Source organism: Dyadobacter sp. 676 (assembly GCF_040448675.1).
GTDB lineage: Bacteria > Bacteroidota > Bacteroidia > Cytophagales > Spirosomataceae > Dyadobacter.
Genome location: NZ_CP159289.1, coordinates 6,187,203 through 6,417,888, shown reverse-complemented (window position 1 = coordinate 6,417,888; position 230,686 = coordinate 6,187,203). Strand labels below are relative to the sequence as shown.

Here is a 230,686-nt window from a genome sequence, read left to right as displayed (position 1 = left end):
CGGTATTGTGGGAAATCAGCGGGAACGGTATCAAAAAGCCCTCTTATCTGTTTGGCACCATACATGTTGCGCCGATCTCGTTGCTGGACAGTTTTCCTCAGATAATGCGCATCGCGGAGCGCTGCGATTTTGCATTGTTCGAAAATGGCGGCTCTCCAATCGGCACCGTACCGGTTCGGCCGGAGGTCGGTCAGCCACCCCTGGATTCGATTTTCACACCGGAAGAATACGCGGTTGTCGACAGTTTTTTTACCGCCTCGCCTCACGGCAGCATCCGCCCGCATAACGACGACGCCGATTTGTTAGCCATGTTGCAAGTGGCGATTACGATGAACGAAAGTAATGCGAATGCTCAATACGATGTATTCGATCATCTTTTGCGTTTCAAACTATATAATTTAAACAAACCCATTTTTCAACTGGATGTCGTGGAGGATATTGAAGAGATAAAAAACCGGATGGGTTACCGGAATGTCGCAAAGATGCTGGCGGTTGTTATTACCTCCAAATCGACGTTAAAGGAAATAATTCCGCAAGAATCCAGAAACCACGAAATGTATTTCAAAAAGTTGAGATATCCGTTAAATCTTCATCAGGAACCTGATGAAAATATCGCGTTCGCAACCGTGAAAAGGAACGCGGACTGGCTACCGAAAATCGAAACACAAATAAAGAACGGGAGCTGTTTTATCGCGGTCGGACTGGAACATTTGCGGTTTCGGACTGGCCTTGTCCAGCTATTGAAAAAGCAAGGGTACACGTTAAAACCGGTTAATCCCTGAAATTGGGATCGGGCAAGTCAGCGTTTGTTAAAGCCCTTTCATGATTTTATCCAGCTTGTTTTTCAGCAAAAGTCTCCTGCCCGCATCCAGATAATCGGGTAGCAGCTTTCCTTCGATGTGGTCGTATTCGTGCTGGATCATACGCGCGGTGGTTCCCGAAAATGTGCGGATATGCTCACACAACCGGTCGTCCAGGTAGCGGACCGTCACCGACCAGGGCCTGGTAATGCGCAACGTAATGCCCGGAATGCTCAGGCAACCCTCTTCATCGCGCCATTGCCGTTCCGAGCGACTGGTTATAAGCGGATTGATGAATACTTCCTTCGTGCCCTGATCATCGCCGAAACACGCTTTCCGCCCGGTCTCATCCATTTGCAAATAGGTAGGGATGCTGTCGACAACGAAAAGGCGAATGGGCACGTTCACCTGCGGCGCCGCCAGGCCGCAACCGCCGACGTCGTACATAGTTTCCCACATATGGGAGATCAGCTCTTTCAGCTCCGGACTTTCCGGATCGGCGGGACCGCAGATGCGCCTTAGCACCGGGTTGCCGAATTTGACAATAGGCAATATCATAGCACTTTCTTTTTCTGCAAAATTCCTTCATGATCCGTCATCTCCTTAGTAAAAATTAGACGCCCGTGCCTGATGACGGACAAGCCTGCGATCCCTAACTTTGCAGTACCATGCCGATCAGCCTTTTCGAACATATTATCAGAAACATTGCCCCGGGGCTCACGGAGAACGTCGTACCCGCGCCTGAACTGCGTGATATGCTGCCCGAATGCTTCGTAGCCCGCTCCGACACGTTCCCGCGTTGCGGACTGGCATTTAACGACGCCATCCCGACAGCCGTATTTCTGCAAAACCCGTGTGGCACCGCCACTTTCCGCTCGGGCGAGCGGATATTGACGGTCACGCACGCGTGGGTGAGCGGGCAATACCTTGAAAATGTGGCGGTTGAACTTCACAACCCGGGGGAAAAAATGCTGGTCGTGCGGTTTAATCCCGTGTATTTCAACCAGTTTTCGGTTACGCCTGCCCGCGATCTGCGCAACCGGCTGGCCTGGGATTTACAGGCTGTGTTCGGCAGCCGGGTTAATGCGTGGCTCTCCGGGCTGGAAAAACAAACGGACTTAATGGCCCGGGTGCGCACGCTCGAATCGTTTCTGAAAAGCCTCGGAACCCACCGCGAGACGGCCAATCATCTGTTGCTCGATGCGGTTCAAAAGATAGTTGCGCGAAAAGGCCATATACAAATAGAGCCGCTGGCAGCCTCGCTGAACGTAGGCTACAAGTGGCTGGAACGCAGCTTCATGCGGGCCACCGGCGTATCGCCCAAAGAATTTGCCCGCCAGCAGCGGTTCATCCACACGTATTTCGATGTCGTGAACCGGCCGGAAATGGATCTGCCGGAAATTGCGCTCCGGAATGCATATTATGACCAAAACCACCTTTCTAAGGAATTCAAGAAGTTCACAGGTTGTTCTCCCGGTCGACTCCGAAAACACCACAGCCCATGCAGGAACTGATCCGCCTCGAAATCCCGATCAACGCCCCTGCGGCCAATATCTGGACCGCTCTTACCGACCCGACATCCATCGGCAAATGGATGCTGGATTCGCCCGTGGAAATCCTCACCGAATGGCGGCTGGGCGGCAGGATTTCGGAGCGGGGCGATTTGCACGGGCTGCCGTTTGAAAACAGGGGCGAAATTGTCCGCTTCGAGCCCGGGACGGCATTGGCATATACCCATTGGAGCACGCTTTCCGAGATTGCCGATGTGCCGGAAAACTACTCGTTCCTCCTTTTTGAAATACAAAACACGGACAAGCCGCCGAAATTAATGCTTACGATCGACAACCTGCCGACTTTCGCGGTCCGTAAACACCTCGAATTTTATTGGAAAATGGCCCTGTACTTACTAAAAGAGGTGGCGGAGAACTGAAACACATTGCCTCGGATGCAATTTGTTTGCATTTTAGGAGCTGTAAAACTACTCACTCCATAGCTCCCTATGTACATCAACCGTTACCTCTCACCGGTTATCGTCTACTACTATTCGTGGCGGATGGTACTGTTTTCGATTTTCACAGGCTCCACCGCCATTTTTGTGTACGAGTACCTGGGCTGGAAGTGGGTCGCGATCCCCTGGCTTCCGGTATCGCTTGTGGGTACGGCCACCGCCTTTTTCGTAGGTTTTAAAAACAACCAGTCGTACGACCGGAGCTGGGAAGCACGGAAAGTCTGGGGCGCCATTACCAACCACAGCCGATCGTTCTGCGCGGCGGTGCGGTCGTTCACGACCTGCTCCCCCGATACCGGCACCATATCGGCCGCTGCGGAAACCCGCATCGTTATACACAGGCACATTGCATGGCTCTACGCTCTGAAAAACTCGATGGCCCAGCGTACCAACTGGGAACACAAGGACCGTGCGAGCGAACGCCAGCGCAAGGCGCTCCGGCGGGCGCAGACACCCTGCGACGTCGAAATCGCCAGATATCTTCCCGAAGCCGATCTTGCGTTGATCAAAGACAGGAAAAATCAGGCCACACAAATCCTCGACCTGCAATCGCAACACATCCGTGACCTGCGCAGGGCGGGAGCGCTCGATGCCTACCAGCATGTAGCCCTGCAAGACCTCGTTTCGAAGCTGTACGACGAGCAGGGGAAAAGCGAACGGATCAAAAATACGCCGTTCCCGCGCCAGTACGCGACCACCTCCACACTCTTTATCTTTATTTTCATGACATTGCTCCCGTTCGGCCTGCTGCCGCAGTTCGTCGATCTGGGCGAAAAATTCATGTTCCTGCTGATCCCCTTCAATATGATCGTTTCCTGGGTCTTCATGTTTATGGAATATGTGGGCGATATCAGCGAAAACCCCTTCGAAGGCCTGCTGAACGACACGCCGATCAGCACCATTATCCGAAATATCGAAATTGACCTTAAAGAAATGCTCGGCGAAACCGACCTCCCGGAAAAGCTTTCAAGCTACGCGGGAACCGTGTTTTAGGGAAAAAATTAATCAGTCCGCAGGCTTCGGACCGGATTAACCAGGGCTGCCGTGATACTTTGAAAACTGACAGTCAACAACGTGATCAGCAATGCGCCTGCACCTGATAATACGAATACCGACCAGGGCAGTCCGGTCCGGTACTCGTATTTTTCGAGCCACGACGAAAGAATGTAATATGCCACAGGCGACGCAATGAGCATCGCAACGACGACCAGCAACACAAAATCCCGAGAAAGCAGGGCCCATACGCTCCAGACCGAAGCGCCAAGCACTTTTCTGACGCCGATTTCACGTGTGCGCTGTGCGGCCACGAAAGAAGCCAGCCCGAACAAGCCCAGGCAGGAAATGAATACGGCCAATACGGTGAATACCCCGGCCAGTTTGCCGATGCGCTCTTCCGCCCGGAACTTGGCATCATATTCCTGGTCCAGAAAACGGTAATCGAATGGCACGGCGGGGGCGTATTTCCAGAACACTTTCTCTACCTTCGCGAGCGCGTCGGATGCACTCGTACCCGGGCGCAGGCGCATCGTAACCACCCGCGCGGGCCAGGGTGCAATGTAGTAAATGGCGTGCTGCACCGGCTCATAGGGCGATTCCATGACCATTCCCTCCACCACCCCGATAACATGCAATGGCTGGTCGCCCCATACCACAGTCTCGCCAACCGGATTATCAAGCCCCATGAACCGAACGGCCTCTTCGTTGAGGATCACCGCAAGCTTATCGGTGGAATATTGGCGCGAAAAATCCCGGCCCTGCTTGATTTTCCAGCCGACCGTCTTGCCAAATTCCTCCGTGACGCCGAATGTCACGAATGGCTGGTCGCGATTCATGTCTTTGCCGCGCCAGGTAAAGCCGGTTTCATTCTGCCGCTTTTCGGTGAGCGGTGTGGTGGTTTTGGTAACCTCCACGACGGCACCCGTTTTCAGCAGCTCTTCCCGGAACGGTTCGAAATGGTTGTTGATATCGAGTGTAGGCATGTCGATCATCACCAGGCCACTCCGGTCGTAGCCGACAGGGCGGTCTTTGGTATACTGTATTTGCCTGAAAACCATCACCGTACCGATAATCAGCGTCACCGACACCGTGAACTGCACGACCACCAGCACCTGCCGGGGAATGTAGGCCAGCCGTCCTGCGCGGAAAGTACCTTTGAGCACGTTCACTGCCTTGAACGACGACAGGTAGAATGCCGGATAGCTGCCCGCCAGGAGTCCCGTAAACACGCAAAATCCCAGCACCAACGCCCAGAACACTGGATTTTCCCAAGGAATGGCCATCTTTTTATCGGCCACGTTATTGAAATAAGGCATCGCAAGCTGCGCCAGTCCAATGGCAAACACCGCTGCGATGAATACGACCAGGAACGATTCGCTGAAAAACTGTCCGACCAGCTGCCCCCGCTGCGAGCCTACCGCCTTCCGCACGCCTACTTCCCGTGCACGTTTCTCGGAGCGTGCGGTGCTGAGGTTCATAAAGTTAATGCAGGCCAGCACCAGTACGAATACGCCTACGATGCCGAACAGCCACACATATTGAATGCGACCGCCGGTATTGAAGCCATCCTTCCAGTTGGAATACAAATGCCATTGGTCCATCGGTTGGAGAAACACGAGCGCTTTGGTGGCGCGGTCAGTACCGGTGAGTTTGTCGAGCCTCGCCGGGGCGATGACGGACGAAACCGCCCCCATCCGGGTGCGGTCGGCGAGTTGTACGAACACTTCGGTGAAGTTATTGTTCCATTGGTCTTTGTTTTTGACCCCATAGGCGACGCGCGAGATGTACAATTCCCAGGGAGCGATGAAGGACGTGTTAGCGAATGTCGTATTATACGGCAGGTCGCGGTACACTCCTGTTACCTTTGCTACCAGCTCATTGTCGATTTTCACCACCTGGTTGAGCGCATTGCCCCTGCCGAACAAGCTCAGGGCGGCCGATTCGGAAAGCAATATCGAAGCCGGGTCCAACAGACCGGCCCTGCTTCCGCTTACCATTTCCAGCGACAGCATTTCCGCGATACCCGGTTCCATAAACCGGCCGGGCTTATTGAATTTCAGGTCTTTGAAGGCGAGAATATGGTTCTCTTCCATCGTGCTGCTAACTATATGCCTGAAATAGCTCCCATACGACAGCCTTAACTCACGACCCATGGGCGCCGGTACCCACCGCTCCGTCGAAATAATACCGCCGAGATCCTGCGTTTGCATTACCTGCGCAATACGCGCGTGGTTGGGAAACGATTTATTGAAGGAAAGCTCGTCGTAAACCCACAGGCCGATCAACATCGCTACGGCCATGCCGCTGGCAAGGCCCGTGATGTTGATGAACGAGTACATTTTATTCTTGGCGAGATTACGCCGAGCGACTTTAAAATAGTTGCTGATCATGGTCATACGGAAATTAACGGGTTCGGAATATTGCACGATCCGGCTGCGCCGGCGTACGAATGGCGGCAGCACCGAAAAGACATTGAGCACATAGCGAAGCATAGCACAGAAACGCCCGCTCCTGGTGTACCAGTAATCGTAAAGCTCGTCGAGGTCACCGCCGACTTCCTCACGGGTTTCTTCGGGGTGCAGCCGCTGGAACACCCACCGGGCCCAGCGTGGCGGTACAGGGTTCTTCATAGTTTTCCCAATTCGAGGGTGTGGGGTGGTACCTGCTTCCAGAGCTCGGCACGAACCTGCTGGATTTCCTGGATCGCCCGGCTGCCTGACGCGGTAATGCGGAAAAGGCGCTTTCTTCTGCCGCCGCGCTGCGTGGTGGCCCCGCCCAGCTCCGAACGGACGAAACCTTTTTCTTCCAGGCGAATGAGCGTATTATGGACCGTGCCGAACGTTACCAGCCTGCCCATTGCCTGCTCTATTTCTTGGCTGATCGTGACACCGTAAGCTTCGCCGTCGAGCACAGCCACCATCAGCAACACAATTTCTTCAAATTCTCCCAGATAGGTCCTTCGCATAAAACGGAAGCGCGTTGATTTGTTTATATTTTATCGTACAAATGTTGAGCCAGATTTTGCAATTGGACATAATGCATTAAAAATCAATTTATTATCCAAAACACAACATCCCGGCACCTGTTCATTTGCGGACATTCCCGTTGTAGCCCCGAACAACAGAAGAGGCGACTCCCGAAGGAAGATCCTTAACCCGCAGGGCCATTCTCAGCCAAAATTGCGATCGTTTCCTCTATACCGTAATTTGCAGAACCGAACGAAATCTTGCGATATTGCCGTCGTTTAGATTCTCAACGTTCGTTTATGATGAAAATACTGATAGCCGACGACCATTCGCTGGTACGTTACGGGCTTAAACTAGCGCTTCATAATTACTTCAAAGACAGCCAGATCGACGAGAGCTGGGATGGAGAGTCGGTGAAGGCGCAATTCGCACTGCACCGATACGACTTGCTGCTGCTCGACCTGAATATGCCCGAAACCGATCCGACAAGCCTGCTGCAATGGATCAGGGAGTTCCACCAACAGACGAAAGTGCTGGTGGTTTCCATGAACGATGAGAATATTTTTGGAAAACGGTCGCTGCAACAGGGCGCGCACGGTTACCTGGAAAAGGACTCGCCGCCGGAAGAGCTCCTGAAAGCGGTCACAACCGTTATGGACGGCAAGAGATACGCCAGCCCCAACCTGGCCACTATCCTGATCAACGACACGCTGAAAGGCCGGTCTGACAATCCGTTCGACGTGCTTACGCCCAGGGAATTTCAGGTGGCTACTTACCTCGCGAAGGATTATTCGGTAACGCAGATCAGCGAGATACTGGCAGTGCAGTATACGTCGGTAAACACCTTCAAGCGCCGAATTTTCAAAAAGCTCAACATTCCCAACAAAACAGCGCTAGTCAGGCTGGCAGAGGCCTATAACCTCGGCTGAATGCAAAGATTTGGCGAATGCATGGTGGCAAACCAGCCCGCTGATAGCCACAGAGGTGCCCACGCCCCTGGCACTCACCACATCCAGCCGGTAGCCGAGGGTATGCGCAAAATCGGCCATCAGCTGGTAGCCAAGCCGGCTGTTGGCTTCGACCGGCCCGTTCAAAGCGGGATCGGCCAGTCGCCGCCGGATCTTCTGGAGATCAGCCAGGGGCATCCCGCTCCCATTGTCCGAAACGGTGAGCAACGGGCCATCGTCGTTAAACGTCAGGGTAAGCCGCACTTCGCCCCCGCGCGTATGCTTGTTGGCGTTATCGATGAGATTTCGCAGAATGGCTTTCAGAATATCGCGGTTCGCATAAACGAAGGCGTCCTCCGGGTAATCGGCGACCAGCATGTTCCTGTTAAGCAGCAGCATATCCCCGAAAAACTGTTCCAGCTCCCCTACCAGCTCCGAAAACGGGAAGGAGTGTTGTGCCAACTGAAAGTTTTCATGCTGCGAGCGCGCCCACAGGTTCACCTCTTTTACAAAGGCATGGATATTGCCCGTGGCTTTTTTGATCTCTTCCGTGCCTGCCTTCACCTCCACCAGTTGGTTGTTGGCCGCAAAACGGGAAACGTGTTCGGAAAGGACATTCAGGAAATGAAGCGGCGATTGAAGATCGTGGGCGATCATCATCGTAATCTTCTGTTTAAGGCCATTGCTGTATTCGAGCTTCCTCGAAAGGTCCTCCACCTGTCGTTCGAGCTCCTTTTTGGCCCGATCGAGCCGGGAATAACGGTCGCGTGCCCATAGAAAAAACGCCAGCAGCACTACTACTGCCAATATCATGACACAGGTCCATTGCCAGATCATAGTTCACCGTGGGTTTAGTTGTGCATTTTCAATGAAGGCTATTCGTGAGTGGGGGGGTACTTTTCATTTACGCAAATAAACCGGTTTTGTAGTAAATATTGGTACATATGCTAAATTATTTTAATATGATTTCTACAAACACACTACAAATCCAAACGGAACCCTATTCAGCTAATACGGTCGGCGGTAAAACAAACAGTCCCGCGGCAGTGCCACGGGACTGTTTCCCATCCAGTTGCCAGGCGTTAGCCTGCCCCTTTCCACTAATCTATTCTACAAACCTGATACGTTTACATTCTTCCGCCGTCACCGACGCCGAGCTCGGTTTCCAGCTTCCTACCTGTTCGCTGCCCTTGTAGCGTTTCCCCGACACGGCATACGTTCCCACCGGAAGCATGAGGCTTACCACCGAAGCGCTGCCCTGCGCGTTGCATTCAGGCCTCACTGCGGCGGTTTCGGAGATAGAACCCATTACTTTGCCGTCGACGATCACGTCGATACGGTCGTATTTTTCGGCGGAATAATTCGTGTAGAACAGCAGATTTCCCTGTGGCATCGGCTCTTTGTCGTCCTTGCAAGCGAAGGCCAGCGTGATAACCGTTAACAATGCATAGGTGCTGAGACGGATGTTTTTCATGACTAATTAATAATAATGGTTGATAATGATTTGATTTCGGTGGCCGGTTGATTCCGACACGACAAAATTATATCGGGCCGGAGCCGTTCCGCCGCGTTACTGAGCAGCCCGCATTTTTCTTGAGCAGATGGGCCAAAACCGAAAATGCCCTGCATAACGCAAGGCATTTTTACCAAATTATATTTTACAACTCTTTGATTATTAATTAAATATCAAAACCACTTAATAAAAAAATCAACTGATTATCCGGTCAAAAACGGGCGAACATTTCCATGAATTCCTGGCGACGTGAACGCGAAATGGTGATGGCCACGTCGTTGTCCATTACCACATATCCGCCTTCGCCACGTACAAATTTCCTGATTCGGTTGAGGTTGATCAGATAGGAATTGTGCACGCGGAAAAAATCGGGGCCACTGAGCGCTTCGTCAATCTCTTTCAATACCTTCGACACCACCACCTTTTTACCATTGGCAAGTACGACGCTCGTGTAATTGCTCTCCGCTTCGCAATACAGAATATCCTGTGTAGGCACGAAAATCATCCCGTCGCCGGTGGTCAGTGCGATGCGCTGCGGGGTGTTCCTGACTTGCCTTACGCTCTGAAAAAGCAGTTCGATCTGTTCCCGCGAGGGAATACTCCGCCGCTGGTCGATCCGACGGATGGTTTCCACCAGGTCGTCCGGATCGATCGGTTTGAGGAGATAATTGAGTGCGCTGTATTTGAATGCCTTGATGGCAAACTTGTCGTAGGCCGTCGTAAAGACGACGTCAAAATCCAGTCTGTCGAATTTTTCGAGCATGTCGAAACCGTTCATGCGGGGCATCTCGATGTCGAGAAAGACGACATCCGGCCGGTGCTCGCGGATAGCCTCGATCCCCTTTTCCGCCGAACTGCACATGGCCGCCACCGATACCGAAGGCGCATACGTTTTTAGCAGCCATTCCAGCATTTCGAGGCAATTATTTTCGTCGTCGACGATTACACATTTGATCATATCTTTTGAATTATCGATTTCTTATCCACTTAAATACCGTTACACGGGAATAACCACAACCACCCTCGTGCCGGCTGCATGCCTGTCGTCGTCTTCGAGGTCGACGATCTCGACACTCGCGTTGGTCTGCGCGTACTGATTGAGCACCGCAATTCTGTCTTCGGTCAGTTTCATACCCAGCGACTTTTTTCCGGTTGCCGATTTGCTCCGGAACTCCGCCGCCTTCGCCCGCCCCACGCCATCGTCCTCCACAATGCATTCCAGTGTATTGTCGTCGAGCATTCCGAGCTTCACATAAAGGTTGCCCTGGCTTTCCTTATGCAGCAATCCGTGCCAGATCGCATTCTCCACGTAGGGCTGGATAATGAGCGACGGCACCTCGATGGAGTCCGCATTAACGCGCTCGTCCACGATAATGCGGTAGTCGAACTTTCCGTCGAACCGGAGCCGCTCCATTTCGATGTAGAGCTTCAATGCTTCGAGCTCGCTCGAAAGCAGCACTTTCTTGCTGTTGGAATTATCGAGGATGAGCCTGATAAGCTTCGCAAAGCGCGTCAGGTAAAGCGACGCCGTCGCATTATCGCTTTTAACGATATACCGGTTGATCGAGTTGAGGCAATTGAAAATAAAGTGTGGGTTCATCTGCGCGCGTAATGCACGCATTTCCAATTCGGCCATGTACTCGCGTAGCGCGGTCTGCCGCCGGATAGCGGCCACGCGCCGCCGGAACAGCCAGTAACCCGCCCCGCCTGCCGCCAGCACCGCCCCGGTAATAAACCACCACGTTTTCCACCAGGGAGTAAGGATTATGAACGACAATGGCCTGGCGGTTTCCGACCAGTTAAGGCCATCGAGGCTCGCCGCCACCGAAAATGTGTACTGCCCCGGCGGCAACGACGTGAACCTGACCCGGCTGTTACGGGCATTGTCGACCCAGCCGTCGTCCAGGCCTGTAAGGCGGTAGCGATACATGAGCTTTCCGGGGTTCCGGAAATAGGGCGTCAGGTACTGGATTTCCACCGAATTCTGCGTCCAGTCGAGCGAAAGCGGCCTCTGATCGCCGTTAAGCAACGAATCGTTCCCGTTGACCTGCACCGCGGCGATGATCACGTTCAGTTTTTCTTCCCGGTATTTAAGTTGGTCGGGATCGAAAAAATTCAGTCCGTTAAGCCCGCCGATATATATCCTGCCGCCGGCCGATTCGAGTATACTATTGATATTGAATGGTTTGTTTTGAATGTTGTCCCTGAAATCGAACCATTGTAGCCTGGCGGCATTCGGGTTCAGCAAGTACAGGCCGTCATCCCCGCCTATCCATATGCGTCCGGCTCTGTCGCGATGGAGCAGCGAAATGCGCTGGTTGGCTAGTTCGGGAAATATCTTTTTCCTGGACAACGTGTTTCCCTTCTTCACCACTTCGTACAACCCCACCGAGCCGCACCAGGCCACGGAATCGTTTTGTGGCAGCACGGCGCCGACGAGTTTACCCGGCGCAAAGTCCTGGTCGGCGATCGCGTTCCGAAAGCCCGGACCGGTCACCACCAACCCCTGGTAGGTGCCCATCCAGTAGTTGCCTTTCGTATCTCGTGCCACGGTCTGAATCAGTTTTTCGAATCCCGGAACGGGCATTCCGGCAATCCTGTACGACCCCGGCTCTACCCGATAACAACCCAATTCTCCTACGATCAAATAGTTTCCGGAAGGCATACGGATGATTGTGGCAAAACTGTCGGCCAGCAGTTTTGCGCGAAGGGCCTCCCCTGCTTTGCCTGCGGGGTAATTCAGATCCGAAAATTCCCTGCTGACCGGGTCGACGAGCTGAGGTAACGCGCCACTCGCCGCGAGCAGGAGATTTTTGCCATCGAAAATCAACGCCCTGACCTCACCCGGGCGGGATTTTTCCGGCCGGACCGGCGTCACCGTTCCGCGGCCGATATCGAGTACGGCCACACCCCGCGAGGTGCCCAGCCATATATTGCCCTGCCTGTCCTCGGCAATAGCCTTTACATTGTTGCTTAAATCGGGATCGGCGCCCGGAAAGCCATTGAGCCAGCCGATAGTATGGGCCAGCGGCCTGAAAAACAGGATACCTTCCTGGCAAAGTATCCATTGTGTGCCGCTGTTGTCGTAAAAATCGGCATAATTTTCATTGTTCGGCACGGGCTTGCCCGAATCGAAAAGTACCGCACGCGCAAATGCATCGCTGCCGATATTGTGTATAAAGCATCCCTTGGTCGTGTTGACGAGCCGCTTATCCGGGCCGAGCTCCGTAATGCTGATCAGCTCGGCCGGGGGAAGCCCCCGCCCGGTAATCGGCCTGACGGCGCCGGTTTCAAAATTAAGCTCGAATGTCTGCATCAGATTATTACTCGCCCAAGCCACATCGTCGCTGACGGGCACCACCGAGCGGACATCGGCAAACGGCACTTTGCGCACGCGCCTGTTTCGGGCGTCGAAGCAAAACACGGTCCTCACATCGGCCACGTATAACTGATAGTTCCGTCTGCTGAAAATTCTGCGGTAGTAATAATGTTTTTCCAAACCCGGCAACGGCTGGAAACGGAATGAATCGGTGCGAGGATCATATTGGTATAAACCACGGCCCGCATTGGCCCAGACCCGGTTGTCGGGGGTCACCTGCAACTTGTTCAGCTTGTTGAGCGGGGCAATTTCCGGACCGTCCAAAGCCACATTCCTGAGCGAACGATAGCCGATCCGGTATTTCCGGATGCCGCTGTCGGATGTCGTCCAGACCGTCCCAGAGCTATCCGACGCAATATCGAGGAGGTTTTCTCCCTCCGTTTCGATCCTGCGTACATTCTGGCCATCGAAGCGCTCGATATGCCTCGGCGCAAGGACCCATAAAAAACCGTTGCGGTCGCGGATTATGCGGGACGCGTTGGCGGTGCTTATGCCATTCTTGTCGTCGAGCAGCTGCACATTAAAATCAGGCAGCTGCCCAAAGCCGCCCGACCGCGCTGCAATCAGCATGGCAATACCTATATACAGACATTTGAAATGGTGCACCGGAGCCGGAGATTAATTTCGAAATACGCAAGTTGTACAATTTAAAACATCGGTGGAGAAACCGTTCAGTAAGTAGTCGTTTTTCTTAGTCTGTGGAAGGATCCGCCCAGCCGATTGCCTTCCGGGTATCGAATACCTCGCAGAAATATCCGGTAGCCCCGGGGCCATCGTCCATCGCGCGGATCGTTTCATCCATCCCCTATAATCCGGCCTTTGTCATATTTTCCTTTCAGACGAGCGCGTGTGCGCGCATTTTTGTTGTACCAATTACCAAACCATGAAAATGACAAGACTTCTCCTGATTGTTTCCATCCTCGCCAGCTCACTCCTTTCACCGGCATTCGCGCAGTTTCCGGCAGCAGGAACCAGCCAGCCCAAAGCCCTGCCGGGAACCGCCGGCGACCAAAGCCCAAAGGGATCGGCCAAGATTACCGGCTCCATTGTAGATTCAGCTTCATCCAAACCCATCGAATTTGTAAGCATTGCGTTGTATAACAAAGCGGCCAACCAGGCCGTGGACGGTACCGTTGCCGATGAGAAAGGGAAATTTACGCTTTCCAAACTCGTCGCAGGCGACTACCGGGTGCTCATTTCGTTCATCGGCTACGGCAACAAGACGATCGATAACATCAAACTTTCGAAAGGACAGGAGTTAGATCTCGGCACGATCGGCCTCGCCTCCAACACCAAAACCCTGAAAGAAGTGACCGTTACCGGCCAGGCCGCGCTGATCGAGGAAAAAGTAGACCGCCTCGTTTACAACGCGGAGAAGGATATTACCGCAAAAGGAGGCGATGCCACAGATATTTTACGTAAAGTACCCCTTCTCACTGTCGATCTGGACGGCAATGTTTCCCTGCGCGGCAGCCAGAACATCCGCGTGCTGATCAATAACAAACCCAGCACGATCATCGCCAACAGTGTGGCCGATGCCCTGAAACAAATCCCTGCGGACCAGATCAAATCGGTGGAAGTAATCACCAGTCCATCCGCCAAATACGACGCCGAAGGCTCCGGCGGTATCATTAATATTATCACGAAAAAGAACTCCCTGCAAGGCCTGAACCTGAATATCGACGGCGGGGTGGGTAACCGGGGTTCCATGCTCGCGCTGAATGGCGGCTACCGCAAAGGCAAAGCCGGCTTTACGATCGGCGGGTTCGGCCGGGGGATGTATAACACGGTCACCAAAACAAGCCTGGAACAAACCAGCATCGTTGACGACGTGACTACAAAAACGCTGCAAACCGGTGACGGTTCGAGCCACGGGCTTTTCGGAAACTATAACCTGGGCTTCGATTACGATATCGCTAAAAACCAAAGCCTGACCGCCGGTGTGAAATACGGGGTGCGGAACTTCTCGAACCAGCAGGACCTCGCTACGCGCCTGATGAAAACCGGTTCGCCGGACGTTCTCTCCGCCCGGAATGTGGCGGCCGACAACCTCTCGGGAACCGTGGATGTGAATGTCGACTACCTGCATACGTTCAAACCGCAGCAGGAATGGAGCGTATCGACCCTGTACAGCCGCAACGACCTTACCAATGATTTCGACGCCGATATCTTCGAGGGAAAGTCGCTGACAGCCCGCCAGCGCAATCTCAACAAGAGCATTAACCAGGAGTTTACGTTACAATCCGATTACCAGACACCCATCAAGAAAAACCAGATGCTCGAATTCGGCGGCAAAGGGATTTTCAGGGAAGTAAAAAGTAAATACAGCTTCCTCATTGCCGAGCCCACCGGCGACTTCCGCCCTGAAACCGATCAGCCTGCGGGTGATCTGACTTACCATCAGAATATAGCGGCGGCATATTCATCTTATACTTATACTACAAAAAAACGCTACACATTCAAAGGCGGCCTGCGTTACGAGCACACGTTCATCGACGCCAGCACTAATGAGGGCGTTGTGGGTGTCGGCAACTACGGGATACTCGTACCCAGCCTCAATGCATCGAAGACGTTCAAAGGAACGACCGTGAAACTGGGTTACAACCGCCGCATCCAGCGCCCCGGCCTGCAACAGCTGAACCCGAACTTCAATTCGGCCAACCCACAGAATATCACCATCGGAAACCCGGAACTTCGCCCGGAGCTGACCAACAATTACGAACTGGGATTGAGTAAAAACATTAAGAAGACGTACGTCAATGCCACTTTTTTCGGGCGGTTCACCAACAATGCCATTACGCAGGTGCGCCAGCCTTCGGATACGCTCGACGGCGCGATCGTGACCACCTATGAGAACATCGGCAAGCAGCACGCTTACGGGGCGAACCTCTTCGCCAATATCGCTGCCACCTCGAAGATCAACTTCGGGATTTTCGCCAACGTGTTTTATACCAAACTAACCGGACAAACGCTCGGACAGAACAGGCAGCAGCAGGAAATCCACAACGATGGCGTGAATATCAGCGGCGGTCTGTTCTCGCAGGCGTCGTTCGGAAATGGCTGGGGCGCCCAGGCTTTCGGTTTCATGCAGGGCCAGCAAATCCAGTTACAGGGTAAGCAGGGCGGATTCGGGTTTTATACGGTCGGCGTCAAGAAAGAGTTTGCCAATAAAAAGGCGAGCCTCGGACTCGCGGCCGAAAACTTCCTGAGCAAAAGGTTTAAAATGCACACCGAATTGACGTCCTTGCAGTTCAGCCAGGTGAATGACATATACCTTTACAACCGCGGCTTCCGTCTGACGTTCACTTATAAAATCGGGAAAATGACTATGGAACAGCCCAGAAAAAAGACGAAGTCGGTGAACAACGACGATGTGAAGAGCGACGGCGGCGGACAACAGCAAGGCGGCGGCGGACAAGGCGGCAACGCCCCGCGGTAAACGCACGGGATTACAGATCGATTTACACAAGCCTTTTAACTCAAATACAACTTCGGTATGAAAACAAACAAACTAATCTGGACAATGGCCGCGGTGTTCGTATCCGCCGCTTCTTACGCGCAGACCGTGGACGAAATCGTCGATAAACACGTCGCGGCCCTGGGTGGGCTGGACAAAATCAAGGCGGTAAACACCGTGATAACCGATCGCTCGCTGGCTGTTCAAGGCATGGAAATTCCCAACAAGACGACGTTGGTCGTAGGCAAGTCGGTCCGCAACGAATCCACCGTAATGGGCAACACCATGGTGCAGGTGGTGGATAACGGCCAGGGATGGATGATCCGCCCAACGATGATGGGCGGAACCGGCGAACCGGAAGACATGCCCGCCGATCAGTTGAAACAGCAACTGAGTTCACTGGACCCGTTCGGAGGCCTGGTAAACTACAAGGAAAAAGGCAACCAGGTAGAACTCGTCGGAAAGGAAACCCTGGATAAAAAGGATGTTTTCCACCTCAAACTCACCACGAAGGACGGACAGGTGATCGACGAATATGTAGACGCCGGCACGTACCTGGTAAGCAAGGTGAAAGTCTCGATGAATGGGCAGGATGGCGAAATCGCCCTGTCGGACTATAAGGAAGTAGAGGGTGTGAAATTTCCCAACACGATGGAGATCAGCAACCCGCAAATGGGCACAATGTCGTTCATTACCAATAAGATAACCGTCAACTCACCTGTCGACCCGGCGATATTCAAGAAACCGGCGAAATAACCGGCCAGCTATTGCCGACGGCACCGTACCGAATAGCGTTGTTTACCTGAACAACGCTATTTTTTTCGACAACTCGATAGGGTCTTTCACCTCCATCTTGTCGTAAATACGCCTTTTATAAGTGCTAACCGTGTTTTCTTTGAGATTCATGATGGCCGCGATCTCCTTGGTCCATTTACCTTCCGCCATGAGCTGCATGACGCGGCGCTCACGTGGCGAGAGCGAAACGATCGAATTGCCCCTAAGCCGACCACCGGCACCCGCGACACTCGACAGAAAGATCTGCTGGACTTCGTGGCTCACGTAACGGCCATGATCGAGGATTGCCCCTACCGCATTGCAGAACTCCTCCCGGGACGCCTGCTTTGAAATAAAACCATCCGCACCGGACTGCAGATAAGGCAACGCATAAACCCGCTCGTCGAAAGCCGAGTAGATCAGAATAGGCAGGCCGGCTTGCCTTTCGCGCATCAGTTTCATCATACTGATATTTTCGCCGCGGGGAATGTCGATATCCAGCACGGCGAGGTCGAAACGTTCATGTTCAAGGATAACCAGTGCCTCGTCGAAAGTGTCGGCATAGCTGACGGCAGCCTCCGGGTAAAGCTCGGCAAACACCGTTTTAAGCCCGAGCAATGTGAGCGGGTGATCTTCGATACACAGGAATTTCATAGCTTGCTGACTGATACAGACAGGGTTAATTATTTAACACAATAATAGAAATATATTTAGAAATAGCTCTCTATCGATTTGTAGAAATATATCTATTCTATTTGATCGTATTTTCACTACTCCCTTATCTGAGATCCCTGCCAGGCCGCGCTAAAAGTGTATTATACCCGCTATCAATATATACACATTCAACTCAACATCGTTACCTTCTCAATCAGTTTGATCAGGCTGTTGACCTGCATCTTTTTAAGTATCCGCATTTTATGGGTACCTACGGTGGTCTTGTTGATATTCAGGATTTCGGCGATCTCTCCGGTCGACTTCCCGGCGATGAGGTGGTTCATAACTTGCCGCTCCCGGTCGGAAATGCTCATGAGCGGGTTCACATACCGCACCGGCCGGGCTACCTGGCTTTCCTGTAACATCTGCTGCTGCAAAGCCGGGCTGGCGTATTTCCCCATTACCATCATTGCCCTGATGGCCTCGTCGAACTGCGCCGAAGTGGCCAGCTTCGACAAGAACCCGTCCGCACCGGCCCTCATATACGGCAGGCCGTAGGTACGTTCTTCAAGATCAGTAATGACCAGGATCGCGGTCCCCGGGTACAGCGCCTTGATCCGCTCCACGGCCCCCGCACCGGCTTTGCCCTTGATGTCGATATCCAGGATCATCAGTTCGTAGACATTGCGCCCCGCAAGCTCGCAAGCGGTGTCGATAGACGCCGCGGTATCGACTACCGACACAGGATTGATTTCCCCGATCTTTTGTTTCAACCCGAGCACGGTTAGCGGCTCATCCTCGATAATGAGTATATTCATAAAATGGCTGATTGGCGAACAACATAGCAACGGTTTTCTCCGCTCAATGTGTCATAATTTTGCTTATTCGGGAATGAAGTAATTCGTAATTCAAATATCCGCATTTGAATACAAATATTTCAAATTATTACCTACAATCATGTGTAGAAATTTTTCGGGTGCGAAACAAATAATCTCTATTCGAACATTTAGAAATTCAGGAGACCGGACATCGGAAATTTACGAAAAACCGCCCCAGAAAACGCCTGAAAGCTTTTTGACGGGCGTACCCGATAAATCTTTTTGCGACAATAAGTAAAACTTTTCTTGCCGAAGCGGCCAAATAACTGTAAACTTGTACAAACCGTTGAATAAATTTTACATTAAATAATAGGAGTTTTACTCAATATTTACTGCATTAATTTGGATGCCTGTTGGCATTCCGAAGGTTATAAAACGGTCGGAATACGGAATACAACTCCTCCTTAAAAGAATGAAAAAAATCTTACTGGTTGAAGACCATGCGATTGTCAGGCTGGCGACCCGGTTCTTGATCCTCGATTTGCTGAACCCGGTGGTCGTTCACGAAGCAGGCTCATTCAGTGAGACACTCTCCCAGCTCGCCGGTAATCAGATCGACCTGGTTATTCTCGACATCAACATTCCCGACGGCGAAGGCTTCAATATGATCCCGAAGATCCGGGAAATACAACCGAAAGTATTGATTTTGATCTTTTCCAGTCTTGAAGAAGAGATCTATGCATTGCATTACATCAAAGCGGGTGCCAATGGTTTCCTCTCTAAAAATGCGTCGCAGGATGAAATCAAAAAGGCAATATTATCTATGCTCGAAGCCGGCAACTACATCAGCACGGCTGTTCAGCAACAGCTGCTCCGGAATACGCTCGAAAACAAGCCCAACGGCGAAAATCCGCTCGAATACCTTTCACAACGCGAATTGGAGGTGATGGACATGCTCATCGAAGGTTACTGGACCAAGGAAATCGCGATCAAGCTGAATCTCACCGAAAGCTCTGTGAGCACCTACAAAGCCCGGATTTTCGAAAAGCTGAAAGTGAATACGCTGATTGAAATGTTCAAAAAAAGTCCAGTTTTACAAAAGCCAGAACCCGGGGATCTGAGTCCCGGAAAGTTACCTTTCTAATTTTTCCCCTAAAATTTGCCTTCATTACGAAATGTTCGTAGAATTACGAAAAATTCGTAGATATGGAAAAAATTAACCGCCCAGGAGGAAGACGCGATGCTGGCCGTATGGAAAACCGGCGAAGGGAATGTAAAGCTGTTTATGGAGGCGATGGCGCCTCCCGTCCCACCCTATACGACGCTCGCTTCCACCGTTAAAAACCTTGAAAGGAAGGGCTACCTCAGCAGCAGGATGGTCGGCAATGCCTATTTATATGCACCGGCCATCAGCGAAGAAGCGTACAAGCAAAAATTCATGGGAAACGTAGTGAAGGATTATTTCGAAAATTCCTACAAGGAGCTCGTGAGTTTCTTCGCACAGAAGAATAAAATATCGGCCGACGAGCTCAGGGAGATCATCGGGCTGATTGAAGGGAAAAAGTAATTCACCCCAAACCATCAAGGCTATGTCGGCATTCCCGGATTACCTGCTCAAATTGTCGGTCAGCTTCGCCGTGATCGCGATTTTTTACCATTTGGTGTTGCGGCGGCTCACTTTTTTCGACTGGAACCGGCACTATTTATGCTGGTATTCGGTGCAATGCTTCGTGTTTCCGCTCATTAACATCAATACCTTTCTCACGCCGTCCGCTGCTCCATCGCCTGCCCACGCATTCGTACAAAGCGTACCCGCCATCGCCAGCGTAGCACCGGCCGGTCCGGCACCCGCCTGGCCTGTGGTGCCCGCCGAACCGGTCATGCCCGAATCTGCCGACTGGGTTTTTCGGATCTGGCTCGCGGGTGCGGTGGTAATGCTGTTCAGACTGCTCGTCAACCTGCGCTCTTATCTGAGGATCAGGGCACAATCGCGCCTGTTTTCGGATGATGGCGTGAAAATCTATCATTTCGACCTCGAAATGAGCCCGTTCTCCTTCTGGAATGCCATTTTTTATAACCCGCGCCTGCACCACCCGGACGAATTGCAGGACATGATCCTCCATGAATATGTCCACGTACAGCAACGGCATTCGATAGACGTGATTTGGTCGGAAGTAATCTGCATTGTCAATTGGTTCAACCCGTTCGCGTGGCTGATCAGAAGTGCGATCCGGCAGAACCTCGAATACATCGCCGATCAGAAGGTGCTGGAAAATCACGGCGATCCGAAAGCTTATCAATACTTATTGCTCAGAACGGCGGTCGGCAAAGAATTTCCGCTGATAAACCAGTTCGGCTGCCATTCCCTCAAACAACGGATCGTGATGATGAACAGGCGGGCAAGTCCCCGTATGTTGCTCAGCTGTTTCCTGTTTGTATTTCCGTTACTGGCGGTACTGCTGGCCGCATTCAGGGCCGATCAGCCCGGTGAAAGTCCGAGGCGTAACTCGGTAAGGATCTGGTCGGGCGGGTTTGAAGAAAGTAAACGGAAGCCAAAAGACCTGCTGCACTTATCCGGCCTGATCCTCGACGCCGAAACACAGAAGCCGATCGCCGGCTATGTCATGAACCTTTATCACGACGACCGCTTTATAAAGACCGTAACCACCGACATGGATGGTTTTTACTTTGAAGAAGTGCCTGCAAAGCCGGAAAAGAATGTAACACGCGACTACACGCTACGTGGCGTGAGCGACGATTTCATTACGGGCAAGAGTTATCAGGAAGGCATGCCGTTCGGGGACGGGTTCACCATCTTTTTTCTGCGGAAACCCGAATTGAATAGTCTGCTGTTCACCTCCTATGGCGTATCCCCCAACCCTTTCTATGACAGCTACGACCCTCGAAACACCGCAAAGGAGCTCAAATCCTATCTGCTCGAAAGTGTCCCTCCGTTTGCCAGGGAAATGCAACTGAGGGTGGAATATTTTCGATTAAAACGGTGGCCAAAGGGTGTGATCACCGTTTACAAAGGTGCCTATTTCGACCGGAACCGGCGGCTAATGGGTTACCGGAATAAGACGAAATTGTTCTTAAATGGTAAACCGGCCGACTACACGCAAATCAACGCCGCATTCAAAGATTATCCCTACCTGCTTACAGAAAAGCAGGAAAAACGAACTTACAATCATCACATGAGTGCTTCGGAAATCAGCTATTTTACATTCCCGGTTTACCGCGATGCCCCGCCCGTTGCCCTCGTGAAAGGAAATGTGGAAATAAAAGATGTGCGGTCTTTCGATCCTTCGAGATTAAATACCGAACCCTACATGCTCGACGGCTTCCGCCAGGTTTACGGCGCGAGCAGCAACCTGATGCCCGCCAAACAGGAAATCAAGCAGGTAATGCTGCTCAAAGGCAGCCTTGCCAAATATTACGATCCGGCGCTCGACAGGATTTGGTGGATCGAAACCCGGCCGGTGAACGAGGTCTTCGAACGGCCGGATTTCGCTTTGAAATAGCCGCTGTACCGGCTAACACAACGCATTTTCATTGAACCGTTCCATTACACTACGCGTGTGTGCAAGTGTAAGGCTTGGCTTGATGAATTCTTTGAAAAACGGCACCACCGCCTCGCCCGAAGCCACGCGTTTGGGCCAGTCGGGCGAGGCAATGGCCGCGCGGCCGATCGATACCAGATCGGCCGCGTTACTGTTCAGCAACGTTTCGGCCAATGCGACGTCGTGCATTCCGCCGTTCGCGATGACCGGCGATTTCAGGATACTCTTCGCGATGCTGTTGGCCGACCGGCCATCCGGATAAAGGCATTCCCGTGCCCAGCGGCCGCCTTCGGCTGCGATATGCACATAATCCGGGTCGATTTCCGCCAATACTTCAAAAATGCGCCGTCCCGTTTCAGGGCCGTCGGGCCAGCGGTAAGCAAGGTTGTTCACTTTGCTTTCCGAAATGCGTATCCCCACGATGAACCCCGGAGGCGACGCGGCTTTTACAGCTTCATACACCTCCATTAAAAACCGGAGTCTGTTGCGTTCGTTCCCGCCATATTCGTCGGTGCGCAAATTGGTGTGCGGCGTAATGAACTGATCGAACAGGTAGCCGTTGGCGGCATGCAGTTCCGCCCCGTCGAATCCGGCCCGATGCGCCCGTAACGCGGCATCGACATAACCATTTCTTACGCTTTCGAAATCTTCACGCTGCATTTCGCGCGGCATCGGGAACGGGGTCGGCGGCACACTGGCATCCGTCGCCCGCAACCCCACGGGTTGTACGGCCGAAGGCGCGATGGTCTGCTCACGACATTCCGACAAGGCGCCTCCGTGCATCAATTGGCTTATAATAATGGAGTTATGCTTGTGCACCGCGTTCACAACCCGCTTCCAGCCTTCCATCTGCCCGGTGTCCGCCATGCCGGGCTGGTAATGATTGGCTTTACTGAACAAATTATCCGTATAGGTGCCTTCGGTAATGATCATTCCAAAACCGCCCGAGGCGAATGCTTCGTAGTAGTCGGCCATTTCCTGTGTAGGCACCCCTGCCCGCGTTGCGCTCACGCGCGTCATGGGTGCCACTACGAGGCGGTTGGACAGTTTCCTGCCGCCTATTTCGGTAGTGTCGAATATCGTTTTGCTGGTCGTTTCCATACATTTTTTTGATTGCAAATGTATCAGCGCGATCAGCCACGATGCGTATAACTATTTTAATAAAAAGCCTTAAACTTATTTAACAATGCCCGCCTGGATAGGTCCCGCCTGGCATAGCCTCACGTCCGCGAAGACGCCTTGCGTATCTGGCTCAGAAACACGGGCGTGATGCCCAGGTAAGAAGCGATATGCCGCTGCGGGAGCCGTTGTTCGAGTGTGGGATATTTGGCGATAAGGGCGTGGTAACGCTCGGCACCTGTCATGGAAATGGCATTCAGTATACGCTGGTCCTGCGCGATAGCCCCTTTTTGTTCGAGTATGCGCCAGAAGCGTTCGAATGCCGGAATAACCTTATAAAGCTGTTCGAGGTCGTTCTTTTCGATTTGTAGTAAAACGGAGGTTTCCAGCGCCACGATGTTCCGCTCCGCCGGGCGCTGCAAATGGAAACTGGTGGAATCGCTGATCCACCAGTCTTCCATCGCGAAATGCAAGGTATGATCGTTGCCCTTCCCGTCCACATAAAACGAGCGGAGAAAACCTTTGCAGACATAGCTTTCGTGCCGGCAGACTTCGCCCTGCTGGACGAGGTATTGCCGCGGAAGCAACTTCCGGACTTTCAAAACGGAGATAAAATGGGCCTGTTCGGCGGCCGTGAGCTCAATGCGGCGCAGAACATGGTCGAGGATCATCCTGTGCAATGCGGGGTCTGTTTCCAATGGTTTCACGGCCTGGTGTCGGTGGCAAATATTGGAAACTAATCGGTCCTATCCAACAGCCTTTCCCGGCTTAGCTGAGCGTACCGCCATCGATGGTGATCACCGATCCGGTGGTGTAGCTGTTTGCCGGGCTGGCAAGGAAAGCCACGGCATCGGCGATGTGTTCCGGGCGACCATATCTGGGGATCGACATCATGCCCCGCTGAAAGTCGGAGAATCCCGATGTGGCCGGGTTCATATCCGTGTCGACCGGGCCCGGCTGGATCAGGTTCACTGTAATTTCCTTCGGTCCAAGGTCACGCGAAAGGCCTTTTGTAAAGCCCGATAATGCAGCTTTGCTCGTTGCGTACAATGTAGCCTGCGGTACCGCTACCCGGTCGGCCATGCAGCTGCCTATCGTTATGATACGGCCTGCGCGTTCCATTTTGCGGGAAGCCGCCAGACACGCCTCGAATACCGATCTGACATTCACATTCATGACGTAATCGTAATCCTCGGTGGTATGTTCTTCGAATGCCTTTCCCACGTAAACCCCGGCGCTGTTGACGAGGATATCGAGCTTTCCGTAATGCTCGATCGCCTGGTTAATAGCGGCCGGAACAGCACCTTCCTTCGAATTATCGGCCTGAATGGCTACGGCGCTCAGGCCCGATCCCGAGAGTTCCTTTACCAGCGCTTCGGCCTGATCTTCGCTGTTGACGTACGTGAAAGTCACTTTTGCCCCTTCTGCCGCAAGCCGGCGTACGATCGCGGCACCGATCCCCCGCGAACCTCCTGTTACAAATGCGACTTTATCTTTCAAGTTTTGCATGATGGTAAATTGGTTTGATTTCATTGCAAAACTACCCTGACACCCTTAATTTTACAGGTACTAACATAATTATCAAGTACTAACATAAATGTAAGTTATGCGAAAACAGAGCTCCACGAACCTTGAAAACGAAATGCTGATCAACGGAAATTGCGACATGGCCTATACACTGGACCTGATCGGCGGCCGTTGGAAGCCGTCGATCCTCTGGCGGCTGGCATACGGGGCCATGCGGTACAGTGACCTCCGGCGCAGCCTTCCGGCCGTTTCCGAACGTATCCTCATATTGCAGCTGCGCGAAATGGAAAGCGACGGGCTCATCAGCCGTAAAGTGTACCCCGAGGTGCCGCCCCGTGTCGAATACCAGCTTACCGCCCTCGGTAAAAGCCTCGAACCGGTCCTTCGGGTACTTACCGACTGGGGTGCCGACAACCGGCCCGGTTCCGAACGAAAAGCGAAAAGATGTACCTTGCCAGCAGTTATATAACTGCCCGTTTGACGATCTACTGCGAAGAACTCCGACTGGTGACGGCGGATACCTTGAAACCGGTATGGCGCAAGCCCACCGACAGGCCGACCTGGTAAGGCTGAATCTTGAAAGGGTTGTCGGGATTACGGAGCTTTGTCAGGCTGTATTCAAAATAGGGCCCTATGGTCATGGCGGTATTGTTCCCGGCAAAAAGCTCTTTTCCGAAACCGGCATTAACCCAGGCCATATTTCTTCCCGAGGTCAGGTCCCGGCTCCATTCGGCACCGACGTCGCCGAAATAGTTACGCAGGAAACGCGACCGGAGAACAGTGCGCTTCCGGAGGCTCAGCCCGACCAGCCGTACCGTGCTCTTTTCCTTTTGCGGAATCCCCTTGCGCACAACCTGATAATTGCCGGACAAGTCAGGGCCGACGATAAATTCGCTGGTAGCGATTTCGTAACGGTACGATTGCTTAAACTGGCCATAATTGAGCAAAAGCTGAAACCCCTTGCGCTCCGCCCCGGCCGAAAACTTATACCCGACCGTTTCAGCCGAAATTCTGGTCGGCAGAACGAAGTTCTGGTAAATAACACCATTTCCCGGCCTCACGGTCAGGATCTGGAAGGTGCGGAGCGGTGTAAGGCCGGCGACAAAATTCCAACGGTCTTTATACAGAAATTCGTAACGTTTCCCGGTTTTACCAGGTGTAATCAGGCTATCGGCCGGGCCGTGATAAGATGGAAGGGCCAATGGCCTGTGATCCAGCACCCCGATGTCTTGATCGGCCATCGAAGGCCCTTCCAATGTCCTGGTTGCGTTTCCGGCGGCAATGCTGTCGGGCTGGTCGTCAACCAAACCCATTTTCTTCAATTCCGATACCAGAAACGCCCTGTCTTCCGGTGAAACAAGGTCGTCCCTGATCCAGAGTGAACCGAAAGAAGAACCGATTTCCCGAATCGCTTTGATCAGCTCCGCCCGCGTAACCCGATGTTTTTTTCGAGAAAGAATCTTTACGTCCGGCGTTGCCCTGTCCGACACCATCGATACCGGCTTTTTATATGGTAATACCGAATCGACCTTCGCAGGGTTTTCGGCAGTCGGCGCATCCAGCGGCGCTACCTGCGTGCCGGGCCCGTCGCCATTGCCGTTTGCATTCGCGCTCGCATGGGATTCCGCCGCCGCTGTCTCCGACCGGCTTCCCGAAACATTGGCTATTGCAACGATCGCTTCTTTTCTCTCCGGGGACCATGACACGAAGTACACGACGGCCGTCGCAGATATCAGGAGCAGCAACGTGGCGATCAGGCCCTTCTTGACCATGCTGCTGCCGTCGCCCAACTCTTTGAAGACTTTCTCCCGCAAGGCGGGGTCCGGCAGGCGTTCAAAACTATCGAATCGTTCTTTGAGGGCCTTCCGCAACTCCTCGTCGATACGCTCGTCAGAAGATTTCATATTGCGTTATACCTTTTTCCTGTAACTTCTTCATTAATAAATTCCTTCCCCGCAAGAATTGCGACCGCGACGTGCTGTCGGATATACCCAGCATTTCGCCGATCTCGCTATGTGTGTATCCGTCGATCAGATGCAGGTTAATGATCATCCGGTACCCGTCCGGCAATGTGGCCATTACGTTCAGCAACACATCGATATCGATTTGAACGATGATCTTCCCATAATCGCCCGACTCGATTTCCCGTTGAAAATCATCCAGGTTCGAATGCAGCTGCTGCTCCTTGGTGGTGCGGTGATAATAGTTGATCGCCGTCCGGATCACCACCGACTTTACCCAGCTATCGATCACTTCCACATTCCTTAATTCATTGATATTCTTAAAAACCTTGATAAAGCCTTCCTGAAAAATGTCCTCCGCCTCTGCCTTGGTCTTGGCATAACGCAGGCAAAGCCCCAGCAATCTGGATTTGTACCGCTCGTAGAATGCCGTCTGCGCCCTGGTATCATTGGCTTGGCAAGCCCGTACCAGGTCGGCAAGCGAACTATATTTCTTACTGCGGAAAAGGCTCATTCAAAAGGGGCGAGAAGTGTATCTTTGAAACAACCGGCTTTGTGCTTACCGATATATTGCTGTCTGGTATGTCATATTCACAAACTTTCCATCCTGATCGAAATTTAACCAGCAGTTTTCATTCGTCGCCTGCATGTTCATCACATAACCCGTCCCCAATACATTCGAAAATTTGTAACCCTGGATCAGTTTCATAGCCGAAAAAGCCGGAGCGTTTTTTATAAATGTCCTTATCTGCTCCGGATATTCTTCCACATTATAATAAAAAGCCTCGGCCTGGTATACGGTATTGATCAATTTACCCGCATTATCAAAAGTAAACTGATAATTCGTACCCGACGCCGTCGCGGCATTAACAAAGTATTGTTTTTCATTCCTTTCATTTACCGAAATCTGCGCAGTGGAAAGATTCAGCTTCTCTCTTTCCAGAAAACCGGTGACCGGTCTGGGCAAATCGCTTTGCTCCTCCGCGTGAATGGTATAAGAGAACTTGGCATAAGGTTCCATTCTTAAAAAATACCGGATGGGATTGTCGGTATCGTACTGGTACCAACTAAGCAGGTAGTCGACGTTATTCCAGGTGTATTTCGCAATGAACGTCGGGTACACATTCGGCTGGGGCACAGGCTCCCTGAAAAGGTCCGCGTTTCCCCCCCTGCACGCTGCGTGCGGGCAGCGCCCGTTTCATCGAATCCGGCACTGCGCCGTACATACGGTACACGCTCAGTATTTTCCGCGTATCGAGGGCCGCATAAAAAGGGTTGCCGTTCAATTTATAATTTACTTCGTAGAGCTCATCCTTTTCAACGGCCCGGAACGTCGCGTCGGTAGCGTCGGGATACGCATCCGACATTACCTTTATTACTGATTCGGGAAGGGTTTCCGGTGGAATGGATTGCAGGTCCTTATAATTGCTGCACCCCCAGAAGAACAGGGAGAAGACAATCGAAAGGATTTGAGTAAAAATTTTGTCATTCATAGCCAAATAGCTCGTTCGTGCGGGGTGCCGTTTATCATGAAAATGTCCCTCCCCAACCGCGCGGCCGGCAGGAGTACGCAGGAAGACACCGATAAACTGAAAACCGCTGCACGGGAGCGAAAAAATCCTACCCCATTCCCGGCAATTTGAGCCCCGAACCTTTCAGGGCTTCCATTAACCTTTCCTGAATCTCCATTTTGCTGTCTACGAAACCATGCGCGTTGAGCCACACGTTGACGCTGACCTTATAGCCGTCGGGCTCGATGGAAGCGATTCCGATACGTCTTTCGGGTACTTTCAGGGCATTTTGGGCATCATCGAGGACACTATTGATGATTCTTTTGACCTCCGCGAAATCGATACCGTTGCTGAATTTCAACTCAACGTCCAACCGCCTGTAACCCGAACCGCTGATGTTGATGATCACTTCGTTGGAGAGCTTGCTGTTGGGAATGACTACCGTACGGTTATCATAGGTTTTCACGACAGTGTAAAAGATCCTGATGGCTTCGACAGTGCCCTCCTGCCCTTGCGCCACGATGTTGTCACCCACCTGGAATGGTTTGAGAATCAGGATCAAAATACCGCTGGTGAAATTTTGCAGCGTACCCGACAGCGCCAAACCCGCCGCAACACCGATAGCACCCACCAAAGCGGCAAAAATAGTCATCTGAATGCCGATGATCTGCATCACCGCGATGATCAGTAACACGCGCAACGATGTTGCGGCCAGGCTTAACAAAAAAGGTGTCAGGGATGGGTCTATCCGCCGTTTGAGCATGTGCCCGCTGAGCCAGCGCGACAAAATGCGGATAAACCATAAACCGGCGATCAACACCGCGATACCTGCCAGAACTGCCGGTCCGGTTTCCAGAATCCAGGCATACGCCTTGTTATAGAACTGCTCGACTTTCATGATACGAGTGCGTTGGTTTCAAAACAACCGTGGGAGGAAAAATCCGTTCCAGGCGGGCCTGGCATGGCTTTTGAACCTGCTGTCCGCAAACTATTAAGGAAAAAACCCCAACAGACATGGAAATCCATCATCATCATCAACGAACCGGATCATACCGATATATCGTATACCTGATACTGGCCGCTATCGCCGCCGGCATCGGCATTTATTTTTATGCTCCCAAGCCGGTCAATAAGGCGGCGAATGAAAGCATGTCGCTGTTTTTGCAAAACAAGATCAGCGATATCGACACCAAACTAAGAAACGGCGAGGATGAAACCGACCTCGCCACCCGCTTGTCGTGGCATAAATCGAATGTGGCCTTATATAATGAAGCCGCGACAAATTCCGACAAAAAAGATCACGAGCCAGCGTGAGATCCTGAAAAAGAAAATGGTAGAAGTGCAGCAACGCGATTTTCCCGAGCTCAGGACAGCCTATGTCGATTCCAAGAAGGAGGCGTTGGGCGAACAGCATGTCGCCATAGGGCTGGCCGGAGAGCGCCGCGAAATACTCAAGTTCGAAGGCGGGATGTTCAAGCCCGAGCAGGTGCAGAAGGATTTTATGAAGAACATTTATGGTATCGTTAGCGACCTGCGCTTCAAGAAAGTCGTTTATAAATGGTCGGACGCGCCCGAAGGGCATCACCAGTACGAGATCCGGTCAAAGGAAGATACGGAGATCTGATAGCGTGTCACACAGCGCGCCCGCCGCTAAACTCGTTCTTATAGATCCTCACCAACAGCATCAGGTAACTGATCAGCAGCGGACCGAAGATAAAGCCCCAGAAGCCGAACAGCTTCAATCCGGCGATCAGACCGAGGATCGTGATGACCGGATGAACATTTCCGACCTTCTGTAAAAAGGTAATCCGCGCCACGTAGTCGATGTTGCCGATGACCGTGATGCTGTACACGGTCAGGCCGATCGCTTTGGCGTTTTCACCTTTCGAAAACAGGAATATGACCAGGGGAAGCCAGATCATCGCCGTACCGATTACCGGGAAAAATGCGAACAGGCCCGTGATCAGCCCCAGCAGCACGAAATCCTCGATCCCCACGACCCAGTAGCCGAGCAACGCTACCAGCCCCTGAATCAGCGAGATAAGCGGGATTCCCAAGGCGTTGGCACGCACCATCCCGCAGGTTTCGTCGGCGAGCGACTGGATATTCTTGTGTTTGAGTGGAATAAAATCTTCGACCGCTTCTTCCATCATCCGGCCGTTTTTAAACATGAAATACGCCAGAAAGAGGATCATCAGCAGGTTGCCGAGCATCGTGGCCGAACTGTTGAGGATACCCGGAATGAAACCGGTGGCTTTCTTACGGATGTCGGCGGTGGCCTCTTTGTTCAGCAGGTCCTGGCCCGTCCATTCGCGGAGCTGGGTGGCGATCGCGTCGATCGCGTGATTGACCTGGTCGGGGTTTTCCACGATCATATTGATTTTCTGAAAAATCATTTGAATCGAAAAATAAACCGGAGCGACAATGCAGGCCATAAAAAGCACCATAAAGAGGATCGCAGTGAGGCTTTTGTTCCACTTCCGCTTTTCGGTGAGGTGAAAGTAATACCGCCGGCAAAGAATGTAAAGGGTAAGCGCCCCCAGGAAACCGGGGAAGAAAATGTAAAGCTGCATGAAAACGATTACTGCCAATGCGGTGACAATCAGCAGAAAACTGATCTGGCGAATGCGGTTGTTAAAGTCGGGAACCATAAATAGCTGTTTTCTATCTATATACGCAAGGCAATTACCGTACCAGCCGCGGGGCTATCATGTAAAAAAAGCGCAGGACAACGGTTGCCCTGCGCTTTTTTGGATATCACGAGAATCAGGCAGCCGTTTGATCGTCCACCTCCGCCTCGGGCGCATTCTTTTTCACAGATTCGATACCGTTGTCACGGCTTGCTACGCTTTCGTACATTTCGCTGTTGCCGATCGCCTGTCCGTTCGTCGCCTTCAAAACGAAATAATACTTGTTGTTCTTTGATGTGAGGCGCTCGAAACGGGCGTCGTCCTGTGCATTTTTCTTCACCGATTCGATTCCATTCACGCAAGCGGCCTTCGTTGTATAACCTTCACTGCCGAGGATTACCTGGCCATTTCCGGCTTTGAGGTTAAACTGAAACTCTCCGCTGGCCCTTTTTGAAATTACAAATTTTCCCATATGTATTTTGAAAAGATTGGATTAGGCTTTCAAAATACAACTAACTTTTCTCAATGCAATACTATACGTTACCAATTTTATACTATACGTTTTCTGCCGCCGCGCGGGAGAGCCGCTGTACTTTCTCCCGGTAAGGCGCGCTCACAGGCAGGATATGTGCGCCTATTTCAATGGTCGTATCCCCGAATGCCGTAATTTTGTCGGTCGCCACAATCAGGGAACGGTGTATACGCATGAAACCATGTTCCGCCATCCGCGATTCGATTGCCGTCATGCCCTGGTGAACCACGATCTCCCTTTCGGTCGTTCTGAATTTTACATAGTTCTTCACCCCCTCGATGTAGAGCACTTCATCGAGAAATATCTTTACCGTGACCTTGCCCGAAAACAGGTAGATAAACGGTCCCCTGTTACGAGAAGCCTTTTTAGCCTTCGACTGAATGGCCCGCCGCGTCAGCGGGGGGACCGTCGCGTAATATCGTTCGATGCCTTCGAGAAAAGCCTCGAAGGCGACCGGCTTTACCAGCAGGTCAAGAATGTGATCGTCGCCTCCCCGTGACCAGCGTTTTCGTTTGTTGCTGAGGAAAATAACCTTCGGCCGGGCGGGCAGCAAGCGCAGGAACGCGTCGCCCGTCACTTTCGGCAGCATTACATCAAGAAAAAGCAGGTCGATTTTGTGCCTTTGAAGGTACATCAGCGCATCGACGGCATGATAGAATACCCCCACCAGTTCCAGTGATTCCAGCTCACTGATGTACGCTTCGAGAATGCTTGCCGCATGCGGCTCGTCATCGATAATCAAACATTTGATTTTGTTCATAAAAGCAATCCGGCCAAATGACTGTACTTCAAGAGTATAACCCGATACGGGCGGGATACGTCGGACGGGACGGGCAAGCGCCTGGCCGACCGGGGCGAAGTAATGGCAGGAAGCGGGTTGAGTATGAAGGCGGTCAAGTTCGAAATAATTCCGGAAATGTGCAACGCCCGGCTCCCGCAGGCCGCTTCATTGCACATCCGGCACTATTTGCCCAGCCATTTTTTAAAGTCCATTGCCTTCTCGCGACTGATGATCACCTCGCTTTCCGGCATCGGCGTGAGCGTCAGTTTAATTTTGTTATTGAAGTAAGGATTGATTTGCTGCACGCAATGCACACTGATAATGAACTGGCGGTTGGCGCGGAAAAAACTGTTGGGGTCCAGCATTTTTTCCAATTCGTCGAGCGTATAGTCGACCGGAAATTTCTGGTTGTTCTTCGTTTTGAACAAACTGGTCCCCTCTTCAGAATAAAAATAGGCGATATCGCCTACCTCCACCGGCACCCATTGCTGCAAGTGTTTTACCAGGAAACGCTTGCGATAATCCGAAGGCTGCATTTGCTGCCGCAACTGTTTCACCAGCGAATCGATAGCATCGCGGTCGAGATTCGCATTTTTCACATTTTCGCTTTCGGTATTCCTCGCCAGACGGTTGTATTTTGCCAGACTGGCTTCCAGTTCCTGCCTTTTAATGGGTTTCAGAAGGTAGTCGATACTATTCACTTTGAATGCCCTGAGCGCGTATTCGTCATACGACGTGGTAAATATCACGGGAGATTCTACTTTCACCTGATCAAAAATCTCGAAACTTTGTCCGTCGGCCAGCTCGATGTCCATCAGTATCAGGTCGGGGGCTTCACTTTCCTTCAAAAAATTAACCGACTCCTGCACACTCGCTGCTTTCCCCACGATTTCTATGTTTCCGTCTATTTCCATCAGTAGTTTGGAGAGTTTTCTCACGGCCAGATCCTCGTCTTCTATCAATAATACCTTCATAAACCGGTTTTTGCTGTTCCAATTGAAAGCCAAAATTTAGGCCAAATTAACCAATTCCCGAAGGCCGTGGGAAACGGAATCGCATAAACGGGCCATGAAACGGTAAATACCGGTGATGAAACGCCCGGGGAGCTAAAAACACGGCCCGAAGCGAAAAACGCGGATTTATGACGGTCCATGCGCCGCGTTGCACGTTTCATAGCCCGGTTGTCCCGTTTGATGCTCAATGCGGATGGCCGTGCGGGTACCCCTCGTTAATTTCGGGTAACGATTGCAAGTTCTGTTAGCCATGAAAATCAAATATTTATCGATATGAAAAAGCACTACATTCTGCTTTTCATGTTGGCGGCCGCACTTTACGGCTGCATCGAGTCGGCGCCGGTGGCCGATGATGTCAAATCCTCGGCACCCGGCTTCGGCAGCTCACAGCAACGGCCCGAAGGTACGAAACTCGACTTTCCGGCGGGTATCGGCATGAGCGGCAAGCCGCATCGGTCCCCGCATTATGCCGACGAAGCCATCGCCCGCAAACAGATTTACGGCAGCGGGCCGCTGCATTTTTGCCTCCGGCTTTCGAACGCCACGGGCGAATCCGTTACGGTGACATTGCCGGCCGGAACAATCTTTGTTTCCGAAGACGAACAGCTACCTAATGCATTACTGATCAAAGAAATACGGATAAAAGTACCGGAAGCCAGCACCATGTCGTGCTATCTGATGGCGTATTCCGTTAATCAGAACCGTACCTCCGCCTCCTCACCCGTTTTCGAGCCGCAAGCTATTGTGACAAGCCACTACGCATTGCCTGAACTGATGAGTTTCCTGGCAGCTAAAAAAGGTCGACGCCGCCGACTTCGGAAACGAATTTCCGCCTTCCGAAATATCGGATATGGTTCAGGAGGCCGTGCACGAAATCGCCCACACGGGTAAATGGTCGGTAAATTCAAGGAAAAAGCTAGCGAAGCTGCCCGAAAATTAGGCCGATGTCAGCAGGGGCAGGCTCACCGAGAAAGTCTGCGGATTCTCCTCGATGCTGATTTCCCCCTGCCCGAGCAGGTTATACTTTGTGGCAATGTTTGCAAGGCCGATCCGGCTCGAAGGTACCGATACCTGACGTCTCTGAAGGTTATTCGACACCACCAACCTACCGTCGGCAGTCGTGTTCAATCGGATGTAGAGCGGCTGCCGGGGCATTATCACATTGTGTTTCACTACATTTTCCATCAATAACTGGAGCGTCAGCGGCGGCAGCATATAATCGCGATAGGCAGGGTCGATTTCCTCTTCCAGCCGGAGGTTGGCGCCGTAGCGCGTGCTGAGCAGGTGAAAATAGGAGCCGGCAAACCTCAGTTCCGCTTCCAGCGTCGTAAGCTCCGATTCATTACTCCGGAGCAGGTAACGGTACACATTGCTCATTTCGTCGATAAACTGCGTGGCGAGGTCCGGGTCCTCCTCGATGAGCGACGAGAGCGAGTTAAGGCAATTAAAAAGGAAATGCGGGTTGATCTGCTGCTTCCAGACTTTCGAACTGGCTTTGCAAATTCGCTTTCCGCAGTTTTTCGGTTTCCAGCAACTTTTGCTGCCACAGCTCGAATGCGTACACGCCCTCATGTATACACGTGACCACGATATTCATCAGCGCGCCCAGCCCCAGGGCCCATTCGTAGCTCGTGCGGTCGAAGGCGTAACCGGGGAAATTAAAAGCCGCATAACCAAAGAACAATACACTTATGATCAATACATTACAAACAATATGCGCCGGAATCATGAGCAACATCCGCTTCGGCGTCTGCTTGAAATGCGAATAACGCTTGCGAAACCAGAAACCGATCCGGGCATGAATGAACTGATACGCCAAACTGAATACGACCGATGAAATGACGGTAGTTTTCGCAAAAACACCGATATTCGAAAAATAAATATCCCCAACCGCCAGATAATTCATTAATAGAATATATACCGGCAGCAGCGAAAGGGCGATCCAGATGTCCTGTTTGGTGTAGGTTACCAGCTTCACGTGGTTTCGAATTGATTACGGGGTGTTCCGACGGGTATCCGGACGGTGAACGTATCCCCGTCGTCAAAAAGCAAAGGTTCTTCCAGTTTCAGGTCACGAAAGCGCGTCAGCAATGCTTCCAGGCTTTCCCGGGCCGTACCCGGACTTTTAGGCTGGATCGAATTGCTGACCTCCAGATGTCTGCCCCGTGCGACGATCGACAGTTTCAGCGGTCTTTGTTTCATAACCACATTATTACGGACCGCATTGTCGACCAGCGTTTGCAAGGTCAGCATCGGCAGCATGCAATGGGTACAACTCTCGTCGATATCCACCTCCACCTCAATCGCCGCGCCGTACCGCGTGGTGGTAAGAAAAAGGTAGGAGCGGATAAATTCGCTTTCACTTTTGAGCGACACCAGTCCGTTCCCGCTGTCGTGCAGGAGGTAGCGGTAAACGCTCGAAAGCTCATCCAGGAATGCGCTCGCCCGGACACGGTCTTCCTCGATCAGGGCGGAAAGGGAGTTGAGGCTGTTGAATAAAAAATGCGGATTGACCTGATTTTTAAGGTTATCGAACTGATTTTGCAGGGATTCTTTCTTGATCGCCTCCTCCTCCTGCAATGCCATGCCATACTGGCTCAGCGAATAAATCAGCTCGTAGATCGCGCCTACCGAGAAAAGCGTAACCACACAGAGCGTGATATAGATGCTGTATTCCCTCAATGTAAAGACCTCCCAATCCCACCGGGCGAAATACATCAGCAAAAAGAAGAAAACCTGACTCAGCACTTCGATGACCAGGTAACCGGTGAATGTGCCGATGATCCTTTTGCGGGTTTGCATCATATCGGGATACTTCGCCCGCCATTTTTCGCTCCAGAGTGCCATCGATTGCCAGGTAACCAGCGCACAACCCAGCCATGCCATGGTGATAGTGAGGCTTTTCCAGTTACTTCCGACAAATTTCTGGACAAGAAAAAGGTTCAGCAGCGCTGCCCACACGAGGATCACGAGCGGACGGAACCATTTCCATTGCGAAGGATTTTTCAATTGTCACCGACAGGTTTAGGCACGGAACGCGATTTACCATATAAAGCTAACCCTGCCGGAGCGATTTGTCAAACCACTCGCCGCATTTTGACCGAAAGGAATATCTTCTTAAAATAATACACCTTCGTCATCCGACTTCGCCGGTGGCGTGTATATTTCGTCCGAAACGACCGTAGAATCGGTGGCGCACTCGCCCGCATAGCCTTCCGGTCGTGTGAAAGCGCCTTTCCGGTAATGAATGAGCGTCTGGTCGTTGTAAACTTTCTGCATGAAAGCTCCCCAGGCAGGCATGGCCACGCGTCCGCCCTGCCCGAGCGCGAGCGTACGGTAATGAATGCTGCGGTCCTCGCCCCCAACCCAGACACCCGCCACCAGGTTGTGCGTCATCCCCATAAACCAGCCGTCGGAATGATTTTGGGACGTGCCCGTTTTTGCGGCGATCTCGTTGCCTTCGGTAACACCGTATTGCCGCAACCGGCCCGCCGTACCGCCAGGGTCTTCTACCGCACCCCGCATGAGGTACAGCATATTATAGGCCATTGTTTCGCTCAGCTCCTGACTTTGCTGCTCGTGGAACTCGGCCAGAAGTTTGCCGTGCCGGTCTTCGATCCGCAGGATCGTCATGGGCATAACTTTGTACCCGCCGTTGGCAAACGAGGAGTAGGCCGACACCATTTCGTAAATCGACACGTCGCCGGTCCCCAGGCACAACGCCGGCGTTGCGGGCAGCTCGCTCGTGATGCCAAGCTTGTGCGCATAGTCCACGACGGTATTGGCCTTCACCATCTTCATGATATTGGCAGTGACCGAATTCACCGATTTTCCCAACGCCTGACGCAGGGACAGCGGCTGTTCGGAATAGACGCCGTTGGAATTTTTAGGCGTATAATCCTCCATTACGTCGTCGATCCCCGCCTGGAATGTTACCGGCGAGTCCATGATCTTTTCGCAGGGCGTGATGAAATTTTTGTCCAGCCCGGCCGTGTAAACGAACGGCTTGAATGTGGAGCCCGGCTGTCTTTTTCCCTGCTTCACGTGGTCGTACTGGAAGTATTTGAAATTGATGCCGCCAACCCATGCTTTCACGTGCCCGTTGCGCGGGTCCATGGCCATCATGCCTGCCCGCAGGAAACGTTTATAGTATCTGATCGAGTCGATAGGGCTCATCGTCACTTCTTTTTCACCGTCCCAGGAGAACACCTTCATTTTATACGGCTTCCGCATCACTTTCCACGCCTCTTCCTCCCCGAGTTTGTTTTTCAGCACATTGAAATACGGCAACCTGCGGACGGCCGTCTCGATAAAGCCCGGAATTTCCCTTCCGTTCTCGTCGATCCACGGATTGCGGCCTTTCCAGTGATCGTTGAAGATCTTTTGCTGTTCCTTCATGTGGCGGGTGAGCGCGTCTTCCATATACGACTGCATCCGCGAGTCGATGGTCGTGTAAATACGCAAACCGCTCGTATAGAGGTTCAGGTCGGTGCCGTTTTCCTCGTTATACATTTTTACCCAGGCTTTCAGGTAGCCGCGCATCGATTCCCAGAAGTACGGAGCCGGCCCGTTGGCGTGGGTTTCCATTGCGAATTCCAGGCCCAGCGGTTTTTCTTTCAGGGAATTGAAATCATCGTCGGTAAGGTAATCGTATTTGGCCATCTGGGCCAGTACGGTATTGCGGCGATAGGTGGCGTTCTGTGGAAACCGCACGGGGTTGTAGATCGTCGGGTTTTGCAGCATGCCCACCAGCAATGCCGACTGCGGTATGTCCAGCTCCGACACATCGGCGTTGAAATACGTTTTCGCGGCCACTTTGATACCATACGCGTTGTTCCCGAATGAGACCGTGTTCAGGTACATCTGCATGATCTCCTGCTTGGTATACTTTCTTTCCAGAATGATGGAGAGTATCCACTCCTTGGTTTTGGCAATTACAATTCGCACGACCGGTATTTTGCCCAGCACTCCTTCAAACTCTTCCGAACGCGTATTGAAAAGGTTTTTCGCCACCTGCTGCGTAAGCGTACTGCCGCCACCTGAGCTTGAATTACCCGTAATAATCCCCTTCGCTACACGCAAAAGGCTTCGGGGGTCGATTCCTGAATGGCTGATGAACCGGGTATCCTCGGTCGCCAGCAATGCATTGATCAGGTTCGGTGAAATTTCGGAAATCTCGACCGGCGAACGGTTTTCGAAATGGTATTTGCCCAGCGACTTGCCGTCTTCCGAGATCAGCTCGGAGGCCAGCTCGCTTTTCGGGTTTTCCAATGCGACCAGGTCCGGCATACCGCCGAAAAGACCAAGAAAATTGTAGTTAACCGCGGCAATGTAGAAGATCAGCAGGGCCAGCCCGATGCCCAATGCGCGCCATAGGAAGAGAATGCTACGCCGGTATTTCCCGGGTTTCAATTGAATCATGTATTTCCAGAGTAACGTCCAATAAACCGACCAAATAAGCGAATTTGATCCACAAATCAGCTATTACAACGTTACGGGAGTGTCATTTGCTATTTTCCGGGTAAAAATTTTACCTGTGCCGTTTCGGCAACGGCGTGGGACCGTCGACGGACAGCCGCCGGGCGCCCGCATTCCCCGAAAGTCAAGCGACACCCGGCCGGGTGGAAAATTCTACCCGCTTTTTATATTCGTTCGGACTGAAACCGGTTTCTTTTTTGAACAACCTCGAAAAATAGGGCGGATTTTCGAAGCCAAGCAAATATGCGGTTTCGGCAACGGTCTTGTCGGAGCTCAGTAGTATGTTTTTGGCCTCGGAAACCAGGAAAATATGGATCAGCTCGATAGCGGTCTTGCCGGTCTCCTGTTTGAGCAAATCACTCAGATACCGGGGCGACGTATTGAGCATGTCGGCCATGAGCTTGACGGACGGCAATCCTTTTTCCTGAAAACTGCCATTCTCGAAATACCGGGCGAGACTTTCATTAAAACGCGACACCGTCGTGCCCGACAACTGCGTGCGGTTGATGAACTGGCGTTTGTAGAAACGCTGCGAATATTTCAGCATCGAGTCCAGGTGCGTGAGCATGATGTCGCGGCTGTATTCGTCGGTATTATTGTAATATTCGTTCTGAATGCGCGAGAAAAGGTCCCAGATGATCTGCTCCTCGCGCTCCGACAAATGCAATGCCTCATTGGCCTCGTAGTCGAAAAAACCGTATTTCCGGATTTCCGAATGCAACGGGTGGCCGTTCAGGAAATCTTCGTGCACATAAAGGATAAAACCCCTCTCTTCCAGTTCGATATTGTCCATCTCGATCACTTGCCGGGGTTTTGTAAAAAGCATCGAACCACTTTCATGATCGTATTTGGTACGCCCGTAAAGCACATGGCCTGCCCTGATCTTCTTGAATGCAATCATATAAAAGTCCGTCGTAAACTCGCGGCGGCCGATGGTGCAACTCCGCAGCTGATCGCAGGTAAACAAGCTGACCATCGGGTTTTCGGGGCCGGGCAGGTTGCTGGCGCGGTGCAGCTCGCTGATGCTTTTATAATGTTCCATGATGTCTAAACGGTTAAATCTGCGCCTTTTAGCGGGCGCAGATTCCAATTCTATGAAAATATACCTGAAAATCAGACTGCCGCATGACCATGGGCGGCATCCGCTACCTCTTTCCACTCCTCCCAGGTCGCAAGGCGGTCGGCGTATACCTGGCTCAACCATGGAAACCCGACTTTGCCGAGGAAAATTCGCAGCGGCGGGTTTTCTTCGTCTACGACTTTCAGAATCGCGTCCGCGGTCGCTTCGGGCTTACCGATCGTGTCGGGCGTCAGTCCGGCGTAAAGGGCTTCTTTAATACCGTCGTACAATGCGATCGGTTCGCTGTGGATGGCCGAAGCGCCGCCCCAATCGGTCGAGAAGCCGTTGGGTTCGACAAGCGTCACTTTAATGCCGAAGTCTTTTACCTCCGAAGCCAGCGTTTCGCTAAGCCCTTCCACAGCCCACTTGGAGGCATTGTAAAGGCCAAGCACCGGCAACGTAGCCACGCCGAGTACGCTCGACACCTGAAGAATATGGCCACCGCCCTGCGCACGCATTACAGGAATCGCTGCCTGCGTTACCCAAAGCAAACCGAACAGGTTCGTTTCGATCTGGTCACGGGCCTCCTGTTCGCTGGTTTCCTCGATGGTCCCGAACAGTCCGTAACCGGCATTGTTGATCACGACGTCGAGGCTGCCGAAATGCGCATGGGCCTGGTTTACGGCTGCGAAGCTCGCGGCGCGATCGTTCACATCGAGCCGGATCGGAAGCAGGGTATCGGGGTATTGCGCTGCGAGGTCTTTCAGCGTTTCGATGTTGCGGGCGGTGGCGGCAACTTTATCCCCTCTTTTCAAAAAAGCCTCGGTCCATATACGGCCGAATCCCTTGGAAGCGCCGGTAATAAAAATAGTTTTTGACATGGTTGACAATTGTTTTTGTGTTTGATGCTACAAATTTACCGGGTCGCTCCCGCCGGCGACTTATACAAAAATCCGGAAATGCGATACACTTTTACGTGATGTTCCATCCGGCTTAAAGGCACTCGGGAACCGTTCGCACCCGCTTCCGGTTTTGGGAGTGATGAATGTCCAGACCTATTTTCCGATACCCGAACTGAGCCCATTTATCCAGTCCTATAAGGTGATAGAAACGCCCGCGGACGTGGTCAACCGGGTCCTGCCTGAAACCTCGCCGGTCATGGTGTTCCGGTTAAGCGGGCAGGTTTGCGTCGACCATCATGGCGAGGTCACCGCGCTCGGACCGGCCGTCGTGTCGGGGCTGCGGAAATCGGGCCGCGCGATGCAATACCGGTCGGGAACGATAAATCTCCTGGTCATTTTTCGGGAAGGCGGCATTGCGCCTTTCGTTCGCGAGCCGCTCCATGCATTCAGCGACACGAGTATTCCGCTGGATTGCCTCGACGGGTTCGGGGATATTCCGCTGCTGGAAGAGCAACTGGCCGGATTGCCCTCGCACGAAGCACGCATTACGCGGGTTGAACGCTTTCTGCTCGGGCGGGTCAGCGACAGGGCCGCCGACCGCCTGGTACTCGCCGCGATCGACAAGATCCGGTCTGCTGGAGGACAGTTGAGGATCAGGGAACTGGCCGCGTCGTTGTATGTAAGCCAGGACGTGTTCGAAAAGCGTTTCAGGCGTGTGGCGGGGCTTTCGCCAAAGCAATTCGCATATTTGGTCAAAATGAAATCGGTGATCGAAAAAGGCCGCTCGGGGCAAACGCTGGCGCAGCTGGCGCTGGACGCCGGTTATTTCGACCAGCCTCATTTCAATAAAGATTTCAAGCTGTTTACCGGCCTTACTCCTACCGAGTTTTTCAAATCGCCGGTGTTGTGGTAAATCAATGATTTTTTACAAGAATGGCAGTCTGCCCCTTTGGAATTTTGTACAAACAAAACCAACAGAAACGATTGCCAATCCAATTAAAAATCATGGAACTACAAGACAACAACCGCCCGGTCGCATTTATCGGCAAATACCTGATTCCCGCAGCCGCCAGGGAAACATTTCTCGAACGCCAGGAGATCAGCAGGGAGTTCATCCACACGCTTGCCGGCTTCATCCGCGACGATGCGTACGAGCGCATCACGGAAAATGGTGACACCGAATATATCACCATTGCCCTCTGGACAAGCGAAGACGCGCTGAACAATGCGCGGGAAATGGTGCAGGCCGAAAATCTCAGAAAGGGGTTCAACCGCGCCGAAATGCTGGAAAGGCTCAATATCCGCATGGAACCGGGAGTATTCAGGCCGGAAAGCGCATTCGCCTGACCGCATTGCCGCGTCGGCCTTCATGCGCGTGCCGGCGACGGGAGCCGGCACGCGCTTTTTCGATTGGTGTGTCGTATCTTTATGCCTCCACCGCATCATAGCACCATGAAAAACGAAGTACTCGACGTTTCCGGAATGCGGGCGCTCCCGCCCGACCTCGATTCGGCCATCTCGTTCATGCCGTATATCCGCTTCCTCGAACAGCGCATCACGGAGGAAAAGACGCTCAAATCGGCATTTTACAAGAATATACTCAACTATTTCCGCGACAACAAGCTCCCCGAAGGCGACGTGCCGCTGGAAGACGTCGGACGTTACGGCGACTTTTTCGAATACATTTACAGCAGCCTGTCGGCACCGCTCGTATCGGAACATCAACTGGCCTGGGGTATGAGTTTTCCACTTTATCCCACCATTTTTTATGGCACCGACCTGCTTTTCGAGATGCTCAATTTAAAGCCTGTCGACTCGCAGTTCGAACTGCAAAAAAAACCGGAAGAATATCAGCGTGAACGCCTGCACCTGATTTATACCCTGATATTGCAGCGGCTGTACAACTTTCAGGTACCGGTCAAAATACAGCAATACCACGCCTGGACCGATCACAAAACCGGCCTGCTACGCTATTACGAAGTGCTCGTAAGCCCCGAATTTGTAGAAGTTACCGCTAAGGAAGCGCTTCCGGAACTGAATTTTGTCGAAATCTACGCGCATTTCAGCGAGACGGACGGGCATTTGCAATTGCAGAAGGTATTGCCGCTGGATATGTTCCGCTTTCGCGGCTTCGCAGTGATCACGGTTACCGACATTACCGCGAAAATGGCGGTGGAGAATATCAAAAAGGTCCAATTTAACCGGATACCGGGCGACAGTCCGAACCGCTATCAACGCATTATCCAGTCGCTGAAAACGCTGGTGCAGAACAACAGCATCGAGTTCGACCTCTTTCCTTTCGTACGTGTGAACGGGCAGGCCGTGTACGGATACGAGCAGGCGGGTACAGGCGTACTTTTCCAGATCTGGGGCGAAAACCGGCTCACGCCGGAGGAATTCCGCCGGCAGGCCGAAGGCTACGCGGCCAGGCCGAACTCGTTTTTCTCGCCGGATATCCATGGGGAAGACGAACGACAGATCGGCTGGCTCGCACCCTTCCGTAACCTGCAAGTGCGCTCGCTGGCGTTGGTGCCGCTCTTTGTGGAGCAAAAACTCGTCGGCGTGCTTTGCATGCATACCTGGAAAGACGAGCGTTTCGACGAAAAAAAACTCGCGGCACTCGAAATGGCGTTCGCCTCGATAGCTCAGCTCCTCAACATATATATAGAAGAGTTCAACCTGGAACTGGAAAATATCATCAAGGAGAAATTCACCTCCATTCAGCCCGCCGTGCAGTGGAAATTCAATGAAGCCGCCTGGCATTACCTGCACCGCAGAAAAAAGGTTTGCCGGAAGTGAACGAAAACATTGCGTTCTTCGACGTGTACCCGCTTTACGGTGCCATCGACATCCGCAACTCCACCAACGAGCGCAATGCCGCCATCCATGCGGATCTGGGCCATTACCTCGACCTGCTCGACGACGTTTTGAATGCCCTTCTGCCATTCGACCGGTCGTCGCTGATGCAGGAGTTACGCTTCCATTGCACCCGATGGAAACAAACGGTAGCGCAGGGGCAGCTGAACAGCACGTCCGAAAACAATCTGAACACTTTTTTGAACGACGAATCGCGGAATTACCTGATCCATTTATCCCAACAGAACCCCCGAACAACGACTTTGATCGACGAATACCTGGGCGCCACCCACGTCGCACAGGGCGGAATACACCGCCACCGCGAGGCGCTCGACCGTTCGATGGAGCTGATCAACACGGCTGTCAACCGGTATTTCGAGGATCAGAAGGAAGCACTGCAGGAATCCTATCCCTGCTATTTCGAAAAGTTCAGGACGGATGGCATCGAATACGACATTTATATCGGCCAATCGATCGCCCCTGACAAGCCATTCAATCATTTTCACCTCAAAAACCTGCGGCTGTGGCAACTGTCGTCGATGATCGAGGTAGCGCGGCTCACGCGCGATTTGCTGTCGGAAATGCCCCGGGAGCTCCATACCACGCAACTGATTTTCGTGCATAACCATATGATCGATATCAGTTTCCGGACGGACGAGAGAAAGTTCGATGTGGAAGGCGCTTACAATATCCGGTACCAGATGATCAAAAAACGCATCGACAAAGTGAGGATCAAAAACTCGCAGGAACGCCTTACCCAACCCGGCAAGATCGCACTCATTTACCTGCACCAGCGGGACATTGAGGATTATCTGCCTTTTATCCATTATTTGCAGGAAACAAAATCCCTCGAACCGGTTACCGAAGAGCTTGAACTTGAAGATCTGCAAGGTTTAAGCGGGTTGCGGGCGCTCAGACTGGGCGTTGCTTACAGCTAAACTGAAATAGCTTTGTTGTAGCTGAATACAACAAACGGCCTTCCGCTTCCGACGCGAAGGCCGTTTTTGTTTGAATTTAAATTTAAATACTATTTGGACTTATTACAAATAAACTATATTTGTACGTCCACATGCGGAGCGGATATTGTAAATACACTTCGCTTTTTTACTACTCATTTTTTCAAATCATGTTCAAAAAACAACTTCTTCTTCTTGCCTTTTTACTTTGCTGCCCGGCGCAGCTTTTCGCCCATGCGCTTTGGATCCAGACGGCTCCGACAGGCAAAGCGGGTCAGAAACAAACGGTTAAAATCATCTATGCCGAACCGGGGGACACGCCGGAAAAGCTCGGCGAATGGTATTCGGATGTGAAAGACTTCGAGTTGTGGCTAACCACACCCGACCAGAAACGGACCAAACTGGCAACCGTAGCGGCCGAAGATCACTTTACCGCCGAGTTTACACCCGGGCAACAAGGCGTATACACATTATCGGTAGGGCACACGTCCAAAGACCTTGGAGGCGCGACCGTTTATCAGTTCAATGCCAGCGCGTTAGTAACTGTGGGAAAGGCTGATGCAGGTAATAACCCCGCAGCCAATGCCAACGAACTGAACATTTTCGCCGATCCTGCCAAAACCTACAAAGTGAACAGCCCTTTGAATCTGCGCGGTTTTTTTAAAAACAATGGAAATGAAAAATTGCAAGTGACCGTCGCTTCGCCATCCGGATGGAGCAAACAAATCACGACCGACGAAAAAGGTTTGGCCGAATTCATTCCGCTTTGGCCGGGCACCTATTACATCGAGGCATCGAAAAGCTGGAAAGAGACGGGGTCGCACAATGGAAAAGAATATAAAGCCTTCTGGCGCAGCGCGACCTTACTGGTAGAAGTAGGAAAATAATTTTAAGCGTCATTCATTCGCATGTCCCTGTACGAACAAATCAGTGCTTATTGCACGCGCCATAAAATAAGGCTGGCCGAAAAGAGGGTCATTGTGGCCGAGCAGTTGCTTGTTGCCAACGAATTTACCGACGGCGATACATTATGGCGCGACATGCGCAGTCGCGGGATTAAAATCAGTCCGGCGACCGTTTACGAATCGCTTAACTGGCTGGTTAGCGCTGGGTTTGCGGAGCGGCGTTTCGCGACCGACAGCCGTAAAAATCTTTTCGGTATTCCGGAGCCGGTCAGAAACGCGACAGGCCGCTGATGCAGATGCCCTGTTTACCAGTACTTAACAAAAAAGGGTCCGCGAAAACGGACCCTTTTGCATATTTATTCAGCTGCCACGGCATTCTTGGGTTTACGGCCCCGTGGTTTGCCGGTATAGGCTGGCTTGGGTTCTTCTGTTCCCAATGCGAGTTCAAAGCCTACGACACCTTCGTTGTAATTGAAAAGCGTTACTTCAAAAATGTACTTCGTATTTTCAAAATCGATACCGCCTTTGCGGAGAATCAGTTCCAGCGGGATCGAATATCCGCGGCCGCTTCTCGCTAATGCGAATGTTCCGTTTTCATCTGTGCTGGGGATCAGGTAAAGATACTTCAACGTTCTCTTGCCTTGTTGTGCTCCGATTTTAAAGCGTGCAGTTTCAGGTTCGATTCCTAATTCTTCCAAAGTTTTAGGAGGAAGAACAAGTTTTCCGGAGGTAGAAATGTAGCCGGTCGGCTTTGGTTTCTCCTGAGGTTTTTTCGCTACCGAAACATTATCCTCAGGAGAAAAGAATTTAATTGCTCTTGCTTTCATAAATAAATTACGGGTTGCTGGTGGATTATTACTTTCGCAAAAGTAATGAAGTTAACATTTTATTAAAATACTTTTGAAGATAAATAATGTACCAAAATTGCGAAAAAAAAATCTGCATCTTTATTCCGTCCGGCCATTTTTATTAACCGTTTTTCGGCGATTCATTTTTAAATCGGTTTTAAATAAATCAATTTTCACACGGATATTCCAATCGGTATACAAAAATACTTTTCGCGTACGACAGCTATTCGCCGATGCCAACGCCCGTGCTATTCCCCATTTAACCAGAACGTCGCCTGCGAACAAAATTGTCTCATACGGTTACAAAAAATCCGTCGACAATTCGCCATTCCCGTAATTACCACCCCGCCCCAACCCCGGTATTTTCTTCACAAGCAGGCGGTTATTTTTTTGATATAAATGAATCGAAAAGCGGAAATCGTCTGCCATTCCCCCTGAAAGTTGTAGAAGTAATTGGTTCGCCACTTTTCACCTAAGGATTAAGTTATATTATTGGTATTCCCGCGAAAATCGGCGCCGAACTACGCTACCAAAAAGAAAACCAACTCGCAATCAATGCATAAAGCAGTCGTGGCCCGAATTACGATTTGCCGTTTATTATTTTTAATCGAGAGTTACAAAGTGTACTCGAAGAGTTACTTGTAGTAATATTTATTACAAACCTAAATTCCGTGCCAGCAGTTTTCAGTCGGGTTAAACTTTTTACCAGCCGGCAGCGAAACTTGTATGAAACGGCTATTTTTTTTCACGAGATTCTTCATGATTTTTCTTCTTCGGCACTCCCGTTACCAGGCCGGCACCAACCCGTCCTTTCGTCAGTTTATTCCGTACATTGCAAATTGTATGGGACCTACCAAATCGCTATGAAAAAACTGCTGCCCCTGGCCCTTTTTATATTAACCCATTTCGGCGCCCTTGCACAAACCACCCGCCAGGTCGTTTCCCCGAATGGAACCATCCGGCTGGTTGCCTTTCTCGACGACCAGCTACGGTATTGCGTGTATTTCAATAACCAGCTGCTTTTGTCGCCGTCGGAAATCGATATGGTTCTTTCCGACGGCAAAAAACTTTCGGACGGATTGTCGAAACCGAAATTCATTGAACGGAACGTCAACGAAACGATCGTATCGCCGGTACCGGAAAAGCGAAGGCACATCCCCGACCATTACAGAGAGCTCAAAATCACGCTTCGCAATGCGTTCGCGGTGGTTTTCCGGGTATATGACGATGGCGTGGCCTACCGCATCGCCACATCGTTTCCTGCCGACATCACCGTACGCTCCGAAACCGCCGCGTTCCGCTTCCCGGCCAATCACCCGGTGTATTATCCCGAAGTCGCGCCTCCGTCGAATATGGACATTTACCATACCAGTTTTGAAGAACCTTACACGGTGAAACCACTGGAAAGCATATCTTCCAAAAGCCTTTTCTTCTCCCCTGTTCTTGTCGCGCCCGGGGACTCTCCCAAAATCGGGATTACCGAATCGGACCTTGAAGATTACCCCGGCATGTTCCTCACGGGCAACGAAGAAAAAGCGCTGTTCGGCCGGTTTGCCCCCTACCCGGCGGAAGAAGCGGAAACCAGAGAGCTGTATTCAACGCGGTATGTTTCCAGACGTGCCGACTTTCTGGCCAAAACAAAAGGCACCCGGCCGTTCCCATGGCGGGTGCTCGTTATCGCCTCCGAAGACCGGGACCTGCCCGGCAACGACCTCGTTTACCGGCTAGCGAGCCCCTCGCGCGTGGCGGATCTGTCGTGGGTCAAACCCGGCAAGGCCACCGACGAATGGATTATCGCTTCCAACATTTTCAATGTGCCTTTCAAGAGCGGTATCAACACCGCCACTTACAAATACTATATCGATTTTGCCAGGCAATTCGGTTTTGAACGCATTATGATGGATGCCGGATGGAGCGACAACAACGATCTGTTCAGGATCAATCCCGATATCGATATGGAGGAAATCGTTGCCTATGCCAGAAGTAAGGGTATCGGCATAAGCATGTGGACGCTTGCACTTACACTCGAAAAGCAACTCGAACCGGCGCTCGAACAGTTCAGTAAATGGGGAGTGGATTTTATCATGACCGATTTCATCAACCGCGACGACCAGAAGGCCGTGCAATTCTTCTATAAAGTCGCGGAAGCATGTGCCCGGCACAAGATCATGCTGATGTTTCATGGCGCATTCAAGCCGGCGGGCTTTAACCGGACATTTCCGCACGCGGTCGCGCGCGAGGCAGTGCTCGGTTCGGAATATAATATGTGGAGCGCCAAATCTACGCCCGGGCATAATGTACTGCTCCCGTTTATACGGATGCTCGGCGGGCCCCTGGATTACGAGCCGGGCATGCTCAACAACGCGACGCCGAAAGGCTTTCACCCGATGCCGGAGAATGTAATGTCGCTCACTACGCGCACGCAGCAGCTTGCCATGTTCGTGGTTTACGAAAGTCCTGTCCAGTTCTTTGCCGGGAACCCGTCGCAAGGCCTGAAAGAACCCGCATTCATGCAGCTTCTGGGCAGCATCCCGACGGTTTGGGACACCACCAGCATCCCCGACGCGAAACTGGGCGAGTACATCGTCACTGTCCGCAAAAAGGGTGCCGACTGGTACATAGGCGCGCTCAACGATTCCACGGCCCGCGAACTGACCGTTCCACTCGCCTTTCTTACCGCAGGAACAACTTACGAGGCCACGATTTGCGAAGACGGCATAAATGCCGACCGCTACCCGGCCGATTACCGCCTTTCCGAAGCGGCACTCACCTCGCGCGACAGCCTGAAAATCCGGATGGCAGCCGGTGGCGGTTATATGGCGAGGTTGCGCAGGCGGCGATAACCGCATTCAGAAATCTACAATCCGGGTCGTTGGGCTACTTTTTTTGGCTACCCGGCCCGATTGGGCTTGCTTTGTAAGGCAAGAACCGGGGGCAGGCGGAACACATCCGACCATTCAAACACAGATATTACCAGTCGTGTAGTATGCAATGCATAGTACCTAACATTACATAGTTTTGTATAAACTATTAGCCATGAAAACTTTTGAAAACCATTTCGACCCTTTTCCGTTTCCCGGGCGCTGGCTGGGCGGCATATCGCTCGTGCTGGCGCCGGTATTGCTGCTTTTGGGAGAAATCCTGAAACTCCGGTTCGATTTTTTCTTTCCGGAGCAATTGCGGGCTTATCAATCACACCCCGCATTGATGTTTACGGCTTACAGCCTTTTCCTGGCCGGGAACATATTACTTTGGCCGGCCATTGTCACGCTCGCCAATCTCATCGGGCGGACGAAACCGGTGTGGGCGGTATGGGGCGGCAGCCTGGTAATGTTCGGACTTTTTGCCCGGACGTTCCATTCGGGAATCAACCACCTGGCGTTTCAACTCGTCGGCATCCTGGGCTTGCCCAGGGCCACTGAAGTGGTGGCGCAGTCGTACGGGGCTTTTCACATCGTTTCGACGCTCTCCGGCGCCATTTTATTTGGCTGGGCGGTATTGGCCATCGGGGCGTGGCTTTCAGGCACCTTACGGCCCGTGGAAGTGGTCGCGTTGGCAATGATGTCGGCCATGATGATCGGCGTTCTGAAAGGCGGCACGGTCATGTCTGTAATTGCGACGGCTTGCCTTTGTAGCGCGTTATTGCCGCTGGGAGTCCGCGTGCTCGTATATGGCCACATGCCTCCGGCGAGGATATTCTGGGGCTGGGTGATATTTTTTTCGGCGGTTATCGGGTTATTTTTCTTCCTCGGACAAGCGGGATAACCCGGGCGTATAGCCTTGCACCGCCATCACCCGACGGGCCGCTTTCCGCTGCGTAGCCGGTTTCTTTTCTTTTTTCGCTTCCCGTGCCGACTTTCTACGCCGCCCCCACCAGATCACAAATCCGGTAACCGGTAAGCTCGCACATATCAAACCCGCGAAAAAAGTCAGGATTTTGCCCGGCAGCCCTGCCCAGGCGCCCACATGCAGGTCGAAGTTCAGGGCATACAGCTGCTCGCCGTTGGTGAGCTCCCCGAAGGAACGCGAACGTAGCCGCGCGCCGGTAAATTGATCGTACTGGCCCTGCACGCGGTCGTAGCGGTTGCTTTCGCTGAGGTAAGTAGAGGTATTGACGGGCAATTTGCCTTTTGCGGGAAAATTGATAAGATACCCGTAGGCCTGCGGCTTTTCTTGCTGCATTGCTGTAAAAATCCGGTCGATCGCCCCGGCGTCCGTTGTTTGCGTGGTATCCGAAAAGACCGCGGGCACTTCCGCCAGCTTGCCGCCGTCCACCGCCGTTTTCACGCCTTTCTCAAACCACTCGAATGCCCACACAAGTCCGGTAAGCGCACACATCATCAGGATAGCGCCGGCATAAAAGCCCAGCACATTGTGCAGGTCGTAATTACGACGTTTCCATCTGGCATTCCATTTGATTTTAAAGCTCCTATCGACATTCGGTTTGCCCCATTTCGCCGGCCACCATAATACAATCCCCGAAATCAGCATGAATACAAAAGCCAGCACGGCGTAGCTTACGACGGTGTGGCCTATCTTTTCGCCAAACAGCATCCGCATATGCAGCCCAAGCACAAGGGTAAAGAATTCATTACGGCTGTCTTCCAGCATGACTACCTTCCCATTGTAAGGGTTAACATACGCCCTCCAATAATATTTGTAATAATCCCAATGCGAAAAACCGTCCTTATCGACCTTCAATGCCCTGAAAATATAGGTCCTGTCGGGCCGGGAAGAGATTTCGGCCCGGGTGACCGGCCGCATTTCCCCTACTGCCTGCTGTGCTGCTTCAAGTAGCCGGCTCAACGGCAGTTTCGGTTTGTTTTCTGGCTCGATGAAAAGACGGTCGCGATAAACGAGCGGTTTAAGCTCGTCTGTAAAAACATAAATGGCGCCGGTAAGACCGATGACCATGATCACCGCGCCCGTCGCCAATCCCAGCCACAGGTGTAATGTTCCGATGAACTTGCCGAGGGCCGTCTTTTTCTGAGACATGAATACTATTTGAGTTGATTTGCGCATCGGACGCCACGCGCCGGAATGCTTCGGGAGCAAAGAAATGCCGTATTTAGTTTAATTACAAATTAATAAACACGGCGAACCTGATTTTTTGCGGATCATCCCGAAATCGGGCAGCATTACCCCAGCAACTGTTCCAATTCGTCCAGGAAACCGCGTTGCCGCTCGTTGATTTTACTACGGGCCGTGGAGAGGTCGAACCACTCCGCCCGGTCGATCTCGGGAAACCGCCGCATTTTGCCCGAACGCGGCGGCCATTCCATTTCGAAGACATTACTGACGACTTTCGCGGCATCGATATCCCCCTCGATCGCCCATGCAAGCACCTCCTTGCCACCCTTTTGCTTAATGGGCTGCAATGGCAAAAAATCGCCGTCGACCGGCAGCCCGGTTTCCTCCGCGAATTCGCGCCTGGCCGCCGTCAGCGGGTCTTCCGGGCCTTCGTACTCACCTTTCGGAATAGACCAGGCACCCAGGTCTTTACGGGCAAAAAACGGTCCGCCCGGATGTACCAGCAGCACTTCCAGACTTACTTTTCGCCGAAACATCAAAATTCCCGCGCTACGTCCCGCCATTGTTTCCGGTTTGAATATGTTTACCGGAAAATAGCAGCTGCCTTCGTTATTAACAACCGCTTGGCGATTTGTTTTAATTTTGTCGGTTGTTCCATCCGAATCCGAAACGCACCCTCATGAAACCCGCCTTTTTTTCGAAGTACGAATGGTGGTATCATCTCGCGATGATGCCCATCTGCTTTGCGCTGGGCAACTATTACCTGATCGGGGAACGCTATTTCACCGACCTTCCCACGTTCCTGACGGCCACTTCGCTCGCTTTCGCGGTTTACTGGTTTTCGGTGGTCGCGCTCACGCTCGTCATCAGGCGTACCGCGGGCAGTTCCGCGCAGGGGAAAATCCTCCGGCAAATGCTCGGCATGTTTTGGAAACTCGGCGCCGCTATGGCATTGCTCGCCGTTTTCGACACCTGGGTTTACAGCCTGGTCCCGTCTCTCGGTGTGGCTTTCGAATGGTCCATGATCTGGCCGCTGACCTTGCTGGGCCTTGTTTGCGATGCCTTTATCTGCGCTTTGCTGGGATTGTTCTACGCCTTGCAACAATGGAAAAACGACCAGGCCGACGATGAAAAATCGGCGCGGCAATCAGCGGAAATCGAGTTCGACGCATTGAAAGGACAGGTAAACCCACATTTTCTGTTCAACAGCCTGAATACGCTTTCTTCGCTGATCAGCGCCGATCCCGCACAGGCGGAAGACTTCGTAGAGGATCTCGCGCGAATTTACCGTTACATGCTTCAGGGCGCCCGGACCGACCTGGTACCCCTGCAATCCGAGCTGAGGTTTATGGAAGTTTACGTGCGGCTTCTGAAAGTGCGGTACCACGACGCCCTGCTCGTACAACTGCCGGAGCACTGCCCCGCCGACCTGACGATCCCGCCACTTATGCTGCAGATACTGGTCGATAACGCCGTTCAACATAATGTCCTGTCGGCCAACCGGCCGCTTACGATTACGGTGGCCCTTACCGACGACCGCAGTATCCGGATTACCAACAACGTTCAGATGCGCCATCGCACGCTCGGTGCCAAGGGCGTGGGCTTGCGCGGGCTTTCCACCAAACTGCTGATTTTTACTTCCAGAAAGCTGGAGGTGCGTGAGAACGGCGACACATTTTCCGTAGTCATACCGCTCCTACCGGATGCAACGGCGGTTACGGTGCAATGACAATTCATGCCAATAAAAATACAGTTGATGCAACTCGCCCCGCAGCTTTTCCCGGGATTACCCTATTTTTGAACCAATCGCCCGGCCGGCCCGGCGACTGCCTGACCATGAAAAAAAGAGCATTGTTTGAGAGAATTCCCGAAAAGATCCCTTCGGTAAACCGGTGGGCGTATGTGCCAGGCACAGCGGTTATTCTGATGCTTTTTAACTATATCACGGTAGGCAAACCGTTGGCGGGCAACCTCGCTTCATATTTCCAGGCAACCCTGTTGAATGGGTCGGTGCTGGCCCTGGTAGTGTGGGTGCAAATGCAAGTAGCAGGTTACATTGCCGGGCATTACAGCGACGTACGCCAAACGCTGGTGCGCGTTGCGTTGTCCATTTGCGCTCATGCGGTAGTTTCGGGGGTGTTTATGCTGGCCGTTGCGTGGATTTATATCGGCAACAAGCTGTTTGGTTCCACGCTGACCGTGCATACCCTGGTTATCGTTTACGTTGTCAACCTGGGGGCCATGGTATTGGCTACCGGCCTGCGGGAAACATTTCGCGCGCTCAGGCGCTGGCGACAGCACGAAATTAATACGGAGCGGCTGATGAAAGAGAATGTCAACGGCCAGCTCGAAAGCCTGAAAGCGCAGATCAGCCCCCATTTTCTTTTCAATACCCTTAATTCGCTGTCGGCGCTGATCGGCGAGGACCCTGAAAAGGCGGAGCAGTTCGTGGACGAAATGGCGCGGGTGTACCGGTATCTTTTGCAGACCAACCATTCGTCGGTAAATGAGGGCGATTTCGGGCAGTTAACGACGTTAAAAAAAGAATTGTCGTTCATCGAATCCTACGGGCATTTGCTCAAAACCCGCTACGGCGATGGCATGAAGCTGTACATCCATGTAGAAGACTGTTTTATGGACAGCCTCATTCCGCCGCTTACGTTGCAATTGCTGGTTGAAAACGCGGTGAAACACAATGTGATCCGGGCCAGCAGGCCGCTCACCATCTTTATATTGAGTACCGTGGAGGGCAAACTGATGATAAGAAACAACCTGCAAAAGAAAAACCTGACCACCGGCGCCGAAAACATCGAATCGACGCATGTGGGACTCAATAACATCGTTACCAAATACAAGCTGCTAACCGAATACCGGCCCGGACTTCCCCTGCCGCTGATCGAAAGTAATCACGAGTTTTTTACCGTAACCTTACCATTGATTTCCTGAATATATGAATGCGCTTATCGTTGAAGACGAAGATCTGTCGGTCCGCCGACTCAAAAAGATGGTTGGTGAGGTCGCGCCGTCGCTGGACATCGCGGGTGTCACCGACAGCATCGAGCAAACCGTGGAATGGGTACTCGAAAACCGCGCCGCCGGCCGGCCCGATCCGGACCTGATCTTCCTGGACATTGAATTGTCCGACGGGCAGAGCTTCGAAATATTCAACCGGGTGGAGGTTGCGAGTGCGATCATCTTCACGACTTCCTACGACGAATACGCCTTGCAGGCATTCAGGCACAACAGCATCGACTACCTGCTGAAACCCGTGCACCGCGACGACCTTCAACGCGCATTGCAAAAGTATGAAAGAATGAGAGCTCAGCCCGCTGCCGATCACTCGCTGGCCGGTATCCGGAAATTGCTGGAAGATTTCAAAAAAGCTTCGGCGGTGGAATACCGGCAACGTTTTCTCGTGAAGCAGGGGCAAAAAATGCTTTCCGTCGAAGTCGGCGAAATCGCCTATTTCTTTACCGACGACCGTTACAGCTTCTTCATGACCGACTCCAACCAGAAAATGCTCGTCGATTACACACTCGACGAACTCGCCGAGTCGCTCGATCCCTCACGTTTTTTCAGGATCAACCGGGGCATGATGGTCACACACCGTTGCGTCGACAAGATCGACCCCTATTTCGGCAACCGGCTTTCACTCACATTGCGGCCGGCACACAACAAAGAGGTGCTCGTAAGCCGCGAAAAAGTGAGCGATTTCAAGATCTGGATGGGAAAATAAAGCGGCAATTCCTAGATTTTCAGCACCAGTCTGTCTTCCATCGCCGCATTCACTCCCGGCTCCGCGCGCCGCTCGTGGGGGAGCGTGTAGAATTCGACGGTGATCGTAATGCCGGCGGAAGTCCTTTCCAGAAGCACTTTCAGGAAACCGTGCCTGGTATCGCAACTGTTTTCGAGGTTTACCCCCCGAAAGATGGGCAGCTCGCTGGTAAAACGGGAATCGCTCGTATAGGCCACCGGATGTAGTTCGTCGTAGCCACCGCTGCCCGCCACCACAAACGGCAGCACCCGGCCGTCGGGGTAATGCCTGCTAAAACGCTGGTAATTATGCACATGCCCGTTGAAAACGATGTCGGGGTAAATACCGGTTTCTTCAAAAACCCCTTCGAGCAGCCCGATCATCGGAATGCTCGAACCGTGGTTGACATCTGCCGAGTAGGGCGAGTGGTGCAGGCAAAGGATCACCGCCTTGCCGGGACGTTCGCTATCGGCCCTTTTCAGCTCTTGCACAAGCCACTGGCGTTGCGCTTCGTCGACCACGCCGAATTTGGGCACATTGGAATACATGCCGATGATATTCGCGAGCGGTGTCAGGAGGGTCCAGTACACGTTGGGCTGCACCATGCTTTTACGCCCGGCGTTACCGCTAAAAGGCACCGTACGACGTTCGGTATCACAAAACACCGCGGTGAACGCATCCAGGCTATTGTACCGCACCCGGCTGTCGGGGTTAATGTCGCTGTCGTGATTTCCGGGAATAGCAAAAATAGGCCCCGGGTATTTTTGATAAGGCTCGAAAAACTGCCGCCGGTACTCGCTCGCTTCCCCGAAGTTATAGACTACATCGCCGAGGTGAAACAAAAACTGCGGCTCGTACCCGGTTTTTTCCGTCGCCTCGAACTGCTTGACCATCTCCCCCACGACCAGCTTCTGGAAATCGGGCGTCCGGATACTGCCGGTGTCGCCCACCATATGAAATGCCAGTTTATTCCGGTCGGGCACGGAATCGATGGTTTCGAGGTCCAGGTGGTAGGGATATTTTCCCGACGGTTTCGGGGCGGGCTGGTACTTATAGGAATCGTCGGGAACGTCTCTTTTGAAAACGGGTTTTGAGAATTTCTTGGAAAAATCTGATTTCATTATAGATGGCTGCCATTTACCAGCCTTTTGGTAACATATTGATGGCAAGCTAACGAAAAAGCAGCTCGGAAGTGTAAAATTTGCATTAATTCAGACGGGTTTTCCGAGCAAAGCCGGCGTCCGGAAAGCAAAAAACTTCCCCCGCCCAAACGAGCAGGAGAAGCATAAGCTTATCGGATGAGCCACATCACGCTGTTTTGCGTGTCGGCCCCGTTGAATTGCGTTTTCAGCGAGGCTTTCAGATTTGCCTCGTTGGTGGTGTATTCCGAAGTCGGATAAGCCCAGCGGATCGGAATCTGATTATTGTTCGCGTTGGACTGGCCAATATCGAATACCGGGATCCCCGTGCGACGGAAATTGTAATACGCCTGCCGGCCCGAATTCTCAAAGAATGCCATGTATTTCTGTTCAAGTATCTTTTGCAAGCCTTTTTCCGTATTTCCGGGATAAGGGTTCGCGGCGATGAACTTGTCGATTTCCTGCTGTGCAATATTGTAAAATTTCATCGATTCGGTAATGCCCTTAGCATAGTAATCGGCTGCATTGCCTGTGACCCAACCGCGGTTGATAGCCTCGGCGATGCTGAAATGCACCTCGTGTGCACCAAGCTGAACCGCCGGCACACCGGCGGCCGAAGCCTCCCAGAAATCGAAATTGATCATCGAAAGCAACCCTTTTCCCGCTTGTTCGAGCAAAGTCGATTGCAGGTCACCGGTTTTGCCGCCGCCATAGCGCTGGTACTGGTCCTGATTGCCTTTCAATGCATCGGCAGGCAGCGCAACTACCAGCAGGCGCGGGTCCCGGGTCGCCCTGGCGATATCCGCAAAGGTGGCGCCCAGCGTATTACGTTTGTCGTTTTTCACCACTACCCCGTTGCTCGGCCATAGCGGATAGGTGTTAACGGTATTGTAAACCACCCGAAAATTATCCGCATTCGTGGTAATGAGGGGGTATTTGGCCGGATCATTCACGATAGCCGCAAACTGTTGTTTCACGTTCAGCTCCGGGGTGTCGTCGGCACGTTTGCTGAGGCTGATAAGCACGCGCAAACGATACGAATTGATCAGTTTCCGCCATTTTACAAGGTCGCCTTCATAGAGGTAATCACCGGAAATCGCCGGCTTTCGGGCAATCAGCGCCGGCATTTCGGCATTCGCCTCTTCCAGCCATTTCAACACCTGAACATAAATGTCCTTCTGGCTGTCGTATTTGGGCTTGAAGTTTCCCTCACTCACGCCCCTGATCGCTTCCGACATCGGCACATCGCCGAACATTTCGGTAGCGCGGCTATAAAAGTAGGCTTTGAAAAACTTCGCGAGCGTGAGGTAATGCGCACCCACATCGCCGGCTTGGGTTGCCACCGTTTCCATGCGCGCCACATTCCGGAGCGAGGTATAGAAAACGTCGTAGGAACCGGTGGTCCATCCATAAGCCTGGCCGTCGTAATAGGCCTCGTTTTGTGTCATAAACTGGTTATGGCGGTGATCGGCACTCCACGGGGCGTCCCAGGCGTTAGCCAGAATGCCCGTGAGGATCAGGTCCGCCGACGGGTTCGTGATCGCCCCGGGGTCCTTTTGCAAACTGTCGATTTCCTGGCAGCTACCCAGGCCCAGCCCCAGCGACAATAGGATGTATTTGATTTTTTTCATTGGTAATTTCGGTTAAAAGGTCACATTCAGGTTAGCACCGAAGCTCTTGACGGAGGGCGTCTGGAAGCTGGTAGTCGTGCCGGTGAACTGGTCGAGATCGATGTTTCTGGTGTATTTTCCCGTGAAATAAAGCAGGTTGCGCCCCACGAGCGAAATGCTGGCTGCATTGGCGAAACGCGTTTTGGCAAGCAGCTTCGCAGGGAAGTTGTAGGTCAGGACCACTTCGCGGAGCTTTACATAGGTGCGGTTCTTGGCGGCGATGTAGCCCGACTGGTAATAGTTCGTAGCCCACGCCTGCCACAATACCGGCACGTCGTTTGGCGCAAACTCCCGTGTATCCGAGATCACATTGCCGTCCTGATCGGTATTCAGCTGTCCTTTTACAATCCGTTTGCCCGTGGTCATCACCGAGCCCTTGTAGTCGGGATTGTCACGGTTTTGCCAGTCTTTCAGGCGGTATCCATTCGCCGATTCAGGCGCCGTTCCGCTACCGAACTGCTTGGTATACATATAGTTATTAACCTTTCCACCAAACCGTCCATCCACCTGAAAACTCAGCGTGAACGACTTGTGCGTGAATGTGTTACTGATACCAGCCGTAAAGTTGTTGTCGTAATAGCCGATCCGCGAGTTGTAAGGATTGTAGGCGGGCATGCCGTTCGAGCCTACGATGATCCCGCCGGTTTCGTCACGCTGGAAATCCTTGATATAATAGGCATCCGCGCGTTCGCCGACGTGGATATTGCCGTCGCGCTGTTGTACGCCGTCGATCCTGTCGAGCCATTTGTGGTTAGCCGACCAGTTGGCAGAGACATTCCAGCCAAAGTTTTCGTTTTTCACCGCCGTTCCGTCGAGGCTCAGTTCGATACCCTTTCTTACATAAGTGAACGCGTTGCGCTGCACCCCCGAAACACCCGAGGTGACAGAGGCGGGTACGCTCACAATGCCAGGCCCTTCGACATTCCGGAATACTGCCGCGTCGAATCCCAGCCGGTTATGCAGAAAACGCATTTCCAGACCCAATTCAAGCGTTTTCACGCGGGCTGCGAGCAAATCGTCGCTGTAAAGCGTTCCCGTATAGCTTACGCCCGTGTATGAGTTGTTCCAACGTGTTGAACTCGTGTAGGTTGGCAATAATTTATAAATATCATACTGGTAGTTTTCGTCCACGAAGTCGCTCGCCACATTCGCATATGCCCCGCGCAGTTTGGCGAACGAAATGGCCCCGGGCAGATCGATCACCTCCGACAGCACCGCGCTTAACGACGCCGACGGATAGAAATAGGTGTTATTCTTCTTCGGCATCGTGCTCGACCGGTCGACACGGCCGGTCAGGCTCAGGAAGAGAAAATCTTTGTAGTCCATATCCACGAACCCGTAAACACTTCCTACCCAGCGTTTGGCAAAGTCATTGGACGACGTTGCCGGTTGGACGGAATTCGAAAGATCGTAAACGCCCGGCACAATAAGGCCTTTTGAAGTGGTACCCGTCAGCGATGTCAATTTCACGGACCGGAGGTTTCCGTAGAGCGACGCATTCAGACCGAAATCATCCGTAAGGCGGTCCTGGTATTTCAAAGAAGCCTCTGTATTGTTCTCCCAGAACGTGTCATAAGTTTCCGAATACCCGCCAGCCTGGTTGGGAAAGCCGAAGTTGTACAAGTTGGACGAAATAGGGGCACGTGTGCTGCGGTTACGGTTCCAGGTGCTCACGCTGGTACGGGCATTGAAGGACAGCTTGTCGCCGATCTTGTAATTCATCTGGACAAAACCGTACACATCGTTTTTATAGTAAGTTTTCAGTGCCTCGTAGGCGGTCATCCACGGGTTATCATAAATGGTGTATTCGCGGTTGTACTGCTGGGCGTCCTCCTTGCCCGGTTGCCAGTAGTTGCGCAGGTCTTTCACGTCGTAATCCACCCCGCCCCATACGGTAAAAATATAAATCGGGCTGGCGGGGCCGTAGTCCAGCGTCGGGTAGTTGGGCGAATACTGGCGGTTATAATTGATGCTCGCATCGAAACGTACTTTTTTGCCCGCGTTGATACCACCGGAAATATTTACGTTCGTGCCGCCCAGCCTGGTGTTGGGCATCTGCCCGCGCTGGAACATTTGTGAGACCGAGAGACGGAAGTCACCGAAGTCGTTCCTGCTTGAAATCGCAAGGTTATTGGTGCTCAGCAAGCCGTTGCGCAGGAAGTTTTTGAGGTTATCCTTCCCCCTCGCCAGCCACGGAATGGGAACCAGCTCGCCCGTGGCTGGGTCTTTCGGACTGTTGTACTGCGTGATTAGCTGCCCCTCGAACCGCGGGCCCCATATATTGTAGTCGTTGTCGTTGATACCACCGCCGCGACCGTCCTTAAAAGCATATTCGTAATCGCTGCCAGGGCCATATTCCGTCTGGTATTTCGGAATGGCGTTGAAGCCCGTCTGCAACTGGGTGCTTGAATTGAAATCGACCGTAAAGCCTTTTTTCGCGCCGCTCCCCTTTTTTGTGGTGATGATAATCGCGCCGTTTTGTCCGCGGTTGCCGTACAAAGCCGCCGCACTAGCTCCTTTGAGTACCGAGTAAGTTTCGATGTCGTCGGGGCTAAGGTTCCAGGAATCGGTATTAACGGGCACGCCGTCGACTACATACAAAACCCTGTCGCGGCCGCGCAATGATACCTGCGGGCTCGAAAGCAAGTCGGGGCTCTGTGCAATCGTTAGACCGGCCACCTTGCCGGTAAGCGAGCTGATCGCATTCGGCTCCCTGGCCTTCACCATCGTAGCGCCTTTCACTTCCGAGACCGCATAACCAACCGCCTTTTTCTCCTTTTTAATACCCAAAGCCGTCACTACCACCTCGTTGAGCTGCCGCTGGTCGGCATTCAGCGCGATGTCGATGACCGTTCTGTTTCCCACTGCTATTTCCTGCGACAGAAAACCCAGGAACGAGAACACCAAGGTATCGCGTTCATGATCGACACGGAGCACGTAACTGCCTGTCGCATCGGTCACTGTGCCGCGCGAGGCCCCTTTAATGAGGATGTTGACGCCTACAAGCCCTTCTTTTCCGGCGCCGTCGGTCACTTTACCGCTTACCGTGATTTCACTGCCCGCAGCCATATTGGTTTCCGAACGCAGTGCTTTATACGTAACCCACTTTTGCGGCACGTTGCCGCGTTTGGCAGCGGTGGCCGTGTAGGCGCCAGCCGGCAGTATTGCCGTAACTCCCAGGCAGAGCATGAAAAAAGCCGACCGGCACCCGCCAGGGCCCGTCCGCTCAAATAACGTAATCATTTTTTTCATAAGTGATTGTTAATTAGCTGGTATTCCAAGGTCAATAAGGGTTCATAGAAGGTCGGCGGACCGTCTTGCGGGGTATACACACAGGGCGCAAGCACTTGCGTCACTATCTGACGCCTGTACCCATTGCCGGCAGGCCAAATGAGAAAAAGTCCCGGATCATTCCATGAAAAGTCCGGTTTGTGAATAAATACTGAACAATTTCAGAATAACACCGCCGCCAAACACGTCATTGTTAAGAACTAAAAGTAAAATATAAGTTAACAAATAAAAAATCCGGTGCGACTATTTTCCGCAAAACACGAAAAAATATCATTAAATAGAACTCAAAAGTTTATAAATATTGCATTTTCATAAACTACCCTGCAAAGGTAAGTTGTGAATCTTGAAAACAATTTATGCAAATGTTAATTAATATTTAACTTTAAACAGCCGATGAAAATACTGGCCAGGCAACGCGGGAAGTATTCCTGACGCATTCGATTGTTAAATATTGAAGAACGGACCGAAACTTTTCATTCCGCTAATAATCCCTTAACAGCGGGGAAGCATCTTTGCGGTACTTATGAAGATACTTCGCATTGCATTGCTCGTCTTTTCCTCGTGGGTAATATGGCTTCTGGTGTCCCAGTTCTTTTTATGCCCGCGCTACCAGTTCAACACGCCGATCCCGTTCGAGGGCCCGGTCCTCTATAACCCCTATGGCTCCATGAATCCCGCGCAGTGGGTCAAATGCAACTTCCACGCTCATACGCGGGCGTGGGAAGGTGTTACAAACGGACACGGGACCGCGCACGACATCCACAATGCCTACAAAGCCCTGCATTACGGCGTACATTGTGTATCGAACTATCATCATATCGACACCACCCATTCTACCCGTGCCAATTATCTTCCGGCGTACGAACATGGTTACAATATCCGGAAAACGCATCAGCTCGTATTGGGCAGCTTCCGGGTGCAATGGCTCGACTATCTCTTCGCCCAGACAACCCACAACAAACAACACGTACTGAGCCATCTTTCCGAACCGGGCAATGTGGTCGTACTGAACCACCCGGCACTTAAAAATGGCTACACATCTGAAGACCTCGCGCAGTTGGCACATTACGACTGCATGGAGGTGCTCAACCCTTCGGTAACATCCACCGCGCAATGGGACGCTGCATTATCTGCCGGCAAGCGTGTCTTTATCGTGGGCGACGACGATCTCCACGATGTGATCTCCCGAAAGCGCCTCGGCACCCGATGCACATTCGTGAATGTCGGAACCAACTCGCCGGAGGCTGTATTGGCAGCATTGAAAACCGGGCTTAGCTACGGGGTCATTGTCGGCGAAAACGAACGGCACGACTCCATTCCACAGCTCCAGGACTTTACAGTGACGCACGACACGATACGCGCGGTAATGTCGCGGGCGGCCAGCGAGGTGACGGTCACGGGGCAGATCGGCAAAGTGCTTGCGACGGCCCGCGGAACGGACAGTATCAGCTACCGCGTCCTTCCGGAGGACCGTTACGCACGGTTGACATTCAAATATCCCAACGGAACGGAGGTGCTGCTCAACCCGGTGTTCTTTACGCCCCGTAGCGGGTACCGACCTATGCCGGTTTATGAGGATTTTAACGAAACAATGTTCTTCCGCAGCGTCGGGACGTGCATTCTCGGTGGCTGGTTACTACTGATAGCCCGGCTGATAACCGGGCAACCACCTCAAAGCTACGGGCGACGCAGGTTATCATGGCGATAGACATTACGAAATATCCCGTCACAATCCTGATCGTCGTTTTTACGGTCATCCGCCTCCTCGTCGCCAACCTCATCGATCTCGGCAACGACGAGGTTTACTACTTCACTTACGCCGTCCTGCCCGAATGGAACCATTTCGACCACCCGCCGCTGGTGGGCATTTTCATCCGCCTTTTCACCTTCAACCTGAATTGCAATTCCGAAGTTTTCGTGCGAATGCCTGGCATTGTCGGGGCCGCCGTCAACACCTGGCTCATCGCGCGCTGCGGACAACTTGTCAAAAACAAAAATACCGGCTCGATTGCCGCGGTGCTTTACAACTCCTCGGTGTACGCAAGCATTATTTCAGGGGTCTTTATCCTCCCGGATTCGGTACAGCTCACATCCTGGCTGGCCGCATTGCATTCGATGCTTCGTTGCATCAAGGCCACCAGCCCGAAATACATTAACCGCCATCTGCTGCTCATCGGACTGTGGATCGGATTGGCGACCATGAGCAAAGTGCACGGTGTGTTTCTCTGGTTCGGGTTCCTGGGCTTTATTTGCTTCGAACATCCCGGATTGCTGAAAAGCCCGTATTTATATGTGTCGCTTGCCGTAACCGCCGTGCTGGCTTCCCCGATCCTGTTCTGGAACATCGGCAACGACTTCATTACCTGGCGTTTCCATAGCGAGCGCGTGACGGTAACCGGCGAAGGCATTAACCTGAAATCTTTTTTGCGGACAACCATCGGGCAAATCCTCTACGCCAACCCGTTCCAGATCATACTATTCATATTAATGGGAAGGGAACTGGTGCGGAAAAAAGTATTCGCCGATGCGGCCTCCGTCGTATTGCTACTGTGGTGCGGCCTGCCGATTATTATCGCCACGATACTGGTGTCGCTGTTCCGCGATACCCTGCCGCATTGGAGTGGGCCGGGCTTCATCGGGCTGATGCTTGTCGGTGCCGCCTGGACCGATGCACAGCTTTCTTCCTCCGGCCGTACCGTCCCCCGAAAGTTGCTGGCCGGCTCGGCAGGGCTGATCCTGTTCGTATTCACGGCGGGTCCGGTGCTCGTCCGTTGTTACCCGGGCACGATGAGCCGGAAGTCGTTTCCCCACACCGGCGCAGGCGACGCCACACTGGACATTACAGGTTGGGAGCAGCTGTTACCGGCCTTTGAAAAATTACGCAACGACGATATCGCCAGCGGCAGGATGGCCCGCGAGGCTCCTATGGTCGTCCATAAATGGTTTCCCGGCTCGCACATGTATTATTATGTCGTGTACCCGCTCGGAATGCGCACGGTGGGTATGGGCCAATTGGAAGATCTTCATCATTTTGCATGGCTCAATGCGCTTTACGGGCAGATAGCGCCCGGCTCGGATGCCTGGTACATAACGCCATCCAACAACTTTACCGATCCGGCAGAGCAATATGCAGGCCGGTTCGAGCGCTTCGAAAAAGCCGCGACGATTACACAGCGGCGCAACGGCCGGGTGGCCCGGTATTGGTTTGTTTACAGGCTAAGGAATGCAACCGGCGTGGGGTACAAATAAGGGTGGATGATGCTGTCGGATGTTGCCAGGGATTGTCGGTTTTGTCATTTGCAGTCATGTTTGGCCTGACCCAAGGAAACATCAACTTATTGATAATTAATGCATTGAAATAAAACAAGAACCTCGGGTTACGTTTTCTTCCTTTTCATACAACCATTTTCACATCTTGCGGCCTCTTTAACCCGAATACGCTAAACACCGCCGCATGACTTCGGAAGCCGATTTGATTTCTGGTTGCCTTTTAAACGACCGCATTGCCCAGCGGCAGCTGTACGACCGCTACAAAAAAGCGATGTATACCCTCGCCTATCGCATTACCGGTGATTTTGACGATGCCAACGACGTTTTGCAGGATTCTTTCCTCGAAGTTTTCAAGCACCTGAAGCAATTCCGCGGGGAGTCGACGCTCGGGGCGTGGATCAAGCAGATTATCGTGCGGAAATCGACAAAGAAAAAAGACTGGTGATGTGGCAAAATGTGGAGGACTGCGTCGGCGAGCCTGTCGACTGGGGCGAATCGGAAATCAATACGGCACACCTGGAAACGGCGGTGCTATCGTTGCCTGACGGTTTCAGGACGATTTTTGTGCTCGCGGAAATTGAAGGTTACACCCACCGCGAAATCGCCGTCATGCTGAATATATCGGAAGGAACTTCGAAATCGCAATTGTTTCACGCCAAAAGAAAACTCCGGGGGGATGCTCGCCTCCAATTGACATCGACAATCATGGAAAAGAACCATAATAACCTGCAAAACGCGATTCGTCGCTTCCCGTCGTACGAGCCGGAAGACGAGGTTTGGGACGCGATCCTGACGGAACTGCAAGCCGCTCCGCTACGGCAGGCCCTCTCCCGGATGCCCGAGTACGGACCGGACGATAAACTCTGGGAGCTGATTGAACGGAAAAATGTACGGAAAGGGCGTGTTAAATGGTGGTATGCCGCAGCCGCGGCCCTGCTCCTGACTGGCCTGGCCTGGTTTATGTGGCCCCGGCAAGCACCCCGCATCGCCTACTCGCAGGAGGTGGTCGACCAGCGCCTGCAGGTGGAAGGCACGCTCAAGACCGATCAGCAGTACCAGGTATTGAAAGCCTATTGCGAAACCGAAACATTGGTTTGCAACAGCCCGCAGTACAAGACATTACAGGAAGAATATGTACGACTCAGCTCGGCCTCCGGGCAATTGCAGCAAGCCATCGGCAGTTTCAATACTGAACCGGAGCTGCTCAGGCAATACAACGATATTGAACGACAAAAAGCGGACATTCTGAACGCAATGGCCAAAATGATTTAAGCACCGGAACGATGAAAAAATACCTCAAAAACATTTACAGACTGCCACTTGTCGCGCTTTTCGCGTGGCCGCTTACGGGCGCTCTCGCGCAGGGGAAGTTACAGGTCGCTACGAAAAAGATCGAAAAGACGATCAGCGCGCCGACCATTCGCACGCTCTACATCAGCGCGGAGAAGGCCGATATCGAGATCGTGACCTGGGATCATTCTGATATTACGTTCACCATGGAACTCTCGGCCCGCCATCCCGACCGCGCAACCGCCACCGAAGACCTCTCAAAGTTGCAGTATATTGCCGACCGTAATGGCAAAGACTATTTCCTGCGCAATTATATCGTACTCAAAAATGGCGAAAACAAGCCTGTTTCAAACCTGAAAGCGCGCTACACGATCCATTTGCCTGCGTCCTGCGCCGTCGACCTCAAAAATTCGTTCGGTACCATCACACTGCGCGGCCTGACCAACCAGCTCAATTTAAAAGCGGATTTCTGTACGACAAGCCTGACAGGATTAAGCGGCAAAGGAGCCCTCCAAACTACTTTCGGCGAACTTTCGGGCAGTGAACTGGCCGGCACCTTTACGTTTTCGAGCGACCATACCAACGTCCGCCTGGAACAGATCGCCGGGGCTGTCCGCATCGATGCCGAGTACGGCAATGTGGAAATTTACCCGACCGTGGGACTAACAAGCCTGGGTATCCATTCCAAAAAAGCCGAAGTAACCCTCCTTGCCAAAAACTGGCAGCATTTCGACTACACCATCAATGGCGCCTACGCCACCATGAAACTGCCCAACGGTTTCAAGTGGAAACGGAATACCGCCGATTTCAAGGAAGCATTTTTCTCCCGAAACCAGCTCGCCAGCGTCGACATCAACGCCGAGTTCGGAAAGGTGACCATCAAGTAATTACGGGTGCTTTAAATATTAGTCATGAAAGTAAAATTACTTGCAGTGTGTGTGCTGGGCTCCGTTTGGGGCCCGGCATCGGCGCAGGACAGCCTGGCTGTCAGCTTCTCGGAAGAAACGGATACGTTGATGAAGCAGCATTTTGTCGACCGATATGAAAATGTTTTCATGACCAAGGTTCCGACGAAGCATATCCTGAAAACCGACATGACGAGCTCGGAGATGAGCGGTAAGGGTATATACTTGGGTTATGAATATAAACCGTTGCCATTTCTTTCGGTAGAGGCAGGCCTTTTTGCCCAGGCGAGCAATTTCGACCCAAATCGTTGGGACGAAACGATCATTTTCCAGCTCAACAATCCTAGCCTTTGGGCGTCCGGCCGGCTCCGGTGGTATTACAATATGAATCGCAGGATACGCAGCGGGCTGAGCGCAAACAACTTTACCGGCAGCTACGCCGGCATTAACTACGACCACCCGATAAGTCTCGATTACTTTCATCCCAATCACAATGCCATGCTGGGCCGACTGGGGTTGATCATCGGACATCAGGGCCGGTTCCTGCAAAATGGCCACTTCGACTTTTCTATTGGCATGTTTAACAGACAGATAGGAAGTGAAATGCGCATCGGCCAGTCGCGACAATTCTTCAAGCTAGCCGAGCTCACTTTCGGAACCCAAATAAGCCTGGGCTTTGCGCTAGGTGACTGGAAGAAACAAAAGCGGGTGCAAATCTGCGACATACTGGTATGCGATGAGCGCATCAAGTCGCACTGGAAGCTACTCTTTCCCGACATATCTGTCGGATTGAGATATCAAAGAGCGTTGGCCGCAGTCATGTATGAGACACAAATTTCAAAAAGCCCTTTTTCGGTTCAATTTCAATTGGAAGGCAATTTCTGGAATCAGACAAACTATGGGCCTGTTTCGCGGCTTACCCTAATTCCCGGCATCCAGTTCCGGTCGTATTTTTTGAAAAAACGTCAGATTAGGAACGGTTCGGGAGGAAGCAGTCTTTCAGGACTGTATGCAGCACTTGCAGGTAATTACACCAGATTTGACGTCAGGGGCATTGCCACGACAGGCCCGAACTACGAATTCAGAAACAGGTACCACGACGAATGCGAATACGCCGATATCGGGGTTAAGATAGGCTACCAACAACGCCTTTTTGGCAGGTTATTTATCGATGTCTCCTATGGTTACAGTTGGCATTTCCCCGTCCGCCAGAAACTGCAGACCCGCAGCTCTATAAAAGGCGGCAACTATCCGGCGGCCTATGATGCATTTAATGTAAGTACCGGTATCGGATTAACGTTATGAAAGTTGAACTACTCACCTTCTGGCTGCTGGTGATTTGCAACGCAGCGCTCGGCCAGGACACCATCGTCGTCAATTTTTCGGAGGAGCGAGACACATTGAGCAAGCAGCATTTTGTCGACCGATATGAAAATATCTTCATGACCAAGGTGCCGACGAGGAACATGTTCAAGCTTTCGGCCGTTAGCTCGCACTTCGCAGGCATCGGCGCATACGCCGGTTATGAATACAAAGTCCGCCCGGCACTGTCGCTGGAAGCAGGTGTATATGGCCAGATCGACCGGCTTCCCCGATCGTTGTATCCTGAAACAAGCAGGTTACACCCCTTGCATGTGGCCTATTGGGCTATCTTGAAAGCGCGCTGGTATCTCAATATGCAAAAGCGGATAAAATCCGGACTGAACAGCAACAATTTTACAGGTATGTATCTCGGCATGAGCCACGAGTACCTTTTTAAAGACGGCATTTCGAAAGGCGTCTCCAGCCATATTACCGGACTCGCCTTCGGATTCAAAAGCCGGTTCCTGCACCATGGATATATGGATATCAGCCTCAACTTATATAACCGGCAACTTGGCCTGGGGGCCTCCTACCGGGGCGAACGTCAGGGAGTTTTTACGCCCAAGCACTTTGTATTATCTACTCAAAAAACGTTTGGAATTGCATTCGGCGATTGGAAACGTAATCCCAATCCGGCGCTTTGCGATGTTCTGGTTTGCGATGAGACGATAGCAAGCCAGTGGAAAATCGGACTCCCCGAAATTTCCGTTGGGCTTCTGAACCAGATGGCCAGCATGTCGGCCGCGTATGAAATGAGGATAGGAAAAACACCTTCCTCCATTCAGGCTATGAACGAAACTTCCTTCTTCCGATTTAGCAAGAATACACTGCGCGGAGAATTGTCAACCAGCCTGCAATTGAGGTATTACTTCCTTCAAAACATTAAAATAAACAAAGGCGCAGGCGGCTACAATTTTTCCGGTCTGTATCTCTCGTGTTCGGGTGAGCACTACCTGAGCTGGAACGGGCAGAAAGCCTTTGCGCTGACCAATAGGCACTTTTACAACCAGCCTGCCGCGAAGTTGGGTCTCGGCTACCAGCAACGCCTTTTTCGCAAGGTCTTTTTCGACGGCTCGGTTCTTTACCGGGAGTCGTATCCGACACGTAAATGGACAAACGCAGGAGCACCGCACAGAATCGGCGCTTTCCATTCTAGATTCTCAATCGGCTTCGCTTTCTGAATTTGCGCATGCATTGCCGGACTAATGCTATCTTGCATTCCAAATAAGATAGGAATGCCATGAAAGCCGCCGGCTACACCATATCCCGCCCCAAGCGAAACGGATCGCCAATGCGACCGGTCGGATGTATAGGTTTTTCGCGAATCATCTTTAACTCAATTGAACCCATGAAACACCTCTTTATTTTCATTATTACGCTACTCACATTGGCCTGCCAACCAAAAGAAACCAACCGCCGGGAGCCGGCAACGACGAATTCCGGAAATGAAAAGCTCGTCAAGCAATACTTCGAACATTTCAATAAGCACGATTGGCGACAAATGGCGGCAATGTATTCCGACACTGCGAAGTTTAAGGACCCGTCGCTTGGCGAGGGCATCGTTGATCAAACACATGAGCAGATCATCAGGAAGTACGGCGAGTTGCAGCAAATGATCCCCGACGTCCGGGACAGCGTCGTTGCCATTTACCCATCGAGCGACAAGCACATGATCGTCGAATTCATTTCAACCGGCACCGCTCCGGACAAATCAAGGTTTGCGCTGCCAATTTGTACCATTTTTACAATCGAAAGCGGCAAGATTACCGGAGATTTCACCTACTACGATAATTTCAGTGAATGAACCAAGCCCGCGATCCAGATCAAATGGTTTGGAACACATTCGGAATATGCCCGCATTAATGCCAAACAGTCCAATACAATAGAAAACTATTCTTCTGATGGAACCGATAAAAAAACGAAGCGGAGCACGATCAAATCCTCGAATGGATTGACAGTCAATTCGATACAGTACCGCGGCCGGGCAGCTTAGCTAGAACTCCCGCTCCTGATACGGCTGCCCCTTCCCTTTCTCGCAATAATTCTTCAAACTAAGCAGGAACATGGCCCAGTTGTAGTTGCACCACTGATAAAATTCAGTGAGCTCCCGCCAGCTGAAATGCTTTAAAACAATGGCCGTTACGCCGTTTTTCCGCTCAAAAAGCTCGAATGACACGCCGGTACCGACCCATTCGGGATCGGAATGGGTACAAAGCCATTCAATGCGTTTGTTTTCGGTAAGTTCCACAATTTGCATTAAAACCCGGTCGTCGTCGCCGAAGCCGAAATCGCTGATGGCACCGACCTCGTTTTGGACGGCCAAATCGGTAGTCCAGACGCTGCCGAGCCCTTCCTGCGTAGTTAATGCCTCATATACTTTGGAAACGGGAGCCTTAATGTAGTTGATATGCTCGATCTTTTCCATGGTCTTGATATTGAGTGGTTGATGACGGCAAATCTAGCCACGGCAAGTAACCGGCAAGTTGGGGAAATGCGACATTCGGGGGGTTAAGCAGGACAATCAACTCCCCGAATGTCTATCATTGACATTAATGAACACCCCGCAAATACGCCGCCGTCAGCGATTCCTTCGATTTCAGCAAGTCGGCCGGCGTTCCTTCGAACAATATCTGGCCTCCCTTGTGCCCGCCTTCCGGCCCCAGGTCGATGATCCAGTCGGCATGCTTCATCACTTCGGTATTGTGCTCGATGACGATTACTGAGTTGCCCTGGTCGACCAAATGGTCGATGATTTCCAGCAAATGGCCGGTATCCGACATGTGCAGGCCGGTCGTAGGCTCGTCCATGACGTAAATCGTGCCATTTTTATGCAGTTCTCCGGCCAGTTTAATACGCTGGCACTCACCGCCCGACAATGTGCTTAGCGGCTGGCCGAGCGTAAGATAGTTGAGCCCCACCTGGTTCATCGCAGTCAGCTTGTGAATAATGTCCCGGGTTTTAAAAAACGTCAACGCTTCTTCTACCGGCATATCCAGCACATCGGTAATCGATTTGCCATTGACTTTATACTCCAGTACCTCCGGTTTGAAGCGCTTGCCCTCGCAAGTTTCACAAACCGTTTTGACGGGTTCGAGAAATGCCAGATCTGTAAAAATAAACCCCAACCCCTGACATTCCGGGCAAGCGCCGTCCGAGTTGAAACTGAACAGCGACGCACTTACTTTATTGGTTTTGCCAAACAGCTTGCGGATGTCGTCCATAATGCCGGTATAAGTCGCTGGGTTCGAGCGAATGGAAGTACCTACCGCCGACTGGTCGATTACGACGGCCTCCGGGTGCTGCGAGAGAAATACGCCATTGATCAGCGAGCTTTTGCCCGAGCCGGCTACGCCCGTCACGACCGTAAAAACGCCCGTAGGAATATCTACCGATACATTTTTGAGGTTATGCAGATTGGCATTCCTTACTTTCAACGCTCCGGTGGGTTGTCGGAACGCAGGTTTTACCTTTAAATCGCGGTTGATGAACTTGCCGGTAAGCGTTTGCGCTTGAAGGAGCCCCTTATAATCGCCTGAATAGACAATCTCGCCACCGCCGCTTCCGGCTTTTGGCCCGACGTCTACAATATAATCGGCTACGCGGATGACGTCCGGGTCGTGTTCGACGACGAGAATGGTATTTCCCTTGTCACGCAGCTTTTGCAAAAGCTCGTTCAACCGGTGGACGTCGCGCGGGTGCAGGCCGATACTGGGTTCGTCGAAAATGTAGGTGATATCGATCAGGCTGCTGTTGAGGTGCTTTACCATCTTGATCCGCTGCGATTCTCCGCCGGATAACGTGCCCGTTTCACGGTCGAGGCTGAGGTAACCCAGACCGATATCCACCAGATGTTGCAAACGCTCTGTCAGGGTGTCGATCATCGGTTTCGAAACCGGATCGTGGATTTCGCGTATAATTTTTACCAGTTCCGACACTTCCATCGCCGACATTTCGGCAATATTCAGCCCATTGATTCGGCATGCAAGCGCCTTTTCGTTCAAACGCGTGCCCTTACACTGCGGACAATCGCCCATTTTCAGGAACCGCTCGACTTTTTTGACTGTCTTTTCCGAAATCTCGCTGCTGTCCTTCTGAATGTACAACCGGTTGAACTTGTCGACCAACCCTTCGTACTTCGTATCGAACGTCATGCCATTGTAATTGGACTCGTATGTCCCCTTTCCATACAGCAGGGTGTGCATTTCTTCGTCGGAATAATCTTGCAGCTTTTTGTCATTGTCCAGCATACCGGAAAAGGTGTAGGCCTTCCAATACCAGGTTCCGACGGCAAAAACCGGGAATAGGATCGCCCCTTCGTTGAGCGATTTGGTACGGTCGAGAAACTTGTCGAGGTCGAGTTCTACTTTTTTACCCAAACCATTGCATTCGGGGCACATTCCGGCCGGGTCGTTGAAAGAGAACGCATTCGAAAAACCGGCGTGTGGTTGGCCAAGGCGCGAGAATAGCAACCGCAACACCGCCGATATGTCGGTGATGGTACCCATCGTGGAGCGGGAGTTACCGCCAAGCCGTTTCTGGTCGATCACAATGGAAGTGGAAAGATTTTCAATGGCATCGGCCTCCGGCTGACTGATGCGTGGCAACCGGTTGCGGATAAACATGCTGAAAGTTTCGTTCAGCTGGCGTTGTGCTTCGGCGCCGATGGTGTCGAAAACAATGGACGATTTGCCTGAACCGGAAACGCCGGTGAAAATGGTAATCTTACGTTTAGGAATGTCGAGTGAAACATTTTTGAGATTGTTTTCCCTTGCACCGCGAATGCGGATGTACTCCTGTTGGCTCATGATGGTTGGTTTGAAGTTGGCTAATAGGTAACGGAAGGAGCAAAATGATTGAATGATTGAATGATTGAATGATCGAATGATTGAATAGCGAATATTCAGTCATTCAGTCATTCAGTCATTCAATCATTCAAAATAAGTGTCCGTCAAGGTTACAAACATAACCAAAACCGCAACTTTCACGAAGCACTCGCTGCCGAAAAAATCCATTGAACCGCGTAACGGTCTGTGAGCGTGGCCCATTGGCCTTTGAGGATGCCGGGCGAAAGCGGGGCGGTAATTTCCCCTTCCCTGGCCAGTTTTTGAAACACCGATTGCAATTGTTCGGGCGTTGTAATGCTGATCCACAGCGAAATACTGTTACCCGATGCGACCCCTTCCTCACCTCCCAGGTCGGACGCAAAGAGCCGGACATGCTCCGACACCAGGCTTGCATGCAATACCAGCTGCCTGATTTCCAGCGGGAACTGCTTTCCGCCGGGCGTATCGCCCAGGTACGTAAAATGCAGGTCGCCCCCGAAGCACGACTGGTAAAATCGCATCGCCTCTTTGCAATTGCCGTTGAATGTAAGGAAGGGGTAAATAGCCATTTTATCACTTATTGATTGTAAGCGCGTTCCATTTCGGCAATATCGAGCTTTTTCATGCCCATCACCGCCTGGAACATCTGTCCCGCCCGTTTCGGGTCGCCATTGGCCAGCCGTTCGTTGAGCATCGCGGGTACGATCTGCCACGACAACCCGAATTTGTCTTTCAGCCAGCCGCATTGGCTTTCCTGACCGCCGTCGGCGGTGAGCGAGTTCCAGTAATAGTCGATTTCCTGCTGGTCTTTGCAGGAAACGAAAAAGGAAATCGCCTCCGTGAACTTGAACATCGGCCCGGCGTCGAACAGATGTAATGTCAGTCCGTTGATCTCGATGACGCCCATCATCACCTGATCGGCTGGCATATGGCTGCCTTCGCCCCATTTTTTCAGCAATTTGATCCGTGAATTCGGGAAAAGGCCGGTGTAAAGGTTCATCGCTTCCTCTGCCTGGCCGTTGTACCAGAGAAACGGGGTAATGCCTTGTGTGGTTGACAATTCGCTCATTGTTTTGATTGTTGAAGGTGAATGGTTGGATAAAAATGGTTCCTGGTTGGCTGATGATCGACATTACAAATTTGGCAGGTTGTTTCTAAACAAACAGGGTGTAAATACGTCGATCCCGAGGGGTAAAAATGCCAAGTGAATATTTTTCTATATTTACATCTTCTAAATCCAAAATCGTCATGAAACATATTTCGGTATACGTCCCCCAATGCTCCTACATCGAAGCGGTTTCCCCTGCCTACCGGCTTTTCAACACGGCCAACGACTTTCTGAAAGCGTCGGGGAAAGATCCGAAATTCAAAGTTGAATTCGTGGGCCTCAACCACGATATCAAGGCGCAGGACGGCGAATACACGATCCGCATCGATAAGCTGCTCAATGAAGTCACCCAAACCGACCTCGTCATAATCCCCGCTTTGTGCGGCAATCTCCGCGAATCGGTCGAGCGCGACCGGCCGGCCATTCCGTGGATGCTCGAAATGCGCGGGAAAGGTTCCGAAATCGCTTCCCTTTGCCTCGGCGCATTCCTGTTGGGCGCAACAGGTTTGCTGGACGGTAAAAAATGTTCGACACATTGGGCTTACTACGACGAGTTCAAGGAAATTTATCCGCAGGTCGAGGTGGTAGACGGCACCATTATCACGGATGAAGGGAAAATCTATTCCAGCGGCGGCGCCAATTCGATCTGGAACCTGCTGATTTATATTCTCGAAAAATACACCAGCCGCGACATCGCGATCCTGGCCGCTAAATATTTCGCCATAGACATCGACCGCGATAATCAGCGCGCATTCACGATTTTCAAAGGCCAGAAAAACCACAACGACGACGGCATCCTCGCCGCGCAGGATTACATCGAAAAGAACTACACCGAAAAGCTGACGATCGTGGAACTTGCCGATATTGCAAGCGTGAGCCGGAGGAGTTTCGAACGGCGTTTCAAGAATGCAACCAACAACACGATCAACGAATACGTGCGCCGAGTGCGCGTGGAAGCCGCCAAACGAAGCTTCGAAGTGTCGCGAAAGAACGTAACCGAGGTAATGTACGACGTGGGTTATACCGATACCAAGGCATTCAGGGACGTTTTTAAAAAAGTCACGGGCCTTACGCCCATCGAATACCGGAACAAGTATAGCAAAGAGAACTAGAAGTGGCCTCCAAGCCACTTTTTTATTGAATGGTATTGCGCTAACCGATTGTTTTTCAAAGAAAAGCAATGATTTACCGGTAGCTCATTTTATTTGCTCCCTCTCTTTCCAGTGTGCAATTTTGCACCGCCAATTTTAAAAATCGAACCAATTTATCATCATGTCAAAATCCATTTTGATCGTCGTGCTCGCATGCATGACAGGCATCTCGCACGCTTTTTCCATCCTGCCAGCTATAAACGGTAAAATTGCCTACACCGAAACGGTCGATTGCGGCAGCGTTTCCCTGACCGATATTTTCAGACGCGCCCGCCTGTGGGTAAGCCAGTCGGCGCCGGACAATAAGACGCTCGTCGACGATAAGGAAACCGGCGACCTCGTAACGCAGGGCTACATCACGGTCGTTGTCCCGAGATCGGAAAACAGCGCAGGCGGTGTGTACAAATTTGCCTACGTGCTGTCCGTCGAATGCGCCAACCGCAAATACCGCGCATCGCTGGCCAATGTGGAATATCTGGACGGGAATGGCGGCCGCCCGGTATCTCTGGAAATTTTCAGCCAGAAAAACGAGCATAAGGCCACTGCCGCCGAGCTCGACGCCAAACTCAAAGCACTGCTGGCGGATCTTCAAACCGGCGTGAAGGATTACAAGCCGTTCTGACCATGCATATTAACCGCATTACAACGTTTCTCCTCGGTCCTGAACTTTCCTGGCTTTTAATGTACACCGTTACGCTGCTGCTGGTGGCGCCCAACCAGCCTCCTACCGAGGCCGGCAATGCACGCCTGGAAAGCCTTGCCTGGTATATCCTTTTTTCCGCTATCATCCTTTCCTTTGTGCCATTGTATTGGTCGCACGGCGGCCTCGGCTGGTGGATGCTGCGTATAGGCGTTGCCGGTCTGATCGGCATCGTGTCGGTCAGCAACCGTTTCTGCGTTGCTATCGACTACCAAGATTCCCGCAATTCGGGGGTCGGAACGATGTTCATGATGATGGTTATCTTTGGCGCGTTCTTCCTGTTTTTGGGCATGATCGGGACAACGCTGTTTATCAAATTCAGAACGTATGCCGTGCCGGTTCTCAAATGGGCCGGAATCGTGGCCGGTGTGCTGCTCATTTTCTGGATCATCATTAACCTGCTCGCCAGGGCCAGGTAACTTACAGATATCAAGCATACTCGTTATTTCCTCTGTTCATGACCGACGAAGTCCCATCACCGCAAAACACTTACACTGTCCGTTTCGGCGCCTATGAAGTGCGCATGAGCCATTGGGTCACCGAGCCGGGTATTTACCGGGTTTCCGACAACCAGTTGATTTTTGATATGCCGTCCACGTGGAGTGCCGACGAGGTCAACTGGATCGACGATTCGACCGTTGAAATGAAAACGCGGCTCTATCCGGGCCGGGAGTATTGTCACCTCCGCCTAAACCTGAAAACAGGCGCCGGCACCGCGGTCCGCGGCACTTATCCGTTCGCTAATTCCTCCGGCACGCCGCCCAGGCAATTCGAAGGCACATTGAAGGAGATTTACCAATGGCTTTAACCCGCGGAACAACAATGGAAACGAGTAAGGAAGTACCGGGCTTCGCGCTGTTCATTCTTTTGTTTTTCACAATCGGGGCAGTGTTTGCGATCATTTCGTATACTATTTACCGTAACAACCGTAACCTGGTTGAAAATGGCATCGAAACCAAAGGCGTCGTAATCGACCTGCATCGTCTGAAGCCGCGCGAATATCCGCTGGCGCCTTCGATCCGTTATATAAAAAAGGACGGCACGTGGCATGTCTTTCACAGTTCGGAAGCCCGTAACCCGCCCGCCTACCAGGTCGGCGAAGAAGTGACACTTTATTATGATCCCAATGACCCCGACAATGTGCACCTGCAAGGCAATTACCTGTTTGTTTATGTCTTTGCCGGAATGGCCGCCATGTTCTGGCTGTTTTCGATATGGAACATCAGTTCGGCGGTAAAAGCGGTGTTTCAATGGCTCGCTGGTTGATGTTAAAACAAAAGGACGTCCGAGCGAGCGTCCTTTCATTTCTCCATATCAAGCCAAAAGCGGCTTCACAACCTTGCCGTGCACGTCCGTGAGGCGGTATCGCCGCCCCTGATGCTTAAATACGAGCTGCTCGTGGTCGATGCCCATCAAATACATCACGGTAGCCTGAAAATCATGCACATGCACCGGGTCTTTGATGATATTATAACCAAAATCGTCGGTCTGCCCGTACACGAATCCTTTTTTGACACCGGCACCGGCCATCCAGATCGTGAAACTTCTCGGGTGATGGTCACGGCCGTAGTTGTCACGCGTGAGTTTACCTTGCGAATACGCGCCCCGACCGAATTCGCCGCCCCAAACTACCAGCGTTTCATCCAATAGCCCGCGTTGTTTCAGATCATTGATCAATGCGGCCGATGCCTGATCGACGCTTTTGGCCATAATCTTGATATCGTTGGGCAGGTTACCGTGCTGGTCCCAGCCCTGGTGGTACAACTGCACGAATTTCACGTCCTTTTCGATCAGTTTGCGCGCCAGCACGCAGTTGGCCGCAAATGTGCCGGGCTTGCGCGAATCTTCACCATACATATCGAAAATATAGTCCGGTTCTTTGGAAATATCCATCGTCTCCGGCACGGCGGTTTGCATGCGGTACGCCATTTCATATTGCGCCATCCGGTAATTGATCTCCGGGTCGAGCAGCTTTTCGAATTGCCCCTGTTGCAATTTGGCCAATGAATTAAGCATTCTGCGGCGGCTTGTGCGGTCGATCCCTTCGGGGTTGTTGAGGTAAAAAACCGGGTCGGGGCCGGAGCGGAATACCACCCCCTGATGGATGGACGGCAAAAAACCATTACTCCAGAGTTTGGCGTACAGAGGCTGGTCGCCGCTGCGGCCTTTGGAAAGCAGTACCACGAACGCCGGCATATTCTGGTTGTCCGAGCCGAGCCCGTAGCTTACCCACGAGCCCCAGGAAGGCCGGCCACCCTGCTGGCTGCCCGTTTGGAAAAACGTAACGGCCGGATCGTGGTTGATGGCCTCCGTAAACATGGAGCGAATAAATGTGACGTCGTTCACGATGCCTGATGTGTACGGCATCAACTCACTGATCATCATATCATTATCCCCATACCGCTGGAATTTGTATTTCGAAGCGGCCAGCGGAAAGCTGCTTTGCCCGGCCGTCATGCCGGTAAGGCGCTGGCCTTTCCGCACCGACTCGGGCAGGTCCTTGCCCCACATTTCTTCCAGTTTGGGCTTGTAGTCGAACAGTTCCAGTTGCGACGGGGCGCCACTTTGAAACAAATAGATTACCCGTTTGGCTTTCGGGGCGAAATGCGGGTGGCCGACCGGCAACCCGGCGGCCTCGGGGATTTTCTCCCCTGCTTTTTTGGCCAGCGAATTGTCTGCATTCAAAAGCGACGCCATCGCTGCCGCACCTAGTCCAAGGCTCGTTTTCGAGAGGAAATTACGCCTGCTCAATTGCTCGTGAACGTGGTTTTCAAGTTCTCTGTATAGGCTCATTGCTTTGATTTTTATCGCTTGATCAAAAATTCGTCGAAATTCATCACCGTGCTGGCCACGATGGTGCCGGCGGCTAACTGCGCCGGGTTGAGGGCTTTGTCGACAGGATATTCGCCGACTGCCAGAATCGACTTCATTCGTTTCGGATTGTGGCTGAAATCCTTCAATTCTTCGTCGTACAACTCTTTCAGCACCATTTTTTCCTTCGGATCGGGCAGGCGGCTCGTCAATGCGGTGAACGCGTAGTCGATCTGCTCGTCGATGGTCCGGCCGTTTTTCAGCATATGCTGTGCCAGCACGCGCGACGCTTCCACGAATTGCGGGTCGTTCATCACTACCAACGCCTGCAACGGCGTGCTGGTTTTCTGCCTTTTCGTGATGCAGAAATGCCGTTCGGCGGCGTCGAAGTTGAGCATCATCGGCGGCGGCGAACTGCGTTTCCAGATTGTGTAGAGGCTCCGCCGGTAAAGTGAATCGCCGTGCTGCTGCTTGTAAGTCACCTCGTTACGCGTCGCCAGCGCTTCCCATAGCCCCGCAGGCTGGTACGGGTAGGCGCTCTTGCCCCCGATCCTGCGTGTGAGCAAGCCACTGGATGCCAATGCATTGTCACGAATCTGCTCCGCACTCATGCGGTAGCTTGGGCCTCGCGCGTATAACCGGTTGTCAGGGTCCAGATCTTTGTTGTCCGGATCGATCCTGGACGATTGGCGGTAAGTGGCCGACGTTACGATCAGCTTTTGCATCGCTTTCACATTCCAGCCCGATTCCCGGAAACGCGCCGCAAGGTAATCCAGCAGTTCGGGGTGCGTCGGCAATTCGCCCTGGTTACCATAATCGTCGCTCGAAATGACAATCCCTTTACCAAAATACATCATCCAGAAGCGGTTCACGGTCACGCGGGTAAACAGCGGATGGTCCTTATCGAGCAACCATTTAGCCAGTCCAAGGCGGTTGCGGGGGTATTCTTTCGGTATCTTGAAGAATGCATCCGGTGTATCCATCGTGACCGGCTTGCCCGGTGCATCATAGGCTCCCCGGTTGAGGATGAAGGTCTTGCGGGGATATTTGCGCTCCTTCATGACCATCACGTCTATCTGCTTGTCCATGATTTCCGTCTCCTCTCCGATCAACGCCAGACTTGCGGCAATCTGCTTTTTGTAGCCGGCATCGATGTTGGTGAGATAATAATCCCTCAATGAAGCGAGCTGTGCGGGCTTTAACTGCGCCGCGGGCGTTTTCAATGCGGCCAGCAGTTCGTTTTTCAATGTGAAAAGCCCCTGCATTTCTAGCGGACTGATCGCACGGGTGTAAATACGGAATTCGTCGACCTCGAAATTCTTAGTCCGCTGGTCCGACAGCCGCCCGATATTCAGCCGGTCGACGTACCAGTTGGTTTTATTCTTTCCATACAATATACTTTCCGTCAGGTGGTCGTTATGCACGGTAACCTTCGCCTGCTGGCCGTTAACATAAAGTTTAAGCCCCGCTGCCCTGCTCATACCGTCATAGGTGAAGCCCAGCTGCGTCCATTTGTTCATCGGGAACTTGTCGACGGTTTGTATTTCAATGGCGTTCTCCGGCCACACATGGCTGATCGTCAACCGGATGCGACCATCCTTTTCCCGGAACACATTCCATCCGCGATAGCCGTTCATTACCCCGTTCGACTTATGCACCAGCGAACCGCTCACCGCCGGATCGTGCAGATTAAGCCAGATACTGATGCTGAAAGGCTGGTTACGCTCGAAGAATGCGAAGTTGTCCCCGAAACTCACGGCATTCTCCCCGAAAATATACCGCGCCTTGCCGATACGGCCGTTGCGGGAAGCCATATTCGACAGGCTATCGTCTCCTTCGGCAGTCGCTTTATGTTTCGGATTGGCGAGATTCGCAAACTCCTTTCCGGCCGGTTCGTCAAACGTAAAATGGCCCAGCAAATCGGTTTTCTCGGGAAGTAATGCCTTTTCCGGCGCCATCCGGGCAGTTGTCAGCCATTGCTGGAAACTGCGTTCGTAACTGGCCGCATTGGCCGTCATGGCCGATCGCTCTTTTGCCAGATTGTCGTGAATGTATTTCAATTTCGCTTCGGCCTCCGGCGTCGGCAGCGTGATAGCCGGGCTCGCCTCGCCATTGTACGGGATCTGGCCGTTTTCGTCATTGTTGTTAAAAAATGCGTACAATGAATAGTAATCCTTATGGCTGATCGGGTCGTACTTGTGGTCGTGGCAGCGGGCACATTCGACCGTCAGGCCGAGGAATGTTTTGCCAAATGTATCTACGCGGTCCGAAACGTAGGCGGTGCGATATTCTTCGGGAATAATGCCTCCTTCCTGGCTCTGCTGGTGCATACGGTTGAATGCGGTTGCTACCATCATGTCGCGCGTGGGGTTGGGTAACAAGTCGCCCGCCAGTTGCCAGGTTACAAACTGGTCGTAAGGCTGATTTTTATTGAACGAATTGATCACCCAGTCGCGGAACGGCCAGGCGGTGCGCAGGCCGTCGTCCTGGTACCCGTGCGTATCCGCGTAGCGCGCGGCGTCCAGCCAGGGCACTGCCATATGCTCTCCGTAATGCGGCGACGCCAGCAAGCGATCGACAACCTTTTCGTAGGCATTCGGCGATTTATCGTTCACAAAGGCTTTCACTTCTTCCGGTGTCGGCGGCAAGCCGGTCAGGTCCAACGAAACGCGACGCAACAAGGTAGTTTTAGCGGCTTCCGGTGAAGGCCTGATATTCTTGTCTTCCAGTTTTTTAAGAATAAACCGGTCGATGTCGTTACGTACCCACGCCTCGTTCTTAACCCTGGGCACTGCGGGTTTTTCCACTTTGGTAAATGCCCAATGCGGTTTGTACTCGGCCCCTTCTTCCACCCAGCGGATTAGAATAGCCTTCTCGCGTGCCGTAAGCGACAAATGCGACTCCGGCGTTGGCATGACGATATCCGGATCGGCGGAGAGAATCCGGTGCACCAGCTCGCTATTGCCGGGTTTGCCTGGCTTAATGGCCTTCAAACCGCTTTCCGCTTCCTTTTTATAAGCCACTTCGGCCACGTCGAGGCGCAAACCCGCCTTCTGGTGATTGGCATCGGGCCCGTGACAGGCGAAACAACGGTCGGAAAGGATCGGTTTCACATCGTAAGTATAGTCGACAGGCGCCACCAGCGTGTTCATTTCGGCGGCTACGTCGTCCGGCAAATCGACCCTTTTTTCACACGACATGAAAAAGAACCCGGTGACAGCGACCAGCGAAGAATATTTAAACCACGAATTCAACATCATTCAAGAATCTTATACTAACGGGCAAATTTCGGCGAATAACAACTTAAAAAGCACAAATCAGTCCTATTTTCCATTTTCTTAATCCTAATTTAATAAATTTCCCCCTATTGCCGTCGACTTAAGTCGACGGCAAGGGGATGTAAATGGCTAATAGCCTGTGTTTTGTGTCAATGTGGCTTTGCCATTTTTTGTGCTGTACACAATGGCTTGCTGGGGAATCGGATAGTATTGGTGCTTTTCTTCGAATTTGGCGCCGCTGAGATAGGTGCGGAGATTTTTTTCTTTTTCGAGATAGGCATTCAGCACCTGCGCCGCGATTCCCCAGCGAACGAGGTCGAAGAACCGGTGGCCTTCCATCGCAAATTCCAGGCGCGTTTCGAAGCGCACCGCATCGCGCGCGGCGGTTGCGTCTTTCCAGGGTTCATTGTAAACCCCTACCACATAATTCGCCGCAGGTTTTCCGTCGTCGGTTTTCACAAAACCGTCCGGGTTCGCGGCGCGCTTGCGGATCATATTCACATATTCCCGGGCTTTTTCGAGGTTACCAAGCTCCACCTCGCATTCGGCGAGCCACAATAATACATGGTCGTAGCGCATCAGGCGATAGTTATTGGTGCTCAGGCGCGGATTACCGGTCTTGCCCGATTCCGCCTTGCTTACGATCTGCTTTTTGGATGAATAAGGCCCCGCGTACGACTGGTCGCGGATCCAGAACCGCCCGGGGTGAATGCCCCAGTCGATATAGGGAATACCCCGGCGGCCCACAGTCCAGTCGAGGCGCGCGTCCAATCGGCCGGTATAAGGCTCGAATGGTGCGGAGGACAGCAAGCCTTCGTCGTTTTTGACATTCGAATCATTAAAACTCTTGATCAGCGGCAGGCCCTTATCATCGGTTTTGTAGGCGTTTACCAGATTTTGCGACGCCTGGAAAAAGCCACAGCAGCCTCCCGGCCCATTCGGGTACATATAGGTAAGCTCATCGCCCGCATTCCCGCCCGAACCGTCGGCCGCCGTGACGGTATATTGTACTTCAAAAACCGATTCGGCATTGTTCCGGGTTTCGGCGGCGAAGTTGTCATGGAAACGGTCCACCAGCTTGTATTTTCCACTGTTGACGACCTGCAACAACGCTTCTTTCGCGGCAGTGAGGTGTTGGATATTGGGCTGGCCCTTCGGGAAACCCTGGTACATGTGGCATTTCCCCAGGTAGGCATAAGCCGCGTATTTGGTCGGACGGCCCGGTTCGGTTTGCGCTATCGGCAGGTTTTCCGCCGCGAACTGAAAATCCGCCTCGATCTTCGGCCAGGCGTCTTCGGTATTCGGCACGAGCACACTTTCGGGATTTTCCGGGTCCCAGGTCTGCTCGTCGAGGTACGAAATATTGCCCCACATCTTCTTGGCCTCGAAATGGTAATGACCGCGCAGGAACCGGGCCTCGGCCATGATCTGTGTTTTGCGGGCGTCGGAAAGGCCCTGCACTTTGGGCAATGATTTCAAGACGTCGTTCGCACGGGCAATGCCGTCGTACAATGTGCGCCATTTGCCGTAAATATGGGTGTTGGTCGAAAGCCAGACGTAACGTTCCAGGAACGTCTGCTCCGGCTGGTCGCCGGCGTCGGAACCTTTATAGGCGTCGTCCGACACGACGCTTCCGAATATCCAGTTGGAAACCGCGCCGTGCCACGAGGTGACGCCGCTCGTGCCGATGCCGTCGAGCAACGCATACGCGCCCACGAGTGCGCCTTCGATGCCCGAAGTGGTAAGAATAATGTCGGGACTATACTGCCCCTGCGGCCTTTTTTCCAGAAAATCGTCCCCGCAGGAAGTAGCAATGAGCAACAGGACCGGTATGAATATCTTTTTCATATGAATCGATTTTAAAAACCAAGACTAATACCAACGATGAACGATTTGGGAGTGGGATAAACACCCTCATCCACGCCAATCTGGCGGTCGGAGCCGCTGTTGAAGTTGCGGAGGTTAATCTCGGGGTCCAGGCCGGTATATTTGGTGAAAGTCAGCAGATTCTGTCCCTGAATGTATATCCGCAGATGATCGGCCCCGATTTTGGATAAAACCGATTTGGGCAGCGTGTACCCCAACTGAATGTTCTTGAAGCGCAGGTAAGAGCCATCCTCCACAAAATAGGTCGAAGGCTCGCCGCTTTGGGCATCGTTCGCGTCCAGAATCGGCAGTTTGGCATCCGGGTTATCGGGCCGCCACGAATCGTAGAGCATTCTTTTCGAGCGGTTTCCCTGGAACACTTCGAAATCCGTCCAGTAACGCACATGGTTGAAAATGTCGTTGCCCTGTACCCCCTGCGCGAAAATGGCCAGATCGAAGTTCTTATACCCCACATTCAGGTTCACCCCATAGGTAAAATCGGGATGCGGGTTGCCGATGTAAGTCTGGTCCTGAGCGTTGATAATTCCATCGCCGTTCACATCGCGGTATTTGAACTTGCCCACGCCCTGTGTACGCTTGCCGTCGATGTAAATGTTGGAATCGTAGTAGCCAGGGAATTTCGCATGGTTTTGCACTTCTTCCTCGTTCTGCATAATACCGTCGATGATGTAGCCGTAAAACGACGAGATGGGCCGTCCGGCAATGGAGCGGGTAACGGGCGGCGTCCGCAGCGAGAAACCGGGAAGGAAATCGTCGGGATTCTGCGGGTCGAGGGCGACGATCTTGTTCCGGTAAGTCGAGAAGTTCACGCCGATGCTGTAAGTAAGCCTGCCGTCCAATGCGTGGTCCTGATAATTCAGGCCCAGGTCGACGCCCCTGTTTTGCATGGAAGCGATATTCTGGGCAGGAATGGCGGCGTCGCCGAGCCTGGGGTCGTATGCTTTGGTATACAGCAAATCCCTGGTTTGCCGGTCGAACACGTCCAGACTGAGGTCAAACTTTCCCTTGAACAAATTGGCGTCGATACCCACGTTGACCGTCGTAGTCGTCTCCCATTTAGCGTTGGGATTGCCGAAACGCCCGAGGTCGAAGCCCTGCATATACCCGATCGGACTGCTGCCCAGCCCGTAGCCGCTGCTGTTCGGATTGCTTTGGTAGGTGGAATAGGCATTGAAATCTCCAATTTCCTGGTTACCCGTTTGTCCCCAGCCCGCACGGATTTTCAAGTCGCTCACAAAATCGACGCCGGACATAAAACTCTCTTTCGAGATACGCCAGCCTATGCTCGCCGCCGGAAATGTCGCATAGCGCGATGCCGCCTGAAAACGGGAGGAAGCATCCCGCCGCAAAGTAGCCTGAACGAGGTATTTGTCGTCAAATGCGTAGTCTACCCGACCGAAATACGAGAACAACGACCACGATGACGAGGCGTACCCGCTGTTGGTTGCCGTTGCAGGGTTACCCGCGTCGATATAGCGCAGGTCGATATTGTTGGAGAAAAAGCCCTGGCGATAGGCATTCACGAAATCGCCGTAGGAATCAATCGATTCCAGGCCGACGAATGCATTCAAATGGTGCGACTCGCCGAAGGTTTTATCATAAGTAAGGGTGTTGGTCCAGGTCCAGGAATAGCCGTAGCTCCTGTTTTCGCTCAGGCTGTTCACATTGGTCCCGTGCGCGAGTTCGATTTCTACCGGGGTGTAATATTTTCCGGCGGAAGCGGTCAGGTCGAGGCCGAAGCTGGTCTTTGCGGTAAGGTTTTTAAGGATGTCGAACTCCGCATAGGCATTACCGAAAAGCCTGAGGTCCTTGTAACCATTGTTTTTGTTGCGTACCAGCTGCCCCACGGGGTTGTTCGCATTGCCGAGATTGCTTCCGAGCGTGCCCGCGAAATTGCCTCCGATGTCGTACACCGGAATGATCGGCTGCGCACGGTAAGTATTCGAAACCTGGCTTGTTTCGCTGTTATTGCCATAGTTACCCTGCCGTTTTCCATAGGCAACCTGTAAATTTTCCCCTATGCGGAGTTTCTTTTTGATGGTAAACTCGGTATTGGCCCGGACCGAATAGCGCTGATAACCATTGTAAAGCAAAATGCCCGCCTGATTGAAATAATTGGCCGAAAACGAGTAGCGGCTCACTTCCGAGCCCCCCGAAACGCCCAACTGGTAGTTCTGAATAGGCGCGTCGTCGAAAACCTCGCGCATCCAGTCGGTGCCCTGCTTGTTGGCTTTCGTGATGGAAAATTTGGTTTTTCCGAACTGCGGGTCGGTATAGCGGTCGTAGCTGTAATTGGCCGGGTTTACGCGCGGATCGCCTTCCGAGGCGCCGTCGGGGATGATGTAGTCGGGAATAACCGGCTCCGGCCCGTTGCCGTATTGCGAATGCTCGGGGTTGCCGGTCGCCGGGTTCACAACGTTCGCATTCTTTTTACTGCGCCAGAGATATTCGCCATATTCGCGGGTGTTCAGCAAATCCATCGTTTTGGCCAGTTTCTGCACACCGAAATAGGCGTCGAACGTCAGTTTCGGCACGCCCGACTTCCCTCTTTTGGTCGTGATGATCACCACCCCGTTCGCTGCCCGCGAGCCGTAAATGGAAGCCGAGGAAGCATCTTTCAGTATCTGGATCGACTCGATGTCGTTCTGATTGATCGTATTGAGGTTACCCTTCGTCGGAACGCCGTCGATAATGTAGAGCGGGTCGTTGTTACCCAGGGTTCCGTACCCGCGCACACGCACGGCCACACCGCCGCCGGGCGTATTGTCCGTGCCTACGGTCACGCCCGCCGCACGCCCCTGCAACTGCTGCGCGAGGTTGGTAGCTGGCACCGAGAGCAGTTTTTCCGCGTCGATCACGCTTACAGAACCGGTAATGTCCCTTCTCGACTGCGTGGTATAGCCGGTCACCACCACTTCGCTCAACGCCTTGATATCCGGATCGAGCGCTACATTGATCACCGACCGGTTGCTCACCGGGATTTCCTGCGAAATATAGCCTACAAAACTGAACACCAGCACCGCTTTGTCGTCGGGTACGACCAGTTCGAAACTACCGTCGCCGCCGGTGATGGCCCCTTGTTGCGTCCCCTTCACCACCACGCTCACGCCGGGCAGCCCTGCCGCGTTATCGGAGCCTGTCACCTTTCCTTTAACGGCAATATCCACCCGATGCAGGTAAGGCAAGGGCACCGGTTCAAACAACTTGGGGGATTCGGAAAACGATTCGTCGGGCTTGCGGATCAGTATAATGTAATTGCCCGACACCGAGTAATGGATTTGCAGGGGCGCAAGCAGGTCTTTCAAAACCTTGCTCAGCTTTTCGTTGGATGCTTCAATACTTACTTTCTGGTTGGAAATCAGGGACGGAATGTATGAAAACTTCACTTTGGCATTCTTTTCAAGCGTTGTCAGCACCTGTTTCAGGTCCTGTTGCTTCGCTTGCAGCGTCACCTCCCGGTTCAGGATTTCCTGGGCTACGCCGTCATTGGCCAGGGCCAGGCTCTGAAAAAAGAGGGACACCAGAAATGGTATGCATGTAACTTTCATCGCAGCTACCAAATATTTAAATGGTAAACTATTTTTTTTCATACTTTTACGATGGTTTTTGAGTGTTCACAAACGACAAAGACCTTCCTCGCTCCCATAGCGGGAGCTTTAAGTTTCGCTTAAATCAAGGGGAATTTTCAAAGCCGGAAACGCTGGACCCGTTCCCGGCTTTTTGCTTGTTATAATCGGTATTTAATCATGCGGTAAGGGTTTAGGATGAATGGGTCAAGTCAAAAATGAATGTTATCTGCAACCTTCGCTGGAAATCACCACCTGTCCGTCGCTGACGCGGTAGGTGGCCCCCAGGGTTTGCGTGATGATATCGAGTTTGGTAAAAAAAGGTTCGTTGCTGAGTTCGACACGGAGCGAGCATTTCTCCATCACCGCGGCGTCGTACACAATCGGAATCCCGTAAACTTTCTCCAATACCGAGAAAACCTTGCTTACGGGCTGGTTCTCAAATACAAACCCCGCGTCCTGGTCCGGCTTGATCAGTTCCAGCGGCATATGGGTGATGGATTTGGAAACCAGGTTGTCTTTCACGGAAAAAATCGCCTGCTGGTTGGGCGTCAGCAGCAGTTCGGTATTGCGTTCCCCGGGGTTTTCCAGGTCTTTCAACGGCAGTACCGATACCCTCCCGCTCCGCACGAGCACCTCTACGTTCGTATCGGTGGCCCTGACAACGAAACTGGTGCCCAGCACGCGCGTTACGAGCCCGTTGGCATACACAAAGAAAGGATTCTGCGGGTCCTTGGTCACTTCAAAAAACGCTTCTCCCGAAAGATATACTTCGCGCTTTTTCTCACGTACGAACCGGCTTGCGTAGCTGATCCTTGCCGAAGGCGCCAGGCTTACCCTGCTGCCGTCGGGCAATGCAACTTTCATGGGCTTTTTCCCTGTGTTGGCAACCTCTTTCAGCGCTCCGGATGTCGGCGGCACATATGCCGCGCTTCCACCCGGCGTGTCGGTTCCTCGGTATTGTTTCCAGAAAAAAGCGCCCCCAAAACCGGCAATCAGGGTTACTACCGCCGCTACCGACAACCACCTCCGCAACCTTAGCTGCCCGGTGGGCCGCTTCGTGCGGGTGGTATGCAGAATGCGTTGTACCTGATCTTCCAACTGTTGGTCAGTGACGATTGCAACAGGCTCCTGCCACGCGAGAATGAGCTCCCGGGCTTGCCGCATAATCACCCTTTTATCCGGATAGAGGCGAACGATCTCTTCCCAAAGACCCTCCGTAGCCTCCGCCTCTCCGGTTACCCAGCGACGGAAGCTCTCGTCTTGCAGGAAGTCTTCCAGATCGTAATCTTTATAATATTTCATACAAAAACACCATTTGGCGTATTTACAAAAAGATAATCGGCAAATGCCCGAATCATCATCGAAAAAACCGAAGATTCTTTCCGGATATTTACATTAATATATATAAATATCTGATAATCAGAATATTAGTACAATTAAAAAGGACGACAGGATGGTTTGCCATTTGTCGCGGAAGAGCCGCAATGCCTGAGAAAGGAGATTGGCGACGGCCGGTCGCGAGATATCGAGTACCCCGGCGATCTGCTCGTGAGAAAGATTTTCAAAAAATTTGAGATGGATAATTTCGCGCTGCCTGGGCGTCAGCGAATGCAGTACCATGCCGATCTGCCGCCGGCGACGTTCGTCGGTTTCGGTGGAGATCAGCCTGCTTTCGGTATCCTCTTCGACATGGCCGCTCTCGTGCCAGCTCTCGAAGGGTGTCAGCGAATGCGCCCGATCGATCTCTTTCAGCAGGCGGTTCCGGAGGCTTTTCAGCAAATAGGGCCTGATCCTGTCGGTATCGGCCAGAAAACGCCGGCGGTCCCAGAGCGAGGCGAAAAGGTCGTGAATGCAGTCGTTCAACGTGTCGCGATCGTGGATAAAACGCGAGCCATATTCGAACAACGCACGGAACTCCCCCCGGATCATCTCTTCAAAAGCGGCCGCGTCGCCATTCTTGAATTTTTTCCAAAGTTCCAGTTCCTGCTCCATCGGTTAGCCAATGTACAAATGAGTGCTAAGAATGATCGAATTTCTTTATTAAGTAAAATTTAAACATGAATTACTGCAATAGCCCAAAATAATGACGGTCACGGCCTGGGGTAACGTTTCGCCTCGTCATCCACGACAAGCACCCAGTCGTGCCCGTAACCCGAAGTAGGCGGAATAAACCGGTTTACCGATTTGTTATCGAACTTCCCCGCATCCCTGACTTTCCCTGTACGGGGGTCGTACCAGAACGCATCGAGGCTGGTGCCCGAAATTTTTCCGGGATTCACCGAAAACGGTTTCCCCGAGGCCGTATAAATGAAGAGGTAATCCTTGCCGCGCGCGGCCTGCACGCGGTCGGCGGCGGGCAACGCGTTTTCGGCAACCACCGACTGGTCGGGAACGCGGTCTATCATAGGGCGGGATTCGATGAGCCTGCGGACATACTTCATTTCCAGGGCCCCCGGAAGGTCGAGGGCTTGCTGCCAGAATACGTGCGGGCCATTCACGGCTTCCCGGTCCGGCGCATACATTTGCCAGATGTCATGACAGCCGTATGTATGCCCGAATGCCCCGGCGAGAAGATCGAGATAGGCCGACTTTCGGACGTCGTATGCGCTGGACGTGCCGTTTTCCTTTGAGTTGAAACAAACCGGATGATCCTCGTAAATGGGCTCCCCGTCGATAACCGGCTTGGCAGGCATACGATTATAAGCCCGCTGAATGTATTCGTAAACAGGTGTATCGCGGCAATGGCCGGTCTGGAACATATTGAAATCGAACCACTCGTCGCTGTGGAACCACTCGCTGGAACCTTCTCTGTTGGGCTGCGGGTGATAGGTTATCAGCGCCTTGTCGTGGCCGCCAACCCCTTCGGCGATACCGTCCGCCATTGCCCGCCATATTTCGACGTCCCGGCTGTCTTTCCGCGGCTGGCGATCGCCTCCCAGCACCCATATCAGGTTCGGCCTCGATTTATAGCGGTTGCCGAGCCATTTACCGTAGGTCCCGGCATTGCTTTCGTTGAATATTTCCGGGCCTTTACCCCAGGTGTTTTTAAAAACCTTGTCGCCCCATGTGGGCAGTAGCGCAATCGTGAGCCCGTAGGATGCCGCTTTGTCGATAATATAGTCTACGTGTGTGAAATAGCGTTCGTTCGGCCGGGCGGGATCGTTGCCGATCAGCGGTTTTTCGCCATACGCATTCGGTACCTCCAAGCCGTCGAACTCGGCGAGGACCACCGCCTGGATTACCGTAAAGCCCTGTTCGGCCCTTTTTTGGAGATAATAATCGGCATCGGGACGGCTGAGGCGGTGAAAAAGCTCCCAGGCGGTGTCGCCGAGCCAGCAAAACGGTTTGCCGTCTTTAAGCAGGAAATGTTTGTTTTCGCTTACCACATAGTGCTGGGCGCGTGCAATCGTGAGCGAACATGCAAGAATTGCGGGAAAAAGTAGCCTGCGTGGACTCATAAATACCGGGATTAGGAAAGTGTGATCAGCCAATAAAGGCACACGGCCCTCATTCTTAACATGCGGTATTTGAATATCTCACAAAAAAATGAGTCGCGGGGCTAATGGCCGCCGGTTCTGCGCGGCTCTTCCCTTAATAACTTTTTTTTCCCAGCTAAACCCGTCCCACTATATTCAGTACCAACCTATTACTAGAAAATCAGTGTATCGCTGAATAGCGCTATACGTAGAATAACTATTACCGTTTAGTAATTTCTTTCATTTAAATCGTAATATATCTCATATAAATGATGATATATCGCTAATATTGAAGTACTAATTTTACAAAAACCTAACCTAAACGCACCTCCGAACATGAAAAGAACTTCTACGCTTTTTATTCTGCCGCTCTACACTCACTTTCCTGGTCTCGCATTCGTGACGCACGGGCCGCTTTCTCCGCAAAGCTGATTTTCCGCTACTTACCCGGCATGGGGCGGCTCCGGCTGCTATTTGCCGATCTGTAATAATCCATCCATCAATCTAAACTATTTCTTCTATGGCAGAACCATTTCTAGCAGAAATCCGAATGGTCAGTTTCAACTTCCCTCCCAAGGGCTGGGCATTCACCAATGGACAGCTTTTACCCATTGGTCAAAACCAGGCATTGTTTTCTCTGCTTGGCACAACCTTCGGCGGCGATGGCAGATCCAATTTTGCATTGCCCGATTTCAGGGGAAGAACGCCCATTCATGTAGGCAACGGCCACACCCTGGGGCAACGTGCCGGCGAAGCGGCGCACACCCTTAATATTCAGGAGTTACCGTTGCACACTCACTTCGTTTCAGCCATAGATAATACATCGGTTACGAACAGCAATAACCCGACGAGCAACTACTTTTCCAACACGCAGCCTAACTTCCTCTACACGAGCAGCAACAGCAATCTGGTGACGCTCAATCCGGCGACAGTGGCGAATGTCGGAGGAAGCCAGCCCCACATAAACATGCAGCCGTTCCTTACCCTCAGCTTCTGCATTGCATTGCAAGGGATTTTTCCAAGCGCGAACTAGCCGTCCGGCCCGTTTTCTATTCTTTTTTAACCTGAAATATTAATCAATATGGCACAACCATACGTGGGAGAAATCAGGATGTTTGCAGGGAATTTCGCCCCCGCGGGGTGGATGTTCTGCGAGGGACAACTGCTCCCCATATCCGAGAACGACACGCTTTTTAACCTGATCGGCACTACTTACGGCGGGGACGGACAAAGCACTTTTGCACTTCCGGACCTCCGGGGGGCGTATTCCCATTCACCAGGGAACAGGCGGGGGCGGCAATTATATACTGGCAGAAACCGGCGGTGTAGAGGAAGTAACCCTGACGGTCCAGCAAATTCCCAGCCACTCGCACGGTTTCGTGGCGTCCAACAACCTTGCCGACGTCCCGAGTCCGGCCAATGCGATACTGGGCGTTTCCACTACCACCAACGTCTTTTTCTCCGATCCGCCGTCGGCGCTGATGGCCACCAATAGCGTATCCGGAAACGGCGGAAGCCAGCCTCACACCAATTTTCAGCCTTATCTCTGTATCAATTTCATCATTTCGCTATTCGGGATCTACCCGTCTCAGACCTAGTCCGTAAATGAAACCCGAACCGTTAAACCTCAATCGACTATCATGGATCCTTTCGTAGCAGAAATAAGAATATTCCCGTTCAATTTTGCGCCCAAAGGCTGGGCCTGGTGCGATGGGCAGATTTTGCCGCTTTCGCAAAACACCGCATTGTTTTCACTTCTCGGCACAACCTACGGAGGCAATGGCAAATCCACCTTTGCATTGCCGGATTTACAGGGGTCCGCTCCTATGCACCCGGGGCAAGGGCCCGGCCTTTCGCTTCACGACCTGGGCGAAGCGGGCGGTTCTGAAACAGTGTCGTTGATCAACAGCGAAATTCCCTTTCACAACCATCAGATCCGGGCCGTGGCGGAACCAGCCGACCTGAAAACCCCTGGCGGCTACTCGCTGGCCGCGTCGACACAAGGCAAAGTATACGCCTCCGGAGCGCCCAATACGCAAATGGCGCCAAACCAGATCGCGCCGGCCGGCGGAAGCCTGCCGCACAACAATATGATGCCATACCTGACGGTCTATTTTTGCATCGCGTTGCAAGGGGTGTTCCCGCCGCGCGGCTGACAAACCGGAATCGAAATTGCCGATGTTTTCTGAAAATCAATGAAATTCACGCTTACCAATACCACTCTTACGCTCAGGCCTGTTACCTCCCGAGACCTCCCCGCCCTTTTGGAAATTTATTCCAGCACACGGGAAAAGGAACTGGAACGGGTACCTCACTGGACGGATTTAATGAAAAAGGAATTCGTTTCAAGCCAGTTCAATGCGCAGCATGAATACTATCAGAAAAACTACGCCGGCGCCGATTTCTGGGTAATCGAGTCCGGGAAGAAAACCATCGGGAGGCTTTACCTCCACGAAAATTTCCAGGGCAAGGGTATCCGGATTATCGACATCAGTATCCTGCCGGAATACCGGAACCAGGGACTAGGCCAGGGTATTTTCAAAGACCTCATGAACAAGGCCGCCGAACTTCGGCGGCCACTCAGCATTCATGTGGAAACTTTCAATCCCGCCAAAAATCTGTATACCCGCCTTGGATTTAAAACAATCAGTGAAACCAATGGAGTTTATCATTTAATGGAATGGAAGCATACGATTTAAGCCAGATAGCCGCAGCAGATTTTCTGCCGTACGTGGGGCAACCGGTAACTATTCAGTTTGCCCGGGATTTTTCGCTGCCGTCGACCATTCTGAAAGTAACGGAATTGAATAGCTACACCCCTCTGGAACGGGGCGCATTTTCGGTGGAGTTTCAGACTACCGGCGAGAACCGGGCCATCGCCCAGGGGATTTACCGGGTTGTACATCCCATCGGCAAATACATGGACATTTTTCTTGTGCCGATCGCACCGGATTCCAATGGTGCGCGCTATGAAGCAGTTTTCTCGTAAGCCGGCCCGTGCCGGATCAATTATCCTCAAAAATCCTATGACTCAATCTTTTCCCATCAAACTGAAACCATGAGAAATTTCTACGTATACCTGACGGGGATTGTCCTGCTGGCGTCCGGCGCTGAAATAGTCAGCAAAATTTCTGATGACGCCGCCGCCCCGCAAGTGAAGTGGCTGGCGAAAAAGGAAAATCCGTCCGATAGAAAAAAGCAGGAGAGGGTCCCCTTTGCCCGTACGCAAAAAAAACGGGTACGAAGGCACTTCTCGCACCCGGTATCAGTGCTACCAATACCTACGCGATCACCAATAATACCGGTCCTGCCGGTGCGTCTGCCGGTGACGAACTGGAATACACCGTGGTAATTACCAACAGCGGCCCTGATCCGGCCAACGGCACCACTTTTACCGAAACCATCGACGTCAATACGACACTGGTGGCAGGTTCCGTCAAAGCCAGCCCGATCGCCCAAAACGACAGTTATTCCACGATTGGCAACGTCACGATCGACATTCCCGCCGGCCAGGGGTTACTGGCCAACGACGTCAGTCCGGCCGGCACGGCGCTTAGCGTGAGCAGCGCTTCCAATTTCACAACCGCCAACGGCGGAGCGGTAACCATCGCAGCTGCGACGGGCGCATTTACATACCAGCCGGCGGCCGGCTATATCGGAACCGACACGTTTACTTACGATATCCAGAACGGCTCCGGCATGACTTCTACCGCTACCGTTTCGATCACCATCGGAAACGGTGCCAACAATGCGATATGGTTCATCAATACCAGCGCACCCGGTGGCGGAAACGGTACACTTGCCAGCCCGTTCAACACGATGACCGCATTCCAGAATATTAACGATGGAGGAGTCAACCGGCCCAAGGACGGACATGTCATTTTCTTGTACAGCGGGAACTACAACGGCAACATTACCTTGCGCAATAATCAGAAACTTTTCGGGCAAGGCGCTGCGGAATCGCTGCTTGCGCTCACCGGCTTTCCCGCGCCGAGCGGCACCAACCTGCTGCCTGCGACGGGCGGCGCAAGACCGGTCCTTACCAGTAGCTCGGGCGATGTCCTCAATGCAACGGGTACCGCCACCATTCGCGGAATCAACATCGGAAACAGCGCCGGTGCGAAAATCGCGGGGACAGGCGCCGGAACATTGACGACGAGCCATATCAGCCTGACGGGCACCGGAACGGCACTCAATCTCTCCGGCAAAGTCCTGGCCGCTTCGTTCGACGAGGTGTCTTCCAGTATTGGCTCCGGTGTCAGTCCGGTCAAAATTACGTCCGGCAGCGGAAACCTGACTATTTCCTCGGGTACGCTCACCGCCTCGGGCCTACCTGCGCTGGATGTCGCCGGCACTGGGGGCGGAATCGCCCTGGCGGTTACGTTGAATGCCGTAAACGCCAACGGCGGCAACAAGGGAATGATCCTGTCGAACACGACCGGAACATTTCAGGTAACAGGAGCTGGAACGACGCCTGGTTCCGGTGGAACCATCCAGAATATCGCGCAACGTGGTATCGAATTGCTCAATGCAACGAATATCACGCTCAAAAATATTAACCTGTCGAACGCCAACACTGTCGACGGGATCACGCCCACCAACCAGGACAACTCCAATGCCAATGCTGCCGTACATGCTTTCAATGTAAACGGCCTGACCATGGACCGCATAGCAATCAGCGGAACAGTGGCGCAAGAGGGAATCAACCTGAGAAACAGCAGCAATTTCAATTTCACCAACGGGTCAATCGGCTCGTCGGGGCAAACGAGCGAGGAGGGTTGTATCTACGCGATCAACACGGGCGGTACCAACTCCATCGTAAACTCCACCTTCACCGATCCGGGCGGCCGGGCGGCATATTTCAGCAATACCAACACCAATATGGCACTGCTGACGGTCGACAACTCTACATTTCAGGATGCAAGCAACTCAGGGCTTCAATTTTTCGGGTACGGCACTTCGGATATGAAACTTAAGGTACAGAACAATTCCAAGTTCTTGAGAAACTCCACCGTGGGTGTGTATGTGGGCGCTAACGAAAATGCGCAAATGCAGGCGGATATCAAAAATTCCAGCGTCGATGTCGGCAATGGCGTCGGGCGGGTTTTTGACATGGCAGCCGCTGGGTCGTCCACCCTGAAGTTTAACATCCTGAGCAATACCGGTAATTTTTTCGGAGGTATCGGCCTCAACATGTTCGCCTATCAGAACGGATACCTCGAGGGCAATGTAACCGGCAACACGCTGATTAACAAAACCGGCTCTTCGGGCGTTTCGGCAATCGTGCACTCCGCCGAGGGTGTCGGTGCGAGGGGTACTTTCCTGATCCAGAACAATACGCTCACCAGCGTGGACTCTCCCGGTATTGCGGTGACGACGACCTCCACTTCCGGCGCACAGAGCAATATGAATGTCAAAAACAACAATATTACGGTGACGGACTCCGGTTCGGGAGATATTTACTTCGGTATGGATATGGTGACAACCGGCGCAATAGGCAACAATTCCAAACTCTGTACCAATGTCACCAGCAACACTGTTAGCAAGCCTGCCGCCATTACTGCCTACCGCACCCGATCGGGTACTTCCACCACGACGATACTGGTGCAGGGAACCGGCGGCACTATTGTGGATGTGTGGAACAACGGCGGAAATACCCCTGCCGGCAGTGCCGTTCAGAGCGGCTCGGCCAATCCTTATCTGTTCGGACAGACTTGCGCGGTTCCCAATGTCGGCACCTTGCGCGAAGGCATTATAGAAGAACCTTCGCTGGAAAACATCGCTGCCATGGAAGCGCCCGTACAGGAAGCGCCCAAAGCAGCGACGACGATTCCGTCGTCCGGACCGGAAAAGGAAGCAGTTTCCGAAACCGCGGCGGCAACAGCACCAAACCCAGCCAGAACAGAAGCCGCGCAAGCCGGAGAGACTGTGACCGTCAACGGAACCGGCAGCGGTTTCACCTTGCCCGCCGGCAAGAATACGACCATCAAATTCCGGGTTACGATCAATAACAATATCCCGGCGTCTGTTTGCCAGCTCTCCACCCAGGGTACCGTCAGCGGCAGCAACTTCGCCAGTGTGCTGACCGACGATCCGAACACCCCGGGCACGAACAACCCGACCATTACCCCGGTTGTCTCCACGCCGGTGATCACTTTCTGCCCGGGTAACCAGACTTTCTCACCCGACGCGGGTACCTGTACGTCCACACAGACGTTCGCAGCAACCGCCGACGCATGTCCGGCCGCGACCATTACCTATACCGTCGACGGAAATCCGATTACGTTCCCGTACGCATTTCCCGCGGGCACGACAACGGTGCTCGTAACGGCTTCCAACGGGATCGGCACGGCGCCAACGTGTTCGTTCACTGTAACCGTAACCCCTACCCCGGCGCCGCCTATCACGGACGAGCCCGACGCGCAAACCATCTGCGCAGGTGCAAGCGCTTCGTTTACCGTCGCCACCTCGCAATCGGGCGCGACTTATCAATGGCAGAAAAAACCATCAGGCGGCTCATTTGCGGACATCACTACCGCTGAAAACCCCACCGCCGACGATCCGACACTGACGCTGACCAATGTCCCCGCCACCGACAACCTCGCCGAATACCGTTGTATCGTTTCAAATCCTTGTAACGATAGTACTTCGGCATCCGCCGTGCTCACAGTGAACCAGATTACCGGTTCCACCTTGACCGGAAGCGCGACGGTCGATCAGGGCGCACCGGCTCCCTTGGTTACTTTCGGCGCTACCGGCGGTACTTTGCCTTACATATTTACTTACAAGGTCAACAACGGATCGAACCAGACCGTGAGCACAACCGGGGTCAACACCACGGCTACCGTGAGCCAATCGACGGCTGCCATCGGCACGTTCACGTATGAGCTGGTGACGGTAACGGACGCGCAGGGCTGTACACTTACGCCGTCTCCGTCCCAGACCGCCACGATAACCGTCAGCAACAACCTCTCGGCGACCATCTCCGGCAGCACCGACGCCTGCGAAAACGAAACCGAGCCGGTGATTACCTTTACGGCCGTGAATGGCGTAGCCCCGTTCACATTCACGTACCAGATCAATGGCGGCCCCGACCAGCAGGTCACCACGACCGGCTCCAACACCTCGGCAACCGTGAATGTGCCGACAGCCGCCACGGGATCATTCGTTTACACACTCACTCAGGTGAGCGGAGCAGGCGGCGCTTCGACGCCGGTTTCCGGACAGACGGCGACCGTTACTGTCAATGCAAAACCGACAATCGCATTGACCGGTGCCGAGTACCAGTGCGATTATTCGACCGATCCGCAAACTTATACCGTTTTCTTTACAGCTACTCCGGGGGCCGTGATTACCACCGACAAGGGAACTGTCAATGGGAACACCGTTGTGGGCGTACCGAGCAAGCAAACTGCGACCATTGTGGCGACGCTTAACAATTGCACGGACACGCTCACCGCTTACAAAGACTGCTCGCTCCCGGTAACATTAATTGATTTTTCAGGTGAAAAAGTGGAGAACACAGTTTCCCTGAAATGGCGCACCGCCGAGGAAATGAACAGCGACCATTTCGAAGTCCAGCGCAGCGCCGACGGCAAAAAATGGAGAACGATCGGCACCGAAAAGTCGCATGGCGAAAGCTATACCGTGGTGAACTACACATTTGTGGACAAGAATCCGGGCCAGGGCGACAACTTCTACCGCCTGAAAATGGTCGACACGGACAAAACCTTCGCATACAGCAAGATCATCAATGTCCGCTACGGCGAAGACGCCCTGAAATCTGAATTTTACCCCAACCCGGTTTCAGACGTTCTGAACCTGAAAAGCACGGATTGGAACCAGGTTAAATCGGTGGAAATGCATAGCATGACAGGGCTTTCGGTTTACAAATCGGGTAACACCGCGTCCAAGAGCATCGATGTAAAAAATCTGCCGGTGGGCATGTACATCCTCACGATCACGCATAAAAACGGCGGGGTGGTCAACCGTAAAGTGCTTATCAACCGATAATTACGGCACCGAACGCACTGCTGATATATCGTTTGAATTAATGAATCAGGCGGGGAGCTTCTCTCCGCCTGGTTTTTTATATAGCTGCCCATTTCTTTTATTAGCAGACAATTTCCTGCAAATTTGGATTTACGCTCAGATGGCATCTTTAAACACGCGGCAGAAACGGGAGGTTGCAGTCCATATCGGCATATGGGCCACTATTCTGCTCCTGCCTTATCTGGTGTCGTCGGCCGGTGAAGGGTACAAGATCGGTGGCCTGCCGGCTGCGTTTTTTGTGATGGCGGGAATAATCCATGCGGCCATTTTTTATTTCAATGCATTTTATCTCTATCCCGAATTGGCCAATAGCAGGCGCTGGTGGCTGTATGTGCCCTGCGCGGCCGCGTTGATCGCGGCTTCGTTCGCCGTTAAATACCAGCTCATTGTCCGGTTATTTCCCGAAATAATGCTGAAAAATTCGGGCGGGCTGGTGTTTGGTCCTTCCATATTTGTTTTCGCGGCGAGCATTGCCTACCGACGAATCACCGACGGAATACGCAAAGAACGTGCACGGAAAGAATACGAAGCGCAACAAGTGGCCGCCGAACTGAAATTGCTGCGGTCGCAAGTTAACCCGCATTTTCTTTTCAACGTGCTGACGAACATGGTCGCACTGGCAAGGCAGAAGTCCGACCGGCTCGAAGGGGCGCTCATCCGCCTGGCCGACCTCATGCGGTACATGACGTACGACACCCAGGCGACGCAGGTAACCCTGCAACAGGAAACGGATTATCTCAAAAGTTACATTGAACTGCAAAAGCTGCGTTTTTCGGACGCTATGCGCATCGAGCTGGCTATTCAAACAGACGCCGACGGTTTGCCCATTGAACCGATGGTGCTGATCCCTTTTGTGGAAAATGCCTTCAAGCATGGTGCCTCCTGGCTCGACGAACCTTATGTTTCAATCGATCTCAAGGTAGCCGGCGGGCTTCTCGCGCTCAGGGTTGAAAATCCCTACGATTCCCATCCCGACGCCGCGAAGGACGACCACTCGGGTATAGGCTTGGAAAATGTACGTACAAGGCTGAAACTTATCTACCCCGACAAACACAGCCTGGTTATCGACGATCGCAATAATATTTTTACAATAACCCTGAATCTGAACTTATTATGATGCGATGTCTGGCCGTTGATGATGAAAAACTCGTGCTCGACCTCCTGATCGATAATATCCGGCAGGTGCCCTACCTCACCCTGGTCAAAACGGCGCGCAATGCGATGGAAGCCATTGAAATATTACAAAATGAGCCTATCGACCTCCTCTTTCTCGATATCCAAATGCCGCGGCTCAGCGGTCTGCAGTTCCTGAAAAGCCTCCCCGACCCTCCCCTGGTGATCCTCGTTACGGCCTATGACAAATATGCATTGGAAGGTTTCGAGCTGAATGTAGTCGATTATCTGCTCAAACCCGTGAGTATGGAGCGCTTTCTGAAAGCCTGCAACCGTGCCTACGAACTGTTTCAACTCAAACAGAAAACGCCGGATTCCAATCCGCCGAAGGCATTACCCGATTTTTTCGTGAATGTCGAATATTCATTGGTTAAAATAATGGCCGCCGATGTCGCCTGGGTCGAGGGATTAAAGGATTATGTAAAAATCTACCTCTCTTCGGCACCGAAGCCTGTTATTACCCGCATGACTTTCAAAGCATTGGAGGAAAAGCTGCCGGAGCCGGGATTCGTCCGTACCCACAAATCATACCTGGTGGCCGCTCAAAAAATTACGGCCGTGAAGCGTGACTTTGTCATGATCGGCACTACCGAAATTCCCGTCAGCGAGCATTATAAAGACAATCTTCGCAAAATCCTAAATATCTCCGGCGAATAGTCGTCGCAGGATTTCACCGCTTCGTCGCGGGCATTGACCGGCTCGTCTACTCGCCCTGAAACGCATTGGTACATCATATAGCTTTGGTCAAAAAAACAAACAAAGGCATGATTTCCAATGCATTTACAACCAAACTCATCGTAACGGCGACCGGCCTGGTGTTGGCCCTCACAGCCGGGGCGCAGACGCGCATCAACGGCGAAGTGACCGGCCCGCTCGGCGAAGCCATTCCCGGTGCCCATATCCGCTTCAAAGGCTCACGCACAGGCACCGTGGCCGACTCGCTGGGCAAATTTGAATTCACGACAACCCGGCGTGGTACCCAGACGCTCCTGGTCTCGTCGGTCGGCTTCAAAACGCACCAGCAAACGATAACGCTCACCGACAGTTCGCTTACACTCTCCATTGTCCTCGATGACGCTGCCAATACCCTCGAGGTAGTCACCGTCAGCGCCGGCAGTTTCGAGGCCAGCGACAAGGCCAAGGGCGCTTCGCTCACGCCTATCGACGCGTATACCGTGGCCGGCAATGGCGGCGACATTTCCAATGCGTTGCGGGCGCTCCCGGGTGCACAGCAGGTAGGCGAGCGCGAGGGGCTGTTTGTACGTGGTGGTACCAACGACGAAACGAAGATGTTCGTGGACGGTACGCTGATGAAGAACCCCAACTATGCTTCTGTGCCGGGCATTATGCAGCCGGCACGCGTTAATCTGTTTCTTTTTAAAGGCGTACTGTTCAACACCGGTGGTTATTCGGCATTGTACGGGCAGGCCATGAGCAGCGCGCTGATCCTGGAAAGCATCGATCTGCCGGAAAAGAGCTCCGCCAATTTCAGCGTATTTCCGTCGAACCTCGGAGCGGGCTTCCAGCATTTGTCCAGGTCGGGCCGGAGCAGTTACGGCGGCGGGCTCGCTTACAGCAATCAGAGGTTATACAACAAAGTCGTGCGGCAGCGCCCCGACTACTACCGGGGCCCGGAATATACCAGCGCCAATGCCAACATTCGCCTCAAAACCGGAAAAACGGGAATGCTGAAAGCATACGCCGCCTACGCCGAAAGCAATATCGGAATGCGCAATGCCGATGTCGACAGCGCGTCGCTCCGCTCCGATTTCAGGTTGAAAAACCCCAACTTTTACGGGACCACCAGCTACCGGACGGATTTAGGGGCAAACTGGCGCTTGGACGCGGGCCTTGCCTATACTCTTGACAAAAACAGTATCCTCAACCGCCTTCTGACCGGAGACAACGAGCCCATAGCCATTCCCCGCGCACCATTTTCAGCTAAAAACAGCGATATAACCGTCCGGTCGCATTTCGCGCAGGCGCGGGCGGTGCTCACCCGCGGCTTCGACCGCAACCAGGCGTTGCGTTTCGGCGGCGAAACTTTTTATTTCCACGACATTCAGAACTACAATGGCGACAAAAAAGTCTCTCCGCGACCAGCTATCGGCTATTTTTATCGAGAGCGACTTGCACATCGGCGAGCACGTTGCATTCCGGCCGGGGTTACGGGGCGAGTATTCGACCCTTCTGCGCAAAGCGGTGATAGCCCCGCGGGCGAGCCTGGGATACCGCCTCGGTGCCGGCAGTCAGCTGAATCTGGCCTATGGTATTTTTTACCAAAAACCCGAAAACAGGTACCTTTTCCAAAATCGGCACTTAGGGTTTTCGCAATCGGAGCATTATGTGCTGAATTATTCCAAAAAGGCTAACAACCGGTTTTTCAGGACGGAGGTTTATTACAAGAAATACAGGGACCTCGTGCGGACATTTCCCGAAACCTCGATGGGAGGCGACGGCTATGCGAAGGGACTGGAGCTTTTCTGGCGCGACAAAAAAGACCGTGCGCAACCTGGATTACTGGCTGACTTACACCTACCTCGACACGAAGCGCGACTACCTGGATTATCCGCAAAGGATCAGGCCTTCATTCACGAGTCCGCACACGTTCACGGTCGCAGTCAAACGCTTTTTCCAGGGAATCAGCACCAATGTCAATGTTTCGTACTCCTATGCCGCCGGCCGGCCGTATTATGACATCCGCCCGGGCGGTGAAGCAGGCACCCGCGTTTACGATTCCGGTACCACCCGCCCTTATAATGTGCTTAACCTGCACGTGTCGAAAATGATGACCTTTTTCAAAAAATCGAAATTCAAAGACTATTCGGGATTCGCATTCGGGGCCAACAACTTGCTCGGAACTAAACAAATATTCGGGTACCACTACGCCTACAACGGCCAGTTCAAGACCCCTGTCACTCTCCCCGCCCCCCCGTTTCTATTTCATAGGCGTCTTTATGAGCCTCGGCATAGACCGCACCGAAGACCTGCTGGACGGAAGCGGATAAAGTCGAGCGTTCGGGAGTTGAATTCAGAGTTTAAAGTTTAAAGTTTAAAGTTCAGAGTTAAGGGCTCAAAGTTGGGAATGACCCTGGCAAAGGCAATACCTGACAACACCTGACCTCACTCCCCGTTCCACGGTGGCTCATTCGCAATTCACTCATTCCCCGTTCCACGGCGGCTCATTCACCCATTCATTCATTCAATCATTCAATCATTCAATCATTCAATCATTCAATCATTCAAAATTCAACCATCATGAAACGTCTCATCACCACCATCCTGCTTATTTGTACCGTTGTATTCGCATTTGCGCAAAACGGAGATTATTCGGCCCGGTTAGAGGCCTCGGTAAAGAAACTGGACCAGGCGAAGTCTGTCGGGGACTTCGAAAACCTCGAAAAAGCATTCGTCCAGCTCGGCAATACGCAAAAAACCGAATGGCTGCCGTATTACTATGCCGCTTTTTGCAATGCTAAAATCGGATTTCTGCTGCAAGACGACGGCGAAAAGATCGAGCCGTACAGCGTACGCGGCGAGGCGCAGATCAAGAAAAGCGAATCGCTCGTAAAAGGCGACAACAACGCATTGGCGGAAGTTTACGTAGTACAAGCCATGATCTACCGCACCAAAGTTTTCATCAGTCCGATGACCATGGGCAGGCAATACGGTCCGCTTTCCGACCAATTTTTAAAGAAAGCACAAAATCTGGACCCCGAAAACCCGCGCGCCATTTACCTGGAAGCCTGGATGAAATACTACACGCCCAAATTATGGGGCGGCGACAAGGACCTGGCCAAAGAGCTCGCCGGCAAAGCGATCCGGAAGCTCGGCCCGACGACGTTCAGCGTAGCACCACATTGGGGAAAAGCTGAAAGCGAAGCCCTCCTAAGGTAGGCACTGCGCGGCGGGCAATGCCCGATAGTCAGTTACACTTCATTGTTTCACTTAAATTTTAAAAAACCATGTTTTTCGGATTATTGATTTTCGCACGAATTCTTTTTGTGGCCTGTATGGTATTTATCATCGGCTATATTTTCGGACCGTTCTCCAAGCGCCGCGGCCTTACGATAGCCGCCCGAATCGCCTCGATCGCGATCATTCTCGCCTTCATCATGATGAACATTTTTGCATTCCGCGGCGGCCCCCGCGGGCCGTGGCAACACCGCGGGCATTGGGACGCATGCGATCATGATCATCCCCGCGAGCATGTAGAAATGAAGCATTAAAACGACCACGATTAACCCCAACGCCTCGCAGCCATGTGAGGCGTTTTTTTATGCTTTTCCCTGAAATTCCCCAATATTTTACCGGGATAATGTAAAAATCAGCCGGATTAAGCGGGGCGTTAATGGTTTATTAACCAATTCTTAATCAACCCCCGATTACTTTGACCCCACGGTTCGGCCGACCGTTTCATCATCTGTTTCATTCAAAATCCAAATATGATAGAGCCCTGCACCGGTGCGGGCAGGGGTGAAAAACCATGCTGAATATATTCCGAAGCCCGCCGGGCGGCGAAACAGAACGAACGTCATGAACGCATTTAAACGAACAGGAACTTAACCCTACGGTATGAACAAACAACTTCTATCAAAACCTTTACCCAGGCCTCGCCGCCGGACGATATTCTGGCGCGTGTGCCTGGCATTATGCGTAACGCTGCTCATGCAAGCGGGCGCGCTGGCGCAATCGGGCGCGGATGAAACGCTCATCAGCGGCGAAGTAAAAGATGAAAAAAACAGCGCCATTCCGGGTGCCAGCATCGTATTGCAGGGCACCACGAAGGGCACTACCACCGACGCCAATGGAAAATTTTCGCTCTCCGTCCCTAGATCGGGATCGGTCATTATTGTCAGCTTTTTGGGCTACAAAAGACAGGAAATCGCCGTCGGTAACCGCACGACTTTCGATGTGCAGCTCGAACCGAGCAGCGACGAATTGCAGGAAGTGGTGGTGGTAGGCTACGGCACACAACGCAAGCAGACACTTACCGGCGCTATTTCGAACATTGTTTCGGAGCAAATTAAGACGACCACGCATACCAGTTTGGCCCAGAGCCTGCAAGGCAAAGTCGCCGGCGTGCAGATCCGCCAGAATTCCGGCGAACCGGGATCTTTCAGCACCAATATCAACATACGGGGCTTTGGAGAGCCGTTGTACGTGGTCGATGGCGTGGCGCGTGATGGCGGGTACGAGTTTCAGAAGATCAATCCGGACGATATCGAGAGCATTTCGGTGCTGAAAGATGCTTCCGCGGCGATTTTCGGTATCCGTGCGGGAAACGGCGTGGTGATTGTCACTACGAAGAAAGGCAAACAGGGCAAGCCGCAGTTCAGCTACAATGTGGTATACGGCCGCCAGAGCCCCACCGACGTCCCCAAAATGACCAGTGCCTTGCAATGGGCCGAAATGCGGAACGACGCGGCGAAGAACCTGGGCGAGAACCCGGTATTTTCCCCGGAGGAAATCGAGAAGTTCCGCAGCGGCGCGCCGGGTTACCAGGGTACCGACTGGTATAAAGAGACTTTGAACAAATCGTCCGGACAGCAGCAACATTTTATCTCTGCCTCGGGGGGTGAAGGCGTCGTGAACTACTTCACCAGTTTCGGCTACCAGAAGGAGAACGGCCTGCTCAAAAGCGGCGATATGGGCTATCAGAAATACACGTTCCGGTCCAATATCGGCATTGATTTAACCAAAAACCTGAAAGCGGACCTGATCCTCTCGGGGCTGTTCGATAAACGCGACCAACCGGGTGATAACTTTTTTTAACATCTATAAAGGAACCCGCATTGCGTTGCCCACCGAGCGTCCCTATGCCAACGACAACCCCAAATATCCCGCATTGCTGAGTGGCGGTTATAACCCGGTGGCGCTGGCCGACAAAGACCTGACAGGCTATACGCAGGAAGTCAACAAATTTTTCCAGTCGACATTCGCATTGACCTACACCGTTCCATTCGTTCCGGGGCTGCGTATCAAAGGCTTGGTGGCCTACGACAGTAACAACTACCGCGCCAAATCGGTCTCGAAAGCCTATAACCTTTATACCTACGACGCCGCGACCGACAAATACACGGCACACGCGCAACGGAACCCGTCGCGGATCGGCAACAACTTCACCGATAACAACCGCATCACTTTCCAGGGACAATTGCTTTACAATACCGTAATCGCCAAACACCATAACCTCGGCGCGACGCTCGTGTATGAGCAGCAGGAATCGCATAACCGCTGGGCGGGACTCGGGCGGGAATATGCGTTCTACACCAACGACCAGATCGATCAGGCGGGGCTGAACAATCAGACCACCAGCGGCTCGGAGGCTGAGTACGCGAGCCAGTCTTATGTGGGTCGTTTGAACTACGATTTCAAAGAAAAATACCTGCTGGAAGTAGCTGCGCGCTACGATGGTTCGTACCGCTATCATCCCGACCGCCGCTGGGGCCTGTTCCCGGTGGTATCGGCCGGCTGGCGGGTTTCGGAGGAAGGTTTTATGAAACGCATTCCGTTTGTTTCGATGCTGAAACTGAGAGGGTCGTACGGTCTTGTGGGCGCGGACGCGGGCGCACCGTTCCAGTATGTACCGGGCTTCTCGCTCACGGGCGGAGGCGGGTATGAGTTTACCAACGGCAACTATACCACCGGCGCCGCTTCTCCGGCGATCGTGAACGAGAAGCTCACGTGGTTCAAATCGACTATCAAGGATATCGGTATCGACCTGGGGCTTTGGGACAACAAAATTGATTTCACCTTCGATATTTACCAGCGCGACCGGAAGGGCCTGCTGGCACGCAGAAACGTTTCTTTGCCCAACACCTTCGGCGGTACATTGCCCGAAGAAAACCTGAACAGCGACCGCGTGCGGGGGATCGAGTTTTCGGCGGGCTATAACGGGCAGATCCGCGATTTCAAATATGGCATTTCGGGTAACTTCAACTTCGCACGCACGCAAAACCGCTATGTGGAACGCGGCGAGTTCCTGAGCAGCATGGACAAATGGCGGAACGGCGCTGCCAACCGCTGGAACGACGTGGTGTGGGCCTATCAGCTCGAAGGCCAGTTCCAGAGCAAGGACGAAGTCATTTATGCGCCCATTCAGAACGGCGACCTGGGCAATACCCGCGAGTTGCCTGGTGACTTCAAATACAAAGATGTGGATGGAAACGGCGTTATCGACGGTAACGATGCCGTACCGCTGTTCTTCGGTGGCGACCCGAAAATATATTACGGCGTGACGCTGAACGCTTCCTGGAAGGGATTCGATTTCACCGCATTGTTTCAGGGCTCGGGCAAGTACAGCGTGCGTTTCCGCGAGGTTTATGCCGAAGTGTTCGCATTCCGCGGCAATACGCCCGAATATTTCTATGACAGATGGCACTTGTCGGACGACGGGCAATGGATACCCGGCACCTGGCCGGCTTCGCGCTTCAATTACAATGTGGGCGCGATGTACGCGGAAAGCGGCGCATGGCGCAAGGACGCGTCCTACCTCCGCTTCAAAAGCGCACAACTCGGCTATACTTTCAACCTCGGCTGGCTGAAAAAGATCGGTATCAACGATGTCCGTGTGTATGCCAATGCACACAACATCTTCACCTGGGCCGATTCATTCGTGAAACCCTTCGATCCTGAGAAAGTGGAGGGCCTGTTCGGGGCGGGACTTACCTATCCGGTTACGCGGAGCTACAATTTCGGGATCAACGTCAAATTCTAATATTAGCTGATAATGAAATATTTAAAACATACCATTACCCTGCTGATCGTCTGCCTCGCGATGAGCTGCGGCAATGTACTCGACAAGCAGCCGCTCGACAAGTTGCAGGGCGAGAGCCTCTTTTCGAACCCGGAAGGTGTAAAACTGTACATGGCCAACCTCTATTACCAGCTTCCGATCGAGGATTTTACATTCTTTCGTCAGGGCTTCAACTGGAACACCGGCGACCCGAATAACGGCGGCTTCGCGCCTGCTATGTCGACCGACGAAGCCGTGCATACCGAATTCGGCGATTTCATCGGTAACGATGATTTTCAATGGTGGGACCAGGGTTATAAACTGATCCGCGACGTAAATATCCTGATCGACATCATTCCGACGCTGGACATTACCGACGACGAACGTAAAGCGTTGATCGGCGAAAGCGCATTCATCCGCGCCTATGCCTATTTCGCATTGGCCAAACGCTACGGCGGCGTGCCGCTGATCACCTCCGTACAAAAGTATGAGGGTGATGTGGAAACGCTCAAAGTGCCCCGCAGCACCGAGAAGGATACCTGGGATTTTGTATTGAAAGAATGCGATACCGCCATCGGGAACCTGGGCGATTCGTGGCCCGGCGGCGAACGGCGCGCCACCAAATGGGTAGCCTATGCATTGAAATCGCGTGCCGCGCTGCATGCCGCGTCGCTCGCGAAATACGGCGACCGCGCGCCTATTTCCGGCACCGCTGTGGACCAGAAGCTGGTCGGGCTGGATAAAGCAACCGCAGCCGAATTTTACAAAGCAGCCATCGACGCATCGGAAGCGGTCATCAATTCCGGCAAATTCGGGCTGTACAAGCCTTCGCCGGCCACACCCGAAGAAGCGGCGACCAATTACCGTCTGCTTTTCGAAGACCCGAACAATGCACCGGAAGAGGCCATTTTTATCAAAGGTTACGCGAGACCAGGCTCCGGCACGGGCCACAACTATGGCATCTGGTACCAGCCCAACCAGACCGCCAACGGATGGCCGCACCCCGGCCGTATGAACCCGACGCTCGAACTGATGGATATCTACGAAAATTACGACAAGCCCGGCGAAAATGCCCCTCTCGCTACGTCGGCAGCAGCCAACGACCTGACCGACTACACGGGTTTCAATGCGTCCAAACAATACAAAAGATTTGATACCGAGAACGATATCTTTAAAGGCAAAGACGCGCGCATGTGGGCGACGATGATCCTGCCCGGCACAGCGTGGAAGGGCCAGAAAATCGTGATTCAGGCCGGCTTCATCAAACCCGACGGCTCCGCGCAGATCATGGGCGGCGACCCGTTCACCCATGCCGGCAAGACCTATTACACCTACGGCGCAGCCGATCGTACCCAGTACTCCGGCTTCGATACCTGGGGCGGCAACAATACCCGCACGGGCGTGAGTTTCAAGAAGTTTTTGAATGAAGGCCTGAACATCCCGCCGGGCTGGAACCAATGCACGACCGATTTCGCCGATTTCCGCTACGCCGAGGTCCTGCTCAACTATGCCGAGGCCATTGCGGAGAGCGGAACCGGCGACAAGGTAAAAGGGGCAAAAGCATTGAACGACATTCGCCGACGGGCCGGCCACAAAACCGAAATCCCCCTTACGGTCAACAACGTGATCCGCGAAAGAAGGGTCGAGCTGGCTTTTGAGAACAAACGTTTCTGGGACCTGATCCGCCGTCGCGAATACCACACGGTATTCAACAACACCATGCGCCACGCGTTGCTCCCGATTCTGGACCTGCGCGTTACGCCCGCGAAATATATTTTCGTACGCGTCAATGTGCCCCGCAGCAACCCGGCCACCTTCGATTACCGCCAGTACTACCGCTATATCCCCGGCATCGGAGCGAACGGACTGGTGCAGAATCCGCAGTATTAAACGGCTATAAGCTGTAAGCCATAGGCTATATGCCTTTTCCAGAGACACGAAAAGCTTAAAGCAAAACGATAATATTAAATGGCCATAAGCTGTAAGCCATAGGTTATATGCTCATTTCCTGAGACGCGAAGAGCTTAAAACAAAACGATAACATTAAACGGCTATAAGCTGTAAGCTCGTAAGCCATATGCTCATTTTCGGAGATCTAAAGAGCTTAAAGCTTACAGCTTATAGCTTAAAGCAAAACAATTCAACAATGAACCGCATACTCCCCTACACCTCCGCCCTGCTGCTGTTTTTCGGCGTGACGGCGTGCAGCGTCGACAACTACCCGGCGCCCGATTCGCAATTATACGGCACATTTCTCGATATCGAGACCAACGAGCCTGTTGAGCAGGACATTATCCGGGGCAGTACCATCGAGTACATCGAACATGGTTACGCTTCGCAGACCAAGCAGACGATGATCGTTAAAAACGACGGCACCTACCGCAACAACCTGATCTTCGCGAATACGTATACGATCGCGCCCGTACGCGGGAATTTCGTACCGATGGCCCCCCCAGGAGGTGACCATTAAAGGTGAAACGAAACTGGATTTCAAGGTGCAGCCTTACATTCGTGTGAAGGACGCCAGCATCGAAAAGGTGGGAACGAAAGTGATTGCCAAATTCAAATTGCAGCAGACTGTGATGAACAATGTAAGAAAAATCGGATTGTACGCCCATCCGGAACCGTCCGTAGGCGAGCCTATGCGCGTAGCAATGGCCGAACAGGAAATCAATGGCGCAATCGACCCGAACAAGGTATACCAGCTCGAAATCGACCTGCCTTCGAACAGCAATGTGCTGAAAGCCGGAAATCAGTATTTCTTCCGCGCCGGAGCCCTTATCGACGCGCCGGAATCGAAGTTTAACTACGCGAAGGCGGTTAGGGTGGAATTGTGAGTGAATTGCCGTAGGCCGTAAGCTTTAAGCCATAGGCTTTTTGTCACAGACTTACGGCTGTAAATATTAAAAACATTATCTAAACCTACTGCATACAGCTTAAAGCATACAGCCATTTATGAAACTACTCCATCTCCTACTCTTCGTTTCAATCCTCTCGTTCGGTTGCAAGGGCGGCGATGAGGATTCCGGGCGCCAAGAGCCGAAACCTGTTGAAGAGGTTACATACGACGAATCGCGTTCGCTGTTCAAAAGTTACAAAGGCCTCGTCATGGCCGGTTACCAGGGCTGGTTCACGGCCGAAGGTGATGGCGCGGGCCGGGGCTGGCACCATTATCAGAAAGCCGGCAAGTTCGAGCCGGGCTTCGCTTCCATCGATTTCTGGCCGGATGTGACGGAATATACCACGACTTATAACACCGCATTCAAACATGCCGATGGTGAACCGGCCAGGGTTTACAGTCCCTACGACGAGGAAAGTGTGGACTTGCATTTCAAGTGGATGAAAGAACATGGTATCGACGGCGTATATATGCAAAGGTTTGTATCGGAAGTGAAAGGTGAAAGCGGTAAGCGACACTTCAATAAGGTGCTGGCCAACGCGCTGAAAGCTTCCAAAAAGTACGGCCGGGCGATCAGCATCATGTACGATCTAAGCGGTTCCAATTCGGATGACATGGATTTTATCGTCCGGGATTGGGAAGAGCTGCAACGACAGTTCAAGCTTTTCGATGGCCGGGAAAACCCTACTTACCTGCGGCACAATGGCCGCCCGTTGCTGGCAATCTGGGGAGTGGGCTTCAACGACGGCCGGAAATACACGATTGCCGACATTCAGAAGCTGATGGATAAGGTGAAAGGTCCGACCAAAAAGGCCTCCATTCTTCTTGGTGTGCCCTACTACTGGCGCGAGCTCGGCCGCGACACCGAAAATTCCCCGTTACTACACGCGGTTATCAGGCAGGCCGACATTATCATGCCCTGGGCCGTGGGCCGTTACAATGCATCGAGCTACACGAGCGTCGCCGGAATGAACCTGCCTGCCGACATTACCTGGTGCAAAACGAATAAAATCGATTACGTACCGCTCGTTTTTCCCGGATTCAGTTGGGGGAACCTCAAAAACGACAAATCGCTGTACAATCAGATCCCGCGCAATAAGGGCGAGTTTCTGTGGCAACAGATTGCTGGCGCCAAAATGTCCGGAGCCGAAGCATTGTACGTTGCCATGTTCGACGAAGTGGATGAAGGCACCGCCATTTTTAAAACACTGAAAGAAGGCCAAACGCCGCTGAATGCCGACGGAAAATTCATAGGCATCGAACCCGAGCTCGCCACCGACTATTACTTGTGGCTGGTGGGACAAGGAGCGAATTGGTTTCATGGCGCAAGCGGATATAGCAGCGTAAAACCAACTCGTAAATAATTGATTATCAGGCTTTAATTTGTGCAAGCGACGCTTGCACAAATTACCTTTTTTGTGGTTTTTAAAGATTTAAGTGATTAGTACCTTCTGCTAATTCAGCCGGGTAGTTTGATAAATGCGTGCGGGGAGCCCAGTCCAATAAGACCGGTTTAGCACTAACTTGTGGCTTCACCCTCGCATTATTTCTATGATACTCGAAAACTTGCCCGTTGACTACGGCGATTTTCTGGATCGGATTAAATCCGAGATCCGGCTGGCAAGATTTAAGGTAAACCTGTCTGCTAATTCGGCGTTGCTTCAAATTTATTGGCAAATCGGCTGCTGGATACTCCACCAGCAGAACCGCTCCGAATGGGGGGCTAAGGTAATCGACAAGCTGTCGCAAGACCTCCGAAAGGAATTTCCGGACATGCAAGGTCTGTCGGCCAGAAACCTTAAATATATGCGGCAATTCGCCGCCATTTACCCCGACCCTGAATTTGTGCAAGCGGCGCTTGCACAAATTCCCTGGTACCATCACATTACTTTGCTCGATAAGGTTAAAAGTCACGAGGAACGGCTCTTTTACATTAATGAAGCGCACAAAAACGGTTGGTCACGCGATGTGATGGTTGCTCAAATTGACTCCGGCTATTTCAAACGGAAAGGAAAAGCAATTTCCAATTTCAGTTCCGCATTGCCTTCTCCACAATCCGACCTTGTCCAACAGATCACCAAGGACCCATACATTTTTGACTTTCTTAACCTAACTGATTTGTGTCAGGAAAAAGAACTCGAAGATGCCTTGACCGATCATGTGATGAAATTTCTGCTGGAACTGGGCGCAGGTTTTGCGTTTCTTGGAAAGCAGGTTCATATCGAAGTCGGGGACCAGGATTTTTACATAGATCTGCTCTTTTATCATGTCAAATTGCATTGTTATGTCGTGGTGGAACTTAAAAAAGGAAAGTTTATGCCCGAATACGCGGGGAAGCTCAATTTTTACCTTTCTGTGGCAGACGATCAGTTGAAGTCAGAAAATGACCAGCCAAGCATCGGGTTATTAATTTGCCAGGATAAGAATGGGGTGATCGCTGAATATGCCTTGCGTGATCTTTCGAAACCAATAGGCATCTCGCAATACCAGTTAATCGACTCGATCCCCCAAAACCTTAAAGCGTCGCTCCCGTCGATCAAAACAATCGAACAAGAAATAGGCCAGGCAAAACGATCGCCTCGGAAGCAGGCCAGATGACGCGTCAGAGCCCTTCTTTCTTCCGGTTTCGTCAATTTTCATTATGTTTATACAAAATGAAGGCCGAAAGCCCATTTGTTAAAACAAAATATATGAAAATTACACTTTCCCTGATCGTTTCTTTCCTTCTGGCAGGGACACAAATTTTGTGTTTTGCCGACAACGCAAAAAAATCCAAAGCACTTCCCCGCATTGCCATTGCCGGACTCGGAATCGAGTCGAGTACGTTTTCGCCCGCCCGTACCGAAGAACCGGCGTTCAAAGCCAAATATGGCGAGCAGATTTTTACCTCCTACCCGTTTATGGCCGCCGATTCCAGCTTGCGCAAACGTGCGGAATGGTTTCCTGCCCTGGTGGGAAAATCGCTGCCAGGCGGTATGGTGACGCGGGAGGCGTATGAGTCGCTGGTAAAACAGACCCTCGATTTGCTCAAAAAGAACGCCCCGTACGACGGCTTGTACTTCGACATTCACGGCGCAATGAGCGTCGAAGGACTGGATGATCCCGAAGGCGACCTCATCACGCGCATACGCGAGGTGATCGGCAAAAAAGTGCTCATTTCTACTTGTATGGACCTGCACGGCAATGTGTCGTGGCGCCTCGCACAGCATACCGACCTCATTACCTGCTACCGGATGGCCCCTCACGAAGATGCGATGGAATCCAAACGCCGGGCCGTCGCCAACCTGCTCTCACGCCTCGAAAGCGGCAAAGGCAAACCGGCCTACAAAGCCTGGATTCCGGTACCGATCCTACTCCCGGGAGAAAAAACTAGCACCCGCATCGAACCTGGCAAATCGCTGTATGCGAAAGTCGCCCCGGCTTCGGTACAACCTGGCGTCATCGATGCGGCCATGTGGGTGGGCTATGCGTGGGCCGACGAGCCACGTAACCACGCGGTGGTGATGGTGACGGGCGACGATAAAGCCAAAGTGACCGAAACCGCCGAAATGCTGGCTAAAAGCTTCTGGGATGTCCGAAAGGAATTTGCATTCGTGGCACCTACCGACGACCTGAAAGGCGCATTGAACAAGGCCCTTGCCAGTAACAAACACCCGTTCTTCATCAGCGACTCGGGCGATAACCCTACGGCTGGTGGCGCTGGCGACGTAACCTGGACGATCACCGAAATCCTGAAACGTCCTGAACTCAGAGCGGAAAATGGCCCGTCGCTCATTTATGCATCCATTCCAGGTCCTGAACTCGTGGAGGCGGCCGTAAAAGCCGGCGTCGGCGGAAAGATCGACGCGTATGCGGGCGCGAAGGTAGATGCGCGGTTTGCGCCGCCGGTACGCCTCACAGGAACGGTGGAAGCGATTCACCACGGCGACGTCAACGCTGAAACCGAAGTAGTGGTGAAAGTAGGCAGTGTCCATGTGATCGTGACCAAAAAGCGGAAACCCTACCACAAAGAGGCCGATTTCACCCGGCTGGGCCTGAACCCGCGCAAATCGGATATTGTCGTCGTGAAAATCGGCTACCTCGAACCGGAACTATACAATATGCGCGCCGACTGGATTCTGTCGCTCACTCCGGGCGGTGTGGACCAGGATTTGGAGCGGTTACCTTACAAACGCATCCAACGCCCGATGTTCCCGTTGGACAAGGATATGAAAGACCCTGATTTAAAAGCCAAACTGGTACCGTCGTCGGACAGTTTGTAGCAGCGACAAATCAATGCAAAGCCGGCATTCAAAACTGAACGCCGGCTTTTGGTTTTGTAGCCGATTGGAATTATTTATGGCAAAACCTTCGCGAAAACATCACCCCTTTCTCGCATATTCAAGGTACGTGATGCCGGTATCGCTCCCCTTGACGGCCCTGAGTTCCAGGTTGACCCTCCTTTTGATATTGTCGAATACCGGTTTTCCTTCACCAAGGATTACGGGGTAAATTGCAAGGCGATAGGCGTCGATTAAGTCCAGATTGATAAAGGTCGTGATCAGCAAGCCGCCGCCATAGAGCCATATATCCTTGCCGGGCCTTTGCCGGATCTCATGAACGCGTTCCGCCAGGCCGGCATGGATGAACGTCGCTTTGCCGTCGCCGACCGCGGTATGCGAAAAAACATATTTCTCCTTGCTGTGCACCGCTTCCCAAAGCTGCTTTTCCGGGTCGGAAGCCTCGGCGGGCGGCTGGTATTGGCCCCAGAGGTCGTAGCTGACGCGCCCGTAAAAAATGGCGTCGATACCCGACAGAAAATCCACCAGGCCGCTTCCTACGCTGTCGTCCATTGTGATCCAGTCGATTTCGCCGTTGGGACCTTCAATAAAACCGTCGAGACTGACGGCCAGATCCAGAATGATTTTTCGCATAAAGGTTGTTTTTGTTATACTACCGGCTCGACCTCATCGCCTTTACTTTTTTCACGCTGCTCTCCTCGATAAATTTTTTGTATTCGGGACTGTCGCAGGCATACAACGCGATTTTTCCGTTTTCGTCGTGATGAACGCCCCAACCGTACCGTTTGGTCAAAGGCGAGGCACGCATACAAGCTTGGCCTCTTGAAAAAAACTGCTTCCTGGCTTCTTCCAGCTCGCTTTCCGTCAAATCTTTACGCTCCGCGAAAACCTGAAAAATCACATCGTCGGACGTGAATTTGTACGGGTTCTTACTGATCATTTCATACTGGATAGCCGCCACGGTTTTGGAATCACTCTTCATCGGAGGAACTTCGCCGCCCGCTGCGGGGCAGTCTTCGGCGACTTCGATGAACGCGTTTTCGTAATTGGTGGTATGGACTTTCATGACAGAGTTGTTTTCGACGCAAAGTAATAACTCCGGTGACAACAGTATGTCAGCATGTAAATAAAAGCTACAAAAACTTTGCCGGATGGCAGTTACATGGCCATTTCCACAGGCTCGGGCGAGTTGTTCCGCTTCATATCGCGGTAAGCCCATTCGGCCATCGCGTTGATCACCGATTCGAGCTCCCGTCCACCCTCCGTAAGGGTGTAGGTAACATAAGGCGGTACGACCGGTTTCGCCTCGCGGATGAGCAATCGGTCATTTTCTAACTGTTTCAAATGCTGGATCAGCATCTTTTCGGTGATGTGCGGCATCGACTTCCTGATTTCGCTGTACCGCTTGGGACCTGCCAGCAAATGGTACAAAATGATCGGTTTCCAATGGCCGCCGATCTTATGCATTACATAGGTAACAGGGCATTCCTGCATTACAATCTCCCGATTTGCATTGTAGGTCGAGTTTTCCTTGATTTTAGTCATACATACTCTCGGGTAAGTACTTGTCAAAAAGTAAGTACAAATATAGCTTTGCCCCATCAAAAAACAATTCGAAAAACATGAAATATATCATCACAGGGTCACTAGGCAACATTAGCCTGCCCATTACGCAGAATCTCCTTAAAGCCGGCCATGAAGTAACTGTAATCAGCAGCAATCCGGCCAAAAAAGAACAAATTGAACGCCTGGGCGCAAAGGCCGCTATTGGTTCCGTCCGGGACGCGGCGTTCCTGGAAAGCGCATTTGACGGCGGTGACATCGCTTACCTGATGATCCCGAGCGATTTCTCCCTGGACAACTATGCCGCGTTTCAGATTGAAGTGGCGGACAAATATCTGCGGGCCGTTCAAACTTCGGGCATTACGCGCATCGTACTCCTGAGCAGCGTAGGCGCACACCTGCGCAAGGGCGCGGGGCCTATCGACGCCCTGGGCTACCTGGAAGAAAAGCTGGCGGCGATTTCCGGCCTTCATGTGAAAATCCTTCGTCCCTCCTACTTCTTCAATAACCTCTATTCGCAAATCAGCCTGATCAAAAATGCCAGCATTGCAGGCAGCAATTTTGGCAATACCGAAGAAAAACTGGTGCTTGTGGATACCGACGACATCGCCAAAATAGCTACCGAACAACTCCTTTCCCCGTTTACCGAAGCGCAAACCATCACCTACATTTCCAGCGACGAACGCCACCCGTCCGAAATCGCGGCGGTGCTGGGCGCGGCGGTCGGTAAGGAAGGTACGCCGTGGGTTACTTTCTCCGACGAAGATTCCTACAACGGAATGCGGCAGGCCGGTTTAAACGAAAGCTTCGCGGGCCTCTACCGCGACATGGGCCAGGCGCTGCGGAACGGCAAGATGCAGGAAGATTACTGGAAAAACCGTGAGGAAATTAAAGGGACTTTCAAGCTGGAAGATTTCGCGAAGCGTTTTGCCGCGGCGTATCAGGCGTAATATGAGGAGCCAATTCAAAACTCCGCCGCAATCAATATCCTCTTAAATGGGTAAAAAACAGGCGCCTTCGGGAAGTGCCGGGCCAGTAGTGCGCGGTAATCTTCCCGGAAGCGCCTTTTCAGGGGTTCGGACAGGCGTTCCAGGTAGGGTATCAGCGCGGTGCCGGAGACCCAGGTGAGCAGCGCGTCGACGTCGTCGGGCACGAGTGGGTATATCTTCTCAAAAACCTGAATGGCTTTGCCGCCGTTTTCGAAGAGGATTTCGGCGTAACGGTCGATTTCGAGCACCGGCGAAACGCGGTTCCAGCCGTGATACGCCTCCGCATAAGGTGTTTCCCGGGCGAGCTCGTCGAGCAGCCGGTTGGTCAGGTTGTGATACTGGGCCGGCATTTGCACCAGCAGCTGCCCGCCGGGTTTTATTTTGGAAATGATTTGCGGAAACAACGCCTCATGGTCCGGTACCCATTGCAGGGCCGCATTGGAAAACACGACATCCCATCGCTGCGACCTACCTAACTGATTTTCAATAGCAATGCATTCAAAGCTTAAAGTACTTCCGCCGACCTGGCGCGAATTCCCGAGCATTTCCTCCGACGAATCCACACCCAGCACCCGGGAGTCGGGCAGCCGGTCGGCCAGATTCGCGGTCAGCTCGCCGGTACCGCACCCCAGGTCGATCACTTCCAGGCCGGGCCGCACTTTCAGCAGCGACAGCAGATCGTAAAACGGCGCCGAGCGTTCGGATTTGAACCGGTTATAGGTGTCGGGGTTCCAGGCCATCTGACAGTCATTTTTGAATGGTTCTACCTCGTAAATCTAATATCCGGCATCAGAATTACAAGGTAAAGAGCAGCCATTCGCTACGAAATCCCTTCGCGTCGCTTTTTTTCCAGCTCGTTGGGTTCGTCCAATGCAAAAGAGCCTGGTTTAACCTCGCCGTCGGGCACATAGGTCGTGATAATTACGCCGGTACCCGATACCGTGTGTTTAGTCAATTTCAGATTCGAAGGCACCGTTCCGTCCGCGAACAGCTTTTTACCATGACCGATTACGAGCGGAAAGATCCAGATATTCATTTCGTCGATCAGGTTGTGCCGGAGTAGCGTCTGTATGAAATCGCAACTTCCGTGCACCTGCAAATCGGCCCCTTCGCCGGATTTGAGGGCTTTAACCTGCTCCACGGTGTCGCCGTTGAGTAATGTGGTGTTCTGCCAGGTAGCATCTTTCAGGGTTTGCGTAGCCACGTATTTACGGCATGCGTTGAACTGGTCGGCCGTCGGGTCGTTTTCCAGAAATGGCCAGTGTGCGGCGAAAATCTCGTAAGTTTTGCGGCCTAGCAGCAGGTCGTAGGGCTGGCTCATTCCCTCTCCCATCACCTGACCCATCACATCGTCCCAGTAATTGAACGACCATCCGCCCAACTCGAAGCCGCCGGTACGATCTTCCTCCGGGCCACCTGGCGCCTGGATAATGCCATCTAATGTCATGAATGTGTTGGTGACGATCCTTCTCATATTTTTGAATAATTAATGGTTGAATTGCTTTTGATTCCGACGATACAAAGGTAGAGCACCTGCGCATTCGAAACGGGTGTCAAAGCGTCTTTGGGAAGGGGCATTTGCGACAAGTTTTGGCTTATTATCAGTAACTATCCGACCCTGTCGGGTTTACTAGACAATGTGATCACCAGTTACACCGCCTGCATTATGACTGTCGCAAAAAAATCCCGCCCGTCTTCCGGATCATACCTGACCCTCATATCGATAATACAATACCTGACCGTCCTTACTTCCCTGACACTTCTGACCACCGTCGCGTTAGCCCAGGACGACCGTTTCGCCGAAGCGGAAATCATCATGAAAAAAGCCAACGGCTTCCGCGGAATCTGGTACATGAATCAGCCCTCGAACGACGAGTACGTTTACAAATACAGCGGCGGGCTGGCGGTTTACCCGGCCAATCACCGGCCATTTGCTATTTATGCAAGACGGGTGGACAAGACCTTCTTCTGTTTCGGAGGTACCGATAACGCTAATTCGAGTTTAATGCACAATGTCTCCTACTTCGATCACCGAACCGGCAAGGTAGCCAATCCGCTGACGATTCTTGACAAAAAAACCACCGACGCACACGATAACCCGGTGATTTCCATCGACGACCGCGGCTACATCTGGGTTTTCTCGACTTCCCACGGCACTACCCGCCCCTCTTACATTCACAAAAGCAGGAGACCTTACGATATCAGCGACTTCGGGCTTGTTAATGCGACGGAACTTGTCGACGGCAAGCCGCAGCCATTCGTCAATTTTTCCTACTTTCAGGTCTACGCGGTAAAGGGAAAAGGCTTTATTGCGCTTTTTACCAAATACAACAAAGCCGGCCAGCGCGTGATCGGGTACAATACGACCGCGGACGGCGTGCATTGGAACGAATGGAAAGTGCTGGCGCACATCGAGGAAGGACATTACCAGATCAGCACGGAGCGAAACGGGAAAATCGGTGTGGCATTTGACTATCATCCCAAAGGCAAGGGCCTGAATTACCGGACGAACCTGCATTACCTCGAAACATCGGATTTTGGGAAAACCTGGCAAAATATAGAAGGCGAAACGGCGCAATTGCCACTAACGAGTCCACAGAATCCCGCTATCGTGCACGACTACGCAAGCGAAAAGAGGAACTGCTACCTGCTTGACATTACCTTCGACCAGCAAAACAAACCTGCCATCCTGGTCATTGCCAGCAAAGGCTACGAAGCCGGCCCGGCCAATGGCCCGCGCGAATGGACATTGTACCGGCCGGGCAAGCAAGGCTGGGAACACCACATTGTGACCACTTCCGACAACAACTACGATATGGGTTCGATTTACCATGTTTCCAAAGACAGCTGGCGGGTGGTCGGGCCTGGCGTCGATGGCCCGCAGGCCTACAATCCGGGGGGAGAAGTGGCGATGTGGCGGAGCGATGACGGCGGCAGGCAATGGGCCCTGGAAAGGCAACTTACCCGGAACAGCCCTAGGAACCACTCGTACGTACGCAAGCCTGTGCATGCGCAAGACGGGTTTTACGCGATCTGGGCGGACGGACATGGCCGGAAACCGTCGGAGTCGTTCATTTATTTTTCCAATGTCAATGGCGACGTATACAAATTGCCGAGAAATGGCAAAGCGGCCATGCTGAGGCCGGAACCAATGAAATGAGGACGCAAAAAAAATTGCCGGCACAACGACCGGCAATTGCAATCTTATGGTGTATATGGTTATTGTTGCTTACGTTTCTTGACGCTGTGGTCGACGATGGCCCCTGTACCCGCGCCCACGCCGGCACCGATGAGGCTACCGATCAGCGCCCCTTCGCCTCTCTTCTTGTTAATGATTGCGCCGGTGATCGCGCCAGTACCGGCCCCTACCACCGCTCCTTTGGCCGTATGGCTCCATTTCTTTTTGGCCGGAGCCGCTGGCACAGGGGCGCTAGCAACGGCCTTACTGTGGTTTATTGCCTCATTTCTGTCCATTTCTTCCCACTTTTCGGCTTCTTGCCGTTGCGCCATAACGTTGTTCATGGAGTCGATTATGGCCTGCTTTTCCATCGCTGCTTTCAGCGAATCGATGGTTTTTTGTTGTGCTTTCAACTGTGCTTCCTGCTTGTCGGACTGCGTATTACATGCTGTCAGAATGGAAGCAGCAAGTAACATCGAGATAACAGCTTTCATTTTTAGTGTTGGATGGTTTAAACCGATAATCCTCCAAAATTATGCCAGAAACGCTCAAAATACCTTATTATTCCAACCGAAACAGGCTTTGACAGGCGCGTGAATCCGGGTAATCAAGTGAATCGTTGCCATAACTAATTCAAATGCTTCAATACCTTTCCGTCCCAAACACCCTTGTAAGTCTCATTCAACCCCTTGATCTCGATGCCAAAACTCTGCTCCTGCGTGTTGTACGCCGTTTTGATGGCGCCGTTGTCGTCAAAAAACTCGCGGCCGTAATGGAACGGCAGTTCTTCGCTTGCGAAATGCAGTTTAATACCGTCGTTTTGCATATCGAACACGGCAATACGGAAGTGCCCGGGATAACCTTTATCGGCGTACATGTCGTGCCCCGTCATTTGCGCGATCACCATAAAAAGCTGCCTGTGATGCGCCAACGACTGCCGGAACGAAATGAAACTGTGCGGCCGGAAATCGGTGTAATAGCGCTTGCCGTCGATCCGCAGCGCATAGCACATATCGAACGTATACTTATCGGCGGCACCGGCTTTCTGGCGATAAACCTGATTGTGATAAATGGTATCGACCACCACCAGCGACGGGCTGGTGAGTTTGCCTGCCACATTCGTTAAGTCTTTGACATTCTTCGAATTAAAAAGTAAAATTCCTCCCGCTCCCGGAAAAAGGAGCGACAGGCTCGCGTCGGGCTTTTGCGCAAATATTTGCGGCGTGATTTCCCGCTTCGTTCGTGCAAGCGCCTGCGCATTCGTGCTCGCCGGCATGTAGGAGCCCCGTTGAATATTGAAATTGAATGGAGATACGACGAACGCCTGCGCCAATGCCCCGTTTCCTCCGCCGGCATTCAGCAGCATTGTGATAAAACAAAATAATATCAACCCGGTCCTGCGCGCCACGTTAAAACATTGAACCATACAGCCAGCAATAGCATACATGCCGCAAGCTAATCAGATGTTTTTAACATGGCAAAGAACAGCTACTTTGTAACCGTCGACTGCCCTTCGGCCCTCATCGCATTGTCTTTGTCAAACCTTTTCGTTATACAATTATGAAACATATATTCACACTATTTTTTTTAACGCTTTTTTGAGCTGCAATAACCTTCCCGAGCTCAAACCCGAACAGGCTCTTATTTTAACCATCTATCCGAACCCCGGCAGGGAGCGCATCTGGATTTATGTAAAAAATGATGCGCGATCTCCATTTACGCTACAAATCTTTGACCCTGAAGGCAAAACCATTTTCGAACAAGAGGTGCCTAACGGAGACGCCACCAATGGTTTCCGCATCGATCCCAACGATTTTGGAACAGGGGCATTTCACGCGGTTCTTCGCATGGACGGTGCCGTTTACACTCAGAAATTCATGGTGCTATGACAGGCGAATGATAATGTGCGCGTCGGCATTACTCCTTGCCCTCCATGGAAATGCGCGGCAGGCTTCGAATGAATGGTTTTTGAATGCAAACATCAACGTTTACATCCCGGGGGGGCGATTCCCGGAAATCCATTTATCCCGTTCTCGGATACAATAGGAAAACCACTCCGAAAGTGCTGCTTGGAGGTGTGGGTACCGGCGCTTTTCTGCTTCGGCCAATTTCCTCCGATTTCCACCTGAAAGCACACGGATATCTGTCCAAAATAAGCTATTGGGATGAGCCGGTAGAACTAAAAGGTGTCAAAGGAGAAGACGTGGCCGTTTTCCAGGCGGGCGGGTCCGATTACCTGGCGGGAATCAACGGCCTGGTTCACTATCACCTGGCCGATCGCCTTTCATTGGGCGCGGGAGTTGGCATGCAGGTTCTCCTCGCCTCATTCGCCCGGACCCCGGATATTTACGGCTACGGCGAGCCCACTGGCAAATCGTTTATCGCGAATCACTATTACAAAAGAATACTCCCGGTCGTCCCGGTCGAACTCTCCTACCGGTTTCCCCGGACGGTGATTAACCTCCGTTATGATATCGGGCCATTCAACCGGATACGCGGCGATCTGGCGAAGGCCAAAAACGAGAGATATGATGTATTGTCCCTGGAAGTGGGTTTTAAATTGAATTGAGGGCATTTCGAATGAACATTTAATACGCCGAAAGTTGCAAAAGAGCCGGCAAAGCCTAAATTTGATTTGTATAAAACCAACAAATCATGAAAACGACTTTCACCTTTTTGCTCCTGTTCGCGGCCTCGGCTCTGCTTCGCCCAACTTCCCAAACCCGATGAAATCCCGACCTCCAAAGGTCCGCTCAAAATCCAGCCGCTCAACCACGCCACGCTGGCCCTCACCTGGAACGGCAAAACCATCTACGCCGACCCCTACCAGGCCCCCAAAACCTTCGTCGGCATCGCCAAACCCGACCTCATCGTGATCACCGACATCCACGGCGACCACTTCGACCCGGCCTCCCTCGGCGCCCTCGACCTGACGAACACCGTCATCGTGGCCCCGCAGGCCGTCGCCGATAAAATGTCCGACGCATTGAAAGCCAAAACCACCGTCCTCGCCAACGGCGCCACCACCGAAAAGCTCGGTATCAGCATCACCGCCATCCCGATGTACAACCTCCCCGAAACCGCCGACTCCCGCCACACCAAAGGGCGCGGCAATGGCTATGTGCTCAAAATGGGCGGCAAATCCGTTTTCCTCAGCGGGGATACCTCCGGTATTCCGGAGATTAAGGCATTAAAAAACATCGATGTAGCATTTGTGTGCATGAATTTGCCTTATACGATGGATATTAACGAGGCCGCCGCGACCGTGCTGGCATTCAAACCGAAGGTGGTTTATCCTTATCACTACCGCGGGCAGAATGGGTTTAGCGATACGGAGGCGTTTAAGAAGCTGGTGAATGAGAAGGATGGGAAGATTGAGGTAAGGGTTAGGGATTGGTATACGGTGAAATAGCATCGTGCAAGCGCTTCGACTACGCTCAGCGTGACATTGAGCAAATGTCATGCTGAGCGCAGCGGCCGCCGCTGCGGTCGAAGACAGTCCATACTGTACAATCTCCCCCCTTCGATATAAGGGAGATTTTTGAGGTGGATTTTGGTATTATAGTATAAAACACAGCAACAACACGAGTCACGCAAAAAACACATCTACATCCCTCGGTCCACGTTCCGACACACTTAATCCAGGAGACGAAAAACTGAAACTGTTAAAGCAAGCATTGATCGCTGGGGAACAATGTGGCTGGATCGACAACTTTGATTCTCAGAAATTTAAGGCTCGCATGCGTACCAAGACTGCTTCCTATTGAAATCTTAGTTGGGCTGAACATTTCCTGCACACCAACCTCCTTTTGCGCAGCTCTCCGTTTTCTCACTGGCGCAGGCTCGCGCTCTTCGACCGGATTTAGCGTAATCTCTAATTTATTGCCCAAGCATTTCACTGTCACTTCATCGCCACACTCGAAGCCGGCTTCCAGCAGCCACTTGCCGCAGAGGCGGATTTCGGGCATGAGGGCGTATTTGTACCATGCGCGCGGGAGGTATTTGCGATAGACGGTTAGGCGGCGTTCGGAGGGGTTGGGGGATTTTTTTCTGTGTGGCATAGTCTCAAATTTTACACACAATAATATAATATATAGTAATATTTACAAAGTAAATCAACACAAAATTACTATTTATCAACTTTAAGAGAACTTTTATTGATGTGGAAATTTTGTATTTAATTTACACGAAATCGCTATAAATGAGCATCTCGTGTCAAAATTGCGCTTAAACCGAATCAAGTTAGTGCTGGTCGAAAAGGACAAGTCCGGCAAAGAGCTGGCCCAGCATTTGGGCAAGACCGAAACTACCGTCTCGCGCTGGTGCCGGAATGAGATACAGCCTACTTTGGAGACGCTTTATGAGATTTCGGTTTGGTTGAAGGTGGATATTCGGGAGCTGCTGGTGAGTACTAGCGGAGGCAGTACCTTAGCGTAGGATGTCGTTTCAAGTGCCCATTTTGACCTTCTTAAGTGACGAGTAACCACCAGCTTGATAATTCTCAACTACTCCACTCCCGAACCTAACACAAGGGTTTGTTATACTTAGCACACGCTGCCGAATCGGCATTCCAAGGAAAGATACTGGCGAGTTTGTAATTGCGCTCAATACAGGCGATTGACATCAATGGACCGACGTTCTCTTTTTTTCAACAATGATTTATAATCAATTTAAGTGTTTTCGCCCATAAAGCCCCCTAACGGAAAACACCTCACACGGCTCGACAATCACCGAATAGCCCAGCCACACCTTAAACAACGCGAAAGGTGGAAGAAACTGATCAAATTTTTACCCAAAAATAACACAATACGCTATATTGCAACATTGCACCGATTTTCACAAGTGCAAAAAAGTACTATGACAGTGACAAATAATTTCAAACGTTACATAAAATATTCAAGCCCAGGCATTAACAAGACGGAGAATCAAGACAACTACTTGATACTTGAAACCGAAGCATTTGCACTGTTCGCTGTTTTCGATGGCGTTGGAAGTGCCCAAAATAGCAAAGTCGGAACCGAAATAGCCAAAACCTTCATTTCGCAACATTTCAGTAAGTTTATTAGAGAAACTAAGGTATCATTGAATGCTTTAATGTTTGAGTGCAACAATTACTTAATTGAGCAGAACATTCCAGAGATTTACACCACATACTGTACTGCACTTTTGCACAAAGACCACAACGATTTGTTCTTTTCGTCGCTGGGAGATTCAAGAATATATCTTGTTTCCGATCAATATCTCGAACAAATTACTACCGACGACAAAAGTCTTCTTGCCAAAAATGTACTTACCAAATGCTTAGGCATGAACGATCTTTCTTTGAAAGACTTTACCCAAGGCAACATCGATTTGGGTGTTGATTCCATTCTTCTTTGTACTGACGGGTTTTACAATTTACTTGAAACTGACAAAAAAAAGTTTTTTGAAACTCTCAATAAAAAAAATCTCCAAAGCATATATAGCGGACTTGTCTCATTGATTTCAAACAAAAATGTTGATGACTCTACATTTATAATGATTTCACAAGATGTTTAAAACCGAGAAGGAACTAGTAAATACCCTGAAATCATCTGTAAGCAAACTTTGTGATTGGAATTCCCGATCACAAACTATTCTTGTGGAAGAAGTGGCTATGGGTTATGGAATAGCTGATCTCGTAGTGGCAAAGGTTAAGCACTATGACATCGCGGAAACTATCATGAATGACACTGACATTCATATATACGAAATCATAGCTAAGTATCCCGACCAAACTTTTGATGACCTTCTTCAGGGATCTCGAATAGCGTCTGCTAAGTTAAAAAATGTGCTAAGGAAATTAGAAAATCTTTCGTATATCAAAAACGTTGAAGGCAGTTATAGTCTTGGCGTAGTCTACAATGCAGTAGTTTTGGATAATATTGCAGTTGAAGCAAAATTAAAAAACTGGAAAAGGGCACTTTATCAAGCTTTCAGATATAAGTGGTTTTCCTTTCAGTCCTATGTAGTCATGGACTCATCTAATATCAAGCCTGCACTGAGTAATCTACATGAGTTTGAAAAATTAAATATTGGCTTGGCTGAGATAAATCTTTTGGGGGAAATATCGATACATTATAAACCCTCTAAGGAACAACCAATAAGCAAAAAAATGACTATCCAATTTAATGAGTACGTAAAAGGATCTAAAACCCATCAATAACTCTAAGCCAGTCGTGGTAATGCCCTTCCGCTCCAATTTCCCCAATAACTATTTTATTTCTTCGTAAAGATTGATAATGCTCCTGAGCTTTTATAATTAACGATTCAACAAATTTTTTCCGCTCCATCAAATCTTCGAATGATGCAATTGATTTGAGGAGCCTATCTATCGCGAGCAAATAGTTCTTATGAATATCCGGCTTTTGGTTAACCCAAAGATACTTCTCGTCCAAAATAATATCGGAAAATATATTTTTCCTGTTAGAAATTGCCTCTATCCCCACGCGGTCTCTTATATAATTCAAATTATCGGCCTTGATCATCGCCAGAATTACCTCTGAAAAATACCAACCTTTCGAAGGCCCGCCCGAGTCACTTTTCAAAAATCTTCTAATGTTAAAATTTCGAAGATTCTCGTAGGTTGCAATGGTGATGTAATCGATATCAGTGGTCGCTAGGAATAGTATCGCGTCCCAGTTTGCATATGATAATATTGTTTTAAACTTTTGTTTTTTAAGAACAGATAATATCCTAATTGCGTTTGAAAGATATCGATAATTCGTATTAAGTTTAGATAAACCCTCTAACCTTGTCTCAAAAGCAACATAGTATCCTTCAAAGGTCATATCAAAATGGACTAACCCCGCAAGCAATCTCTCCACATTATCATTGTTCATCAACATGACATAGCTTATTGGTAAGCTCATGTAATACTCTATTCCATTTTCCTTATTTTCTTTGAGCCATCGATTAATTTCTTTTATGTATCCTAAAAAACCAGATATTGTACTATCTTCATAATGTATCGGGATAATAATTCTTTTCAGTCCTAGATTCCGTTGAAAGCGTATTCCATCTATAATTCTCTGAACTAAGTACAAATTCGTTTGATCCTCGCTTCCATCGTCGATAGAAGCGGGGTGAAATGAATAGCTGGATAAATTTCCTCTTCCAATTTTCGATGATTCTCGCTTACCATAGTATTGAAGGTCTAAAAGCGAATGGGAAAGGATTTTAGGTGCGGATTGTCCATAGATGACCTTCTTTCTAAAAAAGTCTTCTTTGTGGCTGTAAGCAGTAAATATAAAGCCATCACCTATGCTGTTCTCAAAGTAAGCATCAACATTCCAGTTTGAGCAATGGCCCAATAGATGTAACGTTTGCATATCAAGCAATTTTAGCGTACAAGTCTTGAATAAATCTCGGCCGATCTGATACATTAAATCGTAGCGCGTCACCACAAAAATTGCTAAGAGTAAACTTAGGATCACAACTTAGCTTGTCATTGCCGCTTTTGAATCGTCTCTCTATTTCAGATCGTGTACCCCCAAATGGATGAGCGCCATGAAACAAGTAATAAGCTAAAATTCCAATACTAAAAAAGTCTGTTTTATACGAAATCAAATCCCTTTCTGCTCTAAATTGTTCTGGGCTAGCAAAGCGCCAACTCATTGGCTGTAAACCAGTGCTAGTTAAAGTAGTGCCACCAATTTCCCTCGCTATCCCAAAATCAATCACAGCTGGCCGTCCATCCGGACGTATTATAATATTTTCGGGCTTGATATCTCGATGAACAAATTTTTCCTCCCATATTGGTGTAAGTGCATCAAATAAATATAATACTCCCAGAAATCTGGACAGCTGCTTAAATTTCTAACTTAGTAGCTGACTATGAAAAAGGAACGTAGAAAATTCAGTGCGAGCTTCAAAGCCAAAGTGGCTATTGAAGCGATTAAAGAGGTTCAGACCGTGCAGGAATTGGCCTCCAAGTACGAGATTCATCCAACACAGATAGCTGCCTGGAAGCGAGAGTTTCTGGAAAAGGCTGAATTAGTTTTCAGTAAAGAGGCACCCACCACTGGTAATGAATCCGAAAACACAAAAGAGAAGGAATTGTATTCTAAAATCGGTGAACTTCAAGTCCAAGTCGATTTTTTAAAAAAGGTCTTGGGGAAATGAGTGTTATGGAGAAACGCGGACTTGTTTCCCCTGAGTACCCTGAGCTAAGCGTCTCGGCACAGTGCAAATTGATTGGTTTACAGCGTAGTAGCTATTACTTTAAGCCGAGAGGTCAGTCTCTGTTAAACCAGCGATTGATGAAGGCCATTGATCGCCAGTTTCTAGAGTGCCCGTTTTATGGCGTAGAACGCATGCGTGATTACCTGATCGGACTGGGATATCCTGTTGGTGTGAAGCGGGTGAGAAGACTTTATAGACTTATGAATTTGCGCACAATTTATCCCAAGCGCAATCTAAGCAAATCCAAACCAACAGATTACAAATATCCATATTTGCTGAAGGGGTTGAAGATTGAGCGCCCCAATCAGGTCTGGCAAGCCGATATATCTTATATTCCAATGTTCAGAGGATTTATGTACATGTTCGCCATTATTGACGTTTACAGCCGTCGAATTGTGGGATGGAGTATCTCCAATACAATGAGTATGGAATGGTGCCGGGAAACGCTTTTGGATACGATCCGTACACAGGGAAAGCCCGAAATATTCAATACCGACCAGGGTAGCCAATTCACAAGTCAGGGTTTTATTAAGCCGCTCTTAGAGAAAGGGATACAAATTTCTATGGACGGAAAAGGACGGGCCCTAGACAATGTTTTCATCGAAAGATTTTGGAGGTCGCTCAAACAAGAGTACATATACTTAAATCCTCCAAATGGCGGGATGGATTTGTATCGGGGAGTAAAAGCATATGTGGAATTTTACAACCGTCGACGCAAACACACAGGAACCGGGTACATTCCCGATGAATTGTTTTTCCAGATCAATGCAAAAGCATCCTAATTAAACTTAATTTCATCCGTCGGCTGTCCAGCAAACCGGGAGTATTTCATAAACCAGCAGTCAGATCCTTAACGAGTTTTGGCTCTCCTTTAAACGAATCAAATACATCCGCTAAAGTACTTCCTTCAATAAACTCCTCAAAGACGAATGTCGCCCCCTTGAAGGTCGCTACTTCCAAAATCTTGGGGACGGCACCTAATGGACTGAACTTATTATAAATTTCAAGCTCTCGATCAAATCTAGCATCGGCTCCGGCATTGAAAATCTTCAAAACACTTTTCTCACCATTTCTTATAGGGAAAAAAACAACCTTCTGACCACCAGATTTGGAATTTTGATGATAGCCAGATATGCCATATTGTTGAACAAAGTCTGAATCTAGTTGATATGTTGTCATTTACTAAGCTTGATTTTGGAAGGGCGATTCACAAGAATAGTAAAAATCTGATTAAAAAATGAATAATAAGAATTTTTAATGAATTATTGACGTCAATTTTATGATCAAAGAAATTGTATAAATAATGCCCAATTTGCAAGTCCAAAGACTATCGGCCGGAATATGACAACAAGACATATGTTCACCTCCCCACCCCACACGCCCGCTCAACCTCCCCCACAAACCCCTCCAAAACCCCACTAACCCGCAAAATCCCTTCCTCAGCCTCCTTCCAATTCTTTTGCTCAATCGCCTCCCGGATCATCGGCAACGTCTTCACCCCATACCCAGTATAAAAGCCCGGCGCATAGATCTGATGCCGGTACCACGGCCGACGAGGCAAACCATCGGCATGGATCAGCTTCCTTTCGGTTTTGTATAATATCTCATTCAACTCCTTCAACTTGTCCGCAGGAAGCGCCGAGAATTTCGAGGAAGCCACAGCAAATGCTTTGGCGCTGTTTTCCAATGCTACCAATGCATTATCCAGCGGTGCAAAATTCAGATAGGGAGCTACCGACAATGGAGCCGGCTTTACAAACGAATCTTTCGGGTCGGAGGCGGCTTCGTAGCGGCCTTCGGTGAGGGATTTGTTGTGCTCCTCAGCTTTGGCACGGGCAGCTTCGAGTTCCTTTTTTACTTCCGAGGTGTAGAGCTGCACGGTGTTGGCGAAGTTGGTGAAATCGAAGGGCAGTACCTCGGCGTTGGCGAAACGGAGGACGGAGCGGCCTAGGGTTTTGGCGAGGGCTACGCCGTAGGCAAAGTCGCCGTCTTTGAAGCGGGTGTAATGGTCGTAGGAATCGAAAATGGAGTGGTAGTCGCCGCCGGCATCTTCGCCGCCGTAGCCGACGTTGAGGGAAGCGATGCCCAGGTGCTGGATGAACGGCGTATAGTCAGAACCGGAACCGAGGGCGCCAATGCGCAGGTCGGCGCGGGTGCGCGCTTCTTGTTTGGCGGTCGGCGAGCCATTCAGGATCGTGCGCGAGCGCAGGCGGTCGATCACGCTTGTGCCTTTTTCGGGGTCGGTCACGTCGCGGCCAACCTGGTTGATGAACTTTTCGAGCGTATGCGACCCGCCCGCACTCAGGTACCCCCGACCGTTTCCGTCGGAATTGAGGTACACAACGGCCTTTTCCTGCAAAATGGACTGGTATTTCTCCACCCATTCGGTCGAGCCGAGCAGGCCGGGCTCCTCCCCGTCCCACCAGCAGTAGACGATGGTGCGCTTCGGTTTCCAGCCGGTTTTCACGAGCTCGCCCAATGCCCGCGCTTCTTCCAGTTCGGCCACGGCGCCGCTCACTGGGTCGGCCGCACCGAACACCCAGGCGTCGTGGTGATTGCCGCGGATCACCCATTGGTCGGGGAACTCGCTGCCTTTCAGCGTCGCGATCACATTGTAGCAAGGCACGATATCGAAATTGAATTCGAGCTTTAAATGTACCTTCGCCGGGCCGGGGCCGACGTGGTAAGTGATCGGCAATGCGCCCCGCCACGTCGCAGGCGCTACCTGCCCGCCCAATGCTTTGAGCAGCGGCAATGCATCGCCGTACGAAATCGGCAGCACCGGGATCTTCATCATCGCCGGGGCCTCCTCCACCGACAGCCGCTTGTGCGTCGCATCGGCCACGAAGCCATTCGTCAGCGGATCGCCCGGTGCCAGCGGTAAGTCCACCACCGACCCGCGCTGCACGCCCGACTCGTTTTTAAATGCCCCTTTCGGATATACGTCGCCCTGGAAATAGCCGTCTTCCTTCGGATCGGAGTAGATAATGCAACCGATCGCGCCATGCTCGTACGCGACTTTCGGCTTGATACCCCGCCACGAACCGCCATATTTCGCGATCACAATTTTCCCTTTCACATCCACACCCAGCCTCGCCAGTTCCTCATAATCGTCCGGCACGCCGTAATTCACAAAAACCAGCTCGGCCGTCACATCCCCGTTGGCCGAAAATGCGTGGTAAGGCGGCAGCACATCTTTTGTTTGCGCGGATGTGGCGTCCTCCTTCAATGGTTTTTCGGTTAATGATGCCTTGAACTTGGTGGGCTCGGTCAGTTCCAGTACCCGCACTTTGGGCGTCGGAAAAAGCACATGCACCGTATCGAGCCGCGCGTCGAAACCCCACGAAGCGAGCTTGTCGCGCAGGAAAAGCGCATTGTTAAGGCCATAGGGCGAACCCAACTGGTGCGGAAAGGCGGTCATGCGCTTCATCCAGTCGCGCAGGTTATTGGCTTGTAATTGTTTATCGAATGCGGCTTCGAGGTCCAGCTCTTTCTTTGCCGCCTCCGCGCCGAAGCCAAGGAGTGGCGGTTGTTGCTGCGCCAGCGAAGGCATCGCTGCCAGGCCGGAAAGTAGTATTGGAATAAATGTTCTTTTGAAAAGGTGTCGCATAGGAATGAAGTGAAATGGATTTAGATTTGGCGTTTAGCTAATATAATGAATGAAAAAGCTACTAGTTGACAACTTGTTCACTTTTGCACTTGTATTGTGACATATTGCTAGTGCTATCCAGTCCTCTTACTTTTTGTCTTGATACAAAAAGTAACAAAAAAAATCAAGACAAAAAAATGCTTCCACCCGCGAAACCCTCCCGCACCCCGCCTTTTTGTCAACCCCACGCACGCCACTATAAATTGGCGGATAGGGAAACAAATCAACTATCAGACCTTTTATTGATTGTTTTACATAAGCAAACAGGTGCGTGGAGCCTGTGGGCGGAAGCTTTTTTTCGCCTTGATTTTTTTGCTTCTTTTTGGTCAGGCCGCCGCGGTCAAGACAAAAAGAAGAAGAACTGGATGGCACTAGCACTACGTGCTTTACTATTCTACCTGAGAATATATAAATGCCGTAAAAACGCCGCTATCAAATGCGTGGCCGCAACCCTAATTTTACCAGAAACAACTTCGAAATGAACAAACAAACCACATCCGGACAAATACGCACATTGCGGAAAAATAAAGGCCTTTCACAGGAAGCGCTGGCCGAAATGGCGGGCATTAACCTGCGCACTTTGCAGCGCATCGAAGCCGGCGACACCATTCCGCGCGGCGAGACGCTGCGCCTCCTGGCGCAGGCACTTGGCGTCGATGTCGAAATGTTCTCTGCTGATGCATTTGCCGTTCCCGTCGCCATCCCGCCGGCACCAGTTGTTGAGGATCCGGGGGTTTTGAAACTGCTGAATCTTTCGGCGTTGTCGCTTTGGGTAATGCCGCTTGGTAACGTGCTCCTGCCGCTTGCTTTTTGGATCTACAAACGAAACACCGTCGCCGGCGTCGCGGAATTCGGGAAGCGGGTTCTTCAATTCCAGATTGCATGGACAGTACTTACTTACGGAATCGCATTTACCGCCATGTTCTCGGCATTTTTCGGCCACCTTGGCATGCCGCAGTTTGCCTTGTACTCCACGAGTACGTTGGTGGTAATTAATACCATTGTAATCATCTGGACGCACTTCCAGATAGGGCGTGGCAAAGACCGGGTTTTAGGTTTGGTCTGACATATTCGTTCAGCCTCTCCATTTTCTGGTTAGATAATTTCAAAATATGGGAAAGAATACCCGGAGAATATCCACCGCTTCCATTATCTCTCAATTCATGAAAATCTGATTTCAAAGGACAAACCGGCTTGTTTTTCCCTGCAATAACATGGCTGTAAGCTTCCTCCGCAACCGTTTTATGCGGCATTCTGAAACTTTTCAGTTGCTGCATAATGGAATAAAGTCCCTTCATTGACTCGCAGACAACAGGATCGGAAGCAATTCCCCGGGTTATAATGGTATCGATACCTTTATCGATCAAATTGGGCTTATTTTCAAGTCGATGATAAATCTCCCGCATCTCCCAATGAATATATGGCACGTAGGTTTTCTTGAATGTATCGTATTCTTCATCCATGCAATTGCTGCTCCAAAGCAAATGATCAAATACAAACATCGGCATCTCGACGGCACCCGGTCCCAGATATTCGCGGTCACCAATCATAACCGGATCGAAATAGAAACGGAGTTCTTTTGAAAAATAAGACAGCGATACATGGCGGCGCGCGAACACAATTCCTTCAATCACTTTTTGAAAATGAATATTGATCCGGTCGCAAACAGCCTTGAAGGCAGCCGATTGAATGGGAATGCGGTGCAACTCGACTAATAAATAAATGGCTTTCACCAACGGGCTCATCGCCATTGCGACACTCTCTATCAAACATTGCTCGTCAAGCGTGCCTGTGTAGGTCCGCCTTCTCGTTCCGCACGGGTTCCAAACCGTGTAATGCAACAAGGTATCGCGCGGCGGCAGAAATGTCTTTTCTGAAAGCATTTTCATGATCATTTCCAGATTTGGAATAACAGAACACGGTTCGACACGGTGTCTTTTAAGCGAACCCAGCAGGAAGCCGACGTCGCGCACGGCGGCATTTGCCTCGTAGTAATCCCAACTCCGCACATCGGCTTCGGAAGGCATGATTTGGTTAGCCAATTCAATCAATCCATTAACATTATGATTTTTATTGAATTGAGGAATAATAGGAAGAAGATCATCTGCATTCAGCGGATCGAGGCTGGCAATAAATTCATTTTCATCGATTTGCAAATTAATTTTCGCCGCAGCACAGTCAGATGGTGTCATCGATACAGTAGTTTGATTAAATAACAGAACCAATTCCCAGGATATGCACCCTGTTGTTTGGCCACGTTAAAATCAAATCTGTACCATTTGAGAAAGTCTGCCTGTCGGGAAAAAACTACCGGTTAGCGGCAAATTAGCCAATGGCAAAGGCGAGTCGAATTATCGCACCGACGTCTACAATTTTCCTGAAATGTTTGGGTACTTATTCTACATCATCCGTCCCAGAACGACACTGTGTCGCTCCTAGTCAGCTCTCGGCATTCCTAATTTACAAATGCAACGCCACCAAAGCCACAATAGCCGGCAACGCCTGCACGAAAAAGATCTTCTTACTAGCCGTAACAGCCCCATAAATCCCCGCCACGATCACACAGGTCAGAAAGAACACCCCGACATACAACCTCCAATGATGGTCCTCGATCAGCAGTGACCAGATAAGCCCCGCGGCCAGGAAGCCGTTGTAAAGGCCCTGGTTGGCAGCCAGCGTTTTGGTCGGTTTGAAAAGCTCGGGTGCGAGCGAGCCCTTGAAGGTTTCCTTGCCTTTGGTTTCCCAAGCGAACATTTCGATGTAGAGAATGTAAAGGTGTTCCAGCGCGACGAGGGCGACAAGGATGGTGGAGAGTGTTTGCATATGTCTTTTTTGAAAGACAATGTACAAAAAAACAGGCCTTTGATAATACGTAGGCCTGTTTTGATAGTCGAATTTTAAATAACAGCCACCGTGCCTGGTTAATTTTCCTCTTTGATGAGCGTCCGCAGTTGAGCGGCCAGTTCGGGTGTTACTTGTACGTCGTGTACGTCACGCGCATGTACAGCTGCTTGCGCAAGAACTTCTTCGTCGGTGGCGGCTTTGATCACACCTTCGCAATCGAATCCCGCGTCGCGGCAATGTAGTGTTTTCATATTCGGAACGGATTAAGTGTACGGACAAAAATAGTCTGCGACACAACTTCCCGACGGTATCAAAAGATACATAACCCCGAATTTATTTCAGCTGAATACATCCCCTGAGCAGTATGACTTTGCCTTGTTGCTCAAAACTCTTCAATATCCTCGAAACAACGACGCGCGTTGTTCCCAGTTCATGGGCAAGTTGCTGGTGGGAGATGGCAATCTTGCCGGAGCCCTCCTGCCGCGACCGGTTAACCAAATACGTCATGATCCTCTTCTCGACCGGGTCGAACGCCACGCTCTCAAATGAGCCGAGCAGCTCATCATACCGGCTCCGGAACGTCTGGATCAGAAATGCGTTCCATGAGGGATATTTAAGCTGCCATTCTTTTACCAGACGCGATGGAAAAACAAAAATTTCCGACGGCCCGGTTGCCACCCCATACGAACCACTGGTGTTGCTGAAATATGCGGCAGAAAGTGACATCATGCAGGTCTGCCCGGCACGAACATAGTATAGCAGGATTTCGCGATCTTCTTTTTGCTGAAAAACCCTGATTTCCCCGCTGAGAACAATCGGTAGAAAATCCAGATATTGCCCCTCGCGGACAATCACATCTCCTTTGCGTACCCGCATTAATCTGCCATTTTGAGCCATCTCCTGCCGCAGCGCCGGCTCGGCAAACATCCCGGGAAGGTTCGCCAATATCTCCTCATACTTCATAAACCGTTATTTTTCAATATTTTACATAATATCATTTAGAAATATATCGAGATTCTTCCTTGTCGCAGCTTCTTCACAAAAAGATCTATTATACGGTAAAGTGTATCGGCCCCATTGATTAACCGTTAGCTGGCGTTATCTTGTCACCAGCATTTATCGATCACTTCTATTCGCCAACCAACCCATGAAAAAACACATTCTCGCCTACCTGTTCTCGCTCCTGTGCGCCCTCACACACGCGCAAACGCCCGATAAAAGCATTAAAACCGACGACATCGTCATTCAGAAAATCAGTGACCATGCGTATACCCACCTGACCTACCTTCAAACGGAGAGCTTCGGCAAAGTTCCCTGCAACGGCCTAATCGTATTCGATGCGGGCGAGGCGGTGATTTTCGATACGCCGGTGGATGACGCGACTTCAGAAAAGGTGATCCGCTGGGTGGAGGATAGCCTGAAATGCAAGGTCAAGGCCGTCATCGCAACGCACTTTCATGAGGATTGTGTCGGCGGTTTAAAAGCGTTTCACGAGCACGGAATACCGTCCTACGCCACTAACAAGACGATCGCTCTCGATAAAGAGCGCAAATTCCCCGTGCCCCAGAAAGGTTTCGACGGCAAACTGGACCTGAAAGTGGGCAAAAAAGCCGTCGTGGCGGCATTTTACGGTGAAGGACATACGCGCGACAATATCATCGGCTATTTCCCCTCGGAGAAGATAATGTTCGGCGGCTGCCTGATCAAAGAGGTCGATGCAACAAAAGGCAACCTGGCCGACGCGAATGTGGAGGCCTGGCCAGCGACTGTCACCAAGATCAAAGAGAAATATCCGGACGCGAAAGTGGTAATCCCCGGCCACGGTAAAATCGGCGACACCGCATTGCTCGATTACACCATCAAACTATTCTCTCAAAAATAAAACGCGGCACGACCCCTGGTGTCATAAGGGAATGGCCACAAAATGATTCCAGCTCCGATAGGGCTTCCCGGATCATCGTGTATCAGGAAGCTCTTCCGGAGCTGAATTGTTGTTAAAGCCACGCTGAGGCGCGGTGGCCGGCGGTCAAACCGCGCCAATGTCACTTCACTCCCTTTCCGGTCGCAGCCCAGTAAATGCCGCCATACAGGTGATCCAAAAACGATTGATCGGAATAAACGAGACCGATATGCCCCAAGCCGGTGTAGAATGCGCGGCCGCCATCGTAATTGTGGTACCAGGCAATCGGGTGGTCGCCCATGCCGCTGCCCTGGCTGGTTTTAGGATCGTATGTCTTTTCGTCGAGCGTGATGAGTACTTTCAGGTCGTCGGCATTGAGGGGCTTTTTGTATTCGTACCACTCGTCGGTCCAGAGCATCCGTTTCGGGAAACGTTCGAGGCCTGGGAAATTGCTGTCTTTTACATCCAGAAAAGCCGTTTGCTGCGCCGGGTGGGTTTTGAAATAGGCCCCTACCAGCTTGCCATACCACGGCCAGTCGTATTCCGTGTCTGCCGCTGCGTGAATACCTACCCAGCCTTTTCCGCTTTTGATGTACTTTTCAAGCGCCGCCTGCTGCGCGTCGTTGAGGATATCCCCGGTCGTGTTCAGGAAGATTACGACGGCGTAGTTGGCCAGACTTTTGTCATTGAAAACATCGGCATTCTCCTGCCAATCGACCGAGAAATTATGCCTCGCAGCCAGGTTTCTGATCCCGGTTACACCTTCGTGAATAGAAACATGGTGAAAACCAGCGGTTTTGGTAAAAAGCAATGCCTTGAACTGCTGCGCATGTGCTGTAACCGCGCTTCCTACAAGAAGAGACAGGGCCAGTAATTTTTTGAGCATGATTGTAATTTGTGAAATGATGGAAATAGTATTTAAAACAAGCCGGGCGGGAAATTTACTGATCTGTGCCATCGGATTAGAGTCAACGCAACAGGGAAAAGACCGCATTAATGTAAAAATCAGCGCTAACATTAAAATGAGTACGGTATTGACATAACATAAACCGATCGTTTCGATAAGCTACCTTAGGATAAAAGGTGACGAGGAGATGGTTGACAAACAGAAATAAAAACATAAATTTGTCAACCATCAAATAGAAGGCATTATGGATCTGCTTTTCGCAACCCGCTTCAAATCGGCCAGGCTCCGTAGCGGCTTATCGTTACAGGACGTGGCCTCACGGCTTGGGAACAAGATAACCCGGCAGGCATTACACCGCTATGAAAAAGGGGAAGTGACTCCCAACAGCGAAATGTTGGGCCTGCTGAGTGAAATCATGGCCGTACGCCCCGATTATTTCTTCAGGAATACCCGCGTGGAGCTCGGGGCGCTGGAATATCGCAAATTGCAACACCTTTCGGCGAGGGACGAAAACCGGATCGTGGAGCAAACACGGGAATACCTATCGCGGTATCTGGAACTGGAAGAAATATTGGGAATATCGGGCGAGTTTATAAATCCGTTGAAAGGGCTCGGGCCGGTAGCTACATTATCCGACGTAAGCGCAGCGGCTGATCTGCTGCGCGAAAAATGGGGATTGGGAGCCAACGCGGTCGTCAATATAGCCGGGTTTCTGGAAGATATGCATATCAAGGTGGTTGAAATCGATGTCGACACCCACTTCAACGGCATGCAAACCTGGGCGAATGAGGGCTTGCCCGTTGTCGCTTATAACAAAAACCTGCAAGGCAAGCCGGACCGCATCCGGTTTACCTTGCTGCACGAGCTGGGGCATTTGCTTTTGCAGTTCGGGGATGTAAAGGACAAACAAAAGGAAGTGCTATGCCATCAGTTCGCGGGCGCTTTGCTGATGCCGGAAAGCGTTTTGAAAGAAAAACTCGGCCCACACCGGAGCAAGCTCTCCCTCCACGAATTAGGGAACCTCAAACGGCAATACGGAATATCGATGCAGGCCATCGTGATGCGTGCCATCGAATGCAAAATTGTGAGCGAGCACTACGGGCGGCAATTTTTTAAGATGATCGAAGAAATGGGCTGGAAGAGCAGGGAGCCGGTTGCCTACGAGGGGATAGAACGCTCCTACCGATTCGACAGGCTGCTTTTCAGGGCTCTTGCAGAAGGGCAGGTATCGATGTCCAAGGCAGCGGCGCTTAAAAATATGAAGCTGGCCGAGTTCCACGAGCAGTACACGGCCATAGCATGAAAATTGCGGTTACGGACGCCTGTATTTTCATTGAGCTTCACGATCTGGGATTGACCGAACTGTTTTTCCGGCTACCCTATGAAATGCACACGAGCATCGATGTTGTTAATGAGGTCCTGGGAGACCAGGCCACGTTTCTGTTCGCATTTGAGCAATCGGGCAAATTGAAAATCCACTCCATTGCAGAGGCCGAACGCATGGAAATCCGGCGTTCGGCTTTTCCGGGGGCGCTATCGGAAAATGACAAAACGGTCCTGTTTCTGGCCGGTAAGCTGAACGCGACCGTTCTAAGCAGCGACAAAGCGGTTCGTAAATATGCTAAACGGCTTGGAATACCTTACCATGGTATTCTATGGATTCTGGACCAGCTCTTTGACAACAGGTTCCTCTGCGCAGAAGATGCAGCCTTGAAAATTGAGCAACTAATTGCGAGAAATCTGTTTTACCAGAACAACATCGAACTGATCGCAGAAATGAAGAAGCGTATGGCATTATGGTGCACATTAAAATAGCCGGCACTCGCTCGGAGCGCCGGCTAGTCTTCCTAACCTCCAACAGAATTACCGCCCTACCTTCAACCGCGTCTGCGCGCCGCCGGCCACATCCTTCAATTCCACCTTCAATCCGCCTTTAACCACATTCCGGTCAAGTACCAGTGTTATGGGTTGAATACCTTGCGCAAGATCAGCGGTGATGGTACCGTCCGAAACCTTCAAAGCCTTCGTGCCGTTATAGGCTGCAACGCCGCCCGGACTATTCAATGCGAAGGTTACCGGCCCCTTGGTCAGCGCTTCGATTTCGAAACGGACAATGCTGAACGGCTTGCCTGCGCTGTTCTGCATTTCGGCCAGATCATCGACCGGCAGTTCGCCGGAGACCTTGCTATATATCGGTGCAGTAGTGACCTTCGCGCTCTTACCGGTGACAATAGCCCCGCCATCCATTGAAAATTTACTAGCCAGGTCTTTACTCAACTCGATCGTCTCCCATCTCCGCACATAGCGCGTGGCTGGCACGCGAAAATCGCCCGGCTCACCGAGCCTGGTCAAGAACGCGACGAGGTTCACGAACTGATCGCGGTCGAGACTGGCGGTAAGGCCCGGAGGCATCAACGACCCAGGGACTTTTTCCATAACCTGCACCTGGCTCTTGGCAATGGATACTTCCTTGCCGGTTACGTCGCGGATCACGATTTCGTTGGCACCGTCGGAAGCGAGGTAGCCCATAAGCTCGGAGCCGTCTTTTTTCACTACACGTTTGAGATCATAACCTTCTTTGATAGAAGCACTTGGATACAAGATCGAGCGAATGATCGTTTCGGCGGGCGAGCTGGTACCAAGGCTGCTCAAATCAGGACCGATCAGTCCGCCTGCGCCGCCAATGGCATGACAAGTGGTGCAGCTAGATTCGGCCTTGCGGAAAATAAGCTCTCCTTTTGCCGGGTCCCCTTTCTCCCGGGCGAGTTTGGCGAGTCCTTCAATGGTTTTGTCGTCCAGATCTTGCGGCATTTTCGGAGCCGGCAACGAACCTCCCGATGCTTCGAGCGCCTTTTTCAAAGCCGCGATCTCGTCGATGCTCTGGCGGGTCCATCCGGCGCGCTGCTGTACGAGCAACCGGCCGCGTTTGGCGGCGGCTTCCGGGATTTTTTTCGCCGCTATGGCCTCCGCCAATGCGGCCGCTCCCGAGTTGGACGGGATAAATGCCAGAAAAAGATCCGACACATCGGTATCCGCCGGCAGCGAGCGCATGAGTTCGGCGCTCACTCGTGCGCCTTCTTTTTCGTCCAGCCCGGCCAGTTGCGCGGCCGCGATGATGCGGACTTCCGGCGCGTTTTTCGGGGCGGTCAGGTCGGTCACAAGTTGTAGCGCCTTCGGTTTGTCGATGGCGCCCAACGCACCCAGGGCCGCTTTTTTAGTGGCCGGGTTACCGTTTTGAATCAAGCTTGTCAAACGGTCGTTCAGGGAAGTTATTTTCCAGAGGCCGATCAGGCGGATCGCGCTCAGCCTCACCGCTTCGTCCTCATTGCCAACCAGCGAAGCGATCCGCTCGGTGCCTTTGTTCGGGATCACCTTACGCTGGCTTCCGGCCTCTTCCAGCGCAGCCAGTTGCGCCGCGGCATTCTTGTTATTGGGCTGAACGGCCAGGTCGAGGAGCATATCCAGGTCGGCAGGCTGGCCCAGGCGCGCAATCGAGGCCAGCACATCCTTCTGGTACTCGTCGGGGACCCGGCCTTTTTGGTACAATGCGGTAAGTAATGCCGCCGCGTCGGCGCTGGTGGCCGATTTCAATGCGTAGGCGGTCTTTTTGGCATCGCCGAGCAGATTCGGATCGGTTTTCAGTTTAGCTACCCACACCGGTTCGAGTTCCCGCACGGTTTGCCACAATGCAAAATCGAGGAATTCATCCATTTGCGCGTCCAGTACCGTCAACGCGTTTTTCGCCGCTTCGGGTGTTTTTGTTTTGCGCAATGCGATCACGGCTTCGAGGCGTACCTGCGGGTGCGGGTCCCCTACCGCTTTCGACAATAATGCAGGCGTATTCGAAACTTTCGGATACCAGAGCGCCAATGCACGCAGTGCGGCCGCGCGCGCGTTGTGGCTTTTCGCATTCAGTAGATTGAGTATTACCGGTTCATTTACGGTTTCCAACGTTTGATATACCCATAATGCTTCCAGCAAATTGTGTTCGTATTTCGCATCATTTTTGTCCAAACCTGCTACCCATTTTTCCAACGCAGGCAGCACTTCCTTCGCTCCTCGTGCCTTTAATACCTGCTTCGCTTGCAGGCGTGTCCAGTCTTCGGGCAGTTTCAATGATTCGAGCAGTTCAGTTACGGTCGCTTTCGCCAGTTGCGGCTTTTTCACCAGTGGCCGGTTCTTAGCCACGATGCGCCAGATACGGCCGTGCTGCTGATCGCGGCGGGGGTCGTGGAAGTCCACTTCGCCGTGCTGGATAATGGGATTATACCAGTCGGCGACGTAAATGGCACCATCCGGCCCTACATTAATGTCAACCGGACGGAAAGCGACATTATCGGACCACATCAGGTCGTCGGTTTGTTTCGACACATAACCGCTACCCTGTTCTTCCAGTTTGAAACTATTGATGCGGTTGGCACGGAAATCATTCGTAATCATGCGGCCCTGCCAGGCGTCCGGCAAATGCCCGCCGGAAACAATATCCAAACCGCTGTGTTTCGGCTGGCCGGGGTTTAATCCGCGCAGAATGCGTGCCGCACCGGGCGCCGTCACGAATGTCGCGCCCGGAAACGCGTAGTTAATACCCTCTCCACCTGCCCCGTCAGTAAGGAACGGCTGGCCCCAGCGGTCGAACTGCAGACCCCACGGGTTCACGAGCCCGCGTGCGTATACATCCATGTCCAGGTTGCGCGTGTTGAGCTGCCACACGCCACCGCCTTCGAGGCGTTTGACGCCAAACGGGGTTTCGACGTGGCTGTAAATGTAGATCGACTGGTTGAAATACATCCGTCCCTCCGGCCCCCAGCGGAACGTGTGGATCAAATGGTGCGTATCGCCGGTACCGAACCCGTTAAGAATGCGGCGTTTTTTATCGGCTTTGCCGTCGCCGTCGGTATCCGTGAAATGCAGGATCTCCGTCGAGTTGGCCACATAGCAGCCGCCGTCGCCGGGCAGGATTCCGGTTGGCTGGATTAATCCTTCGGCGAAAATGGTCGATTTATCGGCTTTGCCGTCGCCGTCCGTATCTTCCAGGACGAATATCTTGTCGTTGGCGGATTCGCCCGTCTTCAAATGCGGGTATACCGTACTGCTTACTACCCACAGGCGGCCCTCAGGGTCCCAGTTCATCTGAATCGGCTTGGCGACCATCGGATCGGCGGCAAAAAGCGTTACTTCGAAACCGTCCGCGACTTTGAAAGATTTCAGTTCCTTCTCTACATCCGGGTCGAGGTTAAAGGGGTGCTGCTCCGACTCGGTCGAGGAGGTCAGCAACATCATGGGGAGGAGCAATGCTCCGTAAAATAGCTTTTTCATATTTTGACTTTCGTCCGTCAGCTTTCAGCTTCCGGCTTTGTTACAATTCTTGCGGTGCGCTGCACCTGGGTTGTACGCGAATCGACAATCACATTGCTACAATTCTTGCGGTGCTCTGCACCTATCGCTAACTAGGTGCAGCGCACCGTAAGAAAACATTACATTACGCAAAATGCCTTCGATGGCCGATGGCCGACAGCCGAAGTACTACTCCAACTTCCGCAACTCATACACTACCTCCTTCGGCTCGCTGTTGAGGATTATCTGGCCTTCGAGCCATTTGATGAGGATATTCTGCTCTTCCAGGCCCTTTACATGCCGACCTTGCTCGTATTTACGGAAACCGGTGATATAGGTCTGGTTCATCGGCCGGTACTGGAAGAAATGCAGTTCGTTTTTACGGATAATCATTTCCCGGACACGCGCCGATTGCTCGAACGGCGGGCCCTGTATTATGTCCACGCCTCTTTCCCAATCTTTTGCGGAAGCGGTCGCCACCTGTTCATGTCCGGCGAAGAGCGTATAAAATCCTTTTTTCAACCCTCTGATGCGAACCGTTTCCAGTTGCGCGGTGGAGCCGGGCGCATCCGCCGGCCATGGTAGCGGGAGGAACTGCGGCAATCTTTTGAAGCTCAGGATAGCCGAACCGGAAGCCGGCTTCGAGACCTTTGCCGCGTCGATATTCGTCTCCACCTTTTCATCGATCAGTCCCAGTTTTTGTTCCAAAATCAATGCAAGGTGGTAGTAACCGGCCTCGTTCAGATGCACGGTATTTTCAAGGATATTTTCCTTTTTAACCAGTGTTTCAATGGGTTGGTAAATATCGATAAACTGCTTGCTGCGCTGGGCGGCTACTTCCGAAATCGCTTTGGAATACAATTGAAGGTCCGCATTGCGGCTGCCTACATGCTGCGAAGTATCGGTGGAAAAAACGGGGATAGTCGACAGGAGGACGGTTTTCGCGCCTAATGCGTCGATCTTGTCGATGAGCTTGTTCAAACCTTCCTTGAAACGTGGCACGCCTGCCTGGCCTTCCTGCGCCTCCACGCCACCGTAGCCGAGGAAAACGACGGTCGGGGCGGCTTTGGTGATGTCCTCCATCAAATGCTCGTAGGGCGTCGGCGGGTTGGTATAGGTGCTGCGCGCCTCGCCCCAGACGTTGTCGCCTGTCCAGCCGAGGTTGCGGAAAGTAATGCCTTTGTCGGCAAAACGGGTGGTAAGCGCCAGTTCCAGGTAGCCGTACTGAAAATCGTTTTCGAAAATGGAATTTCCCAGGAAAACAACCCTGTCGCCGTCTTTCAGCGTGAATGCATTCGGGCTTTTGTTCCGGGCAAAGGTGGGTCCGTAGACGAGGGTTAAAAACAATAAAAAAACACAAACCGGATGCGCCGGCAGTCTGAAACTTCTCATTTACTTAGGGTTAAGTGTTTGGCAGAGTACTTTAACAGCATACAAAGGCCCAAAACCGCTGAACTTAACCGCCGGTTAACCAAAAATCGAAAGTCAGACCGCTTCGGCAACGGGCTGTGCCGCTTTCGGCGACGGGATCACGACGATTGTAATAATCGTAGCCAAAACAAGCGCCACGGCCATCAGGACATAGGAAGCATTGAAATTACCGGTCTCGCTGTTCAGATAACCCACCAGATAAGATCCTGCGAATGAACCCAATGCTCCCAGGCTGTTGATCAGCCCGATGGCGCCGCCTATCACATTCTTCGGCAATATTTCTGCAATGGCGGCAAAAAACGGCCCGTAGGGTGTATACAATGCTCCGCCCGCGATCACAAGTAACGCATAGGCAAGCCAGAACCGCTCGGCCCCGATCCATACCGCCGCCAGCAGGCACACGGCCGCAACAAGCAGAAAGGGCCAGACGAATATCTTCCGGTTGCCGGTTTTATCCGAAAAGTAGGATGCCGCGAGCATACCGACGACCGCAAAGACATAGGGTACAGCCGACAGCCAGCCAGTGGTAACCATATTCATATCCGGTGCCGCCTTGATGATCGACGGTAGCCACATTACAAAGCCGTAAACACCCACACTCCAGAGCAGATATTGTAAGCAAAGCAGGATTACCCTGGTCGATTTGAATGCCTCGGCGTAATTTTTCACAGGCTTGATCCCTGCCTGTTCTGCCTTCAGTTTCTCCTCCACGGCCATTTTCTCCTCGTTCGTCAGCCATCGGGCTTCCATCGGCCGCTCGTCGATCAGCTTCCACCAGACGAACGCCCAAACGATCCCGGGTGCGCCTTGAATAATGAACATCCACCGCCAGCCGAGCGCGTCGATCAGGTACCCCGACAACACCGACATCCACAGCACCGTTACCGGATTTCCGAGGATCAGGAACGTGTTGGCCCGGGAACGCTCTTCTTTCGTAAACCATTGGCTCAGCAGGATCAGCATGGCCGGCATTACCGCACTTTCGACCACCCCGAGCATGAAGCGGATGATGATCAGTACCGTCGTGTCGTTAACCATCCCCGTTGCCGCTGCCAGGCCGCCCCACAGGATCAACGAGATAAAGATCAGTTTCTTGGCCGTGCGTGTGGCAGCATAATGCGCGCCGGGGATCTGAAAAAAGAAGTAGCCTAAAAAGAACAGCGAGCTCAGCAGGGTCGACGTATTCGCATCGATGCCGAGGTCGTCGGCCATTCCGCCTGCGACAGCAAACCCAAAATTGGCTCTGTCGAGGTAAGCGAGGCTGTATGTGACAAAAACAACAGGGACGATCCGGTACCAGCGTACCTGGGCGAGTTGCGGCTTCATGCAGGAGCGGGAAATGATTATGTGTTAAAAACACAGATTCCGGCGATTCTACCATCCCCGTGGCAAAAAATGTCCCGACTTTGTAGCCACTATACCGGTGCATACCCAATGGTTTTCAGGACCATACGCTCGCCGCTACCGGTTATTTGCCGAAAATTCTGTATCCCACAATTAGCGAAAGCTTGGTGTGGCTCACGTCGATATTCACGTATGAGCCGAACGCATCGCGCTTGAAAGCGTACCGCATTTCGCCGCTCCATCTGCCCCTCGAAAGACCGGCCCCGAACGCAAAACCCGGTCTGGAGCGCATTTCCATTTCACGTTCGCGTTTTCCCGCCTTCGTCTGCCAGCTTTTGAGGTGCCATATCGCCATACCGTCCACAAACAGTCGCGTCCGATGCGAAAGGAAAAAATAGTGGCGGAAGCCCATTGGCAATTCGATCGAATAGTAATCCGCATTCGCTTTTAACCCGAGAAGATTAATTGGTAAATCGTAATATTGAAATGAAGGCTCGGCGATCATCCCCATTTGTTTTTATTGAATGGCAAAATATATTCCGCTTCCAGCCCGATCCGGCCTGATGCGTTCGTGCGACGCTTGCTGCCGTCCTCAAATCGCGTATATCTGTTCGATTTCAGCATGATAAGTTCCGCTCCCGGGGTTATCCTCAGGTTGAAGGTTTCGCGCCCCCTGGCCGGCACGACCGTTTGCTGACCAGGGCCGGCACAGGCATTGTACCGGTTAAAGAACCGCAGCATATCTGTTTCCAGATAATTCAGCCGGCCCACCCAGCCGGCGGGGACCGATTCGCATTGCAACGCATTCAGCAGTTCCTGCCGGAAGCCGAAATTCGATCTGACATTCCCTGCGTCGTCGCGATAACGTTTGTACACGAGCGGCATAACCGGCCCTGTCCCTTTCTGGTAATAAAACCGCGTAATCCCCGACCAGCGGTATACGTATAGGGTCGCCGCACCTTTTACCAATGTTTTCAAAAACACCAGTTTTTCCGACCACTCCGGCGCGCGCTGCGAGGACAAAAGGTCCAGATTGACCTCGGATTGATCGACGTTTACTTTCGCCCGGATGTAGACAGCGCCGTTTTCCGTACCAAATTCCTGTACTTCGTCGATATTTGCTTCCCTGAGCTCGTCGGTCGGCGAAATTTTATATTTAAACGAGTCGGGGTTGTTGAGCCGGTCTGCGTCGCGGACGAAGCATTCGGTCCTGACACCGTCATTATTGATAAAATAGCCCTTTTCAGGCGTAATCTGACCATAGGAAGTAACTGTAAACAACAGGAAAATAAACGAACACCAAAGGCGGTTGCGGGACATAAAAGGCGGGTAAGCAATAAATGGTCGGAATACAAAATTGGCGCAAAATAATAAAAAACAACTGATAACTAATTTGACAGACACCTTTCCTGAATGTCGTATCCATCCAGGTTTTGCACCCCATATCAATCCTCCTGAAACCGCCTGTAAAACACCCCCCGCTTCCCCCAATGCTTCCTTACAAACGGCGAGCACCCTTTCCACATGTCCGGCGACGTTGCCGGCACCCGCAGTTTCGCTTTCGAGGGCGTCGAGGTGGTTGTCAAGCAATGCATTGAGGCCCATGATCGAAATCGTCGTCTTGATCCCATGGGCAATGCGCCGGATTTCGCCGGGATCGTGCCGGGCAGCCGCAGTCGACAGGGCTTCTAGTTCACGGGGCATCAGGTGAAGGAATTGCTCGGTAACCAGCTTTTCATATGTCGCATCGCCATTGCTGATCTCCCGCATATATTCGAGATCGATCACCTTAAAGCCGTTGGAGACATGGCTGGCAGCCGGTTGATCCCCCGCGACCGTTTTCTTCCCGAAAATCCCGAATATCCTGTCCAGCTCGTTTTCCCTTACCGGCTTGGCCAGGTGATCGTTCATTCCGAAGCTCAGGCATTTCTCCTTTTCCCCTTCCATGGCATGGGCCGTCATGGCGATTACCGGGATATCCAGTTTCAGTTGGTCGCGGATGATGCGCGTGGCCGTATAACCATCCATTCCCGGCATCTGAATATCCATAAAGACGAGATCAAAGGGTTCATTTTTAAGTATTTCAATACATTCCCGCCCATTACCTGCAATGCGGCTTTCAATGCCCCGCTCTTCCATCAGGCGTACCATTAGCCCTTGGTTGATGACGTGATCTTCCGCAATGAGCACCCGTAAACCCGGTTGCCGGGGATGCGTAGCTTCGGCCGCAGATGTCTCCACCGGAAGCTCACCGGAACGACCGATCCGGTAAGGGATCGTCGCCTTTACTGCCGTACCCTTTCCGGGTTCGCTGTTGATTTCGAGATGCCCGTTCTGCAAATGAACCAGGTCACGGACAATGGAAAGCCCCAGGCCCGTCCCGCCATACTGCCGGGTGGTCGAGTCCTCCGCTTGTCTGAAACGCTCGAAAATGGTTTCCAGCCGGGCGGGTTCGATGCCAATCCCCGTATCCGTCACTTCAAACGAAATAATTACCTGATCGGCATCGGTCGCGGCGTTTGTAACGTGCAGCCGCACCTCGCCTTTCTCTGTGAATTTGAAGGCGTTACCGATCAGGTTTACGAGAATTTGTGTCAGCCTCGTTGGGTCGCCCGTAATGGTTCCGGGTATAGCCGGATCGAACGACACTGCAAGCGGGACTTGCTTTTCCGCCGACCGGTGATGAAACATTGTCGCCACGGAATGGACCAGGGCCTCGGGAGCGAACGGAACGCGCTCGATCCGCATCATACCCGACTCGATTTTGGACAGGTCCAGAATATCGTTCACGATCGCCAGCAGCGTTTCGCCCGATTGCTGTACCGTGTTGATATGCAGCCGGGTATCATCGTCCAGCTTCTTCTTTTGAAGGAGATGGGTGTAGCCTAAAATGGCGTTTAGCGGCGTACGGATCTCATGGCTCATATTAGCCAGAAAATTCTCTTTTACAAGCACCGCCGCTTTCAGCTTTTTCTCGCTGGTATTCAGCTGACCGATCAGTTCCGCCTGCTTTTTCATGCGTCCGATGATGATTGCGAAAACAGCCGTGAGCAATGCCAGCACGCCTACCATTACATACAGATTCCAGCGCAGCACGCGCTGGCCGCTTCGGTCGACCATTTTGACCTTATCGGCCAGGGCCATTCGTCCGCTGGTGTCGATGCGGTGTGTGAGGCTCGTAATCTGTTCGGTCAGTTTCAATGCCCGGCTGCCCGTCAGCAGATGGCCGGGAACGGGCCTCCCGGTCCGGTACAAGCTGTCGATCAATGCTTCGCTGTAATCGATTTTACGGTCGACCAGTTCGCCGAGTCCCGGCAGATAATGTAACTGCGTTTCGGGTGAGACAAGGGGCGCGGCCATTTTTTGTAAAACCTGCACATTCCGCCTGATCCTCGCTGCATCTTTTTCGAACTCTTTCAGCCTGCCCGAATCCCCGGTACTGACAGCGGCCTCAAGGTTATTGTCGAGCGTGAGAATATCCTTTTGTAATCCCACCAACCCGTTACTGAGCCGGTATTCGTTCAGCAGGTTTTCGTTTCCCCGGATCAGGTCCTCGATATTGTTTCTGGTAATGTATTGCACGCCGATCAGCGCCAGTACAGCGGCGATAAATCCGATGGTAATGTATATGACGAGCGTGCGGACCCTCATGGATAACTGGTGCTTTGAATAAAAAACAATTTACCGCATCGGAAGGATTTGGTCAAGCCCGGTCGCCGCAGCCGGTCGCAAACGTTGCATGGCCCCTATAACACATTCAGCCGCCTGTTCAGCGCGGCGCGGTAGGTATCGGCTACCGGTACCATTTTCCGGTTGATAATCAGCGTGCCGCCTTCGATGGTATCGATTTTTCCGACCTGGATAATAAATGACCGGTGTACGCGCAGGAATTTCGATTCGGGCAGCTTCACTTCGACTTCTTTCAGGGACGAATGCACCGAGTAGAATTTTTCGACGGTATGCAGCTTTACGTAGTCGCCCATCGCTTCGGCATACAAGATGTCATCGATTTTCAGGCGACGGACGATATTCGAGTCCCTTATAAAAAGGAAACTGTCGTTCTCCACTTTAATCTCCTGCCTTTTACTCCGGAAAATCTCCTTCGCTTTTTCCATGGCTTGCAAAAACCGCGCGGGCGTCACCGGTTTGGTAATGTAGTCGGCCACATTGAGCTCGAACGCTTCGGCGGCGTACTCTTTTTTGGAAGTCGTGAATATGATGACGGGATTTTTGCTTCCCAGGCTCCTGACCAGCTCGATGCCCGTCATACCTTCCATTTCAATGTCGAGCAGCAGCAGGTCCACCGGCTCGTCCATGATCCTGCGGTAGGCATCCATCGCATTATCGCATTCGCCCGCGAGGATAAGATCTTTGTCCTGCTTCACGAGTTGTTTGAGGGTGGTACGGGCGATGACGTTGTCGTCGATGACCAGGCAATTCATAAATAACAGTCCGATTAGGTTTAGCCAATGCGGAAAGCAATGTAAGAAATTACAAAGACACTTCCCGCCGTTTCACCGACACCTTTTGCCCTTCTGCCGATTTCCTGTTTCCCCGATTGGCCGCACCTGATAGTTTTGAATCATTCAAACGATCAATTACCATTAAACATAGCATCACAATGAAAACTTTCATCACATCCGCTATGATCGCCGCATTGGCGGCCACAGGGGCACAAGCACAAACCGTTGCCAAAGACATCAGAAAAGAACACCGGGCCGAAAAACACGCGGAAGCCCGCAACGAAGTGAGCTCACGCTCCAAAGATAGCTTCTACGCCGATTTTGGTCAGGTGAGCGACGCTCGATGGACAAGGGGGGCCACAGTTCGACGAGGTCACATTTACCAAAGACGGCCAGAAACAGACCGCCTATTATGACAACCATTTTATGCTCGTAGGCACCACAACCGACAGAAAATTCGCGGACATTCCGGTTAATGCCCAAAAAGACATCCGAAAACACTTCAAAGATTATGCGATCGGCGCGGTGGTTGAATACAAGGATAACGAGAACAACGACACCAATATGCTGCTTTATGGCACCCAGTTCGAGGATGCCGATCACTATTTCGTGACTGTTTCCAAAGGCAAGGAAGCCGATGTACTGATGGTCAAAACCGATGGCGAAGTGTCGTTTTTCAGCACCCTTCACAAGTAGTGGCGTTACGGCAGCGCCGGATAACCGCAGGCCTTGGGTCGGTCTACTGCCGATAACATTGCAGTACCGACCCGAGGCCTGCGAATGGCATTTCGGCGAGGGATAGTCGGCCCAACCGGTATTTATTTACCGATATCCCGCACCTGTTTCAGCAAGGCCAGCGCTTCCGCGTTACGGGGATCGGCCTTTAACGTTTTCCGGATGTATCTCCCGGCAGCCGTCGTATTGGCAAATTTCAGGTATCCTTTGGCCAACTCGTTGCTCAGCGCTACATTGCCGCTATCTGCCGAAAAGCGTTTTTTTGCCTCCACCAATTGTTGCACAAAACCGTGCAGCTCGCTTAAACTGAAACCGGAAGCATTGTTCGCAGCCGCGTAAGTCACATAAGGCAGAGCCTCCGCCGGTTTGTCCATTTTGAGGAGCATCACAAAAAGCATTCTGGCGCGCTCAAAGCTGTTTTCCATGCGGAACGCCTTTGCCAGATAGTGTACTGCCCGGTCGTTAAGGTCCAGCGCCGCTGCCAGTTTACCTGCAATTTCAAAGCGCGACGGATTCAAGGGATCGTCCAGCGCCAATGCCTCGGCAACCCGGAGCATTCCGGCCGTGTCGCGTTTGGCGGCGTAATGCCTTCGCAGCCGTTCCATCGCGTCGCGCCAGGAGATTTGTTTCACCACCAGTGCGCCGGCCAGTTGCTCCTCCACTGTTTTTTCCCGTTTCTCTTCCGCCGGCATAGGGACATTGAAAGGCCATCCTTCTTTCAGGATCATTATTTCATATTCACCTTTCAGTGAATCCATTATGGTTACCGGCATTTGTGCCCTTAATGCTGCCAGCGTCATCTCGCGCGGCGAAGCAGGCAACAATCCGGTTTTTCGCATGGATTGATAAAACGCCTCTGAAAACAATGCATAGCCCTGTAAATTCGGGTGGACATGTTCCAGCAATGTCTCCCGGCCCAGGATGCTCCCGGTAGAATGCGCTTCGAACAGTCCGCGCACATCCACGAGCGTCACCCCCTTATGCGTACGCGCGATTTCGTTGATGATTTGATTGAATGCTTCCGGCGCCCGGAAACGCAACGCGTCGAGCTCTTTGGCCAGCATAAATTCATTTTTGGCATTACGATAGTCGGCCTTTCCATAAAGGTCGGTCCCCGATTGGTAATGCGAGTCTGCCGACCGTCCCCTACCGCCGGCATCGCCGATAAACGGTTTCAGGTCCTTTTCATTACTCACAAGACTGCCGATCAGCAACGGGACGCCTTTCCGGCTTATCGCTTCCGCCAGCTCATTCATATTGGCCTTGAACTGGTCTATTCCCGCATGGTATCCGTCCGAACCGTATGGCACTTGCCGGTTGGCCGCCATGCGTTTCATCAGGTTTTCGCGGAGGTTTACCTGCTCTCCCGAAACCACTTCGGCCACCTTGTCCGTTGCGGCGGCCAGCAATTGCGTAAGCCGTAGCCCGCGCAAGCGCATGAGCATGCGCGCCAATGCCCTGTTGTGCCGGATTCCATTCGTTGCCGCCACACCCATCGCGCCGTAATATTCATTATGACCGGCGTAAACCAGCACGGCATCCGGCTCGTAGTCGAGCACGGCTTTGCCAAAATCGAGCACGGTATAAGAATTTACAGCGGTAAGCGAGAGGTTAATTACTTCGAAATCGCGTTCGGGATGGGTTTGCGAGAGGCGGTATTGCAACCAGCGATGGAAGGAGCCGTTGTTCATGTAGGGGTAACCGATGGTCGTGGACTCTCCCAGCACAAAAATTCGGAACGTACCCGATGTCTTTTTGGCAGGAAACGGCTCGACATTGCCCAATGTGGCATTTTTTTGGTTGGCAAAATAACGCTTCGAAGCGTGCGGGTTTAGCACCAGATAGCCCTTCCGGCCCGGGTCCGGTGTAAAAACCGCCAAATCGTAGCCATAACCGGATAACCGCAATACCCCTTCCAGCACGAGCAGCACCAGAAAGGGTATAACTACGGCAATAATTTTAAACAGTGACTGGCGCTTCATTTCGCTGTATATGTGTGGCAACGTTCGCTCAACCGCTACGGCCGGATGCTCGTACCGTCGAATTTACGGACCTGCCAGTTGGATTTACTGCTGATCGGGTATTTTGCCGCTTCTTTTTCGTCGATATCCACGCCCAGCCCCGGTACCTCGTTCACCGACATATAGCCATCTTTCATCGTCGGGCATCCTTTGAATACAGCCTGCGTTTTTTCGTTGAAGCTCACCGCCTCCTGAATGCCGAAATTCCAGACAGCCAAATCGATGTGCGCATGCGCCGCATGCCCCACCGGCGAAACGTCGCCCGGGCCGTGCCATGCCGTTTTGACGTTGAACCATTCACCCAGCCGCGCCACCTTCATGGCCGGCGTAATGCCGCCGATCTGCGAAACATGACAGCGGATGTAATCGAACCACTGGTTCGCCATCGGATCGCGGAACTCGTTCACGTTGTTGAAAAGCTCGCCCATGGCGATCGGCACGGTGGTACTTTGTCGCAACTGGCGGAACCAGCCCATGTTTTCCGGCGAGAACGGGTCCTCGATAAAGAACGGCCGGCAGTCCTCCAACGCCTTGATCATGTTGATAGCGTCCATCGGCTGTACCCGTTCGTGAATATCGTGCAATAGCTCGATATCCTCGCCGCAACGCTTGCGCACCGCCTCGAAAAGCTTCGGCACCGATTTCAGGTAGGCCCGCTCATTCATATAATTATCGGTGGGTCCGCCGAAACCGGCCGCTTTGAAGTCGGGCTTCTGCTCGGTAGCACCCACCGCTCCGTAGCCGCCCTGCTGAATGCGGATGTATTTGAAACCGCGGTCCATGATACGCTGGACATCGTCGGCGACAGCTTCCGGCGTATTGCCGTTGGCATGGGTATAGCATGGTATCGCGAAACGGGCCTTGCCTCCTAGCAACTGGTACACCGGCATTCCGGCACGCTTGCCCTTAATGTCCCATAACGCTTCGTCGAGGCCGCTCAAAGCATTGTTCAGCACGGGGCCGTTGCGCCAGTAGGAGCTCACGTAGGTCGCATGCCACATATCCTCGATGTTATCGACATCCTTTCCGACACAGAACTCATTGAGATAAGTATCGATCGCCGTCACCACCGCGAACGCGCGTTGCGTAAAGGTGGCGCAACCGAGGCCGTAAAGCCCGGGCTCCGTTGTTTCGACTTTCACTACGATGAGGTTCGAGCCCTGTGGCGCGGTGGCTATGGCCTTTACACTCTTGATTTTCACCGGCGCCATGCCTTTCGCGTAGGCAGGCTGTGTGTAATGCTCGCGTGCCAATGCCCGGTCGGTGCCGCCCAGGAGGCCCAGCAAGCCAGCCGCCGAACCGGCCCCCAGCATTTTCAAAGCGTTACGACGGTTCTGATCGGGCCCGGAGATATGGTTATTCATAGATTTTTGGATTAGGAATGGTTTATTAAAAAATATGAAAGGGTCAGGAATAGTCAATAGGTCATGTTTTGAATGTCGGGAATAAATCATTTGTTTTTATTATGGCCAAATGCCGTCGTGGCTATGGCAATGCGAATGCAATGTATTTACCACCCGGCTTGTGGCCGTTCTTCGCGCCGCCGGCCGCGATCACTATATATTGTTTTCCGTTAACCATATAAGTAGCCGGTGTTGCAAAACCGCCGGCCGGCAATTGGTATTCCCAAACGATTTTCCCTGTTTTCCGGTCGAATGCGCGGATTTTCTCGTCTTTGGTAGCAGCTATAAACACCAGCCCACCCGCCGTAACGATCGGTCCGCCATAATTTTCGGTACCTGTTACAGGCATGCCTTTTCCGGTCAGCTCGGGGAATTCTCCCAGCGGAACGCGCCAGAGGTATTCGCCTGTGTTGAGATCGATCGCATTCAATGTTCCCCAGGGTGGCTTAATGGCCGGGTAACCGTCCGGGTCGAAAAAGCGCGTCCAGCCATTGTTAATGTAAGGGGGAATGTACGGGAATGCCGACCTCGTCTCCGCTGGCGCTTCGCTTGCGCTGTGGTTTTCCGAAATCGCCGCTTTTTTCTCCGCATTTAAAAGGAAACCGACCAGTTCTTCGCGCTCCTTGTCCGTAATGTGCTGGAAGGAAGGCATCCGCCCCCGACCGCTTTTGATAATGTTGTCGATTTCGTCCTTCGACATCCGATTGCCCACTTCTATAAGGCCCGGATATTCCTGCCCGCTTCCCCGACGATCCGCGCGATGGCAGGCGGCACAATTTCGCATGTAGATGGCCTGTCCGGGCGAGGCGGTGGTTTTGGGACCGGCCACCGGGGCGTTGTAATCCATCATTTTAAGGTCCCACACCATTTCATTGGAATTCTGGTACAAAATGCCGTCCGGGCTGGCCGCGTTTCCACCCCACTCCGCTCCCCCGCCGATGCCCAGGTAAAGACTGCCTTCTCTGCTCGGCGGCATATACTTGTTACCGGACCGGGTTTGGTTAAATTTCTCCTTTACGAATGCATGAGCTTCCGGCGTGCGGTCGGTGATTTCCTGCAATGTAAAATTCTGACGGGCAAATGGCGTCGGCTTCGTCGGAAACGGCTGCGTGGGCCAGGGATGCTCGCCAGGCAAATGGTAGTCGGTCAGTGCCGGGCGTTCCTCGACCGGGAACAGCGGTTTGCCGGTATCGCGGTCGAGCAGGAAAAGCAGCCCGTCCTTGGTAGCCTGCGCTACGGCGTCGATCTTCCGCGGCTTGCCGTCCGGGCCTTTGTGCGTAACCGTGAGAAGATTAGGCTGGCAGGAAATATCCCTGTCCCAAAGGTCGTGGTGAACGGTTTGATAGTACCAGTTCATTTTCCCCGTTTCGGCATTGAGTGAAATCACGCAATTGGCATACAAATTCATGCCCTGGCGGTCGGCACCGTAGAAATCGACGGACGGTGAGCCGGTACCGAAATATACGGTCCCCCGCTGTTCGTCCAGCACCATTCCTGCCCAGTTATTAGCTCCTCCTATGCGCTTCCAGGCATCGGGCGGCCAGGTATCGTAGCCTGGCTCACCGGGCTCGGGCACGGTGTGGAAGGTCCATCTGAGCTTTCCCGTACGCACGTCGAACGCCCGTATGTGCCCGGGCGCGGCGTCGCCGTACTCCGACACGCGCGACCCGATCACCAGCAAATCCTTATAAATAACACCCGGCGAGGTCGCATCCACCGACAACCGGTCGTTTTCACGTCCCGGCCGGCCGGTCACGCCTTCGCTCAGATCGACCTTCCCACCGTCGCCGAAGCCGGTTATCAACTGTCCTGTGGCCGCATTGACGGCAAAAAGGTGGTTTCCTGCGGTGTAAAGCACCCTTTTGTCGTGCCCGTCCTGCCAGAACATTACTCCGCGGTTTACATGAAAACGCGGCGTGGCGCCGGTGAACGGATCGAAACGCCAAAGCTCCTCGCCGGTATCGGCTTTGAGGGCGAAAAGGCTCAGGTGCGGCGTAGTCCCGTAAAGGATACCGCCGACGATAATGGGCTGGCACTGGATTTCGAGCGGCCGCCGCGGGGCTTCCAGGCCCGGAGCAAGCCTGGCGGCGTCATATTCCCAGGCGACTTTCAGCCGGCCGACGTTGCTTAGATTAATCTGCGTCAAAGGTGAATAACGGTTCCCGGCCTTGTTGCCTCCGTAAGCGACCCAATCGGCATTACGGTCGTCGTAGTGCGAACCGACGAGCCCCACCAGCGGCATTAATACCGCCAGAATCGCCAGGGCGGGCAAGGATCGTCCTGGCGAACCGACGTTTTTCGGTTGATTCGAATGCATGAACGCCATCGTCATCACATCTGTCAATATCCCGGGTTCTGTCGCATATTCACGTTTGCCGTGATCTCGTTGATCGGGATCGGCTGGGCATAGTCGGTAGGGTCCCATTGAATGGCCCCGCCGCGAATGCGCTGATAGTAGGCCGCTTCCTTGTCGCCGATCTGCCATCGGCGGACATCGAGCCACCAATGCCCTTCTGCGAAGAGTTCGGCCCAGCGCTCGTATTTGAGCGGATCGTTTTTCAGTACCGGGTCGCCGGCCTTGGTCTGATCCGAGAGGGTCTTGTAATCCACCGCCGACGGCGCGTCGACAGGCAGGCCGTAAGCACGCCTCTTGACCTTATTGATGTATTCCAGTGCACGCGCGTTGTCGCCCGAATGTGTAAGCGTTTCGGCGTAAAGCAGGTAAATATCCGCCAGTCTCAGCCAGGGGAAATTAGCCCCGCTCGACATATTGATCTCCGCTTCCGTGCCGTTCGGGTTTGTGAATTTGCGGAAACTCCAGGCTTCCATGTCGAGCTCGGTAATGTCGAGATAATGCGAAATCGGGCGTTTGCGGCCGTTAACGACCATTGAATCTACATAAGGCTGGTAGCAAGCCACCCACAGGCGCGGGTCGACCGTCTGCTTTTTACGCGCTTCCAGCGAGCGGGTAATGTAGGCGGGATCGACATTGGCGATATTGGCGCTGGTTGTACCGGGTTTGAAATAATGGCCTTCATTGAAACCGAAGCGGGCAATGTTCTTTGCATGCGGAAACACATTGGACCAGGCCGAAGCCGCCTGCCCTCCATTGTCGCTTACGTACGTTGGGGCGATCACCATCCCGACGCTCGAACCCATCGACTGATCGTCGCCGCCGCGGGCGGTCATGTCCACATTCAGGTTCAGTTCAAAAAGCGATTCGGTGGTAAATTCATTTTTACCATTGAACATGTCCTTGTAGACATCGAATGTTACGAGCGATTTGCCGCTGTTTGTCACCACGTCGGCCAGGTATGTCTTCGCGTTTGTCCAATCTGCCTGGTAGGCGTAGATTTTACCCAAAAAGGCTTTCACTGCCCAGCCGGACACTTTGTACTTGTCGGTGGCGCCGGTCCAGGTCACGCCGTTCAGCAAGCCCTCGGCGGTTTTGAGGTCTCCGATTATAAAGTCCCATCCTTCCTTCACCGTCTTGCGCGGAACCTGTGTTTGTTCGAGGCCCGAGGCCACTTCGGTAATAATCGGAACGCCCATTTTCGCCCCTTCGGTAGCTGCATTGAAACCTTCGCCCCAGAACGACACCAGGTGAAAATAGTACCATGCGCGCAGGAACAGCGCCTGTCCTTTGATCCGGTCTATCGCTGCGGCATCGTTGGGCGCTTTCTGGCGGTAGGTTTCAATGGAGGCCAGCAGTGTGTTGCTGCGTTGCACGCCGCGCCAGAGCTCCCGCCAGGTGTCGTACAGGAAGCTGTCGTTAGGTTGTGAATTGTTCTGGCCCATTTGGATCCACGTAGGCGTTCCCTGCCAGCTCAGGTCGAGCGTGTGGTCCCAAAGCCAGGTGTTTTTGCCAAGCATCGTGTGCCCGTACAGGCCGTTGGCATGTTGTGTGGCATACACGCCCGTCAGCAATTGCTCCAGATCGGCCACAGAAGCCGGATATTTCGAAGGCGGAAGCGCGCCGGGGTTTTCGACATCGACGAAGTCGTCGCTGCAAGCAAACATTCCCGACATCACCACCAGCAGCAGAAGTTTGTGAAATATTTTCATAGCCTTAATAGCTGTTAAAGTCGTTTAGAAATTCAGATCGATACCCATCGAGACCAGTCTTGTGCGCGGATAGGAATAAATCGTGTCCAGCCCCCGCGCGGTGGTACCGTTCCGGCCAAGCACTTCCGGGTCCAGGCCCGAATAGCCGGTAAAAGTGAGCAGGTTCTGCGCCTGGAAATAGATCCTCAAACCTGTCATTTTCCATTGCTTCACAAGCGACGAAGGCAATGTGTAGCCCACTTGCAGGTTACGCAGTTTCAGGAACGAGCCGTTTTCAACCACGAAGGAAGAGATGCGGGTGTAATTCGAGTTCGGGTCGCGGACATAGTTGCCCGACGCATCGGTTGTGCCTACCCGCGGCTGGTCTGTCAATCCGTTTCCATTGAAGAACGACGTGTTGAAAATGTCGCGCGTGGTATTGTAATCTCCTACGAAGAACTGGGTGTAGTATTTGTTTCCATTAAAAACATCCACCCCTTGAACGCCCTGGAACATCGCCTGTAAATCGATGCCTTTCCAGCCAAGGTTGAGCGAAAATCCATATGTGATCTTCGGCCAGGGGTTGCCGATGTACGTCTTGTCGTCGATCGTAATGCGGCCGTCGCCGTTCACATCGCGGAATTTGAGGTCACCAGCCCCGGTACCCGCATTCTGGTAGAACACGCCGGTGGTGGGCTTACCCGCCGCCGCGGCAGCCTCCCGGGCGCTCTGGTTCAATGCGGCCACTTCGGAATCGGTCTGGAAGAGGCCGTCCACGATATAACCGTAAAACTGGCTCAGCGGCTTACCCGCCTGGGTGCGCGCAACGGTACTTTCAAGGTAATCTCCCGCCGGACCGTCGTTAATCGGGTTATTGTTCGTTCCGCTCAACTGCTTTACCAGGTTTTTGTTAAAAGCCGCATTGGCGCTGACGGAATAGGTAAAATCCTTTGCCTTGCCCCGGTAATCCACCGCCAGCTCTATGCCCTTGTTGCTCATCTGCCCGATATTGGTGAACACGCCGCTTGTCCCGTAGAAACCCGCCGAAACCGGCACGGGCACCTGGTAAATCATGTCCTGTGTCTGGCGGCTGTACCAGTCGGCGGTGATATTCAAGGCATTTTTAAATAAACCGATGTCCAAACCGATGTCCGTCTGGTTCACCTGCTCCCATTTGATGTTCTGGTTGGGCAACTGGGCTGTGAGGGCATAACCTTTCGAACGGTCGCCGTTGGGCAATCCGAGAATGTTCGTACCGCCGTTTCCGCCGAACGACGCCTGGTAGGTGTATTGCGGAATGCTGCTCGTGCTGCCCAGTTTACCATAGCTAGCGCGTAATTTCAGGTTGGAAACCTGTGAGAAATTATCGCGTACAAACGCTTCCTCACTCATTTTCCAGCCTACCGAGAAAGACGGGAAAACGCCCCATTTGTTGGCCGGACCGAAGCGGTCGGAACCGTCGCGGCGGACGTTGGCGGTAAACAGGTATTTGTCCGCAAATGTATAGTTAATCCTGCCGAACTGGGAAAGCAGGCGCGTTTGCGGAAACTCTCCCCCGCTCGCCTTGTAAGTGCTCGGGTTGGTGGTCATTCCCAGGTTATAGGTAATCACCTGAAAACCCTGCGCCTCGCCATGTAGGTTGCTCAGATCGGATTGATAAGCCTCGTATCCCGCCATCGCCTTGATTTCGTGACGTCCGAACATTTTGTTGTAAGTCAAAACGAAGTTCGCGGTAAGGTTCCGGGAGTTGTTGAGGTCGCGGCTCAGGAATGCGTTGATATTTTTAAGCGTTCCGAAATCATAGGCTTCGGTAAACTTGTAGTTGGCGCCGCTGTAAATGGAAGCCCCGAAAGTAGAGCGGAAATTGAGCCCTTTCAGTATCTCCCAGTCCAGGTAAACATTCCCTTCCAGCGCATACTGGATGTTTTTGGCATGGTTGATATATTCATTGCCCACCAGATTCGGGCCGGTGAAAAATGTGCCGGTTTTCGCCCAGCCTCCTACCGGATTGGCAGGGTCGTAAACGGGAATCAGCGGGGCCGAGCGGAAGGGGAATGTACTGGTTTGCACGGGGTTGTTGCCTGTGCGCCAGCCATAGAGCGTTTCCCCCACTTTCAAGCGGTTATTGATCTTGAAATCGGCATTCGAGCGGATGCCGTAGCGTTCGAACCAGTTATCGATGATGGTACCGCCCTCCCGCTGGTAGTTGGCCGAAAGATAATAGTTGGTCTTGGCAGTCGCGCCGGACAGGGAAAGCGAATAGCTCTGGTCGCTGCCGGTCCGGTAAATCTGGTCGACCCAGTCGTTATCCGGCAACGTCGCCGGATCGCCCCAGCCGCCGGTATTAACGCCGAATGCCGCTTTCGCTTTGATATAATCCGGCGTATTCAGCATCGAATACAGGTTCACCGGCTTGCGTACCCCATAATAGGCATTGAAATTGATATTCATTTTATCGGAACCGGCCACACCACGTTTGGTGGTAACGAGCACCACGCCCCCGGCCGCCTGCGCGCCGTAAATGGCCGCCGCGCTCGCATCTTTCAGGATTTCAATAGATTCCACGTCCTGCAAGTTGAAGTTGTTACCGGCCGACATACGGATACCGTCCACTATGTAGAGCGGTGCCATACCGCCGATCGAACCCACGCCGCGGATGACGATGTCCGAACCGCCCCCGGGCGAACCATCCGAGCGGGTCACCTGTACGCCCGCCGCACGCCCCTGCAACGCCTCGTTCACGCTGCGCACGGGCAGGTTCTTGATTTCCTCCGATTTCACGGACGATACTGAGCCCGTCAGGTCGGAGCGCTTCTGGGTACCATAACCCACGACCACAACCTCTTCCAGGGCTTTGTTATCGACTTTCAGAGTCACGTCGATCTGGCTCCGGCGGCCTACGATCACTTCCTGGGACATAAAACCGACAAAAGAGAATGTCAGCACAGCATCGGCGTCGGTGATATCGATATTGAATATCCCCTGCTCATTGGTGGAAGTACCGCGCTGCGTACCCTTCTGGATCACGTTCACACCCGCCAGCGGCTCGCCTTTTTCGTCGGTCACCCTGCCACTCACGCTGATATCGAAAATAGTTTGCAGGTTCACTTTGTTTTGCATCAACTCGGTCATCCGCTCTTTCAAAACCGGGTCGGAAGTGAATGAAAACGGCTCTTTCAGGCTGGCCTGCTCCCTCGGTTTCTTCACCGGTTCGCGCCTTTTTTTACTATTATCGTCTTGTCGACGATGTTATAGGTCAATGGCTGTCCCGCAAAACAGGCGTCAAGCACCTCTTTCAAGGGTGCATTGGTCACATTAATATCGACCTTCCCGGCCTCATCGAGCATTCCCAGGTCGCAAATGAACAGGTAGCCCGTCTGTTTCCGTACGGACCTGAGCACTTCCAGCAAAGTTGCATCCTTCTTTTTGATCGATACCTGCTGGGCAAATGTATCTTCGGCCAGCACCTGCAATGTACCAATCAGGCATATCAACACGGTCAATTTCATCGTCAGGAGGACTTTACCAAAGTCGGATCGGTGTTTTACGGCATACGCCTCCCATCGGGAACGGAGTCGTATATACGCTCCCCACAGGACAGTTTTGCCCTTGTATACAAATTTCATAGTTTTGTATGCTTGGTTAAAGTGAATGTATCGTTGTCCAATGATCTCAGGATTAACCAGGTCGGGCCGGGTGCGGTCGCAACGCATCCGGTCATTTTCCCTGTTATCCTTTTCCATACGCTATTCAGGAGGAATTCGGCGGGTTCATGGCAGGATAAGGTTTAAGTTAAAGGTATTCAATCTGTATTTTTCACGGTAATTTTCCTGTCTTCGATCCGGAACTGGATCCCGCCCGTCATTTCGAGCATTTTCAGCACCTCCGACACATTATTCTTGCGGGAGATCGTTCCGGCAAACGATTTTCGTTCCACATTTCCCTCGTAGCGCACATCCAGGTCATACCAGCGGGAAATCTGCCGCATAATCTCCCGGATGTTACCGTTGAATTCGAAGCGCCCTTCTTTCCAGGCCACGACACTTTCCGTATCGACCGTTTTGACCGATATGTCGGGCGCGGTCCCGTCTGTTGTCACACGTGCCTGCTGCCCGGGCGTAAGCACTTTGGTAACTGCATCCTTTTTCACCCGTACCGAGCCTTCGAGCAGGGTGGTCTGCATGGTAGGCTCGTCGCCGTAGGAGCTGATATTGAAATGTGTACCAAGCACGGTGATTTCCATGTCCTTGCCTTTCACATTCTTGTCCAGCACCCGCACCAGGAACGGCCTCGTTTTGTCGGGTTCTATTTCAAAATAAACTTCGCCCGTCATTTCCACACTACGCTGGTTCGCGGTAAATGTGGTAGGGTATTTCAAACTTGAACCGGCATTCAGCCACGCCCGAGAGCCGTCCGGCAATACGATTTTATATTGCCCGCCCAGAGGCGTCCGAAGCACATTGTAGGCTATCGCGCCGTCAGAGGCCGCATTTTTCCCGTAAATAATCTCACCCTTCGACTTGTCGATCGTCGTGCCCGGCTGTCCCGAGAGATTGCCTTCGGTAATGGTGGTTAAATCGTAGGTTTGCCCGTCGGCAAGGGTTAAACTAGCCTTGTTTCCACCAGCAGGCGCGTCGTCGCCGTAAACGCTGTGCAGCATTGCGACGGGTTTCTTCTCAGTCCCGCCGTTGAACCACCGATATCCGGCGTACGTGAGAAACAACACCACCGAAGCCGCCGCCAGCTTTAAAATCCACAACGGCCGCCCGTTGTCGTCACCAGGCTCACCCACGGCCACCCACTCGACGTGGGGTGCCGTTCCCGCCGCATTTTCCCCATCGCACCGCCCCGTGGCCGAAAAAATGGAACTCAGAATATCCTCGGCTGTTTCATCCGACAACGTATGCAGCGTGCCGTCGCGACGGATGAACTGGTCGATCAAACCGTTGATCTGCTCACGGTTCTCGTCCGAAAGCAGCATCGCCATGAGCTCCTCCCGCTCCTCGTCGGTTATTTTTTTCTCACAATACCGGAAAAACAATTCATCCAGCCGCTGGTTTTCCATATAAGTCAGGATTACGGACGGCTCTTACCGACCGTCAGCCATAAAGACTTCCGCAGGACATTTTCGGGTGACAACGGGATAAAAAAAGTTTAAAAATTATTTTACCAGGAAAAACAGCAGCCACGAAATGGTAATTTCCAGCTTCAACTTGCTGTACGCCCGTATGTGCCGCAACGCGCGTGCGAGGTGCGTCTTGACTGTTTCGGAAGAAATACGGAGCATTTTAGCGATCTCGTCCCGCTTCAACTCCTGTTCCTTACTCATAAGGTATATCTGCTTTTGCTGGGCCGGCAACAGTTCCACCGCCTGGTGGACGATCTCCTCGATTTCCAGGTCGATCATGCGGTTATAGGTAGTGTTCTCGGCAGTGGGCAGTTCCAGTTGAAGATCATCCACGAGCTGCTGCTGGCGTGCCATTCGTTTCAAGGTCGAAAAGACGTGGTTGCGCGTCATGATGAACAGGTAATCCTCGAAGCCCGCGATTGCCGTCAGACTTTCTCTTTTTACCCACAATTTCAGAAAAATGTCCTGAACTACCTCTTCGGCCAGGAAACTGGAATGTGTGAGCCGGAATGCGGCGGAATAAACCTTGTCGCGGTACCAGTGAAACAGAGTGGCAAATGCCTTTTCGCTGCCGGCCGCGATTTCAGTCAGCAATTCCGTTTCGTTATGTAACGCATCTATCTTCAATGGAATACACGGCAGATTCGCACAAATGTAACATCAAAACGGATCAAATAGGAAAATACGGTTATAAAATGTTGATATTTTTGAAGGAGGAGGAAAGGGAGGACCGAGGAAGGGGAATGGGAAGAAGGAGGAAGGGACGGTGGAGGAAGGAAGGAATGTCCCTTTCCTCCTTCCTCCCTTTCCCCCTACTCCAACACCCGTTTCATTTTCTGGTAAATGTCGGTATTCTCGTAAACACCCCTGAAATCCAGTGAATGCGGGCCATAGGCGAATACAGGTACCATGATGCCCGTGTGGTCGCCGGTGCTGAACTGGCCATCGACATATCCCGATTTCAGGTTGCCGTCGAGCAGCGTCAGGCCTCCGGTTTCGTGGTCGGCGGTGACGATTACCAGTGTTTCACCATTGGAATCCGCAAAACGGAGCGCTTCGCCCACGAGCTGGTCGAAATCGAGCATTTCGGTCACCACATAAGGCAACTGGTTGGCGTGACCGCCGTAATCTACCTGCGCGCCTTCGGCCATTATGAAAAATCCCTTCCGGTTCGATTGCAGCGACTGCAACGCTTTTTGAAACGAATCTTTGAGAAAATCGCCGCGGCCATTCAGCATGGAAACCGTGTGCCTGTCGTCCAGCAATACGAACGGCGCCTTCATTTGCGAGAGGTCATTCCAGTTATCCGACACCTGAAATCCGCGCGCTTTGAGCGTGTCGGCGGTTTTGGTTTTTGCAAAATGGCTGTACCCGCCGCCAATGAGCACATCCACCGGTTCTTTCAGATAGTCCGTCGCAATTTCGTCCATCATGCTACGCTCGGGCCGGTGCGCGTAAAATGCAGCGGGCGTGGCGTCGGTGATGTCGCCGGCGGAGATCAGCGCCGCCTTCCTGCCTGTGGCTTTCACCTGACGGATAATGGAGGACACCGCTACGAGGTTCGAATCCACGCCTATCGCCCGGTTACGCGTCTTGTTGCCTGTGGCGAAGGCCGTGGCGCCCGCGGCCGAGTCGGTAATGTAATTGTCCGACGACGCCGTTTTGGAAAAGCCGATATTCAGAAATTTGCCCAGGTTCAGTTCGCCCCGGTTGGCAGTAAGCCCTGAGTAGATCTGCGCCAAACCCATTCCGTCGCCGATAAGCAGGATGATGTTTTTTACCTTCCCGAGCGCGTCGTTGTTTTTATAAGTGGGTTGATAGGGCTTGTAAAACCGGGTCGACTTGTATTCGGCGTTTTTCCGGCTCTTTAAAAATGTGCCTAATTCGGCGACATGGTCGGTATTGATATAATCCACGCCGAGGTTCATCAGCACTTTCCATGCATTTATATTATCGGGACTCGCCCAGAAGCGGAACGGCTTGCCGAGCGCGTGCGCCTGAGCGATCACATCCGTAAGAGCCTTGCGGTCGTTCTCCACCGGAATACCCTTTCCGTTCCATTGCGAATACCGGTGAAAATCCTGACTGATCATTCCGAGACGGGTAGCCTGTCCTGCCGTGTAATTCACGCCCGGCCTGCCATCGAAGAAAATATAGGCGGGATATTGTTCAAACTGATCGGCCGGTGGCGTATTGCCGCTTACCACCACTTTCACAGTGCCTTTCGGCGCAAGCAGGCTTTCGTGAGGCGCCAATATTTTCACCAACGCGTCGAGCGTAGGCCGGGAAACTGTTTTAAGGTCGACCAGCAGCGTCATCGTCCGGCGTTTATCTTTAAATATACTTCCCTGATTTTGAGCTACCTTCTTAACAATTTGTTGCAAATACAGCTTATCGAAGGTCCGGTCGGAGCTAATATCCCTGGCATCGTGCGCTACGAAAAGCGTATCGTTGCGAAAATGCACATCGGCCTCCACCGAGCCGAACTGATGTTGATAAGCCAGCGCAAACGGCGCTGCCTGCATGTAATCGTTATGCGAATGCGCACGCGACAACGGGTTATCGCTTTGAGTCTGAGCACAAGCAGCCCAGGGCAGCAACGCAAAAAGAGAAATTGAGAGTCTTGAAAAAGCTTTCATGAACGAGCGCCCCGGCACGTTTCAAGATTAGTTGGAAGCCGGGATTTTGCGCAAATATCTGCCTAAAAGCCTTTCCCCGCCGTGGAATGCCTTTTTCATAACAATAATTTAAAACCGGACTACCGCTTACAAACCGTTGTCGAACCAGCGCGCCTTGTACACATGCATGTCCGGGAACGCGAACGTGCGTGCGGGCTCGTGGAATTTGACGTGGAATGTCCACCAGCTTTCCTCCGGGATTGTATAAATGTATTGGCCCGACGCGTCGCGGCCGAGGCTTTTAATGTTCTCCGCATCAGGAAAGCCCTGGATTTTCGTGAACTGTTGGGTAGCCAGGCTGAACAGCCACGAGCCGTGATGTTCCGTCACAAACAAATCACCGGCCGTGTTCACCGGTTGCAGCTCATGTCCGCCGATGCCCGGGATTGTCCATTTGGCCACCATTTGCAGGCTGTTGCCCGCCACGATCTTATACTCCCGCAGCACATCGTAGCCCAATGCAAACAGGCTTTGGCGCTTTACGTTCCACACCACGCCGTGCGCCGAATAAAGGCTGTCCGTGAAGAGGGGTTTATCGGGCTGTTTCAGGGAGAAGAGCATCAGCTTGTTACCGGCGGGCTGCACGGAAGCGGCCGCGGCGAGAAGATCTCCCGGCAATAGCTCGATCGAATGCGCATTGGGGACGGTAGTATGGAACAGTACCTTTTTGTCCTGCATATCCACCAATGCAACCGCTCCGCCGGACGACGACACCAGGAGTTGTTTGCCTCCACGTACGGCCTTGCAGTCGTCCATCGTATTGAACAGCTTCGTCCGGTATAGTTCGGGCAGATCCGTGGCCTGGCGCGCGTCCCACGACCATATGATTTCCGGAATGCTGTCTTTCGATTTCGAATAGTCTACGAGCAGCACTTTGCTGTCGCCGCAAACGAGGAAAGATTTCGGGGGAATGGATTGGGAAAGCGCATTCGCCAGGCTGGCTGCCGAAAGGAAAAATGCGAATACTAAGCGTCGGAAATTACGGGTCATGGAATAGATTATCGCTGTTAAAAAATAAACCTGCCGTAAAGATAAGCCGCCCAATGCACGGCTTGCCTGCAAAAAAGGGTTGTCCGGCTGAAAAATAATGTATTCTTAACAATTTGGAATCATCCTGACCACATGCCGCTGGTAGTTTTGGGCGTACCAACAGGCATGCTATGTGGGCATCTTTACCTCTCGACAAAAACAGATTCCTGAAATCCATTTCCTGGTTATCGATTCTCTTCTTTCTGTCCGAAGCCACTCCCGCCGTCCGCCAGCGGACGGAGCTTTCCGCGACCCGCGCCGTACCCCGGGTTTCAGGCTCCCCCGCCGGTGGCAATTTTTCGGTGATTACCTATAACATTGCCGGCCTTCCGCAGTTCATTTCCAGCGCAATAACGCCACGAAGGGAGAGCATCGCCGCCATCGGCCGTTTGCTCAACCGCTACGACATCGTACATGTGCAGGAGGATTTCAATTATAACGGGCATTTGTACCACAACGGCAACGCCCACCCGTTCCGCACGCCCACCAAAGGCGCCGTCATGACCGGCGACGGCCTTAATACCCTGTCGAAATTCCCGGTGACGCACCTGCGCCGCATCGCGTGGACGGACTGCACCGGAGCCGACTGTTTTACGCCCAAAGGTTTCACCTATACACGCATAGAAATCGCCCCCGACCGCTTCATCGACTTCTACAATGTCCATGCCAATGCCTACAACCATCCCAGGGCCGCCCTGGCGCGGCGCCGCAACATGGAGCAGTTATCGACCTACATCCGGCTGCATTCGGCCGGCAACGCCGTGATCGTAATGGGCGATCTCAACGGCCGTTACAGCTTCGGCCGGGATAATGTGGATTGGTTACTGAGGGAAAACGGACTGAGTGATGCCTGGGTAAACATGCATTGCCAAAACCGGCTCCCTGTGCCCAGCAACGCCATTCCTTCCAGCGATATCCTGAGCCTAACCGACTCCTGCGAGACCATCGACAAAGTCCTTTTCAGGAGCAACGCCTTCATCCGGCTCAAACCCGAAGCCTACGCATTGGAAAAGGAGCTGTTTAAGAACGCGGAGGGATTGCCGCTCTCCGATCACCATCCTGTTTCGGTACGGTTTGAATGGAAGGTTATGGGCGACGTGATTGCCTACGATTGAACCAGCACCGGGAAATTCTCGACGGTTTCGCAGATGCTCTTCCGGAACTGGAACGGCGTGAGGCCGGTGAATTCCTTGAAATTGCGGATGAAGTGTGACTGGTCGGCATATTCCCGCTCGAATGCTATGTCCGAAAGTTTGCCGTACGACCGGCTGCGAAGCTGGTTAAGCGATGCCTGAAAGCGGCATATCCGGGCAAATAGCATGGGCGACACACCGATCCCTTCCTGAAAGCGCCTTTCCAGGGTCCGTTCCGAAACCTTCAATTCCTGCCGCAGGTCCATTAGGGTAACCGCCCCTTGCGACCGGATAATGCGCTGCAAAGCATAGCGCGTAGTGGCTTGCAGCGAATGCTCGTGCCGGCAAACCTGCTCCCAAAGGCATTCGGAAATTACATCGACCTTTGTTTCAATGGTTACCGCATCTTCGAGCCGTTCGACCAACCTCCTTCCATTAAGAAAAAGGTTCAGGTCGAGGCAGTTGTCTGTCAGCTCGCTGGAATCCATCCCGAATACCGATTTTAACGCGTGAGGATAAAAGTAAACGCCAATAGTGTTGAAACTGGACGGCGAGACAATGCGGGTATGACCGGTCGTCTGACCGTACATGAATACAGGCGACAGCCGCTTGCCTTCCTGAAACGAAGCCCTGTCCGATTGCTGGAAGATAATGCCCGGTGAGCCGTCTGCGATGGTCACGAAATGAATTTCCTCACCCAGCGATCCGGTACTTTCGAGTGCCCAGTAATACCTGACATATTCCTGTAAATGCGGCGGTGGCTGGATCTGGTGATATTTCATGGCTTTCAGTGAATACGGCAAGTTACCATTTTTTCAAAACAGTTCTTTCAGATATTCCTGAATACCAAGTGGTTTACGTCCCAGAAAAATTTCCAGCGAGCGGTCTGTCTTTTCAAATTCACCCGCCCGTATGCTTTCGGCCATGCTCACGTAAAAGCCGGTTTCCTCTTCCGTCATCCCAAAACCAGCCAGTGCTTTCCGGTAATCTTCAACAGGGATGTCGGTGTGCGCAGCCTCATTGAACCCCGCGACTTCCTTCAATAGGAGTGCAATATCCCCGAAGCTATGGGCTTCCGGGCCGGTAATATCGAAACCTGCATTACTGAAGGCCGGGCCTGTCAGCACGTTCGAAAGCGCTTCCGCAATATCCTTTCTGGAAACAAAACTCACACGCCCGTTGCCCGACGGATAAAAGATCTGCCCGTCGCCTCGCCGATGAAAAGCGGGACCGTTTCATGGTACATGCTGTTCCGGAAAAATACGTACTGCATGCCGCTTCGGCGGATTAGTTCTTCCGTATTCTGGCAAACATGTGCAGCGTGAAAATGGGCAAACCCGGATGGAAAAAGTGTGCTCGTGTAGGCAATTTCCTTCACACCGCAATGCACTGCGGCTTGCACCACACGCGTCTCCTGCGCCATCGCGCGTACGCCTGTGGCGGAGGACGAAACCTGCAACAACCGTTCGACGCCCGTCAGTGCCTTTTCCAGCGACTCCTGATCTTCATAATCGGCCGTCCTGATGTGTATTCCAGAACCTGCATACTCGCCGAGCTTGCCGGCGTCGCGCACGATTGCGACGATATTGGACGGGATCGTCCTTTTTACCAGAAATGAAAGGGTGGCTTTTCCAAGGTTTCCGTTTGCTCCTGTGATGGCTATCATTGTTTTGTTTGTTTTGGTTTAAAGCAAAACTAGGCTCCACCCGTCCGTCAAAATAGAACAAAACCGTCAATGCCGGAATTTTCCTGCAATGCCCTTGACTTTCCACATTCATGCTAAGCTTTGAAACATCACGACCTCTTCGCACATTAGCCTTCATAAAAACCTCATGGAAAATTACAGTATTGTCATGATTATCATGACTATCATGATCGGCCTTTCCACCGTTGCCGATCGTGTCAGCATACCCTATCCGGTATTACTCATCACCGCCGGGATCGCCATCGGGTTCATCCCCACCCTTCCCGTGATCGAGCTGAACCCGGAGGTTGTATTCCTGATATTTCTGCCGCCATTGCTGTACGATGCCGCATTCAATATCAATTTTCAGGATTTCAGGACCAATATCAACACCATCGGCACTCTGGCTATTTCCCTTGTATTTATCACCGCCACAGGCATTGCGGCTGTGGCTTACTTCCTCATCCCCGGCATGACCTGGCCATTGGCATTCGTCCTGGGTTCGATCCTTTCCGCCACCGATGCCGTGGCTGCGATGAGCATTACCAAAGGGTTGGGCCTTTCGTCGAAAACCAATACCATACTCGAAGGTGAAAGCCTTGTCAACGACGCGTCGGCGCTGGTTGCCTATCGTTTTTCGGTGGCTGCCGTCACGGGTTCCGCTTTTATATTCTGGAAAGCATCCGCGGAATTTGCCGTTCTGCTCCTGGGTGGTGCGGTCGTGGGGCTGGTCATAGGCCGGATTCTCGGCGCGATCATCATGCGCATTCACAACAACCCGCAGGCAACCATCGGCATGATGCTCCTGATGCCGTTTGTGGCCTACCGGGTCGCGGAAGAACTGGAAGTTTCCGGCGTTATCGCGGTCGTGATCCTCGGCCTGGGCATTGCCGATTTCAGTAAGAAAATATTCCCCGCACCGCTCAAACAACAATCCAAAGCCATTTGGGAAATCATCATTTTCCTCCTCAACGGGCTGATCTTCATATTAATAGGATTGCAGTTCCCCTACGTAATCAAAAACATCAGCAGCGATCAATTGTTGCCCTACGTCGGCTATGCATTGATTATCACCATTATCGCTCTGGTCCTTCGCATGGTGCGGGTCTTCTGGCAAAAGGCCAATCTGCAAAAAGGCTTCGAAACCGGCCGGGGCCGGATCAGCGAAAATGCGCTCCTGGATTTCAAAAACAGTCTGATCATCAGTTGGTCGGGCATGCGGGGCATCGTTTCGCTGGCCATCGCCATCGGTCTCCCTACCCACCTGCACGACGGCACGCCCTTTCCGATGCGGAATGCCATCATCTTCATTTCCGTAGCCGTGGTACTCTTTACGCTGATCGGCCAGGGATTGACGCTGCCGTGGATTGTGAAGCGGTTACAGGATTAGGCGTTTGATAATCCGCCCATTGCCGTCTGATCATCGCCTGACAAGGAAAATAGTTTTAAAGTTCAAACTTATCTAGGTTTAGTTCCAGATCGATTTAAGTCGATATGGCAATGGAGTTCTTTGCCCACCACTGCGGTTACATGTGATACAGCTAAAACTTATTTACTATGAAAACACACATTTTTTCTTTACTGGCAGTAATGATTGCATTCGTCCTGCCTCATTCAAGTTTTAATGCGTTCGCCCAGGACGTGTATCATTTCGCTAATAATACAAAATATCCCGTTTACCTGAGTAAAAAGGTCGTACTGGTTCAATATTATGACCGAGCTCTTATCGAAGGGATTCCCGCTTCGAATGATTTAAATCTGTCAGTTGCGCAGCCTTTGTCGCCTATCCTAATCCGGCGAATGATTTTATAACATTTGAATTTGAGAATACAGATTATCTGGAAAATCTTTATGGTGAAGTACAACTTATCAGCGAAGACTCTCGAAAAATTGTTAGAAAGATCAACGTAGTTGACATTTTCAATAACAAACAATTTATCGACGGAAACAAGGTAAAATGGACGTATCAGATCTAAGTCGAGGGACATATTACATTCACGCTGTTCCAAACAAAAATTCAAAATTAAAACCTGAAAGGATGCGCATACTATTACAATGATTTAAAAACAAGCCGATAAAATCATGAAAAACCCATTAGTAACTTCGCTCCTCATCATACTAATACTACTATTCCAGAGTAACCCGGTGATTTCGCAAGATTTCAGCAAACTGCAGATTGGAATTTTCGCTGGCTATGGAAAGGACTACTATAACCGGAAACTAAACGGTGCTGGCGGTATTCCGGATGCAAAAAGCCATTTCGCGTCCAAACATTCGATAGAGGTAGGTGCTTACGGCGAGAAATTTGTCGCGCATCGAATCTCTGTCCTGGTCAGAACCTATTATAGCAATCAGAATGTCCCGACAAATACGCTGTGTAACTGCAACCATTTAGACTATTTACAAAAAGAGCGACATCACATTGTTTCTCTCGGGCTCAGTCTGCGTGGTTATTTGTCGGGTCGGTCGCTTGTTAAGTTAGTTGCTGGCCTCGGTCTGCAAACGGAGTATTTCCTGGGTTACTCGGAAAAGAGAAACGATAGCACCCGTTTTCATGGGAACGCTCAGGAATACAACAGATTCAATCCGCGTGTCTCTGGGGAAATGGGCCTGCAATGGAAGCGAATCGGATTGTTCGGAGAATATAAAGGCGATCTCGGGAATACTTTTTCGAAGAGATACCGGCTGTCCACCGGCGGCGAAGTGCGACGGAGCATCTTCCGACACGGGTATTCCATCAAATTATCGTTTTTGCTAACAAAACCAGTATCTAATTGATAATATTTATCTCAAGATACACACCTAACCTCTCACAGTAGCGATGGATTCGCTCTCAATGGAAGATATATTTTTCCATTTTCCACTTTCTTAACCTAGGTTAATGTTTCCGGTTTCCGCCACGTCTAGTTTTGTCCTGTCAATCAATCACCACAAAGACAAAACGAAAACAATAGCAAATCAAAACCTTTAAGATCATGGAAACTCTGAATATCATCGACCCGGCCAACGACCCCGCTATTTTTGAAGACGTAAAAACCTTTCTGAATGCGTTGAACTCGGGAGGCGGTACCCCATTGGAGCAACTTTCGCCCGCCGATGCGCGTAATGTGCTCGTAGGTGCGCAAAACTCGGTAGAAGTAGATTTGTCCGGTATCGAAACCAGCCAAAAAACCATTACAGAAGATGGTATTACCGTTAAGCTCGATATCGTAAAACCCGCAGGTACTACCGAAAAACTGCCCGTGTTCATCTTCATTCACGGCGGAGGCTGGGTGCTGGGCGACTTCCCTACGCATAAACGCATCGTCCGCGACCTGGTGGTTTATTCGGGTGCCGCAGCGGTTTTCGTGAACTACACGCCGTCGCCGGAAGCTAAATATCCCGTGGCAATCAACGAGATATACGCAGCGACCAAATGGGTGGCAGCGCACGGCAACGAAATGAATGTGGACGGTAGCAGGCTGGTCGTGGCCGGTAACAGCGTCGGAGGCAACATGGCAGCGGTAACTGCCCTGAAAGCCAAAGACAATCAGGGGCCTGAAATAAAACTGCAAGTGCTGTTATGGCCGGTAACCGACGCCAATTTCGAAACCGGGTCGTACAACCAGTTCGCCGAAGGCCGCTTCCTGACCAAAAATATGATGAAATGGTTTTGGGACAATTACACCACCAATCCGGAAGAAAGAAAGCACCGCTATGCATCGCCGCTCCAGGCCACGACCGAACAGCTTCAGGGCCTTCCCCCCGCCCTTGTCCAAACAGCCGAAAACGACGTACTGCGCGACGAAGGTGAATCATACGCCCGCAAACTGGAAGCGGCCGGCGTTAAAACCACGTTGGTAAGATACCAGGGCCTTATCCACGACTACGGCTTGCTCAACCCGCTGGCCCACGTGCCTGCCGTGCAGGGCGCGCTGCTCCAGGCCGGAGCCGCTATCCGCGAGGCTTTGAAGTAAATTTTAGTATATACTGCTACACGGGAACGGGTTATGCGAAAGTGTAACCCGTTTTTTACAACGACGAATTCTAGCAACCAGATAATCAGTCAATTATAAATATTTTCAAAAAAAGTAAAAGAATTTTGTGAAATATCGCGCGTTTTCTGTGTCTGGTTTTTACGTAAGCGGCTAAATTGCCGTGCCTAATCCTTACAGTGATTCTATGACGCAAAGACAGATCGGGTTGATCGCCGTTTTTTCAGGCTATCTGCTCCTGGCCATCACAGTGTACCGGTGGCAGCTCTTCACACACTTTATCTGGACAGTCGTGCTGTTTAGAGCACTGGTCCCTATTGCCTTCGTCCTTTTCTGCTGGTCCGTTACCCGTTTGCTGAAACTGCCTTTCTGGACGGCCCTGCTGATTCCGGCCGTTGCGGAAATCGCCTCCTATTTTTACATCCGGCATACCGTCGACGTGAACCGCCACGCCGACCGCCATGAGATCGGCGTGCTCGACAAATGGGTCAACTATCGCGACGTAATCCAGTTTAACCGGCATTTTACGAGCTATTCGGCCGACCTTGGCTATGTGCTCCGTCCAGGGAGCCAGGGCGTGCATTCGAGCCTAGAATACAGTAATGCATTCAAAATCAACAGCTTTGGCGTCCGTGACGACGAAGCTTCGCTCGACAATCCTGAACTCGTATTTCTGGGCGACTCGTTCACCATGGGCTGGGGCGTGGACCAGGACCGGACCTACGCCGATCTGACCGGCAGGAAACTGGGTGTGAAAACGCTTAACGCAGGCATTTCTTCGTACGGCACCTACCGGGAAATGCTGCTTTTCTCAAAAATAAAAAGGGATTCCTGCAAGCTGATGGTGTTGCAATATTGCGACAACGACCTTGAGGAAAACGAAGCGCGCAACGAACCCAACAATCAGGGCCAGTTGCTAACGCCGGAGACGTTCGAAAATACTGTGGTGTTCAATCGGGTCAACGAAAGCTATTACCCGATGCGCTATACCTATTTCTTTGTCCGGGAAAAGGACCTGCTGAAACGTGTCTGGACGAGTCCTGTCCAGGTCTTTCGGGAAATTGGGGGGGGCATTGTCGGCGTGGATAAAAGGCCGGCAGCTCGAAGTGGTTACGCCGCCCGATGTCAAAACGCCCGCAGAAACGAAAGCTCACACCGCATATTTCTTCAAATCGATCGCTAAAATCCGCAGGTATTACAAGGGGAATATCATTATAATGCATCTCGACGGGCGTTATACACGGCCGGAATTAATCCGTACGTTCGAAGCGGAGGCAAAAAAGAACGGTGACGGGCACCTGTTTTTCCTGCATGCCGACGAATTGCTCAGCGCGCGGGACTATTATCCGATCGACGGGCACCTCAACGCTTCGGGCCATGCAAAGATTTCGGCTGCCCTGGTCAAAATGATCCGGGAAAAGGCATTGATTACTGACTGACCTATTTAATAAATCCGGCAATGCATTGCGCGTATTCGGGCCGAAATAATTATGTTAGGGGCGCCGCCCCCCGCAATGCGGCCAGGTATATACGCGTATGGAATTGCTCCAATTTGTAAGACAGCACATAGCATTAACACCGGAATTGGAAGTCCTGGCAATGGAGGCGTTCAAAACGGAAGAACTGCCGAAAGGTCACCGGCTGCTGTCGCCGTACAATTTTTCCCAGAAAGTATTTTACCTCGAAAAGGGCATAGCACGCACCTATTACCTCAAGGACGGCAAAGACATTACCCATTCATTTATTCCGGAAGACAGCTTTTTCGTCTCGATTGAAAGTGTTTTCTTTCGAAACCCCTCTCCTTATGGTGTGGAGGTCCTCGAAAACAGCGTCGTCCGCACGATCGTTTACCAGGATCTGGAAAAATTCATCGACGGCTCGCAGGCATTGCAGAAGCTGAGCCGGCTCGTGATGATGAATGCCGTCAAAACATTTTCGGACAAACTGTACTCAATCCAGTTCCAGTCGGCGCAGGAGCGGTACAATTCCATGCTCGAAAAGTTCCCCGACATCATGTTGCGCGTCCCGCTGGGACATATAGCTTCTTACCTGGGCATTACGCAGGAGACGCTCAGCAGGATCAGAGCAGGAAAAATTTGAAAATTTCCGATTTTGGGTTACTTTTTGATATAGATCAAAAGCATTGCCATCCATCGGGGCCAACTTTGCGCCGGGATATTAACCTAACGGTCGTCCATTATGAAAAGCAATCCTATCTATCTGATCCTTACGATGGCAGCGCTCGCCAGCTGCAATAAGGCCGGTGATCAGGCCAAGTCCGTCGAAAAACCGGTGCCGGTAGTTACCCGGCAGGCCCGCAACATTTCCGCCAACAGCCAGGTATCGGTTAGCGGCAACATCGAAGGCAACAAAACAGTCCGTCTGGGTTTTATGGTAGGCGGCAAAATCAATTACATCGCCGCGGCGGAAGGCCAGCTTGTGAAGCAGGGCCAGCTCCTTTCGAGCCTCGACCCGGGCAATTACAGCATTGCCAAGGAAATCGCCGACGTGCAGGTGGCCCAGATCCAGGACGAATATGACCGCCTGAAAGTCATGCACGATCGCCGGAGCCTGAGCGAAAGCGATTTCGCAAAGGTCGGTTTTGGGCTGCAACAGGCACGCGCCCAGGAGAAACTGCATGCCAGAAACCTCGCCGACACCAAGCTTTTTTCCCCCATCAGCGGGGTATTGCTGAAAAAGATGGCCGAGGTGGGCGAGATCGTCGGCGTAGGCACACCGCTGTTCGTGGTATCGGATATCCGGACCGTAAAAGTCAATGCGTATATTCCCGAAAGTGAATTGCACAATATCAAACTCGGACAGGAAGCGAAAGTACTCGTTTCATCACTGAGCCAAACTTTTACCGGCAAGGTGACGGAAGTCGGTTCCGCAGCGGATGCCGCTTCACGCGCTTTTACCATTAAAATTGTCCTCAACAACCCCAGATTGCTGATCCGCCCGGGAATGATCGCCGAGGTTACGATGGCTTCCAACCAGTCCAGGAAAGCGCTCGTGCTCCCCACCGAGGCCGTTCTGCGCGACCTCGACAACCAGAGCTACGTTTTCGTAGCCGACCCTGACCGCAAGATCGCATTGAAAAGAAAGGTGAGCCTCGGACAACTCGCAGATAATCAGATCGAGATCATCTCCGGCATCACCGAAAACGACCGTGTCGTCACCGGCGGCCAACACAAGCTGACCGACGGCACCGCTATTTCCATCACCCAATAAGCTGCGTTATGAACTTTGTCAAATCATCCCTGAAATATCCGCAGGTGACGCTGTCGGTATTGCTGCTGGTGTTTGCGGTGGGTGTTTATTCGCTGCTGAACATGCCGCGGCGCGAAGACCCGAAAATCACCGTCCGGCAGGGCCTCGTGCTCGCCTATTTCCCCGGTGCCAACTCGGCGCAGGTAGAAGACCAGGTGACCAAAAAGCTGGAACAATATCTTTTTCAGTTTGAAGAAATCCGCAAGGACAAAACCTACTCCACGTCGCAGGACGGCATGGTGGTTGTGAATGTCGAATTAGGCGAGAACGTCAAAAATCCCGATGTGTTCTGGAGTAAGCTGCGGCACCAGTTGCTGGTCGCGAAGCAGGTGGATTTCCCGAAGGGCGTCCGCGGCCCGATCGTGAACTCGGATTTCGGGGACACGGAAGCGTTGGTGATCGGGATCGAGAGCAACAAAGCTACCTATGCGCAGCTGAAAGACTATACCCAAAAGCTGGAAGACGTGCTGCGGACCGTTAAATCGGTTTCGAAGATCAAGCGAATCGGCGAGCAGAAAGAGCAGATTACGGTTACTTCGAGTTCCGAAAAATTGTCTCAATATAATGTCAAACTCTCCCAGGTGATGCAGGTTTTACAATCGCAGAATGTGATCAGTCCGACGGGAGACATCAAAACCGCGACCAGCCAGACGCCGCTTTACACATCGGGTTACTACAATACCGAAAACGAGATCGCGAACCAGATCGTGGGCGCGACCAAAACCGGCGAGCTGATCCGCCTCGGCGACATCGCGCATGTGAAACGCGAATACGCCGACCCGACGAGCAAAACCACCGTGAACGGCAACAATGCCATGATGCTGGCCATTCAAATGCAGGAGGGTAACAATATCGTGAAGTTCGGCGAGGAAGTGAACGCCAAACTGGCCGATGTAGAAAAACTCCTGCCTGCCGATGTGAAACTGACCACGATTGTGAACCAGCCGAAACTGGTGGACGAAAACATTACGCATTTCATCCGTGAATTCTTCCTGGCCATTTTCTCGGTCGTGATCGTCGTGATCCTGCTCCTGCCGATCCGCATCGCCGCGGTAGCCGCCATGGCCATTCCGATGACGATAGCCGTTACGTTCGCATTGCTGAATGCATTCGGCATCGAACTGCACCAGGTATCGCTCGCCGCATTGATCGTCGTGCTGGGAATGGTGGTCGACGACGCTATTGTGATCGCCGATAATTATGTAGAACTCCTCGACGAAGGCATCGATCGCCGGACAGCCGCATGGCGCAGCGCCACCGATCTGGTAATCCCGGTTTTGGCGGCTACCGTCACCATTATCGCGTCCTTCATGCCTATGGTGATCCTGACCGGCTCCGTCGGCGAATTCATTCATGCATTGCCAGTAACGGTCGCCATCGCATTGGCCGCCTCGTTCATTGTAGCCATGATCCTGACGCCATTGCTTTGTTACACATTCATTAAAAAAGGCCTCCATGACCACAGCGCCGGGGAAACCGGCAAGAAGAAACGGGTTACCCTGCTCGACCGCATGCAGAACGGCTACAACACCGCGCTGGAATGGTGCGTGAGGCATTCGGGGATTACGATCGGGGTGAGCCTGCTTACCGTGGTGCTTTCGTTGTTCGTATACCAGGGAATTAAACAAAAATTCTTCCCCGCCGCTGAACGTAATCAGTTTGTAATAGAGCTATGGATGCCTACCGGTACCAAACTCGATAGAACCGGCGAGGCCATCCTGAAAGCCGAAAAGCTCGTCAAAGGCGACCCGCGCGTGACGTCGTATGCGACTTTCACAGGCACAAGCGCGCCCAGATTTTACTATAACTTCTCGCCCGAAGTGCCCGTAACCAATTACGCCCAAATCCTGATCAATACCACCGACGACAAAACGGCCGAGGAATTTGCACGGGAACTCGAAGGGAAAGTGGCTGCCCTGATTGCCGAGGGTTCACCTCAGGTGAAACTGATGCAGCAGGGATCGCCTTATAAATCGCCGGTGGAGATACGCATTGTAGGCGACGATATCACCCGCCTGAAAGCGATCGGGGTACAGGTACAGGACATTCTTAGGAATGCAAAAGGTAGCGCGATGGTCCGTCCGGACTTCCGCGAGGATTACTACGGCATCAGCATTCAGCTCAAAGACGAGGCCAACAAGCTCGGCTTCACCACCGGCAGCATTTCGCAAATGGTGTACACCGGCTTCAACGGAGCACCCGTTTCGACGATGTACGAAGGCAATAACCCGCTCGACATCGTTTTCCGTCTCGACGAACGCAATCGCCAGTCGTCCGACAACCTGGAAAACATTTACCTGGCCTCGCCGGTAACCGACGCCAGCGTGCCCCTGCGCCAGATCGCCGAACTGAAACCGCAATGGCAAACCGGCAAGATCATGCACCGCAACGGCGTCCGCACGCTCACTATCCTCAGCGAAACCGAAGATGGCGTGCTCCCCGCTGATCTGGTAAAAGAAGTAAAACCGAAAATCGCCGACCTGCAATTGCCCGCCGGCTACCGCATCGAGTACGGCGGCGAGCAGTTCAACAAGAACGAGACATTCAGCCAGATGATCGTCGTGCTGGTGATCAGCCTGGTGCTGATATTCTTTATTCTGCTCTTCCAGTTCCGCAGCCTCAAAGAAGCCGCGCTGGTGATGCTCACCATTCCGCTCAGCCTTTTCGGCGCGTTGCTCGGCCTTTACATCACCCATAACAATTTTGGCTTCACCGCATTTGTGGGACTGATCAGCCTTTCGGGGATCGTGGTACGGAATGCGATCATCCTTGTGGACCATACCAACGAATTGCTCGCACACGGCATGGACATCCGTACGGCCGCTATCGAGTCGGGCAAGCGGCGCCTTCGTCCGATATTCCTCACCGCCATGGCGGCGGCCATCGGCGTGCTGCCGATGATCCTGTCCGGCTCGCCCATGTGGAGCCCGCTCGCCAGCGTCATCGCCGTGGGGGTCATCTGGTCCATGGTCATGGCCCTGCTCACCGTACCGGTGCTTTACATCGCGATGATCAAACCACACGACAAAAAAGACCTGATGGTAACACCAGTTGCTGAACATCATGAAAACTAAGCTGATTTCCCCGATACTGACATTTTTCGCGACTGCGCTCGTGGTTGTGCCCTCCTACGCACAGCAGGCGCAGGCGCTCACGCTCGAACAAGCCATGGAAATGGCCCTGCAAAACAACCATTTGCTGAATGTCCGCAAATTGCAGGTGGCCGAGAAGGAAGCCAAAGTAGCCGAAGACGCGATCAAGCGGTACCCTGTCGCTTCGGTAAGTTCTTCCTACCAGTACAATGCCAACCTGGGCTCTCTGGTGATCGGGCAGGGCTCGTTCGGCGCATTGCCGCTGGGCGGAACGACCATCCAGCTACCCAATGAAGAAAAGACATTTCCCCTGGGCAAACACCACAATTTCAATGCGGGAATAACCCTTTACCAGCCCATTACCCAACTTGGAAAGATCAAAACCGGCATCGAAGTAGCGAAAACCGATGCCGAGCTGGCGCGGCACGAGCAATCGAAAGCGTCGCTGCAAATCCGCCAGGCTATCGAAAAGCTGTATTACGGCCTGCTGATCACGCAAAAGCAGGAAGACGAAGCCACCGCGAAGATCAAACTGGCGCGGATGCGGCTTTACGACGTCGAAAGTGCATTGCTGTCCGGTAAAACCATCGATGTGAGCAAGGCCGGCCTGCAAGCCAACATCGCCGACGAGGAACAAAACCTGCTGAAACTCCGCATTCAAACGGAAGATTACCTTGCCGATTTAAAGCAATTAACCGGCATCGAAACGGACAGCATCACCCTGGCCCCTGTCGGCGGCCTTACAATAGCGCCCGGAACGCTCGACAGCTACCTTGCCAATGCCGCCACGGGTAACAACGACGTCAAAATTGCCAGTCTGACGGAAATTAAAACACAAAAAGCCATCCGCGCCGCCGAGCAAAGCAACCTACCCGACATCGGCCTTGTGGCGGGTTATTCCTACCAAACCGGCAACCTGCTTTTCCCGAATAACAATCCGTTCGTGGGTGCGCAGTTAAAATGGAATATACAGGACCTGATCGCAAACAGGCAGGTAATCAGGCAACGGCATTTCCTGAGCCAGCAGGCGCGTGAAAACCTGATTAATATCCAAAATCAGGTCAGAAACGATGTTGCCAAAACGTATCGCAAGCTCGCGCAAGCCACCGCGTTGATCGCCGTAGCCGAGAAAGCGGTGAAGTACCGTACCGAGGACCTCAAAGTGCAAACCGACAAGCAGGCATCGGGCCTGAACCTGGAAGCGGATATTCTGAACACCCGGTCGCTCCTCGCCAAAGCCCAGGCCGACCTGCTGGCGGCGCAGCTGAATTACCGTCTGGCCTATTCGGATTTGCAGCGGCTCACGTCTGAGTAGGCATCCTGCGGCCGGCGCTCGACCAAAAGAAGCGACACCTTGTTGGAGAAAGCCCATATTTTACTAGAAGCAAAACGGCCGGCGCGCGTGTGCGACGGCCGTTTCTCATTGTAATAACAACCCGCCCCTATTCGATCTTTGTCAGCGGAGGAACGTTCCTGTCGGCGCCGTCGTAACCGATGTTCTGATTGATCACCCCTTTCGTATTGGCCGTGATCACGAGCGACGGAATCGGCCATAGCGCGTGAAATGGCGCCATATTGGCGGTGTTGCCCAGGAGCTGGACTTTCTTTTCATACGTATTGTTATAACGCATTACCCGGTCGAAATAGAAGTTCTTTTCGCTGAAATTGGTGAGGCTATAACCATTCAGCCCGGCCTTCGCCATGATATAGGAAATGCGCACCAGCTCCGAATGCCGCGGTTCTTCGGCAAACAGCTCCCTTGCCCGCTCGTGAAGGATGAAATCGATCGAAACTTCGCCCGCGGAAACCGGCAGCGCCTTCGCCCGCAGCCGTACCTTATTGATATCCTCCGCCGCCAACGCAAGCTGGTTTTTCCAGAAATAAGCCTCGGCACGCAGCAAATACGTTTCGGCAAGGCGGAAAATGTACCAATCGCCATTGCCGCCCATCGGCGTGGCCTTGGGGTCGTCCTGCGGGTTATACATAATATAATGCGGCATCGCGTATACGTGCTTGAACGTGTCCACCTGCGCGGCCAGGAACCGGGTATTAACGGGCTTGCCGAAATCGACCGACGCCGGATTGTTGTATTTCAATTCGTGAATATCTACCCAGTTGATGTCGGCCCGCCGCAAATCGGTAGTATTGCGCCAGTTTGCGCCTTTATATGCCCATATATCGTACTGGAAATAGCCCGTCAGCCGGATGTTCGCGTTTCCCCTCCCCAGCGAATCGTACATAGGCCCGCTGGCGACCATGCCCGGCTTGCCCTGGCTGTCGAGTACCTGCGGCTGAAACCACTGGCAGTTGTAAAGGCGCATCGTGTACAAACCCGCAGACCGTGCGGCCGGTGGCGCTTCGTAGCGGTCGATGGCCGCCAGGATGGTTTCGGTATTTTGCGCTATGCTGAAATTCTTCGGACGGTGCAGGTCCCAGATGAGGTTACGATTGGTCTTTGCAGCGTCGATGCCAAAACGTTGGGTCATTAATGCATACGGACCATTGATTACCCTGGTCGCCGCCTCGATGGCCTTGTCGTATTCCAGGTTGGCCAGGTAAATCTTGGCCAGTAAATGATGGGCGGCCCCTTTGGTAATCACGCCCGGTTTGGCGGTTACCGGCAACCATTCTGCGGCAAACTCGACGTCCGCCCTGATCTTTTCCAGGATCGTCCATCGGCTGTGGGTCTGAAAATCCAGCTTTGCTTCCTGTATTTCGCCGCCAAGAAACGGCACGTCGCCGTAGGAATTGACCAGGCGATAATACCAGTAAGCCCTGTGCCAGAGCGCCTCTGCGAGGATCGCGTTCCGTTCCGCGTCCGAAGCCCATTTGATATCGTCGATCCTGCTGATGAGCACATTACAATTTTTGATTGAAGAGTAGATAACCGTGAACATCGACAGGAAGCGGTAATACTGGTCGGTATTCGGGGTGAGGTTGTAAAAATCGAGTTGCGACCAGGGAGAAGCCAGGTCCGAGGCGGCAAATTCCATGGTAAGATTGGGCATGGTGCCGGTACTCTCGTTTTTGAGGTCTTTACGCATTGTGATCAGCAATGCTTCCATACCCGCTTTATCTACAAAAACATTCTCGGGGCTGAAAAAGGAAAGCGGCTCGGGTTTCAGCCAATTCTTGTCGCAGGCCGACTGACCGAGCAGCAATACAAACAGTGTGAGATATCGAAAGATCTTCATAATTATGAATGTTAATGACCGATTACAATGAGAGATTAAGGCCGACCGTGAAATTCTTCGGCATCGGAACGTTGTTTCCTCCTCCATCCCAAGCCTCCGGGTCCCAGCCGGGCCACTTGCTGAACGTCAGTAGGTTACGTGCAGAAGCAAAAATGCGGGCGCTGCTTACTTTCAGTTTTTTGGAAAATTCCGAGGGCAGGGAATAACCCACATTGACATCCTGCACGCGCAGGAACGACAGCTTTTTGTAAACCTTGATCCCGCCTCCGAAAACATTGGTGTTGGTATTCAGGCGGGCATATTCGTTGGTAGGATTATCGGGCGTCCAATACGGAAAATCGTTGGTATTGCGGCGGTCGTACGTATCCGAGCCACCCGTGCGCAAGCCTTCGGCGAACGGCGCGATGTGGCCCAGCTCGCTGCGCAGGAATATGCTGGCCGTGAAATTTTTGAGGAATGTGAACTCGTTCCGCAAACCGATCCGGAAGCGCGGCTGGCGATAGCCGATAAACTGCTTGTCGATCAACGCCTCGTATTTGCCGTTGCCATCCACATCCGTCGCCTTGAAATCGCCCGGCTGTAATTTGTAAACCGCCGCCGCATCCTTTTCGGCCGTCTGCCAGATGCCCGTTACATCGTAGTTCCAAACGCGGTCGATAGGTTGCCCGGGAAACCATTCGTTGGAGTAGTCGGGCAGCTCCGTGCGGACTGTTTTCCCGTCGACGGTTTCCTCCTTGTAATCGCCGAAAAGACGTTTGATTTTGTTCCGGTTAAATGAAAATACCAGCCCGCTGCGCCAGGAGAAGCCGGAAGTTTCCTTATTCACCGTATTAATGGTCATTTCAAAGCCTTTATTTCCGAGCAATCCGAGGTTCGTGGTGATATCCTTGAAACCGGTGATTTCGGGGAGAAGGCGCTTCATGAGCAGGTCGGTGGTGGTCATGTCGTAATATTCCATACTCATATCGATCCTGTTTTTCAGCAAGCTCAGGTCTATGCCGACGTTGATCGATTTGGTTTTCTCCCAAACAAGGTTCGGGTTTGCCAGCGAGGTGTTGTAAACGCCTACCTGCACATTGGTACCATCGTAATACATCGCCGAAAGCAGCTGGGCCAGGGCCGAATATGCGCCGATATCCCGGTTTCCGTTGACGCCCCACGACAAACGCAGCTTCATCTGGCTTATCAATCCGACATTGAAAAATTTCTCCTCCGATATTTTCCAGGCTATCGCTGCCGCCGGAAAAACCGCCCGCGGCTGCCGGGTACCGAATGCGGAAAACCCGTCGCGGCGAACGGAAGCGGTGATCAGGTACTTGTCCAGCAAGGTGTAATTGAGCCTCGCCATGGCCGCGTCGCCGGTGATTTGCGTGTCGTTCGTCTCCATCGCCGGACTCGTACCGTATTGCATGCCGTGGAAGCCCAGGTTCTCATTCGGTACGAAACCCTGATTCGCGATTTTGGAATACCAGCCCCTGTTGCGCTCGGCGCTGTACAGCAAGGTCACATCGAACTGGTGTATGCCGAATTGCTTGTTCCAGTGCAGCAGGTTATCGAGAATGTACTCATACCTGGACGAATCGGCACGCGTGCTATACCCGCCCGAGCGCACGGAGCCGCCTTCCAGCGTGTTGGATGACCAGAAATTATAATCCTTCGTAGTTTCGTACCGCGGTTGAAAGGAGATTTTGTAATCAAATCCGAAGGGTAGTTTGATCTTTCCGTAAATCGATGCGAACAGCGTATTCGACTTTTGCATCCGGTCCTGGCCATAATAATTGATCAGGGGGGTTCGCGACGGCAAAGCTGTTGGGGTACCACATCACATTCCCGTTTTCATCGAACATCGAACCATAGGGGCTCATGATAAACATTTGTCCGAGATTGGCGGGAACCGCGCTCTGGTCGCGGTCGGCAAACTGGCTGTTGACGCCTACATTCAGCCAGTCGGTTACTTTGAAATCCACGTTAAGGCGCGAACGGATGGTCGAAAACTTATCTCCCCGCAATACGCCCTCGTTATTCTGATAACCTAATGACCAGTAATAGCTTACGTTTTGCGAACCACCGCTGATACTCACGTCGTAGTTCTGCCGCAAACCCGTACGGATAACTTCCCTGTACCAATCCACGGTTTTCCCGGCCATGTAATTCTCCGTTTCGATTGGAAAAAAGCGGAGACGGCTGAGCCATTCGCGGGTATTGTCGGTTTGCGGGTTGTTACTCGCTGTCCGCCATTGTTCGAGCGAAACACCTGCCGGTAACGCACCCGGGTTGTCATAATAAAAAGACGGCCTGTCGGGATTCGTGGCGCGAAGCAGGTCACGGCGGAAGGTCAGGTAGCCATCTTTGTCGAACGGTTTGAAATCGTTGGTGGTTTGCGTAGTGCCCACATTGGCCGAAACATTGATCACCGGCTTGCCTGCCGTGCCTTTCCTGGTTGTGATCAGGATTACACCGCCCGCTGCACGTGCACCGAAAACGGCCGCCGAGCTGGCGTCCTTGAGAATATCCATCGTCTCGATGTCGGCCGGGTTGATATCCGCAATATTTCCGTTAAAAATCACACCGTCCATCACGATCATCGGGCTCGAATTGGCCGTCAGCGACTTCGGGCCGCGGATTTGCAGCGAGCTTCCCCCGGCGGCGGATGTGCCCTGGTTAGCATTGAAACCCGCCACTGTGCCGGTGAGCATGTCGGTCAGTTGCGTCATAGGCTGGTTTTTGAAGGTCTTGGAGTCGATGCGGATCACGGCGCCGGTCAGATCGCTTTTCTTCATGGTTCCGTAACCTACCACCACCAGTTCGTCCAGTGCATGAGCGCTCGGCTGCAAGGCGATTTCGATTACCGACCGGTTGCCTGCCGGCTCTTCCTTCGTCACATAACCTACATAGCTGAATGTGAGCACATCCGAAGGCCCCGCCTGCACGGCGTATTTGCCGTCGGCGTCGGTGGTTGTACCTCGCTGGGTGCCTTTTACGACGACGGTCACACCGGGCAGGCCCTGCTTCGTCAGACTGTCGGAAACGATACCCGTCACGTCTCTGAGATTTTGCCCGTAGAGCCATACCGGGCTGAGCCACGCGAAAAGGACAAACATTCGGGCCCATGGGTGGGTGAGTAGTTTTACATGCATAAAGATTATGGTTAGGAATTGAGAAATGGATTTCCGGAGGGTTGCCAAAATGCGGACATAACAATTCCCGGCCTCGCAATGCGGCTGCGAAGTCATTTATGATGCCTTTCCGGCATCCGGCAGTATTTAATTTCGGCTTATAACAATGTTACAAGGATTTTAATAGGTATCCATGACATTTGCCGGAAATAATACCGATAACGTTCTCGAAAAGCGAAATGCTGGTTACGAGGGCAAAAGAAGAGGGTCTTCAGCGTACGATATATCTGGCAAATCCGGCGGAGGCCGTGTCGGCTACCGTACCGTCGGGCTTTTTGTAAATCAGGTAGGCGTCTATTCCGGAATGTTTTTTCAATATCTCAAACGCCCCGTCGAGGCCTGCTGCCAGCAGCGCATTGTCGAAACCGTCGGCTGTGATGGCGTCGTGGGCAACTACGGTTGCGCTGATGATCCGGCTCTGCACGGGAAACCCGGTTTTGGGGTCGATAATGTGGGAGACCCTCACGCCGCCCGACTCGCGGAACTTGCGGTAACTGCCCGAAGTAGTCACGGCCCCATCGCCAACGCTGATGACCTCGCGGATCACCGGCGCATTGAATTCATTAGCAGCAGGTGTTTCGATACCGATCTTCATCGGCTCGTTCCCCGGCTGCTTACGCCCTTTCACGCGGATCTCCCCTCCCACCTCGATTAAGTAATTATGAATGCCCTTTGCTTCCAGGAAACCCGCAACGACGTCCACCGAATAGCCCTGCGCGATGCCGTTGACGTCGATCTGCATGCAGTGGTTTGTTTTCAAAAGCCTGCTTCCCCGCACTTTCAGTTTACCGGACCCGACACATGGCAAAAGCTGACGGATGGCGGCGCTATCAGGCATAGCGCCACCCGGCTTCACACCGAAACCCCACGCACGCACGAGCGGGTACACGGTGATGTCGAATAAACCGCCGCTTTCGCGGTAAACCTGCATCGACCGGTCGACTACCTTCGTTAAATGGCCGTCCATTGTAATGCCTTCGTCCGACGCGTTGAACCGGCTGATCAGCGAGCCGGGCTGATAAAGAGAAAGCGACGCATCGAGGCTGCTAAAAATGCTGTCTGCCTGAAATTGGGTAATCCGTTTTTTTTCGGAATAATATGTAATCGCATAGGTCGTGCCCTGGGCCTGCCCGGTCAGCCGGTGAGCACCCTGTCGGTCGGCCGGGCACAATGCTCCCGCCAGGAGGTAAATCGCCCCGGCCATAAGCCCGGTCCAGTGCTTTTTCCGCCTCATCAGGCCGAATACTCCGGTTTCCAGTATTGCACTTTTTCCGTGTCGGCCGCCGCATTGCCCATGTGGATCGCAATGGAACCGTCGCGACCGGTTTCGACATTGGAAATTGGTTCTTTCCTGTTCCGGACGCATTCCGCAAAGTCTTTTAGTGCAAAAACCGTCGGTTCCTGCTGCTCCTCACCGGGTTTGCCGAATTTCACTTCTACCCCTTTGCCCTGGGTGGTAACGGCAATGGTCGCACCGGTGACGCCATCCACGACGCCCTTCGCGTTGTTGGTAGTTTCGGGGTAGATAAATGCCTTGTCGCGCAGGATTTCCACCGTAGCTTTATCCCCGAGAATGCGGATGCTGTAACCGTTGTATGCATTCGAAAGCACCGATGTGACACTGGCTTTCACGCCGTCGGGATAATCGTACACGGTCCGGATGTTGTCATAGGTATCGCGGCCGTCTTTCCAGTAATTAATCCCGCCCAGCCCGACTACCTTTACCGGCCGGCTGTCCGTCAGGTAGTTGACTACATCGATCTCATGTGCGCAAAGCTCCGACAGCGGACCGCCGCAATATTCGCGGTACATGCGCCAGTTCACCGCCCTTTCCATTTTCGGATCCTTCACCGGAAACCGCCAGTTCGAGTTACGGTTGTACTGGCATTCGAAATGCGTGACCTTGCCCAGCCAGTTTTCCTTCATAATCTCTTTTACGCGCTGGTACAAGCCGTAATACCGGTATTGATAACCGACTTGAAAAATCAGTCCCGAAGCTTTTACCTTTTTCACCAGGTCGATGGCCTGCGGAATGTCGTAAGTCATCGATTTTTCGAGGTAAATGTGTTTCCCTGCCTGTAATGCGGCTACCGCCATCGGGTAATGCAGGTAAAGGGGCGTGGCAATAACGACGGCGTCTACCGATTTGTCATCCAGCAACTGGCGGTAGTCGGAATAGCCCCTGGCATTTTTAGCAGCCAGGCCGAGGCCCTTCCGGAGGTTCTCGGGGATGATGTCGCAGCAAGCTACCAGCTCATAATCGGGCATTTCGCGAATCAGCGTTGCCAAGCCGGTGCCTCGCGAGCCGGTACCGATAATACCGAGCCGGATTCTGTCGGCGGCTGGCACGGCTTTTCCGAATACCGGTGAAAATGCGGTGGCAAGCCCCGCCCCCGCGATGGCGGCAAGGCCGGTCGTGAGGAAATTTCGTCTGGAAGTAAGTGGCTGGATCATAAGTCGGAATGGGTTAAGGGATGTTTACGGGCACGTGCCCGTAAATGTAAGTAATTTTTAACCGGATTGAAACGAGCGGGCGAAGAAAAAAAACGGCAGAAAAAAGTCCCGGCAGCGTTGCCACCGGGACACAACCCGTGTAGGATCAGGGCCTCGTAAAACGAAGCCCGGCCGAGATCCCCACGCGGTACGGCTGATAGTAGAACGGGTTTGCAGTTCCTTTTACCTTCACCGGACTGAACTCGGCATAAGGCCCAATACTGAATGCCGCGTTGCGGCTGACGGCGAACTGTTTCCCGAGCCCCAGATTAACCCAGCCCAGGCTTTGACCGCTGTTGAGATCATGCGAATATTCCGCTCCGAACGCGGCATAAAACCGGCTGACCGGCGAGTGCCCCCAGCGCAGCTGCCTGGCGACGCCGATGCCCAGCATGGAAAATCTCCTGTTTTCCTCCATCCTGTCGCCCTGGCGCACGGTGTGGTACTGTCCTTTGTCGTCGGGTTGCACGAGGTAGTTATTATTGGCGATTTCGTAGGAATATGTTTGCCTGAAACCGCTGTAATGCAGCTGCACCTGTATTCCGTTCCGCTCTACCCCGCCGCTCAGCTTGATACCCACCGCGTTGGCCGTGAACAAGGACGGGAAACTGAAATTCTGAAAATCTTTTGCGGCCGACGACGGTACGGTCAAAATCTGATAGGAATGTAATGCCGACGCATTGAAAAGCCACGCGATCCGGGCAGGGTTCGTGACGATCACTTTCGCGGGCTTGTACGCGGGCACAACCACGCCGCGCAAATGCAACGGTACCGACGCTTCCTTTAAAGGCACTGATGCCAGTTCTTCCAGCGGTGCCACATTCGCGGCCGAATCCACTGGCACAGGCTCGGCCAATCCGGCCGGTATCTTATTGAAAACAGCGTCCGGACCGTCAGATCTCCTCGTTTGAGGGCTTGTACCCGCAGCTTGTCGTGCGTACCCGCTTACAGTGGCGCCCGGATCGTTGCCGGAATACGTCTTATGCCGCCCCGTCGCCGGTTTGCCCCCAAAGTCATTCACAAAAACACTTTCAACCACCCTCACCGGACGTGCGGCAGGCGTTATAGCGATGTTTTTCACGGCCGGCCGCTCCGACATCCTCACGGGTACCTTCGGGCTCATAGCCTTCCCGGTGCCACCCGAAGAATGCCCGGCGGAGGTTTCCGCCGCTGCGGAACGGGTCTGCATTTTTACAGGGGTGGCGGTTTCATTTGCGTAGCGGCTCAGCAAAATGCCCGAGATCGAAACGAGCACCAGCGCGCCGGTGAACCACCAGTATTTTCCCGTACGCGCGGGCTTCACACGCGCCCGGATGCGTTCGAAGGCATTGGGGTTGGGCTGCTCCTCATAGTCATCAAACTTACGTTTGAGGACGTTGCGCAGCGCTTCGTTTAATTTGTCCTCAGAAGTTTTCATGATGCACTATTCCTTTTTTTTCGAGTTTTTTCATTAGCAGGTTACGTCCTCTCATGAACTGCGACCGGGCCGTGGCGTCGGACATGGACAGCATTTCACCAATTTCGGTGTGTGTATAGCCGTCAATCAGATGCATATTGATCACCGTACGGTACCGGTCGGGCAGCTCGTTGACGAGATCGACCAGGTCGCGGACGTTCATCTGGTCGATGATCCGCACGTAATCGTCCGATTCCACCTGCCATTCTACACCGTCGAGCGAGCTGTGCATTTCCTCGTGTCGGGTGGTCCGGTTATAGTAATTAATGGCCGTCCGGATCACCGTCGTTTTTACCCAGCTGTCTGCGGCATCGGGGTCTTGCAGGTTACCTATGCTGTTGAATATTTTCACGAATGCGTCCTGAAAAATATCGTCGGCTTCGGCCACGGTTCTGGCGTAGCGCCGGCAAATACCCGTCATCCTGGCTTTGTATCGCTCGTAAAATACGGTCTGCGCCCTCGGGTCCTGTTTCTGGCAGGCTTTCACGAGGCTGGCGAGGCTATCGTATTTGTTGGACCGAAAGAATTTCATCAGGAGAACGTTGGTTCAGGAAGTTACTTAAACTTAATTAATTACTATTTATTTATATAATAGTACAGCATAACTTTTGCTTAGTACATTGAAATCCTTGTCGAAATAGAGTTCGCATTTCGAGACGCCGCCGACCTTCACCGAGATGTAGTAGCTCGTCAGGCCATTCACATTATTGACCAGCTTGCGCTCAAATTCATAGCCTGCAAGTTCGGGGAGGCTGTCGAGGTACTGTCTGATCCCGGCCGGCACGGCTTCGAGATTGGAGCCGTTGTTGATTCCGCCGGAGCTTGAAAAGAAAGTACTGCTCCACCGGAGCTTGCCTTTGTCGTCGAACAGCATCGAAACCGTTTCATGCCGGTCGTCGATCCGCTGACGGGTGAATATGTAATAGTTCTTAGAATCGTCGAGCCGTACCAGGGTATATCCCATCGTAAACGTCATCTCAGGAATGCCACTAATAGTGTCCTTTACAAAAGCCGGCAGGTCGTCGATCTCGTAGGTCGCGATTCTGTACAGGACGGAGCCAAAGCTCGCGGAGCTATTGGTTTCGGGATAAACCCCGGCCCATGCAAAAGAATAGTTTTCTCCTCTGTAATTGTAAATCAGCCTGTTATTGGCCGACGCGGCAAAATAGGCTGTGGAATAAGCCGATAACGTTCCGCCGCCGAACGCCGTTTTCTGCAACGGTTCGATTAAAGTGGCGGGGACGCCGTCGGGCATTACTTTGAATGTCTCCCACATCTTGCCATAATCCACGAGCGAAGTATAGCGGTCTGTATCCGATTTCAGTTTTACTTCCCATATTTTATCGTTCAGAATCGGTTTGAAAACCAGCTCCTCGGCTCTGGGGAACTTGGCTTTCACCACTTTCACGGCCGCCTCGGGTATCTCCGTTCCCGGATCCGGGGGACGCAGGTCGTTCAGATCGTTGCAACCCGAAAGCACTGCCGCGAGGGCGACTATCAGAGCGAGGAATTTCATCGTTTTGACTTCAAAAAACCACACAATTATAGAAGTTTAAGGAAACACCACATACTTTGCGCTCGTCTGCTGGTCGGGGTCGCGATAGTACTGGTACATCGGCTTCATTGTAATTTTATAGGTCACCTTACCCAGTTTCGGGTCGTCGTCCTCGTATATGAACCGCATACTCGGCTTGACGGCCGCATTCCTGGCCTGTTCCATCGACATTTTGATATTGAAGCCCGCAGGATCGAGGTAGCCCTTTTTGCCGGGGACGATCATCGGAAAGTAGCTCGTCGTGCCGCTCGTTTCGACGCCCACCGTGCCCATTTCGTCATTCCATTTCAAACTCATCTGGGTCGGCAGAAAAATGCGGATATTCAAGCTGAATGTCAATGCATTGCCGGGGATTTCCGTGTTCGGGATCTGGCTTCCGCCGTGAAACATGATTTCGCCGTTGCCTTTGCTGATGCGGAAATTCAGAAAAGCGGCGTTGGCGTAAAGCCGGAGCAATGTATCTTCCTTGAACATATCCACGGAATCCGTACCTGCAAACCGCCAGGCGTCCGTGACGTAAAAAGAGGTCCTCGTCAGCAAGGCGGAAACAGTGTCCGGGTCGAGTCGTACAGGCTCCGGTTTAGGATCGGGCTGCTCGTCCTTGTCCTTCCTGCACCCGATTTGCATCGATGCGAGGCCCAGAAGCACCACTATAGGGATTAATCTTTTCATCACCGGATTTTATTTAAAATACGACAAATTTTGCGTGAGTCTGCTGATTTTCTTCGCGGTAATATTCGTAAAGCGGCTTCAATGTGATTTTGTAAGTGACCTTGCCCAGTTTGGGATCTTCGTCGTCGTAAATGAACACCATTCGCGGCTTCACGGCGGCGGCCTGGGCCTCCTTCCAGGTACGGTAATGTCTGAACGTGGAGGTTTCCAGGTAAGCTTTTTTTCCCGGTATGACCATGGGCAGGTAATCGCTGGTCGTCGTGCTGTAAACCATTAACGTCCCTTTCTCGTCGTCCCAGGCCATTCTCAGCCCGGTTGGCTGGTTAGTCCGGATTTGCATCATGAAAGTCAGGGCGTTACCGGGAAACTCTCTGTTGGCAAACGGGCTCAGCGACCAGAAGTTAATATAGCCGTTATCAGAATAGAATTGCAGGCTGGCGGCATTGCGGTACCGGTCGAAAAGCGGGTTTTCCGTCAGGAGATTTACCGAGTCCCGGCCCTTGAAGCGATAGGCTTCAGCCAGGTATTGCGGATAATAGGTAGCGAATATGACGGAGTCCTTATTCAGTGTTACCGGCTTCGGGTCCTGTTTGGGAACATCATCCTTTGAACAACCAAATTGCCATACGGCAAGCAGCAGGAGACAACAAGGAGACAAAAACCTTTTCATGGATGGTGTCGGGTTAATATGCGGGGAGCCGGGTTTTGCGGTTCCGTAAAGAGAGACACCGCCGGTTGCTGCGGCCGTGGCGACAACGGCAGTTTTTTTTCGTTTCAAACAAAAAAAGCATTGCGACCGGGCGCCGCAATGCTTTAAAAATCAGAGAAGAGGCATTCTATTTTTCGGGAAAATAAACCCGGACTTCGGGGTGCATGGTGTAAAACCGGTACTGTTTGCCATCGAAAACGGGAAAGCCGCTCGACGAATCGTTGCCGATAATCGGATTGCCTTCGTATTTTTTCCAATGGACCAGGTCGCTCGAAACCGCGACATTCATGGTCCATTCGCGCCAGTCCCTGAACGCCGAGGCATGGTAATAGGCGTAATAAAGGCCCTTGTGCCGGATAACCTTGTTGAACGCGACGGCGAAGGCATCATACTTTTCGGGACCCGCATTCAGCACCGGCTCGTCCTGGACGTTGGTCCAGGTTTTCAGGTCTTTGCTCGTCGCCAGCCAAATGGCGGCATCGTTGCGTTCATAAAAAAGGTACCAGGTTTCCTTTTCTTTCCAGACCGTCGGCGTTCCATAAGGCCCCCCTGGCGATGGGTGAGCCGTTTCGAAGGCGGATATCGATCGCACCATGGTCCTTCCAGTTGACTCGGTCGCCCGAAGTCAGCAGGTGAGCGATGTCGTCCCTGCTTTCGGCGAACATATAATAGGTATTACCCTCCTTCAATACGCACATATCTTCGACCCACAGCGTAGTATGGATCGGGTTTTTCGCATAGCGGGTCCATTTCAGGCCGTCGTCCGAGGTTGCCAGGCCGAGGTATTTCATGTCTTCGCCGGTAGCGTTGGTATAGCCGGTATACCACATATAATATTTGCCTCCCTCGCGGAGAATGTAGCCCCGCTCGCGGATCTTCTCGTCCCAGGTCGCTGGATCGCCGGTGCCTTTGAACAGCGGATTACCGGTATAGGGCTTGAATTTCACGAGTTCGGCAGGAAATTCTTCGGCAACGGGCGGACGGAACGCCAGCAGCATTGCCGCTCCGAGCAGGCCGAGCGATGCGATGATGGTTGTGCGGTTCATGGGTATTGGGTCGAGTTTGGTCAGATGTGGTCGGGGGTTGTCAGGGGTTGTCAGGGGTTGTCAGGGGTTGTCAGGGGGGATCGGGGGGGAATATGATTGTTAGTGGCGTTCGGGTATGTTGGGAGGGACGCGTTCGGCGATTCGGTTGATTTTTCCCTTTTGTTTAATCAAATCGAATGCATCATACAACTCGCCGGTGGCCGTATAGGTTTGAAATGAAAGTCTCTCACCTTCCACATTTACTACATGAAAAAGCTGCGTGTAAATCGCCGAACGGTCCATCCAGGCCGCAGGACCGACGTTGGAATCGGTCATTTTCGGCCCGCTCACCGACACCACATACATTGTTCCCGACTGCGCGCCGTTTTCTTTCATGGGAATATTGGCCATTCCGCGTGCATAGGTGTGATCATGCCCCTGTAACACGAGGTCGACCTTGTACCGGTCGAACAGCGGCTTGAAAGTTTCGCGCATCCGCTTATTGTCGCGGGTGGTTTTGGGGGAGAAAATCGGATGGTGAAATGTGATCACCGTCCATTTGTTAGGATTGTCCATTAAAATTCTTTCCAGCCACGCTTTCTGTACCTGCGTCCATTTTTCGGAAACATCCACCTGGTCCGAGTTTAACGAAACGAACCTCACCCCCTGAACATCTGCATAATAGCAGGTTTCTTCCAGGCCTTTCGGGCCATTTTCGGGCAGGGTAAACTGCGGTCGCCAGAATACCGACGTCGTATTCACGCCTTCGGGCGTATCGAAATGGTCGTGGTTGCCAGGTGTAGGAAACGCAGGCACCATGCTGTGGATGAAACCGCCGCCATGGAACCAGTCACCCCATTCGACATCGCGGTTGGCCTTGTTGATCAGGTCTCCCGCGTAGATGGCCAGGCGCGCATCGGGCGCTTTCGCATAGGCCTCACGCACCACGCGCGACCATAGCGACGAGATATTTACCTGTACATCACCATAATAAATAAACGACAGTTTCTCGTCCTTCGCACCGGCCGTCGAGAAATGGATCCATTCGCTCCACCCCTGCTCCCCGCCCACCCGGTACGCATATTTCGTACCGGGTTGCAGGTTTTCGAGGACCACCGAATGATAATGTGCGACGGGCGTATTTTCCCAAACGAGCTTTTCCGTCTTCGCTTTAAACCTTTTGGCTTTGAAAACGAACCGCGGGTCGGCCTCTGCCACCGCGATCTCGGCAAAGCTCTCTGTTACGGCTTCGGAAGTCCGCCAGTTGACCGCCATCGAAGTCGAAGGATCGACTGTTACATTGAGGACAATGCGGTCGGGCACTGCCGTGGGCGCATAAAGCTCTGCATTCTGCGCGGAAACGGCCAATGCCCATAAGGCGAAAGTCCCCGTCGTAACGATTTTTGAAATACTGTTTCTAAAATACATACTTAAAAAAAACGGCCTGAGCCGCACAGTTACCAGGGTGCCGAAGTACCTTTCAGCAGCCACATTTTCGAATATTGATGGTCTTTGCTCTGGCCGGTTGGCACATAGCCGGTCGCTTCCAGCTTATCCACCGCCGCATTGTAATTGACCAGGTATTTGGCGTCCGCATTCGCGACCGGATACACGAAACGCACCGGGATAGCCGCTCCGAATTGTGCCGCCGGGCCGGTTTTCAGTGCCGGGAAGCCTGTTCGGCGCCAATGGAACCACGGCTCGACGCTCAGCCAGCCGGCGATCCATTTCTGTTCCGAAATCCGTTCGAGCTTATTGGGGGCCGATGCGAGGCTCACAGCATTCCGGGCATAGTATTTGTCAAAACTGAACCCATTGGCGGCCTGGGCATTGTATTTATCCAGTGACGCTTTGATACCGGCTTTGTAATGATCCTCCGGCGTGCCCGAAACGCCCCAACCGCCGTCGAGTGCCGCTTCGGCCAGCATAAATTCCACTTCGGCATAAGTGATCAGGTTCATTTTGACATAAGCCTCGCTATTGGCGCGGTAGCGACTGTGCAGGAACGAAATGTACGGGCTGCGCTCGGGATTGTAAGCCGTGCCGTCGTCGCCTTTGTTGTAGGAAGTTGCATCCACGATCGCCAGGCCAACGGGCAAGCCGACGTACAACGAAGTATCTACGTTCGCCGCCGGTTTAGCGGGCACGTACTTGACGGTAAATGTTTCGCCGAATACATTGGTCACCGTTTTGTCGGTAGCAACGGCCGTTTGCACATCCCATTTGTTCAAAACCGGCTGAAACCAGCGATCGCGGCGTGGATCGCCGAGGGCTGTGAGCTTGTCCATGAACGGTTTGGAAGGCTTGATGTAGTACAACGGGTTACTCGCGTTAAGAATGCCTCCCGCAGCAGAATTGTCTTTGGTAGTACCGATAAACGCCAAAGAAGCATCGTCCGTGTTGGCAGTGAAAGTGGCGCCGGCCGCATCTTTGAACTCCGCGGCAATGTCGATTCCCGCCGCCGACAATTCTGATTTATGGCCCGAAAGCCGCAATGCATAACGCATCCGCAATGCATTCGCGAATTTCTGCCAGCCTGCTGCCTTTCCGCCATACAATACGTCAGCGCCCGCACTCACGACATCGGTGGCGCCGAGGCTGCCCAGCAAGGCGGAAGCGGTTTTAAGGTCGGTGAGAATACCTTTGTACACGTCGATCTGGTTATCGTATTCAGGGTAATATTGTTCGCTGGCGGCACGCAGCGCTCCGGAGTACGGAATGTCACCGAAAAGGTCCGTCATCAAACCAAATACGAACGACTTCATGATCAGGGCTATCGCCTGGAAGAAACGATTGTTGTCGCGGACCGCGGCCTGGTACATCAGGTCGTTGTTTTTCAGGATATTGTAATACTCCGACCAGCCGGAAGCGGACCAACCGTACTGGTTGACCTTCGTAGCACCTTCGTTGGTGCCCATCTGAATGTATTGCATCGCGCCCGACAGCTCGGAACCCTCCGCGCCCAGCGCATAGTAGGCACGCGCCGAATGCGTGAGAACGTAGCTCATAATGTAGTTCGACGACACCTCCTCGGGACTGTTCGGGTTTTCGTTTACTTCGCTCAGGTCCTCGCAACTCGTAAGCAGCAGACCTGCCGCCGCTGCCAGACTATATATGATTTTGGAAATTTTCATGATGACGATCGTTTAGAAATCCACATTCAGCTTTAAACCTACGGAGCCCGTCCATGGCATAACATTGTAATACTCAACTCCCTGCATCCAGGCCGAACCGTCCTGCCGGAATGCGCGCTCGGGATCGATCCCTACGCCGGCCGCGGTCCATTCATAAAGGTTGTTACCGACAATCGATACGGATGCGTTCTGCAATTTCAGCTTGTCGGTCAGGGGTTTGGGTAAATGGTAAGTGATGGCGATCTCGCGCAATTTCACGTAAGTCGCGCTGTACATGTTCTCGCTCGGAAACGGCCGGGTCGAGTAGCGATAGGCATTGAACGGGTCGAGCCAGACCGTGCCGGCCCCGCCCAGGTTTTCAATGTACGTGGTATTCCCCTCCGCATCTTTGGTGGTGCGCACGCCTACGTTGAAGCTCGCATCCTGCACGCGGGTGTCCTTTTTGGCGCCTGTCCAGGCATCGAAACCCCCCATACTCGGCATTGCGGCCGCCCACCCATTTGCCCAGGAATGCGTCCGGGTTGGCCTTGATCTGCTGGTCGATGGGCACATTTTTATCGTAGGGCACGCCCGACAGCGATTCTTCCAGCTGGCCGTTATTGCCTAGGAACATCATCGTGTTGGAATAAAACGAACCACCCTGGCGCCAATCGATGTTTGCGAACAGGCTGAAATTCCTGTAACGGAATGTCTGCTGGACGCCCATCAGAAAATCGTGGTTGTAATTGCCGATCTTCCGGATGTGGTTAATGTCGGTGTCGGTCTGGTACAAACCTCCGCTGGTCAGAATGGGATACCCGTAATACGGAGAATTCCGATCGGTCACTTTCAGCATGGGTTGCTGGTAAATGTCGCCCACGTCCCCGCCCACGTAGGTACGTACCTCCGCACCGCTGTAAGAGTTAAACGAAAAGTAGGTAATGCCCTCGGCGAGGCTCTTGATGCGCGTGCGGTTGCGCGTGAACGATACATTCACGTCCCAGCTGAAATTACGCCCTTCCACCGGCGTCGCGTTGATGCCCAGTTCAAATCCCCTGCTTTGTACCAGCCCCGCATTGATCAGTTTGCTGCTCGAACCCGATTCGATGGGGATGCCGATTGTCAGCACCTGGTTTTTGTTGTTCCGTACATAATAGGTACCCTCCACGCCCAGCCTGTTTTTAAGGAATTTCAAGTCCAGGCCGATTTCGTTAGCGCTTGAAATCTCGGGTTTCAGGTTATTGTTTTTCAGAATATCGTTCTGGTACATTCGTTTCGTCGGCCCCCAGTCGGTGTCGGCGACATACGTCTGGCGGAGGCTGTAAGGTGCGACGTCGTTACCCACCTGTGCCGAACCGGCACGGAACTTGGCAAGCGAAACCCACGAGGGCAATGCGAACATATCCGAAAGGATCATACTTAGCGACGCCGACGGATAGAAATACGAGCGGTTATCCTTGGGCAGCGTGCTCGACCAGTCGTTGCGCGCCGTCAGGTCGAGGAAAACGTAATTTTTGAAACCGATCGAAGCGGAAGTGTAAACGCCGTAGAGCAATTTTCTGGTCCATTGGCTGTTATAGGTGATCGTTCCGGGCGCACCGTTGGCGATGGTGTACAGCCCCGGCGAAACCAGCTCGGTAGTGGCGTTATTGATAAAATCGGAACGTTGTTCCAGCCTGTTCGCGCCGGCGAGCACATTCAGGCTCCATGTTTCGCTGAAATTCTTTTTCCAGGTAGCGATGAAGTCGAGATTGGTTTCCTTGCGGCCGTTCATTTCAACTTCATAACCACCCTTTACGGCCTCGTAGTTGCTATAAGCTTTTTTTGCCTCCAATTTTTCCTCGTACGCGTCACGCGAGAAGCGGCCCATGACCGAAAATTCACTGGTAATATCGTAATCGAGCTGCAATTTGCTCACGGTGCGGTTACGTTTGAATCCCGTCGGGTTTTCATAGGCGATGAAATAAGGATTGTTTTGCTTGCTTTTGTAAACCCGCTGCTGAATGCCCTCCTGCCCCGGCATCCAGTAATCCCGCAAATCGAGGATATTCACCTGGGCGCCCATTTCGTAAATGCTCCGCACCGGCGAATTGCGGCTGGCGTCGATGAGCGGACGGTTATCGGAACCCGACTCGGAAACGTTGAAATTGGCTTGTGCACGGAGCTTGTCCGCGATGTTGTAGGTGGTATTTAAAGCTATTGTCAGCCTGGAAAGGTCGGTATTGGGTACGATCCCCCTGTTTTTCATATTACCCACCGACAGCCGGAAATTGCCTTTGTCGTAATTTCCGTTCACGGAAACATTGTTGGTGTTGGTCGTACCGGTACGGAAAAAATCCTTGAAACGGTTAGGGTACGACACCAATGGCGCTTTCTGGCCGTTGCTGTTCCATTGAACCCATTGCTCGCCCACATCCAGGCGCGGGCCCCAGCTTTCATTCTCCTGCTCTTCCAGGATGTGCGCCCCGCTTTTCCCCGAACCGAACTTGTTCTGCACCGGCACATAGCGTAGCGGCACTTCCAGCACCATAGCCGTATTCACCGAAACGCCCAGCCCCTTCTTTGCCCCGCGACCTGATTTGGTAGTAATCAGGATTACGCCGTTACCCGCACGGGACCCGTACAACGCGGCGGCACTGGGACCTTTCAGTACTGAAACGTTGGCAATGTCGTTAGGGTTGATGTCGGAAATCGCATTGCCCATATCTGCGCCGGCGAAACTATTGTCGAGCTTGTTGGCTACCGGCACTCCGTCGATGACGAAAAGGGGCTGGTTGTCATTGTTCAAAGAATTCGCCCCGCGGATGATGACGTTTACGGTCGAGCCGGCTGTTCCGTCCATCTGGGAGATCTGAACGCCGGCTACTTTGCCGGACAATGCGTTCAGGACGTTATTCTGCGGTGTCTGCGTCAACGCTTCGGCCTGTACGTTACCCACCGAATAGCCCAGTGAACGCCTGTCGCGGGTAATGCCCATCGCCGTCACCACCGCTTCTTTCAGCGTTTCCACGCTTTCCTGCAAGCTCACGTCGATCACCGACTGGTTACCCACCTCTATGCTCCGGCTGTTAAAACCGATGTACGAAAAGATCAGTACCGCTCCCTGACCATCCACATCGATGGAGAAATTACCAGCCGCATCCGTGGAAGTACCCGTTTGCGTGCCTTTTACGAGGATATTCACCCCTGGAAGAGGCGAGCCGTCTTTGGCAGACGTGACTTTACCGGTAACGGCGCGTGCGGATGCCGGCCGGAGCTCCCGTATCGCTCCCGTCGCCGGCCCGCTGCCGTTTTTTACCGGTGTGAGTACAATCTGCCGGCCTATAACCCGGTATTTGAGCCGCATCGGATCGAGGACATCATCGAGGACCTTCGCCAGTTTTTCCCCGGTCACTTCAAAGGAATATTTCCGGCTTTCGGTGATCAGCTCGGGGCGGTAGGTAAATCGTACATGGGCCTGTTTTTCAATTTCCGCCAGTACCTGCACGGCATCCTGGTTCTGAATGCTGAGGCTAATGCGGCGGCTCAGCAAATCCTGCGCGCCGGCCGGGGCCGCTATCGAAACGGTCGCAATACTCACGGCAATACAGAGCTGCATCAGGGAAAAGCGCATCAGTCGTTGGAGTATTTGATGGGTAAACAGCTTTTTTTTCATTACGTTTAAACCGGTTCTTGTTTTCGAAAAGAGACAATAACACTCCTTGCATCCGGAATGGGATCGGATGTTCACAGCACATTCGGTAAGGAGTCGGAGCCGGTAACGCTGCAACCGTTGCCGGCTTTTTCATGTAATGGCGCTATTGGGTCATAGACAGGGCGGTGGTTTAGGTTTCAACAGGATGGTCAATTGCAATTCGGGTCGGAAATCCTGATGGTCGTGCCGGTTACGGAGTACTTCGCTTCGATCGCTTCGCAGATTACATCGAGTATTTCGAACAAAGATTCTTCCCTGACCGACGTAGTCAGCCGGCATGCACCGACGGCTTCTCTATCATATTGTATTGCAACCCCGTAAGCCTTCCCTAACGAGTCGAAAATAGTGCTCACGGGCGCATTGTGGAATGTAAAACGTGCCAGTTCCGCGTTGGTGACGACCGGCTGCGGCTCCTTTACGAGCCCCGTGCTCAACCGCTCTTCTCTCCTGAAAAACGAAGCCTGCTGGTTAGGCGACAGCACCACCGACTGTCTTCTGAGCGACACCCCGGCCTCCACGGATACGCTGCCTGTGCGCACCTGTACCGAGGCAATATTTTCTTTCTCAAATGACCTGACGGTGAAGCTGGTACCCAGCACACGGGTCGTCAGTTCCCCGGCATATACGTAGAATGGCTTCGCGGGATTTTTCTTCACCTCGAAAAACGCCTCTCCCGACAGGTAAACCGAGCGTGTTCCGCCATCCATTTTGCCCTCAAAACTGATCCCGCTGCCCTTCGTGAGCGTTACCCGACTGCCATCAGGCAACTGTACGATCCTCTCACTGTCCGATCCGTTAACTTCTTCACGCGGGTTTTCGAGGATTTCGATCCGTTGCGCGTACGCAGTTTCGGGTTCGCGGGTAAGGTGCATCATCGCCCAGCAGCCCGTCAATATCACCAAAGCCGCAGCCGCATAGCGCAACCACCGCTCTCTGTAAACAGGTACCGCGCGGGGTATTTCATCCAGCCGGCTGCTGATGTCCTCCCATATCAAACCGGCTTCGCCGGGGTCAAAAGAAGGGCGTGAAAGCGCCGCAAGGTTCAATACGGTTTGCCTGGCCTGCATAATGACCTCTTCCTGATGCGGGTACAATTCCGCAATGCCCCGCCAGAAGGCGTCTCCTGCCGGGTCGGGCGACTTCGCCCAATGAATGAACGCGTCGTCCTGAATAAAGTCCGCTAATGTGTACTGCCGATATTTTTCTGTCATGTTCAAAACCCGTTCAAACCCCTAAACCGGGCGAATGCGGATTTGTACTCACCTGCCCTGGAAATTTTGTAAAGCAGGCAAAAAGACCAGCAGGCCGCCTGCTGTTTCGAAGAAAAGCCTTAGCTGACTAATAGCGCGGTGTAGAAGGTTCCGTACCGATTGGTTGTTCATCTGCATCATTTCAGCGATCTGATCTGGTGAAAACCCGTGCAGGTAACGCAGTTGAATGGCCTCCCGCTGCCTGGACGACAGGCGGTTTACGGCGTCGGCGAGCTTTTCGTAACTATCGGAAGGTCCGTCGGCCAAGCTGATCGCCGATTCGAATGCATCGTATTCGTCGGCCAGGTCGGCAAGCGCTTCGATATCGCCGCGCGGTGTTTCGTGATGCTTTTCGCTGTTGCGGATAATGCGGTTGCGCAACGACCGGAACAGATAGAATTTGATGGAATCGGTAGTGGCAAGGTTTTCGCGGCGCAGCCAGATGTGCAAAAACAAGTCCTGAATACTGTCGCGGATGAGCTGACGGTCGGAAGTAACGCGGTAACCGTAACTTAGCAGCTCGTCGATGTAATTTTTATAAATAGAGGCAAACGCGTCCCTGTCGCCACCTTGAAAGGCGTTCCATAAAAGCGTATCGGAATTCGCTTCTTTCAAAGGAGATCGTGTTTGAACGTTACGGCTTCTTGTTTACGACGGCTTCCCTACTAAGCGGCGCCCCGTCCCGGTATACTGATTTTTTACCTTGAAATACTACCAAAGCATTAATTAAGTAAAGAAAAACCACGAATGATACGATTACATGAGGCGTGGCGGGCCGGATACCTCCGACGAAATTTATAAGGCGCATATATTCCGCTCGCCCCGGCGAGACGCCGATGTTCTCCACGAAATTTGCATCGACCCTTTTTAACAAACCGAAATATTTAATTTTCGCGAATCCGCTGACCGCAAAACATTCTTTTCCTGTTTGCGGATTTGATAGGCTTGCTTGTTGCCCGATCGCTTGTTATCTTGACCTCGATTCGGGTACGTACACGTGCAATCCTAAACCGTTCAATGATGTTACCAAGAACAATCGCATTATCCGGCCTGATGCTGTTCGCCGCCGACGGCATCGCGCAAAAGCGGTATCCCGATGCCCTTCCGCCGGCCGAGTCGGCCAAAACATTCCAGCTTCGCGAAGAATTCGGTATCGAAGCCTTCGTAACCGAACCGGATGTGCTCTCGCCGGTAGACCTGGTTTTCGATGCTTCGGGGAATGCATTTGTCGTCGAAATGGGCGACTACCCCTACGACGCCCGGCCGGGTCATTTCAAGGGCCGTATCCGGCTGCTGAAAGACACGGACGGGGACGGAAAAATCGATAAATCGTATGTTTTCGCAGACGGCCTGCCCAGCGCAACCAGCGTGTTGCCTTACCGGGACGGCCTTCTCGTATGCGCGGCCCCGGATATCCTTCTGCTCCACGATACCGACGGCGACTTCAAAGCCGACACGCGTGAAGTCGTTTTTACCGGTTTTTTCGCCCGGAATTCGGAAGCGCAGATCACCAGCATGCGGTATGGCGTCGACAACTGGATTTATGCCAACAACAACGGCCAGGCAGGCATGATCACATCGCCGCTGATGCCCGACGTACCGCCGGTGAATGTCGCCGGCGGCAGTTTCAGGTTCAGATTGGACAAAAAACTTTTCGAGGCGGAATCGGGCAGTGGGCAATTCGGACTGGCGATGGATGAATGGGGCCATCGCTTTTACACCCAAAACACCCTGCATATTCAGCAAACGCCTATTGCCTGGCGGTATTTGCACCGTCATAACTACCTTCCCTCTTTCCGCAGCGATGTCAATATCTCCGATCATGAACTCGAAATGTTCCAGAAATCGGCCACGCCTTACTGGCGCCAACAGCGCTCCGACCGCCGGCAAGCCAAATACGATTCACTAAAAACCGGTTTCACCGAGTACGCCCGCGACCACTTCACCGGCGCTTCGGGCGGAACATTTTATGGCGGCAACGGCTTTCCGCAGGCATTTCAGGGTAATATTTTTACCGGTGACGTCGCCGGCAACCTCGTGCACCGTGACATAATTAGTTCTTCGAACAATTCCCCCGTATTCACTGCCAGCAGGGACAATGGCGAAAAGGACCGTGAATTTCTCGCCGCAACCGATCCGTGGTTCCGCCCGGCCAACCTGACATCGGGTCCCGACGGCTATTTGTACATTGTCGACATGTACCGCCAACATATCGAAACGCCCGTTTCTATCCCCGAGGACCTCAAAAAGGACATGGATTTTGCCAACGGTGAGCAATACGGCCGCATATGGCGCATTTTCCCCAAAGAAAGCTCAAAACGTCCTGTTCTCCTCCCCGACCTCCGTGCCAAAACCTCCGCCGAACTGGTAGCCCTGCTGGAACATCCCAACCAATGGTGGCGGCTGAATGCGCAACGGATTTTGGTTGAAAAACATGCGCCGGGGGCCGCCCCGCGGTTCAAATCGGTTGAAAAGCAGGAGGAATCGGTCCTGCCGGATCTGATCAGAATGACCGGACATGCAGATCCGCGGGCCAGGATTCATGCCATTTATACGCTGGAAGCGATCGGCGGCCTGGATGCAACGATCATCCAAAGAGCATTGAGCGACGCTCACGCGGGTGTGCGGGAACATGCGGTGATCCTGGCCGAAAAATACCCGGAATTTCTGCCTGAAATCATACGGCTGACGAACGACGCCTCGACTCAGGTAGCCTGCCAGGCCGCGCTTAGCGTAGGGCAATTTAATTCGAAAGAGAGCCTTGCCGCCCTGGCGGCCGTTGCCGAAAAACGATCGGAAGACGCGTCATGGCGGCTGGCAGTGTTAAGTTCCGATACCGGCTCATCTCCCGAGATGATGCAATTGCTGGCGAGCCGCCGCACGTTTTTCAACGCAACGACGCCGGGAAAGCTGAAATTGGTCGAGGATTTCGGCTACATAGCCGGCGCGCGGAATGCCAGGAACGATATCACCTCGCTTTTGGACCTGCTCAACACCTCCGCCGCCTTCTCCGACCCGCAATGGACGGTAGCCGCACTGACCGGACTTTCGAAAGGTGTTAAAAAATCGGCCAATAAAAAAGAAGCGGAAAAAGCGGTTTCGAAAAATCTGCGAAAGCTGGAAAACCACAGCTCCGACGCCATCCGCAGGCAAGTTTCCGAACTCAAAAAAGCACTGGATATCCATTAATTGACACATTCCTTTCCGACCATTCAACGCAACGATATGAAACAATTTGCCGATCGCAGACTTTTTCTCCGCCGGTGCCTTGCCTGGGGCGCCACCGGCAGTACGGCGTGGCTCCTTGCCTGCGCGGGGTCCAGGAAACCGCCCGTCGCCCGGACTGCAACACCGACCGCCGATCCATGCAGCGACCTCACCGGCGTAGACCCTACCGACGTTCAAAAACGCAAGTCCCTGGGTTACACGGATAAATCACCCCAACCCGACAGCCAGTGCGATAATTGTAAATTATGGGTCCCGGCCAAAGAAGGTAAGGAATGCGGCGGTTGCCTGCTTTTTACAGGGCCTGTTAATCCCGGCGGGCATTGCACCTACTGGGCACCACAAGTTTAATCATGCTAAGATGACAATGTCCCTATGTGCCAACGCATCAATTTATCGCGCCGCGAATTTTTAGCTGGCACCGGCGCAATGCTGCTGGGCAGCGCGGTTGCGTCGCCGGCTCCGGCTGCCGAACCGATCATCGATATCCACCAGCACGTCCATTACGCCGCCCGTCCGGACAACGTGCTTATAGCGCACCAGCGGGCCATGGGCATCACCAAAACCATCTTGTTGCCCGCAGGTACCCCGGCGTTCGGCGCTTCCACGCATTCGGGCAAGACCAACGGTTTGCAGGCACAATGCGCAGGTAACCAGGCCTGCTATGGCATCGCGGCGAAATATCCGGACGAATTTGCATTCGGTGCCAACGAGGTACCGGACCTCGACGGTGCCGTTGCGGAAATTGAAAAGTACCTGAAACTGGGCGGCTGCGTAATCGGGGAATTGAAATTCGGCGTGGATTGCGATTCCGGAGAAATGCAGCGAATTTACAAGCTTGCCGAGGATTACCAGGTGCCCGTGCTGATGCACTGGCAATTCCAGATGTTCAATTACAATTTCGAGCGCTTTCCCCGAATGCTCGAAAAGTACCCGAAGGTCAATTTCATCGGCCACGCACAGACCTGGTGGGCTAACATCGATCGGAACCACACCGACCAGCGTGTTTTGTACCCCAAAACAAAGGTGGCTCCCGGCGGCTTCACCGATCGCCTGTTGCGGGATTATGCAAATATGTACGGGGATATGTCCGCCGGTTCGGGCCTGCTATCCATGACCCGCGACGAAGACCACGCCCGCGAGTTCCTGAGCCGGCACCAGGACAAGCTGCTGTACGGCAGCGATTGCGACGACCATATCGGCTCCGGCACGGAATGCCAGGGTACCCAAACCATCGCTGAAATCAGGAAGCTGGCTGCATCAAAAGCAGTCGAACGGAAAATCCTGCATGACAATGCCCGGAAACTTTTCCGGTTATAACGTAAAAGAGCCCGCCTGCATCGCAGGAAGGCTCTTCGAAACAATCAATCTATCTTCGGTCAAACACCCAGGCTCCAACCTTCGCGATAGGTACGTTTTACCCATTGGTTCACTTCGTCGAAGTTGGTTACCTTCATGTTTTTGTAATCCCACAGCATTTTCAGATTCGCGCCAGGGTAATCGTAACCGTTGCCGGTTGCGCGTGGTTTAGGCATATCGGCACCACGAATGGCCAGGTTTGCCATCAATATAGCCTCGGTCAGCGGGCCAGCTTTTTCAAACGGCGAGCTAAGTTCCATATTGCCGTAACCGGCGATACAGCCTTCCACCCATTGCGCATAGTGCCCTTCGGCTGAGCCCGGTACCCGCGGGAATTTCTGTTTCACCTTCACTTCCTCCATCCTCGAAAGCGGCAACAAGCGTGGATTCGCCGCATATTCACTCGCCATCATCTTGCCTTTAGTACCCACGAAAAGGATACCGCTGTTGCCATCGCCAAACAGCTCGTTAGGCCCAAGCTCCTCCGGGCGTTCGGGTTTAATACCGCCGTCCATCCAGTGCATTGTTACATTTCCCTTCGTTTTGGAAGTTTTAGGGAAGGTAAGCGTGGCATGGCTCGATGGCGGGCAACTGTCGGGAAAAATACCCCTTTTACCAAACGCTGTAAATACGCTGCCTACGCTCGCCTGCATATCCAATGCATATTTCAGGTCCAGGATACGGAACGGTGCTTCCATCAGGTGGCAGCCGAGGTCGCCCAATGCGCCTGTCCCGTAATCCCACCAGCCACGCCAGCTGCCGGGGATCAGGTTATCGACGTAGTCCTTGTAAGGTGCCGTGCCGAGCCACAGGTTCCAGTCGAGCTCCTTCGGAACGGGCGGCTTGTCGGTAGGCCAGGGAATACCCTGCGGCCATATGGGGCGGTTGGTCCAGATATAAACCGTGTGGACATTACCGATAATACCCGCATCGTGCCACTCGTGTAGCTGGCGCACGCCGTCTCCCGATGCCCCCCTGGTTGCCCATTTGGGTTACCACTTTGTATTTGGCGGCCGCTTCGGTAAGCATCCGTGCTTCATAAATATCGTGAGTCATCGGTTTTTGCACGTACACATGCTTGCCCAGCTGCATGGCGGCCATTGCTACCACGGCATGTGTATGATCGGGCGTCGAAACCGACACTGCGTCAAAATTTTTGGATTCCTTTTCAAACATCTCCCGCCAGTCTTTATAGTACTTGGCCTGAGGAAAGTTTTTAACGGAAGTGGCTGCACGTCTGTCGTCCACATCGCACAGGTAACCGATATTGGCCTTACCGCTTTTGAAGAAATTGGCGATGTCGGACGTTCCTTTTCCGCCTACGCCAACTCCCGCGACAGTCAGTTTGTCGCTCGGCGCCACGTATCCTTTGCCCAGCACGTGGCGGGGAACGATCATCAGACCGGCTGCCGTACCCGCGGCAGCTTTAATGAAATCCCTTCGCGAAGAAGAAGGCAGCTCTTGAACGGTATTCTTTTTTTCCATGTACGTGATTTTTTGATTTAGGAAATGGACATACAGATTACAGGTTCTTTACCCAAGTTTACTACTCGTCTAAGCATTTTTTTTCAAGTATTTACTCGGAATATTGCAAAAGCGGCGAAATAGGAACGGAGCGCGCCGCCGGGAAGCCGGATAATCCATTCAACGAGCTGGTCCCGATGATATATTTTCTCACTCTTTTCGGTGATCGTCAGCGAAATTCAGCCGGCGACCTCGCGTAGCACGAAGCGTTTTAGTATCACGAAGCTATCGTAAGCCAAATAGGCCGTCAACCCTACCGGGACCAGCAAAATCTCCTTTAATCTTCCGTCAGGAAGCCTGAAGACGATGGCACTGATAGCAGTGGTGATTGTCGCTATGACTTTACTTTTGGGATAAGGTGCCGGTTGCCTTGGCCGCCCGGACATTATTCGAGCACGTCTTGAATCTCCTGGGAGAGGCCGTCCCGGTGATGCCGCCCCAAAGTGACCGATTTCCCGGTCCGGGGATTAGTGAGGACAATGTCCCCATAAAACAGATTGTAAACGAATTTTCCTGCTTTGAAGAGAACCAGAGCCGCTGTGGCTATCAGGATGGCCGTGGAAAGAAAACTTCGTAAATGTTAATCGAATCACTAATTATCCTGCGGCTTCGGTCATGCGGAATTGCCTGCGATAGCCGGCGGGTGTAAGGCCACCAAATTTGCGGAACTGCCTGAAAAAGAACGGCGGACTCTCATAGCCGCAGGCGAAGCTGATTTCGGCGACCTGCAGGTCGGTTTCAATGAGCATTTTGCAAGCCATATTGATGCGATATTCATTGAGGAATGTAAAAAGCGGCTTTTGCATCGTCCGGCTGAAAAAACGGGAGAACGCCTCCTCGCTCATGTGCACCAGCCCTGAAAGCGTCGCAAGGGTAATACGTTCGGCATAATGTTCCCGGATGTAGTTGTAAACCGTGTTGATCCGCTGGTTATCCTCATAATTAAGCGGATAGATAAAGCCCTGCTCGCAAAGGAAATGAATGTTTTTTTCGGCCGCCAATAGTTCGAGCACCTCCAGGAACTTCATCAGCCGGGGAAAAGGCTGCATTTCCAGCATGTCCGCAAGGATGGGTTTGATACGGCCGGCGACTTCCTGATCGAACCTTATCCCCTGCCCGGCCATTTGCAGTAAACGCCTGATCGATCTGAATTCCTCTACTTCCAGCCAGCCGCTTCCCAAGAACGCGCCGGGCCATTGTACGACGATCGAACTGGCCGGTCCCGCACCGTCCGGTGTGTTTTTCCAGCAATGCGGCAGGTCGGGGCCTAACAGTACGAGATCGCCGGCTTCGAAGCTTTCCATACTGTTGCCCACATAACGGATGCCTTCGCTTTTCAGGATCAGCGTCAGCTCGTATTCCGGATGGTAATGCCACGGTGCATCGAACTCGCTCACCTCGTAGCCGAAGATCCGGAACGACGAATCCGGCATGGGCTGGAATGCTTCAAATTGCGCTTTCATAGTGTCTTATTGGCATTTTTATACCCTATTTAGAGGATATTACTAATCAACCAATCAATATTAATACAAAATAAGTTATTTATTAGTCAAAATCGGCAAGCCGGTCAAAACCTGACTTCCGTCATATTTGCATTACTGAAACTAAACCCGAAATAGCAGGTATGGAAGTAGCCACCCGAGATCTTTCGCAATACCACGAGCTGGTATCCGACCTTTTCAAACAGCCCGCCACTCGGGAAGAATGGGACCAGTACCGGCTCAGTGACGAGCAGGTCGCATTCTTTCATGAAAACGGTTATTTATCCAATATCAAATTACTGGACGACTGGCAGGTCGACGTTTTAAATGAAGAGCTCGCCTCGATCACGGACCCTTCGCACCCGGGTCATCATTTATATTATGAATTCCATTCCAACGAATCGGCCGACCCGGATGCGGTGTTGCTGCATGCGTTGGGAGCGTGGCGTGTGACCGAAGGCTTTCACGACGTGCTCTGGAACCCCGCTTTCGTGATGGCGGCAAGCCAGTTGCTGGGGAACAAGGCTGTGCGGTTCTGGCACGATCAGCTTTTCTGTAAACCGGCCCGGCACGGTGGTGTGGTGGCATGGCATCAGGATTACTCCTACTGGACCCGCTCGGTACCGATGCAACATCTCACCTGCTGGACCGGCCTGGACGATTCGCTGATCGAGAACGGGTGCCTGTATTACGTACCCAAAAGCCACCGTTGGGGCCTGCTCGACAAGCCTGAGCTGGCCGGCGACATGGAGGGGCTCATGCGATACCTTTCCGAAGAACAGAAAGCCGAATTCAAGCCGGTTCCAATCGAAATGAAGCGCGGCTACGGCACATTTCACCATCCATTAATGGTACACGGTTCATACGAAAACCGGTCGGAACGTTCGCGACGGGCGTTTGTGCTGAACGTATTTGCGGACGGCACCGCATCGGATACCAACTCACCGCTGCTCGACGGCGTTCCGGTGATCCCCAAAGGCGAGAAACTGAAGGGGCAATTTTTCCCGCTGCTTTTTGATGTATAACGCTACTATTCCTAAATCCTGATCAAATGCTGCACACTTGCCAGTAAACGCCGGTCTTCCGGCGTTTTTCTTTTTTAGGTAACTTAAAATACGGTAGCCGGAACGCGGATGCCGTGTCCGCCTGTTTCGATTCTTCCTGCAAAGTGGCGCCGACAGCGATCCGCTATGCCGACCCTGACTTTACCATACGAATTTCCATAATCGCCCCAAGCCCATTCCCGGTTAACGCCCCCTATTTTCACGCAGGCCGGATTTTACGTTCCGTTAATCCGCAACAGGCTACCGTTTAAGAATTCATACAGACATAGTCGTTACCAAACCGGAAAACCGGCGTCTAAACAGGAAGAAACAGGGTAAGATGTTTACCAAATCTGTAAACTTTTTCGTATCTTCATGGGGTATTATTGTCTACCTAACTCCAAAAACACGCCTGGTGGACCACTATCGAAAATATGGTTTTCAACACACCGGCACCACCATGTTTACGGATACAGACAATTCTAACATCATAATCGACAAATACTAGTGAGAATAGCGACCAGGAAGGAATTAAAGGTTATTAAGAAGTTGTTCGAACAACACACACCGGAGGAACTGGCTGACGCTTTCGTGTTTCCAATTCATCCCGACGACGTCAAGCAAGCGAGGAAAGACCTGGAAGCGTTTCGCGTCATGCGCGAAAACGAAATTGCGAACCAGTCCCCGCAGGAAAGAACTAAAAATAAAATATACCAGATCAAATATCAGATCCGGGATTTTATCGACAGCGACGACGGTAAACCATACTGGAACTTCCCATACTTTTTGAACGAATACATCCGTGCGCAGGGAAAAAAGGACAAGGAATTCGCAGGAGACGTGGATGTGAAATCATACGTACTGAGCCAGTACCTGAACGGGCACCGCAACCCGCCGAAAGAATTTCTGATCAGGTTGGAACTGCACTCCAACGGGTTGATACCTGCCTCGTGGTGGTTCAGGCTTTTACAAAAAACGAAAGAAAAGGAATTAATGCAGGACAATGCGATCCGCGAACGCGAGCGTAACCATGTCAAAAATAAAATCGAACTCGCGCTTTAAACGGTCGTTAATGCGGATGAAACCCCTTTTCACTTTTTACAAAATCCTGCTTGTGGCTGTCCTTTGCGGCATTCTGTTTACATCACAAGCCGCCGATACGCTGCATGTAGAGGGTGGCAAAATTTCCGGAACGACGAGCGCGGATGGCCGGATCAGCATTTATAAAGGCATACCGTTTGCCGCGCCCCCGGTGGGCGACTTACGCTGGAAAGCCCCTCAACCGGTGAAGAAATGGAACGGCGTGCGGGCATGCAACCAGTTCGGGCCAAGCCCGATGCAGGGCGACCCGGTGCCGTTCAGCATGTGGAGCGCCGAGTTCCTGATCCCCAAAAGGCCGATAAGCGAAGATTGCCTCTATCTGAATGTTTGGTCTGAAAAATCGGAAAAAACTGTCAGGAAGCCGGTGCTGGTGTGGATTTACGGCGGAGGCTTTGTTAGCGGCGGTGCTGGGTGCCCCATTTACGATGGCGAAGCAACGGCCCGGAAAGGGGTGGTTTTTGTCAGCATTAATTATCGTGTAGGCGCATTCGGTTTTTTCGCGCATCCGGAACTGACAAAAGAATCAGGCAGAAATACAGCCGGCAATTATGGTTTGATGGACCAGATCGCTGCTTTGGAATGGGTTAAAAAGAACATTGCACAATTTGGCGGCGACCCCGGCAATGTGACAATCGCGGGCCAGTCGGCCGGTTCGATGAGCGTAAACTGCCTTGTCGTGAGCCCGCTCGCGAAAGGTCTTTTCAATAAAGCGATAGCGGAAAGCGGCGCCGGTTTCGGCAGGAGTTATCCGTCGCTGAAAGAGGCGGAAGAAGCCGGGCACCAGGCCGGCGAAAAGCTGAATGCGACTTCGCTCGCTGCATTACGGAAACTCCCGGCGGAAGATATCCTGAAAAACATCACGACCTATCGCGGTCCCATTATCGACGGGTTTGTTCTTCCCGACGCAATCAGCGCAATTTATCAGGCCGGAAAACAAAACCCGGTCATCCTGCTTACCGGCTGGAACCAGAACGAGAATGCGGTAGCCAAACCAAAGAGTGCCGCCGATTTCCAAACACAGTATAACCGGCAATACGGCACGGCCGCACAGACTTTCTTTCAATATTACCCCGCACAAAACGACGAACAGGCAGCACATTCGCAGAACGAGCTGGCTCGTGACGCCACCTACGGGCTGCAAAATTACTCCTGGGCAATGGCACAATCCCGGCAGGGTAAGGGCTCATACCTCTACCGGTTCACACGAAGATTGCCCGCAACAGGCATCTATGCGAATTATGGTGCATTTCACACCGGCGAGGTAGCTTATGCGTATGATAACCTCCGTTTCATCGATCGATCGCTGCGCCCACTCGATGCCGTAGATGATCAGATCTCCCGTGTGATGTCGGCGTATTGGGTAAATTTTGTCAAAACAGGTAATCCCAACGGTCCCGGACTGCCCGAATGGCCCGCATTCAATCCGAATACGCCGCAGATGATTTTACTTGGGGACGAAATAAAGGCCGGGCCGCTGACCGAGCAACCGGCACTCGATTTTTTGATCGAACAGGCCGGCAAACGGTAGAATTCACCGCTACCGGGCTTAAAGCGATTGTAACCAGTCAAAACGAACAGGCTTCCCATGCGTATCGACCGAAAGACTTTCATTCAAAAGATTTCACTTGCTGCCGGAGCGGCATTTCTCCCGGATTTTTCACAAGCCGATGCACATCCCCGGAAAAAAGTCGAAATGAAGCTCGGTTTTGTAACTTACCTCTGGGGAAAGGACTGGGATGTGCCAACGCTGATCAAAAACCTGTCCGATACGCGCATTACCGGGGTGGAGCTGCGCGTCGAACATGCGCATAAGGTAATGCCCGACCTCACGCCCGTGCAACGGCAGGAAGTCAAAAGGCGGTTCGAAGACAGTCCGGTGAAGATCGTGGGCCTCGGTACCAACCAGCAATACGATTATCCCGATCAGGAAAAACTAAAAGCGTCCATCGAGCGCACCAGGGAATTTATACGCCTCAGCGCGGATGTGGGAGGCACGGGCGTGAAAGTAAAACCCAATGCGCTGCATAAAGAGGTCCCGAAGGAGAAAACACTGGAACAAATCGGTCTGGCGCTGCGCGGGTTAGCCGGCTATGCCGCGGATTTCGGGCAACAACTACGGCTGGAAGTACACGGCGAGGAGACACAGGAACTACCCAATATCCGCAAAATCATGGATTATGCCGATCACCCGAATGCCGGGATCTGCTGGAACTGTAACAAACAGGATCTGAACGGACAGGGTTTTCAATATAATTTCGACCTCGTCAAAAAGTACTTCGGAGATACCTGCCACGTCCGCGAACTCGACCGCACCGATTATCCCTATCCCGAACTGATCGACAATCTGGCTAAAATGGATTACAAGGGCTGGGTACTGCTTGAATGCCACACCAATCCCGACGACAAAATACAGGCACTGAAACAGCAACGCCAGGTTTTCGATAAAATGACGGCTAAATATTAATCGCGTCACCAGCGCACCGCCTTGAATTTCCCGGCCGGGCACTTTTTTCTGCATTTCAATTTCGTCGTCGCGTTTTTTGAGACGCAGGTAATATAGTTCTGGTGCAATCTCGCCAATGCTTCACGGTTCAGCTCTATGCCTAGGCCGGGGCCCGTGGGCACCGCCACGCTCCCTCTTCGAATTGTATGCGTCCGCCCGCGATCACCTCGTCGTTTCGCCAGGGCTAATAGGTATGAGCGGTAGGGGACAGTCGGCAATGCGGCGCCAAGATTGTACCATTGCCGCCAGGGAATACGTACACCGACACCTTCCCGGTCTGCACCCGCACTGTAATATTCCGGTCGTTATCAAAGCGCCGCACCACGAACCGGGTGCCCAGCACTTTATAAGTAAGCTCCTTTTACCTGTCCGACAGACTGTTGAGCACTCCTTTCCGATCCCGTTCCTGTGCAGCCTCAGTCCCGAATGGAAAAGATCGGGATAGTACCCCTGCATGATATTCGTCAGCGCGTGCATGTCGCCCGAATGGGAATCGTTTCAAAGTCTAAGCTTCATTGGGCGTAATGCGTGGTCTCATCTTGTGATAGCTTTCCCTTTTTCTACATGGGACTTATTTCCGGCATACACACCTCATTATTTTCATATTTTTTATTAAATAATACAAAAAACCGACCTCTCGCTTCATATGCATACTGCCGGCACCATTGACAAGCCGTACATATCTCCGTAAATTGTGAGTAACTCCTGTAAAAATGAGCCGACATTATGAGAAAACTGACCTCGACAAATTACTACAATCAGACGTTCCTGGAAGAGAAATGCACATTGAACGAACTGATCAACCTGCTTAGCAAGCGGTGGCTGACCGAAGTGATGTTCAGTATCGAAGAAGGCAACAACCGGTTTTCGATATTAAAAGAAGACCTCAAACACATCAGCGACAATATTTTAGCGGACCGGCTGAAACTGCTCGAACAGCACAAGCTGATCATCCGCAACGACAATTTTCGCGAAGTGCCGAGCCGTGTGGAATACTCGCTGTCCGAAACGGGTTACAAACTCAGCGAACTCCTCGACGGTCTCTGCCATTTCTCGGAGACCGAAATGGAATTTCCCGAGTAGCCCTTCACAAAGACCGCCCGCCCGGTCCTTAACAATTGTTAACAGTACTTCGGAAATTGTGAGTGCGTTAGTTGAAAAAAGCGGCAAAAGAGCCTACACCGCCTAACCCGATCACCAGTACATGGGCCCGGCTGAGTTTCACAGGTTTTCCCTCCGGTCAGCAACTCCGCTCTCCGGCCGCTCATTCGAACGGATTGACGGCGTACATCAGATGCCTTGCCGATATTTCGTGGGAATCGATATGCGCTTTGCCTTTGTAGTTGCGTACCCTCAGGTTGTCCTTTCCCTGATAAACAAAGGAAAGCGTCGCCACAGGCTGCCCGATATTGAACATCTTGGAGCCCTTTTCGGTGTAGGCCCCGGCAAGTTCCCTCAACAAAGCGGCATCGGGAAATTCGAGGCATTTCAGCGTAAAACCATCGATATCGCCGTCCCAGTTCAGGTAAAGCAGATGGCGCTGACCGGGGGCTATTTCAAAGTAAAAATTGAACCGCCTCTGGCCATCGAATGCCGGTGAAAGTTGTAATTCCTTCGATTCGGGAAAATAAGTTCGGATCTCTTCGCGCAGGTAATCGAGTGAATGCATGCCGGTACGTGGGTGGTGTCTTTCAATTCGTGTATAAACAAATATATCCAGCCTTCGGTAGAATTTCAAGGTTCACCCCGGAAACAGTTTGGTTATATGCTTAAACGTTTTACCAAGCGGCAATACCTTTCCATTCAGCAGCCGGATCATGTTGCCTTCAATGTAATGCACGAATTTTTTGTTCAATATGAACGACTTGTGTATCCGGATGAACCCTTCGGCCGGCAATTGTTCCTCAAAGCTCGCCAGCGTACGCTGCGTGAGCAGAAAATGGTCCCGTGCCCACACTTTTACGTAGTTGCCCAGGCTTTCGAGATAATACACCTCGTCCAGCCGCATTTGTACGAGCTTCTTGTCCGATTTGATATACAATGGCTCGGGCTCATACGGCGCGGCCGGGGTGGTGGCTGTGGCTTGCCTTCGCATGGTGTGCTGTTCCAATGCCCGGTTCGCTGCTTTGAGGAACCGGTCGAAACGAAACGGCTTCAGCAGGTAATCCACCACTTCCAGCTCAAAACTTTCCAATGCGTGCTCTTCGTAAGCCGATGTGACCACGACCAGCGGCCTTTGATTGAGCGAACGCAGAAAATCGAGACCGCTGAGTTTGGGCATGCGGATGTCCAGGAAAATCAGGTCCACAGCGTGATGGTTCAGAAACGCGAACGCCTCCGTTGCGAGGTAGCATTGGCCGGCCCTTTGCAGAAAGGGAATGTCCTCCATATAGCGAAGGATCACATCATGGGCCAGCGGCTCGTCGTCGACAATCAGGCAGCGTAGTTTCATAGCAGGTCAATTTCGAGGCTGGCGACAAACACGCCATCCGCCGCCCGGGTAGCCAGCCGGTGCTTAGCGGGATAGAGCAGGGCCAGCCGTTTTCGCAAATTAGTCAATCCGATGCCGGTATGCGCATCCGGTGCCGGTTCGTGGGAATTTTTACATGTAAAATGCACCGAATGCCGGTCGGCTTTGAGACTGATAGCCAAAAATGAAGGCCCTTCGGCATTTTCTACGCCGTGCTTGAACGCATTCTCGACGAACACGATCAACAGCAGCGGGGCTATCGCTACCGAACCGTCTTCGATTTCCTCATCCCATTGCAGGTCAAGGCTCTTTTTGAGCCGGATTTTTTGCAATTGCAGGTAATCTCTCAGGTATTTGACTTCATCTTCCATCCGCACGAACGGTTCCCGGGCCTTGTAGATTACGTAACGCATCAGCTCCGAAAGCTGCAAAATAGTCTCCGGCGTCAGCTCCGAGCGTTGCAAGCTCAATGCGTACAGGTTATTAAGGGTATTAAAAAAGAAATGCGGGTTCAGTTGCTGTTTCAAAAGATCGAGCTCTGCCTGCGACTTCTCATGTTGCAGGGCGGTAATGAGGCTGTTTTGCCGCGCCCATTGGATCGCCAGCAGTACCGGAAGGCTTATCAGCAGCACCAGCATCGCCCCGAATGCGTTCTCGGCCACAAATGGATTGGCCGAAAACACACCTCCGAGCACTTTGCTCAACGGCAGGCTGGTCAGTAGCTGCCCCCAAAACGGATAAAAAACGCCAATCAGGGCGGCGGCATAAAGGAGGTAATGTAAAATACCCCGTTCCTTCAGAATATGCGGCACAAGCCAGCGACTGTTGATGTAAAAGAAAAAATACCCGGCTAGGTACATGGTCAATAGTTGCAGGGAATAGCCGGCAAACGTCGGAAACCGGGTCGCTATTTTCAGAAAATCCATTTCAAAGCCGATGAGCAGTTGCGTGCCCGTGTCGTACGCCGGGTTACCGAGACTCGACACCGCCATCGCGCCGAGTAGCAATGCAAGCGCGGTAATACTGATCAGCACCGCCTTTTCCAAACTGAGCCTACGTATCCATTTCATCCGGTACCAACGCCCGGAGTACCGGTTCTCCGCCACCAGTACGCACTCCATTACCGCTACGCAGAGTCCACCGGTGAATACCACCCCCCCAAAGCGGGCGTCCGGGCACCATCAGCGCACCCGACAGCATCGATAGCAACGGCAAATATCCTAGAAAGCACGCAAACCAGTACCGGCGGTTTCGGCCTGCAAAACGCCCCTCCCCGCTTCCCTCGCGCACCCAGGTGACCAGCAGCACCGGCGACCATATCATGACCAAAATCAGCAGCGACTGAAAATAGGCCGGCCATGGGTCGTTCCGTCCCATCGTACTCCCGACCGAAATCCAGCAGAACAGCCCTACGTAGAGCCACGTATCGCTCCGGCGCGCCAATGCACCACCCAATTTTCCGATTGCCACCATCCTGCAAATAAACCGGACGGCGCGCTCGCCCGCAAAAATTAATGACGACCGTCGCGATTTTGGTGATAATTGTAAAAAACCGTAAAACCAGGCGGATAAACGCCTTCATCACCGTTCTGCCTGCTTTGCTCATAATTAATTGAGTACATAACAGCCGACATCCATCTTTGGGCGGAACTTCAAAAGCCATGTCATGCAAAGATTGAGAATTCAGGAACTTTCCAAAACCTATCCTAACGGCATCCGCGCCCTGGACGGCGTTTCGCTCGAAATACCGAACGGCCTGTTCGGTTTGCTCGGTCCCAATGGAGCGGGTAAATCGACCCTCATGCGTATCCTCGCTACGCTTTCCTCGCCCGACGGCGGACGGATCACCTTCGACGGACAGGATGTCGGTCGGGAAACCGCGTGGCTGCGGGGCAGGCTCGGTTACCTGCCACAGGACTTTGGCGTATATCCGGGCGTCTCCGCAGAAAGTTTGCTGGACCATCTGGCCGTATTGAAAGGATTGACCCGCAAACCGGACCGGCGGGAACAAGTGGAAGCCCTCTTGCTACGAACCAACCTCTACCGGCACCGGAAGCAGGCGGTAAGTACGCTTTCCGGTGGAATGCGCCAGCGTTTCGGTATCGCGCAGGCATTGCTGGGCAACCCGCAACTGGTGATAGTCGATGAACCCACCGCCGGGCTGGACCCTTCGGAAAGGCACAGCTTCCACGATCTGCTGAGCGAGATCGGGGAGCAGATCGTCGTGATACTCTCGACGCACATTGTCGGCGACGTGCATGATCTTTGCCCGCGAATGGCGGTATTGGCCGGAGGAAAAGTGATTCTCGAAGGCAAGCCTGAAACCCTCACACATTCACTACAAGGCCTTTTGTGGCGCAAAACCGTGACGCCGGCAGAGCTTGCCGATTTGCAAACCGCCGTTCGTGTCATTTCCACGCGCAGGGTCGCGGGGCGCATTCAGGTGCATGTGCTGTCGGACGAGCGGCCGGGCGGCGGTTTCGAGGCGTTCCATCCCGGGCTGGAAGATGTTTACTTCGCCATATTGCAGGGCGGAGGCCGAAAGGAGGTATCGCCATGCTGACAGCCGCTTTTCGCTTTGAAATACACTACCATTTCCGGCAGACGACCTTTCGCATTGCCGCATTGCTTTTCCTGGCACTGGGGATCGTGATGCCTTTCGGTAACTTCGGCGGCGCAGAAATACACCGGAATGCACCGCATGTGACCCATTTCATCATTTGCCTTCTTTCGCTGTTCACCATTTTCGTCGGGACGCTCGCGTGTGCGGCGGTAGTCCTGCGCGACAGCCAGCATCACATGGAGCCGCTTGTATTCACCACCAGCATCGGCCGCCGTCCCTATTTCGCTGCGAGGCTGCTGGGATTAATGGGGGCGGTTTTCCTTATAATGTGCCTCGCTACGCTGGGTGCCGCTGCCGCAACCCTGATAACCCCGCCGGAATACCTCGGGCCCTTTCGTTTTTCCTATTATCTAATGCCCTTACTGACTTTCGGTCTGCCCGGCGTTGTATTTTGTTGCAGCATCGTATTTGCCACGGCAATGCTCACACGCAGCACGCGGCTTGTGTACGCGGCAGGCGTTTTCCTATTCATTATCTATCTTACGGCCTCCATTCTGGGCAATTCGCCGGTTATGGCCGGTTCCATCCCGGCGCCTGGCGGCCCGCACTGGTTCCCGGTGCTGATAGACCCATTTGGTTTCACCGCATTTTTCGGAGAAACCGCGAACTGGCCCGTATGGCGGCGCAACCAGGAACTATTCCCCTTAACTCCCATATTCATCACCAACCGGCTGCTATGGACCGGCTTCTCCCTGGCCGTGCTGGGAATTGCATACAGCCGCTTTCGGTTCAGGGTTTTACAGGAAAAAGACAACAAGGTAAACGGGACCTCGGAAACACACGCTGCGCCTTCAGTTCTCTACCGCGCTGTCAGCCCGCACATAAACCGGCCATACTATCACCGGCTGACCTTTCTGCGGATATTCGGTCTCGAAACAACAGCGCTTTTTAGTCCGGTACCAACAGCCCTGATCTTTGCATTGTGGGTATTTTTCAATGCCGTGGAGCTGTTTGAAAACCTTACCCAGGGCCCTTACGGCGTAAGGAGCTATGCTGACAGCGGAATATTGGCCGAGCAGCTCACAGCCGTACGCCCTGCCCTGCTGCTGATTGTTTTTTATGCGTCCGAATCGATATACCGCGAAAAAACAGCACGGATACAACCGCTGATTTTCGCTACACCGGTTTCCGTAACCATCTTTGCCATCGCCAAATGCTTCGCCTTGATCGCGTGGACCACGACTTTGATCACCGTCCATATTGCCACCGGTGTAGCTGTACAATGGTTCTCGGGATTCGAAACTTTTGAATGGGGCACCTATTTGTCTGTCTATTTCCACGCGGGTTTCCCGCTTGTACTCTTTACAATCCTGATCGTTTTCGTTCAGACAGCCGTGAACAACAAATACCTGGGAATGCTTTTGAGCGGTATGATAGTCGGCGTTTTTGTTTTCGGCAGGAAGTTTGGGCTCGAAAGCTACCTGGTGCGGTTCGCCGCCGCTCCGCGTTTGCGTTATTCCGGCTTTGACGGATTCGGTCATAGCGGTTCGTCGTTTCGCTGGCATATGCTGTACTGGACGTGGATCGCACTGGCGCTCGCGGGGCTCGCCACGCGCACGTGGCCTCGGCACACGGGGGAAAAGCGGCGCATCGGCCAGGGCGTCATGCCGGGCATCCGGGCCCTGGCATTCGGCGGTATTTGTCTCCTTTTGGCGATGGGTACCGGTATTTATATGGTATACAAAGGCGGCTTCTCCGCCCGTAGCCGCACCGGCGCGACGAACACGGAATGGCAGGCAGGTTATGAACGCAAATACAAGCCGCTTGCCGGCCGGTCGCAGCCGGTCGTTACGGCCGTCGATCTGCACACGGACCTTTTTCCTGCCAAACACTATTATACCGTAACAGGCGCTTTGCGCATTAAAAACAAATCGAAACAGCCAATCACAAAGCTACGGATCGGAATTGACCCCGAGGTAGAGCTGGTGGAAATGCGTGTTGAACGCTGTGCATTCATATCGTCGGACGACACCTTCGGGCAGCATTGGTACCGCCCCGAAAAACCGTTCCTGCCCGGTCAGGAGTTGACCGTCCGGTTCGCGATCCGTGCCGACCGGTCTCCATTCAAGGCTTTCAACAGTGAGCATGCCGTGTCCGAAAACGGTTCTTACATCGAATTGGAAAAATATCTCCCGTATTTTGGTTATCAGCCGGCTTACGAAATCGAAGACCCTGAGCGGCGGCGGCTAAACGGTCTGGGCTCCCGGCAAACGATCATATCCACCGATCACGACTACCATTTTATTCATTTTCAAAACATTATCTCCACCGAAGCCGACCAGCAGGTAATTACCGCCGGCACACTGGTGAGCACCCGGACGAATGCCGGCCGAAAATATTTTCACTACTGGTCCGCAGAGCCGATGCCCTACATGTTCGCATTGAGCTCCGCCCGCTATATCCTGAAAACCAGCCAATACAATGGCACCACGTTCCGGATTTACCACCATCCGCAGCATCCGCAAAATGTGCCTGCCATGATGCAAGCCATGAAGGACGCGCTGGACTATGGCCGGGCAAACTTTGGCCGTTACCCGCGCCGTGAGCTTACATTGGCCGAAATCCCGCATTATCCCGGTTCGGCAACGGCCTATCCGGGGGGTTATTTTCAGTCAGGAACGGGCCAACTTCAGAAGCAATCCAGGCAATAGCTCGGGTTTCAACTTTGCCTATGCCACGACCGCCCACGAAACGGCGCATCAGTGGTGGGCCGGGCGCGTAGCGGCACCGGCAGGACCGGGAGATGCTTTGCTGACGGAGTCGCTGGCCAAATACACCGAGGCGGTAGTGACCGAAAAGCGTTTCGGGAAGATGTACCTGCGGCCGTATCATGTGAAAGACTCGCAGCTCTATTTCGCTTACCGCAGCGCCGCGAGCGAAAAAGAGCTGCCGCTCTGGCAAACCGTGAACCAGCCTTTTGTTTACTACCAAAAGGGTGGCCTGGCATTGTTCCGCCTGAAAGAAGCCCTGGGTGAAGCGCATATGACCCGCGCCCTGCACGAACTGGTTGAGCGCTACGGTTACCCGGCCCGAAAGCCGGGCCCGCCCACCGTTGTCGATGCACTGAAACGCGGAGCGAACGCCGCCCAAATCCGGCTCATCGACGAGCTCTTCAAAAAAGTTATAGTATTTGACAATGATATTAAAATACTATCCAGCAAGCCGTTATCAAATAACAGACAATTACTGGTCCTGGAAATCAACGTCCGCAAAACCGATGAAACCTCGGGCAAACCAGTGCCGGTAACACCCGATGACGATATCGATATTGCCGTTTTCGACCGGGAAATAGTGCCTGATACCGCACCGCCCGATCCTGTTTACCTCCAACGGCATCATTTTTCCAAAAGGCGGTCGGTCGTTACCATGGCGGTACCGCGAACGGCGATGACGGTCGTGCTCGACCCGCTGTCCACTATGCCCGACATAAACTACCACGACAATAGCGCGACATTAAAATGAGTCCGGACGGAACTTTGGAAAGTATATTCCCCTTTCCAGATTATCTATATCGGGCATTTGTATGGAACTCATTTTTGAAAAAGACATTCAGGACTCGTTCCGGATCAGGCATTTCGTGCGGAACGAGCGAATCGACCACGTTCCCGAACGGCTGGCCTATCACCGGATCCTTTTGTTACAGGAAGGAGCCGGTGTGATCGAAATCGACGGTGTGCGGTTTGAACTTACCGGAAAAACGCTTTTCCTGGCCTCGAAAGGGCAACTTTGCCGGTTCCCCGAACCATGTACGGTTTCGGGCTACGAGCTGAATTTCGGAGATTGTTTCTGGCAGAAGGCCCCCCGACAGCGCGAGTAACTGTAAGGCCGTTCTGTTCAATAACGCGGCTGAGAATCAGCGATTGGCCGTCAATGACGCGTCCTTTACGGAGCTGCACTTCCTGTTTCAGACATTGCTGCAAGAATTTGAAAAGAAGGACTACGTCAACAAGCTCGACGCATTGGCGGCTTATCTCAAAATCATCATGATCAAAATCGCAAATATCCGTGCGGAGGCAGGTACGGGTTTTGACAATCATGAAAAACAATTGTACAGAAGCTTTATCGAGCTTGTCAGCCGCAGGTACCACGAAATGCATGAAGTTGCCGAATACGCCCGCGAGCTGAACATTCCCGCCCGGCGGTTGTCGGATGTCTGCAAACGCTGCGCGGGCAAAGGCGCGAAGGAGCTCATCAACGGGCAGATACTCGCCGAGGCGAAACGTTCGCTGCAATTTTCGTCCCGGCCGGTGAAGGAAATCGCCTATCACCTGCATTTCGGTACGCCGGAACAGTTCAGTCATTTTTTTAGAAAGAATGCAATGATGTCGCCCCAAGAATACCGCACACAGTTCGTCAATTTTGGCAGGTGATCTGCGGAAACTGACATTCCCCCGCGATGGATGCGGACGTAATTTTGTCGAAACAAAAAAAAACACAACATTATGTCTGTCAACGCATTGCATACCATCGCGGGTATCCGTATACCCGATAGCCGGCTGGCCAACGACGCCACGGACCTGCTGCTCGAACATGGCACGGAATTCATTTACAACCACTCTTTACGCGTTTTCCTGTTCGCCTCGCTGAATGGCCGGCGCGAGAAACGGAACTACGACCCGGAACTGCTCTATATCAGCGCGGTATTCCACGACCTCGGCCTGGTGCCGCATTACAGCAGCCCCGACAAACGTTTCGAGGTGGACGGGGCCAATGCCGCCCGCGATTTCCTGAAAAGTAACGGCCTGCCCGACAAATCGCTGCAACTTGTGTGGGACGCCATCGCATTGCACACGACGATCGGCGTGGCCGAATACAAGGAGCCGGAAGTCGCATTGCTCTATTCGGGTGTGGGGCTCGATGTAATGGGTGAAGGCTACGAACACCTGTCGGCCGCCGACCGTGAGGCCATCGTTGCCGCATTTCCGCGTAACGATTTTAAAAACAGGATCATACCTACTTTCTTCTCAGGGTTCGCGCATAAAACGGATACCACTTTCGGCAATATCAAGGCCGATGTGTGCGCCTACATGATTCCTAATTTCGAACGCAAGAACTTCTGCGATTGCATTTTGCATTCGCCGTGGAATGAATAGGAACCGCACAGGTCTGGTACCTATTTCAGGAAACCCTGCACTTCCCCGACAATCGATTCAAACAGCTTTTTCGCGCTGGTATGCTTCAATACCGGCGCGATCTGGCCGCCCCAGAACATAATGAGGTCGTATTGCTGCTTGTCGGCCGCGGCTTTGCGGAGCGGTACGACAAACTGATTTTGCAAAGGAAAAGGAAGCAGCTGATCGTTGCGGCCGGCCAGGGTTTCGGTATAACGGCTGCGGATACCGCGGCCTAAACGGCCTGTCGATACCTTGGTAAGCGTCGTGTAACGTGCCGCGTCCGAGTGGAGCAGGTTACGGTGGTATTCGCTCGCACCCGACTCTTCGGTGGCCAGAAACGCCGTTCCTATCTGCACGCCTTCGGCCCCGAGCGTCAATGCGGCCGCCACGCCACGGGCATCGGCAATGCCGCCGGCAGCCACCACGGGGGGTTTTCACTTTTTCACGGATTTGCTGCACCAGCACAAAAGTGCCCGTCAACGACGCCTCCGCCGATTCCAGGAATGACGGACGGTGCCCGCCCGCTTCGAATCCCGAGGCGATAATGACGTCGACACCCGCATTTTCGAGCGCGATCGCCTCGTCGAGGGTGGTGGCATTACCGATCAGTTTAATGTCCTTTTTCCGGAAATCGTCAAGGACCGTTTGCGAAGGCACACCGAAAATAAAGCTGAAAACCGGCGGCTTCGCAGCGAGCAATGCCTCTACCTGATTCCCGAAGCGCGACGGGTAAGCTTTTGGCTTCGCGGGAAGCGGCACTCCTACCTCATCGAAAAACGGCTTGACCAGTGCGGCCGCTTTTTCAAATACCTCATCGGGAATTTCGCCGGAAGGAAAATCGCTGTCCGAAACCCAGAGGTTGATGTTATAAGGCTTATTCGTCGCCTGTTTGAGCTCTTTGTCCAATGCAACGATTTCGTCGGGCGTGAGCATGTATGCGCCATAGCCGCCCATGCCCCCGAGATTGGAGACCGTCGAAACAAGTCTGACAGACGACAGGTTACCCCCGAAAGGGCCTTGCAATATCGGAAATTCGATTCCCAGCGTGCGGGAAACTTTGGTTTGGTTCCACATAATCCAGGCTGCGGGCGGTAAGTGAAACCCGCGTCGCAAATTAAACAGAGAAAACGATCGGTACTATGTGACCTATGTCACATTTTTAGCCTGGCTCGATGCGTGGTACAACCTGCTTAGCGTCTCGCGTGACACGCCCAGGTAAGAGGCGATCAGATGTTTCGGCACGAGCTGGAAAAGTGCGGGGTATTGCGCCAGAAGTTCTTCATAACGTTTCCGGGCATCGTTCGTCATCAGCGAAAGCAACCGTCTCTGTGCGGCGGCGTAACCCCTGTTGGTCCGCCAGCGGAAAAAATGCCCGATACCTGCGATTTCACGGCACATTCTTTCCCTGTCGTCGGACGAAATCGACAGGACCTCCGCGTGGGCCACGCAATCCACATTGACGGACGCCCTGTGATGGTTATACAGCGCGTCGTAATCCGAGGCCCACCAGGTCGGCATGGCAAATTGCAGGATCGTCATTTTCAGTTCGTCGTTCAGGAAATAGGTTTTAAGACAACCGCTGAGCACGAAATATTCCTGCGTCACCACATCTCCTTCGCGGATAAGGGCCTGTCCTTTCCGAAACGACGCGGGTTTAAAGCAAGCATAAAAAGCGTCGAACTGCGCTTCGGTCAGTTCGACGCTTTTGGTAACATGATCTTTCAGGATTTGCCGGGCGTTCATTTCCATTTTTTCAACCCTGAAATATAAAAATGTTTGCCGTAAAATGGCTCACCGGTATTCCAGCCAGGTGGTAGCCGTGCAGGCTTTGTCGGTTTTGAACCTGACCCAACGGGCCGAGAAGTCCCCGGGAAAGGTAAACGAAATCGGCTCCCCGGGCTTTACCGTAAAGGTTTTGTAAAGCATCCAGGAGCCATTCCCGACCGGATCGGCTTCCAGCGTAAACGTTACAGCCTCTTCCGCATTATGGGATAATTTCAGTTCCTTTTTGTCGTAAAAACCAATCAGATAAGGGTCCGAACTCTGGCCGGCACTCACCTGTGTATTCTTCCATGGACCGCCACGGCCGACGGGCTTACCCAATTTCCACAGGTCGTCGATCGCGCCGGCCCATACCGCCGCCCCCTTATCTGCCGAAACGATGATATGCCCGCTGTTCTGCATCGACGTCGGGTCGATTCCCGTCATCACCAGCAGGCCACGGTACGATGCGTAGTCGTGAATACGCAGGTTATGCGACGATACGGGCCGGATTTTGGCATAACCATCGGCATTCTCGGCAGGCAGCTCATAGAACGTACCATGGCAGTTGAACAGGTCCCGCTCGGTGGCTACTTCCCGGCAAATCCGCAGTGCGGCCTGATTGGTAAGGCCGGTAAATGCCTCGTTCCCAAGCGGCAGGCGCCAGCGGCGGCCCTTGTCATCGACAATCAGCACGGAGGAAGCCTCTACCGCCACCACCTGTTTCGGGATAGCGAACCTGGATTTAATCAATGCGTGCGTTGCGGCATCGGCCTGCTTTACGAGCTGCATGTTGCCGTCCAGCTCGTAATAGCCGGCGTCCTGCGCTTTGCCGTTTTTCAGGTCCATAGCCGCCACACCCAGCACGCGCCGGTTTTCGCCCAACCCATACAACAACCCGCCATGGCTTTCCGGGGACGTCACATTACTGAGCCCTTTGAAAATCAGATCCATGGTATTCGTTCGCTGGTCGTTGGAGGTGTAGGTAAAATGAACTGTGGCCCGGGTGGCATTATCAGGCCGCACGCGCACCCATTCGCCGGCCTCCGCAGCCGCGAATGCGACGTTGGAGGCCATCCCGGCACCTACTTTCACGGTTTTCAGCACCGACCATTCCCCGTTTCCTTTTTTATCCACTTCAAAAACAAAACTTGTCTCGTTCCCGCCTTCGTTCCGTATCCAAACGGCCCGGTGCGCCCAACCGGCAAAGAGGAACGGCTCGGAAAGCTGACCGGCGCTGACCGCCTCGTTCAGCCATACCGATCCCTCCGCGGCATTGGGGCCGAGCTCGTCGGGCAGGTTAAGGGGTGTAAACCAGAGATTGGAATTGGACTGTCCCGGGCCTTCTATCCCGCCCTTTGCTTTTCTTTTATTCAAAAATTCGCGCTGGGCCGAATCGTCGCACCCGAAAACAAGCTGGTTGTTCCAGCGGGTAAAATCGCCGATCACTTTCAGATAAGCCGATCGCGGGCGGATTCCGGCGCTGTTGGCCGCATTAAACTGCCCGGGAAACTTCCAGAACATGCCGTGCATGGTCATCAGGTAATCCGGTTGCTGCGCGGTACCGACGTCGCGGATGCGCGGCCATTCGGTGTTCCAGCCATGGGCGCCGTCGTAGGCGTGGCTCGCCTTGGGAAGCCTGTAAAACGTCCATTTTCCTTCGCCGCGAACACCCAGCAAAACCGACTTATCGTCCCAGCCCGTAGCCCAGATGGGGTCCGTGGCGGGATTGGAATTGCCATAAATGCCACCGGGCCCGGTAACTTCCACAAACTGGTTTCGGCGCACCACCTTCCAGTCCTTGCCATCCCATTCCGAGAGCGAGCCCGATTCGATATCGAACTGGATTTCAGCCTGCCGGCCCGGCTCGCCGTTGTTGGAATACACAGCCACGCCCTGACCCGAGTAAAAGCCTTTCCCATGGGTGCCCGGCAGCAGGCCCTTGGTTTGGTAGGTAGCCTTGTCCGCTTCCCGGTTGCGGTCTACATTGCCGTCCTCGAACAACATTTTGGGGGCAAGCGTTTTCACATCCACTTCATAAAAACCCTCTTCCATGGTACCGTAGAGGATTTTTCCTGCCGGATCTGTCAAATGGCGTGCGTTCCCGGTATGGCGGCCGGGCATCGTTTGGTAGGGAATCGTGCGTACCATACCCATTTCGTCAATCGCGTACGGGCCGATAAAAAGCTGGCGGCTTTCGCGATGGATCATGCGGTTGGCGGGCGTGCCGCCGATGCTTTCGGGCCGGATAGTCTGTTTCAGGTCGGTGCTGATCTCGTACAGCTTGTCCGACGACCCGAACGGCAAATGCGGGCCATAGGTAACCGCCCAGAGCTTCCCGGCCCAGGGCACCACGGCGCCGGTACCGCATTCGCCCTCGTTGTTATACATTGCCAAATGCGGATAAATGCCGCTGTATGAAGGATACGCTTTTTTTGGGCGATGCCCGGCTGGCTTAGAGCGATTACCGAACCAACCAGGAATGCCCACACACGGTTTCTGTTCATTGAAAACATCATTATTCTGAAATCAAAAGGATTATAACCCGCATTGCTAACGGCACCACGGAAAAATTGAAAATTAATAGCCGGTATTTTGCGTAATGTTCGGGTTCACGCGCCGCTCCACGGCCGGGATCGGCCACAGGTATTGCCGGGATTTGTCGAAACTACGCTGCGACAGCTCTTTCACATCGGCACCGAAGCCGGAGTAATCGGCTATGCCGTCGTTGTCCAGCGGGGTGACTCCCGGGAAAGGCCACTTCGCCCGGTTCTGAGCCGCGGGGTCCGGCAAACCGATCACCGGCGTCGACAATGCCTTTTCGGCCAGCCGCCAGCGGATGAGGTCCATATACCGCAGCCCTTCGCGGGGGAACTCGACCCGGCGCTCCCGGCGGATGATTTTGCGCAACGCTGCCGCATCGGTGGTAGTAATGGCAGGATAGTCGGCCGTCCTCCCGGCATCGACGCCGTATGCCCTCGCCCTTACCTGGTTAACGGCGTTCAAAACGCTTTCATCGATTTCTCCCAGCGCTATTTTGGCTTCCGCGTACGTTAAAAGCACTTCTGCGTAGCGGATGATAATGGCATCGTTGTCTTCTACCAGCCGGTCGGGCCAGGTCTGGTCGATTCCTTTTTTCCACAGCAGGCCGGTAAAACTGGCAAATGCGGCCACTGCGCGTGTGTCTTTGTTGGGGACGCGGCGGTTTTCCTTCGAGCTGAACACTGTTAGGGAATCGGGATGAGGCATATAATTGTAGCCCAGCCATTGCGTATTGAACTCGACGATCGTGGCCCTCAGCCGCGGGTCCCGGTTTTTGAACGGATTTTTGGGGTCATACAACGCCGACTCGTCGATCGGCCTGCCATCCGTGCATTCGTAGGCGTCCATCAGCTCGCGTGTAGGCAGCTGCGCGCCATATCCGCCCGCATTGCGCGAGATATTGTCCTGCACATAGGCAGCCCCATTGAATACCTGCTGTTTTTCATCGCGCGGCACGCTGACGATGATCTCTTTGCTTGTTTCACCGGCTTTCAGAAACA

The 230,686-nt window shown here is 52.5% G+C and carries 209 protein-coding genes and 3 pseudogenes (2 of these 212 only partly in view); 102 read left to right on the top strand and 110 right to left on the bottom strand.

All coding sequences use genetic code 11. The annotated features are described in order from the left end of the window. On the top strand, window positions 1-782 hold the 3' portion of the coding sequence (locus tag ABV298_RS28150; RefSeq protein WP_353719464.1) for a TraB/GumN family protein. 73 nt of this gene lie to the left of the window's left edge; only the last 782 of its 855 coding nucleotides appear in the window; its start codon lies beyond the left edge, outside the window; the stop codon is at window positions 780-782. A gap of 27 nt (window positions 783-809) precedes the next feature. Here the strand turns inward: ABV298_RS28150 and def are convergent, their stop codons facing one another. After that, window positions 810-1,358 carry a peptide deformylase gene (gene def / locus ABV298_RS28145; protein ID WP_353719463.1) on the bottom strand — a complete coding sequence of 183 codons (549 nt, stop codon included), beginning with the start codon at window positions 1,356-1,358 and terminating at the stop codon, window positions 810-812. 110 nt (window positions 1,359-1,468) lie between these two features. On the opposite strand from def, the gene ABV298_RS28140 reads away from it, so the two are divergent. The 3 genes from ABV298_RS28140 to ABV298_RS28130 all read left to right on the top strand — a co-directional run bounded on the left by ABV298_RS28140 (window position 1,469) and on the right by ABV298_RS28130 (window position 3,801). Continuing rightward, entirely contained in the window at window positions 1,469-2,314 is an 846-nt protein-coding gene (locus tag ABV298_RS28140; protein WP_353719462.1) for a helix-turn-helix domain-containing protein, read from the top strand. Further along, window positions 2,302-2,730, top strand: a complete 429-nt coding sequence (locus tag ABV298_RS28135) for an SRPBCC domain-containing protein (RefSeq protein ID WP_353719461.1) — start codon at window positions 2,302-2,304, stop codon at window positions 2,728-2,730. Before ABV298_RS28140 ends, ABV298_RS28135 begins: the two co-directional genes overlap by 13 nt. A gap of 69 nt (window positions 2,731-2,799) precedes the next feature. After that, on the top strand, window positions 2,800-3,801 hold the full coding sequence (locus ABV298_RS28130) for a bestrophin family ion channel (protein ID WP_353719460.1): 1,002 nt from the start codon (window positions 2,800-2,802) through the stop codon (window positions 3,799-3,801). Between the two features lie 8 nt (window positions 3,802-3,809). On the opposite strand, the gene ABV298_RS28125 is transcribed toward ABV298_RS28130, so the two are convergent. Both ABV298_RS28125 and ABV298_RS28120 read right to left on the bottom strand, forming a co-directional pair. Continuing rightward, window positions 3,810-6,434, bottom strand: a complete 2,625-nt coding sequence (locus tag ABV298_RS28125; protein ID WP_353719459.1) for an ABC transporter permease — start codon at window positions 6,432-6,434, stop codon at window positions 3,810-3,812. After that, window positions 6,431-6,769 carry a PadR family transcriptional regulator gene (locus ABV298_RS28120; protein WP_353719458.1) on the bottom strand — a complete coding sequence of 113 codons (339 nt, stop codon included), beginning with the start codon at window positions 6,767-6,769 and terminating at the stop codon, window positions 6,431-6,433. Before ABV298_RS28120 ends, ABV298_RS28125 begins: the two co-directional genes overlap by 4 nt. A gap of 303 nt (window positions 6,770-7,072) precedes the next feature. On the opposite strand from ABV298_RS28120, the gene ABV298_RS28115 reads away from it, so the two are divergent. Continuing rightward, entirely contained in the window at window positions 7,073-7,699 is a 627-nt protein-coding gene (locus ABV298_RS28115; RefSeq protein ID WP_353719457.1) for a response regulator transcription factor, read from the top strand. Here the strand turns inward: ABV298_RS28115 and ABV298_RS28110 are convergent. The 4 genes from ABV298_RS28110 to ABV298_RS28095 form a co-directional block, all read right to left on the bottom strand. Continuing rightward, a complete protein-coding gene (locus ABV298_RS28110; protein ID WP_353719456.1) occupies window positions 7,664-8,554 on the bottom strand; it encodes a HAMP domain-containing sensor histidine kinase in 891 nt (296 codons plus the stop codon). The genes ABV298_RS28115 and ABV298_RS28110 overlap by 36 nt on opposite strands. A gap of 268 nt (window positions 8,555-8,822) precedes the next feature. Beyond that, a complete protein-coding gene (locus tag ABV298_RS28105; protein WP_353719455.1) occupies window positions 8,823-9,191 on the bottom strand; it encodes a hypothetical protein in 369 nt (122 codons plus the stop codon). 250 nt (window positions 9,192-9,441) lie between these two features. After that, the gene (locus tag ABV298_RS28100) at window positions 9,442-10,188 is read right to left on the bottom strand and encodes a LytTR family DNA-binding domain-containing protein (RefSeq protein WP_353719454.1); all 747 of its coding nucleotides are present in this window, start codon (window positions 10,186-10,188) and stop codon (window positions 9,442-9,444) included. 39 nt (window positions 10,189-10,227) lie between these two features. Next, window positions 10,228-13,179, bottom strand: a complete 2,952-nt coding sequence (locus ABV298_RS28095) for a histidine kinase (protein ID WP_353719453.1) — start codon at window positions 13,177-13,179, stop codon at window positions 10,228-10,230. A gap of 313 nt (window positions 13,180-13,492) precedes the next feature. On the opposite strand from ABV298_RS28095, the gene ABV298_RS28090 reads away from it, so the two are divergent. Both ABV298_RS28090 and ABV298_RS28085 read left to right on the top strand, forming a co-directional pair. Continuing rightward, window positions 13,493-16,048: a TonB-dependent receptor gene (locus tag ABV298_RS28090; protein ID WP_353719452.1), complete on the top strand. Its 2,556-nt coding sequence runs from the start codon at window positions 13,493-13,495 to the stop codon at window positions 16,046-16,048. 57 nt (window positions 16,049-16,105) lie between these two features. Next, window positions 16,106-16,822: an outer membrane lipoprotein-sorting protein gene (locus tag ABV298_RS28085; protein ID WP_353719451.1), complete on the top strand. Its 717-nt coding sequence runs from the start codon at window positions 16,106-16,108 to the stop codon at window positions 16,820-16,822. A 42-nt stretch (window positions 16,823-16,864) separates the two neighbouring features. On the opposite strand, the gene ABV298_RS28080 is transcribed toward ABV298_RS28085, so the two are convergent. Then, the gene (locus tag ABV298_RS28080; RefSeq protein ID WP_353719450.1) at window positions 16,865-17,494 is read right to left on the bottom strand and encodes a response regulator transcription factor; all 630 of its coding nucleotides are present in this window, start codon (window positions 17,492-17,494) and stop codon (window positions 16,865-16,867) included. A 188-nt stretch (window positions 17,495-17,682) separates the two neighbouring features. Further along, entirely contained in the window at window positions 17,683-18,312 is a 630-nt protein-coding gene (locus ABV298_RS28075) for a response regulator transcription factor (RefSeq protein ID WP_353719449.1), read from the bottom strand. 472 nt (window positions 18,313-18,784) lie between these two features. Here ABV298_RS28075 and ABV298_RS28070 point away from each other — a divergent pair, with 472 nt between their 5' ends. The 3 genes from ABV298_RS28070 to ABV298_RS28060 are packed head-to-tail and all read left to right on the top strand — an operon-like array spanning window position 18,785 to window position 21,833. Next, window positions 18,785-19,456 (top strand): response regulator transcription factor, encoded by a 672-nt coding sequence (locus ABV298_RS28070; protein WP_353719448.1) that lies wholly within the window; start codon window positions 18,785-18,787, stop codon window positions 19,454-19,456. 60 nt (window positions 19,457-19,516) lie between these two features. Then, complete coding sequence (locus ABV298_RS28065) at window positions 19,517-19,879, top strand: BlaI/MecI/CopY family transcriptional regulator (protein WP_353723264.1); 363 nt, start codon at window positions 19,517-19,519, stop codon at window positions 19,877-19,879. A gap of 22 nt (window positions 19,880-19,901) precedes the next feature. Beyond that, window positions 19,902-21,833 (top strand): M56 family metallopeptidase, encoded by a 1,932-nt coding sequence (locus ABV298_RS28060; RefSeq protein WP_353719447.1) that lies wholly within the window; start codon window positions 19,902-19,904, stop codon window positions 21,831-21,833. 12 nt (window positions 21,834-21,845) lie between these two features. On the opposite strand, the gene ABV298_RS28055 is transcribed toward ABV298_RS28060, so the two are convergent. The 3 genes from ABV298_RS28055 to ABV298_RS28045 form a co-directional block, all read right to left on the bottom strand. After that, on the bottom strand, window positions 21,846-22,973 hold the full coding sequence (locus ABV298_RS28055) for an NADH:flavin oxidoreductase (RefSeq protein ID WP_353719446.1): 1,128 nt from the start codon (window positions 22,971-22,973) through the stop codon (window positions 21,846-21,848). A gap of 119 nt (window positions 22,974-23,092) precedes the next feature. Next, window positions 23,093-23,689, bottom strand: coding sequence for a Crp/Fnr family transcriptional regulator (locus tag ABV298_RS28050; protein ID WP_353719445.1), 597 nt, complete (start codon window positions 23,687-23,689; stop codon window positions 23,093-23,095). Window positions 23,690-23,759: 70 nt separating this feature from the next. Further along, entirely contained in the window at window positions 23,760-24,500 is a 741-nt protein-coding gene (locus tag ABV298_RS28045; RefSeq protein ID WP_353719444.1) for a 3-oxoacyl-ACP reductase family protein, read from the bottom strand. 97 nt (window positions 24,501-24,597) lie between these two features. Between ABV298_RS28045 and ABV298_RS28040 the strand changes: the two genes are divergently transcribed. Next, window positions 24,598-24,987 (top strand): helix-turn-helix domain-containing protein, encoded by a 390-nt coding sequence (locus ABV298_RS28040; RefSeq protein ID WP_353719443.1) that lies wholly within the window; start codon window positions 24,598-24,600, stop codon window positions 24,985-24,987. A gap of 16 nt (window positions 24,988-25,003) precedes the next feature. Here ABV298_RS28040 and ABV298_RS28035 read toward each other — a convergent pair whose 3' ends face one another. The 5 genes from ABV298_RS28035 to ABV298_RS28015 all read right to left on the bottom strand — a co-directional run bounded on the left by ABV298_RS28035 (window position 25,004) and on the right by ABV298_RS28015 (window position 28,888). Further along, on the bottom strand, window positions 25,004-26,422 hold the full coding sequence (locus tag ABV298_RS28035) for a hypothetical protein (protein WP_353719442.1): 1,419 nt from the start codon (window positions 26,420-26,422) through the stop codon (window positions 25,004-25,006). Next, window positions 26,409-26,993, bottom strand: coding sequence for a sigma-70 family RNA polymerase sigma factor (locus ABV298_RS28030; RefSeq protein ID WP_353719441.1), 585 nt, complete (start codon window positions 26,991-26,993; stop codon window positions 26,409-26,411). Before ABV298_RS28030 ends, ABV298_RS28035 begins: the two co-directional genes overlap by 14 nt. A 45-nt stretch (window positions 26,994-27,038) precedes the next feature. Continuing rightward, a complete protein-coding gene (locus tag ABV298_RS28025; protein WP_353719440.1) occupies window positions 27,039-27,617 on the bottom strand; it encodes a hypothetical protein in 579 nt (192 codons plus the stop codon). Further along, window positions 27,565-27,972 carry a hypothetical protein gene (locus ABV298_RS28020; RefSeq protein ID WP_353719439.1) on the bottom strand — a complete coding sequence of 136 codons (408 nt, stop codon included), beginning with the start codon at window positions 27,970-27,972 and terminating at the stop codon, window positions 27,565-27,567. The genes ABV298_RS28025 and ABV298_RS28020 overlap by 53 nt, the downstream gene beginning before the upstream one ends. 127 nt (window positions 27,973-28,099) lie before the next feature. Further along, window positions 28,100-28,888 carry a mechanosensitive ion channel family protein gene (locus tag ABV298_RS28015; protein ID WP_353719438.1) on the bottom strand — a complete coding sequence of 263 codons (789 nt, stop codon included), beginning with the start codon at window positions 28,886-28,888 and terminating at the stop codon, window positions 28,100-28,102. Window positions 28,889-29,004: 116 nt separating this feature from the next. Here ABV298_RS28015 and ABV298_RS28010 point away from each other — a divergent pair, with 116 nt between their 5' ends. Continuing rightward, a complete protein-coding gene (locus tag ABV298_RS28010; RefSeq protein ID WP_353719437.1) occupies window positions 29,005-29,304 on the top strand; it encodes a hypothetical protein in 300 nt (99 codons plus the stop codon). Further along, window positions 29,258-29,614, top strand: coding sequence for a hypothetical protein (locus ABV298_RS28005; protein WP_353719436.1), 357 nt, complete (start codon window positions 29,258-29,260; stop codon window positions 29,612-29,614). The genes ABV298_RS28010 and ABV298_RS28005 overlap by 47 nt, the downstream gene beginning before the upstream one ends. 7 nt (window positions 29,615-29,621) lie before the next feature. Here the strand turns inward: ABV298_RS28005 and ABV298_RS28000 are convergent, their stop codons facing one another. The 4 genes from ABV298_RS28000 to ABV298_RS27985 form a co-directional block, all read right to left on the bottom strand. Then, window positions 29,622-30,641: an AI-2E family transporter gene (locus tag ABV298_RS28000; RefSeq protein ID WP_353719435.1), complete on the bottom strand. Its 1,020-nt coding sequence runs from the start codon at window positions 30,639-30,641 to the stop codon at window positions 29,622-29,624. A 115-nt stretch (window positions 30,642-30,756) separates the two neighbouring features. Continuing rightward, window positions 30,757-31,092: a YegP family protein gene (locus ABV298_RS27995; protein ID WP_353719434.1), complete on the bottom strand. Its 336-nt coding sequence runs from the start codon at window positions 31,090-31,092 to the stop codon at window positions 30,757-30,759. Window positions 31,093-31,174: 82 nt separating this feature from the next. Next, window positions 31,175-31,912 carry a LytTR family DNA-binding domain-containing protein gene (locus ABV298_RS27990; RefSeq protein ID WP_353719433.1) on the bottom strand — a complete coding sequence of 246 codons (738 nt, stop codon included), beginning with the start codon at window positions 31,910-31,912 and terminating at the stop codon, window positions 31,175-31,177. A 203-nt stretch (window positions 31,913-32,115) separates the two neighbouring features. Then, complete coding sequence (locus ABV298_RS27985) at window positions 32,116-32,907, bottom strand: LytTR family DNA-binding domain-containing protein (RefSeq protein ID WP_353719432.1); 792 nt, start codon at window positions 32,905-32,907, stop codon at window positions 32,116-32,118. 312 nt (window positions 32,908-33,219) lie between these two features. On the opposite strand from ABV298_RS27985, the gene ABV298_RS27980 reads away from it, so the two are divergent. Then, window positions 33,220-33,837 (top strand): hypothetical protein, encoded by a 618-nt coding sequence (locus ABV298_RS27980; protein WP_353719431.1) that lies wholly within the window; start codon window positions 33,220-33,222, stop codon window positions 33,835-33,837. A gap of 45 nt (window positions 33,838-33,882) precedes the next feature. Here the strand turns inward: ABV298_RS27980 and ABV298_RS27975 are convergent, their stop codons facing one another. The 6 genes from ABV298_RS27975 to ABV298_RS27950 all read right to left on the bottom strand — a co-directional run bounded on the left by ABV298_RS27975 (window position 33,883) and on the right by ABV298_RS27950 (window position 40,365). Continuing rightward, on the bottom strand, window positions 33,883-34,413 hold the full coding sequence (locus tag ABV298_RS27975) for a histidine kinase (RefSeq protein WP_353723263.1): 531 nt from the start codon (window positions 34,411-34,413) through the stop codon (window positions 33,883-33,885). Continuing rightward, complete coding sequence (locus ABV298_RS27970) at window positions 34,391-34,924, bottom strand: hypothetical protein (protein ID WP_353719430.1); 534 nt, start codon at window positions 34,922-34,924, stop codon at window positions 34,391-34,393. Before ABV298_RS27970 ends, ABV298_RS27975 begins: the two co-directional genes overlap by 23 nt. Beyond that, entirely contained in the window at window positions 34,921-35,955 is a 1,035-nt protein-coding gene (locus ABV298_RS27965; protein WP_353719429.1) for a histidine kinase, read from the bottom strand. Before ABV298_RS27965 ends, ABV298_RS27970 begins: the two co-directional genes overlap by 4 nt. A gap of 108 nt (window positions 35,956-36,063) precedes the next feature. Then, window positions 36,064-38,367: a transglycosylase domain-containing protein gene (locus ABV298_RS27960; protein WP_353719428.1), complete on the bottom strand. Its 2,304-nt coding sequence runs from the start codon at window positions 38,365-38,367 to the stop codon at window positions 36,064-36,066. Window positions 38,368-38,548: 181 nt separating this feature from the next. Further along, entirely contained in the window at window positions 38,549-39,466 is a 918-nt protein-coding gene (locus ABV298_RS27955) for an AraC family transcriptional regulator (protein ID WP_353719427.1), read from the bottom strand. A 71-nt stretch (window positions 39,467-39,537) separates the two neighbouring features. Then, window positions 39,538-40,365 carry an SDR family oxidoreductase gene (locus ABV298_RS27950; protein WP_353719426.1) on the bottom strand — a complete coding sequence of 276 codons (828 nt, stop codon included), beginning with the start codon at window positions 40,363-40,365 and terminating at the stop codon, window positions 39,538-39,540. Window positions 40,366-40,525: 160 nt separating this feature from the next. On the opposite strand from ABV298_RS27950, the gene ABV298_RS27945 reads away from it, so the two are divergent. From ABV298_RS27945 to ABV298_RS27920, 6 genes are all read left to right on the top strand, one after another. After that, on the top strand, window positions 40,526-41,299 hold the full coding sequence (locus ABV298_RS27945) for a helix-turn-helix domain-containing protein (RefSeq protein WP_353719425.1): 774 nt from the start codon (window positions 40,526-40,528) through the stop codon (window positions 41,297-41,299). A gap of 92 nt (window positions 41,300-41,391) precedes the next feature. After that, the gene (locus ABV298_RS27940) at window positions 41,392-41,733 is read left to right on the top strand and encodes an antibiotic biosynthesis monooxygenase (protein ID WP_353719424.1); all 342 of its coding nucleotides are present in this window, start codon (window positions 41,392-41,394) and stop codon (window positions 41,731-41,733) included. A gap of 105 nt (window positions 41,734-41,838) precedes the next feature. Further along, window positions 41,839-43,185 (top strand): GAF domain-containing protein, encoded by a 1,347-nt coding sequence (locus tag ABV298_RS27935; RefSeq protein ID WP_353719423.1) that lies wholly within the window; start codon window positions 41,839-41,841, stop codon window positions 43,183-43,185. After that, a complete protein-coding gene (locus ABV298_RS27930) occupies window positions 43,182-44,180 on the top strand; it encodes a hypothetical protein (protein WP_353719422.1) in 999 nt (332 codons plus the stop codon). Before ABV298_RS27935 ends, ABV298_RS27930 begins: the two co-directional genes overlap by 4 nt. 188 nt (window positions 44,181-44,368) lie before the next feature. Beyond that, a complete protein-coding gene (locus ABV298_RS27925; RefSeq protein WP_353719421.1) occupies window positions 44,369-45,085 on the top strand; it encodes a DUF4198 domain-containing protein in 717 nt (238 codons plus the stop codon). Window positions 45,086-45,106: 21 nt separating this feature from the next. Further along, the gene (locus ABV298_RS27920; RefSeq protein ID WP_353719420.1) at window positions 45,107-45,394 is read left to right on the top strand and encodes a transcriptional repressor; all 288 of its coding nucleotides are present in this window, start codon (window positions 45,107-45,109) and stop codon (window positions 45,392-45,394) included. 65 nt (window positions 45,395-45,459) lie between these two features. On the opposite strand, the gene ABV298_RS27915 is transcribed toward ABV298_RS27920, so the two are convergent. Next, window positions 45,460-45,930 carry a hypothetical protein gene (locus tag ABV298_RS27915; protein WP_353719419.1) on the bottom strand — a complete coding sequence of 157 codons (471 nt, stop codon included), beginning with the start codon at window positions 45,928-45,930 and terminating at the stop codon, window positions 45,460-45,462. An 884-nt stretch (window positions 45,931-46,814) separates the two neighbouring features. On the opposite strand from ABV298_RS27915, the gene ABV298_RS27910 reads away from it, so the two are divergent. Together ABV298_RS27910 and ABV298_RS27905 are read left to right on the top strand one after the other, a co-directional pair. Beyond that, window positions 46,815-48,794: a glycoside hydrolase family 97 protein gene (locus ABV298_RS27910; RefSeq protein ID WP_353719418.1), complete on the top strand. Its 1,980-nt coding sequence runs from the start codon at window positions 46,815-46,817 to the stop codon at window positions 48,792-48,794. 193 nt (window positions 48,795-48,987) lie between these two features. Further along, window positions 48,988-49,716 (top strand): hypothetical protein, encoded by a 729-nt coding sequence (locus ABV298_RS27905; protein WP_353719417.1) that lies wholly within the window; start codon window positions 48,988-48,990, stop codon window positions 49,714-49,716. Here the strand turns inward: ABV298_RS27905 and ABV298_RS27900 are convergent. Together ABV298_RS27900 and ABV298_RS27895 are read right to left on the bottom strand one after the other, a co-directional pair. Then, window positions 49,687-50,946 (bottom strand): PepSY-associated TM helix domain-containing protein, encoded by a 1,260-nt coding sequence (locus ABV298_RS27900; RefSeq protein WP_353719416.1) that lies wholly within the window; start codon window positions 50,944-50,946, stop codon window positions 49,687-49,689. The two genes, ABV298_RS27905 and ABV298_RS27900, sit on opposite strands and share 30 nt — an antisense overlap. A 143-nt stretch (window positions 50,947-51,089) precedes the next feature. Beyond that, window positions 51,090-51,545 carry an NUDIX domain-containing protein gene (locus ABV298_RS27895; RefSeq protein ID WP_353719415.1) on the bottom strand — a complete coding sequence of 152 codons (456 nt, stop codon included), beginning with the start codon at window positions 51,543-51,545 and terminating at the stop codon, window positions 51,090-51,092. A gap of 116 nt (window positions 51,546-51,661) precedes the next feature. On the opposite strand from ABV298_RS27895, the gene ABV298_RS27890 reads away from it, so the two are divergent. From ABV298_RS27890 to ABV298_RS27880, 3 genes are all read left to right on the top strand, one after another. Further along, complete coding sequence (locus ABV298_RS27890; RefSeq protein WP_353719414.1) at window positions 51,662-52,711, top strand: sensor histidine kinase; 1,050 nt, start codon at window positions 51,662-51,664, stop codon at window positions 52,709-52,711. Window positions 52,712-52,818: 107 nt separating this feature from the next. Continuing rightward, a complete protein-coding gene (locus tag ABV298_RS27885) occupies window positions 52,819-53,928 on the top strand; it encodes a sensor histidine kinase (RefSeq protein ID WP_353719413.1) in 1,110 nt (369 codons plus the stop codon). A gap of 4 nt (window positions 53,929-53,932) precedes the next feature. Further along, entirely contained in the window at window positions 53,933-54,718 is a 786-nt protein-coding gene (locus tag ABV298_RS27880; protein ID WP_353719412.1) for a LytTR family DNA-binding domain-containing protein, read from the top strand. Between the two features lie 11 nt (window positions 54,719-54,729). Here ABV298_RS27880 and ABV298_RS27875 read toward each other — a convergent pair whose 3' ends face one another. The 3 genes from ABV298_RS27875 to ABV298_RS27865 form a co-directional block, all read right to left on the bottom strand. After that, the gene (locus ABV298_RS27875) at window positions 54,730-55,857 is read right to left on the bottom strand and encodes a metallophosphoesterase (RefSeq protein WP_353719411.1); all 1,128 of its coding nucleotides are present in this window, start codon (window positions 55,855-55,857) and stop codon (window positions 54,730-54,732) included. Window positions 55,858-56,027: 170 nt separating this feature from the next. Further along, on the bottom strand, window positions 56,028-57,506 hold the full coding sequence (locus tag ABV298_RS27870; protein ID WP_353719410.1) for a SusD/RagB family nutrient-binding outer membrane lipoprotein: 1,479 nt from the start codon (window positions 57,504-57,506) through the stop codon (window positions 56,028-56,030). A 12-nt stretch (window positions 57,507-57,518) separates the two neighbouring features. Continuing rightward, window positions 57,519-60,797, bottom strand: coding sequence for a SusC/RagA family TonB-linked outer membrane protein (locus ABV298_RS27865; RefSeq protein ID WP_353719409.1), 3,279 nt, complete (start codon window positions 60,795-60,797; stop codon window positions 57,519-57,521). Window positions 60,798-61,359: 562 nt separating this feature from the next. Between ABV298_RS27865 and ABV298_RS27860 the strand changes: the two genes are divergently transcribed. The 8 genes from ABV298_RS27860 (at window position 61,360) to ABV298_RS27825 (ending at window position 69,467) form a co-directional block, all read left to right on the top strand. Then, window positions 61,360-62,544: a hypothetical protein gene (locus ABV298_RS27860; RefSeq protein WP_353719408.1), complete on the top strand. Its 1,185-nt coding sequence runs from the start codon at window positions 61,360-61,362 to the stop codon at window positions 62,542-62,544. Beyond that, entirely contained in the window at window positions 62,535-64,085 is a 1,551-nt protein-coding gene (locus ABV298_RS27855) for a glycosyltransferase family 39 protein (protein WP_353719407.1), read from the top strand. The genes ABV298_RS27860 and ABV298_RS27855 overlap by 10 nt, the downstream gene beginning before the upstream one ends. A gap of 205 nt (window positions 64,086-64,290) precedes the next feature. Beyond that, on the top strand, window positions 64,291-64,551 hold the full coding sequence (locus ABV298_RS27850; protein WP_353719406.1) for an RNA polymerase sigma factor: 261 nt from the start codon (window positions 64,291-64,293) through the stop codon (window positions 64,549-64,551). Then, window positions 64,500-65,378 (top strand): sigma factor-like helix-turn-helix DNA-binding protein, encoded by an 879-nt coding sequence (locus ABV298_RS27845; RefSeq protein WP_353719405.1) that lies wholly within the window; start codon window positions 64,500-64,502, stop codon window positions 65,376-65,378. The genes ABV298_RS27850 and ABV298_RS27845 overlap by 52 nt, the downstream gene beginning before the upstream one ends. A gap of 11 nt (window positions 65,379-65,389) precedes the next feature. After that, window positions 65,390-66,283, top strand: a complete 894-nt coding sequence (locus ABV298_RS27840) for a hypothetical protein (protein WP_353719404.1) — start codon at window positions 65,390-65,392, stop codon at window positions 66,281-66,283. 24 nt (window positions 66,284-66,307) lie between these two features. Then, the gene (locus ABV298_RS27835; protein ID WP_353719403.1) at window positions 66,308-67,606 is read left to right on the top strand and encodes a hypothetical protein; all 1,299 of its coding nucleotides are present in this window, start codon (window positions 66,308-66,310) and stop codon (window positions 67,604-67,606) included. Continuing rightward, window positions 67,603-68,844 (top strand): hypothetical protein, encoded by a 1,242-nt coding sequence (locus ABV298_RS27830; RefSeq protein WP_353719402.1) that lies wholly within the window; start codon window positions 67,603-67,605, stop codon window positions 68,842-68,844. Before ABV298_RS27835 ends, ABV298_RS27830 begins: the two co-directional genes overlap by 4 nt. A gap of 167 nt (window positions 68,845-69,011) precedes the next feature. Next, window positions 69,012-69,467 carry a nuclear transport factor 2 family protein gene (locus ABV298_RS27825; RefSeq protein ID WP_353719401.1) on the top strand — a complete coding sequence of 152 codons (456 nt, stop codon included), beginning with the start codon at window positions 69,012-69,014 and terminating at the stop codon, window positions 69,465-69,467. Window positions 69,468-69,656: 189 nt separating this feature from the next. Here the strand turns inward: ABV298_RS27825 and ABV298_RS27820 are convergent, their stop codons facing one another. From ABV298_RS27820 to ABV298_RS27805, 4 genes are all read right to left on the bottom strand, one after another. Next, entirely contained in the window at window positions 69,657-70,088 is a 432-nt protein-coding gene (locus ABV298_RS27820) for an SRPBCC domain-containing protein (RefSeq protein ID WP_353719400.1), read from the bottom strand. A gap of 124 nt (window positions 70,089-70,212) precedes the next feature. Beyond that, on the bottom strand, window positions 70,213-72,468 hold the full coding sequence (locus ABV298_RS27815) for an excinuclease ABC subunit UvrA (protein WP_353719399.1): 2,256 nt from the start codon (window positions 72,466-72,468) through the stop codon (window positions 70,213-70,215). A gap of 176 nt (window positions 72,469-72,644) precedes the next feature. Next, window positions 72,645-73,055 carry a VOC family protein gene (locus ABV298_RS27810; RefSeq protein WP_353719398.1) on the bottom strand — a complete coding sequence of 137 codons (411 nt, stop codon included), beginning with the start codon at window positions 73,053-73,055 and terminating at the stop codon, window positions 72,645-72,647. Window positions 73,056-73,063: 8 nt separating this feature from the next. Continuing rightward, window positions 73,064-73,555, bottom strand: a complete 492-nt coding sequence (locus ABV298_RS27805; protein WP_353719397.1) for a VOC family protein — start codon at window positions 73,553-73,555, stop codon at window positions 73,064-73,066. A gap of 179 nt (window positions 73,556-73,734) precedes the next feature. On the opposite strand from ABV298_RS27805, the gene ABV298_RS27800 reads away from it, so the two are divergent. From ABV298_RS27800 to ABV298_RS27780, 5 genes are all read left to right on the top strand, one after another. Beyond that, window positions 73,735-74,706 carry a helix-turn-helix domain-containing protein gene (locus ABV298_RS27800; protein ID WP_353719396.1) on the top strand — a complete coding sequence of 324 codons (972 nt, stop codon included), beginning with the start codon at window positions 73,735-73,737 and terminating at the stop codon, window positions 74,704-74,706. Between the two features lie 160 nt (window positions 74,707-74,866). Continuing rightward, window positions 74,867-75,367: a DUF4468 domain-containing protein gene (locus tag ABV298_RS27795; protein WP_353719395.1), complete on the top strand. Its 501-nt coding sequence runs from the start codon at window positions 74,867-74,869 to the stop codon at window positions 75,365-75,367. A gap of 2 nt (window positions 75,368-75,369) precedes the next feature. Further along, a complete protein-coding gene (locus ABV298_RS27790; RefSeq protein ID WP_353719394.1) occupies window positions 75,370-75,864 on the top strand; it encodes a hypothetical protein in 495 nt (164 codons plus the stop codon). Window positions 75,865-75,902: 38 nt separating this feature from the next. Further along, the gene (locus tag ABV298_RS27785; protein ID WP_353719393.1) at window positions 75,903-76,253 is read left to right on the top strand and encodes a hypothetical protein; all 351 of its coding nucleotides are present in this window, start codon (window positions 75,903-75,905) and stop codon (window positions 76,251-76,253) included. A gap of 14 nt (window positions 76,254-76,267) precedes the next feature. Next, window positions 76,268-76,711: a DUF3592 domain-containing protein gene (locus tag ABV298_RS27780; RefSeq protein ID WP_353719392.1), complete on the top strand. Its 444-nt coding sequence runs from the start codon at window positions 76,268-76,270 to the stop codon at window positions 76,709-76,711. Window positions 76,712-76,759: 48 nt separating this feature from the next. On the opposite strand, the gene ABV298_RS27775 is transcribed toward ABV298_RS27780, so the two are convergent. The 7 genes from ABV298_RS27775 to ABV298_RS27745 form a co-directional block, all read right to left on the bottom strand. Further along, a complete protein-coding gene (locus ABV298_RS27775) occupies window positions 76,760-78,238 on the bottom strand; it encodes a DUF1501 domain-containing protein (protein ID WP_353719391.1) in 1,479 nt (492 codons plus the stop codon). Window positions 78,239-78,249: 11 nt separating this feature from the next. Beyond that, window positions 78,250-81,516 (bottom strand): DUF1553 domain-containing protein, encoded by a 3,267-nt coding sequence (locus ABV298_RS27770; protein WP_353719390.1) that lies wholly within the window; start codon window positions 81,514-81,516, stop codon window positions 78,250-78,252. A 147-nt stretch (window positions 81,517-81,663) separates the two neighbouring features. Further along, entirely contained in the window at window positions 81,664-83,382 is a 1,719-nt protein-coding gene (locus ABV298_RS27765; protein ID WP_353719389.1) for a RagB/SusD family nutrient uptake outer membrane protein, read from the bottom strand. Window positions 83,383-83,393: 11 nt separating this feature from the next. Next, window positions 83,394-86,969 carry a TonB-dependent receptor gene (locus ABV298_RS27760; RefSeq protein ID WP_353719388.1) on the bottom strand — a complete coding sequence of 1,192 codons (3,576 nt, stop codon included), beginning with the start codon at window positions 86,967-86,969 and terminating at the stop codon, window positions 83,394-83,396. Between the two features lie 243 nt (window positions 86,970-87,212). Then, complete coding sequence (locus ABV298_RS27755; RefSeq protein ID WP_353719387.1) at window positions 87,213-88,292, bottom strand: FecR domain-containing protein; 1,080 nt, start codon at window positions 88,290-88,292, stop codon at window positions 87,213-87,215. 117 nt (window positions 88,293-88,409) lie between these two features. Continuing rightward, window positions 88,410-88,982, bottom strand: a complete 573-nt coding sequence (locus tag ABV298_RS27750) for a sigma-70 family RNA polymerase sigma factor (protein ID WP_353719386.1) — start codon at window positions 88,980-88,982, stop codon at window positions 88,410-88,412. A 98-nt stretch (window positions 88,983-89,080) separates the two neighbouring features. After that, a complete protein-coding gene (locus tag ABV298_RS27745; RefSeq protein ID WP_353719385.1) occupies window positions 89,081-90,448 on the bottom strand; it encodes a glycoside hydrolase family 140 protein in 1,368 nt (455 codons plus the stop codon). Between the two features lie 538 nt (window positions 90,449-90,986). Between ABV298_RS27745 and ABV298_RS27740 the strand changes: the two genes are divergently transcribed. The 22 genes and pseudogenes from ABV298_RS27740 (at window position 90,987) to ABV298_RS27635 (ending at window position 114,590) form a co-directional block, all read left to right on the top strand. After that, window positions 90,987-91,499 (top strand): tail fiber protein, encoded by a 513-nt coding sequence (locus ABV298_RS27740; protein ID WP_353719384.1) that lies wholly within the window; start codon window positions 90,987-90,989, stop codon window positions 91,497-91,499. Window positions 91,500-91,547: 48 nt separating this feature from the next. Next, window positions 91,548-91,670 (top strand): annotated as a pseudogene (locus tag ABV298_RS27735) (tail fiber protein); the annotation flags it as partial. A 34-nt stretch (window positions 91,671-91,704) separates the two neighbouring features. Beyond that, window positions 91,705-92,064, top strand: a complete 360-nt coding sequence (locus ABV298_RS27730) for a phage tail protein (RefSeq protein ID WP_353723284.1) — start codon at window positions 91,705-91,707, stop codon at window positions 92,062-92,064. A gap of 42 nt (window positions 92,065-92,106) precedes the next feature. Next, the gene (locus ABV298_RS27725) at window positions 92,107-92,622 is read left to right on the top strand and encodes a tail fiber protein (RefSeq protein WP_353719383.1); all 516 of its coding nucleotides are present in this window, start codon (window positions 92,107-92,109) and stop codon (window positions 92,620-92,622) included. Window positions 92,623-92,661: 39 nt separating this feature from the next. Further along, window positions 92,662-93,165 (top strand): GNAT family N-acetyltransferase, encoded by a 504-nt coding sequence (locus ABV298_RS27720; RefSeq protein WP_353719382.1) that lies wholly within the window; start codon window positions 92,662-92,664, stop codon window positions 93,163-93,165. Then, window positions 93,147-93,455 (top strand): hypothetical protein, encoded by a 309-nt coding sequence (locus tag ABV298_RS27715; RefSeq protein WP_353719381.1) that lies wholly within the window; start codon window positions 93,147-93,149, stop codon window positions 93,453-93,455. The genes ABV298_RS27720 and ABV298_RS27715 overlap by 19 nt, the downstream gene beginning before the upstream one ends. A gap of 69 nt (window positions 93,456-93,524) precedes the next feature. Then, window positions 93,525-93,818: a hypothetical protein gene (locus ABV298_RS27710; protein WP_353719380.1), complete on the top strand. Its 294-nt coding sequence runs from the start codon at window positions 93,525-93,527 to the stop codon at window positions 93,816-93,818. Beyond that, entirely contained in the window at window positions 93,812-98,479 is a 4,668-nt protein-coding gene (locus tag ABV298_RS27705; protein ID WP_353719379.1) for an Ig-like domain-containing protein, read from the top strand. The genes ABV298_RS27710 and ABV298_RS27705 overlap by 7 nt, the downstream gene beginning before the upstream one ends. 139 nt (window positions 98,480-98,618) lie before the next feature. Beyond that, window positions 98,619-99,635, top strand: a complete 1,017-nt coding sequence (locus tag ABV298_RS27700) for a histidine kinase (RefSeq protein WP_353719378.1) — start codon at window positions 98,619-98,621, stop codon at window positions 99,633-99,635. After that, entirely contained in the window at window positions 99,632-100,348 is a 717-nt protein-coding gene (locus ABV298_RS27695; RefSeq protein WP_353719377.1) for a LytTR family DNA-binding domain-containing protein, read from the top strand. Before ABV298_RS27700 ends, ABV298_RS27695 begins: the two co-directional genes overlap by 4 nt. Window positions 100,349-100,455: 107 nt before the next feature. Beyond that, window positions 100,456-102,063, top strand: a complete 1,608-nt coding sequence (locus ABV298_RS27690; protein WP_353719376.1) for a TonB-dependent receptor — start codon at window positions 100,456-100,458, stop codon at window positions 102,061-102,063. 131 nt (window positions 102,064-102,194) lie between these two features. Further along, the gene (locus ABV298_RS27685) at window positions 102,195-102,740 is read left to right on the top strand and encodes a hypothetical protein (RefSeq protein ID WP_353719375.1); all 546 of its coding nucleotides are present in this window, start codon (window positions 102,195-102,197) and stop codon (window positions 102,738-102,740) included. 209 nt (window positions 102,741-102,949) lie between these two features. Continuing rightward, window positions 102,950-103,588 (top strand): hypothetical protein, encoded by a 639-nt coding sequence (locus tag ABV298_RS27680; RefSeq protein WP_353719374.1) that lies wholly within the window; start codon window positions 102,950-102,952, stop codon window positions 103,586-103,588. Window positions 103,589-103,656: 68 nt separating this feature from the next. Next, the gene (locus ABV298_RS27675; protein ID WP_353719373.1) at window positions 103,657-103,920 is read left to right on the top strand and encodes a hypothetical protein; all 264 of its coding nucleotides are present in this window, start codon (window positions 103,657-103,659) and stop codon (window positions 103,918-103,920) included. 346 nt (window positions 103,921-104,266) lie between these two features. Continuing rightward, window positions 104,267-105,466 (top strand): SusC/RagA family TonB-linked outer membrane protein, encoded by a 1,200-nt coding sequence (locus ABV298_RS27670; RefSeq protein ID WP_353719372.1) that lies wholly within the window; start codon window positions 104,267-104,269, stop codon window positions 105,464-105,466. Beyond that, window positions 105,450-107,411 carry a SusC/RagA family TonB-linked outer membrane protein gene (locus ABV298_RS27665; RefSeq protein ID WP_353719371.1) on the top strand — a complete coding sequence of 654 codons (1,962 nt, stop codon included), beginning with the start codon at window positions 105,450-105,452 and terminating at the stop codon, window positions 107,409-107,411. The genes ABV298_RS27670 and ABV298_RS27665 overlap by 17 nt, the downstream gene beginning before the upstream one ends. A 12-nt stretch (window positions 107,412-107,423) precedes the next feature. Beyond that, on the top strand, window positions 107,424-109,319 hold the full coding sequence (locus ABV298_RS27660) for a RagB/SusD family nutrient uptake outer membrane protein (RefSeq protein ID WP_353719370.1): 1,896 nt from the start codon (window positions 107,424-107,426) through the stop codon (window positions 109,317-109,319). Between the two features lie 256 nt (window positions 109,320-109,575). After that, the gene (locus tag ABV298_RS27655; protein WP_353719369.1) at window positions 109,576-109,899 is read left to right on the top strand and encodes a DUF3823 domain-containing protein; all 324 of its coding nucleotides are present in this window, start codon (window positions 109,576-109,578) and stop codon (window positions 109,897-109,899) included. Further along, window positions 109,889-110,266, top strand: coding sequence for a DUF3823 domain-containing protein (locus ABV298_RS27650; protein WP_353719368.1), 378 nt, complete (start codon window positions 109,889-109,891; stop codon window positions 110,264-110,266). Before ABV298_RS27655 ends, ABV298_RS27650 begins: the two co-directional genes overlap by 11 nt. Before the next feature lie 118 nt (window positions 110,267-110,384). Next, window positions 110,385-111,692, top strand: coding sequence for a glycoside hydrolase family 71/99-like protein (locus ABV298_RS27645; RefSeq protein ID WP_353719367.1), 1,308 nt, complete (start codon window positions 110,385-110,387; stop codon window positions 111,690-111,692). Between the two features lie 187 nt (window positions 111,693-111,879). Further along, a complete protein-coding gene (locus tag ABV298_RS27640) occupies window positions 111,880-112,926 on the top strand; it encodes a PDDEXK nuclease domain-containing protein (RefSeq protein ID WP_353719366.1) in 1,047 nt (348 codons plus the stop codon). 92 nt (window positions 112,927-113,018) lie between these two features. After that, window positions 113,019-114,590, top strand: a complete 1,572-nt coding sequence (locus tag ABV298_RS27635; protein WP_353719365.1) for a M81 family metallopeptidase — start codon at window positions 113,019-113,021, stop codon at window positions 114,588-114,590. 99 nt (window positions 114,591-114,689) lie between these two features. Here ABV298_RS27635 and ABV298_RS27630 read toward each other — a convergent pair whose 3' ends face one another. The 3 genes from ABV298_RS27630 to ABV298_RS27620 all read right to left on the bottom strand — a co-directional run bounded on the left by ABV298_RS27630 (window position 114,690) and on the right by ABV298_RS27620 (window position 116,153). Then, the gene (locus ABV298_RS27630) at window positions 114,690-115,241 is read right to left on the bottom strand and encodes a dihydrofolate reductase family protein (protein ID WP_353719364.1); all 552 of its coding nucleotides are present in this window, start codon (window positions 115,239-115,241) and stop codon (window positions 114,690-114,692) included. Window positions 115,242-115,260: 19 nt separating this feature from the next. Beyond that, complete coding sequence (locus ABV298_RS27625) at window positions 115,261-115,674, bottom strand: DUF6157 family protein (RefSeq protein WP_353719363.1); 414 nt, start codon at window positions 115,672-115,674, stop codon at window positions 115,261-115,263. A 92-nt stretch (window positions 115,675-115,766) separates the two neighbouring features. Next, window positions 115,767-116,153, bottom strand: coding sequence for a helix-turn-helix domain-containing protein (locus tag ABV298_RS27620; protein ID WP_353719362.1), 387 nt, complete (start codon window positions 116,151-116,153; stop codon window positions 115,767-115,769). A 77-nt stretch (window positions 116,154-116,230) separates the two neighbouring features. Here ABV298_RS27620 and ABV298_RS27615 point away from each other — a divergent pair, with 77 nt between their 5' ends. After that, a complete protein-coding gene (locus ABV298_RS27615) occupies window positions 116,231-117,121 on the top strand; it encodes an NAD(P)H-binding protein (protein ID WP_353719361.1) in 891 nt (296 codons plus the stop codon). Between the two features lie 14 nt (window positions 117,122-117,135). Here ABV298_RS27615 and ABV298_RS27610 read toward each other — a convergent pair whose 3' ends face one another. Together ABV298_RS27610 and ABV298_RS27605 are read right to left on the bottom strand one after the other, a co-directional pair. Further along, the gene (locus tag ABV298_RS27610; RefSeq protein WP_353719360.1) at window positions 117,136-117,900 is read right to left on the bottom strand and encodes a methyltransferase domain-containing protein; all 765 of its coding nucleotides are present in this window, start codon (window positions 117,898-117,900) and stop codon (window positions 117,136-117,138) included. Between the two features lie 80 nt (window positions 117,901-117,980). Beyond that, the gene (locus ABV298_RS27605; protein WP_353719359.1) at window positions 117,981-118,634 is read right to left on the bottom strand and encodes a dihydrofolate reductase family protein; all 654 of its coding nucleotides are present in this window, start codon (window positions 118,632-118,634) and stop codon (window positions 117,981-117,983) included. 192 nt (window positions 118,635-118,826) lie between these two features. On the opposite strand from ABV298_RS27605, the gene ABV298_RS27600 reads away from it, so the two are divergent. Further along, complete coding sequence (locus tag ABV298_RS27600; RefSeq protein WP_353719358.1) at window positions 118,827-120,320, top strand: BNR-4 repeat-containing protein; 1,494 nt, start codon at window positions 118,827-118,829, stop codon at window positions 120,318-120,320. Window positions 120,321-120,379: 59 nt separating this feature from the next. On the opposite strand, the gene ABV298_RS27595 is transcribed toward ABV298_RS27600, so the two are convergent. Together ABV298_RS27595 and ABV298_RS27590 are read right to left on the bottom strand one after the other, a co-directional pair. Continuing rightward, window positions 120,380-120,832: a glycine zipper family protein gene (locus ABV298_RS27595; RefSeq protein WP_353719357.1), complete on the bottom strand. Its 453-nt coding sequence runs from the start codon at window positions 120,830-120,832 to the stop codon at window positions 120,380-120,382. Window positions 120,833-120,966: 134 nt separating this feature from the next. Continuing rightward, window positions 120,967-121,704, bottom strand: coding sequence for a hypothetical protein (locus ABV298_RS27590; RefSeq protein WP_353719356.1), 738 nt, complete (start codon window positions 121,702-121,704; stop codon window positions 120,967-120,969). Window positions 121,705-121,936: 232 nt separating this feature from the next. Between ABV298_RS27590 and ABV298_RS27585 the strand changes: the two genes are divergently transcribed. The 4 genes from ABV298_RS27585 to ABV298_RS27570 all read left to right on the top strand — a co-directional run bounded on the left by ABV298_RS27585 (window position 121,937) and on the right by ABV298_RS27570 (window position 124,105). Next, a complete protein-coding gene (locus ABV298_RS27585; protein ID WP_353719355.1) occupies window positions 121,937-122,227 on the top strand; it encodes a T9SS type A sorting domain-containing protein in 291 nt (96 codons plus the stop codon). An 83-nt stretch (window positions 122,228-122,310) separates the two neighbouring features. Further along, on the top strand, window positions 122,311-122,907 hold the full coding sequence (locus ABV298_RS27580; protein WP_353719354.1) for a hypothetical protein: 597 nt from the start codon (window positions 122,311-122,313) through the stop codon (window positions 122,905-122,907). 162 nt (window positions 122,908-123,069) lie between these two features. Further along, the gene (locus ABV298_RS27575; protein ID WP_353723262.1) at window positions 123,070-123,750 is read left to right on the top strand and encodes an MBL fold metallo-hydrolase; all 681 of its coding nucleotides are present in this window, start codon (window positions 123,070-123,072) and stop codon (window positions 123,748-123,750) included. Window positions 123,751-124,015: 265 nt separating this feature from the next. Next, window positions 124,016-124,105 carry a hypothetical protein gene (locus tag ABV298_RS27570; protein WP_353723261.1) on the top strand — a complete coding sequence of 30 codons (90 nt, stop codon included), beginning with the start codon at window positions 124,016-124,018 and terminating at the stop codon, window positions 124,103-124,105. A 111-nt stretch (window positions 124,106-124,216) separates the two neighbouring features. On the opposite strand, the pseudogene ABV298_RS27565 reads toward ABV298_RS27570, so the two are convergent. Then, a pseudogene (locus ABV298_RS27565) lies at window positions 124,217-124,399 on the bottom strand (SymE family type I addiction module toxin); the annotation flags it as partial. Window positions 124,400-124,583: 184 nt separating this feature from the next. Between ABV298_RS27565 and ABV298_RS27560 the strand changes: the two are divergent. The 3 genes from ABV298_RS27560 to ABV298_RS27550 all read left to right on the top strand — a co-directional run bounded on the left by ABV298_RS27560 (window position 124,584) and on the right by ABV298_RS27550 (window position 126,522). After that, complete coding sequence (locus ABV298_RS27560) at window positions 124,584-124,775, top strand: helix-turn-helix transcriptional regulator (RefSeq protein WP_353719353.1); 192 nt, start codon at window positions 124,584-124,586, stop codon at window positions 124,773-124,775. A gap of 420 nt (window positions 124,776-125,195) precedes the next feature. Beyond that, window positions 125,196-125,876 (top strand): protein phosphatase 2C domain-containing protein, encoded by a 681-nt coding sequence (locus tag ABV298_RS27555; RefSeq protein WP_353719352.1) that lies wholly within the window; start codon window positions 125,196-125,198, stop codon window positions 125,874-125,876. Window positions 125,877-125,958: 82 nt separating this feature from the next. After that, entirely contained in the window at window positions 125,959-126,522 is a 564-nt protein-coding gene (locus tag ABV298_RS27550; protein WP_353719351.1) for a hypothetical protein, read from the top strand. Here ABV298_RS27550 and ABV298_RS27545 read toward each other — a convergent pair. Both ABV298_RS27545 and ABV298_RS27540 read right to left on the bottom strand, forming a co-directional pair. Next, window positions 126,506-127,687, bottom strand: coding sequence for a hypothetical protein (locus ABV298_RS27545; protein ID WP_353719350.1), 1,182 nt, complete (start codon window positions 127,685-127,687; stop codon window positions 126,506-126,508). The two genes, ABV298_RS27550 and ABV298_RS27545, sit on opposite strands and share 17 nt — an antisense overlap. Window position 127,688: 1 nt before the next feature. Further along, on the bottom strand, window positions 127,689-128,150 hold the full coding sequence (locus ABV298_RS27540; protein ID WP_353723260.1) for a protein kinase: 462 nt from the start codon (window positions 128,148-128,150) through the stop codon (window positions 127,689-127,691). Window positions 128,151-128,192: 42 nt separating this feature from the next. Here ABV298_RS27540 and ABV298_RS27535 point away from each other — a divergent pair, with 42 nt between their 5' ends. Together ABV298_RS27535 and ABV298_RS27530 are read left to right on the top strand one after the other, a co-directional pair. Beyond that, window positions 128,193-128,480, top strand: coding sequence for a transposase (locus ABV298_RS27535; RefSeq protein ID WP_353718731.1), 288 nt, complete (start codon window positions 128,193-128,195; stop codon window positions 128,478-128,480). Then, entirely contained in the window at window positions 128,477-129,322 is an 846-nt protein-coding gene (locus tag ABV298_RS27530; RefSeq protein WP_353719349.1) for an IS3 family transposase, read from the top strand. The genes ABV298_RS27535 and ABV298_RS27530 overlap by 4 nt, the downstream gene beginning before the upstream one ends. 46 nt (window positions 129,323-129,368) lie before the next feature. Here ABV298_RS27530 and ABV298_RS27525 read toward each other — a convergent pair whose 3' ends face one another. The 3 genes from ABV298_RS27525 to ABV298_RS27515 form a co-directional block, all read right to left on the bottom strand. Further along, complete coding sequence (locus ABV298_RS27525; RefSeq protein WP_353719348.1) at window positions 129,369-129,719, bottom strand: hypothetical protein; 351 nt, start codon at window positions 129,717-129,719, stop codon at window positions 129,369-129,371. A gap of 181 nt (window positions 129,720-129,900) precedes the next feature. Further along, window positions 129,901-132,150 carry a M28 family metallopeptidase gene (locus ABV298_RS27520; RefSeq protein ID WP_353719347.1) on the bottom strand — a complete coding sequence of 750 codons (2,250 nt, stop codon included), beginning with the start codon at window positions 132,148-132,150 and terminating at the stop codon, window positions 129,901-129,903. A 126-nt stretch (window positions 132,151-132,276) separates the two neighbouring features. Continuing rightward, window positions 132,277-132,561 carry a hypothetical protein gene (locus ABV298_RS27515; RefSeq protein ID WP_353719346.1) on the bottom strand — a complete coding sequence of 95 codons (285 nt, stop codon included), beginning with the start codon at window positions 132,559-132,561 and terminating at the stop codon, window positions 132,277-132,279. Window positions 132,562-132,667: 106 nt separating this feature from the next. Here ABV298_RS27515 and ABV298_RS27510 point away from each other — a divergent pair, with 106 nt between their 5' ends. Then, on the top strand, window positions 132,668-133,255 hold the full coding sequence (locus tag ABV298_RS27510; protein ID WP_353719345.1) for a helix-turn-helix domain-containing protein: 588 nt from the start codon (window positions 132,668-132,670) through the stop codon (window positions 133,253-133,255). Here ABV298_RS27510 and ABV298_RS27505 read toward each other — a convergent pair. From ABV298_RS27505 to ABV298_RS27490, 4 genes are all read right to left on the bottom strand, one after another. Continuing rightward, window positions 133,197-134,381, bottom strand: coding sequence for a monodechloroaminopyrrolnitrin synthase PrnB family protein (locus ABV298_RS27505; RefSeq protein ID WP_353719344.1), 1,185 nt, complete (start codon window positions 134,379-134,381; stop codon window positions 133,197-133,199). The genes ABV298_RS27510 and ABV298_RS27505 overlap by 59 nt on opposite strands. Window positions 134,382-134,649: 268 nt before the next feature. After that, window positions 134,650-135,012: a DUF1304 domain-containing protein gene (locus tag ABV298_RS27500; protein WP_353719343.1), complete on the bottom strand. Its 363-nt coding sequence runs from the start codon at window positions 135,010-135,012 to the stop codon at window positions 134,650-134,652. Between the two features lie 98 nt (window positions 135,013-135,110). Next, window positions 135,111-135,284: a DUF1059 domain-containing protein gene (locus ABV298_RS27495; protein ID WP_353719342.1), complete on the bottom strand. Its 174-nt coding sequence runs from the start codon at window positions 135,282-135,284 to the stop codon at window positions 135,111-135,113. A gap of 82 nt (window positions 135,285-135,366) precedes the next feature. Next, window positions 135,367-135,996: a Crp/Fnr family transcriptional regulator gene (locus ABV298_RS27490; RefSeq protein ID WP_353719341.1), complete on the bottom strand. Its 630-nt coding sequence runs from the start codon at window positions 135,994-135,996 to the stop codon at window positions 135,367-135,369. A 184-nt stretch (window positions 135,997-136,180) separates the two neighbouring features. On the opposite strand from ABV298_RS27490, the gene bla reads away from it, so the two are divergent. Beyond that, a complete protein-coding gene (gene bla, locus ABV298_RS27485; protein ID WP_353719340.1) occupies window positions 136,181-136,915 on the top strand; it encodes a subclass B1 metallo-beta-lactamase in 735 nt (244 codons plus the stop codon). Between the two features lie 160 nt (window positions 136,916-137,075). On the opposite strand, the gene ABV298_RS27480 is transcribed toward bla, so the two are convergent. Then, entirely contained in the window at window positions 137,076-137,819 is a 744-nt protein-coding gene (locus ABV298_RS27480; protein ID WP_353719339.1) for a ThuA domain-containing protein, read from the bottom strand. Window positions 137,820-138,084: 265 nt separating this feature from the next. Between ABV298_RS27480 and ABV298_RS27475 the strand changes: the two genes are divergently transcribed. Then, window positions 138,085-139,143 carry an XRE family transcriptional regulator gene (locus tag ABV298_RS27475; protein ID WP_353719338.1) on the top strand — a complete coding sequence of 353 codons (1,059 nt, stop codon included), beginning with the start codon at window positions 138,085-138,087 and terminating at the stop codon, window positions 139,141-139,143. Next, window positions 139,140-139,655 carry a hypothetical protein gene (locus ABV298_RS27470; RefSeq protein ID WP_353719337.1) on the top strand — a complete coding sequence of 172 codons (516 nt, stop codon included), beginning with the start codon at window positions 139,140-139,142 and terminating at the stop codon, window positions 139,653-139,655. Before ABV298_RS27475 ends, ABV298_RS27470 begins: the two co-directional genes overlap by 4 nt. A gap of 48 nt (window positions 139,656-139,703) precedes the next feature. Here the strand turns inward: ABV298_RS27470 and ABV298_RS27465 are convergent, their stop codons facing one another. The 6 genes from ABV298_RS27465 to ABV298_RS27440 form a co-directional block, all read right to left on the bottom strand. Then, a complete protein-coding gene (locus ABV298_RS27465) occupies window positions 139,704-143,156 on the bottom strand; it encodes a PVC-type heme-binding CxxCH protein (protein WP_353719336.1) in 3,453 nt (1,150 codons plus the stop codon). Between the two features lie 207 nt (window positions 143,157-143,363). After that, on the bottom strand, window positions 143,364-144,566 hold the full coding sequence (locus ABV298_RS27460) for a GDSL-type esterase/lipase family protein (RefSeq protein ID WP_353719335.1): 1,203 nt from the start codon (window positions 144,564-144,566) through the stop codon (window positions 143,364-143,366). A gap of 93 nt (window positions 144,567-144,659) precedes the next feature. Beyond that, on the bottom strand, window positions 144,660-145,931 hold the full coding sequence (locus tag ABV298_RS27455) for an MFS transporter (RefSeq protein WP_353719334.1): 1,272 nt from the start codon (window positions 145,929-145,931) through the stop codon (window positions 144,660-144,662). Between the two features lie 142 nt (window positions 145,932-146,073). Then, on the bottom strand, window positions 146,074-146,454 hold the full coding sequence (locus tag ABV298_RS27450; protein ID WP_353719333.1) for a hypothetical protein: 381 nt from the start codon (window positions 146,452-146,454) through the stop codon (window positions 146,074-146,076). Continuing rightward, window positions 146,451-149,600, bottom strand: coding sequence for an ATP-binding protein (locus ABV298_RS27445; RefSeq protein ID WP_353719332.1), 3,150 nt, complete (start codon window positions 149,598-149,600; stop codon window positions 146,451-146,453). Before ABV298_RS27445 ends, ABV298_RS27450 begins: the two co-directional genes overlap by 4 nt. A 95-nt stretch (window positions 149,601-149,695) precedes the next feature. After that, window positions 149,696-150,391: a LytTR family DNA-binding domain-containing protein gene (locus ABV298_RS27440; RefSeq protein WP_353719331.1), complete on the bottom strand. Its 696-nt coding sequence runs from the start codon at window positions 150,389-150,391 to the stop codon at window positions 149,696-149,698. A 179-nt stretch (window positions 150,392-150,570) separates the two neighbouring features. Here ABV298_RS27440 and ABV298_RS27435 point away from each other — a divergent pair, with 179 nt between their 5' ends. Continuing rightward, a complete protein-coding gene (locus ABV298_RS27435) occupies window positions 150,571-150,828 on the top strand; it encodes a hypothetical protein (RefSeq protein WP_353719330.1) in 258 nt (85 codons plus the stop codon). A gap of 10 nt (window positions 150,829-150,838) precedes the next feature. Continuing rightward, entirely contained in the window at window positions 150,839-151,108 is a 270-nt protein-coding gene (locus ABV298_RS27430) for a hypothetical protein (RefSeq protein ID WP_353719329.1), read from the top strand. Window positions 151,109-151,230: 122 nt separating this feature from the next. Here ABV298_RS27430 and ABV298_RS27425 read toward each other — a convergent pair whose 3' ends face one another. The 10 genes from ABV298_RS27425 to ABV298_RS27380 form a co-directional block, all read right to left on the bottom strand. Further along, window positions 151,231-153,129, bottom strand: a complete 1,899-nt coding sequence (locus ABV298_RS27425; RefSeq protein WP_353719328.1) for an SGNH/GDSL hydrolase family protein — start codon at window positions 153,127-153,129, stop codon at window positions 151,231-151,233. 35 nt (window positions 153,130-153,164) lie between these two features. Then, entirely contained in the window at window positions 153,165-154,532 is a 1,368-nt protein-coding gene (locus tag ABV298_RS27420) for an enolase C-terminal domain-like protein (protein WP_353719327.1), read from the bottom strand. Between the two features lie 121 nt (window positions 154,533-154,653). After that, the gene (locus tag ABV298_RS27415) at window positions 154,654-156,888 is read right to left on the bottom strand and encodes a pyrroloquinoline quinone-dependent dehydrogenase (RefSeq protein WP_353723259.1); all 2,235 of its coding nucleotides are present in this window, start codon (window positions 156,886-156,888) and stop codon (window positions 154,654-154,656) included. 23 nt (window positions 156,889-156,911) lie between these two features. Continuing rightward, entirely contained in the window at window positions 156,912-158,636 is a 1,725-nt protein-coding gene (locus tag ABV298_RS27410; RefSeq protein ID WP_353719326.1) for a RagB/SusD family nutrient uptake outer membrane protein, read from the bottom strand. Window positions 158,637-158,660: 24 nt separating this feature from the next. After that, window positions 158,661-161,822 (bottom strand): TonB-dependent receptor, encoded by a 3,162-nt coding sequence (locus tag ABV298_RS27405; protein WP_353719325.1) that lies wholly within the window; start codon window positions 161,820-161,822, stop codon window positions 158,661-158,663. After that, a complete protein-coding gene (locus ABV298_RS27400; RefSeq protein WP_353719324.1) occupies window positions 161,819-162,241 on the bottom strand; it encodes an STN domain-containing protein in 423 nt (140 codons plus the stop codon). The genes ABV298_RS27405 and ABV298_RS27400 overlap by 4 nt, the downstream gene beginning before the upstream one ends. 176 nt (window positions 162,242-162,417) lie before the next feature. Further along, a complete protein-coding gene (locus ABV298_RS27395; RefSeq protein ID WP_353719323.1) occupies window positions 162,418-163,680 on the bottom strand; it encodes a FecR domain-containing protein in 1,263 nt (420 codons plus the stop codon). A gap of 96 nt (window positions 163,681-163,776) precedes the next feature. Next, window positions 163,777-164,370, bottom strand: coding sequence for an RNA polymerase sigma-70 factor (locus tag ABV298_RS27390; protein ID WP_353719322.1), 594 nt, complete (start codon window positions 164,368-164,370; stop codon window positions 163,777-163,779). 185 nt (window positions 164,371-164,555) lie between these two features. Continuing rightward, window positions 164,556-166,382 carry an alkaline phosphatase gene (locus ABV298_RS27385; protein ID WP_353719321.1) on the bottom strand — a complete coding sequence of 609 codons (1,827 nt, stop codon included), beginning with the start codon at window positions 166,380-166,382 and terminating at the stop codon, window positions 164,556-164,558. A 126-nt stretch (window positions 166,383-166,508) separates the two neighbouring features. Beyond that, a complete protein-coding gene (locus ABV298_RS27380; protein WP_353719320.1) occupies window positions 166,509-167,411 on the bottom strand; it encodes a DUF6528 family protein in 903 nt (300 codons plus the stop codon). 170 nt (window positions 167,412-167,581) lie between these two features. Here ABV298_RS27380 and ABV298_RS27375 point away from each other — a divergent pair, with 170 nt between their 5' ends. Then, window positions 167,582-168,565: an endonuclease/exonuclease/phosphatase family protein gene (locus ABV298_RS27375; protein ID WP_353719319.1), complete on the top strand. Its 984-nt coding sequence runs from the start codon at window positions 167,582-167,584 to the stop codon at window positions 168,563-168,565. On the opposite strand, the gene ABV298_RS27370 is transcribed toward ABV298_RS27375, so the two are convergent. The 3 genes from ABV298_RS27370 to ABV298_RS27360 are packed head-to-tail and all read right to left on the bottom strand — an operon-like array spanning window position 168,556 to window position 170,249. Continuing rightward, a complete protein-coding gene (locus ABV298_RS27370) occupies window positions 168,556-169,365 on the bottom strand; it encodes a helix-turn-helix domain-containing protein (protein ID WP_353719318.1) in 810 nt (269 codons plus the stop codon). The two genes, ABV298_RS27375 and ABV298_RS27370, sit on opposite strands and share 10 nt — an antisense overlap. A gap of 33 nt (window positions 169,366-169,398) precedes the next feature. Then, on the bottom strand, window positions 169,399-169,755 hold the full coding sequence (locus ABV298_RS27365) for a hypothetical protein (protein WP_353719317.1): 357 nt from the start codon (window positions 169,753-169,755) through the stop codon (window positions 169,399-169,401). Continuing rightward, complete coding sequence (locus ABV298_RS27360) at window positions 169,752-170,249, bottom strand: NAD(P)H-binding protein (RefSeq protein WP_353719316.1); 498 nt, start codon at window positions 170,247-170,249, stop codon at window positions 169,752-169,754. Before ABV298_RS27360 ends, ABV298_RS27365 begins: the two co-directional genes overlap by 4 nt. Before the next feature lie 166 nt (window positions 170,250-170,415). Between ABV298_RS27360 and ABV298_RS27355 the strand changes: the two genes are divergently transcribed. The 10 genes from ABV298_RS27355 (at window position 170,416) to ABV298_RS27310 (ending at window position 181,918) form a co-directional block, all read left to right on the top strand. Continuing rightward, window positions 170,416-171,657, top strand: a complete 1,242-nt coding sequence (locus ABV298_RS27355) for a Na+/H+ antiporter (protein WP_353719315.1) — start codon at window positions 170,416-170,418, stop codon at window positions 171,655-171,657. Between the two features lie 167 nt (window positions 171,658-171,824). After that, on the top strand, window positions 171,825-172,079 hold the full coding sequence (locus ABV298_RS27350; protein ID WP_353719314.1) for a hypothetical protein: 255 nt from the start codon (window positions 171,825-171,827) through the stop codon (window positions 172,077-172,079). A gap of 270 nt (window positions 172,080-172,349) precedes the next feature. Next, entirely contained in the window at window positions 172,350-173,045 is a 696-nt protein-coding gene (locus ABV298_RS27345; RefSeq protein WP_353719313.1) for a hypothetical protein, read from the top strand. 197 nt (window positions 173,046-173,242) lie between these two features. Continuing rightward, entirely contained in the window at window positions 173,243-174,223 is a 981-nt protein-coding gene (locus tag ABV298_RS27340; protein WP_353719312.1) for an alpha/beta hydrolase, read from the top strand. 205 nt (window positions 174,224-174,428) lie between these two features. Beyond that, window positions 174,429-175,424, top strand: a complete 996-nt coding sequence (locus ABV298_RS27335; RefSeq protein ID WP_353719311.1) for a hypothetical protein — start codon at window positions 174,429-174,431, stop codon at window positions 175,422-175,424. Window positions 175,425-175,458: 34 nt separating this feature from the next. Next, window positions 175,459-175,680 (top strand): hypothetical protein, encoded by a 222-nt coding sequence (locus ABV298_RS27330; protein ID WP_353719310.1) that lies wholly within the window; start codon window positions 175,459-175,461, stop codon window positions 175,678-175,680. Window positions 175,681-175,825: 145 nt separating this feature from the next. After that, complete coding sequence (locus ABV298_RS27325; protein ID WP_353719309.1) at window positions 175,826-176,341, top strand: Crp/Fnr family transcriptional regulator; 516 nt, start codon at window positions 175,826-175,828, stop codon at window positions 176,339-176,341. 99 nt (window positions 176,342-176,440) lie between these two features. Continuing rightward, entirely contained in the window at window positions 176,441-177,472 is a 1,032-nt protein-coding gene (locus ABV298_RS27320) for an efflux RND transporter periplasmic adaptor subunit (protein WP_353719308.1), read from the top strand. Window positions 177,473-177,480: 8 nt separating this feature from the next. Next, the gene (locus tag ABV298_RS27315) at window positions 177,481-180,585 is read left to right on the top strand and encodes an efflux RND transporter permease subunit (protein ID WP_353719307.1); all 3,105 of its coding nucleotides are present in this window, start codon (window positions 177,481-177,483) and stop codon (window positions 180,583-180,585) included. Next, on the top strand, window positions 180,575-181,918 hold the full coding sequence (locus ABV298_RS27310; RefSeq protein ID WP_353719306.1) for a TolC family protein: 1,344 nt from the start codon (window positions 180,575-180,577) through the stop codon (window positions 181,916-181,918). Before ABV298_RS27315 ends, ABV298_RS27310 begins: the two co-directional genes overlap by 11 nt. Before the next feature lie 127 nt (window positions 181,919-182,045). Here ABV298_RS27310 and ABV298_RS27305 read toward each other — a convergent pair whose 3' ends face one another. The 18 genes from ABV298_RS27305 to ABV298_RS27220 all read right to left on the bottom strand — a co-directional run bounded on the left by ABV298_RS27305 (window position 182,046) and on the right by ABV298_RS27220 (window position 203,555). After that, a complete protein-coding gene (locus ABV298_RS27305) occupies window positions 182,046-183,797 on the bottom strand; it encodes a RagB/SusD family nutrient uptake outer membrane protein (RefSeq protein ID WP_353719305.1) in 1,752 nt (583 codons plus the stop codon). A 22-nt stretch (window positions 183,798-183,819) separates the two neighbouring features. Continuing rightward, window positions 183,820-185,556, bottom strand: coding sequence for a SusC/RagA family TonB-linked outer membrane protein (locus tag ABV298_RS27300; RefSeq protein ID WP_353719304.1), 1,737 nt, complete (start codon window positions 185,554-185,556; stop codon window positions 183,820-183,822). Further along, entirely contained in the window at window positions 185,492-186,934 is a 1,443-nt protein-coding gene (locus ABV298_RS27295) for a SusC/RagA family TonB-linked outer membrane protein (protein WP_353719303.1), read from the bottom strand. Before ABV298_RS27295 ends, ABV298_RS27300 begins: the two co-directional genes overlap by 65 nt. A 250-nt stretch (window positions 186,935-187,184) precedes the next feature. Beyond that, the gene (locus tag ABV298_RS27290; protein WP_353719302.1) at window positions 187,185-188,207 is read right to left on the bottom strand and encodes an FAD:protein FMN transferase; all 1,023 of its coding nucleotides are present in this window, start codon (window positions 188,205-188,207) and stop codon (window positions 187,185-187,187) included. Next, window positions 188,207-189,427, bottom strand: a complete 1,221-nt coding sequence (locus ABV298_RS27285; RefSeq protein ID WP_353719301.1) for a Gfo/Idh/MocA family oxidoreductase — start codon at window positions 189,425-189,427, stop codon at window positions 188,207-188,209. The genes ABV298_RS27290 and ABV298_RS27285 overlap by 1 nt, the downstream gene beginning before the upstream one ends. 145 nt (window positions 189,428-189,572) lie before the next feature. Further along, entirely contained in the window at window positions 189,573-190,883 is a 1,311-nt protein-coding gene (locus ABV298_RS27280; RefSeq protein WP_353719300.1) for a hypothetical protein, read from the bottom strand. Next, the gene (locus ABV298_RS27275; protein WP_353719299.1) at window positions 190,870-191,454 is read right to left on the bottom strand and encodes an RNA polymerase sigma factor; all 585 of its coding nucleotides are present in this window, start codon (window positions 191,452-191,454) and stop codon (window positions 190,870-190,872) included. Before ABV298_RS27275 ends, ABV298_RS27280 begins: the two co-directional genes overlap by 14 nt. A gap of 48 nt (window positions 191,455-191,502) precedes the next feature. Then, window positions 191,503-192,438 (bottom strand): hypothetical protein, encoded by a 936-nt coding sequence (locus ABV298_RS27270; RefSeq protein ID WP_353719298.1) that lies wholly within the window; start codon window positions 192,436-192,438, stop codon window positions 191,503-191,505. Window positions 192,439-192,474: 36 nt separating this feature from the next. After that, a complete protein-coding gene (locus ABV298_RS27265; protein ID WP_353719297.1) occupies window positions 192,475-193,149 on the bottom strand; it encodes a hypothetical protein in 675 nt (224 codons plus the stop codon). A 13-nt stretch (window positions 193,150-193,162) separates the two neighbouring features. Beyond that, window positions 193,163-193,819: a hypothetical protein gene (locus ABV298_RS27260; protein ID WP_353719296.1), complete on the bottom strand. Its 657-nt coding sequence runs from the start codon at window positions 193,817-193,819 to the stop codon at window positions 193,163-193,165. A gap of 166 nt (window positions 193,820-193,985) precedes the next feature. Further along, window positions 193,986-194,453: a hypothetical protein gene (locus ABV298_RS27255; RefSeq protein WP_353719295.1), complete on the bottom strand. Its 468-nt coding sequence runs from the start codon at window positions 194,451-194,453 to the stop codon at window positions 193,986-193,988. Then, window positions 194,347-194,904 (bottom strand): hypothetical protein, encoded by a 558-nt coding sequence (locus tag ABV298_RS27250; RefSeq protein WP_353719294.1) that lies wholly within the window; start codon window positions 194,902-194,904, stop codon window positions 194,347-194,349. The genes ABV298_RS27255 and ABV298_RS27250 overlap by 107 nt, the downstream gene beginning before the upstream one ends. Window positions 194,905-195,003: 99 nt before the next feature. Beyond that, the gene (locus tag ABV298_RS27245) at window positions 195,004-196,311 is read right to left on the bottom strand and encodes a metallophosphoesterase family protein (protein WP_353719293.1); all 1,308 of its coding nucleotides are present in this window, start codon (window positions 196,309-196,311) and stop codon (window positions 195,004-195,006) included. A gap of 29 nt (window positions 196,312-196,340) precedes the next feature. Next, window positions 196,341-198,017 (bottom strand): SusD/RagB family nutrient-binding outer membrane lipoprotein, encoded by a 1,677-nt coding sequence (locus ABV298_RS27240; protein ID WP_353719292.1) that lies wholly within the window; start codon window positions 198,015-198,017, stop codon window positions 196,341-196,343. A gap of 12 nt (window positions 198,018-198,029) precedes the next feature. Next, window positions 198,030-198,446, bottom strand: coding sequence for a hypothetical protein (locus ABV298_RS27235; protein ID WP_353719291.1), 417 nt, complete (start codon window positions 198,444-198,446; stop codon window positions 198,030-198,032). Continuing rightward, window positions 198,376-201,651 carry a SusC/RagA family TonB-linked outer membrane protein gene (locus tag ABV298_RS27230; RefSeq protein WP_353719290.1) on the bottom strand — a complete coding sequence of 1,092 codons (3,276 nt, stop codon included), beginning with the start codon at window positions 201,649-201,651 and terminating at the stop codon, window positions 198,376-198,378. The genes ABV298_RS27235 and ABV298_RS27230 overlap by 71 nt, the downstream gene beginning before the upstream one ends. A gap of 188 nt (window positions 201,652-201,839) precedes the next feature. Further along, entirely contained in the window at window positions 201,840-202,901 is a 1,062-nt protein-coding gene (locus ABV298_RS27225) for a FecR domain-containing protein (RefSeq protein ID WP_353719289.1), read from the bottom strand. A gap of 48 nt (window positions 202,902-202,949) precedes the next feature. After that, window positions 202,950-203,555, bottom strand: coding sequence for a sigma-70 family RNA polymerase sigma factor (locus ABV298_RS27220; RefSeq protein WP_353719288.1), 606 nt, complete (start codon window positions 203,553-203,555; stop codon window positions 202,950-202,952). Window positions 203,556-203,960: 405 nt separating this feature from the next. Here ABV298_RS27220 and ABV298_RS27215 point away from each other — a divergent pair, with 405 nt between their 5' ends. The 3 genes from ABV298_RS27215 to ABV298_RS27205 are packed head-to-tail and all read left to right on the top strand — an operon-like array spanning window position 203,961 to window position 207,485. Next, window positions 203,961-206,129, top strand: a complete 2,169-nt coding sequence (locus ABV298_RS27215; RefSeq protein ID WP_353719287.1) for a PVC-type heme-binding CxxCH protein — start codon at window positions 203,961-203,963, stop codon at window positions 206,127-206,129. Window positions 206,130-206,165: 36 nt separating this feature from the next. Further along, entirely contained in the window at window positions 206,166-206,516 is a 351-nt protein-coding gene (locus ABV298_RS27210; protein ID WP_353719286.1) for a high-potential iron-sulfur protein, read from the top strand. Window positions 206,517-206,540: 24 nt separating this feature from the next. Next, on the top strand, window positions 206,541-207,485 hold the full coding sequence (locus ABV298_RS27205) for an amidohydrolase family protein (RefSeq protein ID WP_353719285.1): 945 nt from the start codon (window positions 206,541-206,543) through the stop codon (window positions 207,483-207,485). Window positions 207,486-207,544: 59 nt separating this feature from the next. On the opposite strand, the pseudogene ABV298_RS27200 reads toward ABV298_RS27205, so the two are convergent. Further along, a pseudogene (locus tag ABV298_RS27200) lies at window positions 207,545-209,009 on the bottom strand (Gfo/Idh/MocA family oxidoreductase). A 635-nt stretch (window positions 209,010-209,644) separates the two neighbouring features. After that, complete coding sequence (locus tag ABV298_RS27195) at window positions 209,645-210,511, bottom strand: AraC family transcriptional regulator (protein ID WP_353719284.1); 867 nt, start codon at window positions 210,509-210,511, stop codon at window positions 209,645-209,647. 161 nt (window positions 210,512-210,672) lie between these two features. Between ABV298_RS27195 and ABV298_RS27190 the strand changes: the two genes are divergently transcribed. The 5 genes from ABV298_RS27190 to ABV298_RS27170 all read left to right on the top strand — a co-directional run bounded on the left by ABV298_RS27190 (window position 210,673) and on the right by ABV298_RS27170 (window position 216,259). After that, on the top strand, window positions 210,673-211,554 hold the full coding sequence (locus ABV298_RS27190; protein ID WP_353719283.1) for a phytanoyl-CoA dioxygenase family protein: 882 nt from the start codon (window positions 210,673-210,675) through the stop codon (window positions 211,552-211,554). A gap of 525 nt (window positions 211,555-212,079) precedes the next feature. Then, window positions 212,080-212,634 (top strand): hypothetical protein, encoded by a 555-nt coding sequence (locus tag ABV298_RS27185; RefSeq protein ID WP_353719282.1) that lies wholly within the window; start codon window positions 212,080-212,082, stop codon window positions 212,632-212,634. A gap of 10 nt (window positions 212,635-212,644) precedes the next feature. Continuing rightward, complete coding sequence (locus ABV298_RS27180; RefSeq protein ID WP_353723258.1) at window positions 212,645-214,201, top strand: carboxylesterase family protein; 1,557 nt, start codon at window positions 212,645-212,647, stop codon at window positions 214,199-214,201. Between the two features lie 57 nt (window positions 214,202-214,258). After that, entirely contained in the window at window positions 214,259-215,137 is an 879-nt protein-coding gene (locus ABV298_RS27175; protein WP_353719281.1) for a TIM barrel protein, read from the top strand. Between the two features lie 765 nt (window positions 215,138-215,902). Next, complete coding sequence (locus ABV298_RS27170; protein ID WP_353719280.1) at window positions 215,903-216,259, top strand: helix-turn-helix domain-containing protein; 357 nt, start codon at window positions 215,903-215,905, stop codon at window positions 216,257-216,259. A gap of 181 nt (window positions 216,260-216,440) precedes the next feature. Here ABV298_RS27170 and ABV298_RS27165 read toward each other — a convergent pair whose 3' ends face one another. The 4 genes from ABV298_RS27165 to ABV298_RS27150 form a co-directional block, all read right to left on the bottom strand. After that, window positions 216,441-216,845 (bottom strand): hypothetical protein, encoded by a 405-nt coding sequence (locus ABV298_RS27165; protein WP_353719279.1) that lies wholly within the window; start codon window positions 216,843-216,845, stop codon window positions 216,441-216,443. 72 nt (window positions 216,846-216,917) lie between these two features. Beyond that, the gene (locus tag ABV298_RS27160; RefSeq protein ID WP_353719278.1) at window positions 216,918-217,628 is read right to left on the bottom strand and encodes a LytTR family DNA-binding domain-containing protein; all 711 of its coding nucleotides are present in this window, start codon (window positions 217,626-217,628) and stop codon (window positions 216,918-216,920) included. Next, window positions 217,625-218,716: a sensor histidine kinase gene (locus ABV298_RS27155; protein ID WP_353719277.1), complete on the bottom strand. Its 1,092-nt coding sequence runs from the start codon at window positions 218,714-218,716 to the stop codon at window positions 217,625-217,627. The genes ABV298_RS27160 and ABV298_RS27155 overlap by 4 nt, the downstream gene beginning before the upstream one ends. Then, window positions 218,700-219,116: a hypothetical protein gene (locus ABV298_RS27150; protein ID WP_353719276.1), complete on the bottom strand. Its 417-nt coding sequence runs from the start codon at window positions 219,114-219,116 to the stop codon at window positions 218,700-218,702. Before ABV298_RS27150 ends, ABV298_RS27155 begins: the two co-directional genes overlap by 17 nt. Before the next feature lie 196 nt (window positions 219,117-219,312). On the opposite strand from ABV298_RS27150, the gene ABV298_RS27145 reads away from it, so the two are divergent. The 6 genes from ABV298_RS27145 to ABV298_RS27120 all read left to right on the top strand — a co-directional run bounded on the left by ABV298_RS27145 (window position 219,313) and on the right by ABV298_RS27120 (window position 225,362). Next, window positions 219,313-220,209, top strand: a complete 897-nt coding sequence (locus ABV298_RS27145; RefSeq protein WP_353719275.1) for an ABC transporter ATP-binding protein — start codon at window positions 219,313-219,315, stop codon at window positions 220,207-220,209. After that, window positions 220,203-222,920 carry a hypothetical protein gene (locus tag ABV298_RS27140; RefSeq protein ID WP_353719274.1) on the top strand — a complete coding sequence of 906 codons (2,718 nt, stop codon included), beginning with the start codon at window positions 220,203-220,205 and terminating at the stop codon, window positions 222,918-222,920. Before ABV298_RS27145 ends, ABV298_RS27140 begins: the two co-directional genes overlap by 7 nt. After that, the gene (locus ABV298_RS27135; protein ID WP_353719273.1) at window positions 222,811-223,731 is read left to right on the top strand and encodes a M1 family aminopeptidase; all 921 of its coding nucleotides are present in this window, start codon (window positions 222,811-222,813) and stop codon (window positions 223,729-223,731) included. The genes ABV298_RS27140 and ABV298_RS27135 overlap by 110 nt, the downstream gene beginning before the upstream one ends. A gap of 61 nt (window positions 223,732-223,792) precedes the next feature. After that, window positions 223,793-224,086, top strand: a complete 294-nt coding sequence (locus ABV298_RS27130) for a hypothetical protein (RefSeq protein ID WP_353719272.1) — start codon at window positions 223,793-223,795, stop codon at window positions 224,084-224,086. 43 nt (window positions 224,087-224,129) lie between these two features. After that, on the top strand, window positions 224,130-224,639 hold the full coding sequence (locus ABV298_RS27125; RefSeq protein ID WP_353719271.1) for a helix-turn-helix domain-containing protein: 510 nt from the start codon (window positions 224,130-224,132) through the stop codon (window positions 224,637-224,639). Between the two features lie 72 nt (window positions 224,640-224,711). Next, window positions 224,712-225,362: an HD domain-containing protein gene (locus tag ABV298_RS27120; RefSeq protein ID WP_353719270.1), complete on the top strand. Its 651-nt coding sequence runs from the start codon at window positions 224,712-224,714 to the stop codon at window positions 225,360-225,362. Between the two features lie 20 nt (window positions 225,363-225,382). Here ABV298_RS27120 and ABV298_RS27115 read toward each other — a convergent pair whose 3' ends face one another. The 5 genes from ABV298_RS27115 to ABV298_RS27095 form a co-directional block, all read right to left on the bottom strand. Further along, window positions 225,383-225,772, bottom strand: coding sequence for a nitronate monooxygenase (locus ABV298_RS27115; protein WP_353719269.1), 390 nt, complete (start codon window positions 225,770-225,772; stop codon window positions 225,383-225,385). Continuing rightward, window positions 225,678-226,457 carry a nitronate monooxygenase gene (locus tag ABV298_RS27110; RefSeq protein ID WP_353719268.1) on the bottom strand — a complete coding sequence of 260 codons (780 nt, stop codon included), beginning with the start codon at window positions 226,455-226,457 and terminating at the stop codon, window positions 225,678-225,680. The genes ABV298_RS27115 and ABV298_RS27110 overlap by 95 nt, the downstream gene beginning before the upstream one ends. 72 nt (window positions 226,458-226,529) lie before the next feature. Beyond that, window positions 226,530-227,132: a Crp/Fnr family transcriptional regulator gene (locus ABV298_RS27105; RefSeq protein ID WP_353719267.1), complete on the bottom strand. Its 603-nt coding sequence runs from the start codon at window positions 227,130-227,132 to the stop codon at window positions 226,530-226,532. Between the two features lie 42 nt (window positions 227,133-227,174). Then, window positions 227,175-229,535, bottom strand: coding sequence for a hypothetical protein (locus ABV298_RS27100; protein WP_353719266.1), 2,361 nt, complete (start codon window positions 229,533-229,535; stop codon window positions 227,175-227,177). Between the two features lie 189 nt (window positions 229,536-229,724). After that, window positions 229,725-230,686 carry the 3' portion of a RagB/SusD family nutrient uptake outer membrane protein gene (locus tag ABV298_RS27095; protein WP_353719265.1) on the bottom strand. It continues 709 nt past the right edge of the window, so the window shows 962 of its 1,671 coding nt (coding positions 710-1,671); its start codon lies off the right edge, out of view; it ends in the stop codon at window positions 229,725-229,727.

Bases quoted from the DNA above. Each gene is read 5' to 3' on its own strand.
- def (WP_353719463.1), bottom strand. From the start codon at position 1,358: ATGATATTGCCTATTGTCAAATTCGGCAACCCGGTGCTAAGGCGCATC.
- ABV298_RS28140 (WP_353719462.1), top strand. From the start codon at position 1,469: ATGCCGATCAGCCTTTTCGAACATATTATCAGAAACATTGCCCCGGGG.
- ABV298_RS28135 (WP_353719461.1), top strand. From the start codon at position 2,302: ATGCAGGAACTGATCCGCCTCGAAATCCCGATCAACGCCCCTGCGGCC.
- ABV298_RS28130 (WP_353719460.1), top strand. From the start codon at position 2,800: ATGTACATCAACCGTTACCTCTCACCGGTTATCGTCTACTACTATTCG.
- ABV298_RS28125 (WP_353719459.1), bottom strand. From the start codon at position 6,434: ATGAAGAACCCTGTACCGCCACGCTGGGCCCGGTGGGTGTTCCAGCGG.
- ABV298_RS28120 (WP_353719458.1), bottom strand. From the start codon at position 6,769: ATGCGAAGGACCTATCTGGGAGAATTTGAAGAAATTGTGTTGCTGATG.
- ABV298_RS28115 (WP_353719457.1), top strand. From the start codon at position 7,073: ATGAAAATACTGATAGCCGACGACCATTCGCTGGTACGTTACGGGCTT.
- ABV298_RS28110 (WP_353719456.1), bottom strand. From the start codon at position 8,554: ATGATCTGGCAATGGACCTGTGTCATGATATTGGCAGTAGTAGTGCTG.
- ABV298_RS28105 (WP_353719455.1), bottom strand. From the start codon at position 9,191: ATGAAAAACATCCGTCTCAGCACCTATGCATTGTTAACGGTTATCACG.
- ABV298_RS28100 (WP_353719454.1), bottom strand. From the start codon at position 10,188: ATGATCAAATGTGTAATCGTCGACGACGAAAATAATTGCCTCGAAATG.
- ABV298_RS28095 (WP_353719453.1), bottom strand. From the start codon at position 13,179: ATGCTGATTGCAGCGCGGTCGGGCGGCTTTGGGCAGCTGCCTGATTTT.
- ABV298_RS28090 (WP_353719452.1), top strand. From the start codon at position 13,493: ATGAAAATGACAAGACTTCTCCTGATTGTTTCCATCCTCGCCAGCTCA.
- ABV298_RS28085 (WP_353719451.1), top strand. From the start codon at position 16,106: ATGAAAACAAACAAACTAATCTGGACAATGGCCGCGGTGTTCGTATCC.
- ABV298_RS28080 (WP_353719450.1), bottom strand. From the start codon at position 17,494: ATGAAATTCCTGTGTATCGAAGATCACCCGCTCACATTGCTCGGGCTT.
- ABV298_RS28075 (WP_353719449.1), bottom strand. From the start codon at position 18,312: ATGAATATACTCATTATCGAGGATGAGCCGCTAACCGTGCTCGGGTTG.
- ABV298_RS28070 (WP_353719448.1), top strand. From the start codon at position 18,785: ATGAAAAAAATCTTACTGGTTGAAGACCATGCGATTGTCAGGCTGGCG.
- ABV298_RS28060 (WP_353719447.1), top strand. From the start codon at position 19,902: ATGTCGGCATTCCCGGATTACCTGCTCAAATTGTCGGTCAGCTTCGCC.
- ABV298_RS28055 (WP_353719446.1), bottom strand. From the start codon at position 22,973: ATGGAAACGACCAGCAAAACGATATTCGACACTACCGAAATAGGCGGC.
- ABV298_RS28045 (WP_353719444.1), bottom strand. From the start codon at position 24,500: ATGCAAAACTTGAAAGATAAAGTCGCATTTGTAACAGGAGGTTCGCGG.
- ABV298_RS28040 (WP_353719443.1), top strand. From the start codon at position 24,598: ATGCGAAAACAGAGCTCCACGAACCTTGAAAACGAAATGCTGATCAAC.
- ABV298_RS28035 (WP_353719442.1), bottom strand. From the start codon at position 26,422: ATGAAATCTTCTGACGAGCGTATCGACGAGGAGTTGCGGAAGGCCCTC.
- ABV298_RS28030 (WP_353719441.1), bottom strand. From the start codon at position 26,993: ATGAGCCTTTTCCGCAGTAAGAAATATAGTTCGCTTGCCGACCTGGTA.
- ABV298_RS28020 (WP_353719439.1), bottom strand. From the start codon at position 27,972: ATGAATGACAAAATTTTTACTCAAATCCTTTCGATTGTCTTCTCCCTG.
- ABV298_RS28015 (WP_353719438.1), bottom strand. From the start codon at position 28,888: ATGAAAGTCGAGCAGTTCTATAACAAGGCGTATGCCTGGATTCTGGAA.
- ABV298_RS28010 (WP_353719437.1), top strand. From the start codon at position 29,005: ATGGAAATCCATCATCATCATCAACGAACCGGATCATACCGATATATC.
- ABV298_RS28005 (WP_353719436.1), top strand. From the start codon at position 29,258: ATGAAGCCGCGACAAATTCCGACAAAAAAGATCACGAGCCAGCGTGAG.
- ABV298_RS28000 (WP_353719435.1), bottom strand. From the start codon at position 30,641: ATGGTTCCCGACTTTAACAACCGCATTCGCCAGATCAGTTTTCTGCTG.
- ABV298_RS27995 (WP_353719434.1), bottom strand. From the start codon at position 31,092: ATGGGAAAATTTGTAATTTCAAAAAGGGCCAGCGGAGAGTTTCAGTTT.
- ABV298_RS27990 (WP_353719433.1), bottom strand. From the start codon at position 31,912: ATGAACAAAATCAAATGTTTGATTATCGATGACGAGCCGCATGCGGCA.
- ABV298_RS27985 (WP_353719432.1), bottom strand. From the start codon at position 32,907: ATGAAGGTATTATTGATAGAAGACGAGGATCTGGCCGTGAGAAAACTC.
- ABV298_RS27980 (WP_353719431.1), top strand. From the start codon at position 33,220: ATGAAAAAGCACTACATTCTGCTTTTCATGTTGGCGGCCGCACTTTAC.
- ABV298_RS27960 (WP_353719428.1), bottom strand. From the start codon at position 38,367: ATGATTCAATTGAAACCCGGGAAATACCGGCGTAGCATTCTCTTCCTA.
- ABV298_RS27955 (WP_353719427.1), bottom strand. From the start codon at position 39,466: ATGGAACATTATAAAAGCATCAGCGAGCTGCACCGCGCCAGCAACCTG.
- ABV298_RS27950 (WP_353719426.1), bottom strand. From the start codon at position 40,365: ATGTCAAAAACTATTTTTATTACCGGCGCTTCCAAGGGATTCGGCCGT.
- ABV298_RS27945 (WP_353719425.1), top strand. From the start codon at position 40,526: ATGAATGTCCAGACCTATTTTCCGATACCCGAACTGAGCCCATTTATC.
- ABV298_RS27940 (WP_353719424.1), top strand. From the start codon at position 41,392: ATGGAACTACAAGACAACAACCGCCCGGTCGCATTTATCGGCAAATAC.
- ABV298_RS27935 (WP_353719423.1), top strand. From the start codon at position 41,839: ATGAAAAACGAAGTACTCGACGTTTCCGGAATGCGGGCGCTCCCGCCC.
- ABV298_RS27925 (WP_353719421.1), top strand. From the start codon at position 44,369: ATGTTCAAAAAACAACTTCTTCTTCTTGCCTTTTTACTTTGCTGCCCG.
- ABV298_RS27920 (WP_353719420.1), top strand. From the start codon at position 45,107: ATGTCCCTGTACGAACAAATCAGTGCTTATTGCACGCGCCATAAAATA.
- ABV298_RS27915 (WP_353719419.1), bottom strand. From the start codon at position 45,930: ATGAAAGCAAGAGCAATTAAATTCTTTTCTCCTGAGGATAATGTTTCG.
- ABV298_RS27910 (WP_353719418.1), top strand. From the start codon at position 46,815: ATGAAAAAACTGCTGCCCCTGGCCCTTTTTATATTAACCCATTTCGGC.
- ABV298_RS27905 (WP_353719417.1), top strand. From the start codon at position 48,988: ATGAAAACTTTTGAAAACCATTTCGACCCTTTTCCGTTTCCCGGGCGC.
- ABV298_RS27900 (WP_353719416.1), bottom strand. From the start codon at position 50,946: ATGTCTCAGAAAAAGACGGCCCTCGGCAAGTTCATCGGAACATTACAC.
- ABV298_RS27895 (WP_353719415.1), bottom strand. From the start codon at position 51,545: ATGGCGGGACGTAGCGCGGGAATTTTGATGTTTCGGCGAAAAGTAAGT.
- ABV298_RS27890 (WP_353719414.1), top strand. From the start codon at position 51,662: ATGAAACCCGCCTTTTTTTCGAAGTACGAATGGTGGTATCATCTCGCG.
- ABV298_RS27885 (WP_353719413.1), top strand. From the start codon at position 52,819: ATGAAAAAAAGAGCATTGTTTGAGAGAATTCCCGAAAAGATCCCTTCG.
- ABV298_RS27880 (WP_353719412.1), top strand. From the start codon at position 53,933: ATGAATGCGCTTATCGTTGAAGACGAAGATCTGTCGGTCCGCCGACTC.
- ABV298_RS27875 (WP_353719411.1), bottom strand. From the start codon at position 55,857: ATGAAATCAGATTTTTCCAAGAAATTCTCAAAACCCGTTTTCAAAAGA.
- ABV298_RS27870 (WP_353719410.1), bottom strand. From the start codon at position 57,506: ATGAAAAAAATCAAATACATCCTATTGTCGCTGGGGCTGGGCCTGGGT.
- ABV298_RS27865 (WP_353719409.1), bottom strand. From the start codon at position 60,797: ATGAAAAAAATGATTACGTTATTTGAGCGGACGGGCCCTGGCGGGTGC.
- ABV298_RS27860 (WP_353719408.1), top strand. From the start codon at position 61,360: ATGAAGATACTTCGCATTGCATTGCTCGTCTTTTCCTCGTGGGTAATA.
- ABV298_RS27855 (WP_353719407.1), top strand. From the start codon at position 62,535: ATGGCGATAGACATTACGAAATATCCCGTCACAATCCTGATCGTCGTT.
- ABV298_RS27850 (WP_353719406.1), top strand. From the start codon at position 64,291: ATGACTTCGGAAGCCGATTTGATTTCTGGTTGCCTTTTAAACGACCGC.
- ABV298_RS27840 (WP_353719404.1), top strand. From the start codon at position 65,390: ATGAAAAAATACCTCAAAAACATTTACAGACTGCCACTTGTCGCGCTT.
- ABV298_RS27835 (WP_353719403.1), top strand. From the start codon at position 66,308: ATGAAAGTAAAATTACTTGCAGTGTGTGTGCTGGGCTCCGTTTGGGGC.
- ABV298_RS27830 (WP_353719402.1), top strand. From the start codon at position 67,603: ATGAAAGTTGAACTACTCACCTTCTGGCTGCTGGTGATTTGCAACGCA.
- ABV298_RS27825 (WP_353719401.1), top strand. From the start codon at position 69,012: ATGAAACACCTCTTTATTTTCATTATTACGCTACTCACATTGGCCTGC.
- ABV298_RS27820 (WP_353719400.1), bottom strand. From the start codon at position 70,088: ATGGAAAAGATCGAGCATATCAACTACATTAAGGCTCCCGTTTCCAAA.
- ABV298_RS27815 (WP_353719399.1), bottom strand. From the start codon at position 72,468: ATGAGCCAACAGGAGTACATCCGCATTCGCGGTGCAAGGGAAAACAAT.
- ABV298_RS27810 (WP_353719398.1), bottom strand. From the start codon at position 73,055: ATGGCTATTTACCCCTTCCTTACATTCAACGGCAATTGCAAAGAGGCG.
- ABV298_RS27805 (WP_353719397.1), bottom strand. From the start codon at position 73,555: ATGAGCGAATTGTCAACCACACAAGGCATTACCCCGTTTCTCTGGTAC.
- ABV298_RS27800 (WP_353719396.1), top strand. From the start codon at position 73,735: ATGAAACATATTTCGGTATACGTCCCCCAATGCTCCTACATCGAAGCG.
- ABV298_RS27795 (WP_353719395.1), top strand. From the start codon at position 74,867: ATGTCAAAATCCATTTTGATCGTCGTGCTCGCATGCATGACAGGCATC.
- ABV298_RS27790 (WP_353719394.1), top strand. From the start codon at position 75,370: ATGCATATTAACCGCATTACAACGTTTCTCCTCGGTCCTGAACTTTCC.
- ABV298_RS27785 (WP_353719393.1), top strand. From the start codon at position 75,903: ATGACCGACGAAGTCCCATCACCGCAAAACACTTACACTGTCCGTTTC.
- ABV298_RS27780 (WP_353719392.1), top strand. From the start codon at position 76,268: ATGGAAACGAGTAAGGAAGTACCGGGCTTCGCGCTGTTCATTCTTTTG.
- ABV298_RS27775 (WP_353719391.1), bottom strand. From the start codon at position 78,238: ATGAGCCTATACAGAGAACTTGAAAACCACGTTCACGAGCAATTGAGC.
- ABV298_RS27770 (WP_353719390.1), bottom strand. From the start codon at position 81,516: ATGATGTTGAATTCGTGGTTTAAATATTCTTCGCTGGTCGCTGTCACC.
- ABV298_RS27765 (WP_353719389.1), bottom strand. From the start codon at position 83,382: ATGAAAAAGATATTCATACCGGTCCTGTTGCTCATTGCTACTTCCTGC.
- ABV298_RS27760 (WP_353719388.1), bottom strand. From the start codon at position 86,969: ATGAAAGTTACATGCATACCATTTCTGGTGTCCCTCTTTTTTCAGAGC.
- ABV298_RS27755 (WP_353719387.1), bottom strand. From the start codon at position 88,292: ATGAAATATTATAAAGATTACGATCTGGAAGACTTCCTGCAAGACGAG.
- ABV298_RS27750 (WP_353719386.1), bottom strand. From the start codon at position 88,982: ATGGAGCAGGAACTGGAACTTTGGAAAAAATTCAAGAATGGCGACGCG.
- ABV298_RS27745 (WP_353719385.1), bottom strand. From the start codon at position 90,448: ATGAGTCCACGCAGGCTACTTTTTCCCGCAATTCTTGCATGTTCGCTC.
- ABV298_RS27740 (WP_353719384.1), top strand. From the start codon at position 90,987: ATGGCAGAACCATTTCTAGCAGAAATCCGAATGGTCAGTTTCAACTTC.
- ABV298_RS27725 (WP_353719383.1), top strand. From the start codon at position 92,107: ATGGATCCTTTCGTAGCAGAAATAAGAATATTCCCGTTCAATTTTGCG.
- ABV298_RS27720 (WP_353719382.1), top strand. From the start codon at position 92,662: ATGAAATTCACGCTTACCAATACCACTCTTACGCTCAGGCCTGTTACC.
- ABV298_RS27715 (WP_353719381.1), top strand. From the start codon at position 93,147: ATGGAAGCATACGATTTAAGCCAGATAGCCGCAGCAGATTTTCTGCCG.
- ABV298_RS27710 (WP_353719380.1), top strand. From the start codon at position 93,525: ATGAGAAATTTCTACGTATACCTGACGGGGATTGTCCTGCTGGCGTCC.
- ABV298_RS27700 (WP_353719378.1), top strand. From the start codon at position 98,619: ATGGCATCTTTAAACACGCGGCAGAAACGGGAGGTTGCAGTCCATATC.
- ABV298_RS27695 (WP_353719377.1), top strand. From the start codon at position 99,632: ATGATGCGATGTCTGGCCGTTGATGATGAAAAACTCGTGCTCGACCTC.
- ABV298_RS27690 (WP_353719376.1), top strand. From the start codon at position 100,456: ATGATTTCCAATGCATTTACAACCAAACTCATCGTAACGGCGACCGGC.
- ABV298_RS27680 (WP_353719374.1), top strand. From the start codon at position 102,950: ATGAAACGTCTCATCACCACCATCCTGCTTATTTGTACCGTTGTATTC.
- ABV298_RS27675 (WP_353719373.1), top strand. From the start codon at position 103,657: ATGTTTTTCGGATTATTGATTTTCGCACGAATTCTTTTTGTGGCCTGT.
- ABV298_RS27670 (WP_353719372.1), top strand. From the start codon at position 104,267: ATGAACAAACAACTTCTATCAAAACCTTTACCCAGGCCTCGCCGCCGG.
- ABV298_RS27660 (WP_353719370.1), top strand. From the start codon at position 107,424: ATGAAATATTTAAAACATACCATTACCCTGCTGATCGTCTGCCTCGCG.
- ABV298_RS27655 (WP_353719369.1), top strand. From the start codon at position 109,576: ATGAACCGCATACTCCCCTACACCTCCGCCCTGCTGCTGTTTTTCGGC.
- ABV298_RS27645 (WP_353719367.1), top strand. From the start codon at position 110,385: ATGAAACTACTCCATCTCCTACTCTTCGTTTCAATCCTCTCGTTCGGT.
- ABV298_RS27640 (WP_353719366.1), top strand. From the start codon at position 111,880: ATGATACTCGAAAACTTGCCCGTTGACTACGGCGATTTTCTGGATCGG.
- ABV298_RS27635 (WP_353719365.1), top strand. From the start codon at position 113,019: ATGAAAATTACACTTTCCCTGATCGTTTCTTTCCTTCTGGCAGGGACA.
- ABV298_RS27630 (WP_353719364.1), bottom strand. From the start codon at position 115,241: ATGCGAAAAATCATTCTGGATCTGGCCGTCAGTCTCGACGGTTTTATT.
- ABV298_RS27625 (WP_353719363.1), bottom strand. From the start codon at position 115,674: ATGAAAGTCCATACCACCAATTACGAAAACGCGTTCATCGAAGTCGCC.
- ABV298_RS27620 (WP_353719362.1), bottom strand. From the start codon at position 116,153: ATGACTAAAATCAAGGAAAACTCGACCTACAATGCAAATCGGGAGATT.
- ABV298_RS27615 (WP_353719361.1), top strand. From the start codon at position 116,231: ATGAAATATATCATCACAGGGTCACTAGGCAACATTAGCCTGCCCATT.
- ABV298_RS27610 (WP_353719360.1), bottom strand. From the start codon at position 117,900: ATGGCCTGGAACCCCGACACCTATAACCGGTTCAAATCCGAACGCTCG.
- ABV298_RS27605 (WP_353719359.1), bottom strand. From the start codon at position 118,634: ATGAGAAGGATCGTCACCAACACATTCATGACATTAGATGGCATTATC.
- ABV298_RS27600 (WP_353719358.1), top strand. From the start codon at position 118,827: ATGACTGTCGCAAAAAAATCCCGCCCGTCTTCCGGATCATACCTGACC.
- ABV298_RS27595 (WP_353719357.1), bottom strand. From the start codon at position 120,832: ATGAAAGCTGTTATCTCGATGTTACTTGCTGCTTCCATTCTGACAGCA.
- ABV298_RS27590 (WP_353719356.1), bottom strand. From the start codon at position 121,704: ATGCTGCTGAATGCCGGCGGAGGAAACGGGGCATTGGCGCAGGCGTTC.
- ABV298_RS27580 (WP_353719354.1), top strand. From the start codon at position 122,311: ATGCAAACATCAACGTTTACATCCCGGGGGGGCGATTCCCGGAAATCC.
- ABV298_RS27555 (WP_353719352.1), top strand. From the start codon at position 125,196: ATGACAGTGACAAATAATTTCAAACGTTACATAAAATATTCAAGCCCA.
- ABV298_RS27545 (WP_353719350.1), bottom strand. From the start codon at position 127,687: ATGCAAACGTTACATCTATTGGGCCATTGCTCAAACTGGAATGTTGAT.
- ABV298_RS27535 (WP_353718731.1), top strand. From the start codon at position 128,193: ATGAAAAAGGAACGTAGAAAATTCAGTGCGAGCTTCAAAGCCAAAGTG.
- ABV298_RS27530 (WP_353719349.1), top strand. From the start codon at position 128,477: ATGAGTGTTATGGAGAAACGCGGACTTGTTTCCCCTGAGTACCCTGAG.
- ABV298_RS27525 (WP_353719348.1), bottom strand. From the start codon at position 129,719: ATGACAACATATCAACTAGATTCAGACTTTGTTCAACAATATGGCATA.
- ABV298_RS27520 (WP_353719347.1), bottom strand. From the start codon at position 132,150: ATGCGACACCTTTTCAAAAGAACATTTATTCCAATACTACTTTCCGGC.
- ABV298_RS27510 (WP_353719345.1), top strand. From the start codon at position 132,668: ATGAACAAACAAACCACATCCGGACAAATACGCACATTGCGGAAAAAT.
- ABV298_RS27505 (WP_353719344.1), bottom strand. From the start codon at position 134,381: ATGACACCATCTGACTGTGCTGCGGCGAAAATTAATTTGCAAATCGAT.
- ABV298_RS27500 (WP_353719343.1), bottom strand. From the start codon at position 135,012: ATGCAAACACTCTCCACCATCCTTGTCGCCCTCGTCGCGCTGGAACAC.
- ABV298_RS27495 (WP_353719342.1), bottom strand. From the start codon at position 135,284: ATGAAAACACTACATTGCCGCGACGCGGGATTCGATTGCGAAGGTGTG.
- ABV298_RS27490 (WP_353719341.1), bottom strand. From the start codon at position 135,996: ATGAAGTATGAGGAGATATTGGCGAACCTTCCCGGGATGTTTGCCGAG.
- bla (WP_353719340.1), top strand. From the start codon at position 136,181: ATGAAAAAACACATTCTCGCCTACCTGTTCTCGCTCCTGTGCGCCCTC.
- ABV298_RS27480 (WP_353719339.1), bottom strand. From the start codon at position 137,819: ATGCTCAAAAAATTACTGGCCCTGTCTCTTCTTGTAGGAAGCGCGGTT.
- ABV298_RS27475 (WP_353719338.1), top strand. From the start codon at position 138,085: ATGGATCTGCTTTTCGCAACCCGCTTCAAATCGGCCAGGCTCCGTAGC.
- ABV298_RS27470 (WP_353719337.1), top strand. From the start codon at position 139,140: ATGAAAATTGCGGTTACGGACGCCTGTATTTTCATTGAGCTTCACGAT.
- ABV298_RS27465 (WP_353719336.1), bottom strand. From the start codon at position 143,156: ATGAAAAAGCTATTTTACGGAGCATTGCTCCTCCCCATGATGTTGCTG.
- ABV298_RS27460 (WP_353719335.1), bottom strand. From the start codon at position 144,566: ATGAGAAGTTTCAGACTGCCGGCGCATCCGGTTTGTGTTTTTTTATTG.
- ABV298_RS27455 (WP_353719334.1), bottom strand. From the start codon at position 145,931: ATGAAGCCGCAACTCGCCCAGGTACGCTGGTACCGGATCGTCCCTGTT.
- ABV298_RS27450 (WP_353719333.1), bottom strand. From the start codon at position 146,454: ATGATCGCCGAGCCTTCATTTCAATATTACGATTTACCAATTAATCTT.
- ABV298_RS27445 (WP_353719332.1), bottom strand. From the start codon at position 149,600: ATGAGGGTCCGCACGCTCGTCATATACATTACCATCGGATTTATCGCC.
- ABV298_RS27440 (WP_353719331.1), bottom strand. From the start codon at position 150,391: ATGAATTGCCTGGTCATCGACGACAACGTCATCGCCCGTACCACCCTC.
- ABV298_RS27435 (WP_353719330.1), top strand. From the start codon at position 150,571: ATGAAAACTTTCATCACATCCGCTATGATCGCCGCATTGGCGGCCACA.
- ABV298_RS27430 (WP_353719329.1), top strand. From the start codon at position 150,839: ATGCTCGTAGGCACCACAACCGACAGAAAATTCGCGGACATTCCGGTT.
- ABV298_RS27425 (WP_353719328.1), bottom strand. From the start codon at position 153,129: ATGAAGCGCCAGTCACTGTTTAAAATTATTGCCGTAGTTATACCCTTT.
- ABV298_RS27420 (WP_353719327.1), bottom strand. From the start codon at position 154,532: ATGAATAACCATATCTCCGGGCCCGATCAGAACCGTCGTAACGCTTTG.
- ABV298_RS27415 (WP_353723259.1), bottom strand. From the start codon at position 156,888: ATGCATTCGAATCAACCGAAAAACGTCGGTTCGCCAGGACGATCCTTG.
- ABV298_RS27410 (WP_353719326.1), bottom strand. From the start codon at position 158,636: ATGAAAATATTTCACAAACTTCTGCTGCTGGTGGTGATGTCGGGAATG.
- ABV298_RS27400 (WP_353719324.1), bottom strand. From the start codon at position 162,241: ATGAAATTTGTATACAAGGGCAAAACTGTCCTGTGGGGAGCGTATATA.
- ABV298_RS27395 (WP_353719323.1), bottom strand. From the start codon at position 163,680: ATGGAAAACCAGCGGCTGGATGAATTGTTTTTCCGGTATTGTGAGAAA.
- ABV298_RS27385 (WP_353719321.1), bottom strand. From the start codon at position 166,382: ATGAAAGCTTTTTCAAGACTCTCAATTTCTCTTTTTGCGTTGCTGCCC.
- ABV298_RS27380 (WP_353719320.1), bottom strand. From the start codon at position 167,411: ATGACCCGTAATTTCCGACGCTTAGTATTCGCATTTTTCCTTTCGGCA.
- ABV298_RS27375 (WP_353719319.1), top strand. From the start codon at position 167,582: ATGTGGGCATCTTTACCTCTCGACAAAAACAGATTCCTGAAATCCATT.
- ABV298_RS27370 (WP_353719318.1), bottom strand. From the start codon at position 169,365: ATGAAATATCACCAGATCCAGCCACCGCCGCATTTACAGGAATATGTC.
- ABV298_RS27360 (WP_353719316.1), bottom strand. From the start codon at position 170,249: ATGATAGCCATCACAGGAGCAAACGGAAACCTTGGAAAAGCCACCCTT.
- ABV298_RS27355 (WP_353719315.1), top strand. From the start codon at position 170,416: ATGGAAAATTACAGTATTGTCATGATTATCATGACTATCATGATCGGC.
- ABV298_RS27350 (WP_353719314.1), top strand. From the start codon at position 171,825: ATGAAAACACACATTTTTTCTTTACTGGCAGTAATGATTGCATTCGTC.
- ABV298_RS27345 (WP_353719313.1), top strand. From the start codon at position 172,350: ATGAAAAACCCATTAGTAACTTCGCTCCTCATCATACTAATACTACTA.
- ABV298_RS27340 (WP_353719312.1), top strand. From the start codon at position 173,243: ATGGAAACTCTGAATATCATCGACCCGGCCAACGACCCCGCTATTTTT.
- ABV298_RS27335 (WP_353719311.1), top strand. From the start codon at position 174,429: ATGACGCAAAGACAGATCGGGTTGATCGCCGTTTTTTCAGGCTATCTG.
- ABV298_RS27330 (WP_353719310.1), top strand. From the start codon at position 175,459: ATGCATCTCGACGGGCGTTATACACGGCCGGAATTAATCCGTACGTTC.
- ABV298_RS27320 (WP_353719308.1), top strand. From the start codon at position 176,441: ATGAAAAGCAATCCTATCTATCTGATCCTTACGATGGCAGCGCTCGCC.
- ABV298_RS27315 (WP_353719307.1), top strand. From the start codon at position 177,481: ATGAACTTTGTCAAATCATCCCTGAAATATCCGCAGGTGACGCTGTCG.
- ABV298_RS27310 (WP_353719306.1), top strand. From the start codon at position 180,575: ATGAAAACTAAGCTGATTTCCCCGATACTGACATTTTTCGCGACTGCG.
- ABV298_RS27305 (WP_353719305.1), bottom strand. From the start codon at position 183,797: ATGAAGATCTTTCGATATCTCACACTGTTTGTATTGCTGCTCGGTCAG.
- ABV298_RS27300 (WP_353719304.1), bottom strand. From the start codon at position 185,556: ATGCAAAAGTCGAATACGCTGTTCGCATCGATTTACGGAAAGATCAAA.
- ABV298_RS27295 (WP_353719303.1), bottom strand. From the start codon at position 186,934: ATGCATGTAAAACTACTCACCCACCCATGGGCCCGAATGTTTGTCCTT.
- ABV298_RS27290 (WP_353719302.1), bottom strand. From the start codon at position 188,207: ATGAGGCGGAAAAAGCACTGGACCGGGCTTATGGCCGGGGCGATTTAC.
- ABV298_RS27285 (WP_353719301.1), bottom strand. From the start codon at position 189,427: ATGATCCAGCCACTTACTTCCAGACGAAATTTCCTCACGACCGGCCTT.
- ABV298_RS27280 (WP_353719300.1), bottom strand. From the start codon at position 190,883: ATGAAAACTTCTGAGGACAAATTAAACGAAGCGCTGCGCAACGTCCTC.
- ABV298_RS27275 (WP_353719299.1), bottom strand. From the start codon at position 191,454: ATGAAATTCTTTCGGTCCAACAAATACGATAGCCTCGCCAGCCTCGTG.
- ABV298_RS27270 (WP_353719298.1), bottom strand. From the start codon at position 192,438: ATGAAATTCCTCGCTCTGATAGTCGCCCTCGCGGCAGTGCTTTCGGGT.
- ABV298_RS27265 (WP_353719297.1), bottom strand. From the start codon at position 193,149: ATGAAAAGATTAATCCCTATAGTGGTGCTTCTGGGCCTCGCATCGATG.
- ABV298_RS27260 (WP_353719296.1), bottom strand. From the start codon at position 193,819: ATGAAAAGGTTTTTGTCTCCTTGTTGTCTCCTGCTGCTTGCCGTATGG.
- ABV298_RS27255 (WP_353719295.1), bottom strand. From the start codon at position 194,453: ATGGTGCGATCGATATCCGCCTTCGAAACGGCTCACCCATCGCCAGGG.
- ABV298_RS27250 (WP_353719294.1), bottom strand. From the start codon at position 194,904: ATGAACCGCACAACCATCATCGCATCGCTCGGCCTGCTCGGAGCGGCA.
- ABV298_RS27245 (WP_353719293.1), bottom strand. From the start codon at position 196,311: ATGTATTTTAGAAACAGTATTTCAAAAATCGTTACGACGGGGACTTTC.
- ABV298_RS27240 (WP_353719292.1), bottom strand. From the start codon at position 198,017: ATGAAAATTTCCAAAATCATATATAGTCTGGCAGCGGCGGCAGGTCTG.
- ABV298_RS27230 (WP_353719290.1), bottom strand. From the start codon at position 201,651: ATGAAAAAAAAGCTGTTTACCCATCAAATACTCCAACGACTGATGCGC.
- ABV298_RS27225 (WP_353719289.1), bottom strand. From the start codon at position 202,901: ATGACAGAAAAATATCGGCAGTACACATTAGCGGACTTTATTCAGGAC.
- ABV298_RS27215 (WP_353719287.1), top strand. From the start codon at position 203,961: ATGTTACCAAGAACAATCGCATTATCCGGCCTGATGCTGTTCGCCGCC.
- ABV298_RS27210 (WP_353719286.1), top strand. From the start codon at position 206,166: ATGAAACAATTTGCCGATCGCAGACTTTTTCTCCGCCGGTGCCTTGCC.
- ABV298_RS27205 (WP_353719285.1), top strand. From the start codon at position 206,541: ATGTGCCAACGCATCAATTTATCGCGCCGCGAATTTTTAGCTGGCACC.
- ABV298_RS27195 (WP_353719284.1), bottom strand. From the start codon at position 210,511: ATGAAAGCGCAATTTGAAGCATTCCAGCCCATGCCGGATTCGTCGTTC.
- ABV298_RS27190 (WP_353719283.1), top strand. From the start codon at position 210,673: ATGGAAGTAGCCACCCGAGATCTTTCGCAATACCACGAGCTGGTATCC.
- ABV298_RS27180 (WP_353723258.1), top strand. From the start codon at position 212,645: ATGCGGATGAAACCCCTTTTCACTTTTTACAAAATCCTGCTTGTGGCT.
- ABV298_RS27175 (WP_353719281.1), top strand. From the start codon at position 214,259: ATGCGTATCGACCGAAAGACTTTCATTCAAAAGATTTCACTTGCTGCC.
- ABV298_RS27170 (WP_353719280.1), top strand. From the start codon at position 215,903: ATGAGAAAACTGACCTCGACAAATTACTACAATCAGACGTTCCTGGAA.
- ABV298_RS27165 (WP_353719279.1), bottom strand. From the start codon at position 216,845: ATGCATTCACTCGATTACCTGCGCGAAGAGATCCGAACTTATTTTCCC.
- ABV298_RS27160 (WP_353719278.1), bottom strand. From the start codon at position 217,628: ATGAAACTACGCTGCCTGATTGTCGACGACGAGCCGCTGGCCCATGAT.
- ABV298_RS27155 (WP_353719277.1), bottom strand. From the start codon at position 218,716: ATGAAATGGATACGTAGGCTCAGTTTGGAAAAGGCGGTGCTGATCAGT.
- ABV298_RS27145 (WP_353719275.1), top strand. From the start codon at position 219,313: ATGCAAAGATTGAGAATTCAGGAACTTTCCAAAACCTATCCTAACGGC.
- ABV298_RS27140 (WP_353719274.1), top strand. From the start codon at position 220,203: ATGCTGACAGCCGCTTTTCGCTTTGAAATACACTACCATTTCCGGCAG.
- ABV298_RS27130 (WP_353719272.1), top strand. From the start codon at position 223,793: ATGGAACTCATTTTTGAAAAAGACATTCAGGACTCGTTCCGGATCAGG.
- ABV298_RS27120 (WP_353719270.1), top strand. From the start codon at position 224,712: ATGTCTGTCAACGCATTGCATACCATCGCGGGTATCCGTATACCCGAT.
- ABV298_RS27110 (WP_353719268.1), bottom strand. From the start codon at position 226,457: ATGTGGAACCAAACCAAAGTTTCCCGCACGCTGGGAATCGAATTTCCG.
- ABV298_RS27105 (WP_353719267.1), bottom strand. From the start codon at position 227,132: ATGGAAATGAACGCCCGGCAAATCCTGAAAGATCATGTTACCAAAAGC.
- ABV298_RS27100 (WP_353719266.1), bottom strand. From the start codon at position 229,535: ATGTATAACAACGAGGGCGAATGCGGTACCGGCGCCGTGGTGCCCTGG.